The sequence below is a fragment of the Massilia sp. 9I genome (assembly GCF_902506415.1).
GTDB lineage: Bacteria > Pseudomonadota > Gammaproteobacteria > Burkholderiales > Burkholderiaceae_D > Telluria.
Genome location: NZ_LR733275.1, coordinates 1,022,482 through 1,248,330, shown reverse-complemented (window position 1 = coordinate 1,248,330; position 225,849 = coordinate 1,022,482). Strand labels below are relative to the sequence as shown.

Annotated in this window: 219 protein-coding genes, 1 tRNA gene and 1 other RNA gene (2 of these 221 cut by a window edge); 129 read left to right on the top strand and 92 right to left on the bottom strand. The window is 65.3% G+C overall.

The window, feature by feature from the left end; all coding sequences use genetic code 11:
- Positions 1–832: the 3' portion of a metallophosphoesterase gene (locus GV068_RS05660; RefSeq protein ID WP_159696404.1), read on the top strand. Its footprint begins 2 nt before the window's first position; the window shows 832 of its 834 coding nt (coding positions 3–834); its start codon straddles the left edge of the window (only 1 of its three bases is visible, at position 1); it ends in the stop codon at positions 830–832.
- Here the strand turns inward: GV068_RS05660 and GV068_RS05655 are convergent.
- A complete protein-coding gene (locus GV068_RS05655; protein ID WP_159696403.1) occupies positions 829–1,278 on the bottom strand; it encodes an ester cyclase in 450 nt (149 codons plus the stop codon). The two genes, GV068_RS05660 and GV068_RS05655, sit on opposite strands and share 4 nt — an antisense overlap.
- A gap of 73 nt (positions 1,279–1,351) precedes the next feature.
- Between GV068_RS05655 and soxR the strand changes: the two genes are divergently transcribed.
- The 3 genes from soxR to GV068_RS05640 all read left to right on the top strand — a co-directional run bounded on the left by soxR (position 1,352) and on the right by GV068_RS05640 (position 5,183).
- Complete coding sequence (gene soxR, locus GV068_RS05650) at positions 1,352–1,804, top strand: redox-sensitive transcriptional activator SoxR (RefSeq protein ID WP_159704637.1); 453 nt, start codon at positions 1,352–1,354, stop codon at positions 1,802–1,804.
- A 144-nt stretch (positions 1,805–1,948) separates the two neighbouring features.
- A complete protein-coding gene (locus GV068_RS05645; RefSeq protein ID WP_159696402.1) occupies positions 1,949–4,069 on the top strand; it encodes a prolyl oligopeptidase family serine peptidase in 2,121 nt (706 codons plus the stop codon).
- Positions 4,070–4,226: 157 nt separating this feature from the next.
- The gene (locus GV068_RS05640) at positions 4,227–5,183 is read left to right on the top strand and encodes a fasciclin domain-containing protein (protein WP_229463780.1); all 957 of its coding nucleotides are present in this window, start codon (positions 4,227–4,229) and stop codon (positions 5,181–5,183) included.
- Between the two features lie 5 nt (positions 5,184–5,188).
- Here the strand turns inward: GV068_RS05640 and GV068_RS05635 are convergent, their stop codons facing one another.
- The 3 genes from GV068_RS05635 to GV068_RS05625 all read right to left on the bottom strand — a co-directional run bounded on the left by GV068_RS05635 (position 5,189) and on the right by GV068_RS05625 (position 7,110).
- A complete protein-coding gene (locus tag GV068_RS05635; RefSeq protein ID WP_159696401.1) occupies positions 5,189–5,752 on the bottom strand; it encodes a PEP-CTERM sorting domain-containing protein in 564 nt (187 codons plus the stop codon).
- Between the two features lie 147 nt (positions 5,753–5,899).
- Positions 5,900–6,370: a tRNA (uridine(34)/cytosine(34)/5-carboxymethylaminomethyluridine(34)-2'-O)-methyltransferase TrmL gene (gene trmL / locus GV068_RS05630; RefSeq protein WP_159696400.1), complete on the bottom strand. Its 471-nt coding sequence runs from the start codon at positions 6,368–6,370 to the stop codon at positions 5,900–5,902.
- Positions 6,371–6,387: 17 nt separating this feature from the next.
- Positions 6,388–7,110: a ComF family protein gene (locus tag GV068_RS05625; protein ID WP_159696399.1), complete on the bottom strand. Its 723-nt coding sequence runs from the start codon at positions 7,108–7,110 to the stop codon at positions 6,388–6,390.
- 60 nt (positions 7,111–7,170) lie between these two features.
- Between GV068_RS05625 and GV068_RS05620 the strand changes: the two genes are divergently transcribed.
- Positions 7,171–8,088: a methyltransferase domain-containing protein gene (locus GV068_RS05620; RefSeq protein WP_229463778.1), complete on the top strand. Its 918-nt coding sequence runs from the start codon at positions 7,171–7,173 to the stop codon at positions 8,086–8,088.
- 132 nt (positions 8,089–8,220) lie between these two features.
- Here the strand turns inward: GV068_RS05620 and GV068_RS05615 are convergent, their stop codons facing one another.
- Entirely contained in the window at positions 8,221–8,433 is a 213-nt protein-coding gene (locus GV068_RS05615) for a hypothetical protein (RefSeq protein ID WP_159696398.1), read from the bottom strand.
- Between GV068_RS05615 and coxB the strand changes: the two genes are divergently transcribed.
- From coxB to GV068_RS05590, 6 genes are all read left to right on the top strand, one after another.
- The gene (gene coxB / locus GV068_RS05610) at positions 8,432–9,619 is read left to right on the top strand and encodes a cytochrome c oxidase subunit II (protein ID WP_159696397.1); all 1,188 of its coding nucleotides are present in this window, start codon (positions 8,432–8,434) and stop codon (positions 9,617–9,619) included. The two genes, GV068_RS05615 and coxB, sit on opposite strands and share 2 nt — an antisense overlap.
- A 29-nt stretch (positions 9,620–9,648) precedes the next feature.
- The gene (gene ctaD, locus GV068_RS05605; RefSeq protein ID WP_159696396.1) at positions 9,649–11,253 is read left to right on the top strand and encodes a cytochrome c oxidase subunit I; all 1,605 of its coding nucleotides are present in this window, start codon (positions 9,649–9,651) and stop codon (positions 11,251–11,253) included.
- A 2-nt stretch (positions 11,254–11,255) separates the two neighbouring features.
- On the top strand, positions 11,256–11,366 hold the full coding sequence (locus tag GV068_RS25120) for a cytochrome oxidase small assembly protein (RefSeq protein WP_229463776.1): 111 nt from the start codon (positions 11,256–11,258) through the stop codon (positions 11,364–11,366).
- 1 nt (position 11,367) lies between these two features.
- Complete coding sequence (locus tag GV068_RS05600) at positions 11,368–11,946, top strand: cytochrome c oxidase assembly protein (protein WP_159696395.1); 579 nt, start codon at positions 11,368–11,370, stop codon at positions 11,944–11,946.
- The gene (locus GV068_RS05595; protein ID WP_159696394.1) at positions 11,947–12,156 is read left to right on the top strand and encodes a DUF2970 domain-containing protein; all 210 of its coding nucleotides are present in this window, start codon (positions 11,947–11,949) and stop codon (positions 12,154–12,156) included.
- Between the two features lie 69 nt (positions 12,157–12,225).
- Complete coding sequence (locus GV068_RS05590) at positions 12,226–13,083, top strand: cytochrome c oxidase subunit 3 (protein ID WP_159696393.1); 858 nt, start codon at positions 12,226–12,228, stop codon at positions 13,081–13,083.
- 136 nt (positions 13,084–13,219) lie between these two features.
- Here GV068_RS05590 and GV068_RS05585 read toward each other — a convergent pair whose 3' ends face one another.
- Positions 13,220–13,420, bottom strand: a complete 201-nt coding sequence (locus GV068_RS05585; protein ID WP_159696392.1) for a twin transmembrane helix small protein — start codon at positions 13,418–13,420, stop codon at positions 13,220–13,222.
- A gap of 90 nt (positions 13,421–13,510) precedes the next feature.
- Here GV068_RS05585 and GV068_RS05580 point away from each other — a divergent pair, with 90 nt between their 5' ends.
- From GV068_RS05580 to GV068_RS05555, 6 genes are all read left to right on the top strand, one after another.
- Complete coding sequence (locus tag GV068_RS05580) at positions 13,511–14,227, top strand: SURF1 family protein (protein ID WP_308636955.1); 717 nt, start codon at positions 13,511–13,513, stop codon at positions 14,225–14,227.
- Positions 14,196–14,825 carry an SCO family protein gene (locus GV068_RS05575; protein ID WP_373888407.1) on the top strand — a complete coding sequence of 210 codons (630 nt, stop codon included), beginning with the start codon at positions 14,196–14,198 and terminating at the stop codon, positions 14,823–14,825. The genes GV068_RS05580 and GV068_RS05575 overlap by 32 nt, the downstream gene beginning before the upstream one ends.
- A 37-nt stretch (positions 14,826–14,862) precedes the next feature.
- Positions 14,863–15,987 (top strand): heme A synthase, encoded by a 1,125-nt coding sequence (locus GV068_RS05570; RefSeq protein ID WP_159696390.1) that lies wholly within the window; start codon positions 14,863–14,865, stop codon positions 15,985–15,987.
- A 68-nt stretch (positions 15,988–16,055) separates the two neighbouring features.
- On the top strand, positions 16,056–16,949 hold the full coding sequence (gene cyoE, locus GV068_RS05565) for a heme o synthase (RefSeq protein ID WP_159696389.1): 894 nt from the start codon (positions 16,056–16,058) through the stop codon (positions 16,947–16,949).
- 3 nt (positions 16,950–16,952) lie between these two features.
- Positions 16,953–17,543, top strand: a complete 591-nt coding sequence (locus GV068_RS05560; RefSeq protein ID WP_159696388.1) for an SCO family protein — start codon at positions 16,953–16,955, stop codon at positions 17,541–17,543.
- Between the two features lie 193 nt (positions 17,544–17,736).
- A complete protein-coding gene (locus GV068_RS05555; protein ID WP_159696387.1) occupies positions 17,737–18,855 on the top strand; it encodes an AI-2E family transporter in 1,119 nt (372 codons plus the stop codon).
- On the opposite strand, the gene GV068_RS05550 is transcribed toward GV068_RS05555, so the two are convergent.
- Together GV068_RS05550 and GV068_RS05545 are read right to left on the bottom strand one after the other, a co-directional pair.
- On the bottom strand, positions 18,810–19,046 hold the full coding sequence (locus GV068_RS05550; RefSeq protein WP_159696386.1) for a helix-turn-helix transcriptional regulator: 237 nt from the start codon (positions 19,044–19,046) through the stop codon (positions 18,810–18,812). The genes GV068_RS05555 and GV068_RS05550 overlap by 46 nt on opposite strands.
- Positions 19,046–19,600, bottom strand: a complete 555-nt coding sequence (locus tag GV068_RS05545) for a DUF2975 domain-containing protein (protein WP_159696385.1) — start codon at positions 19,598–19,600, stop codon at positions 19,046–19,048. Before GV068_RS05545 ends, GV068_RS05550 begins: the two co-directional genes overlap by 1 nt.
- A 59-nt stretch (positions 19,601–19,659) precedes the next feature.
- Here GV068_RS05545 and GV068_RS05540 point away from each other — a divergent pair, with 59 nt between their 5' ends.
- The 3 genes from GV068_RS05540 to map all read left to right on the top strand — a co-directional run bounded on the left by GV068_RS05540 (position 19,660) and on the right by map (position 21,564).
- Positions 19,660–20,484 carry an alpha/beta hydrolase gene (locus GV068_RS05540; protein WP_159696384.1) on the top strand — a complete coding sequence of 275 codons (825 nt, stop codon included), beginning with the start codon at positions 19,660–19,662 and terminating at the stop codon, positions 20,482–20,484.
- Between the two features lie 73 nt (positions 20,485–20,557).
- Positions 20,558–20,800, top strand: a complete 243-nt coding sequence (locus GV068_RS05535) for a ParD-like family protein (RefSeq protein WP_159696383.1) — start codon at positions 20,558–20,560, stop codon at positions 20,798–20,800.
- Positions 20,797–21,564: a type I methionyl aminopeptidase gene (gene map, locus GV068_RS05530; RefSeq protein WP_159696382.1), complete on the top strand. Its 768-nt coding sequence runs from the start codon at positions 20,797–20,799 to the stop codon at positions 21,562–21,564. The genes GV068_RS05535 and map overlap by 4 nt, the downstream gene beginning before the upstream one ends.
- A gap of 26 nt (positions 21,565–21,590) precedes the next feature.
- Here map and GV068_RS05525 read toward each other — a convergent pair whose 3' ends face one another.
- From GV068_RS05525 to GV068_RS05495, 8 genes are all read right to left on the bottom strand, one after another.
- Positions 21,591–22,346 carry a TerC family protein gene (locus tag GV068_RS05525; protein WP_159696381.1) on the bottom strand — a complete coding sequence of 252 codons (756 nt, stop codon included), beginning with the start codon at positions 22,344–22,346 and terminating at the stop codon, positions 21,591–21,593.
- A gap of 97 nt (positions 22,347–22,443) precedes the next feature.
- Positions 22,444–22,617 (bottom strand): hypothetical protein, encoded by a 174-nt coding sequence (locus GV068_RS24905; protein ID WP_201303247.1) that lies wholly within the window; start codon positions 22,615–22,617, stop codon positions 22,444–22,446.
- Between the two features lie 152 nt (positions 22,618–22,769).
- A complete protein-coding gene (locus GV068_RS05520; RefSeq protein ID WP_159696380.1) occupies positions 22,770–23,192 on the bottom strand; it encodes an HIT family protein in 423 nt (140 codons plus the stop codon).
- A gap of 10 nt (positions 23,193–23,202) precedes the next feature.
- The gene (locus GV068_RS05515) at positions 23,203–23,418 is read right to left on the bottom strand and encodes a hypothetical protein (protein ID WP_159696379.1); all 216 of its coding nucleotides are present in this window, start codon (positions 23,416–23,418) and stop codon (positions 23,203–23,205) included.
- Between the two features lie 80 nt (positions 23,419–23,498).
- Positions 23,499–25,067 (bottom strand): ATP-binding protein, encoded by a 1,569-nt coding sequence (locus GV068_RS05510; protein WP_159696378.1) that lies wholly within the window; start codon positions 25,065–25,067, stop codon positions 23,499–23,501.
- Position 25,068: 1 nt separating this feature from the next.
- Positions 25,069–25,872, bottom strand: a complete 804-nt coding sequence (locus GV068_RS05505; RefSeq protein ID WP_201303246.1) for an alpha/beta fold hydrolase — start codon at positions 25,870–25,872, stop codon at positions 25,069–25,071.
- Between the two features lie 106 nt (positions 25,873–25,978).
- Positions 25,979–27,319, bottom strand: coding sequence for a hemolysin family protein (locus GV068_RS05500; RefSeq protein WP_159696377.1), 1,341 nt, complete (start codon positions 27,317–27,319; stop codon positions 25,979–25,981).
- Between the two features lie 47 nt (positions 27,320–27,366).
- Positions 27,367–28,275, bottom strand: a complete 909-nt coding sequence (locus GV068_RS05495; RefSeq protein ID WP_159696376.1) for a LysR family transcriptional regulator — start codon at positions 28,273–28,275, stop codon at positions 27,367–27,369.
- A 129-nt stretch (positions 28,276–28,404) separates the two neighbouring features.
- Here GV068_RS05495 and GV068_RS05490 point away from each other — a divergent pair, with 129 nt between their 5' ends.
- The 5 genes from GV068_RS05490 (at position 28,405) to GV068_RS05470 (ending at position 32,598) form a co-directional block, all read left to right on the top strand.
- Positions 28,405–29,451 carry a DUF475 domain-containing protein gene (locus GV068_RS05490; protein ID WP_159696375.1) on the top strand — a complete coding sequence of 349 codons (1,047 nt, stop codon included), beginning with the start codon at positions 28,405–28,407 and terminating at the stop codon, positions 29,449–29,451.
- A 122-nt stretch (positions 29,452–29,573) separates the two neighbouring features.
- The gene (locus tag GV068_RS05485) at positions 29,574–30,149 is read left to right on the top strand and encodes a TerD family protein (protein ID WP_159696374.1); all 576 of its coding nucleotides are present in this window, start codon (positions 29,574–29,576) and stop codon (positions 30,147–30,149) included.
- A 52-nt stretch (positions 30,150–30,201) separates the two neighbouring features.
- A complete protein-coding gene (locus tag GV068_RS05480; RefSeq protein ID WP_159696373.1) occupies positions 30,202–30,897 on the top strand; it encodes a TIGR00266 family protein in 696 nt (231 codons plus the stop codon).
- Positions 30,898–30,922: 25 nt separating this feature from the next.
- The gene (locus GV068_RS05475; protein WP_159696372.1) at positions 30,923–31,507 is read left to right on the top strand and encodes a TerD family protein; all 585 of its coding nucleotides are present in this window, start codon (positions 30,923–30,925) and stop codon (positions 31,505–31,507) included.
- Positions 31,508–31,635: 128 nt separating this feature from the next.
- Complete coding sequence (locus GV068_RS05470) at positions 31,636–32,598, top strand: IS1595 family transposase (RefSeq protein ID WP_159696371.1); 963 nt, start codon at positions 31,636–31,638, stop codon at positions 32,596–32,598.
- Between the two features lie 11 nt (positions 32,599–32,609).
- Here the strand turns inward: GV068_RS05470 and GV068_RS05465 are convergent, their stop codons facing one another.
- Positions 32,610–34,679 carry an ATP-binding protein gene (locus GV068_RS05465; protein ID WP_159696370.1) on the bottom strand — a complete coding sequence of 690 codons (2,070 nt, stop codon included), beginning with the start codon at positions 34,677–34,679 and terminating at the stop codon, positions 32,610–32,612.
- Between the two features lie 210 nt (positions 34,680–34,889).
- Here GV068_RS05465 and GV068_RS05460 point away from each other — a divergent pair, with 210 nt between their 5' ends.
- Genes GV068_RS05460 through GV068_RS05450 form a run of 3 tightly spaced genes read left to right on the top strand, consistent with a single transcriptional unit; the run spans position 34,890 to position 37,446 of the window.
- Entirely contained in the window at positions 34,890–35,288 is a 399-nt protein-coding gene (locus GV068_RS05460; protein ID WP_159696369.1) for a GntR family transcriptional regulator, read from the top strand.
- Positions 35,285–36,034: an ABC transporter ATP-binding protein gene (locus GV068_RS05455; RefSeq protein ID WP_229463773.1), complete on the top strand. Its 750-nt coding sequence runs from the start codon at positions 35,285–35,287 to the stop codon at positions 36,032–36,034. The genes GV068_RS05460 and GV068_RS05455 overlap by 4 nt, the downstream gene beginning before the upstream one ends.
- Positions 36,031–37,446 (top strand): hypothetical protein, encoded by a 1,416-nt coding sequence (locus GV068_RS05450; protein ID WP_159696368.1) that lies wholly within the window; start codon positions 36,031–36,033, stop codon positions 37,444–37,446. Before GV068_RS05455 ends, GV068_RS05450 begins: the two co-directional genes overlap by 4 nt.
- A 7-nt stretch (positions 37,447–37,453) precedes the next feature.
- Here the strand turns inward: GV068_RS05450 and GV068_RS05445 are convergent, their stop codons facing one another.
- The 5 genes from GV068_RS05445 to GV068_RS05425 form a co-directional block, all read right to left on the bottom strand.
- Complete coding sequence (locus tag GV068_RS05445) at positions 37,454–38,344, bottom strand: bile acid:sodium symporter family protein (RefSeq protein ID WP_159696367.1); 891 nt, start codon at positions 38,342–38,344, stop codon at positions 37,454–37,456.
- Between the two features lie 104 nt (positions 38,345–38,448).
- On the bottom strand, positions 38,449–39,423 hold the full coding sequence (locus GV068_RS05440) for a hypothetical protein (RefSeq protein ID WP_159696366.1): 975 nt from the start codon (positions 39,421–39,423) through the stop codon (positions 38,449–38,451).
- Between the two features lie 49 nt (positions 39,424–39,472).
- Positions 39,473–40,705: a diguanylate cyclase domain-containing protein gene (locus GV068_RS05435; RefSeq protein ID WP_159696365.1), complete on the bottom strand. Its 1,233-nt coding sequence runs from the start codon at positions 40,703–40,705 to the stop codon at positions 39,473–39,475.
- Between the two features lie 151 nt (positions 40,706–40,856).
- Positions 40,857–42,605, bottom strand: coding sequence for a gamma-glutamyltransferase (ggt, locus tag GV068_RS05430; RefSeq protein WP_159696364.1), 1,749 nt, complete (start codon positions 42,603–42,605; stop codon positions 40,857–40,859).
- Between the two features lie 22 nt (positions 42,606–42,627).
- Entirely contained in the window at positions 42,628–43,032 is a 405-nt protein-coding gene (locus GV068_RS05425) for a hypothetical protein (protein ID WP_229463771.1), read from the bottom strand.
- A gap of 190 nt (positions 43,033–43,222) precedes the next feature.
- On the opposite strand from GV068_RS05425, the gene pstS reads away from it, so the two are divergent.
- The 8 genes from pstS (at position 43,223) to htpX (ending at position 52,935) form a co-directional block, all read left to right on the top strand.
- Positions 43,223–44,251 (top strand): phosphate ABC transporter substrate-binding protein PstS, encoded by a 1,029-nt coding sequence (pstS, locus tag GV068_RS05420; RefSeq protein WP_159696362.1) that lies wholly within the window; start codon positions 43,223–43,225, stop codon positions 44,249–44,251.
- Positions 44,252–44,309: 58 nt separating this feature from the next.
- A complete protein-coding gene (locus tag GV068_RS05415) occupies positions 44,310–44,948 on the top strand; it encodes a response regulator transcription factor (protein WP_159696361.1) in 639 nt (212 codons plus the stop codon).
- Positions 44,949–45,155: 207 nt separating this feature from the next.
- A complete protein-coding gene (locus tag GV068_RS05410) occupies positions 45,156–46,592 on the top strand; it encodes a GMC oxidoreductase (protein ID WP_229463769.1) in 1,437 nt (478 codons plus the stop codon).
- Positions 46,593–46,702: 110 nt separating this feature from the next.
- Positions 46,703–49,381 carry an EAL domain-containing protein gene (locus GV068_RS05405; RefSeq protein WP_159696359.1) on the top strand — a complete coding sequence of 893 codons (2,679 nt, stop codon included), beginning with the start codon at positions 46,703–46,705 and terminating at the stop codon, positions 49,379–49,381.
- A 50-nt stretch (positions 49,382–49,431) separates the two neighbouring features.
- Positions 49,432–49,995, top strand: coding sequence for a manganese efflux pump MntP family protein (locus GV068_RS05400; RefSeq protein WP_159696358.1), 564 nt, complete (start codon positions 49,432–49,434; stop codon positions 49,993–49,995).
- A 42-nt stretch (positions 49,996–50,037) separates the two neighbouring features.
- Positions 50,038–50,361 carry a hypothetical protein gene (locus GV068_RS05395; protein WP_159696357.1) on the top strand — a complete coding sequence of 108 codons (324 nt, stop codon included), beginning with the start codon at positions 50,038–50,040 and terminating at the stop codon, positions 50,359–50,361.
- A 96-nt stretch (positions 50,362–50,457) separates the two neighbouring features.
- Positions 50,458–52,023 carry a TerC family protein gene (locus GV068_RS05390; protein ID WP_159696356.1) on the top strand — a complete coding sequence of 522 codons (1,566 nt, stop codon included), beginning with the start codon at positions 50,458–50,460 and terminating at the stop codon, positions 52,021–52,023.
- 39 nt (positions 52,024–52,062) lie between these two features.
- On the top strand, positions 52,063–52,935 hold the full coding sequence (htpX, locus tag GV068_RS05385) for a protease HtpX (RefSeq protein WP_159696355.1): 873 nt from the start codon (positions 52,063–52,065) through the stop codon (positions 52,933–52,935).
- 27 nt (positions 52,936–52,962) lie between these two features.
- Here htpX and GV068_RS05380 read toward each other — a convergent pair whose 3' ends face one another.
- From GV068_RS05380 to yghU, 5 genes are all read right to left on the bottom strand, one after another.
- Positions 52,963–53,178, bottom strand: coding sequence for a hypothetical protein (locus GV068_RS05380; protein WP_159696354.1), 216 nt, complete (start codon positions 53,176–53,178; stop codon positions 52,963–52,965).
- A gap of 130 nt (positions 53,179–53,308) precedes the next feature.
- The gene (locus GV068_RS05375; RefSeq protein ID WP_159696353.1) at positions 53,309–53,932 is read right to left on the bottom strand and encodes an exopolysaccharide biosynthesis protein; all 624 of its coding nucleotides are present in this window, start codon (positions 53,930–53,932) and stop codon (positions 53,309–53,311) included.
- A gap of 108 nt (positions 53,933–54,040) precedes the next feature.
- Positions 54,041–54,433, bottom strand: a complete 393-nt coding sequence (locus GV068_RS05370) for a hypothetical protein (protein WP_159696352.1) — start codon at positions 54,431–54,433, stop codon at positions 54,041–54,043.
- Between the two features lie 5 nt (positions 54,434–54,438).
- Entirely contained in the window at positions 54,439–54,918 is a 480-nt protein-coding gene (locus GV068_RS05365) for a VOC family protein (protein WP_159696351.1), read from the bottom strand.
- Between the two features lie 91 nt (positions 54,919–55,009).
- The gene (gene yghU, locus GV068_RS05360; RefSeq protein ID WP_159696350.1) at positions 55,010–55,846 is read right to left on the bottom strand and encodes a glutathione-dependent disulfide-bond oxidoreductase; all 837 of its coding nucleotides are present in this window, start codon (positions 55,844–55,846) and stop codon (positions 55,010–55,012) included.
- A gap of 177 nt (positions 55,847–56,023) precedes the next feature.
- Here yghU and GV068_RS05355 point away from each other — a divergent pair, with 177 nt between their 5' ends.
- Positions 56,024–56,695 carry a hypothetical protein gene (locus GV068_RS05355; protein WP_159696349.1) on the top strand — a complete coding sequence of 224 codons (672 nt, stop codon included), beginning with the start codon at positions 56,024–56,026 and terminating at the stop codon, positions 56,693–56,695.
- 61 nt (positions 56,696–56,756) lie between these two features.
- Here the strand turns inward: GV068_RS05355 and rpoH are convergent, their stop codons facing one another.
- The 4 genes from rpoH to ftsY form a co-directional block, all read right to left on the bottom strand.
- Positions 56,757–57,647, bottom strand: coding sequence for an RNA polymerase sigma factor RpoH (gene rpoH, locus GV068_RS05350; protein ID WP_159696348.1), 891 nt, complete (start codon positions 57,645–57,647; stop codon positions 56,757–56,759).
- 450 nt (positions 57,648–58,097) lie between these two features.
- Positions 58,098–59,012: a permease-like cell division protein FtsX gene (gene ftsX, locus GV068_RS05345; RefSeq protein ID WP_159696347.1), complete on the bottom strand. Its 915-nt coding sequence runs from the start codon at positions 59,010–59,012 to the stop codon at positions 58,098–58,100.
- Positions 59,009–59,671, bottom strand: a complete 663-nt coding sequence (locus GV068_RS05340) for a cell division ATP-binding protein FtsE (RefSeq protein ID WP_159696346.1) — start codon at positions 59,669–59,671, stop codon at positions 59,009–59,011. Before GV068_RS05340 ends, ftsX begins: the two co-directional genes overlap by 4 nt.
- A 6-nt stretch (positions 59,672–59,677) precedes the next feature.
- The gene (gene ftsY, locus GV068_RS05335; protein ID WP_159696345.1) at positions 59,678–60,817 is read right to left on the bottom strand and encodes a signal recognition particle-docking protein FtsY; all 1,140 of its coding nucleotides are present in this window, start codon (positions 60,815–60,817) and stop codon (positions 59,678–59,680) included.
- A gap of 24 nt (positions 60,818–60,841) precedes the next feature.
- Between ftsY and GV068_RS05330 the strand changes: the two genes are divergently transcribed.
- Positions 60,842–61,264, top strand: coding sequence for a hypothetical protein (locus tag GV068_RS05330; protein WP_159696344.1), 423 nt, complete (start codon positions 60,842–60,844; stop codon positions 61,262–61,264).
- Between the two features lie 45 nt (positions 61,265–61,309).
- Here the strand turns inward: GV068_RS05330 and GV068_RS05325 are convergent, their stop codons facing one another.
- Positions 61,310–63,013, bottom strand: coding sequence for a thiamine pyrophosphate-binding protein (locus GV068_RS05325; RefSeq protein WP_159696343.1), 1,704 nt, complete (start codon positions 63,011–63,013; stop codon positions 61,310–61,312).
- 147 nt (positions 63,014–63,160) lie between these two features.
- Between GV068_RS05325 and rnpB the strand changes: the two genes are divergently transcribed.
- The 5 genes from rnpB (at position 63,161) to GV068_RS05300 (ending at position 66,652) form a co-directional block, all read left to right on the top strand.
- Positions 63,161–63,499, top strand: an RNA gene (rnpB, locus tag GV068_RS05320) — RNase P RNA component class A.
- Positions 63,500–63,543: 44 nt separating this feature from the next.
- Entirely contained in the window at positions 63,544–65,031 is a 1,488-nt protein-coding gene (glpK, locus tag GV068_RS05315; protein ID WP_159696342.1) for a glycerol kinase GlpK, read from the top strand.
- Between the two features lie 133 nt (positions 65,032–65,164).
- Positions 65,165–65,689, top strand: a complete 525-nt coding sequence (locus GV068_RS05310; RefSeq protein ID WP_159696341.1) for a DUF6622 family protein — start codon at positions 65,165–65,167, stop codon at positions 65,687–65,689.
- Between the two features lie 123 nt (positions 65,690–65,812).
- Positions 65,813–66,073 carry a hypothetical protein gene (locus tag GV068_RS05305; protein WP_159696340.1) on the top strand — a complete coding sequence of 87 codons (261 nt, stop codon included), beginning with the start codon at positions 65,813–65,815 and terminating at the stop codon, positions 66,071–66,073.
- 309 nt (positions 66,074–66,382) lie between these two features.
- The gene (locus GV068_RS05300) at positions 66,383–66,652 is read left to right on the top strand and encodes a hypothetical protein (RefSeq protein WP_159696339.1); all 270 of its coding nucleotides are present in this window, start codon (positions 66,383–66,385) and stop codon (positions 66,650–66,652) included.
- A gap of 6 nt (positions 66,653–66,658) precedes the next feature.
- Here GV068_RS05300 and GV068_RS05295 read toward each other — a convergent pair whose 3' ends face one another.
- A complete protein-coding gene (locus GV068_RS05295; protein WP_201303245.1) occupies positions 66,659–67,609 on the bottom strand; it encodes an AAA family ATPase in 951 nt (316 codons plus the stop codon).
- Positions 67,610–68,082: 473 nt separating this feature from the next.
- Between GV068_RS05295 and mraZ the strand changes: the two genes are divergently transcribed.
- Genes mraZ through ftsA form a run of 14 tightly spaced genes read left to right on the top strand, consistent with a single transcriptional unit; the run spans position 68,083 to position 83,858 of the window.
- Positions 68,083–68,511 (top strand): division/cell wall cluster transcriptional repressor MraZ, encoded by a 429-nt coding sequence (mraZ, locus tag GV068_RS05290; protein ID WP_159696337.1) that lies wholly within the window; start codon positions 68,083–68,085, stop codon positions 68,509–68,511.
- A gap of 7 nt (positions 68,512–68,518) precedes the next feature.
- Complete coding sequence (gene rsmH, locus GV068_RS05285; RefSeq protein ID WP_159696336.1) at positions 68,519–69,481, top strand: 16S rRNA (cytosine(1402)-N(4))-methyltransferase RsmH; 963 nt, start codon at positions 68,519–68,521, stop codon at positions 69,479–69,481.
- A complete protein-coding gene (gene ftsL / locus GV068_RS05280) occupies positions 69,478–69,750 on the top strand; it encodes a cell division protein FtsL (protein WP_159696335.1) in 273 nt (90 codons plus the stop codon). Before rsmH ends, ftsL begins: the two co-directional genes overlap by 4 nt.
- The gene (locus GV068_RS05275) at positions 69,747–71,522 is read left to right on the top strand and encodes a penicillin-binding protein 2 (RefSeq protein ID WP_159696334.1); all 1,776 of its coding nucleotides are present in this window, start codon (positions 69,747–69,749) and stop codon (positions 71,520–71,522) included. Before ftsL ends, GV068_RS05275 begins: the two co-directional genes overlap by 4 nt.
- Positions 71,522–73,054 carry a UDP-N-acetylmuramoyl-L-alanyl-D-glutamate--2,6-diaminopimelate ligase gene (locus GV068_RS05270; RefSeq protein WP_159696333.1) on the top strand — a complete coding sequence of 511 codons (1,533 nt, stop codon included), beginning with the start codon at positions 71,522–71,524 and terminating at the stop codon, positions 73,052–73,054. The genes GV068_RS05275 and GV068_RS05270 overlap by 1 nt, the downstream gene beginning before the upstream one ends.
- Positions 73,054–74,436 (top strand): UDP-N-acetylmuramoyl-tripeptide--D-alanyl-D-alanine ligase, encoded by a 1,383-nt coding sequence (gene murF, locus GV068_RS05265; protein ID WP_159696332.1) that lies wholly within the window; start codon positions 73,054–73,056, stop codon positions 74,434–74,436. The genes GV068_RS05270 and murF overlap by 1 nt, the downstream gene beginning before the upstream one ends.
- Before the next feature lies 1 nt (position 74,437).
- The gene (gene mraY / locus GV068_RS05260) at positions 74,438–75,607 is read left to right on the top strand and encodes a phospho-N-acetylmuramoyl-pentapeptide-transferase (protein WP_159696331.1); all 1,170 of its coding nucleotides are present in this window, start codon (positions 74,438–74,440) and stop codon (positions 75,605–75,607) included.
- Between the two features lie 2 nt (positions 75,608–75,609).
- Positions 75,610–77,109: a UDP-N-acetylmuramoyl-L-alanine--D-glutamate ligase gene (murD, locus tag GV068_RS05255; protein WP_159696330.1), complete on the top strand. Its 1,500-nt coding sequence runs from the start codon at positions 75,610–75,612 to the stop codon at positions 77,107–77,109.
- Positions 77,109–78,326: a putative lipid II flippase FtsW gene (ftsW, locus tag GV068_RS05250; protein WP_159696329.1), complete on the top strand. Its 1,218-nt coding sequence runs from the start codon at positions 77,109–77,111 to the stop codon at positions 78,324–78,326. The genes murD and ftsW overlap by 1 nt, the downstream gene beginning before the upstream one ends.
- Positions 78,323–79,405 carry an undecaprenyldiphospho-muramoylpentapeptide beta-N-acetylglucosaminyltransferase gene (murG, locus tag GV068_RS05245; protein ID WP_229463767.1) on the top strand — a complete coding sequence of 361 codons (1,083 nt, stop codon included), beginning with the start codon at positions 78,323–78,325 and terminating at the stop codon, positions 79,403–79,405. The genes ftsW and murG overlap by 4 nt, the downstream gene beginning before the upstream one ends.
- Positions 79,406–79,407: 2 nt before the next feature.
- Positions 79,408–80,796 (top strand): UDP-N-acetylmuramate--L-alanine ligase, encoded by a 1,389-nt coding sequence (gene murC, locus GV068_RS05240; protein ID WP_159696328.1) that lies wholly within the window; start codon positions 79,408–79,410, stop codon positions 80,794–80,796.
- Between the two features lie 4 nt (positions 80,797–80,800).
- Positions 80,801–81,781 (top strand): D-alanine--D-alanine ligase, encoded by a 981-nt coding sequence (locus GV068_RS05235; RefSeq protein WP_229463765.1) that lies wholly within the window; start codon positions 80,801–80,803, stop codon positions 81,779–81,781.
- Between the two features lie 6 nt (positions 81,782–81,787).
- A complete protein-coding gene (locus tag GV068_RS05230) occupies positions 81,788–82,612 on the top strand; it encodes a cell division protein FtsQ/DivIB (RefSeq protein ID WP_159696326.1) in 825 nt (274 codons plus the stop codon).
- Between the two features lie 13 nt (positions 82,613–82,625).
- Entirely contained in the window at positions 82,626–83,858 is a 1,233-nt protein-coding gene (gene ftsA / locus GV068_RS05225) for a cell division protein FtsA (protein ID WP_159696325.1), read from the top strand.
- A gap of 38 nt (positions 83,859–83,896) precedes the next feature.
- Here ftsA and GV068_RS24900 read toward each other — a convergent pair whose 3' ends face one another.
- Entirely contained in the window at positions 83,897–84,121 is a 225-nt protein-coding gene (locus tag GV068_RS24900) for a hypothetical protein (protein WP_201303420.1), read from the bottom strand.
- On the opposite strand from GV068_RS24900, the gene ftsZ reads away from it, so the two are divergent.
- The 5 genes from ftsZ (at position 84,032) to lpxC (ending at position 88,351) form a co-directional block, all read left to right on the top strand.
- A complete protein-coding gene (gene ftsZ, locus GV068_RS05220; RefSeq protein ID WP_159696324.1) occupies positions 84,032–85,228 on the top strand; it encodes a cell division protein FtsZ in 1,197 nt (398 codons plus the stop codon). The genes GV068_RS24900 and ftsZ overlap by 90 nt on opposite strands.
- Positions 85,229–85,464: 236 nt before the next feature.
- Positions 85,465–85,968, top strand: a complete 504-nt coding sequence (locus GV068_RS05215) for a peroxiredoxin (protein WP_159696323.1) — start codon at positions 85,465–85,467, stop codon at positions 85,966–85,968.
- 46 nt (positions 85,969–86,014) lie between these two features.
- Positions 86,015–86,464 (top strand): GNAT family N-acetyltransferase, encoded by a 450-nt coding sequence (locus tag GV068_RS05210; protein ID WP_159696322.1) that lies wholly within the window; start codon positions 86,015–86,017, stop codon positions 86,462–86,464.
- Positions 86,465–86,499: 35 nt separating this feature from the next.
- Complete coding sequence (locus tag GV068_RS05205) at positions 86,500–87,342, top strand: DMT family transporter (RefSeq protein WP_159704616.1); 843 nt, start codon at positions 86,500–86,502, stop codon at positions 87,340–87,342.
- 73 nt (positions 87,343–87,415) lie between these two features.
- Positions 87,416–88,351, top strand: coding sequence for a UDP-3-O-acyl-N-acetylglucosamine deacetylase (lpxC, locus tag GV068_RS05200; RefSeq protein ID WP_159696321.1), 936 nt, complete (start codon positions 87,416–87,418; stop codon positions 88,349–88,351).
- Positions 88,352–88,378: 27 nt separating this feature from the next.
- Here lpxC and GV068_RS05195 read toward each other — a convergent pair whose 3' ends face one another.
- Positions 88,379–88,843 (bottom strand): DciA family protein, encoded by a 465-nt coding sequence (locus tag GV068_RS05195; protein ID WP_229463763.1) that lies wholly within the window; start codon positions 88,841–88,843, stop codon positions 88,379–88,381.
- Between the two features lie 269 nt (positions 88,844–89,112).
- On the opposite strand from GV068_RS05195, the gene secA reads away from it, so the two are divergent.
- Positions 89,113–91,896 carry a preprotein translocase subunit SecA gene (secA, locus tag GV068_RS05190; protein WP_159696320.1) on the top strand — a complete coding sequence of 928 codons (2,784 nt, stop codon included), beginning with the start codon at positions 89,113–89,115 and terminating at the stop codon, positions 91,894–91,896.
- A gap of 241 nt (positions 91,897–92,137) precedes the next feature.
- On the opposite strand, the gene alr is transcribed toward secA, so the two are convergent.
- Positions 92,138–93,229 carry an alanine racemase gene (gene alr / locus GV068_RS05185; protein ID WP_229463761.1) on the bottom strand — a complete coding sequence of 364 codons (1,092 nt, stop codon included), beginning with the start codon at positions 93,227–93,229 and terminating at the stop codon, positions 92,138–92,140.
- 18 nt (positions 93,230–93,247) lie between these two features.
- Positions 93,248–94,537 (bottom strand): D-amino acid dehydrogenase, encoded by a 1,290-nt coding sequence (locus GV068_RS05180; protein WP_159696318.1) that lies wholly within the window; start codon positions 94,535–94,537, stop codon positions 93,248–93,250.
- A gap of 108 nt (positions 94,538–94,645) precedes the next feature.
- Here GV068_RS05180 and GV068_RS05175 point away from each other — a divergent pair, with 108 nt between their 5' ends.
- Both GV068_RS05175 and GV068_RS05170 read left to right on the top strand, forming a co-directional pair.
- On the top strand, positions 94,646–95,131 hold the full coding sequence (locus GV068_RS05175; protein WP_159696317.1) for an Lrp/AsnC ligand binding domain-containing protein: 486 nt from the start codon (positions 94,646–94,648) through the stop codon (positions 95,129–95,131).
- A 109-nt stretch (positions 95,132–95,240) separates the two neighbouring features.
- Entirely contained in the window at positions 95,241–95,810 is a 570-nt protein-coding gene (locus GV068_RS05170) for a hypothetical protein (protein ID WP_159696316.1), read from the top strand.
- Between the two features lie 101 nt (positions 95,811–95,911).
- On the opposite strand, the gene GV068_RS05165 is transcribed toward GV068_RS05170, so the two are convergent.
- Positions 95,912–96,904: a peptidoglycan-binding protein gene (locus tag GV068_RS05165; RefSeq protein ID WP_201303244.1), complete on the bottom strand. Its 993-nt coding sequence runs from the start codon at positions 96,902–96,904 to the stop codon at positions 95,912–95,914.
- A 40-nt stretch (positions 96,905–96,944) separates the two neighbouring features.
- Positions 96,945–97,676, bottom strand: a complete 732-nt coding sequence (locus tag GV068_RS05160) for a transglycosylase SLT domain-containing protein (protein WP_159696314.1) — start codon at positions 97,674–97,676, stop codon at positions 96,945–96,947.
- Positions 97,677–98,023: 347 nt separating this feature from the next.
- Here GV068_RS05160 and argJ point away from each other — a divergent pair, with 347 nt between their 5' ends.
- From argJ to GV068_RS05145, 3 genes are read left to right on the top strand one after another with little or no spacing between them, the layout of a single operon-like run.
- A complete protein-coding gene (argJ, locus tag GV068_RS05155) occupies positions 98,024–99,262 on the top strand; it encodes a bifunctional glutamate N-acetyltransferase/amino-acid acetyltransferase ArgJ (RefSeq protein ID WP_159696313.1) in 1,239 nt (412 codons plus the stop codon).
- Between the two features lie 3 nt (positions 99,263–99,265).
- Entirely contained in the window at positions 99,266–100,156 is an 891-nt protein-coding gene (locus tag GV068_RS05150) for an ATP-binding protein (protein ID WP_159696312.1), read from the top strand.
- Positions 100,149–100,568: an NUDIX domain-containing protein gene (locus tag GV068_RS05145; protein ID WP_159696311.1), complete on the top strand. Its 420-nt coding sequence runs from the start codon at positions 100,149–100,151 to the stop codon at positions 100,566–100,568. Before GV068_RS05150 ends, GV068_RS05145 begins: the two co-directional genes overlap by 8 nt.
- An 8-nt stretch (positions 100,569–100,576) precedes the next feature.
- Here GV068_RS05145 and yidD read toward each other — a convergent pair whose 3' ends face one another.
- From yidD to GV068_RS05120, 5 genes are all read right to left on the bottom strand, one after another.
- On the bottom strand, positions 100,577–101,062 hold the full coding sequence (gene yidD, locus GV068_RS05140; protein WP_229463759.1) for a membrane protein insertion efficiency factor YidD: 486 nt from the start codon (positions 101,060–101,062) through the stop codon (positions 100,577–100,579).
- A gap of 27 nt (positions 101,063–101,089) precedes the next feature.
- Positions 101,090–101,272 (bottom strand): DNA gyrase inhibitor YacG, encoded by a 183-nt coding sequence (gene yacG / locus GV068_RS05135; RefSeq protein ID WP_159696309.1) that lies wholly within the window; start codon positions 101,270–101,272, stop codon positions 101,090–101,092.
- Positions 101,273–101,283: 11 nt separating this feature from the next.
- Positions 101,284–102,039 (bottom strand): cell division protein ZapD, encoded by a 756-nt coding sequence (zapD, locus tag GV068_RS05130; RefSeq protein ID WP_159696308.1) that lies wholly within the window; start codon positions 102,037–102,039, stop codon positions 101,284–101,286.
- A 93-nt stretch (positions 102,040–102,132) separates the two neighbouring features.
- Positions 102,133–102,762 (bottom strand): dephospho-CoA kinase, encoded by a 630-nt coding sequence (gene coaE, locus GV068_RS05125; RefSeq protein WP_159696307.1) that lies wholly within the window; start codon positions 102,760–102,762, stop codon positions 102,133–102,135.
- A 2-nt stretch (positions 102,763–102,764) separates the two neighbouring features.
- A complete protein-coding gene (locus GV068_RS05120; protein ID WP_159696306.1) occupies positions 102,765–103,637 on the bottom strand; it encodes an A24 family peptidase in 873 nt (290 codons plus the stop codon).
- Between the two features lie 203 nt (positions 103,638–103,840).
- Between GV068_RS05120 and GV068_RS05115 the strand changes: the two genes are divergently transcribed.
- Positions 103,841–105,211, top strand: coding sequence for a hypothetical protein (locus GV068_RS05115; RefSeq protein ID WP_159696305.1), 1,371 nt, complete (start codon positions 103,841–103,843; stop codon positions 105,209–105,211).
- A gap of 36 nt (positions 105,212–105,247) precedes the next feature.
- On the opposite strand, the gene udk is transcribed toward GV068_RS05115, so the two are convergent.
- From udk to GV068_RS05090, 5 genes are all read right to left on the bottom strand, one after another.
- Positions 105,248–105,889, bottom strand: coding sequence for a uridine kinase (gene udk / locus GV068_RS05110; RefSeq protein WP_159696304.1), 642 nt, complete (start codon positions 105,887–105,889; stop codon positions 105,248–105,250).
- A gap of 99 nt (positions 105,890–105,988) precedes the next feature.
- On the bottom strand, positions 105,989–106,324 hold the full coding sequence (locus GV068_RS05105; protein ID WP_159696303.1) for an EF-hand domain-containing protein: 336 nt from the start codon (positions 106,322–106,324) through the stop codon (positions 105,989–105,991).
- 5 nt (positions 106,325–106,329) lie between these two features.
- The gene (locus tag GV068_RS05100; protein ID WP_229463757.1) at positions 106,330–107,925 is read right to left on the bottom strand and encodes a S10 family peptidase; all 1,596 of its coding nucleotides are present in this window, start codon (positions 107,923–107,925) and stop codon (positions 106,330–106,332) included.
- A 100-nt stretch (positions 107,926–108,025) separates the two neighbouring features.
- Complete coding sequence (locus GV068_RS05095) at positions 108,026–109,009, bottom strand: TerC family protein (protein WP_159696302.1); 984 nt, start codon at positions 109,007–109,009, stop codon at positions 108,026–108,028.
- A gap of 34 nt (positions 109,010–109,043) precedes the next feature.
- Entirely contained in the window at positions 109,044–109,463 is a 420-nt protein-coding gene (locus GV068_RS05090; protein WP_159696301.1) for a TerB family tellurite resistance protein, read from the bottom strand.
- Between the two features lie 103 nt (positions 109,464–109,566).
- Here GV068_RS05090 and GV068_RS05085 point away from each other — a divergent pair, with 103 nt between their 5' ends.
- The 8 genes from GV068_RS05085 to GV068_RS05050 all read left to right on the top strand — a co-directional run bounded on the left by GV068_RS05085 (position 109,567) and on the right by GV068_RS05050 (position 117,742).
- Positions 109,567–110,463 (top strand): LysR family transcriptional regulator, encoded by an 897-nt coding sequence (locus GV068_RS05085; RefSeq protein ID WP_159696300.1) that lies wholly within the window; start codon positions 109,567–109,569, stop codon positions 110,461–110,463.
- Between the two features lie 56 nt (positions 110,464–110,519).
- Complete coding sequence (locus tag GV068_RS05080; RefSeq protein ID WP_159696299.1) at positions 110,520–110,840, top strand: helix-turn-helix transcriptional regulator; 321 nt, start codon at positions 110,520–110,522, stop codon at positions 110,838–110,840.
- Positions 110,837–111,241, top strand: a complete 405-nt coding sequence (locus tag GV068_RS05075) for an SRPBCC domain-containing protein (protein WP_159696298.1) — start codon at positions 110,837–110,839, stop codon at positions 111,239–111,241. The genes GV068_RS05080 and GV068_RS05075 overlap by 4 nt, the downstream gene beginning before the upstream one ends.
- A 15-nt stretch (positions 111,242–111,256) precedes the next feature.
- The gene (locus GV068_RS05070) at positions 111,257–111,664 is read left to right on the top strand and encodes a DUF1801 domain-containing protein (protein WP_159696297.1); all 408 of its coding nucleotides are present in this window, start codon (positions 111,257–111,259) and stop codon (positions 111,662–111,664) included.
- A 61-nt stretch (positions 111,665–111,725) separates the two neighbouring features.
- Entirely contained in the window at positions 111,726–112,061 is a 336-nt protein-coding gene (locus GV068_RS05065; protein WP_159696296.1) for a DUF2946 family protein, read from the top strand.
- Between the two features lie 88 nt (positions 112,062–112,149).
- The gene (locus GV068_RS05060; protein ID WP_159696295.1) at positions 112,150–113,409 is read left to right on the top strand and encodes a TolC family protein; all 1,260 of its coding nucleotides are present in this window, start codon (positions 112,150–112,152) and stop codon (positions 113,407–113,409) included.
- Positions 113,406–114,584, top strand: a complete 1,179-nt coding sequence (locus tag GV068_RS05055) for an efflux RND transporter periplasmic adaptor subunit (RefSeq protein WP_159696294.1) — start codon at positions 113,406–113,408, stop codon at positions 114,582–114,584. Before GV068_RS05060 ends, GV068_RS05055 begins: the two co-directional genes overlap by 4 nt.
- A gap of 17 nt (positions 114,585–114,601) precedes the next feature.
- Entirely contained in the window at positions 114,602–117,742 is a 3,141-nt protein-coding gene (locus GV068_RS05050) for an efflux RND transporter permease subunit (RefSeq protein WP_159696293.1), read from the top strand.
- A gap of 42 nt (positions 117,743–117,784) precedes the next feature.
- On the opposite strand, the gene GV068_RS05045 is transcribed toward GV068_RS05050, so the two are convergent.
- The 8 genes from GV068_RS05045 to uraH form a co-directional block, all read right to left on the bottom strand.
- Positions 117,785–119,020 carry a type II secretion system F family protein gene (locus tag GV068_RS05045; protein ID WP_159696292.1) on the bottom strand — a complete coding sequence of 412 codons (1,236 nt, stop codon included), beginning with the start codon at positions 119,018–119,020 and terminating at the stop codon, positions 117,785–117,787.
- Positions 119,021–119,038: 18 nt separating this feature from the next.
- A complete protein-coding gene (gene pilB / locus GV068_RS05040) occupies positions 119,039–120,766 on the bottom strand; it encodes a type IV-A pilus assembly ATPase PilB (RefSeq protein ID WP_159696291.1) in 1,728 nt (575 codons plus the stop codon).
- Positions 120,767–120,961: 195 nt separating this feature from the next.
- A complete protein-coding gene (locus GV068_RS05035; protein ID WP_159696290.1) occupies positions 120,962–122,260 on the bottom strand; it encodes an HlyC/CorC family transporter in 1,299 nt (432 codons plus the stop codon).
- 242 nt (positions 122,261–122,502) lie between these two features.
- A complete protein-coding gene (locus GV068_RS25400; protein ID WP_159696289.1) occupies positions 122,503–124,065 on the bottom strand; it encodes a methyl-accepting chemotaxis protein in 1,563 nt (520 codons plus the stop codon).
- A 67-nt stretch (positions 124,066–124,132) separates the two neighbouring features.
- Complete coding sequence (locus GV068_RS05025) at positions 124,133–124,540, bottom strand: hypothetical protein (protein ID WP_159696288.1); 408 nt, start codon at positions 124,538–124,540, stop codon at positions 124,133–124,135.
- A gap of 10 nt (positions 124,541–124,550) precedes the next feature.
- Positions 124,551–125,807, bottom strand: coding sequence for a hypothetical protein (locus tag GV068_RS05020; RefSeq protein ID WP_159696287.1), 1,257 nt, complete (start codon positions 125,805–125,807; stop codon positions 124,551–124,553).
- Positions 125,808–126,011: 204 nt separating this feature from the next.
- Complete coding sequence (locus tag GV068_RS05015) at positions 126,012–126,569, bottom strand: ATP-dependent Clp protease proteolytic subunit (RefSeq protein WP_159696286.1); 558 nt, start codon at positions 126,567–126,569, stop codon at positions 126,012–126,014.
- Positions 126,570–126,635: 66 nt separating this feature from the next.
- On the bottom strand, positions 126,636–126,989 hold the full coding sequence (gene uraH / locus GV068_RS05010) for a hydroxyisourate hydrolase (protein ID WP_159696285.1): 354 nt from the start codon (positions 126,987–126,989) through the stop codon (positions 126,636–126,638).
- Between the two features lie 105 nt (positions 126,990–127,094).
- On the opposite strand from uraH, the gene puuE reads away from it, so the two are divergent.
- The 10 genes from puuE to GV068_RS04960 all read left to right on the top strand — a co-directional run bounded on the left by puuE (position 127,095) and on the right by GV068_RS04960 (position 142,606).
- Positions 127,095–128,036, top strand: coding sequence for an allantoinase PuuE (gene puuE, locus GV068_RS05005; RefSeq protein WP_159696284.1), 942 nt, complete (start codon positions 127,095–127,097; stop codon positions 128,034–128,036).
- A 117-nt stretch (positions 128,037–128,153) separates the two neighbouring features.
- Positions 128,154–129,632 (top strand): xanthine dehydrogenase small subunit, encoded by a 1,479-nt coding sequence (xdhA, locus tag GV068_RS05000; protein ID WP_159696283.1) that lies wholly within the window; start codon positions 128,154–128,156, stop codon positions 129,630–129,632.
- A gap of 10 nt (positions 129,633–129,642) precedes the next feature.
- Entirely contained in the window at positions 129,643–131,976 is a 2,334-nt protein-coding gene (gene xdhB, locus GV068_RS04995; protein ID WP_159696282.1) for a xanthine dehydrogenase molybdopterin binding subunit, read from the top strand.
- A complete protein-coding gene (xdhC, locus tag GV068_RS04990; protein ID WP_159696281.1) occupies positions 131,976–132,965 on the top strand; it encodes a xanthine dehydrogenase accessory protein XdhC in 990 nt (329 codons plus the stop codon). The genes xdhB and xdhC overlap by 1 nt, the downstream gene beginning before the upstream one ends.
- A complete protein-coding gene (gene guaD, locus GV068_RS04985) occupies positions 132,965–134,272 on the top strand; it encodes a guanine deaminase (protein ID WP_159696280.1) in 1,308 nt (435 codons plus the stop codon). The genes xdhC and guaD overlap by 1 nt, the downstream gene beginning before the upstream one ends.
- Before the next feature lie 148 nt (positions 134,273–134,420).
- Entirely contained in the window at positions 134,421–135,914 is a 1,494-nt protein-coding gene (locus GV068_RS04980) for an adenosine deaminase (RefSeq protein WP_159696279.1), read from the top strand.
- Between the two features lie 473 nt (positions 135,915–136,387).
- Entirely contained in the window at positions 136,388–138,760 is a 2,373-nt protein-coding gene (locus tag GV068_RS04975; protein ID WP_159696278.1) for a TonB-dependent receptor, read from the top strand.
- A gap of 106 nt (positions 138,761–138,866) precedes the next feature.
- Positions 138,867–140,561, top strand: a complete 1,695-nt coding sequence (locus tag GV068_RS04970; RefSeq protein ID WP_229463754.1) for a bifunctional UDP-sugar hydrolase/5'-nucleotidase — start codon at positions 138,867–138,869, stop codon at positions 140,559–140,561.
- Between the two features lie 27 nt (positions 140,562–140,588).
- Positions 140,589–141,650, top strand: a complete 1,062-nt coding sequence (locus tag GV068_RS04965; protein ID WP_159696277.1) for a S1/P1 nuclease — start codon at positions 140,589–140,591, stop codon at positions 141,648–141,650.
- A gap of 95 nt (positions 141,651–141,745) precedes the next feature.
- Positions 141,746–142,606 carry a MipA/OmpV family protein gene (locus GV068_RS04960; protein WP_159696276.1) on the top strand — a complete coding sequence of 287 codons (861 nt, stop codon included), beginning with the start codon at positions 141,746–141,748 and terminating at the stop codon, positions 142,604–142,606.
- A gap of 33 nt (positions 142,607–142,639) precedes the next feature.
- Here GV068_RS04960 and GV068_RS04955 read toward each other — a convergent pair whose 3' ends face one another.
- From GV068_RS04955 to GV068_RS04925, 7 genes are all read right to left on the bottom strand, one after another.
- Positions 142,640–143,002 (bottom strand): hypothetical protein, encoded by a 363-nt coding sequence (locus GV068_RS04955; RefSeq protein ID WP_159696275.1) that lies wholly within the window; start codon positions 143,000–143,002, stop codon positions 142,640–142,642.
- A gap of 201 nt (positions 143,003–143,203) precedes the next feature.
- Positions 143,204–144,169 carry an ABC transporter permease gene (locus GV068_RS04950; protein ID WP_159696274.1) on the bottom strand — a complete coding sequence of 322 codons (966 nt, stop codon included), beginning with the start codon at positions 144,167–144,169 and terminating at the stop codon, positions 143,204–143,206.
- Positions 144,170–144,172: 3 nt separating this feature from the next.
- Positions 144,173–145,258, bottom strand: a complete 1,086-nt coding sequence (locus GV068_RS04945) for an ABC transporter permease (RefSeq protein WP_159696273.1) — start codon at positions 145,256–145,258, stop codon at positions 144,173–144,175.
- Between the two features lie 2 nt (positions 145,259–145,260).
- Complete coding sequence (locus tag GV068_RS04940; RefSeq protein WP_159696272.1) at positions 145,261–146,790, bottom strand: ABC transporter ATP-binding protein; 1,530 nt, start codon at positions 146,788–146,790, stop codon at positions 145,261–145,263.
- A gap of 92 nt (positions 146,791–146,882) precedes the next feature.
- Positions 146,883–147,887, bottom strand: coding sequence for a BMP family protein (locus GV068_RS04935; RefSeq protein ID WP_159696271.1), 1,005 nt, complete (start codon positions 147,885–147,887; stop codon positions 146,883–146,885).
- 362 nt (positions 147,888–148,249) lie between these two features.
- The gene (locus GV068_RS04930) at positions 148,250–149,221 is read right to left on the bottom strand and encodes an alpha/beta hydrolase (RefSeq protein ID WP_159696270.1); all 972 of its coding nucleotides are present in this window, start codon (positions 149,219–149,221) and stop codon (positions 148,250–148,252) included.
- A 119-nt stretch (positions 149,222–149,340) separates the two neighbouring features.
- Positions 149,341–149,877 carry a DUF2231 domain-containing protein gene (locus GV068_RS04925; protein ID WP_159696269.1) on the bottom strand — a complete coding sequence of 179 codons (537 nt, stop codon included), beginning with the start codon at positions 149,875–149,877 and terminating at the stop codon, positions 149,341–149,343.
- A 127-nt stretch (positions 149,878–150,004) separates the two neighbouring features.
- On the opposite strand from GV068_RS04925, the gene GV068_RS04920 reads away from it, so the two are divergent.
- The 4 genes from GV068_RS04920 (at position 150,005) to pcp (ending at position 152,664) form a co-directional block, all read left to right on the top strand.
- Positions 150,005–150,307 carry a YciI-like protein gene (locus GV068_RS04920; RefSeq protein ID WP_159696268.1) on the top strand — a complete coding sequence of 101 codons (303 nt, stop codon included), beginning with the start codon at positions 150,005–150,007 and terminating at the stop codon, positions 150,305–150,307.
- A 70-nt stretch (positions 150,308–150,377) separates the two neighbouring features.
- Positions 150,378–151,070: a DUF969 domain-containing protein gene (locus GV068_RS04915; protein ID WP_159696267.1), complete on the top strand. Its 693-nt coding sequence runs from the start codon at positions 150,378–150,380 to the stop codon at positions 151,068–151,070.
- Positions 151,067–152,020, top strand: coding sequence for a DUF979 domain-containing protein (locus GV068_RS04910; RefSeq protein WP_159696266.1), 954 nt, complete (start codon positions 151,067–151,069; stop codon positions 152,018–152,020). The genes GV068_RS04915 and GV068_RS04910 overlap by 4 nt, the downstream gene beginning before the upstream one ends.
- Complete coding sequence (gene pcp, locus GV068_RS04905; RefSeq protein WP_159704603.1) at positions 152,020–152,664, top strand: pyroglutamyl-peptidase I; 645 nt, start codon at positions 152,020–152,022, stop codon at positions 152,662–152,664. The genes GV068_RS04910 and pcp overlap by 1 nt, the downstream gene beginning before the upstream one ends.
- Positions 152,665–152,724: 60 nt before the next feature.
- Here the strand turns inward: pcp and GV068_RS04900 are convergent, their stop codons facing one another.
- Positions 152,725–153,132, bottom strand: coding sequence for a hypothetical protein (locus tag GV068_RS04900; RefSeq protein WP_229463752.1), 408 nt, complete (start codon positions 153,130–153,132; stop codon positions 152,725–152,727).
- 212 nt (positions 153,133–153,344) lie between these two features.
- Between GV068_RS04900 and GV068_RS04895 the strand changes: the two genes are divergently transcribed.
- The gene (locus GV068_RS04895; protein WP_159696265.1) at positions 153,345–153,554 is read left to right on the top strand and encodes a hypothetical protein; all 210 of its coding nucleotides are present in this window, start codon (positions 153,345–153,347) and stop codon (positions 153,552–153,554) included.
- A gap of 6 nt (positions 153,555–153,560) precedes the next feature.
- Here the strand turns inward: GV068_RS04895 and GV068_RS04890 are convergent, their stop codons facing one another.
- The 4 genes from GV068_RS04890 to GV068_RS04875 form a co-directional block, all read right to left on the bottom strand.
- Positions 153,561–154,922 (bottom strand): S41 family peptidase, encoded by a 1,362-nt coding sequence (locus GV068_RS04890; protein ID WP_159696264.1) that lies wholly within the window; start codon positions 154,920–154,922, stop codon positions 153,561–153,563.
- 69 nt (positions 154,923–154,991) lie between these two features.
- On the bottom strand, positions 154,992–155,900 hold the full coding sequence (locus tag GV068_RS04885; protein WP_159696263.1) for a LysR family transcriptional regulator: 909 nt from the start codon (positions 155,898–155,900) through the stop codon (positions 154,992–154,994).
- Positions 155,901–155,909: 9 nt separating this feature from the next.
- On the bottom strand, positions 155,910–156,830 hold the full coding sequence (locus GV068_RS04880; protein ID WP_159696262.1) for a pseudouridine-5'-phosphate glycosidase: 921 nt from the start codon (positions 156,828–156,830) through the stop codon (positions 155,910–155,912).
- A 2-nt stretch (positions 156,831–156,832) separates the two neighbouring features.
- On the bottom strand, positions 156,833–157,951 hold the full coding sequence (locus GV068_RS04875) for a carbohydrate kinase (RefSeq protein WP_159696261.1): 1,119 nt from the start codon (positions 157,949–157,951) through the stop codon (positions 156,833–156,835).
- Between the two features lie 292 nt (positions 157,952–158,243).
- On the opposite strand from GV068_RS04875, the gene xapA reads away from it, so the two are divergent.
- The 10 genes from xapA to GV068_RS04825 all read left to right on the top strand — a co-directional run bounded on the left by xapA (position 158,244) and on the right by GV068_RS04825 (position 171,737).
- Entirely contained in the window at positions 158,244–159,089 is an 846-nt protein-coding gene (gene xapA, locus GV068_RS04870) for a xanthosine phosphorylase (protein WP_159696260.1), read from the top strand.
- An 18-nt stretch (positions 159,090–159,107) separates the two neighbouring features.
- Entirely contained in the window at positions 159,108–160,301 is a 1,194-nt protein-coding gene (locus tag GV068_RS04865; RefSeq protein ID WP_159696259.1) for a phosphopentomutase, read from the top strand.
- Positions 160,298–161,254 (top strand): deoxyribose-phosphate aldolase, encoded by a 957-nt coding sequence (gene deoC, locus GV068_RS04860; protein ID WP_159696258.1) that lies wholly within the window; start codon positions 160,298–160,300, stop codon positions 161,252–161,254. The genes GV068_RS04865 and deoC overlap by 4 nt, the downstream gene beginning before the upstream one ends.
- Before the next feature lie 17 nt (positions 161,255–161,271).
- Entirely contained in the window at positions 161,272–163,650 is a 2,379-nt protein-coding gene (locus GV068_RS04855; RefSeq protein WP_373888406.1) for an aldehyde dehydrogenase family protein, read from the top strand.
- Positions 163,651–163,729: 79 nt separating this feature from the next.
- Complete coding sequence (deoA, locus tag GV068_RS04850) at positions 163,730–165,052, top strand: thymidine phosphorylase (protein ID WP_159696257.1); 1,323 nt, start codon at positions 163,730–163,732, stop codon at positions 165,050–165,052.
- 8 nt (positions 165,053–165,060) lie between these two features.
- On the top strand, positions 165,061–165,465 hold the full coding sequence (locus GV068_RS04845; protein ID WP_159696256.1) for a cytidine deaminase: 405 nt from the start codon (positions 165,061–165,063) through the stop codon (positions 165,463–165,465).
- A gap of 210 nt (positions 165,466–165,675) precedes the next feature.
- Complete coding sequence (locus GV068_RS04840) at positions 165,676–168,558, top strand: type VI secretion system Vgr family protein (protein WP_159696255.1); 2,883 nt, start codon at positions 165,676–165,678, stop codon at positions 168,556–168,558.
- A gap of 53 nt (positions 168,559–168,611) precedes the next feature.
- Positions 168,612–169,988, top strand: coding sequence for a hypothetical protein (locus tag GV068_RS04835; protein ID WP_159696254.1), 1,377 nt, complete (start codon positions 168,612–168,614; stop codon positions 169,986–169,988).
- Positions 169,989–170,053: 65 nt separating this feature from the next.
- Positions 170,054–170,809 (top strand): hypothetical protein, encoded by a 756-nt coding sequence (locus tag GV068_RS04830; RefSeq protein WP_159696253.1) that lies wholly within the window; start codon positions 170,054–170,056, stop codon positions 170,807–170,809.
- A 259-nt stretch (positions 170,810–171,068) separates the two neighbouring features.
- Entirely contained in the window at positions 171,069–171,737 is a 669-nt protein-coding gene (locus GV068_RS04825; RefSeq protein WP_159696252.1) for a DUF2076 family protein, read from the top strand.
- A gap of 16 nt (positions 171,738–171,753) precedes the next feature.
- On the opposite strand, the gene GV068_RS04820 is transcribed toward GV068_RS04825, so the two are convergent.
- The 7 genes from GV068_RS04820 to GV068_RS04790 all read right to left on the bottom strand — a co-directional run bounded on the left by GV068_RS04820 (position 171,754) and on the right by GV068_RS04790 (position 177,127).
- Complete coding sequence (locus tag GV068_RS04820; RefSeq protein WP_159696251.1) at positions 171,754–172,515, bottom strand: LytTR family DNA-binding domain-containing protein; 762 nt, start codon at positions 172,513–172,515, stop codon at positions 171,754–171,756.
- The gene (locus GV068_RS04815; RefSeq protein ID WP_159696250.1) at positions 172,515–173,405 is read right to left on the bottom strand and encodes a sensor histidine kinase; all 891 of its coding nucleotides are present in this window, start codon (positions 173,403–173,405) and stop codon (positions 172,515–172,517) included. The genes GV068_RS04820 and GV068_RS04815 overlap by 1 nt, the downstream gene beginning before the upstream one ends.
- A 3-nt stretch (positions 173,406–173,408) precedes the next feature.
- Positions 173,409–173,660, bottom strand: coding sequence for a hypothetical protein (locus tag GV068_RS04810; RefSeq protein WP_229463750.1), 252 nt, complete (start codon positions 173,658–173,660; stop codon positions 173,409–173,411).
- A 130-nt stretch (positions 173,661–173,790) separates the two neighbouring features.
- Positions 173,791–174,444: an energy transducer TonB gene (locus GV068_RS04805; protein WP_159696249.1), complete on the bottom strand. Its 654-nt coding sequence runs from the start codon at positions 174,442–174,444 to the stop codon at positions 173,791–173,793.
- Positions 174,441–175,019, bottom strand: coding sequence for a GNAT family N-acetyltransferase (locus tag GV068_RS04800; protein WP_159696248.1), 579 nt, complete (start codon positions 175,017–175,019; stop codon positions 174,441–174,443). Before GV068_RS04800 ends, GV068_RS04805 begins: the two co-directional genes overlap by 4 nt.
- Before the next feature lie 28 nt (positions 175,020–175,047).
- Positions 175,048–175,692: a TetR/AcrR family transcriptional regulator gene (locus GV068_RS04795; protein WP_159696247.1), complete on the bottom strand. Its 645-nt coding sequence runs from the start codon at positions 175,690–175,692 to the stop codon at positions 175,048–175,050.
- A 7-nt stretch (positions 175,693–175,699) separates the two neighbouring features.
- Complete coding sequence (locus GV068_RS04790) at positions 175,700–177,127, bottom strand: PLP-dependent aminotransferase family protein (protein WP_159696246.1); 1,428 nt, start codon at positions 177,125–177,127, stop codon at positions 175,700–175,702.
- Between the two features lie 223 nt (positions 177,128–177,350).
- Here GV068_RS04790 and GV068_RS04785 point away from each other — a divergent pair, with 223 nt between their 5' ends.
- From GV068_RS04785 to GV068_RS04745, 9 genes are all read left to right on the top strand, one after another.
- A complete protein-coding gene (locus GV068_RS04785; protein ID WP_159696245.1) occupies positions 177,351–178,667 on the top strand; it encodes an aspartate aminotransferase family protein in 1,317 nt (438 codons plus the stop codon).
- Positions 178,668–178,673: 6 nt separating this feature from the next.
- Entirely contained in the window at positions 178,674–180,167 is a 1,494-nt protein-coding gene (locus tag GV068_RS04780) for a CoA-acylating methylmalonate-semialdehyde dehydrogenase (RefSeq protein WP_159696244.1), read from the top strand.
- A 40-nt stretch (positions 180,168–180,207) separates the two neighbouring features.
- On the top strand, positions 180,208–181,596 hold the full coding sequence (locus tag GV068_RS04775) for an NAD(P)-dependent oxidoreductase (protein ID WP_159696243.1): 1,389 nt from the start codon (positions 180,208–180,210) through the stop codon (positions 181,594–181,596).
- Positions 181,584–182,864 (top strand): NAD-dependent dihydropyrimidine dehydrogenase subunit PreA, encoded by a 1,281-nt coding sequence (gene preA / locus GV068_RS04770; RefSeq protein WP_159696242.1) that lies wholly within the window; start codon positions 181,584–181,586, stop codon positions 182,862–182,864. The genes GV068_RS04775 and preA overlap by 13 nt, the downstream gene beginning before the upstream one ends.
- Before the next feature lie 80 nt (positions 182,865–182,944).
- The gene (locus tag GV068_RS04765; protein WP_159696241.1) at positions 182,945–184,420 is read left to right on the top strand and encodes an NCS1 family nucleobase:cation symporter-1; all 1,476 of its coding nucleotides are present in this window, start codon (positions 182,945–182,947) and stop codon (positions 184,418–184,420) included.
- Positions 184,421–184,437: 17 nt separating this feature from the next.
- On the top strand, positions 184,438–185,829 hold the full coding sequence (gene hydA / locus GV068_RS04760) for a dihydropyrimidinase (protein WP_159696240.1): 1,392 nt from the start codon (positions 184,438–184,440) through the stop codon (positions 185,827–185,829).
- Between the two features lie 14 nt (positions 185,830–185,843).
- Positions 185,844–187,082 (top strand): Zn-dependent hydrolase, encoded by a 1,239-nt coding sequence (locus GV068_RS04755; RefSeq protein WP_159696239.1) that lies wholly within the window; start codon positions 185,844–185,846, stop codon positions 187,080–187,082.
- A gap of 144 nt (positions 187,083–187,226) precedes the next feature.
- Positions 187,227–188,012, top strand: a complete 786-nt coding sequence (locus GV068_RS04750; RefSeq protein ID WP_159696238.1) for a LamG domain-containing protein — start codon at positions 187,227–187,229, stop codon at positions 188,010–188,012.
- Between the two features lie 78 nt (positions 188,013–188,090).
- Positions 188,091–188,579, top strand: a complete 489-nt coding sequence (locus tag GV068_RS04745; protein ID WP_159696237.1) for an MgtC/SapB family protein — start codon at positions 188,091–188,093, stop codon at positions 188,577–188,579.
- Positions 188,580–188,587: 8 nt separating this feature from the next.
- Here the strand turns inward: GV068_RS04745 and GV068_RS04740 are convergent, their stop codons facing one another.
- Positions 188,588–190,342 (bottom strand): allantoate amidohydrolase, encoded by a 1,755-nt coding sequence (locus GV068_RS04740; protein WP_159696236.1) that lies wholly within the window; start codon positions 190,340–190,342, stop codon positions 188,588–188,590.
- A gap of 84 nt (positions 190,343–190,426) precedes the next feature.
- Positions 190,427–191,365, bottom strand: a complete 939-nt coding sequence (locus tag GV068_RS04735; protein WP_159696235.1) for a LysR substrate-binding domain-containing protein — start codon at positions 191,363–191,365, stop codon at positions 190,427–190,429.
- 107 nt (positions 191,366–191,472) lie between these two features.
- On the opposite strand from GV068_RS04735, the gene GV068_RS04730 reads away from it, so the two are divergent.
- Both GV068_RS04730 and GV068_RS04725 read left to right on the top strand, forming a co-directional pair.
- Complete coding sequence (locus GV068_RS04730) at positions 191,473–192,708, top strand: urate hydroxylase PuuD (RefSeq protein WP_159696234.1); 1,236 nt, start codon at positions 191,473–191,475, stop codon at positions 192,706–192,708.
- Entirely contained in the window at positions 192,708–193,949 is a 1,242-nt protein-coding gene (locus tag GV068_RS04725) for a M20/M25/M40 family metallo-hydrolase (RefSeq protein ID WP_159696233.1), read from the top strand. The genes GV068_RS04730 and GV068_RS04725 overlap by 1 nt, the downstream gene beginning before the upstream one ends.
- A 9-nt stretch (positions 193,950–193,958) precedes the next feature.
- Here GV068_RS04725 and GV068_RS04720 read toward each other — a convergent pair whose 3' ends face one another.
- On the bottom strand, positions 193,959–196,142 hold the full coding sequence (locus tag GV068_RS04720) for a hypothetical protein (protein ID WP_229463748.1): 2,184 nt from the start codon (positions 196,140–196,142) through the stop codon (positions 193,959–193,961).
- A 143-nt stretch (positions 196,143–196,285) separates the two neighbouring features.
- Positions 196,286–198,658: a prolyl oligopeptidase family serine peptidase gene (locus tag GV068_RS04715; protein ID WP_159696232.1), complete on the bottom strand. Its 2,373-nt coding sequence runs from the start codon at positions 198,656–198,658 to the stop codon at positions 196,286–196,288.
- 607 nt (positions 198,659–199,265) lie between these two features.
- Between GV068_RS04715 and GV068_RS04710 the strand changes: the two genes are divergently transcribed.
- The 7 genes from GV068_RS04710 to GV068_RS04680 all read left to right on the top strand — a co-directional run bounded on the left by GV068_RS04710 (position 199,266) and on the right by GV068_RS04680 (position 209,445).
- Positions 199,266–199,907 carry an ANTAR domain-containing response regulator gene (locus tag GV068_RS04710; RefSeq protein WP_159696231.1) on the top strand — a complete coding sequence of 214 codons (642 nt, stop codon included), beginning with the start codon at positions 199,266–199,268 and terminating at the stop codon, positions 199,905–199,907.
- A 28-nt stretch (positions 199,908–199,935) separates the two neighbouring features.
- Complete coding sequence (locus GV068_RS04705) at positions 199,936–201,099, top strand: CmpA/NrtA family ABC transporter substrate-binding protein (protein WP_159696230.1); 1,164 nt, start codon at positions 199,936–199,938, stop codon at positions 201,097–201,099.
- 267 nt (positions 201,100–201,366) lie between these two features.
- Positions 201,367–202,662 (top strand): MFS transporter, encoded by a 1,296-nt coding sequence (locus GV068_RS04700; protein WP_159704587.1) that lies wholly within the window; start codon positions 201,367–201,369, stop codon positions 202,660–202,662.
- Positions 202,663–202,673: 11 nt separating this feature from the next.
- Positions 202,674–205,208, top strand: a complete 2,535-nt coding sequence (nirB, locus tag GV068_RS04695) for a nitrite reductase large subunit NirB (protein WP_159696229.1) — start codon at positions 202,674–202,676, stop codon at positions 205,206–205,208.
- Between the two features lie 15 nt (positions 205,209–205,223).
- On the top strand, positions 205,224–205,571 hold the full coding sequence (nirD, locus tag GV068_RS04690; protein WP_159696228.1) for a nitrite reductase small subunit NirD: 348 nt from the start codon (positions 205,224–205,226) through the stop codon (positions 205,569–205,571).
- The gene (locus GV068_RS04685) at positions 205,556–206,779 is read left to right on the top strand and encodes an NAD(P)/FAD-dependent oxidoreductase (RefSeq protein ID WP_159696227.1); all 1,224 of its coding nucleotides are present in this window, start codon (positions 205,556–205,558) and stop codon (positions 206,777–206,779) included. Before nirD ends, GV068_RS04685 begins: the two co-directional genes overlap by 16 nt.
- Entirely contained in the window at positions 206,776–209,445 is a 2,670-nt protein-coding gene (locus GV068_RS04680; protein WP_159696226.1) for a nitrate reductase, read from the top strand. Before GV068_RS04685 ends, GV068_RS04680 begins: the two co-directional genes overlap by 4 nt.
- Here the strand turns inward: GV068_RS04680 and GV068_RS04675 are convergent.
- From GV068_RS04675 to ispB, 4 genes are all read right to left on the bottom strand, one after another.
- Complete coding sequence (locus GV068_RS04675) at positions 209,442–210,140, bottom strand: dienelactone hydrolase family protein (RefSeq protein ID WP_159696225.1); 699 nt, start codon at positions 210,138–210,140, stop codon at positions 209,442–209,444. The two genes, GV068_RS04680 and GV068_RS04675, sit on opposite strands and share 4 nt — an antisense overlap.
- Positions 210,141–210,226: 86 nt before the next feature.
- Complete coding sequence (locus tag GV068_RS04670) at positions 210,227–211,123, bottom strand: hypothetical protein (protein ID WP_159696224.1); 897 nt, start codon at positions 211,121–211,123, stop codon at positions 210,227–210,229.
- 141 nt (positions 211,124–211,264) lie between these two features.
- Positions 211,265–211,341, bottom strand: a tRNA-Pro gene (locus GV068_RS04665).
- Positions 211,342–211,393: 52 nt separating this feature from the next.
- Complete coding sequence (ispB, locus tag GV068_RS04660; protein ID WP_159696223.1) at positions 211,394–212,380, bottom strand: octaprenyl diphosphate synthase; 987 nt, start codon at positions 212,378–212,380, stop codon at positions 211,394–211,396.
- A 281-nt stretch (positions 212,381–212,661) separates the two neighbouring features.
- On the opposite strand from ispB, the gene rplU reads away from it, so the two are divergent.
- The 7 genes from rplU to GV068_RS04625 all read left to right on the top strand — a co-directional run bounded on the left by rplU (position 212,662) and on the right by GV068_RS04625 (position 218,173).
- Positions 212,662–212,973 carry a 50S ribosomal protein L21 gene (rplU, locus tag GV068_RS04655; protein ID WP_027865917.1) on the top strand — a complete coding sequence of 104 codons (312 nt, stop codon included), beginning with the start codon at positions 212,662–212,664 and terminating at the stop codon, positions 212,971–212,973.
- 43 nt (positions 212,974–213,016) lie between these two features.
- Positions 213,017–213,289 carry a 50S ribosomal protein L27 gene (gene rpmA, locus GV068_RS04650; RefSeq protein ID WP_027865916.1) on the top strand — a complete coding sequence of 91 codons (273 nt, stop codon included), beginning with the start codon at positions 213,017–213,019 and terminating at the stop codon, positions 213,287–213,289.
- A gap of 108 nt (positions 213,290–213,397) precedes the next feature.
- Positions 213,398–214,510: an Obg family GTPase CgtA gene (gene cgtA, locus GV068_RS04645; RefSeq protein WP_159696222.1), complete on the top strand. Its 1,113-nt coding sequence runs from the start codon at positions 213,398–213,400 to the stop codon at positions 214,508–214,510.
- 1 nt (position 214,511) lies between these two features.
- On the top strand, positions 214,512–214,922 hold the full coding sequence (locus GV068_RS04640) for a hypothetical protein (protein WP_159696221.1): 411 nt from the start codon (positions 214,512–214,514) through the stop codon (positions 214,920–214,922).
- Positions 214,919–216,037 (top strand): glutamate 5-kinase, encoded by a 1,119-nt coding sequence (gene proB / locus GV068_RS04635; protein WP_159696220.1) that lies wholly within the window; start codon positions 214,919–214,921, stop codon positions 216,035–216,037. Before GV068_RS04640 ends, proB begins: the two co-directional genes overlap by 4 nt.
- 122 nt (positions 216,038–216,159) lie before the next feature.
- Positions 216,160–217,740, top strand: a complete 1,581-nt coding sequence (locus GV068_RS04630; protein ID WP_159696219.1) for a methyl-accepting chemotaxis protein — start codon at positions 216,160–216,162, stop codon at positions 217,738–217,740.
- Positions 217,741–217,798: 58 nt separating this feature from the next.
- Entirely contained in the window at positions 217,799–218,173 is a 375-nt protein-coding gene (locus tag GV068_RS04625) for a nuclear transport factor 2 family protein (RefSeq protein ID WP_159696218.1), read from the top strand.
- On the opposite strand, the gene nth is transcribed toward GV068_RS04625, so the two are convergent.
- Together nth and rsxB are read right to left on the bottom strand one after the other, a co-directional pair.
- Complete coding sequence (gene nth / locus GV068_RS04620; RefSeq protein WP_159696217.1) at positions 218,152–218,844, bottom strand: endonuclease III; 693 nt, start codon at positions 218,842–218,844, stop codon at positions 218,152–218,154. The genes GV068_RS04625 and nth overlap by 22 nt on opposite strands.
- A gap of 3 nt (positions 218,845–218,847) precedes the next feature.
- Complete coding sequence (rsxB, locus tag GV068_RS04615) at positions 218,848–219,528, bottom strand: electron transport complex subunit RsxB (protein ID WP_229463746.1); 681 nt, start codon at positions 219,526–219,528, stop codon at positions 218,848–218,850.
- A 148-nt stretch (positions 219,529–219,676) separates the two neighbouring features.
- On the opposite strand from rsxB, the gene GV068_RS04610 reads away from it, so the two are divergent.
- Positions 219,677–220,006 (top strand): RcnB family protein, encoded by a 330-nt coding sequence (locus GV068_RS04610; protein WP_159696215.1) that lies wholly within the window; start codon positions 219,677–219,679, stop codon positions 220,004–220,006.
- 65 nt (positions 220,007–220,071) lie between these two features.
- Here the strand turns inward: GV068_RS04610 and GV068_RS04605 are convergent, their stop codons facing one another.
- From GV068_RS04605 to GV068_RS04585, 5 genes are all read right to left on the bottom strand, one after another.
- A complete protein-coding gene (locus GV068_RS04605; protein ID WP_159696214.1) occupies positions 220,072–221,307 on the bottom strand; it encodes a polyhydroxyalkanoate depolymerase in 1,236 nt (411 codons plus the stop codon).
- A 302-nt stretch (positions 221,308–221,609) separates the two neighbouring features.
- Positions 221,610–222,707 (bottom strand): NAD(P)/FAD-dependent oxidoreductase, encoded by a 1,098-nt coding sequence (locus GV068_RS04600; RefSeq protein WP_229463744.1) that lies wholly within the window; start codon positions 222,705–222,707, stop codon positions 221,610–221,612.
- Positions 222,708–222,837: 130 nt separating this feature from the next.
- On the bottom strand, positions 222,838–223,161 hold the full coding sequence (fdxA, locus tag GV068_RS04595) for a ferredoxin FdxA (RefSeq protein ID WP_159696213.1): 324 nt from the start codon (positions 223,159–223,161) through the stop codon (positions 222,838–222,840).
- Between the two features lie 185 nt (positions 223,162–223,346).
- Positions 223,347–223,622 carry a protealysin inhibitor emfourin gene (locus GV068_RS04590; RefSeq protein WP_159696212.1) on the bottom strand — a complete coding sequence of 92 codons (276 nt, stop codon included), beginning with the start codon at positions 223,620–223,622 and terminating at the stop codon, positions 223,347–223,349.
- Positions 223,619–225,169, bottom strand: coding sequence for a hypothetical protein (locus GV068_RS04585; RefSeq protein ID WP_159696211.1), 1,551 nt, complete (start codon positions 225,167–225,169; stop codon positions 223,619–223,621). Before GV068_RS04585 ends, GV068_RS04590 begins: the two co-directional genes overlap by 4 nt.
- A 181-nt stretch (positions 225,170–225,350) precedes the next feature.
- Here GV068_RS04585 and GV068_RS04580 point away from each other — a divergent pair, with 181 nt between their 5' ends.
- Positions 225,351–225,632 carry a polyhydroxyalkanoic acid system family protein gene (locus GV068_RS04580; protein ID WP_159696210.1) on the top strand — a complete coding sequence of 94 codons (282 nt, stop codon included), beginning with the start codon at positions 225,351–225,353 and terminating at the stop codon, positions 225,630–225,632.
- Between the two features lie 23 nt (positions 225,633–225,655).
- Here GV068_RS04580 and GV068_RS04575 read toward each other — a convergent pair whose 3' ends face one another.
- A protein-coding gene (locus tag GV068_RS04575; RefSeq protein WP_159696209.1) for an acyl-CoA-binding protein crosses the window boundary here: on the bottom strand, positions 225,656–225,849 show its 3' portion. It continues 61 nt past the right edge of the window; the window shows 194 of its 255 coding nt (coding positions 62–255); its start codon lies off the right edge, out of view; the stop codon is at positions 225,656–225,658.

Sequence of the window (225,849 nt, the reverse complement as noted above, 5' to 3'; positions counted from 1 at the left end):
GCTGATCGCCCAAGTCACCGACCTGCACCTGCATGCCGATGCCGGCCATCCGAACCTGGCGCGCTTCGTGCGCGTGCTCGAGCACCTGGCGTCCATGCTGCCGCGGCCGGACCTGCTGGTCCTGAGCGGCGACCTGACCGACGACGGGGCGCTGGAGAGTTACCGGCATCTCCAGCAGGCGCTGGCGGCCTGGCCGCAACCGGTGCGCTTCGCGCTCGGTAACCACGACAGCCGCAAACACTTCCGCAGCGTGTTCGGCGACAACCACTTCGCGGATGGCTTCGTGCAGGGCGTGACAGATCTCGGGGCGTTTCGCCTGGTGATCCTCGACAGCCTGGAGGAAGGCCGCCATGGCGGCGCTTTCTGTGAAGCGCGCGCCCAGTGGCTGCACGCGGCGCTGCGCGATGGCGGCGACACGCCAGCGCTGGTCTTCATGCACCATCCGCCCGTCGATGTCGGCATTCCCTGGATTGACCCGGGTCCGGGTCAAGCATGGATTGGGCGGCTGGACGCGGCCCTGCAGGGCGTGTCCATCGCGGGGATCTGCACGGGGCACGTGCACGTGGGCGGTGTCTTTCCCTGGCGCGGACGGCAGGTCGCGACCTGTCCGTCCTCGTCCTCCGACCTGAGCCTGGCGTTCGCACCGATGCAGGCTGCGCAGCCGGACAACCGTCCGCTGGTGGAGCAGGGCGATCCGGCCTTTGCGCTGCACCGCTGGCAGGAAGGCGGCCTGGCCACGATCTTCGGCCGCGTGCCGCAGCGCGTACTGGCGCACTGGGATGAGGCCACGCGCCAGGTGGTGGGCGAGATGCTGCAGGAAACCCGACCTTAAATTGGCTGAGTGGCGCGGCTGTCGGCGAAGGAGCGCGGCAGGGCGCCGATCTGCTGCAGGACGCCAAGGCGGTCCGCCTGCAGCCAGGCGCGCACGATCTGCCGGTCGCGCAGTTGATAAATCACATTCCCCTCCTGGGTCACCAGCGCGTGGGTCGGCGGCAGGCCCGCGAAGCGGCCGTCGTGCGGCGCGCGGAAGGTCCAGCGCACCGCCACCCGGTCGCCTTCGGCGAACACGTCATGCAGCTCGAAGCGCACGCCCGGGAATCCCGTCAGCACCGTCGCGATGTTGGCGCGGAACTCGGCCGGTCCGCGCTCGCCGCGCGGTCCCGTGAAGTCAGGTGCGATCAGCGCCTCCATCTCGTCCAGCCTCCTTGTGTTGATGCAGTCGTACAGGTCGCGGACCAGCTGCTTGTTCAGGTCTTGGGTCGATGGGCGTGCATGCATGCGTTTCTCCGTACTTGTCAAAGGATGCAGGCGAGTGTAAAACCTCAAGTTAAGTTGAGGTCAAGGGGCAATGATGGGAAAACTGACGCCAGGCGACATTGGGCGGCAATTGACGGTGGGGGAGGTGGCCCGGCGCAGCGGCGTGCCGGTGTCGACCCTGCATTTCTACGAGACCAAGGGTTTGATCCGCAGCGTGCGCAGCAGCGGCCAGCAGCGCCGCTATGGCCGCGACGTGCTGCGCCGGGTGGCGGTGATCAAGGTGGCGCAGCGCATCGGCATTCCGCTGGCCGAGATCGGGGCGGCCCTGGCCTCGCTGCCGGAAGGACGCACGCCAACCGCGGGTGACTGGGCGCGCCTGTCCAGCCTGTGGCGCGGCGAGCTGGATGCGCGCATCGCACAACTGACCCGACTGCGCGACCAGCTCGACGACTGCATCGGCTGCGGCTGCCTGTCGATCGATGCCTGCCGGCTGCGCAATCCGCTCGACTCACTGTCGGACCAGGGCGACGGGCCACAGCTCTTGTGAAGCAAATTTTGACCGGATGGTAAACATCCGGACGCGTTGCGGAACCCGCCTTACACCCGGCATCGACTTGCTCGCCTCCATGTAAATAATCTTTGTCCTCCTAATTCATGGCAATATTGCCAGACAATAAACACGGAGGAACCCATGTCTGGACTTGTACGTTTCCTGAGCGGCGCCGCCCTGGCGCTGGCTGCGGCCGGCGCCGCGGCCGCCCCACCGGTGGCGAAAGTTGTACCCGTCACCGACACCCACTTCGGCGAAAAGGTGGTGGACCGCTACCGCTGGATGGAGAACGACAAGGACCCGGACTGGCTGCCCTTCCTGAAGAACCAGAATGCCTACACCCGCTCGGTGCTCGACGCCCTGCCGCTGCGAGGTGAGCTGCTGGCGCGCATCCAGCAACTGTCGGGCGACGTCACGGCGGTCAGCCGCATCGAGCGCGCCGGCAGCAAGACTTTCTACCAGCAGCGCCCGGCCGGCAGCAACAACTTCAAGCTCTTCGTGCAGGAGGGCGGCAAGACGCGCCTGCTGGTCGACCCGACCACCCTGGATACCGCCACCAGCCATTATTCGCTGGACTGGTGGGGCGCCTCGCCCGACGGCAGCAAGCTGGCTTACGGACTGTCGAAGGACGGCAGCGAGGACTCGGTGCTGCACATCATGGATGTCGCCAGCGGCGCGATCCTGCCCGAACGCATTGCCAACACCCAGAGCGCCAGCCCGAGCTGGCTGGAAGACAGCTCCGGCTTCTTCTATAACCAGCTTACCGGCAAGGTGAATACACCGGAACGCTACCTCGATTCGCGCGCCCGCTTCCATAAACTGGGCGAGGATCCGGCCAAGGACCGGATCGTGATGGCGCGTGGCCAGGACCGGGCGGTCAAGTACGACAACATCCAGGCGCCGGTCGTGGTGGCCACGCCGCATTCGCGCCACGCGCTCCTGTTCCTGGCCGACGTGCGCCAGGAAAACCGCATCCTGATCGCGCCGCTGCAGGACGTCCTGGCGGGCAGGGCGCGCTGGACCGCGGTGGCCGACTTCGCGGATGAAGTCACGGGCGCCGACCTGCAGGGCGACGAACTCTACCTGCTGTCGAACCGTGGCCATCCGCGCGGACGCATCGTGAAGGTCAGTGCGCAGTCGCCCTCGGTGAAGAATGCGCGCGAGGTGGTGGCGGAATCCGGCCTGGTCCTCCAGAGCATGGTCCGCGCCAAGGACGGCCTGTATGTGCGCGCCATGGATGGCGGCATCGGCCGCGTGCTGCGCCTCGACCCCAATGGCAAGCTGGCGAACGTGGGCCTGCCTTTCGACGGCACGGTGCCGGCCCTGGCTGCCGACCCGGACGCGCCGGGCGCCCTCATGCTGCTGTCCGGCTGGCTCACGCCCACCGGCATCTGGAGCATCGATGCGAACGGCAAGGTGGCAGACACCGGCATCACGCCGAAACCGGCCATCGACGTCAGTTCCTACACCACCGAGCGCCGCTTCGCCACCGCGAAGGACGGCACCAAGATCCCCTACAGCCTGATATACAAGAAGGGCCTCAGGAAGGACGGCAAGAACCCGGCCTTCATCTCGGCCTACGGCAGCTATGGCGCCGCAGCCTACACGCCTTCTTTTGTTAACCGTTCGCTGGCGCTGATCGACCAGGGCGCCATCGTCGGCTTCGCCAACGTGCGCGGCGGCGGCGAATACGGACGCGGCTGGCACCGCGCCGGCCAGCTGGAGAACAAGCCGAACACCTGGCGCGACCTGATCGCCGTGGTCGAGGACATGCACAAGGAAGGCTATACCGCGCCGGCCCACACCGCCATCGGCGGCCGCTCGGCGGGCGGGATCCCGACCGGCATGGCGCTGACCGAGCGTCCGGACCTGTTCGCGGCCGTGGTGTCGGGCGTGGGCTGGCACAACCCGCTGCGCTACGTGGCCGAGCAGAACGGCTTCGCGGAAGAACCGGAGTGGGGCGCGATTCGCGACAAGGCCGGCTTCAAGGCCCTGAAGAGCATTGACAGCTACCAGGCAGTGAAGGACGGCGGCAAGTATCCGGCCGTGCTGCTGACCACCGGTGTCACCGATCCGCGCGTGGCGCCCTTCCACCCGGCCAAGATGGCGGCGCGCCTGCAGGCGGCCAGCACCAGCGGCAAGCCGGTGCTGCTGCGCGTCGATTTCGACGCCGGGCACGGGATGGGATCGACGCGCGCGCAGCAGGATGCGGAGGCGGCCGATACCTATGCCTTCATCCTGGCCCAGACGAAAGGGAAATAAAGTGTACGAACCGGAAACTTGCAGGTTTGTTCACGTAATGAACCGATATTGAGCGGCAAATGACCCGTGCGCGCGGGTCATTGCACGATAATTTCTGGGATAGCTTGGCCGTCTTGTCGGTCATGAACCGCTTTCGACAACTAACCCGGAGAACATCATGCATGTGCGCAATTTCCTGAAGCTGGGACTGGCAGTCCTGGCCTTGTCTGCATCGCTGGCTGGATGCGGAAACGACCATGACGAAACGGTGCTTCCGGCACCGAAGAACCTGGCGCAAGTGGCGAGCGACCAGGGCTTCACGGCCCTGGGCGCCGCGGTGGCCAAGGCCGGCATCGCCAATACGCTGACGGATCCGAATGCCCAGCTAACGGTATTTGCGCCGACCGACGCAGCGTTCAATGCCCTGGCCACGCGCCTTGGATTTGCCGACGCCACGGCCATGGTTAACGCGCTGCCGGCGACCGCCTTGCAGAGCATCCTCACCTACCACGTGCTGCCGGCGCGCCGCGGGTCGGGCGACCTAAGCGCGGCTGGAACGTCCCAGGCCACGGCCTACACGTATGCGGGTGCGCCGGCGCGGCTGACTTTCGACTTCAGCAACGGCGTCAGGGTCACTGATGCCGCCCTGACGACCGCCACCGTCACTACCGCCAACGTCACCGCCAGCAACGGCGTGATCCATGTGGTGGACAAGGTGCTGGTGCCGCCGGGCGTGCTGAACGTCGTCCAGATGGCCCAGGCTAATCCCCAGTTCAGCTCACTTGTCAGCGCCGTGGTCGCGGCCAACCTGCAAGGCACACTGGCCGGCGCCGGCCCGTTCACCGTGTTCGCACCGACCAATGCCGCTTTTGCCGCCGCGCCGCAGGGCCTGACCCCGGCCCAATTGCGCACCGTGCTGACCTACCACGTGGTCAGCGGCCAGGTGCTGTCGACCCAGATCCCGTTCGGCCAGCCGGTTGCCACGGTGGCGGGCCAGAACATCGTGATCAACAGCGGCACCCCGCCCACGATCCGCGACACCACTGCGGTGGCAGCCAGGATCACGGCCGTCGACGTGCGCGCCAGCAATGGCGTCATCCACGTCGTCGACAAGGTGCTGATCCCGCGCCTGTAATTCGGTTAGACGCGCCCGGTCCGCCTGCGCGCACGCCAGGCGAGGCCGACCAGCCCGGCCGCCAGCATCGCCCAGGTATGCGGCTCCGGCGCCTGCGACAACATGGTCAGCCGGGTGTCGCTCGTCCAATACAGGTGGCGCTCGGTCGTCATGTTCGGGTTGAATTCGTAGGCGTAGTGCTGGTCGCCGGTGGTGATCAGGCGTCCGCCGCCGACCCAGCCCTCCGGGTCCTGGCCATAGCTGCCGACGCTGAAGTGCAGGCCGGAATCCGGCGAGAACGCGAAACTGGTCGCGCCGCACTGGTAATACGCATTGCTGCTGGCGGCGCAGGCGACATAGTCGAGCTCGCCGACGACGAGCGAGAGCAGCTCATCCTTCTCCAGCGAACCATTACTGTTCAGGTCAGTGCCCTTGAACGAGCCGGAGATGACCTCGTCCGGCAGGAAGGTCTTCGATACGCTGTCGTAGAAACCGTTGAAGGAAAAGCCCCAGGCAATGGTATCAAGGGGATCCGCAGAGGCAGCGGTGCAGCACAGCAGCAGGGCGCCAGTAGAGAGAAACTTCTTCATGTAAAACCTCGAGCAAAAACAGGGCGCCGGTCAATACTTCATGTAATCAGCCTACTCCTGTTCGCCCGATACTGTCGCGCTACCTTATAGATATTTCCACATTGTGTCGTCCGCGCGCGACAGCAAGTTACATTGCTGTTGGGAACCTCAGGTCCCGCCGGCGTAGCCGTTCTGCCGCCAGGCTTCGTAGACCACCACCGCCACGGTGTTGGACAGATTGAGGCTGCGGTTGTCCGGCATCATTGGCAGGCGGATGCGCTGGGCCGGTGGAAAGCTTTCGCGCAGGGCCGGGTCGAGGCCGCGCGACTCGGCGCCGAACACGAACACGTCCCCGGGGCGGAAACTGGCGTTCGCGAAGGGCGAGGAGCCGTGCGTGGTCAGCGCGAACATGCGCGCCGGATCCGGCTTCGCATCGAGCAAAAACGCGTCCCAGTGCTTGTGCACCTTCATGGTCGCGTAGTCGTGGTAGTCCAGGCCGGCGCGGCGCATCTTGGCATCGTCGAGCGGAAAGCCGAGCGGCTCGATCAGGTGCAGCTGCACGCCGGTGTTGGCGCACAGGCGGATGACGTTGCCGGTATTCGGCGGGATTTCTGGTTCGACCAGGACGACGTGGAACACCTTGTTCTCCTTCAGTTTCAGTGGGGCGGCGTGCGGGCGAACACGAAGTTCGTCACGCGCGCAGCGCCGGCCTTTTTCAAGACGCCGGCAATTTCATCGAGTGTATGGCCGCTGGTCATGACGTCATCGACCACGCCGACGTGCATCCCTTCCAGCGCCTGTCCATCCGCGAGGGCAAAGGCGCCGCGCACATTGCTGCGCCGCTCGCCCGGCGCGACGCCGGATTGCGCTGCCGTGTCCAGCTGCCGCAGCAGCAGGCGCGGCGCCAGGCGGATCCGGAGGCCGCTCGATAGCGGCCGGGCCAGCTCGAGCGCCTGGTTGTAGCCGCGCTCGACCAGGCGGCGCGGACCGAGCGGCACCGGGCACAGCAAATCCGGCAGGGGCAAGTCCGCGCGCGCCAGCACCGCTTCGCGCAGGCGCCGCGCCATCCAGGGCGCCAGCGCCAGCCGCGCACCGAACTTCAGCTGCAGCACCAGGCGGTCGACCGGGACGGCGTAGTCGCATGCCGCCACGGTGGCGTCAAAGGCCGGCGCGTCGGCAAGGCAGGCGCCGCAATGGCGTCCGGTGTCATGGACGCCGACCGGATTGGCGCAGCAGGGGCAGCGGGCGTGGACGTCGCGCGCATAAGCCAGCGTGCAGGCCGGGCACACCGGTTCATCCCCCGTGGCGCCGCACAGCACACAGCTGCAGGGGAGCAGGGCGCGCAACAGCGAACGCAGGGGCGAAGACAGCTGTGGCATCAGCTCGAATCCACGGGAGCATGTACACTCCGCCATTATCTCACCATCCGCATGTCCACCATGGCTTCACCGCAACCTTCCCGGATGAGCGCGCCGATCGACCAGGCCCGTGTCCGCTCCCTGTTTTCCCAGCCCGCCCGCATCCAGCCTTCCGATTTCCTGCGCCGCGAAATTGCGCAGCGCATGCACGAGCGCCTGCAGCTGGTGAAAATCGTCCCGAAACAGGTGCTCGACGCAGGCTGCGGCGAAGGCAGGGACCTGGTCTTGCTGCAAAAAACCTATCCTGCGGCCCAGATCCTGGGCATCGACGCCGCCCCCGCCATGGCCACGGTCGCCGGGGCGCCGGTCCCGGACACCCGTGCGCTGAACCGGATGCTCAGCCGTTTGCTGCCGGCCAAGGCCGGCGTCGACATCCTGTGCGGCGACTTCGGCAACCTGCCCTTCGGGACGAACTCGCTCGACCTGCTGTGGTCGAACCTGGCGCTGCACTGGCATCCGCAGCCGGACCGCGTGTTCGCCGAGTGGCGCCGGACCTTACGGGTGGATGGATTGCTGATGTTTTCCAACTTTGGACCGGACACCTTCGCCGAGTTGCGCACCGCTTTCGCCGCGCTCGACGAAACCCCGCACACCCTGCCTTTCGTCGACATGCACGATTTCGGCGACCAGCTGGTGGAGGCAGGCTTTTCGACTCCCGTCATGGACATGGAACGCATCACGGTCACCTACGACACGGTCGATGCCTTACTGACGGACGTGCGCGCCCTCGGCGGCAACCCGCTGGCCACGCGCCGGAGGGGCCTGATCGGGCGCACGGCCTGGCAGCGCGTGCTGGACGCTTTCGAAGCCCAACGCCGCCCGGACGGCAAGCTGGGCCTGACTTTCGAGGTCATCTATGGCCACGCTTTCCGCCCGGCACCGAAGACCACGGCGGCCGGAGAGGCCATCGTGCGTTTCCAACCGCGTAAGCCTCAATAACCCACAGCAACAACGCTGCCCGATTTTCCTTGAATAAAAATTACTGGTTTGATTATAATCAGTGGCTATTTTTGTCGTCTGGACGAGAAAAACGCTGAAAAAAGCAGCAATCCAGCGCGTAAATAGAAATAATTAGAATTGAATTGCAGCATCAGCAGAGCCGCCGGCGGCGGGTAGCACGAAGCTACCGATCACCGGCGTGGTGGTTCCCGCCTTTTCCGCAGCGCAATTTTCGCGGTACAGGTTTGGACCTCTCTGCGAAATATGTTTCGGAGCGGCGGCAGTTCGTTCATGGAGCTGTCGACCGTTAAAAATATTTTTATTTTGGGTGGTTGGGGACAACATGACATACGCATCGCGACTTGGGGCCTTGATGTTCGGCCTCGCAGCAACGGCCGGCATCCCAGCATGGGCGGCTCCGGAAATCACCGGCCGGCCGGTCGAACACCAGTTGAACATGCAGACCCCGGTCAACGCCCTCGGCGCTGACATCTATGGCCTGCACAACTGGATGATGATCGTCTGCCTGGTGATCTTCGTCGGCGTGTTCGGCGTCATGTTCTATTCGGTCTTCAAGCACCGCAAGTCGCTCGGCCACAAGGCCGCCACCTTCCACGAATCGACCGCCGTCGAAATCGCCTGGACCATCGTTCCCTTCCTGATCGTCATCGGCATGGCCCTGCCGGCCACCCGCGCCGTGGTCGCCCTGAAGGACACCTCGAACGCCGACATCACCATCAAGGCCACCGGCATGCAGTGGAAATGGGGCTACGACTACCTGACCGGCGAAGGCGAGGGCATTTCCTTCCTGTCGAACCTGGCCACCCCGCGCAGCCAGATCGGCCTGCCGGGCCAGGAACCCACCGAGAAGAAGGGCGAGAACTACCTGCTGGAAGTGGACAACGAAATGGTCGTCCCGGTCGGCAAGAAGATCCGCATGGTGTTCACCGCCAACGACGTGATCCACGCCTGGACCATCCCGGCCTTCGCCATCAAGCAGGATGCGATTCCCGGCTTCGTGCGCGACGGCTGGTTCAAGGCCGACAAGGTCGGCATCTACCGCGGCAACTGCGTCGAACTGTGCGGCAAGGACCACGCCTTCATGCCGATCGTGGTGCGCGTGGTGTCCGCCGAGGACTACAGCGCCTGGGTCGCCGGCGAGAAGAAGAAAATGGCCGCCCTGGCCGACGATCCGAGCAAGGTCTGGACCATCGATGAACTGAAGACCCGCGGCGAGCAGGTCTACGCCGCCAACTGCGTGGCCTGCCACCAGGCCAATGGCAAGGGCGTCCCGAACGCCTTCGCCCCGCTGGACGGCTCGCCGGTGGTGCTGGGCGCCAAGGCGCACCAGGTCGAAGTGCTGCTGAATGGCCAGGACACCCCGGCCTACCCGTCCGCGATGCCGGCCTGGAAGCAGCTCTCGGACACCGAGATCGCCGCCGTCATCACCTATACCCGCAATAACTGGTCGAACAAGGCCGCGGAAAATATCGTTCAACCGGCCGAGGTTCTGGCTGCACGTGGCAAGTAAGCCTAGCATTTAGCTTCAGGGATATCGACATGACTACCAGCACCATCGATCACGCACACGACGGCCACGCGCACGACCACGATCACGCGCACGACCATCCGCACGGCTTCCGCCGCTGGCTGTTCGCCACCAACCACAAGGACATCGGCACCCTGTACCTGTGGTTCTCGTTCATCATGCTGCTCTCGGGCGGCGTGCTGGCGCTGATGATCCGCACCGAGCTGTACCAGCCGGGCCTGCAGTTCTTCCGCCCCGAGTTCTTCAACCAGCTGACCACCATGCACGGCCTGGTGATGGTGTTCGGCGCGATCATGCCGGCCTTCGTCGGCTTCGCCAACTGGATGATCCCGCTGCAGGTGGGCGCGTCCGACATGGCCTTCGCGCGCATGAACAACTTCTCGTTCTGGCTGCTGCCGCCGGCGGCGATCCTGCTCGCGGGTTCGTTCTTCTCGCCGGGCGGCGCCACCGCGGCCGGCTGGACCCTGTACGCACCGCTGTCGACCCAGATGGGCCCTGGCATGGACATGGCGATCTTCGCCATGCACATCATGGGCGCCTCGTCGATCATGGGCTCGATTAACATCATCGTCACCATCCTGAACATGCGCGCTCCGGGCATGACCCTGATGAAGATGCCGATGTTCTGCTGGACCTGGCTGATTACCGCCTTCCTGCTGATTGCCGTGATGCCGGTGCTGGCGGGCGCGATCACCATGACCCTGACCGACCGCCACTTCGGCACCTCGTTCTTCAACGCGGCCGGCGGCGGCGATCCGGTGATGTACCAGCACATCTTCTGGTTCTTCGGCCACCCGGAGGTCTACATCATGATTCTGCCGGCCTTCGGCATCGTGTCGCAGATCATCCCGGCCTTCGCACGCAAACCCTTGTTCGGCTACGCCTCGATGGTGTACGCGACCGCGTCGATCGCGATCCTGTCCTTCATCGTCTGGGCCCACCACATGTTCACCACCGGCATGCCGGTGACCGCGCAGCTGTTCTTCATGTACGCCACCATGCTCATCTCCGTGCCGACCGGCGTGAAGGTGTTCAACTGGGTCGCGACGATGTGGAAAGGGTCGATGACGTTTGAGACGCCGATGCTGTTCGCGGTCGGCTTCATCTTCGTGTTCACCATGGGCGGCTTCACCGGCCTGATCCTGGCCGTGACCCCGATCGACATCATGGTCCACGACACCTATTACGTGGTGGCGCACTTCCACTACGTGCTGGTGGCGGGTTCGCTGTTCGCGCTGTTCGCCGGCTTCTACTACTGGGCGCCGAAGTGGACCGGCCACATGTATCCGGAAGGCCGCGGCAAGATCCACTTCTGGCTGTCGCTGATCACGTTCAACGTGACCTTCTTCCCGATGCACTTCCTGGGCCTGGCCGGCATGCCGCGCCGCTATGCGGACTACGCCACCCAGTTCACCGACTTCAACATGATCGTGTCGATCGGCGCCTTCGGTTTCGGCCTGTCGCAGGCATACTTCCTGTTCGCCGTGATCCTGCCGACCATCCGCGGCGGCAAGAAGGCGGAAGCCAAGCCGTGGGAAGGCGCGGAAGGCCTGGAGTGGACCGTGCCGAGCCCGGCGCCGTTCCACACCTTCGAAACCCCGCCGCTGGTGAAGTAATCATGGTCACGCCAGAACAGAAGAAGAGCAACCTGAAGACCGCGCTGGTGCTGGGCGCGATCGCCCTGGTCTTCTTCGTCAGCGTGTTCGTCAAGTTCACCTGGCTGAGCTGAGATGACGCCGATCAGTAGCCGCATCCGCCGCCTGAACCGCTCCACCCTGGGCAAACTGGTGGTGGTGGCGGTCATGATGTTCGGCTTCGGTTACGCATTGGTGCCGGTGTATCGCCAGATCTGCGAAGTGCTGGGCATTAACGTGCTGACGCAGAAGGGCGACTTCGTCGCGGCGCCGGTGAATTCCCAGGTCGACAAGACGCGCACCATCGTCGTCGAGCTGGATGGCAATGCCCAGGGGCCGTGGCGCTTCCGCCCGACCCAGAGCAGCATCTCGGTGCACCCGGGCGAGCTGGTCACCGTCACCTACGAGGTGGTCAACAAGCAGGGCAGGGCGATGAAGGCGCAGGCGATCCCGAGCTACGCGCCGCAGGTGGTCACGCCGCACTTCAAGAAGGTGGAGTGCTTCTGCTTCCGCGAGCAGACCCTGCAGGCGAATGAAGCGCGCCAGATGCCGGTGGTCTTCTTCATCGACCCGGCGCTGCCGCGCGAAGTGAAGAACATCACGCTGTCGTATACCTTCTTCGAGATCGGCGGCGCGGTGCAGACGGCGGCGAACGGTGCGGGGAAAGTGCAGTAAATGGAAGACCGGCCGCACCAGAGGAAAGCAAGCTTCCTGGCCACGATGAAAGCCGTGTTCTGGTCGTTCTTCGGGGTGCGCAAGCGCCGCGACTACGAGCAGGACGCCGCCAACCTGAACCCGGTGCACGTGATCATTGCCGGACTCATCGGGGCGGCGATCTTCATCGGCGTATTGCTGTTGGCGGTGCGCTTCGCGGTATCGCAGTAAAACCACGCATTTGAACACCTAGCGACACAAGAATCACCCGAAAATTCAAAGAGTATTGAGGAGATGAAAATGAGTTCGCCACAAACCGTGCCTTACTATTTCGTGCCGGGCCCATCGCGCTGGCCGATGTTCGCCGGCCTGTCGCTGCTGGTGACCATGGCCGGCGCGTCGGGCTGGGTCAACAGCGCCCCCTGGGGGCCGGCAGTGTGCCTGGCCGGCATCGCCGCTACCCTGGTGGTGCTCTACTTCTGGTTCGGCGACGCCATCGGCGAATCCGAATCGGGCATGTACGGCAAGCGCATCGACACCTCCTACCGCTGGTCGATGAGCTGGTTCATCTTCTCGGAAGTGATGTTCTTCGGCGCCTTCTTCGGCGCGCTGTTCTACGCCCGTGCCGTCACCATGCCGTGGCTGTCGGACCTCGACCACAAGGTCCTGTGGCCGGACTTCGCGCCGACCTGGGGTAACACCGGCCCGGCCGGTGTGGTCGACAGCTTCCAGACCATGGGCCCGTTCCCGATCCCGACCATCAACACCGCGCTGCTGCTGCTGTCGGGCGTGACCCTGACCATCTCGCACCACGCGCTGCGCGCCGGTCACCGCGGCAAGACCGCGTTCTGGCTCGCCGCCACCATCCTGCTGGGCGCGGTCTTCATGGGCTTCCAAGCCTATGAATACATGCACGCCTATTCGGAACTGAACCTGAAGCTGACCTCGGGCATCTACGGCTCGACCTTCTTCATGCTGACCGGCTTCCACGGCTTCCACGTGACCATGGGCGCGATCATGCTGTCGGTGGTGCTGTACCGCGTGCTCAAGGGCCACTTCACGGCCGACCACCACTTCGGCTTCGAAGGCGCGGCCTGGTACTGGCACTTCGTCGACGTCGTGTGGCTGGGCTTGTACGTGGTGGTGTACTGGCTGTAAGCTAAGCTTGGTTTCGTAGGGTGGGCGGGTTTCCCGCCCACGCGTTCAACTGACGGGTGAATGGATGCAAGGTAGCCCGCATACGATGCTTGAACGCGTGGGCGGGGATCCGCCCACCCTACGTTTATGTGGCTGTTCAGCGAATCCCGGTCGGTGCGATCCAGCCCATCTTGTAGGCGCCAAGCAGGCACAAGAAGAGCGTGATCGACAGGCCGACCCGCATCGCCAGCGCATGCACGGTGCGGTTGCTCTGCCCCTTGTCCCGCATCAGGAAGAACAGGGCCGAACCGAGGCTCGCAAGGATCAGAATAAAGGCAATGGCAACAAACAGTTTCATGGTCGGCCCGGGAAAAGTTGAGGCACCATTGTAATGCGCTTCCCCTTCCATTTTCGCCCCATTCCATTCATTGCTGCATTGGCCCTTGCCGTGTTGGGCATTGCGCTGGGTAATTGGCAGCAGGGTAGGGCAGCCCAGAAGCTGGCCGTGCAGGAAAAGCTCGCGGCCCTGGCCGCCGAAGCCCCCGTCGCGCTCGGCGCGAACATGACGCCCGCCGCTTCCCTCGAATACCGCCGCGTCAGCGTCACTGGCGAATTCGTCGCCGACTGGCCGCTGTTCCTGGCCAACCGCCCGATGGCGGGCCGTCCCGGCTACTACCTCGTGATGCCGTTTAAAATCGCCGGGTCGCACACACATGTGCTGGTGATGCGCGGCTGGCTGCCGCGCGACGCGGAATTCGGCAAGCTGCCGGCCTACGCCACCCCGAGCGGCACCGTCACCATCGAGGGCATCGTGGTGGCCTCGGCCGGACACGTGATGGACCTGGGAGCGGCTGCGCCGCTGGCGCCGAAGGCCATCGTCCAGAACATCGACCCGCAGGCGGCGGCGCAGGCCACCGGTCTGGCGCTGCAGCCCTTCTTCGTGCAGCAGACCGGGCCGGACCAGCCGGGGGCGGTCGACAACATGCTGCTGCGCGTGTGGCCTTCGCCCTCGAGCGGCATTGACAAGCACCGCGGCTACGCCTTCCAGTGGTATGCGCTGGCGGCGATGGCCGTGCTCTTTTTCGTGATAACAGGATTCCGAAGTGGATCAAAACAAGCTGATGCAGGAAAACGTGAAGCAAGCACAAGTGACGCCGGCAACTGATCCGGCCAAGGCAGGCGAAGTCAGCCGTAACCGCGGGCGCTGGAAGCTGTTCGCCGTGCTGATGGTCTGCGCGGCGCCGATCATCCTGTCCTACCTGACGTATTACGTCATCAAGCCGACCGGCCGCACCAACTACGGCGCCATCCTCGATCCGCGCACCCTGCCGATTCCGGCCATGGCGAGCACAACGCTCGACGGCCGTTCGGAAAAGCTGGAGCAGTATGCCGGCAAGTGGATCATGCTGAAGGTCGGCGGCGGCGAGTGCCTGGAAGCCTGCCAGAAGCAGCTGTTCGCGATGCGCCAGTGGCGCCTGATGCAGGGCAAGAACATGGACCGCATGGAACGCGTGTGGCTGGTCACCGACGAGCAGCCGCTCGACACCATGACCATCCGTAACTACGACGGCATGCACCTGCTGCGCGCACCGAAAGACACCGTGTACAAGTGGCTGCCGGCCGAGCAGGGCACCACGCCCGCCGACCACATCTACCTGATCGACCCGCTGGGCAACCTGATGATGCGCTTCCCCGCCAACCCGGACCCGCGCAAGGTCTACAAGGACATCGCCAAGCTCCTCAAGGCATCGGCGATCGGCTGAGGGCCGGCGCCCGCGACCAGACAAGTCTTAGAAAACAATGCAAGCTTCCTCCCTGTTGCACCTGGCCCTGATGGGCGTGCTGGTGGCCATCCTGCCGCTGTCGATGGTCTGGATGTCCTCGGACCCTAACAAGTTCCGCAAGCTGGTCTGGATCGCGGTCTTCCTCACCTTCGACCTGATCGTGTTCGGCGGCTTCACGCGCCTGACCGATTCCGGCCTGGGCTGCCCGGACTGGCCGGGCTGCTACGGCATGGCCAACCCTTTCCTGGCGCACGAGCAGATCGCAGCAGCCGAGGCCTTGATGCCGACCGGCCCGGTCACCAAGGTCAAGGCCTGGATCGAGATGATCCACCGCTACCTGGCGATGGGCATCGGCGTGATCATCATGGCCTTGCTCATCACTGCGATCGTGCAGTGGCGAAAAACGAAAGTGCAAGCCTTCAAGCCGGGCATTCCGCTGGCGCTGTTCGTCTTCGTCTGCATCCAGGGCGCTTTCGGCGCCTGGACCGTCACCCTCAAGCTGCAGCCGGTGATCGTCACCATCCACCTGCTGCTGGGCATGGGCCTGCTGGCCTTGCTCACCTGGCTCGGCGGCCGCGAGGACTACCTGATGCATTCGCCGGCGCCTGCGGGCGACGACGCCGCGCTGCGCAGCCTGCGCCGGCTGGCCATCCTGGCCGCGCTGGTCGTCACGGCGCAGATCGCGCTGGGCGGGTGGGTGAGCACTAACTACGCCACCCTGGCCTGCGATGAATTCCCGCTGTGCGACGGCCGCGTGGTGCCGGACATGGACTTCGAGCACGGCTTCCACCTGTGGCGCGAACTGGGCAAGACGGCGGCGGGCCACTACCTGCCGTTCTCGGCGCTGGTGGCCATCCATTGGGTGCACCGCAACTTCGCCATCGTCGTCGTCGCCGTGCTCGGCCTGCTGGTGTGGCGCGCCCGGCGCCATGCCTACCTGGCCAGGCATGCCCACTGGCTGGCCCTCCTGCTGTTCGTGCAACTGCTGACCGGAATCGCCACCGTCTATTTCGACTTCCCGCTAGCCATTGCCGTAATGCATAACGCCGGCGCGGCCCTGCTGGTCCTGCTGGTGACCATGTTAAACTACCGGGTGAAACAGCAGATCGACGTGAATCGCCTGAAATCCGCCGTGATATGAAGCGTGCGACCCCAGGCGTGATGTGGAATGCGGCGCTGCCGCGTTCCGAGCCAGCCAGCACCCCATTGATGACGACCCAGACAGCCCTCCACAAATCCCCGAGCCGCGTTGCCCAGTACTGGGCCCTGACCAAACCACGGGTCACGCAGCTGGCCGTGTTCTGCGCCGTGATCGGGATGTTCCTCGCCACCGACGGTTTCCCGGACTGGCAGGTGCTGGTCGCCGGCACCGCCGGCATCTGGCTGCTGGCGGGCGCCGCCTTTGCCGTGAATTGCCTGGTGGAGGCCGAGATCGACGCGCGCATGGCGCGCACGGCCCGGCGCGCCACCGCGATGGGCGAGCTCACCAGTACCCAGACGATCATTTTCTCGGCGATCATCGGCGGCCTCGGCATGTATGTGTTGTACGCCTTCGTCAATCCGCTCACCATGTGGCTGACCTTCGTCACCTTCGTCGGTTACGCCTTCATCTACACCATGCTGCTCAAGCCGGCCACGCCGCAGAACATCGTGATCGGCGGCCTGTCGGGCGCCATGCCTCCGGCCCTGGGCTGGGCTGCGGTGGCCGATGCCGTGCCGATGGAAGCCTGGCTGCTGGTGCTGATCATCTTCGTCTGGACCCCGCCGCACTTCTGGGTGCTGGCCATGTACCGCCGCGAGGACTACGCCCGCTCCGGCCTGCCGATGCTGCCGATCACCCACGGCATGCAGTACACCGGCCTGCAGGTCTGGCTCTACACCATCGCGCTGGCGGCCACCACCTTGCTGCCCTTCGCCGTCGGTATGAGCGGCCTGATCTACCTGGCCGCCGCCGTCGTGCTCAACGCCGTGTTCCTGCGCCACTCCTGGCGCGTGCACAAGAACTACAGCGACCTGGCTGCGCGTAGCGCATTCACCTGGTCCATCGTCTACCTGTCGCTGCTGTTCGCCGCACTGCTGGTCGACCACTACTTCAAGTTCTGAACCATGAAAAAAATCCTGACCGCGCTGATGCTGACCGTGGCGGTGTTGGCCGCCGGCTGCGACAAGCTGTCGACCAAGACCCCATCCTTCAACAGCACCGACATCACCGGCCTGGATTACGCCAAGGGCTTTTCGCTGACCGACCATACCGGCAAGCCGCGCACCCTGAAGGACTTCAAGGGCAAGGTGGTGGTGCTGTTCTTCGGCTATACCCAATGCCCTGACGTGTGCCCGACCACGATGGCGAAAATGGCCGCCGTGATGAAGGACCTCGGCCCCTCGGGCAAGGACGTGCAGGTGCTGTTCGTCACGCTCGACCCGGAGCGCGACACCCAGGAACTGCTGGCCGCCTACGTGCCGGCCTTCGATCCGAGCTTCATCGGCCTGCGCGGCGACCTGGAAGCCACCGCGCGCACGGCCAAGGAATTCAAGGTGTTCTACACCAAGCGTCCGAACGGCGACGACCCGAAGAACTACACGGTCGACCACATGACCGGCAGCTACGTGTTCGACCGCGAGGGTAGGGTGCGCCTGCTGGTGCGCCACGAAGCCGAACCGGGCGCCATCGCGGCCGACCTGCGTCAGTTGCTGTAAGCATCATCTGTTTTAAGTTAGCGCTTCAGGCACCTCGAGAACCGTAGCGAGCGGCCGCAATGGTGGCCGAGAAGCGCAGCTGTACGAGGAGTACAGCGAGCATCGCAGGCCGCCATTGCAACGCGCAGTAGGTTATCGAGGTTGCCCTACCACTGCTGTTATGATGGTGTGAACACCACTCGACAGGGGCCGCATGGAACAACGACCAGGCAGGAACTACACCCGCATCGCCATTGTCGTCCTGCTGACGCTTGGCTGCCTCTACGTCCTCAAGCCTTTCCTGGCCGCGATCCTGTTCGCGGCCTGCGTCGTGATCTCTTCCTGGCCCCTCTACCTGCGCCTGCAGGGCGCGATGCGCGGCCACCGCACGCTGGCGGCGCTCACCATGACGCTGTCGCTCACCCTGCTCATCATCATTCCGCTGTCGATGGTCGCCTACAACCTGGCCGACGACGTCGCCCATGGCTTCACGGATCTGCGCACCGCCATCGAACACCGCGAGCTGTTGCCGCCGCCCTGGGTGCGCGAGATCCCGCTGGTGGGCGCCTCGATCGACGCATACCTGCGCGAACTGGTCGCCAGCCGCGAGCAGATGATCGCGCTGGCGCAGCGCATGCTCGAGCCGGCGCGGCGCTACCTGCTGGCCGGCGGCCTGATGCTCGGCACCGGTGTGGTCCAGCTCAGCCTGGCGGCCTTCGTCAGCTTCTTCTTCTACCGCGACGGCAAGGCCCTGCTCGAGGTGGTCGCGGTGACCATGCGCCGCGTGATGGGCGAGGGCGCCGAGTCGGTCTCGAACACGGTCAGCCAGACGGTGCGCGGCGTGATGTACGGCCTGCTCGGCACCGCCCTGGCGCAGGCGCTGGTGGCGGCGATCGGCTTCGCCATCGCGGGCGTGCCGGCGGTGCCGCTGCTGTCGGTGCTGGTCTTCGTGTCCTCGCTGATTCCGGTGGGTCCGCCCATCATCTGGGGCGGCGCTGCCTTCTGGCTGTTCCTGCAGCACGAGACCGGCTGGGCGATCTTCATGATCATCTGGGGCACGGTATTGATCAGCGGCGTCGACAACATCGTGCGCCCGATGCTGATCAGCCGCGGCAGCAGCCTGCCCTTCCTGCTCACCCTGCTGGGCGTGCTGGGCGGCGTGATCGCCTTCGGCTTCGTCGGCATGTTCATCGGCCCGACCCTGCTGGCGGTCGGCTACTCCCTCATGACCGAGTGGACCGGCACGCCGGACCGGGTGATCCGCCAGGACAAGGAAGACCCTCACCCCTACATCTCGGGGCCGTCCTCCGATACCAAGGCGCCAGGGACGTAGCGGATGATGTCGCCGGGCTGGCAATCGAGCCGCTCGCAGATCTTCTCGAGTGTCGAAAACCGGATCCCTTTCACCTTGCCGGATTTGAGCAGGCTGAGGTTCTGTTCCGTGATGCCGACATAGGCAGCCAGCTCTTTCGATTTGATCTTGCGCTGGGCCAGCAACACGTCGAGATGCAGCACGATCGCCATCAGACGAAGCCCTCGTTTTCCTCGGCAATCCGGCGTGCCTCATGCATCAAGGAAGCGACAACGAAGAACAGCGCGCAGATCAGGAGCAGCGTCAGTTCTTCGGACGAGACTCCAACACCGAAAAAGCCCTTGGCGGTGCTGCCGAATCCATGGCGCCATACGAGGGTGCGCAGCACCGGCTCGATGATGCCCAGCGCCAGGGAGGCCAGCACGCAGCCGATGAAGGCCTTCATGTGGGCGACGGTGTCGAGCGCGAACATCCGCCCTTGGGCGCAGGCCCGGAGCATGCGGTCCAGGCGCAGCAATGCATAGCCGAGCATCAGCAGGGCCGGCAGTGCGATCAGGATGCCCGTCCAGCGCATTCCTTGCGTCAGTCCGGTCACTGCACCAGCTTCCAGGCCGCGCGGAGTGAACGATACGGAGACGCGGCCGATCTGCGCCGCCTCGGGCCAGCACCAGGACAGCAGGAAGTAGGCGAGCTGCAGCAGACCAAGCAGCGCGGCAAGCAGGCGGACGAGCCGAATGTAAGGTCTTGTTGACTTATCGTTAAACATTAATTTATTATCGTTTTATAGTAATTAATTACCCCATAACGATCAGTATAACAGGAGACATGATGCGTATTGCCTTGTTCGCAGTAACGATGATGGGCGCTGTTGCCTTGGCCGGATGCGCGCAGATGCGCGTCACCGAGCGTCACTTCATCCGGCCTGACCCGGCGGGGACGGTCATCGAGAAACGCTTTGCCGGCAAGTCCGTCACCGAACTGGCGGTGCCGACACAGGACGGCGCCCAATTGCACGGCGTCCTTGCCGAGCGCGCGCAGGCGCGCACCACCGTGCTCTACTTCGGCGGCAACATGTTCCACCTGGATCAGCATGCGGAATCGCTGCTGGGGATGCTGTCGGCCTGCGACACGAATGTGGCCGTCTTCGATTACCGCGGCTACGGACGCAGCACGGGTACGCCGGATGTCGAGAACATGAAGGCCGATGCGCTTGCCGTGTTCGATGCCTTGAATACGCGTTATCCCGGCCGCGTCGTGGTCCATGGACAGTCCCTGGGAAGCTTCATGGCCGCCTGGGTGGCGCAAGCGCGGCCAGTCCTCGGAGCGGTCCTGGAGACGACCGCAACCAGCGTGCCTGAACTGGTCAAATCGAAGGTCCCCTGGTATGCGAAGCCTTTCGTTCAGCTCGACATGCAGGCCTCCTTGGAGCAGGTCGACAACCGCATCGCCGCGCGCCGTATCGCAGGGCCGACCCTGGTCGTTGCCGCAGGCAAGGACGACACGACACCGGCATGGATGGGAAAACAGGTATTCGACGCCATCCCGCACAAGAACAAGCGCTTGCTGGTGCTCGACGAGGCCGGCCATAACAATGCCTTGCGCAGTGCGGGCGCCATCGCCTCGTATTGCAGCTTCGTGCAAGCCCTGTAAGCAGGGTTCGGCTGTTTTGCCATTTCGTCCGTTCAGTATATAATCCGTATATGGAACATATATGGAGTGTATTGTGGGTATTGTGAACATCGACGACGAAGTGCATGACCAGATCCGCAAGGCGAGCAGCGTGTCCTGCCGCTCGATCAATGCCCAGGCGGCGTTCTGGATCAAGGTCGGCATGCTGTGCGAAATGAATCCGACGCTGAGCTTCAACGAGATCGTCGCGGCTGAGCTGAAGGCGGCCGGCGTCGCGCCCGAGAAGGTAAGGGTGGCGGGAGGCGTACCCGAAGCCGTCAAGGCATCAGCCGCATGATCAAGCGCGCGGACGAGCTTGCGCTCATGGCGGAGTCGGGCCGGCTGCTGGCACAGGTGTTCGCCTTCCTGGACCGGCAAAGCCTGGTGGGCATGTCGACCATGCAGGTCAACGACCTGGTCGAACGCTACATCGTCGATGAGCTGGCGGCGCGCCCGGCCAGCAAGGGGCAATACGGCTACGCCTATGCGCTGAACGCCTCGCGCAACCAGGTGGTGTGCCACGGCGTGCCCTCGAGCACCGAGATCCTGCAAAGCGGCGACATCGTCAACCTCGACATCACGCTGGAGAAGAACGGCTACATCGCCGATTCCAGCAAGACCTACCTGGTCGGCGAGGTGGCGCCAGGCGCGAAGCGGCTGGTGAAGGTGACCTACGAGGCAATGTGGAAGGGCATCCGCGCGGTGCGCCCCGGCGCCCGGCTGGGCGACATCGGCCACGCGATCGAGCGCCACGCAAGCAGGCACGGCTATTCGATCGTCAGGGAATACTGCGGCCACGGCATCGGGCGCGAGATGCACGAGGCGCCGCAGGTGCTGCACTGGGGCCGGCCGCAGACCGGCCTGGTGCTGCGCGAAGGAATGACCTTCACCATCGAACCGATGCTCAACCAGGGACGCCGGGCAGTGCGCACCGAGGACGATGGCTGGACCGTGGTCACTGTCGACGGCCAGCTGTCGGCGCAGTTCGAGCATACGGTGGCGGTGACGCGCAGCGGCTTCCGGGTGCTGACGCTGCGGCCCGGGGAAACGATGCCGGCTTGAGTTTGGCCGGCACCGTCACGTCAAGCTCAGACCCTCGGTGGCAAGGCCTTGCGCTTGGCGCGCGCCCGGATATTAAGGCCCTCCACCACCAGCGAGAAGGCCATGGCGGCGTAGATATAGCCCTTCGGGATGTCGGCATCGAAGGCTTCCGCCGTCAGCGCCATGCCGACCATGACCAGGAAGGCCAATGCCAGCACCTTGACCGACGGATGGCGGTCGACGAAGTCGCCGATCGGCTTGGCCGCCACCAGCATCACCAGCACGGAAAAGATCACGGCCGCCACCATCACGCTGATGTGGTCCACCATCCCGACCGCCGTGATGACGGAGTCGAGCGAGAACACGATGTCGATCACGGCGATCTGGCCGATGATGCTCCAGAACAGCTTCTTGCTCGCCGCGGCTGCGGCGGCGGTGCCGGCAACATCCTGCGGCCCGGCCGCGTCCTTGGCTTCCACTTCGACGAAGATCTCGTGCGAGGCCTTATAGAGCAGGAACAGGCCGCCGAACAGCAGGACCAGGTCGCGTCCGCTGATGCCCTGGCCGGCTACATTGAAGAGATCCGCCGTCAGCCCCATCACCCAGCTCAGCGAGAACAGCAGCAGCAGGCGCGACACCATGGCGAAACCCAGGCCGAGGCGCCTCGCCTTGTCGCGCATTTCGGGCGGCAGGCGGCCGACCAGGATCGAAATGAAGATGATGTTGTCGACCCCGAGGACGATCTCGAGGGCGCTCAGCATCAGGAAGGCAATCCAGATGTTCGGGTCGGCTAGTAATTCCATGGTCGCTCCCTGTTAAAAAACACCATGGTAGCAGCGCGGGGCGCCGCGACGAGCGCGCCTGCGAGGGGCACGGGTCAGATCGAGAAACGCACCCCCCTTAGCGCCGCCGCTTCGACATCAGGATGCCGAATCCGACGCCGATCGCGATTCCCGGGCCGATGCCCAGCGCGAGATTGTTCATCGCCACGCCGATGCCGCAGCCGATCGCCACGCCGAAGCACAGGCCTGCGCCGATCCATGCGCGGTTCTTGGGATTTTCGGAAGTTGACATGTTATTTCCTTGTAGTTCATTGAAGACAGATGAGGGTCAGGTCTGACATTTCTACACGGCCTCTTCCGCAATATTGTTGAGTTCGTGTTGGAATGTTAGATCTGACCCTCATCGCTCATCGAAGGACGTCTGGACCGGATTTCTCGGTGAGACTAGGTGGGCAGGGCCGCAATGATGCGCTCGGCCAGCGCGCGCAGCTGCTCGGCGTCCGCCGCCACCGCCGCATGCGGCTTGAGCGCCGCCGCCTGTTCGCGCGGGATGATGTGGAAGTGGACGTGCGGGACCGTCTGGCCGGCCGCGCTGCCATTCAATTGGGCCACCATGATGCCCGGCGCCTCCATGGCCGCCTTGACGGCCGCCGCGATTTTCTTCGTGGTCCGGATGCACGCGGCCGCGGCCTCGTCGGACAGGTCGAACAGCTCGGCCGCCGGCTCCTTGGGCAGTACCAGCACATGCCCCTCGGCCTGCGGCATGATGTCCATGATGGCGAGCGTGAAGGCGTCTTCGTAGACCTTCACGCAGGGCAGTTCGCCGCGCAGGATCCGGGCGAAAGGATTGTGGGAATCGTAGTCCATCGGGGTTCCTTTACGCCCGTTCGTCTGTCCAGGACATCACGCTCAGCATCAGGGCCAGGAACAGCCAGAAGATGACCACGCTGATGACGCCGCCGATGAGGTAGAAAACGTTCGGAAACGCCACGCCGCTGAGCAGGGAGAAGCACTTGATGGCCGCCGTGGACAAGCTCAGGGCGAAGGCGTAGAAGGCCAGCTGGACGCGCAAGGGAAAATGAATGTTCTTCACGGATGCACCGAAACATGAACATGGAACGAAAGCCCAGCATACCATGCGCACCGGACTGAAAATGAGCACATTGTCACGGCTCAGTCAGGTGCATCCGGTGGCGCCAGCACGCTGCGCAGCCGCTCGAAGTCGATCGGCTTCGTCAGGTGGTGGTCGAAGCCGGCGTCGAAGGCGCGCTGGCGGTCCTTTTCCTGGCCCCAGCCGGTGGCCGCGATCAGGCGCATGCTGCGTCCCACCTCGGTCTCGCGCAGGCGCCGCGCCAGCTCGTAGCCGTTGATGTCGGGCAGGCCGATGTCGAGCAGGGCGACTTCCGGCGCGAATTCCTGCACCATGTCGAGCGCCGCGCTGGCGCTGTGGGCGGCGCGCACTTCGCAGCCGAACAGTTGCAGCGCCATCAGGAGCATTTCGGCGGCGTCGGCATTGTCGTCCACCACCAGGATGCGCGCCGGCGCGGGTGTCGGCGCCGCCGTCGGTTCGGGCAGCACGGCGCCGCGCAGCAGCGGCAGACGCACCGTGAAGCAGCTGCCCTTGCCTTCGCCTTCGCTGTCGGCCGCGATGCTGCCGCCATGCAGTTCGACGATGCCGCGCACCAGCGACAGCCCGATCCCGAGGCCACCGCACGCGCGCTCCAGCGCCGGCTCCAGCTGCGAGAACATGTCGAACACCGTTTGCAGTGCGTGCTGCGGCAGGCCGATGCCGTTGTCGCGCACCGCCAGCACCGCGTCGCCAGTCTCGATGCCGAGCGTGAGCCTGATGCGGCCGCCGTCCGGCGTGTACTTGGCGGCATTGGTCAGCAGGTTGACCAGCACCTGGTTGATGCGCGTCGGGTCGGCGTCGACCAGGACCGGGTGCGGCGGCAGCTCGACCTCGAGCCGATGGTGCGCCTGCTCCATCAGGCCGGCCGTGTCGCACACGGCGGCGCGGGCGAGGGCCGCCAGGTCGAGCGGTTCGCGGCGCAGTTCCATCTTGTCCTGGGTGATGCGCGAGACTTCCATCAGGTCGTCCACCAGGTGGGTCAGGTGGTGCAGCTGGCGGTCGAACACCGACAGCAGGCGCGCATGGGTGCCGCCGGCCGCCGGCAGGTGGCGCATCACTTCGAGCGCGCTGCGCAGCGGCGCCAGCGGATTGCGCAGCTCGTGCGAGAGGGTGGCCAGGAATTCGTCCTTGCGCCGGTCGGCCGCCGACAGGGCGGCGTTCAGGGCCTGCAGCTGCAGTTCGGCGCCGCGGCGCGCTTCCAGCGCCTCCTCGGCGGCGCGGCGCGCGTTGCGCAGCTCGCGCTCGTAGGACTGGCGTTCGCTGGCCATGAACAGGGCCCACTGGTCGCGCACCGCGTCGCCGATGCGCCGGCGCACGATGTTCACCAGCATCGGCAGGCGGGTGCCGTCGCGGTGGCGCAGGTCGATCTGCAGCTCCGCCACCGAGCCGCGCACCTCCAGCACCGGCACGCAGTGGGTGTGGTGGAACAGGCGCGCGCCGACCGTCATCAGGTCCTGGATGCGCACGATCCCGGCCAGTTCGCCGTGCTCGAAGCCGAGCCAGCCGCAGGCAGTGCCGTTGGCGCGCAGCAGCAGGCCGTCGGCGTCGGCCAGCAGCAGGCCGCAGGGCGCATCGTCGTACAGCGCATCGGCCTGGGTCGCTTCGCTGTCCATGCTAGTCGAGGGTCGCGGCCAGGAACGCGTCGATCGCGCGCGAGCTGGCGGTAGGCGCGCTCATGTGCGGGCAGTGCCCGATGTTGTCGATCACATGGAGCTCGCAAGAGGGCAGGTGGCGGGCCAGGTAGTCGCCGGCGCTGCGCGGCGCGATCAGGTCCTCGCTGCACTGCAGGATCAGGGCCGGCGTGGTGGATGCCGGCAGGTCGGCGCGGTGGTCGGACAGGAAGGTCACGCGTGCGAAGTGCTTGGCGATGTCGGGATCGTTGCGGCAGAAGCTGTCGGTAAGTTCGTCGCGCAGGGTGGGGCGCTCGGGCGCGCCCATGATGGCGGGCGCCAGGCTGCTCGACCAGCCGAGGTAGTTCGCTTCCATGGTCTCGAGCAGCTCGTCGATGTCGCCGCGCTCGAAGCCGCCGACGTAGCCGGCATCGTTGATGTAGCAGCTTGATGGCGCCACCATCACCTGGGCCACGAAGCGTTCGGGCGCCTTGATGGTCGCGAGCATGCCGATCATGGCGCTCACCGAGTGCCCGACCAGCACCACCGGACCGGTGGCGCAAGCGTCGAGGATCTGCAACAGGTCGTCGGCGTAACCGTGAAGAGTGCTATAGCGCTGCCGGTCGTAGTAGGAAAGGTCGGAGCGGCCGCTGCCGACCAGGTCATAGGTGATGACGCGAAACCGGTCTTCGAACGCGGGGGTCAGGTAGCGCCACATGGTCTGGTCGCAGCCGAAACCATGGGAGAACACCATGGTGGCCCCGCCGCCGCCGCTGATGTGGACGTTGTTACGGACTTGCACGGACATGATGCTCCTCGTGGTTGCAACCGCCGGGGAAACCCTGCAACCACAAGTATGCGCTTCGGATATTGCAAACGCAACAACTTGTTGACATCGTGGCGCTGGAAACGTTTCAGTCGTGCTCGTCGTGCCCGTCTTCGCGTTCCACCCGGGGGAAGACCTTCACCAGCAGGATGCGCGGACCGTTCATTTTCTTGACCACCACGTCGAACTGCGGGAAGCCGATGCGCTGGCCCTGCTTGGGGATGTCGCCCAGCTTGGCCATCAGGAGGCCACCGACCGATTCGACGTCGTCCAGGCCCATTTCCTCGTTGTCGATGTCGATCCCGAGCAGGCGCTCGAGCGAGAAGATCGGCAGGCTGGCCTTGCCGATGTAGGTGCCGTCGGGCTGGGACATCCAGTCGTTCTCGTTCATCCGGAACTCGTCGCGGATCTCGCCCACCATCGCGCCCAGCAGGTTGTCGAGCGTGATGAAGCCGACCGGGCGCTTGCCCTTCTCGCCGATCAGGGCGAAGTGTGGGGCGCCGCTGCGGAAGCGCCGGAAGATGTCCTGCGCCTTGGTGCGCGCCGAGATGGTCTCGACCGGACGCAGGTGCTGGGTCAGGTCGGTGATGGTGCGGCCGGCCTGCTGGGCGAAGAACAGGTCCTTCAGGTGGATCACGCCCAGCACTTCCTCGCCCTCTTCGTCGAAGTAGGGATAGCGCGAGAAGCGGTTGCGGCGCACCGTTTCCATGTTTTCTTCCAGGGTGCGGCTGGCGTACAGCGCACTGACCTCGTTGATCGGCCGCATCAGGTCGGACACCGCCAGCTGGCTGAAGTCGAGCGACTGGGCCAGGATGTTGCGCTCGTCGTTGGTGAACTTCTCGCCCGGCGTGCTGGTGCGCAGGATCATCTTCAGCTCGTCGGTCGAGTAGTGGGTCTCGTGGCTGCCGCTGCCGGCCAGGCCGGCGATGCGCAGCACCATGTTGGCGCTGGCGTTGAGCAGCCAGATCGCCGGGTACATCGCCCAGTAGAACGCATACAGCGGGATGGCGCACCACAGCGCCACCACTTCGGGAATCCGGATCGCGAGCGTTTTCGGGGCCAGCTCGCCCACCACGATGTGGAGAAAAGAGATGACCGAAAAGGCCACCACGAAGGAGACGCCGTGGATCAGTTCGGGGGAGGTGACGCCCAGTAAGGCGAACACCGGTTCGAGCAGGCTGGCAAACGCCGGTTCGCCGACCCAGCCCAGGCCCAGCGAGGCGAGGGTGATGCCGAGCTGGCAGGCGGAGAGGTAGGCGTCGAGCTTGTCGTGGACTTTGCCTAGGATGCGTCCGCGCAGGCCGGCAGTCTTGGCGATGGCGCGTACGCGGGTCTTGCGCAACGTGACGATGCTGAACTCAGCCGCCACGTAGAAGCCGTTCAGCGCCACCAGGAACAGGGCGAGAACGACAAATAAAAAGTTTTCCATTGAAGAGATTTAGTTAAAAAATAGCAATAGCCGTCTCCATTGTACCGTCATGTGCCTGCCAGCACCCCCTTATGGACCGCGGAGAGGATGGCTTCCACGGCCGGGTGCTTGATCTTGCGCTCATTCGAAACGGCATAAAAGTGCTCGCGCACCTGCGGTACGCGCCCCACCAGGATGGCGCCGAACTGTTCCTCGATGTCGTGGGCCAGGGCTGCCGGGGCGAAGAACAGGCCGAGGCCGCGCCGGCCGAAGGTGTTGAGCAGGGCGTTGTCCTCGAACTCGCCGACCACGTCGGGCCGCACGCCGGAGAGCTCGAACCATTCGTCGATCTTCCCGCGCAGGGCATTATTGCGTGTCGGCAGCAGGAACGGCGCGCCGTTCAGGGAACGCGGGAAGTCCGCGCCCCAGTCCTTCGCCAGGGCAGGGACGCCGACCACGATGGTCTCGCTGTCGGACAGCAAATGGCTGAACACGCGCAAGGTCGTACCCGAGCGCACCGCGCGGTCGGTCAGCACCACGTCCAGCTTGTGCAGGGCGAGATCGGCCAGCAGCTCGTCGAATTCGCCCTCGTAGCACACCAGGCGCACCGGGCGCGGCAGCTGGGTGGCGATTTCCAGCAGGCGATAGGCGGTCAGCTTGGGGAGCGAATCCGAGATGCCGACCGTCAGCCGGGTGCGCGCGCTGTCGGCCTCGGCCATCGCTTCCTGCATCTGCTCTCCCAGAAGGAAGATTTGGTCCGCATAGGACAAGGCCAGGCGCCCGGCTTCTGTTAAGTTCAGGCGCCGGCCCTGCTGGGTGAACAAGGCCTTCCCCATCGATTGCTCGAGCTGGGCCAGCTGGGTGCTGACGGTCTGGATGGCCAGGCCGAGGCGCTCGGCGGCGCGCGTGATGCTGCCTTCCTTGGCAACCACCCAGAAGTAGTACAGGTGGCGGAAATTCGGGGGGCTATGGTTCATCTCTTCCGTTTTTATGAAGTAATTCTTCGATTATCTTCGCTTTTTCTATAAAGCTGCAAGCCCCATACTTGCGCCTGTCGGTTGAACAAATCAATAAGCCGCTAACTCAACAACAAGGGGAACGAAAACATGAAGCACTTTACGTGGTCATTCATTGTGACCGCCGTCTGTATGGCGCTCGCCGGCTGGTGGGGCTACGACCATGGCGGCATCGCCGGCATGATTACGGCGCTCGGCGTCACGGCCATCCTGTCGGTGATGGAAGTTTCACTGTCTTTCGACAACGCGGTGGTGAACGCCTCGGTGCTGAAAGGCTGGAACGAATTCTGGCTCAAGCTGTTCCTGGGCCTGGGCATGATCATCGCCGTGTTCGGCATGCGCCTGGTCTTCCCGCTGGTGATCGTCGCCGTGGCGGCCGATCTGGGCATCATGGAAGTCTGGAACTTGGCACTGAGCAATCCGAAGGAGTTCTCTTCGCACCTGACCAACCACCACGCGGAAGTGGCGGCCTTCGGCGGCATGTTCCTGCTGCTGGTTTTCCTGAACTTCCTGCTGGATGACGAGAAGGAAGTGCACTGGCTCGGCAACGTCGAGAAGAAGCTGGGTTCGCTCGGCAAGGTGTCGTCGATCTCGGTGCTGGTGTCCCTGGGCGCCCTGATGTTCGCGACCAGCTATGTGCCGGACGCGCAGCGCATGATCGTGCTGGTCGCCGGCCTGTGGGGCATCCTGGTGTACATCGGTGTCGACATGATCTCGAGCCTGCTCGAGAAGAGCGAGTCGGATGAGAACAGCAATGTCGGCGACATGGTCAAGAAGGGCGGTATCGGCGGCTTCCTGTACCTCGAAGTGCTCGACGCATCGTTCAGCTTCGACGGCGTGATCGGCGCGTTTGCGATCACCACCGACGTCGTGATCATCATGCTGGGCCTGGCGATCGGTGCGATGTTCGTGCGTTCGATGACGGTCTACCTGGTGCGCCAGGGCACGCTCGACGAGTTTGTCTACCTGGAGCACGGCGCGCACTATGCGATCGGTATCCTGGCCGTGATCATGCTGCTCAGTATGCACATGCACGTGCCTGAGCTGATCACCGGCGGCGTGGGCGTGGCCTTCATCCTGGCCTCGCTGTGGAGCTCGATCAAGCACAAGAAGAAGCACGCGGCTTTGGCTGCGTAAGGAATCAAGGGGCGCCGGGAGACCGGCGCCGGCAAGAACCGCACGCGGAGCGGCAGAACACCAGCTCCGCATGCGTATTACCCCCGGTGTTCAAGCAGTAACTTTTTAGGAGAGTCACAATCATGGCAATCAGTCTGCAAAAAGGCGGCAACGTCAACCTGTCGAAAGAAGCTCCCGGCCTGACCCAGCTGAAGGTCGGCCTCGGTTGGGACACCCGCGCCACCGACGGCGCCGGCTTCGACCTCGACGGCGCGGTGTTCCTGCTCGATGCGCAGGGCAAGGTGCGTTCGGATAGCGACTTCATCTTCTACAACAACCTGAAGTCGGCCGACGGCTCCGTGGTCCACTCGGGCGACAACCGTACCGGCGAAGGCGAGGGCGACGACGAAACCGTGTCGATCGACCTGTCCAAGGTGCCGGCCGACGTCGACAAGGTCGTGCTGGGCGTGACCATCCACGACGCCGAGACCCGCCGCCAGAACTTCGGCATGGTCAACAAGGCCTTCATCCGCTGCGTCAACGCGGCCAACAACAGCGAGATCGCGCGCTACGACCTGTCGGAAGACAGCTCGACGGAAGCTGCGATGATCTTCGGCGAGGTGTATCGTAACGGCGCGGACTGGAAATTCCGCGCCATCGGCCAGGGCTTTGCGGGCGGCCTCGGGCCTCTCGCCAAGAACTACGGCGTCAACGTCTAACAGAACCGGCATGCGGCCCGCGCATGCGGGCCGTATTTGAAAAGGAAGCCAAATGCCAGTATTTACCGTGACCGGGGATGTCGATCCCTTCCTGCATGTCTCGATGCGACGCGGCGAAACCATCTATTGCGAATCGGATGCGATGGTGATGATGGAATCGACGCTCGACCTGAAGGGCAAGATGAAGGGAGGCCTCGGCAGCGCGCTGATGCGCACCTTCGCCAACGGCGAGTCCTTCTTCCAGCAGCACATCGAGGCGACCCGCGGGGACGGCGACTGCCTGCTGTCGCCGACCCTGCCGGGCGCGATGCAGACCATCGACTGCGGTCCGAACCAGTACATCATCAGCGACGGCGCCTTTGTCGCCGCCACTTCCGGGGTAGACCTCAAGGTCCGCACCCAGAGCCTGGGCAACGCCCTGTTCGCGCAGAGCGGCGGCTTCTTCGTCACCGAGACGACGGGCAGCGGCCAGGTGGTGGTGTCGGGTTTCGGCTCGATGTCGATGCTGGAGGTCGAGCCGGGCAAGGACGCGATCATCGACAACTCGCATGTGGTGTGCTGGGACAGCGGACTGCGCTACGAGATCTCGATCACGACCGGTCAGAGCGGTGGCTTCCTGGGTAACCTGATCAACAGCCAGACCAGCGGCGAGGGCATGGTGCTCCGCTTCTCGGGCAAAGGCAAAGTCTACGTATGTTCGCGCAACCGGATGGCATTCAAAGCCTGGATGCAGGCTCCGGCGCGCTGAACCTTAAAAAACTAGGAGGAAGAACATGGCAGTTAATCTGACGAAGGGCCAGAAGATCTCGCTGGAGAAGGAAGCCGGCGGTGCACTGAGCCGTGTGACGATGGGCCTGGGCTGGGACGTGGCCAAGTCGAAGGGCTTCTTCGGCTTTGGCGGCGGCGCCGGCCAGCCGGTCGACCTGGACGCCTCGGTCGTGCTGTTCGACGAATCGAACCGCCCGGTGGACGTGGTCTGGTTCCGCCAGCTCAAGAGCAAGGACGGCAGCATCACCCACACCGGCGACAACCGCACCGGCGCCGGCGACGGCGACGACGAACAGATCGTCGTCGAACTGGCGCGCGTACCCGCCAACGTGAAGTCGCTGGTGTTCACCGTGAACAGCTTCACCGGCCAGAACTTCTCGACCGTGGAAAACGCCTACTGCCGCCTGATCAACGCCGGCAACAACCAGGAAGTGGCGCGCTTCAACCTGTCGGTGCAGGGCGCCCACACGGCCCAGATCATGGCCAAGCTGTACAAGCACAACGGCGAATGGAAGATGCACGCGATCGGCGAAAACGGCTCGGGCCGCACCTTCGACGACCTGATGCCGCTGATTACGCCGCACCTGTGATCAGCGCTTGATGAACTGAAGAGCCGGGCTTGCCCGGCTTTTTTTATGGCGCTGTCATCGCTGCGTGTAGAAATTGAACTGTTGAGCTGAGCGGCTGTCCAACCTGGATCGAATGGCCAGGAGGCACGATGAGGGCAGAAGGGTTTCGCAGCTTGCTGGGCCAGGCAGGCGCGCTTACGCGGCAACAGCGTTCGCAACTGATCGAGGCCTTGCGCCCAGCCGTTGGCCACGACCAGGTGTGCGAGGCAATCGATGACGCGCGGCCGGCGCCGCTTTGCTGCGCTGGCTGCGGCAGCAGTCGCCACTACCGCCATGGGATTGTCCGCGGTCTACAGCGTTACCGCTGCCGTGACTGCGGCCGCACCTTCAGTGCCTTGAGCGGCACGCCACTCGCCAGGCTGCGCCATCGCGCCAGGTGGCTGGACTACCTCAAGGAGATGCTCGATTCGCGCAGCGTACGTGCGGCGGCCAAGCTGGTCGGCGTGCACCGCAACACGAGCTTTCGCTGGCGTCACCGCTTCCTTGACGGACTACGTCACGACCAGCCCGAGCGCCTGGCTGGCATTGCCGAGGCCGACGAGATGTTCGTGCTCGAATCGCAGAAGGGATCGCGCCGGCTCGAGCGGCCTCCGCGCAAACGGGGCGGCGTCGCGCATCACCGGGGCATCAGCCACCAGCACGACTGCATCCTCGTTGCCCGCGATCGCAGCGGCCTGACCTGCTCTTTCGTCACGGGAAGGGCGGCGGTCACGGTAAAACAGTTACACCGACATTTGCTGCCCGTGCTCGATCCGGACATCCTGCTCGTGACGGATGGACACCGGGCTTACCGGATATTCGCCCGCGAGACGCGCATTGCGCATGCCTTTGTCAATCTACGCGCAGGAGAGCGCGTGCGCGGCGCGGTCCACGTGCAAAACGTCAATGCTCACCATCAGCGCCTGCGCAGCTGGTTGTCACGCTTTCACGGCGTGGCCTCACGCTATCTGCCGAATTACCTCGGCTGGCGCTGGGCCTTGGATGGCGAGCGCATTGCGGCGCCGGAACGCCTGTTGCACGCAGCGCTCAAGCGCTTCCACATGCAACGGTGACAGCGCCTTTTTTATGCGAGCGGCAGCCAGACCGTGAAGGTGCTGCCCTTGCCCGGTCCGTCGCTATGCGCCTGCACCTCGCCGCCGTGCAGGGCCACCATGGTCCGCACCAGCGCCAGCCCGATGCCCAGGCCTCCCTGCGAGCGGTCCGGCGTGCGTTCCGCCTGGGTGAACAGGTCGAACACCTGCGGCAGCAGCTCGCGCTCGATGCCGATCCCGGTATCGGTCACGCAGATGCGCACGCGCGACGCTTCGCGGCTCACCCGCAGCACGATCGCGCCGCCAGGCATCGTGTACTTGGCCGCATTGTTGAGCAGATTGCTCATGACCTGGACCAGCCGGGTGGCGTCTCCGTCGACGCGCGCATCGGGCGCTTGCATCTCGACCGAGAAGGCGTGCGCACGCTGGGCGATCAGCGGCCGGGACTGCTCGACGGCACTGGCGACCACCTGCTCGATGCCGATGACCTGCCGGTCGAGCTTGATTTGCCCGCGGGTCACGCGCGAGACGTCGAGCAGGTCGTTGACGAGCGAGGTCATGTGCCGTACCTGGCGCCCGATCACCTCGCTCGAGGCCCGGATCCGCTCGGGCGCGGTGGAGATCTTGAGCACTTCGGCGGCGGATGCGATGGGCGCCAGCGGATTGCGCAGCTCGTGCGCCAGCATGGCCAGGAACTCGTCCTTGCGCCGGTCCTGCTCGCGCAGCGAGGCGTATAGCCGGGCATTCTCGAAACCGTTGGCGGCGATCGACGCCAGCTGCACGAGGATGGCTTCGTCCTGCTCGGTGAAGTCGCCGTCGACCTTGTCGGAGACCTGGATCAATCCGATGTTCCCACCCTTGCGGTTGATGAGCGGCACTGCCAGCCAGCCGCGCATCGCGGGGTGGGCCGCGGCATGCGCGCCGAAGCCCTTCCAGGCCGGATGCGCTTCCAGTTCCGCCTGGGTCAGGCGCATGGGTGTGTTGGTGCGGCATACCTCGGCATAGATGCCGCTGCCATCGGTCTTGGCGCTGAACCCGGCGTAGGCGGCGTATTTGTCCGACAGCGACACCGCATTGATCGCCTGCTCCCAGTTGTCGCCGGCGGTCAGCGATACCACCGCCTGGTGGACGTCGAGGATGCCGCGCACTTCCTGCACCAGGACTTCGGCGATGTCAGGCGCCGACAGCACCGTGTGCAGCGTGCGCGAGGCGCTGGCGACCTTGGCCAGCAGTGCCGACTGGCGCTGTTCGCGGTCCAGCCGCATGGCAAGCCCTTCCTGCGCCATGACGCTGTCGTGGATGTCGCGGTTGGCGCCGACCCATTCGCGCACCTCGCCTGCGGCGTCCAGGATGGGGACACCCTTGACCGCGGTCCAGCGGTAGACGCCGTCAGCACGGCGCAGGCGGTACTCGGTTTCGAAGACCGACCTGTCGGCGACGCATTGCAGCCATACCAGCCGGGTAGGTTCGCGGTCGTCGGGATGGACCGCGTCGAGCCAGCCGAATTCCTTCCATTCCTCGTAGGTCTGCCCGGTGAATGCGCGCCATGAAGGCGAATCTTCCGCGACCCGTCCGTCGGAGGTATTGGTCCAGACGATCTGCGAGCTTGCCATCGCCAGGGTACGGAAGCGTTCTTCGCGCTCACGCAAGGCGGTCTCCGCTTCGATGCGCTCGGTAATGTCCTCGTGCATCAGCATGACTTCGACCACCGCGCCTTGCTTGTCCTTGATCGGGTGCGCGCGTGCGGTCACCCAGCGCGTCCTGCCGGGCAGGCCGAGGGCGGCGGTATCGTAGTGGATCGCCGGTATCGCGACCGATTCGCCGGCGAGGGCGCGCTCGAGGTAAGGGGTGATGCCGGCCGCCATGACCTGGGGATCACGCAGGACGTTGTATTCCCGGCTCAGCACATAACGCTTGACCTCGCTGCCTTCGAAGATTCCCCACAGGCTTTCCCAAGCCTGGTTCACACGTACCGTATAGCCGAACGGATCCAGAATCTGGATGCTGCCGGGGCCTTGCTCGAACAGTTCCTGGAACCGTACTTCGAGGTTGTCGTCGAGGTCCGCGTCGGAGGCCCTGGCCATGTCTGCACTATGGGGCATGAAAGCTTCTGGGTAGTCTGGGAAAGAGGGCGGAGGAGCCGCACGACTGCGCATGATGTCATAGTTTTGTGTCCTGCGTGCATTTCATTCCAGCCCGCTGAACGGCAGCCGGACAGCTGCGGGTCAGCTGCTGCGCATAATCGGCGCCGGCGGCTTGACAAGCACCGAGGGCATGTATACTGTATTAATCAACTAATACACAAATACACGATGACGATCCATACCGCCCAGCTGTTCTCGATAACCCCCGGTTCGACCGAGCCGATCTACCGCCAGCTCGTCGAGCAGGTGCGGCGCCTGGTGGCCGGCGGCCAGATGGCGCCGGGTGACGAGCTGCCCTCAGTGCGCGAGGTGGCGCACACGCTGGCCGTCAATCCGATGACCGTCTCCAAGGCCTACAGCCTGCTCGAGACCGAGGGCCTCCTGGTGCGCCGGCGCGGACTCGGCATGCTGGTGGCCGAGCGTCCGCGCAGCGTGCGCAGCGCCGCCGAGCGCAGTGCGCTGCTGCGCCCGACATTGGTGCGCGCCGCGCGAGAAGCGCGCGAACTCGAACTCGATCCCGACACCGTCCTGACTCTTTTCACCCACATCCTGAAGGAACAATCGTGACTGCACCCATCATCCAGATGCGCGGCGTGGCCAAGCACTTCGGCAGCGCCATCGTCTTGAACAGCCTCGACTGGGAAATACGGCAGGGCCAGGTGGTCGGCCTGCTGGGCCGGAATGGCGCCGGCAAGTCGACCTTGATGGAATGCCTGCTCGGCTTGCGCGAAACGGACGCGGGCAGCGTGCGCCTGTTCGGCGAGGATGTGTCTGCGCTATCCGACGCCACCCGCGCCCGCATGGGCTACGTGCCGCAGAAGTCGAACCTGTTCGAGTGGATGACGCCCGTGCAGATGCTGGACTACTTCAAGGCCATGTACCCGCGCTGGAACACGGTGAAGGTCGAGGCCCTGCTGGAGCGCTGGGGCTTCAACGCACTGCTCCTGAACAAGCCGATCGGCCGCCTGTCGGGCGGCGAGCAGCAGCGCCTGTCGATCATCCGCGCACTGGCGCACGACCCGGAACTGTTGGTGCTGGACGAGCCAGCCTCGAGCCTGGATCCGGCCGGGCGCCGTTCCTTCCTCGCCGAACTGGTGGACGGCGTGATCGAGCGCGGCACCACGGTGCTGTTCTCGACCCACATCCTGACCGACCTGGAACGGGTGGCGCTCGACGTCGCCTTCCTGAAGGATGGCCGCATCGCGCTGCAGGGCCAGCTCGACGACTTGCTGGAGGGCGCCCGCAACGTGACTGGCGGCACGCGTGCCGAGCCGGTCAGCCTGGAAGACCTGTTCATCGAGGTGACCAAATGAAGGCGCGCCTGCAGGACTACCGCACGCTGTGGCGCGCCGCCGTTTCGCAGTCGAATGCCTGGTCGACGCGCTTCATCCAGGCGAGCGTGTGGCTGACAGTGCTCATGCTCGGCGCCGGGATGGCGTTGACGGACGGCCCACGCACGGCGATCGCATTTTTGTGGAGCGCGGTGTTCGTGATCCTCCTGCTGAACTGGGGCTGGCGCTTCATGCCAGGGGCGGTGAAGCTCAATTCGCCTGCCAATGCCAAGCTGGTGCCGCAGATGCGCGCGCGCTTGGTTGAACTGTCCTGCATCGTGTGCATCGCTGGGATCGCCGGTATCGCGAGCGCGCCCCATGCCGACAGCACCCTCCTGGTTGGCGCGCTGTTCTGGACCGTTCTGATTACCCTTGGAACGGGGCTTGCCGCAGCCGGTCATCCGGCAGGGAGCCCGATTGTCACAGCAGGCATGTTCTGCGCCGTCTTCGCAGGAAAGCTGACGGCGACGCTGTCCAGCGTCCTGTCGCATCCAATCGTCATCCTGCTGTCGCTGCCGCTGTATGCCGGCGCGATCGTGGTGGCGGTGCGGGCCATGTTCCCGCAGGGTGGCGAGCGGCACTGGAACATGGAAGCGCGGCGCGCCCGCTGGGGCGACGCCGCCGGCAAGCGCGATCCCTTCGTGGAGCGCGTGGCCGCTGTCCATACCAAGGGATGGTACGCCGCCTCGCTGCGCCGCGACTGCGTCCGGCGCGACGGCCGGCGCCTGTTGTTGCACGCGCTCGGCCCCAAGCATCACCTGGGCGAGATGGCGGTGGCGACCTGCCTGCTGGCGGTGGTACTGGCCGTGCTGGGTATCTTCATGGGCTGGAAGGCCGGCCTCGATACGGTGCGCGGTATCGGCTGGCTGTTCGCCGCCTTGCTGCTGTTCGTGCCGCTGTCGCACAGCCTGCGCCTGGGCCAGCTGGCAGGCAGCCATCCTGCGGAACAAAGCCTGGCGCGGCTGGCGCCGGCAGCGCCGGCCTCCAGCGCCGCATTCAACCGACAGCTCGGCCGCTCGCTGCTGCTGCGCGCGCTGGCGGGCTGGCTGATGGCGAGCAGCCTGGGCCTGCTGTTGATGGCGCTCGGCGGGGCGGGGGCAAGCACGCTGCTGCTCCTGGCAGGCGTCTGCTGCCTGGCCCTGCCGATGGTCGCGCTGCCGCTGCGCGACCATGCCGCGCGCCGCAAGCAGTCCGGTATCGTGGGCATCCTGCTGGTGCTGCTGTCCTTCGCCAGCTGCCTGGTGCTCGCCACGATGACCGGCAGGATCATGGGCCTGCCGGTCATGCTGGTGGCCGTCTTCCTCGGCATCGCCGTCACCGTGTTGGCGGTGGTGCGCGGACTGCGCACGATGGAGGCAGCGCCCTGCGCGTTCCCGGCAGGGCGCATGGACTAAGGCTGCTTCAGCCGGAAACCGGCGCCGCTGCGCCGGCCGGCTGCTTCTTGCCGAGCACCAGCAGTCCGAAGGCGGTGGCGAACACGTACATGCTGACCGAGTAGATCGCCGCCGGCAGCATCAGCTGGAAGTCGCCCAGTACCGATACCGCAACAAAGATCGCCAGCGTCGAATTGTGGATGCCGATCTCGTAGCCGATCGCGATCGCGTTCGGCTTGTCCAGGCCCAGCAGGCGCGGCACGGTGTAGCCGAGGCCCAGGCTGGCGATGTTGAACAGGATGACGGCCAGGCCGATCGAGGCGAACGAGGTGCTAATGGCCGCCCATTCCTTGGCGATGGCGATCACGGCCAGCAGGGCCAGCACCGCCATCGAGAAGCGCTTCATCGGCTTGTCCATGCGTGCGGCAAAGCCCGGTGCGCGGCTTTTCACGAACATGCCGATCGCCACCGGGATCAGGACGATCACGATCACCTCGACCACTTTCGCCGTTTGCATCGGCACCACCTGGCCGCTTTTCGCGAAGGTGTCGATGGCGAAGTTGGCGATCAGGGGCAGGCTGACGATCGACAGCACCGTGTTGATGGCGGTGAGCGAGATGTTCATCGCCACGTTCCCGCCGAACAGATGGCTGAACAGGTTGGCCGAGACGCCGCCGGGCGAGGCCGCCAGCAGCATCAGGCCGACCGCGTAGATCGGAGCCACGCCCAGGCCGACGCACAGGCCGTAGCAGATCGCCGGCAGCACCAGCGCCTGCAGTACCAGGGCCAGGACCACCGCCTTCGGATGGCCGAGCAGGCGGCGGAAGTCGCCCAGGGTGAGGGACAGGCCCAGCCCGAACATGATCAGCGCCAGCGCGCCGATCAAGAGGGTAGGTAACAGGGTGATGAAGTTGCTCATGCATTGTCTCCGTTATTGTTGGTATCGGCGGTCAATGCATGGCGCACTGCCTGCCGTAATGACAGTGTAGTGCAGCTGCTGAGCAGGCAGTAGAAAAAGCCGCTTCAGCGCACGGCGTTCGCTTCCTCCAGGATGGCGCGCCAGTCGGTGTGGTACAGGGTGCCGAACAGGCGCCCGGCATTGCTGGTCGGCTCGACGCGCTTGTGCGTCAGGTTGCTCATGGTGGGCCCGCCCGCGCCGACGTAGACGGTCATGAACTGGATGTCCGAGCGCGGCCGCGACTTGTCGAGCAGGTCGGGGTTCACCACCCGGCCGCCCTGGCCGTCGTCGACGTAGAGCGGCCGGTCGGTATTCGCAATCACGAACATGTAGCCGTAGCGCAGCACCGTCATGCCCTTGTAGCTGCCCGAGGAGACGCGCGAGCCGATCTCCTCCGGGTTGTTGACGGTGATTCTCAGGCTCGGGCCTTCGCCCGGCGTATGGTAGCTGCCGTCGGGGAAGCGCTGCGTGTCCTTGTCGCTCAAGCTGATCGGGTAGGCGATCAAGGTCATACTGGCCGGAATCGCGCCGCCGTTTTCCCATCCGAAGCCGGGAATCCAGCCCAGGCTGGCGCCACGGATGTTCACCAGCGCCGGCTGTTCCATCACGCGCTGGATGATGCGTTCGAGCTTGCGTTGCAGTACCGCGTATTCCGGCTGTTTCTTGGCGCCGCTCCATTGCTTGGACACGGGACGGATGGTGCCCAGCGCGTCGGTATCCGGCGTTGCGCCGCGGGTATCGGCGTCCGGCCGGCTCCAGTAGTCGACGATGTAGTCGGCGTAGAACACGGTGCCGTCCTCCAGGCGCATGCGCTGCGGGGTGCTGCCGGCGCGCACGTACGGCGCCCTGGCGGCAGCCGGGGCGGCCGGCATGGCGTTTGGCGCGGCGGCAGGCTTGGGCGTCATTTGATTGGCGAGCGACTGCACCGCGGTGCCGACCGCCTGTTTGGCCAGGTTGTTGAGGAAGTCGTCGGCCGAGGCCGGCTGTACTGAGAAGCAGCCGGCGCCCAGCGCCGCTGCGAGGAAGAAGGCTTGTTTCATACCGATTCCGGAGTCGAGGGTTCGACTGGAAGGGTAGGGCAGCAGCCTGCTAGAAAACAGCCCCCGGGGTGGGGGATGCGCCCGGCGCGGCCACCGCCGGCTGGACTGCCGCGGGGGCGGCCGCCTCGCCGCGGGCGAAGGACAGGATGCCGCGCCCTGCGTGCTTGGAGGCATACAGCGCGTCGTCGGCGGCCTGCATCAGGCCCTCCAGGTCGGTGCCGTTGTGCGGGAACACGGCGGCGCCGATGCTGGCGCCGACCGCATTGTCCGCCGTTTTCGGGTGCAGCGAGGGGTACAGGCAATCGATCAGGCGCCGGCCGATGCTGGTGACCTCGTTGCGCGAGAATTCGCCCTCCATCAGCACCACGAATTCGTCGCCGCCGAGGCGCGCCAGGAATTCGCCGCCGCGCAGCACGGCCTGGAAGCGGATCGCCACTTCCTTCAGCACTTCGTCGCCGACACCGTGGCCATAGGTATCGTTGACCCCCTTGAAGCGGTCCAGGTCGATGGCGAGCAGGGTAAAGGGCCTGGCGCTGCGCAGGCTCTTGGCCACCAGGCGGCGCGCCCAGCGGTCGAAGAAACGGCGGTTGGGCAGGCCGGTCAGCACGTCGTGCGAGGCCTCCATGGCGAGGCGCTTGGCCAGCTCGTTGTTGCGGCGCGCCGCCGCCGACAGCCAGCGCCAGGCGTGCAGGGCCATCGCGACCACGGTCGACAGCATCAGGATCAGGATCGCCGCCGCGCGCAGCAGGCGGTCGTTGAAACCGTCCATGATGGCGTCGCGCGCCACCCGCAGGTGGGCGACTTCTTCCTGGATCAGCTGGCGCGCCTCGAGCATCTTCTGGCGCCCGAAGCCTTCGCGCACGATGTTCATGGCGGCGTCGGGGTCGCCGCGCTTCCTGAGCTGCACGGTGCGCTCGAGCTCTTCCAGCTTGCTCTCCGAGATCAGGGCCAGCTTGCGCACGTTGGACAGGAACTCCGGGTCCTGGTAGCCGGACTCTTCCGCCTGCTGCAGGTTGTCGCGCACGGCGCCACGGCCAAGGTGGTAGGGTTCGAGGTAGGCCGGGTCGCCGCTGAGCAGGTAGCCGCGCTGGCCGGTCTCGGCGTTGAGCAGGTTGATCAGCACGTTGCGCACCTGGATCCGCGCCGCATCGTTCTGGCGCAGGGCGCCCATGGATTGCCGCAAATCGAGCACTTCACGCACGAAGAAGACGCTCATCCCCAGGACGATGAAAAGCGCCACCACCAGGATGGCGGCGCTGCGGCGGATAGGCAGGGCTGGCACGACGTAGGGCGTGGGCATAACGGTAAGCGGGTGGGCTGATTACCACATGTTATCCCAACGTAAGATCATTCCTACATGAACTTGTTCTTTCAGCCACGAAAGATTTTGAACCTGTGCTAAAAGCCCAACAGTGTCGTTTTTTCGTCGACTTTCAGTGGCTGCGGCGCTGCACCAGCGCCGTGCCGACGCCGTGGCGCTTGCCCTCGCTGACCGCGGTCACGCTGCCGTCCGGGTTGAACACCAGGGCGTTGGCGGCGCCGATTTCCTCCGGATCGGCTTCCCAGCGATGGCCGAAGCGCTCCAGCGCGCGCGCCTGCTCGGTGCCGGCGAAACCGGGCTCGACCGAAGTGGCCTCGCCGTTGCGCTCCGAAATGCGCGGTGCGTTCACGGCCTGGTCCATCGGCATGCCGAGGTCGATGTAGTTGACGATGGTCTGCAGGACGGTGGTGATGATGGTCGAGCCGCCCGGACTGCCGATGCTGAAGGCCGGCTTGCCGTCCTTCAGGGCGATGGTCGGCGCCATGCTCGAGCGCGGGCGCTTGCCGGCTTCCGGCACGTTCGGGTGCGGGCCGCTGAAGTCGAAGTCGGTCAGCTCGTTATTCAGCAGGAAGCCATAGCCGGGCACCACGATGCCGCTGCCGCCCCAGGATTCGATGGTGAAGGTGTACGACACTACGTTGCCGTCCTTGTCGGAGACGGTCAGGTGGGTGGTGTGGGCATTTTCCAGCTGCAGCCGGGCCGATTGCGGACGCAGCGGCACGCTCTGGTCGTTCTGGTAGCTGTACGGGTCGCCTGCGGCCGCATCGCGTCCGGCCCGTTGCTTGAGCAATTTCCTGCGCTGGGTGGCGTAGTCCTTGGACAGCAGGCCGGCCACCGGCGCGTCGACGTACTCGGGGTCGGCCAGGTAGGCGTTGCGGTCGGCAAAAGCCAGGCGGCTGGCTTCGATGTACAGGTGCTCGGCCTGGGCGCGCGGCATGCGGCCCAGGTCATAGCCCTCGAGGATGTTGAGCGCCTCGGCCACGGTGGCCCCGCCGCTGCTGGGCAGGGGCATGCCGTAGATCTCGTAGCCGCGGTAGGTGCTGCGCAGCGGCTGGCGGATGCGCGCCTCGTAATTGGCCAGGTCGGCCATCGTCATGCGGCCGGCGCGTGCCGTCTTGCCCGGGGCAAAGGGCGGCTTGTTGACGGCCTCGACGATGGCGCGCGCGATCGGGCCTTCATAAAAGGCTTTGACGCCGCCGGCGGCGATTTCGCGGTAGGCCTTGGCCATGCCGGGGTTGCGGATCACGGTGCCCGGCTGCACGGCCTTGCCATTGCGCAGATAGAGCGCGCTGGTCGGTGCGTAGAGCTGAAATTTTCTTTCATTTTGGGTCGTTAAATGAGAGAAAATTTCAGTCACTTTGTAGCCCTTGTCGGCGACTTCGATCGCCGGCGCCAGCACCTTCTTGAAATCCATGCTGCCGTAGCGGGTCAAGGCTTCGTGCCAGCCGCGCACGGTGCCGGGTACGCCGACCGAGGCGCCGCTTGCCACCGCTGTCTCGAAGTCGACCGGCTTGCCGTTTTCCAGAAAGGCGGCCGGGGTGAAGCTGGCGGGCGCCGTTTCGCGGTGGTCGATGGTGATGACGCGCTTGTCCTTGGCCAGGTAGATCATCATGAAGCCGCCACCGCCGATGCCGCAGCTGAAGGGATCGGTCACGCCCAGGGTCGCTGCGGCGGCCACGGCCGCGTCGATGGCGTTCCCGCCCGCGTTCAGGATGCGCAGCGCCGACTGCGAGGCCTGCTCGCTGATGGTGGCGACCGCGCCTCCCGTGCCGGTAGCGACCGGCGTCTTCGCCAGTGCCGCCGGCGGCTGCAGCACGATCGACAACGTCAGCCCGCAAGCGAGCAGCGTCGCTTTCTTCATGAGTCGTCCCCCTGGCCGGCGCTTATTGCGCGTACATGTTGAAAGTTACCGGATACGAGCCTGGCGCCGCCCCCGCCATGCCGCGCGGCGGCAGCGGCGTCATGTGATCGAGTTCGATGCGCGAGCCGCGCAGGGCCGGTGACATATAGCCCGGTTTGCCCGGCACCAGGTAGAAGGCCTGCGCCACGCTGCCGATGCGCATCGTGAAGCGGTAGGCCAGGCGGCCCGGCCAGATGCAGCGCGCATTGTCGGGGCAGCGGCTGTCGTCCGCGCCCTCGTAGGTGATGGTGAGATGCCGGGCCAGCGGCAGCACCTGGTGTTCGGTGAGGGTGTAGCGCGCTTCGGGCAGGCGCTCCTGGGTGGTGGCGCAGGCGCCCAGCAGGGAGGCGGCGCAGCCGAGGGTGAGAACACGGAGCAGGGTGTGCATGCGATGTCCATCGGGTTGTTTTTTTGGAATGCCCATCATAGCAAACCTGCCGCCCCGTGGTCGCGCAGGCGCGCAGGCCGGTGTCATGCCGATGTTATCCGAGCGGTCATAAACCGGTCATATTCGGCGACTAGACTTTGCTGCGTGGTCCAAAACACACCCCCTCAACTGGAATAGGAATAACAAGCCAATGTTCAAGAAGATCCTTGCCGGCGCAGCCGCCGCACTCGTGATGTCGACTTCCTTCGCCGCCGACATGACCGGCGCCGGCGCGACCTTCCCGTACCCGATCTACGCCAAGTGGGCCGAGGCCTACAAGGCTGCCACCGGCAACGGCCTGAACTACCAGTCGGTCGGCTCGGGCGCCGGCATCAAGCAGATCAAGGCCAAGACCGTGGACTTCGGCGCATCGGACATGCCGCTGAAAGCCGAAGAGCTGGACGAAGCCGGCCTGATGCAGTTCCCGGCCATCATGGGCGGCGTGGTCGCCGTGGTCAACGTCGACGGCATCAACCCGGGCCAGCTGAAGCTGACCGGTCCGGTGCTGGCCGACATCTACCTGGGCAAGATCACCAAGTGGAACGCCCAGCCGATCGCCGCGCTGAACCCGGGCGTGAAGCTGCCGGACGCCGACATCACCGTCGTGCACCGCGCCGATTCGTCGGGCACTTCCTTCCTGTTCACCGACTACCTGTCGAAGACCAGCCCGGCCTGGAAAGAAGGCATCGGCGCCGGCACCACCGTGAAGTGGGCCGTGGGCGTGGGCGGCAAGGGCAACGAAGGCGTGGCCGCCAACGTGCAGCGCATCAAGGGCGCGATCGGCTACGTCGAATGGGCCTACGCCAAGAAGAACAAGCTGGCGCACACCCAGCTGAAGAATAAGGACGGCGCCTTCCTGCAGCCGGACGACGACGCCTTCAAGGCAGCCGCCGCCGGCGCCGAGTGGACCAAGACCCCGGGCTTCGGCGTGGTGCTGACCGACCAGGCGGGCAAGCAGAGCTGGCCGATCACCGGCGTCTCGTACATCCTGATGCACAAGAGCCAGGCCGATGCAGCCAAAGGCACGGAAGTCGTGAAGTTCTTCGACTGGGCCTTCAAGAACGGCGCCCCGGCTGCCGCCGAGCTGGACTACGTGCCGATGCCGGCATCGGTCGTCAAGCTGGTGCAGGCCAACTGGAAGGCGCAGCTGAAGGACGCATCGGGCAAGGCGATCTACTGATTCGCTGATCCTGTCCACGATTCCGGCGGCCTTGCCGCCGGATTTTCTTTGGATTCCCATGACTACGGCAAACACGATCGTCCTGGTGGTCGACGACAAGCCCGCCATCGCCGAGCTGCTCAAGTATTCGCTGCACGAAGACGAGTGGATCTGGCACAGCGTGCCGAGCCTGGCGCAGGCCTGGGATTTCATCGGGCGCGAACGCCCCGAGCTGCTGCTGCAGGAATCGATGCTGCGCCAGGAAGGCGGCATGCGCCTGCTGGCGCGCCTGCGCGGCGAGCGCCGCCTGCGCGACAAGCCGGTGATCCTGCTGGCCGCCGAATGCGGCGAAGGCGAACGCGGCACGCCGCCGCCAGTCCCCGAATTCATCCCCCAGCCGCCGCCCGACGAGGCGCCCGACGAGCGCCTGCTGTCCCTCGGCCGCCTGGTGCTGGATCCGCTCAGCTGCAGCGTCCGCGTCGGCAACCACAAAGTGGAGGTGCGCCATGCCGAATATCGGCTGCTGCGCTTCCTGCTGTGCCACCCCGGCCAGGTATTCTCGCGTGCCCAGCTGCTGGAGCACCTGTGGGCCGCGCACGACACCCTCGACCAGCGCACCGTGGACGTCCACGTGCTACGCCTGCGCAAGGCGCTTGGCCGGGCCAAGTCCCTGATCAAGACCGTACGCGGCGCCGGCTACATGCTTTCCGGTGGGTGATTGTTCTCTAGCTTATTGGATAGGGATCTGTATGGCTCTTGTACCCCAGGTGTCAATGAGTTAGCTTGCTGATTGCCAGGCAGTATAGAACCGTCAGAGTTCGGTCCGCCTCCCCCAAGCTGAAAGCGGACGCCCATGCTCATCGACGGTAGGGAATTGCCCCCTGGTACGCGGCTTCGAGCCGCGGTCTGCATAGTCGGGTCCGGAATGGGCGCCGTATCGGCCGCGCATCTGCTGGTGCAGGCCGGCGTCGACGTGCTCTTTGTCGAAGCGGGGCCGGTCCAGGCTTCACCTCGGATCGCAAGCCCGATACAGGTCGATAACGTCGGCCGCGCATTCGGCATCGCGACCAGCAGGGGACTCGAACTAGGCGGTGGAACCGCGTTCTGGCACGGTGTTTGTGCGCCGCTGGATGCCATTGATTTCTTGCCGCGTAGCTTCGTTCCGCACAGCGGCTGGCCTATCCGTCGAGAGCAGCTCGACCGGTATTATGCGCTTGCAAGAACCTTCCTTGGCGCGGATGCGCCGGCGGACCCGCCCGCTTCGCCAGCCATGCGCTTTGGCAGTTCGAGCGCTTTTCTCCAGAAAGACTACCAGTACAGGACGCCCCCTTTCCGTGGCAAGACGCTGTTGCGCCAGTGGTGCGCGCAGGGCAGGGCAAGATGCGTGTACAACTGCGTTGCCTTATGCATGCATGAACAGAACGGCAGGGCGCGCCTCCTGTCGGTCGCAAGCGCTGGCAAGCGTTTCAGCATTTCCGCAGAGTTCTTTATCATCGCAGCGGGTGCGCTCGAAACGCCGCGCTTGTTGTTGAATTCGCTGCCGTCTTCGTCGCGACTGCAGACAGCGATGCCCTGGTGGCTCGGACGTAATCTGATCGACCATCCGGTTGGATATCTTTCACAGGCCAGGTACAAGCGCAAGCTTGCGCGCTCGTCCGCGCCGGCGGGCGTCCTCCATGGAATGCAACTCGACATGGAAGTGCAGATGGAACTTGGGTTGCCAAACCATACGGCATTCCTACGGCCGGGCTTCAGCAGGCGACCCGTGCCCAACCGCGCGATCATGGCCTTCCTCGGCATTCGCGGGCCACGCGACCTCGCGCTGTCACACCTGGCGTCGCTGGTGCGGCATCCCTACATCCTGTGGCGGATCGCCAGCCAGAAACTGCGTCTTCCCGCGCGCCGCCCGTATGGCGACCTGTTCTTCATGACGGAACAGCTTCCGAACCCGGACAGTCGGGTCAGCTTGTCCGACACGCGAAGCGACCAGAGCGGCTTCCCGCTGGCGCAGGTGGACTGGCGACTGGGAGAGCAGGACCTGGCCTTGTTCGAGCGATTTCATCAACTGGCCGTAAACGCCATGCGTGCGTATCCGGACGTGGAGACGATACGGGTCGATGCGCAATCCATCTGGACCGCTTCGGTCTGTTCCGGCGCCCACCATCTTGGTACTGCCCGGATGGCCGCGGTGGAGGCGGACGGCGTGGTCGATCCCGACCTGCGGCTGTTCGGGTTCGACAATGTGTGGATCGGCGACGGCTCGGTTTTCCCGACAGCGGGCAGCGCAAATCCTTCGCTGACGATCTGTGCGCTGAGTCATCGGCTCGGGACCCACCTGCTCGGCCGGATGCAGCCAGGCTGAGGTCGGCGCAGCAGCCTGAGATGTCCGCGGTCCACGCGACCCGCGCATGTCATCACGATGACATCATGGCTGAGTAAACTGCAAGAAACTTTGCCGATCGAATCAGCCGTATGAGCATCCACGCCGTCTCCCGCACCAATCGCTACCTGGTCTTCATATGGCCCGCCCTGGCCGTGCTGCTCGCGGCCGCCCTGTGGGCCGCCACCACTGTGCGCGCCGATGCCGAGCACGCCCATGCCGAGACTCAGGCGCGCAAGGACGCCGGCGCCTACGCCGAAGCCTACGAGCAGTACATCACGCGCTCGGTCGGCCAGATGGACCAGGTCACGATGCAGCTCAAGTTCAGCTGGGAGAAGGGGAGGGACGCCGGCCTGCTGGACGAACTGCGGCGCGACGGCATGTTCACGGACGCCGCCTTCCGCGTGGTCGCGATCGTCGACCGCGACGGCATCGTCAAGGCCTCGACGCGGCCGGCGCTGATCGGCAGCGACGTTTCAAACAGCGCCTACTTCGTCCAGCACCGCAACCACATCTCCACCGCGCTGCGCATCGGCGCCGCGCCGCCGCGTTTCGCGGAAGGCGGCGAGCTGGTGATGTTCACGCGCCGCCTCGACACGCTCGAGGACGAATTCGACGGCATCGTGCTGATGGCGGTCGACGCGCGCTATTTCACCTCCTTCGTCAGTCCGGCGACCCTGGGCGCGGGCGGTGTGGTGGCGCTGGCCGGCCTGGACAGCCGCCTGCGCGCCGAGCAGCACAGCGACGGCGCCGCCTTCCTCGACAGCACGGATAAGCTGCTGCCGGCGGGCGACGGCCTATGGTCGCGCGAGCGCGGAGTGCGGCAGATCAGTGGCGCCGATGGCCAGGCGCGCGTGCTGGGCTGGCGCCATTCGAACGCCTACCCGCTGGTGGCCCTGGTGGCGCTGTCGCACGGCGCCGCGCTGGAATCGGCCGCCGCGTCCTGGGCCGACAGCCGCGACCGCGCGATCGCGATGAGCGCCTGCCTGCTCCTGCTGGGCGCCGCCGGGTCTTTGCTGGCGCGCCGCGCCGTGCTGCGCGAACGCGAGCAGGAACAGGTGCAGCGCGCCTACCGCACCGCCACCGAAAGCGGCAACGACGGCTTCTACATGGCGGCTGCGGTGCGCGGGCGCGACGGCGCAATCACGGACTTCCGCATCGTCGACTGCAACGAGCGCGGCGCCTTCTTCTACGGGATGACGCGCGCGGCCCTGGTGGGCAGCAGCCTGTCGCAGATCGACAGCGCCCTGTTCGGCGAAGCCCTGCTCGATACCTACCGCAAGGCGATGGAGACGGGTTTTTACGAAGACGACCGCAAGATGCCGGCGGATAACCGGTTGAACATCAGCTGGGGCAGGCGCCGCCTGGTGCGGGTCGGGAACGGCCTGGCGGTGACCCTGCAGGACATCAGCGAGCGCAAGGCCCACGAGAACCAGCTCGAGCGCCTGGCCAACGAGGACGTGCTGACGGGCCTGGCCACGCGCCATGCGTTTCTGGGCGCGATGCCGGCCATCCTGGCGCAGGCGCAGGAGAATGACGCGGGTCTGGCACTGCTGTTCATCGACCTCGACGAATTCAAGCACGTCAACGACACCCACGGCCATGCGGTGGGCGACCAGCTGTTGAAATCCGCGGCGCAGCGCCTGCTGTCGCTGCTGCGTCCGAGCGACCAGGTGGCGCGCTTCGGCGGCGACGAGTTCCTGGTGCTCTTGCATCCCTGCGAGGGCGAGCGCCAGGCCGCCTCGGTGGCGGCGCGCATCGTCGAGGCGTTCGGCGTGCCCTTCCTGATCGCCGACGAGCTGCACGCCGTGGGCGCCTCGATCGGCATCAGCATGTTCCCGCGCGATGGCCAGGATGCCGAAACCCTGGTGCGCCACAGCGACATCGCAATGTACGCGGGCAAGAACGAGGGCAAGGGCCAGTACCGCTTCTTCGATCCCGCGCTGTCGAACAACCTGAATTCGCGCGCGCGCCTGAAACAGCGCATGCTGGAAGCGATCGAGCGCGACCAGTTCCTGCTGCACTACCAGCCGCGCGTCGACGCCCGCAGCGGCGAGCTGCTGAGCATGGAGGCGCTGGTGCGCTGGCGGCATCCGGAACTGGGCGTGGTGCCGCCCGGCGAGTTCATTCCGCTTGCCGAGAGCACCGGCCTGATCCGGCGCATCGGCGAAGTCGTGATCGACAAGGCCTGCGCCCAGTTGGCCACCTGGCGCGAGGCGGGGGTCGCCCTGGTGCCGGTCTCGATCAACGTCTCGCCCAAGCAGTTCCTGCGCGGCGGCGTGCAGCGCCACCTCAGCAGCGCCATGGCGCGCCATCGGATTCCGGCCAGCCTGATCGAGGTCGAGATCACCGAGTCGGCCATGATGGGCGACCATGACGACATCCTGGCGGAACTGGCCTCGCTGCGCGCGCTCGGCGTCAAGCTGCACGTCGACGACTTCGGTACCGGCTACTCCTCGCTGTCGCAGCTGCAGCGCCTGCGCATGGACGTGCTGAAGGTGGACCGCGCCTTCACCACGGAACTGGGCAACTCGAAAGAAGGCAAGGTGTTCTTCCAGGCGATCGTCTCGATGGCGCACGCACTCGGCATGTCGGTGGTGGCCGAGGGCGTCGAGACCGCCGAGCAGCTCGAGATCCTGCGCGCGCTCGATTGCAACGAGGTGCAGGGCTACTTCATCGCGCGGCCGGTGCCGGCTGCCGACATGCAGGCCATGATGCAGCGCCGCTATCTGCTGGAGGCGGCCATCCCGGCCTGCCAGGCGGAGGGGTAGGGCGGCGGCGCGGGATGTGGTATCGTCTCGCGCTTGACTGGAACCTCCGTATGACTTTCACCGCTCTTATCTTCCTCGCCCTCGCGATGTCGACCGACGCCTTTGCCGCGGCGATCGCCAAGGGCGCCGCCCTGCGCAAGCCCGGCCTGCCGCAGGCACTGCGCATCGGCCTGCTGTTCGGCTGCATCGAAACCATCACCCCCCTGATCGGCTGGGCGCTCGGCTCGCTGGCCGCGGACGCGATCCGCCAGTGGGACCACTGGATCGCCTTCGTCCTGCTGCTTGGCCTGGGCGGACGCATGATCTGGCTGTCCTTCGGCAAGGACGAGGAAGAGGAGGAAGAGGGCGGTTCGCAGAACTTCCTGCTGCTGGTGCTGACCGCGGTGGCGACCAGCATCGATGCGATGGCGGTCGGGGTCGGGCTGGCCTTCGTCGACGTCTCGATCGTGCATGCGGCGATCGCCATCGGCATCGCTACCACCACCATGGTCACCATCGGCGTGCTGCTGGGCCGGCGCCTGGGTGCGGTGGTGGGCCGCAACGCGGAACGCATTGGCGGCGTGGTGCTGGTGCTGGTCGGCACGACGATCCTGATCGAGCACCTGTCGGCCTGAAAACCGCGTGCTATACTGGATCGTCATGTATTCCGGCGCCATATGAGACGAATTCTCGTCATCTTCCTGATCCTGCTGTTCCCCCTGAACGTGTTCGCACTGTCGATGTCCGCATCCACGGCGCAGCAGGGCGGCGCGCAGGAGCACGTCATGGCGGCCTTGTCCCTTGACGCCGCCCAGGATGCCGAATCGCGCGGCGACGTCGACCCCGACGAACCGCCTTCCGTCCCCGACCTCCACGACCTCGTCAACCAGGAGTGCCTGTCGCACCTGGCCGGCCCCTGCGCCGGCGCGGCTGCGCGCCATGACCCGGCCCGCCGCGGCCACGCCTTCCCGCCTCCCGTCAAACCACCCCGGCTCGCCTGATCCGGGGGCCTGAGCCCCGTCACGCGTCCGGCTTCACCGGCAGCGCCGGCAAGCCGTGCGTCCCGCATGTGTTCTCACGTTTGATAAGGCAAGAAAATGGAATGGCTATTCGACCCCACGATTTGGGTGGGTCTCTTCACGCTGGTGCTCCTGGAAATCGTCCTGGGCATCGACAACCTGATCTTCATTGCGATCCTGGCGGACAAGCTGCCGCCGCACCAGCGCGACAAGGCGCGCCTGATCGGCCTGTCGCTGGCCATGGCGATGCGCCTCGGCCTGCTGACGATCGTGTCCTGGCTGGTCACCTTGACCACGCCGCTGTTCTCGCTCGGGTCGCTGGATTTTTCAGGACGCGACCTGATCCTGCTGCTGGGCGGGGTGTTCCTGCTGTTTAAAGCCACCGTCGAGCTGCACGAACGCCTGGAAGGCGTTGCCCACACCCAGTCCGGTCCCCGGGTCTATGCCGGCTTCGCGGCGGTGGTGACGCAGATCGTGGTGCTGGACGCCGTGTTCTCGCTCGACGCCGTGATCACGGCGGTCGGCATGGTCGACGAACTGGGCGTCATGATGGCGGCGGTGATCATCTCGATCGGCATCATGATCCTGGCCTCGAAGCCGCTGACGCGCTTTGTCAACGCCCACCCGACCGTGGTGGTGCTGTGCCTGAGCTTCCTGCTGATGATCGGCCTGAGCCTGGTAGCCGAGGGCCTGGGCTTCCACATCCCGAAGGGCTACCTGTATGCGGCGATCGGCTTCTCGGTCGTGATCGAGACCCTGAACCAGTTCGCGCGCCGTAACTTCCTGAAGAACGAGGCGCGCCTGCCGCTGCGCGAGCGTACCGCCGACTCGGTGTTGCGCCTGCTGGGCAAGCACCAGCGCGTCGCCGAGGAGCCGGCCCCGGACGAGACGGTGGCGGCGCAGGATGCCTTCGCGGTCGAGGAACGCAACATGGTCAGCGGCGTGCTGACCCTGGGCGACCGCTCGGTGCGTTCGATCATGACCCCGCGTTCCGAGATGTCCTGGGTGAACCTGGCGCAGGCCCCTGCGCTTATCCTGCAGCAGTTGCAGGAGACCCCGCACAACCAGCTGCCGGTGTGCCGCGGCGACGTCGACGACGTGCTGGGCGTGGCGCGCACCAAGGACCTGATCGGCGCGCTCTTGACGCACAAGCAGATCGATGCAAGCGACGCCGGCCTGCTGAGAACAGCCATCTTCCTGCCCGATACCGCCGGCGTGCTGAAAGCCATGGACACGCTCAAGCGCGCCCACGGCCAGCTGGTGCTGGTGGCCGACGAATACGGTGTGGTCCAGGGCCTGCTCACCCCGATCGACCTGCTGGAAGCGATCGCCGGCGAGTTCCCCGACGAGGACGAGCAGCCGGCGCTGCGGCCGCTGGGGCCGGACGCCTGGGAGGCGGACGGCACGGCCGACCTGCACCTGCTGGAGCAAGTGCTGGAGACCGACGCGCTGGTAGGCGAAGACGCCGACTACAGCTCGCTCGCCGGCTTCCTGTTGGGACGCTTCGAGACCCTGCCGAGTGTGGGCGATGCGGTCGAGGCCGACGGGCTGCGCTTCGAGATTCTCGCCGTCGAGGACCGCCGCATCGCCCGCGTCGCGATCCGGCGCCTGGTGCAAGAAGCGGCACCGGCGCAGGAGAAGTAAGCCATTCGCCTTTTTACTCTTGTTTTTGGAGGAAGCACCATGAAACGCATCGTTCTGTTTTTAGCGACCAACCTCGCGGTCATGCTCGTGCTGAGCGCGAGCGCCAGCCTGCTGGGCGTGAACCGTTATCTCACCGCGAATGGCCTCGACCTCGGCATGCTGCTGGCCTTCGCCGCGCTGATGGGCTTCGGCGGCGCCTTCATCTCTCTGTGGATGTCGAAGCCCATCGCCAAGTGGTCGACCGGCGCCCGCGTGATCGCCCAGCCGTCCAACAGCACCGAAGCCTGGCTGCTGCACACCGTGGAAGCCCAGGCGCGCGCGGCCGGCATCGGCATGCCGGAAGTCGCGGTCTACCAGGGCGCGCCGAACGCCTTCGCCACCGGCGCCACGAAAAACAGCTCGCTGGTGGCGGTGTCCACCGGCCTCCTGGAGTCGATGTCGCAGGAAGAAGTGGAAGCCGTGCTGGCGCACGAGGTGGCGCACATCGCCAACGGCGACATGGTGACGCTGACCCTGATCCAGGGAGTGGTGAATACCTTCGTCGTGTTCCTGGCGCGCGTGGTGGGCTACCTGGTCGATTCCATGCTGCGCAAGAACGACAACGAGCAGTCCGGCCCCGGCATCGGCTACATGGTGACTGTGATCGTGTGCGAGATCGTGTTCGGCATCCTGGCCAGCGTCATCGTGATGTACTTCTCGCGCCAGCGCGAATTCCGGGCCGATCGCGGCGCGGCGCGCATCCTTGGCCGCCCGCAGCCGATGATCGCGGCGCTGCGCCGCCTCGGCGGCCTGGCCGAAGGCGAACTGCCGAAGAACATGGCGGCCTTCGGCATTGCCGGCAAGGGCGCACTGGCGCTGTTCTCCAGCCATCCGCCGATCGAGGCGCGCATCGCGGCCTTGCAGGCGCAGTAAAAGAGGCGACGCCCGCAGCGCCCCGGCTCAGGCCTGGGTGCGCGGGGTGCGCCGGCGGTCGCGCTGGCGGAAGTGATGGGGCGAGCACAGCACCCTGAGCGCCACCGGACGCGGCACCCCGACCTGTTCCATGAACAGCAGGGCAGGGTGGACGCCGTAGCGGGCGCACAGTTTCAATCCTTCGTCGACCTGTCCGGCGGTAACCAGGTCAGTGCGTGCATCCTTGTTGCATTGCTCAACCATGCCTTCCTCCATGCAAGCCAAGGATGCTAGCAGAGCTGAAATCACACTTGAAGTGATTTCTCAAGACTTTATCGCAACTGGATGATTTAGTAGCTTATTCGCAAAAATTGCTAGTGTGCCATTGCACACTTTACGCGCTGAAGCGCTCGACCGCTTCGCGCAGGGCCAGGCCGCCGCCGCCGATCAGCAAGGCGAAATACAGCATGGTCAGCACATTGCTGAAGTGGCCCAGCAGCACGCAAATGCCGTCGCGCTGGAGCAGGCCGATGGCCAGCAACAGCAGGGCCACCGCGGGGAAGGTATTGCTGAACGGGATCAGGCCGAAGGGCATCATCAAGAGCACAGCGCCCAGGATCAGGGCCGCGTTGTTCAGGTGCTGGACGGGACCGTTCGCGACCACCCAGGCAAGGCGGTTGGGACGGCTCACGCGTTCGATCTTGTGCATCCAGGAGAGGGCCTTGCGCAGCAGCGGGCGCAGCTTGCGGGTGGCAATGGTCTTGTGCGCGATGCGCGAGGGAATCCACAGTTCGCGCCGGAGCAGGCGGCTCAGGCCGATCAAGAGGATCGCCGCACCGAACACGGTGCTCACGCCCGGAATCGACACGGGAATCAGGAACACCAGGGTCAGCAGGGCGGTCAGGATCAGCAGTCCGTCATTGCCGACGCGATGGATCAGCTCGCTGAGCGTGATGCCGGTGGGTGGCAGGGAGCGGACCAGGCCGCGGAGCTTTTTGGAAACCGGTTCGCCTTGCATGGGAAGAGATCGTCGTGGTTGGAGGGTGAGGGCGGCCAGCCCTTGGCGCCGGGGCAATAGTATAGCCCAGCACAGGGTCTGTTCCGATTGCGTGGCGCCCGATTTTCGCTAGCGCTTTGCCGGGCCGGATGCAGCCTCGGCGCGGCACTGTGCGATGTGGCGCTCGGCCTTGGGGAAGAAGGTCTCGGGCTCGCAGATCGAACCTGGCGGCGATATCTTGCACAGACCTACGATGAGGAAGTCAGTCACCGCCTCCGTGCAGGCGGGATGCCGGTCCAGCACGGCAGGACCCTGACGCTGTTGCCACTCGGTGAGGAAGCCCTGCACGCGTTCAAGCGCCGGGCCGAACCAGTTGCGGTCCTGGCTGGCCACCGCCTTGTCCATCTGCGGCAGCTCGCGTTCGAGCAGGGCGACTGTCGCGGCAGGGAAGCTGTCGGGCTGGCCGTCGGCAAGTGCAACTAGCGGACAGGCCAGCAGGAGCATGGCAATAACGCGTCGCACGGAGCTCAAGCTCGCCGCGCCGCTTCGATCTGCGCGATGTCGATCTTGCGCATGCTCATCATCGCTTCGAACACGCGCTTGGCCACGGCCGGATCGGGATCGGCGATGCCCTCGCTCAGCACGCGCGGGGTGATCTGCCAGTTCAGGCCCCACTTGTCCTTGCACCAGCCGCAGGCGCTTTCCTGGCCGCCGTTGTTGACGATGGCGTTCCACAGGCGGTCAGTCTCTTCCTGGTCCTCGGTGGCGATCTGGAAAGAAAAGGCTTCGCTGTGCGGGAAGATCGGTCCGCCGTTCAGGCCGATGCAGGGAATCCCGGCCACGGTGAAGGCGACGGTCAGCACGTCGCCCTGCTTGCCGGCCGGATAATCGCCAGGGGCGCGGAAAACCTGGTCCAGCGAACTGTCGGGGAAGGTGGCGGCGTAGAACTGCGCGGCGTCCAGCGCCGTACCGTTGAACCAGAGGCAAACCGTGTTCTTGCTGACCATGCTATTTCTCCGCTGTGAGGGTGTCGGGGATAGAGGACTGCGCTGCGCTCATCAGCATAGCGCAAGCTGAGGGTCCTCTTCCACCGAAACCTCAGTCCAGGTCGGAGGCGTCGTGGCGTTCCGGCACCTGCTCGTCCGGATTGCCGCGCACGCGGTTGACCTTGCGGCCGCGGATCACGGCCGGGCGGGCGGCGATCTCGTCGGCCCAGCGGCGCACGTGCTGGTACTCGTGCACGGACAGGAACTCGCCCGCCTCGTACAGCTCGCCGCGCACCATGCCGCCGTACCATGGCCAGATCGCCATATCGGCAATGGTGTAGTCGTCGCCCGCGACGAAGCGATGGTTCGCCAGCTGGCGCTCCAGCACGTCGAGCTGGCGCTTGGTTTCCATCGCGTAGCGGTCGATCGGGTACTGCAGTTTCTCCGGTGCATAGGCATAGAAGTGACCGAAGCCGCCGCCCACGAAAGGCGCCGAACCCATCTGCCAGAACAGCCAGTTCATGGTCTCGGCGCGCGCCGCGCCGTCTTTCGGAAGGAAGGCGCCGAACTTTTCGGCCAGGTAGACCAGGATCGAGCCGGATTCGAACACGCGCACCGGCTGCGCGCCGCTGCGGTCGACCATGGCCGGGATCTTCGAATTCGGGTTGATGTCGACGAAGCCGCTCGAGAACTGGGCGCCTTCGTTGATCTTGATGAGCCAGGCGTCGTATTCCGCGCCGCTGTGGCCGAGGGCCAGCAGCTCTTCCAGCATGATGGTCACCTTCACGCCGTTCGGCGTGGCCAGCGAGTACAGCTGCAGCGGGTGCTTGCCGACCGGGAGTTCGGCCTCGTGGGTGGCGCCGGCTACCGGGCGGTTGATGTTGGCGAAGGCGCCGCCGGAAGAAAGCGGCGGGGTCCAGACGGCGGGTGGAACGTAGGCTTCGGTCATGCTGGTCTCCTTGGTGCTGCCGGATCAAAACGACCATTCTAGCCGGGACATCCGGAACGCGTTTTATGGTCCCGAAAACACCGCCTTCATGCGTGCCGCATCAAAGCGGGCCGGGATGGATACGGGGGAGGGAAGGCGTGTTATGTTTCGCTGTTCAGTATTCCCGATGGAATTCCCATGCATGTAGAAGTCCCCAAATCCCATTCCTTCAAGGCCTTCACCGGCGAGTACGTGATGATCGTCGTGAGTATCATCACGGCGCTGGCGCTGGAAAGCGGTGTGCACCGCTACCACCAGAATCACCGGGCGCACGAGGCGGTCCGCAACATCGACGCCGAGCTTGTCGCGAACCTCAACGAGCTGCGCTCGGTTATCAAGCAGAACCAGGACCAGATCGCTAAAACCTCGAAGATGAAGGAAATCCTGCTGGCCGGGATCAAGGCCGGCAAGGCCGACAAGGAGGCCGTCAAGCTCGCGGTAGAGGTGAGTGGTGGAAATTTCGGCATCAATATGGTCACACCCTCGATCCAGCGCGAGGCATGGGACGTTGCCGTGGCTAACCAGGCGCTTACCTATGTCGACACGGAACGGCTGAAGCATTACGCGATGCAGTACGCGAACATGCGCGACTCGCAGCAGATGCTGTCAAACAAGGGCACCAGCCTGGTGGATTACACGCAGGTGGCGAATACCTTCAGCAGTTTCGAGCTGGGTGAAGTCGACGCACGCAGCGTCTACCGCGTTCTCACGCAGGTGAACTCGACCTACGAGGCAACCAACAGCCTGTTGAAAGGGTTGGAAAAGCTGCTGGTCGAGGAGCAGGAGAAAACGGCGAAGCTGGAACACTGAGCCGGCGTCGCCACAAAAGAAAAACCCCGCCTGAGCGGGGTTTTTTGTTGGCTAAGCAGGCTTACACGAAAGCCGCCAGCGCGCCCTTCATTTTCTTCAGCGCGGCCGATTCGATCTGGCGGATGCGCTCGGCCGACACGCCGAACTCTTCGGCCAGCGTGTGCAGCGTGGCGCCCGAACCGTCGTCGTTGGCCAGCCAGCGCGCTTCGACGATACGGCGCGAACGCGGGTCCAGCTTCGACAGCGCGGTTTCCAGGCCTTCCGACTGCAGGCGGTCGACCGCCTCGGCTTCCAGCACGCGGGTCGGTTCCGACTGCTCCGACGACAGGTAGGCGATCGGCGCGAACTTGTCGTCTTCGTCGTCGGTCGGCGATTCGAGAGCGATGTCGCGGCCCGACAGGCGGGTTTCCATCTCGATCACTTCTTCACGCTTGACGTCGAGCATCTTCGCCAGTTCGTCGACCTGAGCCGGGGACATCGTGTCCAGGCCCACCTTGTTGCTGCGCAGGTTGAAGAACAGCTTGCGCTGGGCCTTGGTGGTTGCGACCTTCACCAGACGCCAGTTCTTCAGGATGTATTCGTGCATCTCGGCCTTGATCCAGTGCATCGCGTACGAAACGAGACGCACGCCCTGGTTCGGGTCGAAGCGTTTGACGGCCTTCATCAGGCCAATATTGCCTTCCTGGATCAGGTCAGCGTGCGGCAGGCCATAGCCCAGGTAGCCACGCGCGATCGACACCACCAGGCGCAAGTGCGACAGCACCAGCTTCTGGGCGGCGTCCAGGTCATTCTTTTCCCGCAGCGACTTCGCCAGCGAAACTTCTTCTTCCTGGGTCAGCATCGGCAGGCGGTTGACGGCCGAGATATAGGCGTCGATGTTGCCGAGATTGCCAGTGAAGCCCAGATTCAGGGCGCGACTGCCGGCAGGAACCAATGCGGATTGTGCGGACATGTTCATTTCCCTCTCAATGATCTTGCTGCATCCCTAATGTGCCACCGACACATGCCGGGTAACACCAGCGTTACTGCTTGTTACTTGGATGCTTTCCTTGATTTCGCTGTATTCGAGACATATATTAGCACTCTCCATGGGTGAGTGCTAGGCAAGCCATCGATTTAACGAAATCGATTAAGTTTGGCTAAAGTATTGCCTTTAGGAATCAAAATCGCGTCGATTCCACTGTAGAGCAGGCGACCCGCATTTTGTTGATTCAGCTCAAAAGTGAGCGAAAACAGGCTGGAAAACGCATTAAGGACAGGTTAAAGGCCGGAGGAACGTCCTTCTGTTGGATGGCGCACCTTCGCTGGGGACGCACTGTAGGATTTCAAGCCGTCTGGACGTCAGTACGGTCGGCTAAGCCATTCGGGAGAGGCTGCGGACGGCGCTGCCGTCCGCAATGGATTACTGCACGCGCGCCAGGTGGCGCTGCACCGACAGCATGGCGCCGATCAGGCCGAGGCCGGCGCTGATCGCCAGCACACCCGCGGTTTCCAGCGCCCCGAGCGGGGTCAGCTGGAATTCCGACGCATACAGTCTTGCAAATTCGGCAATCGCGCCGTTCAGCGGGTTCAGCGCCAGCATGACCGCACCGAGCGCCACCGCGCCCGCACACAGGCCGAGCAGGGCGCCGGTGTAATAGAAGGGGCGGTGGATGAAGTTGTCGGTCGCGCCGAGCAGCTTCGACACGGCGATCTCTTCCTTCTGCGTCAGCACCTGCAGGCGGATGGTGTTGAACACCACCGCGATCACCACCACGCCCAGCGTCACCGCCAGCAGCAGCAGGGCCAGGCGCAGGATGCCCAGCAGGGCGGCCAGGCGCTTGACCCAGGCCGAGTCGACCTGCACGGTGTCGATGCCGGGCAGGGCGCGCAGCTGTTCGGTGATGGCGTCCACCTGGCTGGCTGCGCCGCTGCCGGCCAGCTTCATCACGTAACTGTCGGGCAGCGGATTGTCGCCGAGGGTGTCGAGCACGTCGCTCAGGCCGCTCTTTTCCTTCAGCGAGGCCAGCGCTTTCTCGCGCGGTACGAAGGCAACTTCGGCCTTGCCGGCGGCGGCGAGGATCGAACGGATGCGCGGCTGCAGGCTTGTCGCTTCTTCGCGCGTGGCTTCCGCCTTCATGAACAGGCTGATCTCGGGATCGACCGACAGCTGTTCGGACAGCGGACGCACGTTGTCGAGCAGGGTGATGCCGGCGAAGGGCAGCATCAGGGCAAAGGCGACCACGAGCACGTTGAACAGGAAGCTGCCCGGCGACTTGCGTACCGTGGACAGCGCCGCGCCGAACGCGAAGCGGTGCTGGCGGAACCAGGGGCTCATGCTGCACCTCCGACGAGTTGGCCGTGCTCGAGGCGGATCACGCGCGCCGCGGCGCTGTCGAGCACCTGCTCGTCGTGGGTCGAAATCACGCAGGTCACGCCGACGGCGTGGAAGGCGCGCAGGGCATCGAGCACCTTGTCGGCCGCAACGCGGTCGAGGTTGGCGGTCGGCTCGTCGGCCAGGATGATCTGCGGACGGTTGACGATGGCGCGCGCGATCGCCACGCGCTGCTGCTCGCCGCCGGACAGTTCCAGCGGCATCGCCTTGACGCGATCAAGCAGGCCGACCTTGTCGAGTGCCGCGCGGGCGCGCTGTTCGGCTTGCCCCTTGGGTGCACCGGTGACGAGCAGCGGCAGCATCACGTTGCCGAGGATGTTGCGGTCGTTAAGCAGGCGCTGGTGCTGGAAGATCAAGCCCAGGTTGCGGCGCAAGAAGGGGATGCCGGCCTTGCGGATGCGGCCGATGTCCTGTCCGTTGACGGTGACGATGCCGCTGGTGGGACGCTCGACCGCGGCCACCATCTTCATCAGGGTCGACTTGCCGGCGCCGGACGGGCCGGCCAGGTAGACCAGCTCGCCCTTCGCGATGTTGAGGGAGACGTCACGCAGCGCGTAGGCGTCGGGAGAGTATTGTTTGGAGACGGTCTGGAATTCGATCATCGGCCATCAACCCAGCAGCGCTTCGACGAATTCTTCGGCATTGAACGGCTGCAGGTCGTCCAGCTTCTCGCCCACGCCGATGAAGTACACCGGCACCGGACGGGTGCGCGCGATCGCCGCCAGCACGCCGCCCTTGGCGGTGCCGTCCAGCTTGGTGATCACCAGGCCGGTGAGCTGCAGCGCATCATCGAAAGCCTTCACCTGGGCCAATGCGTTCTGGCCGGTGTTGCCGTCGATGACCAGCAGCGTTTCGTGCGGGGCGCCGTCCATGCCCTTGCCGATGACGCGCTTGATCTTCTTGAGTTCTTCCATCAGGTGCAGCTGGGTCGGCAGGCGGCCGGCGGTATCGACCATGACCACATCGAGGCCGCGCGCCTTGCCCGACTGGACGGCATCGAAGGCGATCGCGGCCGGGTCTCCCGAGGCCTGCGAGACGACGGTGACGTTATTGCGCTGGCCCCAGACCATCAGCTGCTCGCGCGCGGCGGCGCGGAAGGTGTCGCCGGCGGCCAGCAGCACCGACTGGTCGAAGCGCTGCATGTGCTTGGCCAGCTTGCCGATGGTGGTGGTCTTGCCGGCGCCGTTCACGCCCGAGATCATCATCACCAGCGGTTCATGGCGGCCCAGTTCGAGTGGCTTTTGCAGCGGGCTCAAGAGCTCGACCATGAGCTCCTTGAGCGCGGCCTTGACCTGGGCGGCGTCCAGCAGCTTGTCTTCCTTGACCTTGCGGCGCAGTTCGTCCAGCAGGTACTGGGTGGCGTCCATGCCGGCGTCCGACATCAGCAATGCGGATTCGAGTTCCTCGTACAGGTCTTCGTCGATGCGCGCGCCGACGAACAGCAGCGACAGATTGCTCGAGGTCTTGGACAGGCCGGCCTTCAGGCGCGTCATCCACGAACGCTTTTGTTCGGCTTCGGTGGTCGGGCGTTCCGCGGTTTCCGGGAACAGCTCGCCGATGTCGGCGGTGGCGGCCGATGCGGCGGGCACGGGCGCTGGGGTTGGAGTCGGGGCTGGAGTCGGAGTCGGGGCCAGCGGTGCGTCCAGCGCACCCGGCACGAACATCGGCGCCGCTGCGGGAGCCGATGCCGCTTCTTGCGGCTCCGCGACGTCCGTCTCCGGCTTCTTTCTCTTGAAGAAACTAAACATATATTGGGGCGAATCCTGCGGACGATGCCGGCGCAAGCCGGCGATGAAAAAAGTAGCGAATATTTTACCAGAGCAGCAAGACGCTTCCTCCAGCAGGGCGGGGAGACGCAAGAAGATGCGACGAAGGAACTATTTGTTGTGTTATTGCTGAAACCGACTGGCTACTCAACAGTGCGAGTCTGGAAAACGATTGCGACTTGCGTTAAATTGAACACAGAGAGAAAACCACAAAAGACAACGGGGCAAACCGTGAAAATATCCAATTTTCTGAAGCGCCTCATCTACGGCGACAACGCCACGGATGGCAGCGCTGCAAACATGCGCAATATTATCGTGTGGGCGTTCATCGCCCTCGTCGCATTGTTTCTGACCAACCCATCGGGTGAGCAGGTCAGTTTCTTCGACAAACCGATTCCGCTGCCGGCAGAACTGGGTCTGGGGCAGTAAGCAGCCACGGACGCTCTTCGGGGAGAGCGGCCGCAGCAGCATGGATTACTTGCCGGCTTTCGCCGCCGCGGCCGTCTTGCGGATGGTTTCGAGCGTCGCGTTCGGCGTGATCAGGTTGCCGTCGTAGCGCAGTTCGATCACGGCCGGCAGCTTGCGTTCGTTCGCATGCGCCAGCGCGCGCTGCAGTGCGGGCGCGAATTCCTCGGTCTTCTCGACCACTTCGCCGTGGCCGCCGTAGGCGCGTGCCAGGCCCGCAAAATCCGGATTGTGCAAGGTCGTGCCCGATACGCGGCCAGGATAGTCGCGTTCCTGGTGCATGCGGATGGTGCCGAACATATTGTTGTTGAACACAAGGATGATCACACCGGCGCCGTATTGCACGGCGGTGGCCAGTTCCTGCCCGGTCATCATGAATTCGCCGTCGCCGGCGAAGGTCACCACGGTGCGCTGCGGGTCGATGATCTTGGCGGCGACGCCGGCCGGCACCGCATAGCCCATGGCGCCATTGGTCGGCGCCAGCTGGGTGCGCTTGCCGCCATAGCGGTAGAAGCGGTGCGCCCAGGTCGCGTAATTGCCGGCCCCATTCGTGATGATGGTGTCGCGCGGCGCCTGCCGCATGAGTTCCTGCACCACCAGCCACAGGTCGAGCGGCGCGGCGCCGTCGCGGAAGATCGGCGGCTGCGCCTGCCAGGCGGCCAGCTCGGCCTTGGCTTCTTCCACTTGTCCGGCCCAGGCCGAGGCGTCGACCGGCTCCATGGCCGCCAGCATGGCGCACACCTGCGCCGGACCGCTGGCGATCATCAGTTCGCCCTGGTACACGCTGCCCAGTTCGTCCGGGTCGGCGTGGATGTGAACCAGCTTCTGGCGCGGCACCGGCGACGCCAGCAGCGAGTAACCGCTGGTGGTCATCTCGCCCAGGCGCGGGCCGATCGCGATCACCAGGTCCGCTTCCTTCACGCGCGCAGCCAACTTGGGATTGATGCCGATGCCGACGTCGCCCACGTAGTTCGGATGCGCGTTGTCCAGCAGGTCCTGGAAGCGGAAGGTGCAGCCCACCGGCAGCTGGTTCGCTTCGGCGAAGCGGGCCAGGTCGGTGCAGGCTTGCTCCGACCAGGAGCCGCCGCCGAGCAGCACGATCGGGCGCTTCGCTTGGGCCAGCATGGCGCGCAGCTGGTCGATCTGCGCTGAGGAAGGCGCGGCCTGCACTGGCTGGTAGCGGCGCGCGTCGGCGACTTCCGCCTTCTTCACCAGCATGTCTTCCGGCAGCGCCAGCACCACCGGGCCGGGCCGGCCGCTGGTGGCGACCTGGAAGGCGCGCGCGATGTATTCGGGGATGCGGTCGGCGCGGTCGATCTGCGTGACCCATTTCGCCATCTGGCCGTACATGCGTCGGTAGTCGATTTCCTGGAAGGCTTCGCGGTCGATGAAGTCGCTGCCGACCTGGCCGATGAACAGGATCATCGGGGTCGAGTCCTGGTAGGCCGTGTGCACGCCGATCGAGGCGTTGGTCGCGCCTGGGCCGCGGGTAACAAAACAGATGCCCGGCTTGCCAGTCATCTTGCCGTAGGCCTCGGCCATGAACGCCGCGCCGCCTTCCTGCCGGTTGATCACGAAGCGGATATCCGAATCGTGCAGTGCATCCAGCACGTCCAGGTAGCTTTCGCCGGGCACGCCGAACGCGGTGTCGACGCCGTGGGTGTGGAGCGCATCGACCAGGATCTGGCCGCCGGTGCGGGAAGGGTGCGTCATGGTTCGGTCATCCTTGCAGGTTTGTCTATTCCTGAGCATTCTATGTGGATGAGGTGGGGAAGGATTTTGAAATGGCGACACGAAATTTCAGAAAACGTGGCCGTCTGGCGGGGTTGGGCGCGTCCAATCGGTTACAATGTTGGCCGTGAAGCAGGCCAGACAGTCGCTGGTCCTCATCTTCGGGTGAGGGCGGGAGGAAGGTCCGGACTCCATAGAGCAGGGTGACGGTTAACGGCCGTCCGCCGAAAGCCGCAAGGTATAAGGCGAGGAATAGGGCCACAGAGACGAGCGTATTAAGTTACGGTGAAACGCGGTAACCTCCACCTGGAGCAATTCCAAATAGGCACGCGTTGATGTTGCTCGCGGAGCGTGCGGGTAGGAAGCTTGAGCGCTGGAGTAATCCAGCGCCTAGAGGAATGGCTGTCATAGGGGCGTCCCGCAAGGGAAACCACTACACAGAATCCGGCCTATCGGCCCGCTTTACTTGAATTCGACGGTCTCTCCCCGGACCGCGCCCTCGCGAGACGACGATGCAGCAATACATCCTTGCCCTCGACCAGGGCACCACCAGCTCGCGCGCCATCCTGTTCGGCCGGGCAGGCCAGCCGGTCGCGAGCAGCCAGCACGAATATCCCCAGCACTTCCCCCAGCCCGGCTGGGTCGAGCACGATGCGCTCGACATCTGGCACAGCCAGCTCGCCTGCGCGCGCGAGGTGCTGCGCCAGGCCGGCGTTCAGGCCAGCCAGGTCGCCGCGATCGGCATCGCCAACCAGCGCGAGACCACGGTGCTGTGGGACCGCGCCACCGGCGAACCGGTGGCGCGCGCCATCGTCTGGCAGGACCGCCGCACCGCCGCCATGTGCGACCGCCTGCGCGAAGAGGGCAAGGCCGCCGAGATCCAGGAACGCACCGGGCTCGAAGTCGACGCCTATTTTTCCGCCACCAAGCTGCAATGGCTACTCGCGCAGGTGCCGGGCGCGCGTGAACGCGCCGAGCGCGGCGAGCTCGCCTTCGGCACCGTCGACAGCTGGCTGGTCTACCGCCTGTGCGGGCGCCACGTCACCGACGCCAGCAACGCCTCGCGCACGATGCTTTTCAATCTCCACACGCTGCGCTGGGACGAGGCGCTGCTGGCCCTGTTCGACATTCCGCAGGGCGTGCTGCCGGAGGTCGTGGCCAGCTCGGAAGTGGTGGGCCTCGCAGCCGAGGAATGGTTCGGCGCGGCGATTCCGATCGCGGGCATCGCGGGCGACCAGCAGGCCGCGACCTTCGGCCAGGCCTGCCACCGCAAGGGCTTGGTCAAGAACACCTATGGCACCGGTTGCTTCATGCTGATGCATGCCGGCGCCACGCCGCCGCGCTCGCACAACCGTCTGCTGTCCACCGTCGGCTGGACCGTGAACGGCGCCACCGACTACCTGTTGGAGGGCAGCGTCTTCATGGGCGGCGCCACGGTGCAGTGGCTGCGCGACGGCCTCAGGATCATCAAGCAATCGCAGGACGTCGAGGCGCTGGCCCTGAGCGTGCCGGACAGCGGCGGCGTGATGCTGGTGCCGGCCTTCACCGGCCTCGGCGCGCCGCACTGGGACCAGTACGCGCGCGGCACCATCGTCGGCATGACGCGCGGGACCACGGCAGCCCACATCGCGCGCGCCGCGGTCGAGGCGATCGCCTACCAGAGCGCCGAGCTCCTGGTGTCGATGCAGAAGGACGCCGCCTGCGCCGTGACCGAGATCCGCGCCGACGGCGGCGCCGCCCGCAACGACCTCCTGATGCAGTTCCAGGCCGACCTGTTAGGGGTGCCCGTGCTGCGTCCGCGCGTCACCGAGACCACGGCGCTGGGCGCGGCTTACCTGGCGGGACTCGCGGTCGGCTATTGGGACAGCGTGGACGACATCGCGCGCCAGTGGCAGGTCGAACGCCGCTTCGAACCAGGGATGGACGCGGGACGGCGCGCGGAACTGATGGCGCGCTGGGGCAGGGCGGTTGAACACGCGAAGGGCTGGGCGCAAGTGTAAATGCGCCCCGGCTTGCGCAACTGGCGCTGCCCGAACGCAGTTCGCGCCGGCCGGATGCACTTCGTCGCAAGGGGCGGCGCCGAACCCGTGGCCTGGTTAAGGTGACGACACTTTCATCTCGTCGGAGCCTAGCATGTCGCAAATCCTCACCCATACCCCGGTCTATGTCTGGGCCATCCTCGCCTTTCTGGTCTTTCGCGGCGTGCTGGCGCTGCGCGAGCGCGACATCACCATTACCCGCATGACGATCATCCCGGCCGTGATGCTGGTGCTGGCGCTGCAGTCGATCGGCGCGCGCTTCGGCCTCGGTTCGGTGGCGATGGCGGCCTGGCTTGCCGGCACCGCCCTCATTGCCCTGCAGCGCTGGACCTTCGGCGGCAGCCGCGTCACGGCCGGCAGCGTGCCGGGCAGCCTGCGCATCCGCGGCAGCTGGACGCCGCTCCTGATGATGCTGTCGGTGTTCGTGATCAAGTATGCGATGGCGGTGGTGCAGGCGGTGCAGCCGCAGGTGGCGCTAGGCGCCGGTTTCGCAGTGGGCACTTGTGGCCTGCTCGGACTGTGCAACGGTTACTTCCTGGGCCAGCTGGCGCGCGACATTGCCGCCGCTCGCGCCTATGCCATCGACTCGCCTGCGCCGGCAGCTGCTAACATGCGCTGATTGGCTCGTGGAGGCGGTATGGCGGTTCGGGAACAGTCCTGAGCGGCAGGGCCCAAGCGTGTTCCGGGCACGCTCGCGCTTCCCGTATCATCGGCATGACGACAGCTTCGCAAGGAGAAGGACATGCTGAAACTAGGAGACACCGATCCCCGCCTGATCGACAAGCTCGGCACACTCGCGGCCCGAGTGGTCGAAGACGCATTGGCTTCCGGGCTGACCTGGGATCAGGCCATTGTCGCCCTCGGCGTCGCCGCCAAGGCGATGTCGGCCAAGGCCGCCACGCAGGGCGGCGCGTCGCCCGCCGACTATGCGCTGCACGCGGAGAAGCGCCTCAAGGAGGGCATGGATCGGAGCGCCGCGGTGCTCCAGGCCTACCTGCGCTGAGCATGCGGCCGCACCTGCGATTCCCTCAGCACGCCCCCTGCGGTGGGGGAACCGACGCCGCCCCGGACGTAAATGGGCGCGAGCCTCTTACTTCGGCCGGCGTCGCTAGGCATAATCCATTCGGTGTCACCGAACAGCTTCCCCTTGCGCCCCGCTCATCCGGGGCGCTTTTTTTGCCCGGACGCCTGGCGCGTGACAATCCGTGAGCCTGCGCGTCCGCTCCAGATGGCATGATCTGCACGATATCCAACAGGAGGCCTCGATGCGGACAACAGCGATTTACATAGAACGCTGCGCCAACGGCAAAGAATGAACGAGAAAAAATACTGGTTCCCGGCCAAGCCGCCGAGCCATGGATGGGGATGGGGCCTGCCGCTGACCTGGCAGGGCTGGGTGGTCTTCGCGGCCTTCTGGCTGCTGCTGGTCGCGGGGGCGATCCTGATCCTGCCCGCGAGTCCCGGGTGGTTCATGGCCTGGGCCTTCGGGCTCGCCGCGATCCTGATCTTCATTTGCGCGAAGACCGGCGAGCCGCCGGGACCCTTCCTCGGCCGCGATCGACATAAAGGCCCTGGCGGCTGAGCGCTCTCAGAACCCGATCCGACCCTTGCCCGGCGTCGCCCTGAGCCGGATGTCGTCCACGCTCACGCGTTCGCGCCCGGCCGCTAGCGCGTGTCCGAGGCCATCCAGCAAGGTCTTGCGCAGGTCGCGCGGCGACACGTTCACCAGTTTATCGAGCACCACGTCCCCTAGGCGCGGGTCGAAGGCCGCCAGGTTCAGTTCGTCCAGCAGCCCGGCATACATGCGCTGGGCGATGCCGGCCGCCTGCTCGGGCGTCGGCGTGGGCACTTCGTACACTGCCATGCGGTTCAGCAGCGGATGGGGAATGCCTTCGGTGGAGTTGGCGGTCAGGACCCAGAAGATCTGCGAGGCGTCGATCTCGACGTCGATGAATTCGTCACGGAAGCTGCTGGCCGTCTCCGGCTCCAGCAACTGATACAGGGCGGCCAGCGGGTCGGACTGCGAGGAGCCGCTGGCCTTCTCCACTTCATCGAGCACGATCACCGGATTGGCGTACTGCCCGCGCACGAGGCGCTCGGCCACCTTGCCGCATTTCGCGCCGCGCCAGCTGGCCGAGCTGCCGGTGATGACGAAGCCAGCCGACAGGGCGTTCATGCTGATCAGCTCACACTCGGTCTGCATCACGCGCGCCAGGCGCCGCGCGAAGTGGGTCTTGCCCACGCCGGGGCCGCCCAGCAGCAGGATGGGCATGACGTTGAAGCCGCGGTCCCCCGCATGCGCCAGGCGCAAGTAGCGGGCGAGGTCGTCCAGGACTTCCTCGAAATTCGGACATTCTTCAAACAGGGGATCGAGGGCCTCGATCGATGAGGGCTTGGTGACGAAGCGGTCGGCCCCGGTCTCCAGCATGCGCTCGTAGAACGCTTCGAGTTCCGGGGAGCGGCCGCGGCTGCGGTCGAGCGCTTCCTGAACTTCGATCAGGTCGTAGACCGCGCAGGTACGGGCGAGGGTGATGCTCACGGCTTTCTCCTTGGCAGGCCCGCTCCCGTCCAGGCTGCTCCATCCTGCCGAGCGGGCCATGAGCCGGATGGGTTTTTGCCTTGCCTCGATCCTAACGCTTCCGGCCGAGCCGCGCCAATCCTCCACCCCTAATTCTGCAGAGAAATTTATGTTTCCATGAGAAAAGACAACGTCATGACGTGATATTGATCAAACAGAAATGTTGTCAGTACAAGTGAGGTCCAACCTTCAATCAGTTTCCTAAGTGACTGATTTACGAGACATTTTACGTTGACCATCTCTCAATAGAAGGCGCTAAGTCCTTGGTTTCATTAGCAAAATTAGGATTTGCCAAGCGTGAATTCGCTTGACCACTAATCTTGATTCCAATAAAGTGGGAAACAGTGTGAAAAAGTGTCGATTTGTGGGATGGTTTCCGAACCTCAAGCGGCCAAAAAATTCTAAATTGATAATTCTCCAAGCTAGGTAAAGCCGTGTTCCAGGGCGCGTCAGCGATCAATCTCGATGCAAAAGGCCGGATGTCGATCCCGGCCAAGCATCGTGACGCCCTTGCGGTGCAGTGCGAGGGACGGATGACGCTGACCAAGCATCCGCATGGCTGCCTGCTGTTCTTCCCCCGTCCGGTGTGGGAACAGCATCGCGAGCAGATCGCTTCCTGGCCGATGTCGGCAAGGGCGTGGCAGCGCATTTTCCTTGGTAACGCGTGCGATGTCGAGTTGGACAGTGCGGGCAGGGTGCTGATTTCGCCCGAGCTGCGCGCTGCCGTGGGTCTGGAGAAAGAAGTCATGATGTTGGGCATGGGCACCCATTTCGAAATCTGGGATGCCGCCAAGCTTGCCGAAAGCGAAGCCGAGGCTGTTGCCGGCGGCATGCCCGATGTCCTTTCCAATTTCTCCTTCTGAGGCGCCGATGACGGAAACAAACACGGTGCCTGGAGCTTTTCAGCATCGCACGGTGCTGCTGGATGAAGCAGTCGACGCGCTCAACCTGGTGGGAGAGCGCGCCAACGGTACATATATAGATGGCACGTTCGGCCGCGGCGGCCATAGCCGCCTGATCCTGTCGCGACTGGGCCCGCAAGGACGCCTGGTGGCTTTCGACAAGGATCCGCAGGCGATCGCCACCGCGGAGGGGGTGCAGGACGCCCGCTTCACGATCGTGCATGACAGTTTTGCCACGATGCAGGACGCGCTGGCCGCGCGCGGCATCGACCAGGTGGACGGCATTTTGCTGGACCTGGGTATTTCGTCGCCGCAGGTGGACGACGCTTCGCGCGGATTCAGTTTCCGCCAGGATGGGCCGCTGGACATGCGCATGGATACCACGCGCGGGATGTCGGCGGCCGAATGGCTGGCCACCGCGACGGAACAACAACTGGAAAAGGTTATTCGGGATTATGGAGAAGAACGGTTTGCTTTCCAGATTGCAAAGGCGATTGTTGCTCGCCGCGCAGTCCAGCCAATTTCGACCACACGAGAGCTTGCCGCAATCGTGGCAGACACGGTCAAAACCCGCGAAAAGGGCAAGGATCCGGCAACCCGGACCTTTCAGGCTGTCCGGATTTTCATCAATAAAGAGCTTGAAGACCTCGAAGCAGGTCTGAGCGCCGCCTACGCGGTGCTGGCGCCGGGTGCGCGCATGTCCGTGATCAGCTTCCACTCGCTGGAAGACCGCATGGTCAAGCAGTTCCTGGCGTCGAAAGCCAAAGTGGCGCAGCCGGACCGCCGGCTGCCGATCCGCGCTGCCGACCTGCCGCAACCATTGATGAAACTGATCACCAAGACCAAGCCGTCCGACGCGGAAGTCGACGCCAATCCGCGTGCCCGCTCGGCGGTGCTGCGCGTGGCCGAACGCCTGGGAGCCGCTGCGTGAGCGTCAAGCTGAACATCCTCCTGACGGCGGCCGTGGTCGGCTGCGCGCTGTCGGTGGTGAACGCCCGCTACCAGGGACGCCACCTCCTGATCGAACTCGAGCGCCTGAACCAGCATGCGCGCCAGCTCGAAGTCGACTGGACCCAGCTCCAGCTCGACCAGTCGACCCTCGGCAAGAACGAACGCATCGAACAGATCGCGCGCACCAGCCTGAACATGACTCCCTTGAGCCCGGCCCGTACCCAATACCTGACGGAGGGCGCGAAATGAGCCGCGTCGAACGCCGCGCCGTCCCGCGCGTCGCCGCCTCCAAGGGCGTGGCTTTCTCGAAGAGCCCGGTCCTGGCCGTGAACGTCCCGAACTGGCGTTCGCGCCTGGTGCTGTTCGTCCTGTTCTCGGCCTTCGTGGCGCTCGCCGTGCGCGCGCTCTGGCTGCAGGGCGTGTCCACCCAGTTCCTGCAAAAGCAGGGCAAGAGCCGCTACGAGCGCGTGGTCGAACTGCCGGCCGCGCGCGGCAAGATCATGGATCGCCATGGCCAGGTGCTGGCCTCGTCGCTGCCGGTCAAGGCGGTGGCCGCCTTCCCGAAGGAAGTGCTGAAGGAGTCGCCGGACCGGCTGGCCGAGCTGGCGCGCCTGCTCGAGATGCCGCAATCCGAACTGCGCGCCAAGCTCGATCCGAAGCGCACCTACGTCTACCTGAAGCGCCAGGTCGAGATGGACGCGGTGGAGAAGATCGAGAAGCTCAAGATCGAAGGCATCGACACCCGCAAGGAATACAAGCGCTACTACCCGCAGGGCGAAGTGATGACCCACCTGGTGGGCTTCACCAACGTCGAGGACAAGGGCCAGGAAGGCATGGAGCTGTTCCATCAGAAGAACCTGATGGGTGTGCCGGGCAGCCGCCGCGTGATCCGCGACCGCCTCGGCCACATCGCCGAAGACCTTGGCATGTTCCGCGAGCCGCACGAGGGCAAGGACCTGACCCTGTCGGTCGACAGCAAGCTGCAGTACATCGCCTTCACCAGCGTGAAGAACGCGGTCGAGAAGTTCAACGCCCAGGCCGGCGGCGCCGTGGTGCTCGACGTCGAGACCGGCGAAGTGCTGGCCATGGCCAACTACCCGACCTACAACCCGAACGACCGCTCCAAGCTGACCGGCGCCCAGCTGCGCAACCGCGTCATCACCGACACCTTCGAACCCGGCTCGACGATCAAGCCGGTGACGGTGGCGCTCGGCCTCGAGACCAGGCGCATCACCCCGGACACCGTGTTCGACACCAATCCCGGCTTCATGATGGTGACAGGCAAGCGCATCCGCGATACCCACAATTACGGCGTGCGCAACGTCGGCGGCATCATCCAGAAGTCCTCGAACATCGGCGTGGTCAAGATTTCGCAGATGATCCCGGCGCAGGAAATGTGGGAGATGTACACCAAGCTGGGCTACGGCCAGGCGCCGCGCTTCGGCTTCCCGGGCGCCACCGCCGGCCGTGTTCGTCCATGGAAATCGTGGAAGCCGATCGAGTACGCCAACATGGCCTTCGGCCACGGCCTGTCGGTGTCGCTGCTGCAGATGGCGCGCTCGTACATGATCTTCGCCCGCAACGGCGACATCATTCCGCTCTCCTTCCTGAAGGTGGACGAGAAGCCGGTCGGCCAGCAGGTGATCTCGCCGAAGACCGCGGCCCAGGTGCGCACCATGCTCGAATCCGTGGTGAGCCCGGAAGGCACCGCCTCCAAGGCGCAAGTGCCGGGCTACCGCGTGGGCGGCAAGACCGGCACCGCGGAAAAGATCGTCAACGGCCGCTACTCGCGCACCGACAACATCGGCTACTTCGTCGGCATCGCGCCGATGTCGAAACCGCGCTTCATCATCGCGGTCATGATCGACAACCCGCGCGGCGCCTTGCGGACCGGCGGCAGTGTCGCGGCGCCGACCGCCGCCGACCTGGCGGCCAACGCATTGCGGGCGGCGAACGTACCGCCCGACTCATCGATCACCGACATCATCATCCCGGACGAACCGGTAGAGGAGAGCTTGTGATGGCGATGAGCCTGAACGATATCCACCAGTGGATCCGTGCCGCCGCCCCAGGCGGCCGACTCGTTTCTGACTCCCGCCGCGTCGCGAAGGGAGACGTGTTCTTCGCCTACCCGGGCGAAGCCTCGGACGGCCGCGCCTACATCGCCGCCGCGATCGCCGCCGGCGCGGCCGCCGTCGTGTACGAAGAACACGGCTACAGCTGGGATGCTTCGCACGAGGTCGCGCACCTGGCCGTCGCCAACCTGAAGAAGAACGCCGGGCCGATCGCGCACGGCGTCTTGGAGCGTCCGGACGCCGGCATGTTCACCGTCGCCGTCACCGGCACCAACGGCAAGACCTCGTGCGCGGTGTGGACCGGGCAGGCGCTGGCGCGCCTCGGCGAGACCGCCGCCGTGATCGGCACCCTCGGTGTCGGCATCGTGAAAGGAAAGGGCGAACCGCAATTTGACGCCACCGGCTACACCACGCCGGACGCGGTGCTGCTGGCCCAGACGCTCAGCGACCTGCGCGCCGAGGGCACGAATGCGCTGGCGATCGAAGCCTCGTCGATCGGCCTGGTGCAGGACCGCGCCGCCGGCATGCACTTCGACGTCGCCATCTTCACCAACCTGACCCGCGACCACCTCGACTTCCACGGCACGATGGAGAACTACGAGGCGGCCAAGGTCAAGCTGTTCGAGTGGGAAGGCTTGAAGAATGCCGTGGTCAACCTGGACGATCCGGCCGGCCTGCGCCTCGTCGCCCACCTGCGCAAGAACTTCGCGCAGCTGCCGGTCACCGGCTACACGCTCAAGAGCGAAACCGAACAGCCGGCCATCGAAGGCGTCGGCATCCTGCGGGCCTCGAACCTGCGCAGCCGCCATGCGGGCACCGACTTCAACGTCGATAGCCCGGCCGGCAACGCGCTGGTGAAGACGCAGCTGGTCGGCCACTTCAACGTCAGCAATGCGCTGGCGGTGCTGGGCGCGCTGCTGGCCAAGGGCGTGGCCCTGAAGAACGCAGTGGAAGCCATCGAGGCCTTGGTGCCGGCCCCGGGCCGCATGCAGCAGATCGGCGGCCAGGACGCGCCGATGGTCGTGATCGACTACGCGCACACCCCGGACGCGCTGGAAAAGACCTTGACGGCACTGCGCCAGGTGGCGCAAGAGCGCGGCGGCGAGCTGTGGTGCGTGTTCGGCTGCGGCGGCGACCGTGATCCGGGCAAGCGTCCGCAGATGGGCGCCATCGCCCAGGCGGCCGACCATGTGCTCGTCACCAGCGACAACCCGCGCAGCGAAGAGCCGGCCGACATCATTGCCCAGATCGTCGCCGGCATGGACAAGCGCAGTGATAACACCTACCAGGCGGTGGAAGACCGCGCGAACGCGATCCTGCTGGCCGTGAAGAACGCCGGCAAGCAGGACGTGATCCTGCTGGCAGGGAAGGGCCATGAGCCCTACCAGGAAATCAAGGGCAAGAAGATGCCGTTCTCCGATGCCGACCACGCCACGCTGGCCTTGAGCGCGCGGCTCACCATGATGAGGACTCACTGATGCGCGGTACGCTCGCACAACTGGCAGCCAGCATCCCGGGCGCACGGCTCGTGGGTGGCGACGCCGCCTTCGACGGCGTCTCGACGGACAGCCGCACGGCGCCTGGTGGCGCGCTGTTCGTCGCCCTGAAGGGCGAAAGCTTCGACGCCCACAGCTTCCTGGACCAGGTCGCCGCACGCGGCGTGGCCGCCGCAGTAGTTAATGAAAATGCGGTGCACCAGCTGCCCGACGGCTGGACCCTGCCGGCCATCGTGGTGCCGGACACCCTGGTGGCTCTCGGCCGCATCGCCAATTTCTGGCGCACCCACTTCACCATTCCCGTCATCGGCGTGACCGGCTCGAATGGCAAGACCACGGTCAAGGAAATGATCGCGTCGATCCTGGCGGCGGCCTTCGGCGAGGACGCCCGCCTGGCGACCCAGGGAAACCTGAACAACGAGATCGGCGTGCCGCTGACGCTGTTCCGCCTCGGCCCGCAGCACCGCGCGGCCGTGATCGAGATGGGCATGAACCATCCGGGTGAGATCGGCCGCCTGGCCGCGATCGCCGCACCGACTGTCGCGATGGTCAACAATGCCCAGCGCGAGCACCAGGAATTCATGCATACCGTGGAAGCGGTGGCGCGCGAGAACGGTTCCGTGTTGGCAGCGCTGCCAGGCGACGGAGTCGCGGTGTTCCCCGGCGACGATACCTATACCGATCTGTGGCGCGAGCTGGCGAACTGCGACGTGCTGACCTTCGGCCTGAGCGACGCCTGCGACGTGCGTGCGAGCTATACGTCGACCGGCTTCGGCAACGAGCTGGCCGTGAGCGCCAGCGGCGCACAGTTCACGGTCCGGCTGGCTGCGGCCGGCGACCATAACGTGCGCAATGCGCTGGCGGCGATCGCCAGCACGCTGGCGGCCGGCATCCCGCAAGATGCCGTCGTGCGCGGCCTCGAATCCTTCGCCCCGGTCGGCGGCCGCCTGCAGCGCAAGCAGGCCGCGAGCGGCGCGACCGTCATCGACGACACCTACAACGCCAATCCCGACTCGATGCGCGCCGCGATCGACGTGCTGGCTGCGTATCCGGCGCCGCGCATCCTGGTGGTGGGCGACATGGGCGAAGTCGGCACGCAGGGAAAAGAGTTTCACGAAGAAGTCGGTGCCTACGCGCAGCAGCGTGGCATCGAACACGTGCTCGCCACCGGCGAACTCGCGCAGAACATGCGCGCGTCGGGAGCACGGCATTACGAGCAGTTCGACGCATTATTGGCAGCACTGGATTCAACACTGGGCGGCAATAGCAACGCGACTGTGCTGGTGAAGGGCTCGCGCTTCATGAAGATGGAACGCGTGGTCCAGCACCTGACCGGACAAACCATTTTGAAAGACGCCCACTGACATGCTTCTCTGGCTCGCCCAATACTTCCAGGACTACATCGGCCCGCTGCGCGTGTTCAACTACATCACGTTCCGCGCGGTCTTCGCGACCATCACCGCGATCACCATCGGCCTGCTCTGTGGCCCGGTCGTGATCCGCAAGCTGACCGCCATGAAGGTCGGCCAGGCCGTGCGCACCTACGGCCCGCAGACCCACCTGGCCAAGCATGGCACCCCGACCATGGGCGGCGTGCTGGTCCTGATCTCGATCGGCATCTCGACCCTGCTGTGGTGCGACCTGTCGAACCGCCTGATCTGGCCGGTGCTGGTCGTGACCATGGGCTTCGGCGCCGTCGGCTGGGTCGACGACTACCGCAAGGTGGTCTACAAGGACCCGGAGGGCATGCGTTCGCGCGAAAAGTATTTCTGGATGTCGCTGGTGGGCGTCGCCTCGGCGCTCTACCTGGCGTTCTCGGTGTCGGCCGCGAACCCATGGGAAGTGCTGCAGCTGTTCTATGCCTGGGTGCAGTCGGGCTTCTCGATGACCCTGCCGCCGAAGGCCGACCTGATCGTCCCCTTCTTCAAGTCGATCAGCTATCCGCTGGGCGTGTGGGGCTTCATCGCGCTGACCTACTGCGTGATCGTCGGCTCCTCGAACGCGGTCAACTTTACCGACGGCCTGGACGGCCTGGCGATCATGCCGACCGTGATGGTCGGCGGCGCCCTCGGCCTGTTCGCCTACCTGACCGGCAGCGCGACCTTCTCGAAATACCTGTTCATCCCGTACATCCCGGGCGCCGGCGAACTCCTGATCTTCTGTGGCGCAATGGCGGGCGCGGGCCTGGCCTTTCTCTGGTATAACGCGCACCCCGCGCAGATGTTCATGGGCGACGTCGGCGCGCTGGCGCTGGGCGGCGCGCTCGGCACCATCGCCGTCATCGTGCGCCAGGAAATCGTCCTGTTCATCATGGGCGGCGTGTTCGTGGCCGAGACCCTGTCGGTGATCATCCAGGTCACCTGGTTCAAGTACACCAAGAAGCGCTACGGCGCCGGGCGCCGCGTGTTCCTGATGGCGCCGCTTCACCACCATTTCGAACAAAAGGGCTGGAAGGAGACCAAGGTCGTGGTCCGCTTCTGGATCGTGACCATGATGCTGGTCCTGGTTGGTTTGTCTACCCTGAAGCTGCGCTGAGAATGAACTACGAAGGCAAATCCGCACTGGTGCTGGGCCTGGGTGAATCCGGGCTGGCGATGGCGCAATGGCTGGCCCGTTGCGGCGCGCGCGTGCGCGTGGCCGACACGCGTACCGAGCCGCAGCGCCTGTTCGCCCTGCGCCAGGCGGTGCCGAACGCGGAATTCGTCGGCGGCGCCTTCGCCGCCAGCCTGCTCGAGGGCATGGACTTCGTCGCCGTCAGCCCGGGCCTGGCCCCGAACCGCGAACTGGCCGAGATCGCACCAGGCGCGCACGAACGCAACATCCCCGTGTGGGGCGAGATCGAACTGTTCGCGCAAGCGCTCGCGCACCTGCGCACCGAACAGGGCTATGCGCCGAAAGTCATCGCGATCACCGGCACCAACGGCAAGACCACCGTCACCAGCCTGACCGGCCTGCTGTGCCGCCGCTCCGGCCTGTCGACCCGCGTGGCCGGCAACATCAGCCCGGCCGCGCTCGACGTGCTGCGCGAAGTCCTGGACGCCAATGAGCTGCCGCAGGCCTGGGTGCTGGAGCTGTCCAGCTTCCAGCTGCACACCACCTTCAGCCTGCAGGCCGATGCCGCCACCGTGCTGAACCTGACCCAGGACCACCTCGACTGGCACGGCAGCATGGATGCCTATGCCGCCGACAAGGCGCGCATCTTCGGCACCGCTACCACCCGCGTGCTGAACCGCGACGACGCCATCGTCATGCGCATGACTGCGGTCGAGACGCCGACCTATACCTTCGGCACCGGCGAACCGACTGAGCCGAACAGCTTCGGCCTGGTCAGCGAGCGCGGCGTGCTGTGGCTGGCGAACACCGTTGCGCTGGACGACGAGCCGCCGAAAAAACTGAAAAAAGGCGAAGTAGCGCCGCCCGTCGAAGTGACGCTCAATCGCCTGATGCCGGCCGATGCGCTCAAGATCCGCGGCCTGCACAACGCCTCCAACGCGCTGGCCGCGCTGGCCCTGTGCCGCGCCTGCGGCCTGCCGCTGGCGCCGCTGCTGCACGGCCTGCGCGAATACGCGGGCGAACCGCACCGCGTGGAGCTGGTCGCGAATATCGACGGCGTCGATTTTTACGACGACAGCAAGGGCACCAACGTCGGCGCCACCGTCGCCGCGCTGGAAGGCCTGGGCAAGGCCTTCGCCGGCGAAGACCAGCAGATCCTCCTGATCGCCGGCGGTGACGGCAAGGGCCAGGACTTCGCGCCGCTCGCGCTGCCGAGCTCGCGCTATGTGCGCGCCGTGCTGCTGATCGGGCGCGATGCGCCGGCCATCAAGGCCGCGATCGAACCGACCGGCGTGCCGCTGTTCGACCTGCCAGGCTTGCCCGAGGCGGTCCGCCGCGCCGCCGGCCTGGCGCGTCCGGGCGACGCCGTGCTGCTGTCGCCCGCCTGCGCCAGCCTCGACATGTTCACCAACTACGCGCACCGCGCGCAGGTGTTCGTCGACGCGGTGCGCGACATCGCACTGGAAAAGGGACAGGAAATCTGATGGCCTTCCAGATCCCGTTCAAATTCTCCGGTTCCAGCAGCGACGCATTGACCTCGGCGCGCAGCCGGCCGTCGAAGATGATGGACTACGACCAGCCGCTGGTCTGGGTGGTTGTGCTGCTCATGATGTTCGGCCTGGTAATGGTGTATTCGGCCTCGATCGCGCTGCCGGACTCGCCCAAGTTCGCCTATCTGGCGAACAAGAACGAATACTTCCTGCTGCGCCAGATAGCCTACATCGCCGTGTCGATGGCTGCCGCGGCAGTGGTGTTCCAGATTCCAGTGGCGGTGTGGCAGAAGTGGGCGCCCATGATGTTCATCGGGACCCTGGTGCTGCTCATGATCGTGCTGATCCCGGGCATCGGCCATTCCGTCAACGGCGCGCGGCGCTGGATCCCATTGAAGGTCATGCTGCTGCAGCCGTCCGAGATCATGAAGATCGCGGCGGTGCTCTATGCGGCCGACTTCACGGTGCGCAAGCAGGAATACATGCACAAGCTGACCAAGGGCTTCCTGCCGATGATGGTCGCGATCGGCATGGTGGGCGGCCTGCTGCTGATGGAACCGGACCTGGGCGCCTTCGGCGTGATCGTTTGCATCTCGATGGGCATCCTGTTCCTTGGCGGGATCAACATCGTCTGGTTCGGCGGCATCGGCGCGCTGCTGGTGGTGATCTTCAGCGCGATCATCGCGCTGTCGCCGTTCCGCCGCGCGCGCATGTTCGCCTATCTCGACCCGTGGGCCGATGGCCACGCGCTCGACAAGGCGTACCAGTTAACGCATTCATTGATCGCTTTCGGACGCGGCGAGTTCTTCGGCGTCGGCCTGGGCGGCAGCGTCGAGAAGCTCTTCTACCTGCCGGAAGCGCACACCGACTTCATCATGGCCGTGATCGGCGAAGAGCTGGGCCTGGCCGGCGTGCTGGTCGTGATCGCGATGTTCTACTGGCTCGTAAAACGCGCCTTCGACATCGGCCGCCAGGCGATTGCCCTGGACCAGACTTTCGCGGGCCTGGTGGCCAAGGGCATCGGCATCTGGATCGGCACCCAGGTCTTCATCAACATGGGCGTCAACCTGGGCCTCCTGCCGACCAAGGGCCTGACCCTGCCTTTGATGAGTTTCGGCGGCTCGGGCGTGATGTTCAACTGCATCGGCCTGGCGATCCTGCTCCGGATCGACTACGAGAACCGGGTGCGCATGCGGGGAGGGCGCTCATGACCAAGCGCCTGATGATCATGGCGGCCGGCACCGGCGGCCACATCTTCCCCGGCATCGCGATCGCGCAGACCATGCGCGCGCGTGGCTGGGAAGTGTCCTGGCTGGGCACCGCGCACGGCATGGAAACGGACTTGGTCCCGAAAGCCGGCATCCCGATGGACAGCATCGACTTCGCCGGCCTGCGCGGCAAGGGTCTGGCGCACACCATCACGGGCGCCTTCAAGATGATCGGCAGCTTTATCGCTTGCCGTGGCTACCTCGCCAAACGCAAGCCCGACGTGGTGCTGGGCATGGGTGGCTACGTCACCGTGCCGGGCGGGATGATGGCGCGCTCGCGCGGCATTCCGCTGGCCCTGGTGAACGCCGACGCCGCGCTGCTGCTGTCGAACAAGACCCTGGCGCCGATGGCCCAGCGCGTGCTGTTCGGCTTCCCGGCAGATTTCGGCAAGGCGGCCGGCAAGGCCGTCGTCACCGGCAATCCCGTGCGCCAGCAGATCCTGGACCTGCCGGCGCCAGGCCAGCGCTTCGTTGGCCGCAGTGGTCCGCTGCGCATCCTGGTCGTGGGCGGCAGCCTGGGCGCCAAGGTGCTGAACGACAGCGTGCCGGCGGCCCTGGCGACCATCGACCCGGCCGTGCGTCCGGTCGTGACCCACCAGTCGGGCAAGAAGAACATCGATGCCCTGCGCGCGGCGTATGCGCAGGCCGGCGTCAGCGCCAACGTGGTCGACTTCATCGACGACATGGCCGCCGCCTACGCGAACGCCGACCTGGTGATCTGCCGCGCCGGCGCGATCACGGTGTCGGAACTGACCGCAGCCGGCGTGGCCAGCGTGCTGGTGCCGTTTGTGGCCAGCACCACCAGCCACCAGCGCGATAACGCGATCTGGATGCATGAGCAACAAGCAGCGCTGCACCTGCCGCAGGGCGAACTCAATCCGCAGCGGCTGGCAAGCCTGCTGCAAACGACGACCCGTGAAGACTGCCTGGCAATGGCGCAGGCAGCGCACAAGGTCGGGAAACGCGACGCCAATGAGGCGATCGCACGGGAACTCGAGAAACTGGCAGGGATGAGCAAATAAGCATGAAGCACAAGATCAAGAACATCCATTTCGTCGGTATCGGTGGCAGCGGCATGAGCGGCATCGCCGAAGTGCTGCTCAACCTCGGCTACAACGTGTCGGGCTCGGATCTGGCCAGCAATGCCGCCAGCCAGCGCCTCGCCGAACTGGGCGCGCGCGTGTACACCGGCCACTCGGCCGAGCACGTAATCGGCGCCAACGTGGTCGTGACCTCGACCGCCGTCAACGAAGCCAATCCGGAAGTGATGGCTGCCCGCGCCGCCAAGGTGCCGGTGGTGCCGCGCGCGATCATGCTCGGTGAACTGATGCGCCTGAAGCGCGGCATCGCGATTGCCGGTACCCACGGCAAGACCACCACCACCAGCCTGGTGGCGTCGGTGCTGGCGTCCGGCGGCATGGACCCGACCTTCGTGATCGGCGGACGCCTGACCGCGGCCGGCGCCAACGCCAAGCTCGGCTCGGGCGACTACATCGTGGCCGAGGCCGACGAGTCGGACGCTTCGTTCCTGAACCTGACCCCGATGATCGAGGTGATCACCAACATCGACGCCGACCACATGGACACCTACGAGCACGACTTCGAGAAGCTCAAGGCCGCGTTCGTGAACTTCACCCACCGCCTGCCGTTCTACGGCCGCGCCATGCTGTGCATCGACGACCCGCACGTGCGCGCCATCCTGCCGCAGGTGACCAAGCCGGTGACGACCTACGGCTTCTCGGAAGACGCCGAAGTGCGCGCTTTCGACGCCCATGCCGAAGGTGTGCAGATGCACTTCACCGTGCGCCAGCAGGGCTACCCGGACGCGAAATTCGTGCTGAACCAGCCGGGCATGCACAACGTGCTCAACGCCTGCTCGGCGATCGCGATCGCGCGCGAGATCGGCATCAGCGACGAACAGACCAACCAGGGCCTGCAGGAATTCCGCGGCGTCGGCCGTCGCTTCACCCGCTACGGCGAAGTCGCCATCCCCGGCGGCGGCAGCTTCACCCTGGTGGACGATTTCGGTCACCACCCGGTCGAGACCGAGGTGACCCTGGCCGCCGCGCGCGCCGCCTATCCGGGCCGGCGCCTGGTGCTGGCCTTCCAGCCGCACCGCTACAGCCGCACGCGCGACCTGTTCGAGGACTTCGTGAAAGTGCTGGCCACCCCGGACGTGCTGCTGCTGGCCGACGTCTACCCGGCCGGCGAAGCGCCGATCGTGGCCGCCGACGGCCGCGCCCTGGCGCGCGCGCTGCGCACCGGCGGCAAGGTGGAACCGATTTTTGTCGAGACGATCGCCGACATGCCCGCCGCCATCCTGAATGCGGTGCGCGACGGCGACGTCGTCATGACCATGGGCGCCGGCTCGATCAGCGGCGTCCCGCACCAACTGACCAATGCAAAGGCTTGACGCTGTGAATACCCAGAACGCTACCAACTCCACCTTCGACCCGGCAGCCTTCGGCAAGGTTGGCGTGCTGTTCGGCGGCCGCTCCGCCGAGCGTGACGTGTCGATCATGTCGGGCACCGGCGTGCTCAATGCCCTCAAGAGCCGCGGCGTCGACGCCCACGCCTTCGATCCGGGCACCCAATCCCTGGCCGAACTGGCCGAACAGAAGTTCGACCGCGTCTTCATCGCGCTGCACGGCCGCTACGGCGAAGACGGCAGCCTGCAGGGCGCCCTCGAGCAGCTCGGCATTCCCTATACCGGCAGCGGTGTGATGGCTTCCAGCGTCGGCATGGACAAGATCACCACCAAGAAGATCTGGAAGATGGACGAGATCCCGACGCCGGACTACATGTCGATCGATCCGTCCACCGACCTCGATGAAGTGCTGGTCGCGCTCGGCCTGCCTATGATCGTCAAGCCGCCGCTCGAAGGCTCGACCATCGGCATCACCAAGGTCAACAAGGCCGAAGAGCTGAAGGCCGCGGTCGAGCTGGCGATGGGCTTCGATCCGGTCGTGCTGGCCGAGGAATTCGTCACCGGCCGTGAATTCACCGTGGCCGTGCTGGGCACCGGCAAGCTTGCCCGCGCCCTGCCGATCGTCGAGATCGTGGCCCCGGAAGGCAACTACGACTACCAGAACAAGTACTTCACCGACGACACCCAGTACCACTGCCCGGCGCCGCTCGACGCGGCCCTGACGGAAGAGATCCAGCGCCACGCCGTGAACGCCTACCGCGCGCTCGGCTGCGAAGGCTGGGGCCGGGTCGACGTGCTGGTGCGTAAAGAGGACATGCGTCCCTTCCTGCTGGAGGTGAACACCTCGCCGGGCATGACCTCGCACTCGCTGGTGCCGATGGCCGCCCGTGCGGTAGGCATCAGCTACGAAGACCTGTGCCTGGAAATCCTGGCATCGGCGCGCCTGAAAATGGCAAAGGCAAAGGAATAAAGACGCATGTGGCATGACGTCCGCACCCTCAACGCAACCGCCAGCAGCCTGGTGGCGCTGGTGGTGCTCGCCTGTATCGGGTCCGGCGTGTGGTGGCTGTCGCAGCGTCCGATGTTCTCGCTGAAGGCGGTGACGGTGGAAAGCATGTACGCGCTGCCGCTGCGCCACGTGAACGAACTTACGGTGCGCAACGGCGTGATCGGCAAGATCCGCGGGAATTTCTTCACCACGGATTTGGACCAGGTGCGCACGACTTTTGAAACCGTGCCCTGGGTGCGCCGCGCCACGGTGCGCCGTGAGTGGCCGAACCAGCTGATCGTCGAGGTCGAAGAGCACGAAGCGCTCGGCACCTGGGGTGAGGATGGCCGCCTGCTGTCGATCAAGGGCGATGTATTTACCGCCAACCTGGCCGAGGCGGACGATGACCACGAGCTGCCGGCCTTCGCGGGCCCCAAGGGCAGCGAGAAGGACGTGCTGGCGCGCTTTGCCGAGCTGCGCTCGTGGTTCGCGCCGGTGCAGCTGGCGCCGCAGTCGCTGTCGCTGTCCGACCGGTATGCCTGGACCGTGAAGCTGGACAACGGCATGAGCGTGGCCCTGGGCCGCGAGCAGGACAAGGATACGCTGAAGAAGCGCGTGCAGCGGCTGGTGGGCGTCTACCCGCAGCTGGTCGCGCGACTGCAGGAAGGACGCATCGACACCATCGACATGCGCTACCCGAACGGGCTGGCGCTGTCCTCGGCGGCCCTGGCGGTGCCGCTCGATGCGACCAAGCCGGTGAAGCCGGCAAAGAAGAAACCGAATCAACCCAACAAAACAACCAAGCAAACATAAGCAGGCAACAGCAATGACAAAAGACGCGAAGAACCTGATCGTCGGCCTCGACATCGGCACCTCGAAGGTGGTGGCGGTCGTGGCCGAAGTGATGTCCGATGGACGCCACGAGGTGATCGGCCTCGGTCAGCACGAGTCGAAAGGATTGAAGAAAGGCGTGGTCGTCAACATCGAGGCCACCGTCGAGTCGATCCAGCGCGCGCTCGAAGAAGCGGAGCTGATGGCCGACTGCAAGATCCGCAATGTCTATGCTGGCATCGCCGGCAGCCATATCCGTTCGTTCAATTCGAGCGGCATGGTTGCGATCAAGGACAAGGAAGTCACCGCCACCGACGTTGCGCGCGTGATCGAGACCGCCAAGGCGGTCAACATCCCGACCGACCAGCAATTGCTGCACACCGTGCCGCAGGAATTCATCGTCGACAACCAGGAAGACGTGCGCGAGCCGATCGGCATGAGCGGCATCCGCCTGGAAGTGCGTGTGCACATCGTCACCGGTGCGGTGTCCGCGGTCCAGAATATTGTAAAGTGCGTGCGCCGTTGCGGGCTCGAGGTCTCGGACCTGATCCTGCAGCCGATCGCCTCGGCCGACGCGGTCCTGACCACCGACGAAAAGGAACTGGGCGTGGTCCTGATCGACATCGGCGGCGGCACCACCGACATCGCCGTGTACTCGGACGGCGCGATCCGCCACACCGCCGTGCTGCCGATCGCCGGCGACCAGATCACCAGCGACATCGCGATGGCGCTGCGCACCCCGACCGGCGAAGCCGAGGACATCAAGATCCGCTATGGCGTAGCCAAGCAGGTGCTGGCCGATCCGGGCGAAACCCTGGAAGTGCCGGGACTGGGCGACCGCGGCCCGCGCGCGCTGTCGCGCCAGGCGCTGGCAGCCGTGATCGAGCCGCGCGTCGAAGAACTGTTTGCGATGGTGCACACGGTGGTGCGCGAATCCGGCTACGAGGGCGTGCTCTCGTCGGGCATCGTGCTCACCGGCGGCAGCTCGATCATGCCCGGCATGATCGAAATGGCCGAAGACATTTTCCTCAAACCGGCGCGCCTCGGCACGCCGGACTACCGCGGCCAGTTGGCCGACGTCGTGCGCAGCCCACGCTACGCCACGGTGCTCGGCCTGCTGCTGGAAGCGAAGAAGCAGTACCTGCGCGGTCACATCGTCACGCGTCAGGATGGTTCGGTGAAGGCAGTCTGGCAACGCATGAAGGAATGGATAGCGGGGAACTTCTAAGTCAGGGCATTGGTATTCGCATCACAGCACGAAATTTTTTAGTACGGCAGCAACAAAACGTTCACGGGTAAAGATTTTTTAAATACAATCGCTACTTCCGGTTTCAGGGCTTTGTCAGGGGCCTGGCACCAGTCTTGAAACGGAAGCGGCATCTTGAAAATTGGGAGTTCGATATGGAGTTCGATATGGTCGATAACGCAGCACTGGGAACCGTTATCAAAGTTGTCGGCGTCGGCGGCGCCGGCGGCAACGCGGTTCAGCACATGATCAATAAAGGTGTGTCCGGTGTCGAGTTCATCGCCGCAAACACGGATGCGCAGGCGCTCGCGGTATCGAGCGCCAACAACATCATCCAGATCGGTGAATCCGGCCTGGGCGCGGGCATGCGTCCGGAAGTCGGCCGCCAGCTGGCCGAGCAGACCCGTTCGCGCATCGAAGATGCGCTGCGCGGCGCGCACATGGTCTTCATCGCAGCCGGCATGGGCGGCGGCACCGGTACCGGCGCCGCACCGATCGTCGCCGAAGTCGCCAAGACCATGGGCGCACTGACCGTGGCCGTGGTCTCGAAGCCGTTCTCCTACGAAGGCGACAAGTGCATGCAGGTCGCCGAGCAGGGCCTGGAAGAGCTGAGCAAGCACGTCGACTCCCTGATCGTCATCCTGAACGAAAAGCTGGAAGACATCTACGAAGACGAATCGATGCTGGACTGGATGAAGCACGCCGACGACGTCCTGAACAACGCCGTTGCCGGTATCGCCGAGATCATCAACGTGCCGGGCCACATCAACGTCGACTTCAACGACGTGAAGACCATCATGAGCGAGCAGGGCAAGGCCATGATGGGCACCGCGACCGCCGCCGGCGTGGACCGCGCGCGCATCGCCGCCGAACAGGCCGTGGCGTCGCCGCTGCTGGACGGCATCGACCTGTCGGGCGCCAAGGGCGTGCTGGTCAACGTGACCGCAAGCCGTGGCCTGAAGGGTAAGGAGATCAAGGAAGTCATGGCCGCCGTGCGCGCCTTCGCCGCACCGGACGCGTCGATCGCACAGGGCATCGCCTACGACGACTCGATGGGCGACGAGCTGCGCGTGACCGTGGTCGCGACCGGCCTGGGCAAGGCCAAGAAGATGCAGCTGGTGCAGCCGCAGCAGATGCTCAAGACCGGCACCTACAATGCGCCGGTGATGTCCGGTTCGTCGGCAGTCGCCGGCGGCCTGACCATGGGCCAGGCAGGCGGCGACGCCATGGGCGGCATGAAGCAGCCGGCCGTGTGGCGCCGCGAGCAGGCATCGGAGCAGGTGCAGGCGATGCAGCGCAATGGCGTCGAGACCTACGACATTCCGGCCTTCCTGCGCAAGCAGGCTGACTAAGCCGGCAAGGGTTGAGTAGAGAAGGGCCAGCGGAAGCTGGCCCTTTTTCTTTTGTGCGTTCGTGGCTACGGTACGAACTTGGAGGGAATAGTGCCAGTGGCACTATTCCCGCCTGCGCGGGAATGACGGCTTTAGAGCTAACGGGGGAAGGAGAGGCTGGCTCGATGCATCTTCTGCAAGGACTCGCCACTTCGGCGATAATTGCCAGATTCTCAAAACACTGAAGGAGCACACCCATGACCATCCAGATCGGCGACCGCCTGCCGGCAGGCACCCTGTCGGAATTCATCGAAACCGAAACCGCAGGCTGCTCGCTCGGCCCGAACACCTTCGAGGTGAGCGAACTGGCAAAAGGCAAGAAGATCGTCATCTTCGGCCTGCCGGGCGCCTTTACCCCGACCTGCTCGGCCCAGCACGTGCCGGGCTACGTCCAGAACGCCGAAGCACTGAAGGCCAAGGGCGTGGACGAAATCTGGTGCATCTCGGTCAACGACGCCTTCGTGATGGGCGCCTGGGGCCGCGACCAGAAATCGACCGGCATCGTGCGCATGATGGCCGACGGTAACGGCGCCTACTCGAAGGCCCTGGGCCTGGACGCCGACTTCTCCAAGCACGGCATGGGCACCCGCTCGAAGCGCTACTCGATGCTGGTCGAAGACGGCGTCGTCAAGCAGCTGAACGTGGAAACCGCCGGCTTCGAAGTCTCGGGCGCCGAGAAGATGCTGGAACAACTGGGCTGATCGAACCAACTCCTGCAAACGGCGCCGCGGCGCCGTTTTTTGTCACATGATCATCAATACCGAAACCCCCGACCAGCCTGAAGTGCGGGCCATGCTGGACAAGCTCGACACCTACTGCGCCGCGCTGTATCCGGCTGAATCGAACCACCTGATGGACATCGCCTCCTTGATGCAGGGCGACGTGCTGTTCCTGGTTGCGCGCGACGTCGGCGGGCGGGCGGTCGGCTGCGCCGCATTGGTCAACCGCAGCGGCTATGGCGAGATCAAACGCGTGTACGTCGAGGAAGCGGGCCGGGGCCGTGGCGTCGCCCGCAAGCTGATGGAACAGCTGATCATGTTTGCGCGCATGTCCGGCCTGCAGGTCCTGAAGCTGGAGACCGGCATCTATCAGCCGGAAGCGATCGCGCTGTACGAAGGCCTGGGCTTCACCGCCTGCCAGGCGTTCGGGGAATACCAGCCGGACCCCTTGAACCTCTACATGGAAAAGCATTTGTGAAGCGGCCCGCCGGCAACCTGTACAGCATCTACGCAATGGTGCTGGCCGTGTTCATGTTCGCCATGATGGACACGGTGATGAAACTGCTGTCGCAGCGCTACCCGGCGATCCAGGTCGCCGCGCTGCGTTCGCTCACCTCATTGCCGTTGATTGTTGTCTACGTCGGCGTCAAGGTCGGCTATGGCGGCATCTTCAAGATCCGCTGGCCGCTGCACTTCCTGCGCGCGGTGCTCGGCATTGCGATGCTGAGCTTTTTCGCTTTCGGCATCCGCAAGCTCTCGCTGGCCGAGGCCTACACGATCTTCTTCATCGCACCCGCGATCATCACCGCGCTGTCGGTCTGGTTCCTCAAGGAGCGCGTCGATAAAGCCCGCTGGATCGCCATCGGGGTGGGACTGTGCGGCGTGCTGGTGGTGCTGCGCCCGAGCGGCGCCGGCTTCCTCACCATCGGTGGCCTGGCGGTGCTGGGCGCGGCCTCGATGTATGCAGTGTCGGCAATCACGGTCGGCGTGCTGGCCAAGACCGACCGCAGCGAGTACATGGTGTTCTGGCTGATGGTCATGATGTCGATCGGCGCCACCCTGCTTGCGGCGCCGGGCTGGGTAAGCATGAACACGGGTGACATCCCGCTGCTGCTGGGCCTGGCGTTGACCGGCTTCATCGGCCAGCTGGCCATTACCGAAGCCTTCGCCAAGGGCGATGCCTCGAGCGTGGCGCCCTTCGAATACACGGCGCTGGCCTGGGCGGTCTGCCTCGACTGGCTGCTGTGGCAAACCCTGCCCGACGGCTGGACCGTGCTGGGCGCGGCGATCATCATCGGCAGCGGTATGTATCTGATTCGCCACGAAAAAGTGCACGTGGAATCGGACCACCCGTAGAAGCGGGGGCGAAGTGGCCCACGAGGCCACTGAGCGAAAGCATGGCCCGGAGCCCTGGGCTATAATCGTTTTTATGTTGAAACAAAGAACTATCAAGCAGGTCGTGCGCACCACCGGTGTGGGTGTCCACTCCGGTACCAAGGTCGAACTGACCCTGCGTCCGGCGCCGCCGGGCGCCGGCATCACCTTCCGCCGCGTCGACTATGACCCGATCGTCGCCATTCCGAGCGCGGCCGACGTGGTCGGCGAGACCCGCATGGCCACGGTCCTGATCAAGGACAATGCGCGCGTTTCCACCGTCGAGCATCTGATGTCGGCCTGCGCCGGCCTCGGCATCGACAACCTGGTGGTCGACGTCACCGCCGAAGAGATCCCGATCATGGACGGCTCGGCCGCTTCCTTCGTCTTCCTGCTGCAGCAGGCCGGACTGGAAGAGCAGGACGCGCCGAAGCGCTTCATCCGCGTGCTGAAGGACGTCGAGATCCGGCAGGGCGAGGGCAAGAACGAAAAGTGGGCGCGCCTGTCGCCCTACGATGGCTTCAAGCTCGACTTCTTCATCGAATTCAACCACCCGGCCGTGGACGGCACCATGCAGCGCGCCGCGGTCGATTTCGGCGACGTCTCCTACGTGCACGACGTCGCGCGTGCACGCACCTTCGGCTTCATGCAGGACGTGGAAACCCTGCGCGGCATGGGCCTGGCGCGCGGCGGCTCGCTGGAAAACGCGATCGTGATGGACGAGTACCGCATCCTGAACGCGGACGGCCTGCGCTACGAGGACGAATTCGTGCGCCACAAGATCCTGGACGCGATCGGCGACCTGTATATCGTCGGGCACCCGCTGCTGGCCAGCTACACGGCCCACAAGTCGGGCCACGCGCTCAACAACGAACTGCTGCGCAAGCTGCTGGCGCAGACCGATGCCTACGAATGGGTGGAGTTCGATTCTCTGAGCGAAGCGCCGCCGTCCTACCTGCGCCAGATGACACGGGAGTGGGCGCAGACCTGATGCCAGGCCGGGCAGCCTGGCCGAGAGCTACTTCCGCTTTTCCGCCAGGCGCCTGAGCGCCGCCACCAGATCCTTGTTCTGGCTGGTCTCTTCCAGCGATTCCGCCAGCTCCTCAAAGGCCTGCACCGCCGTTTTCGGCAGGGCCAAGACGCGCATCTCGGGCTTCTCGGCCATCGCACGTCCCACCTGCACCTTCAGTTTCACCGCTTCCACCGCCCAGCCGCGCCCCGCCAGCGAGGATTGCAGCTTGGGCAGCATCTGCTTCATGCGCGCCGCCACGGCCGAACTGGGCACGGCCAGCACCAGTGTCCCGTCCTGGAACGAGATCACATCGGTATTGCCGGCCATCACAGGCAGGATGGCCGCGCAGTCCGCCTGCAGGCGCGCCATCCGCATCGCGGCGGGCAGCAGGCTGGCCATGCGGTCATTCTTGCGCAGGAAATCGGTCGCGACGATCGAGGTCTGCCGGTTCTTGGTACCGTAGATATGCACTGGGAAGGAGGAGGGGAAAGCGTATGCCCGCACGATAGCACAAAGCGCGGCGCCAGGCACAGGGCCGGTAGCGCACTCGCCAGACTGTGGCGTTCAGTGCAATTTGATAACATTCTACTGTTCAGCAGCCTTGTTATCCTGCCCATCGTCCCCAAGTGTGGCCGGATCGCATGATAAAATCAGTAGCTTTTTGCCATAGGCGGTCTTCGGCGCCCGTATGACGGTGTGCCCCTGGCTCTTTTTGCGGCGTAATTTTCTAGAACACAGCAATGTCATTCCTGACCCAGATTTTCGGCAGCCGTAACCAGCGTCTGCTCAAGCAATACCAAAAGACCGTGCGCCAGATTAATGCGCTCGAGCCCCAGATGGAAAAGCTGTCGGACGCCGAACTCCAGGCCAAGACGCCGGAATTCAAGGACCGCCTGGCCAAGGGCGAGACCCTGGACGACATCCTGCCGGAAGCCTTCGCCGTCTGCCGCGAAGCCGCCAAGCGCGTCATGAAGATGCGCCACTTCGATGTTCAGCTGATCGGCGGCATGGTCCTGCACCAGGGCAAGATTGCCGAGATGGGCACCGGTGAGGGCAAGACCCTGATGGCGACCCTGCCGGTCTACCTGAACGGCCTGTCGGGCAAGGGCGTGCACGTTATTACCGTCAACGATTACCTGGCCCAGCGCGACGCCGAATCGATGGGCCGCCTGTACAGCTGGCTCGGCCTGACCACGGGCGTGAACCTGTCGCAGCTCGACCACGACAGCAAGCAGAAGGCCTATGCTTCGGACATCACCTACGGCACCAACAACGAATTCGGCTTCGACTACCTGCGCGACAACATGGTCTACGACGTGCGCGAACGCGTGCAGCGGACCCTGAATTTCTCCGTGGTCGACGAGGTCGACTCGATCCTGATCGACGAAGCCCGTACTCCGCTGATCATTTCCGGCCAGGCCGAGAGCCACACCGACCTGTACCACCGCATGAATGCGCTGCCGCCGCTCTTGACGCTGCAGATCGGCGAAGAGACCCCGGACGGCAAGGGCAAGATCGAAGTCCCGGGCGACTACACCAAGGACGAGAAGGCGCACACCGTGCTGCTGACCGAGGCCGGCCACGAAAAGGCCGAGGGCATACTGACCCAGTGGGGCCTGCTGCCGGAAGGCGCCTCGCTGTACGACGCCGCCAACATTACCCTGGTCCACCACATGTACGCGGCGCTGCGCGCCCACGTCCTGTACCACAAGGACCAGCACTACGTGGTGCAGAACAATGAAGTGGTGATCGTCGACGAATTCACCGGCCGCCTGATGACGGGCCGCCGCTGGTCGGACGGCCTGCACCAGGCCGTGGAAGCCAAGGAAGGCGTGCGCATCCAGAACGAGAACCAGACCCTGGCCTCGATCACCTTCCAGAACTACTTCCGCATGTATGCCAAGCTGGCCGGCATGACCGGTACGGCGGACACCGAGGCCTACGAATTCCAGGAGATCTACGGCCTGGAAACCGTGGTCGTCCCGCCGAACAAGCCGTCGCAGCGCAAGGACCGCCAGGACCAGGTCTACAAGTCGTCCGAAGAGAAGTACAACGCGATGCTGATCGACATCCGCGACTGCTACGAGCGCGGCCAGCCGGTGCTGGTGGGTACCACCTCGATCGAGAACTCGGAACTGCTGTCCGGCATCCTGAACAAGGCCAAGCTGCCGCACAACGTGCTGAACGCGAAGCAGCACGCGCGCGAAGCGGAAATCATCGCGCAGGCGGGCCGTCCGAAGATGATCACCATCGCCACCAACATGGCGGGCCGTGGTACCGACATCGTCCTCGGCGGTAACGTCGAAAAGCAGATCCAGCTGATCGAAGCGAATGATGCGCTGGCGGACGCCGACAAGGCGGCCCAGTCGCAGACCCTGCGCGACGAATGGCAGTCGCTGCACGACCACGTGGTGAACGCCGGCGGCCTGCACATCATCGGTACCGAGCGCCACGAATCGCGCCGGGTCGACAACCAGCTGCGCGGCCGTTCGGGCCGCCAGGGCGACCCGGGTTCCTCGCGCTTCTACCTGTGCCTGGACGATCCGCTGCTGCGCATCTTCGCCGGCGACCGCGTGCGCGCGATCATGGAACGCCTGAAGATGCCGGAAGGCGAACCGATCGAAGCGGGCATCGTGACCCGTTCCATCGAAACCGCCCAGCGCAAGGTCGAAGCCCGCAACTTCGACATCCGTAAACAGCTGCTGGAATACGACGACGTCGCCAACGACCAGCGCAAGGTAATCTACACCCAGCGTAACGAGCTGCTGGAATCGGTCGACATGGCCGAGCTGATCGCCTCGCTGCGCGTGGGCGTGTTCACCGACCTGGTGCGCCAGTACGTGCCGGCCGAATCGGTGGAAGAGCAGTGGGACATCGCCTCGCTGGAGTCGGTGCTGGCTGCCGAGTGGGGCTTGCCGGTGCCGCTGCAGAAGATGCTGGCCGAAGATCCGAACCTGAACGACGACGACATCCTCGAGCGCGTGCTGAAAGCCGCCGAAACCTCGTATGAAAGCAAGGTCGAAGTGGTGGGCCGCGAATCCTTCGGCGGCTTCGAGCGCAACGTCATGCTGCAAAGCCTGGACACCCACTGGCGCGAGCACCTGGCGGCGCTGGACCACCTGCGCCAGGGTATCCACCTGCGCGGCTACGCCCAGAAGAACCCGAAGCAGGAGTACAAGCGCGAAGCCTTCGAACTGTTCAGCAACATGCTGGACCTGATCAAGAACGAAGTGATCCGCACCGTGATGACGGTCCGCATCCAGACCCGCGAAGAAGTCGAAGCGGCGGAAGCGGCGATGGCGGCGCAGGCAGCGCAGCTGGAAAACCTCAACTTCCAGCACGCCGACTTCAACCCGTCCGCGGCGCCGGAAGAGCTGCTCAACCCGAACCCGGTGGGCGGCGGCGCGGCCCCGGTGGCGGCGGAAGACCACAGCACCTACATGGGCGTGAAGGTCGGCCGCAACGATCCGTGCCCTTGCGGCAGCGGCAAGAAGTTCAAGCAGTGCCACGGCAGGCTGGCGTAAGCTGCTCTAGCTTGTAAACGGAAACGGCCGGGTTGAGACCCGGCCGTTTTTTTATGTTTGTGTTACGCGACGAACTTGGGCGAATGGATGCCAGTGGCATCGATTCGGCCTTCGCCGGGACGACGGTTTTTAGGCAAGGGGTAGAAAACAGGCTATCAGCTTAACCGGCAGCATAAAACAACGTCATCCCGGCGCAGGCCAAAATGATGCCACTGGCATCATTTCGTCCAATTTTGCATGCTTAAAGGTAGCGCCGATGGAAGCGACTACCCAGACGAGTCAGGACTTCGTACCCGATCGTCCCCGACAGTGCCGCCACCTCATCCACCGGCTGGTGTTCGCCCATCAGCTCCACCTCCGCCCCCGGTACGACGCGTTCCGGCGCAATCCCGGTGACATCCACCGTGATGCTGTCCATCGACACCCTTCCCACGAAGGGCACGGCGACGCCGTCCACAAAACCGAACCCGCGTCCCGACAACGAACGCTGCCAGCCATCCGCATAGCCCACCGCGATGGTCGCGATGCGGCGTTCGCTCGCTACCAGGTGATACGCGCCATACCCCACGACGTCGCCCTCGCGCACGGTACGTACCTGCACGATGCGCGCATGCAGCGAAACCGCCTGCTTCAAGGGATTCGCCATGCCCGGCTGCGGGTTGATGCCGTACAGCGCAGCGCCCGGGCGCAGCAGGTCGTAGTGGAAGTCGGGACCGAGGAACACGCCCGAGGAATTGGCCAGGCTGGCCGGCACGCCGGGGAACAGTTCGCGCAGGCTGTCAAAGCGGCGGCGCTGGGTTTCGTTCAGCGGGTGTCCCGGCTCGTCGGCGCAGGCCAGGTGGCTCATCACGAGGCTAGGGCGTACGCCGGCGAGCCAGTCGCGATCGCGTGACATGGAGGACAGGTCCGCGCTGGCGATACCCATGCGCGACATGCCGGTGTCGACCTGGATCGCGGCCGGCAGCTCGCGCCCGAGCTTAGCCGCCAATGCGCGCCATTCCTGCACCTGGCCCGGGTCGTTCAGCACCGGCCGCAGGTCGTACTGGAAGAAGTCGGTCGCGGTGCCCGGCGGCGGGCCGTGCAGCACGTAGATGGCGCTGTCGTCCGGCACCAGCTGGCGCAGGCGGATGCCTTCATCCAGGTGGGCAGTGAAGAATACGCGGCAGCCTTCGAGCGCCAGCGCGGGCGCCACCTGTTCCATGCCGAGGCCGTAGGCGTCGGCTTTCATCACGGCCGCGCAGGCCCCTTTGGTCTTCCCGGCCAGCAGCCGGTAATTGTCACGGATCGCACCGAGGTCGATCGTGAGCCGCGCCCCGGCACGGGACGCATCCACCGAATCCACCATCGACGCTTACGCCTTGACCAGTTCCGGCTGCGCGCCTGCTGGCTGCGTACCGGCGTAGCGGAACACTGCCAGGTCGTCGGCGCGGATGGCGGGCTTCTTGCCGCTCACCAAGTCCGCGATGACCGCGGCCGAGCCGCAGGCCATGGTCCAGCCCAGGGTGCCGTGGCCGGTGTTGACGAACAGGTTGCGCAGCGGGGTGGCGCCGACCACCGGGGTGCTGTCCGGGGTCATCGGGCGCAGGCCGGTCCAGAACGAGGCCTGGCGGGTGTCGCCGGCGCCCGGGAACAGGTCGTTGACGACCATCTCCAGGGTCTCGCGGCGCGCCGGGTTCAGGTACTTGCTGTAACCCGCGATCTCGGCCATGCCGCCGACGCGGATGCGGTCTTCGAAGCGGGTGACGGCGATCTTGTAGCTTTCATCCAGGATGGTCGACACCGGCGCGCGGCTCTCGTCCGTGATCGGCACGGTGATCGAGTAGCCCTTGAGCGGGTAGACCGGCAGCTGGAACTGGTCTTTCAACAGCAGGCGCGAGTAGCTGCCCAGCGCCAGCACGTAACGGTCGGCCGTGAGGGTGGCTTTGTCGGTGCGCACGCCGGTAATCTGGCCATTCGTGATGTCGAGCGCGCGGATGCTGGTGTCGAACTCGAAGCGCACGCCGAGGTCGCGCGCCATCGCGGTCAGGCGGCTGGTGAACAGCTGGCAGTCGCCGGTTTCGTCGTTCGGCAGGCGCAGGCCGCCGACCAGCGTGCCGTGGCTGCCCAGCGCCGGCTCGGCCTTGCCCAGGTCATGGCCGAGCAGCAGTTCGTATTCCACGCCAGCGTGCTTGAGCACTTCGATGTCTTTGGCGGCACTGTCGAGCTGCTGCTGGGTGCGGAACAGCTGGATCGTGCCCAGGCTGCGGCCTTCGTACTCGATCCCAGTGTCGGCGCGCAGTTCGCGGATGCAGTCGCGGCTGTACTCGGCCAGGCGCACCATGCGTTCCTTGTTCACCGCATAGCGGTCGGCCGTGCAGTTGCGGTACATCTGCCACATCCACTGGAGCTGGAACAGCGAGCCGTCCGGGCGGATCGCCAGCGGCGCGTGCTTCTGGAACAGCCACTTCGCGGCCTTCAGCGGGATGCCCGGCGCCGCCCACGGCGAGGCGTAGCCCGGCGAAATCTGGCCGGCGTTGGCGAAGCTTGTCTCCAGGGCAGGGCCGGGTTGACGGTCGATGACGGTGACGTCGTGGCCGGCCTTGGCCAGGTAGTATGCGGTGGTCACGCCGACCACGCCGCTGCCCAGTACGAGAACGCGCATGTGCCTAGTTCCTGAAGTTAGTGATGCGGGATTTAGAAAAGATTGCCATCTTACCGCCCATGATGGAATAATGGTTTCTGTTATTACACACGTTTTCAGTGAAACTTCATGCGCGTCCAGAAGAATTCCAATCGCGTCCTCGACAAGATCGACCTCCACATCCTGTCGGTCCTGCAGGACGATGCGCGCATCGTCATGAAAGACCTGGCCGAGCAGGTGGGCCTGTCGCTGACGCCCTGCATCGAGCGGGTCAAGCGCATGGAGCGCGACGGCGTCATCACCGGCTACCACGCGCGCGTCAATCCGCAGGCCATGGGCCTGCAGATCCTGGTGTTCGTCGAGATCACGCTGCACCAGAAATCCGAAAAGGCCTTCGATCGCTTCCGCCGCGCGATGCTCGGCATTCCCGAGGTGATGGAGTGCCATCTCGTATCTGGGGACTTCGACTATTTGATCAAGGCGCGGATCCCGGAAATGTCGGAATACCGGCGCCTCCTGGGCGAGATTCTGCACGTGGCCGATGCCGGCCAGTCGAAGAGCTACGTGGTGATGGAAGAGCTGAAGGAAACGCTGGCGCTGTCGATCCCGCGCTGAGCCGTGCCAGGTCGAGCCACTGTGCATAAAAGCGGCAGCTGGTCCGGGCCGACGCTCCGGCAGGACGTCGTTGCGGTTAGGATGATGCTTCGATAACGCGGGAGGCGGCATGCAGGCAACACGTTGGATTCTGTTAGGGGCAGTGCTGGTGCTGGGCACGGGCGCCGCCGGACCGGAGGAACGCCATTTCGCGCCATCCGGCCTGTTCGAGCTCCAAGCCGCGGTAGATCTGGGTATGCGCAATCCGGACGGCGGGGCCGTGTTGCAAAAGCCCAAGCTCCTCTGCGCCAAGATCCCTCAACAGCAAGGTTTGCCAAAAAATATGCGCGACAGCGGATGCACCGACGTGCCGGGAGTGATGCAAGGCGATCGCGTCGTGTTCGACAGCGCTTGTCCATGGGGCCGGGCGCACTTCGCTGTTCGTCAGGTGGACGCGCAGACTTGGGAATCCACCCTGGAGGAGGAGCGTCTCCCCTTAGCCGGCGGCGCCGGCCTCCGCGCCGATCCGGAGCTACGCAGGATGATGGCCGACGTGGGCCGACATGGCGATCCTGACGAGCGCGAAGCCGCGCGACGCACCCTCGCCGAGATGGAGGCAAAGGAGCAAGGCGCCGGCAGGGCGCCTATCCGTACCAGGGTGGTTGTGCGCATGAAGCGACTCGCGCCGGATTGTACTTAGCCGCCTGGCGCCATGAGCGCGGGATCGTGGCCCCATGTTGGTGAACATGGAACGGCATGCGCGCCCGTCTTGCCAAGCGGCGCGCATGCCGGCAGGACGACTTACCAGGCCATCTTGTTCCAGGTGTCGTCGCCGACGATGCCGTCCGCACTCAAGCCCTTCGAGGTCTGGAAGTTCTTCACCGCCGTCGCCGTGGCCGGACCGAAGGCGCCGTCCACCGTAATGCCCGCGCCGCTCTCGTTGAGCTGGCTCTGCACGGCGCGCACCTTGGCCCCCGAGTCGCCCTGCTGGGTCAGAATGGTCAACGCCGGCCAAGTGGCGTTGCCGACGATGCCGTCCGCGCCCAGGGCATGCGAGGACTGGAAGTTCTTCACCGCGTTCTGGGTCGCGGTGTCGAAACTGCCGTTCACGGTGAGCGTGTAGCCCCACTGCTGCAGCAGGTACTGGATGGTGCGTACGCGCTCGCCGGTGTTCCCGTACTGGACCAGCGGCCAGGTGGTGGCGGTGCCGCCGCCCGAGGTGCTGCCGGCCACGAGAGATTTATAGCGCGGCCAGTCCCAGCCCGAACCGGGGTCGGTGTGGCTCTGGCTGGCATAGTTGACGTGGCCCTTGACGTTGTAGAGCGAATCGCTTGGCACCGCGTTCCAGCCGCTGCTGCCGTCATACACCTTTTGCGCCAGCGTGCGCGAGGCGAGGATGTCCTTGGTCAGCGCGGCCGAGGCGTTGTACATCGCGGTGGTGTACCAGGCCGAGGGGTTGGCGATGTAGCCCTCGTGCTCGATGCCGATGGTGTAGCCGTTCGAGTTCCCAACGTGCCAGGCCTTGTCGGCTTCGCGCACCATCTGGGTCACCTGGCCGTCCGAGGAACGGATCACGTAGTGGGCGCTGACGCCGGCGCTGCAGTTCTGGAACCAGGAGATCGAGCCGGCATAGGAGCCCTGGGTGGTGTGCACGGTTACGTGGCTGACCGCCGCGGTTCGCGCGGAATAGTTGCAGCTGGCGGCCGGGTTCCAGATGGCCGGCGGGTAGTCGGTCGAAGCAAGCGCCGGCTGGGCCGACGCGACGAAACACAGGCCTGCGAGTAGGCACCGCATTGTGGTTTTCATGGATATTGTCTCCGTATTCTGCTCGTTATTATTGGTTCGGGGTGCTGGTGAAATCCGGCGCCGAAATCTTTGGATCGGGCGTGCCGGTTTCGATGGTGATGCGGCGCGCGGACAGCTTGCGCAGCCTGTCCTTGCCGAAGGCCTTCTCCATCTCGACGTGCTTCTGGTCGATCTCGAACTTGTCGCTGCGGCGGCCCTGGCGGATAGCGGTCAGCACTTCGTAGCTGTAGATCTTTGCGATCTCGGGCTGCGGGATGCCGCTGTAGCGCGCCACTGCGGCTTCCCAGTCCTCGAGCGGGAAGCCCTTGTTCTTGCGGGCGCCGTACTGGGCGAGCAGGGCGGCGGCGGCGCGGATGTTGGAGCGCGTGTCGGACGCCGCCTGTTCGGGCGTGACGCGGATCAGGGCCGCGCCTTCAAGCAGGGAGTGGCCGAAGTGGTTGTCGTCGCGCAGGCCCATGATGCCGTAGCTGATCGGCATGCCCTCGTGGGATTCGACCTCGACCTCGGGCTCGCCGTTTTTCTTGAGCTTGCCCTTCGGGACGTGTGGGTGCCAGCGCGTTTCGGCGTAGGCGATCGACTGCAGCAGTTCGACCGGTACGTTGAACTCGTTCGAGGCTTCCTTGAAATACTGTTTGTACTGCTTCGCCGACACGGTCAGCTCGGCCGGTTTGCCGTCGGCGAAGGCGAGCGGCGATGCCGCTGCTCCCGCAAGTGCTGCACATAGCACGGCCACCAGCCGCGCTTTGACGCTTACGTTCATCGTTGTCTCCAGTATTGTTTGAATGTGCCCCGGCCGGGTGGCCGGACCGGGGGCTCCGCCGGCGCGAAAAACGCTGCGTTGGCGGGCCTTTCGAGTATATGCATACTCCTGATGAGCAAATCGCAAGCGTTTGATTTAGAACAATATTTCGGCAGAAATGAATCGTGCGCAAGGTGCCACTGAAAGTCGGTCCATGAGCCCTGATTAAGGAGCTGTAAGTACGGGTTATCGCTTCATGCGACCTGCATAAGTCGGGAATGGAATCACGGGCCGGAATGGCTGGCTCGCCGTGGTCGCCGCTGGCGGTACAATATCGGATTACCTATCTTTTCTTTCATGAGATCGCCATGGCCGTCAATTCCCCCCTGCCAGTCGCAGCCGACCTGAAACCCGTCGACGGTATCGAGATCGGCTATGCCGAAGCCGGTATCAAGAAGCCCAACCGCAAGGACCTGCTGGTCATGAAGCTGGCCGAAGGCGCGACCGTCGCCGGCGTCTTCACCAAGAACCGCTTCTGCGCCGCGCCGGTCCAGGTGAGCAAGGCCAACCTCGCGGCCGTGCAGAGTGGCGGCAAGCCGATCCGCGCGCTGGTGGTCAACACCGGCAACGCCAACGCCGCCACCGGCGAACAGGGCCTGGCCAATGCGCAGGCCACCTGTGCCGAAGTCGCCAAGCTGCTGGGACTGGACGCGCAGCAGGTGCTGCCGTTCTCCACCGGCGTCATTCTCGAACAGCTGCCGATCCAGAAGGTGGTCGCGGGCCTCCCTGCCGCGGTGTCTAACCTGAAGGCGGACAACTGGTTCAACGCCGCCGAAGCGATCATGACCACCGACACCCAGCCGAAGGCTGCCTCGCGCACCGTCACCATCGGTGGCCATACCGTCACCATGACCGGCATCAGCAAGGGCGCCGGCATGATCAAGCCGAACATGGCGACCATGCTGGGCTACCTGGCGATCGATGCTCGAGTGGCGCAGCCGGTGCTCGACGAGCTGGTGAAGCACGCGGCCGACCACTCGTTCAACAGCATCACCATCGATGGCGACACCTCGACCAACGACTCCTTCATCATCGTCGCTACCGGCGCAGGCAGCCTAGCGGTCGACGCCGCATCTGGCGCCGACTACGAGGCGCTGAAGGAAGCCGTGACCGACATCTCGCGCAACCTGGCGCAGCAGATCATCCGCGACGGCGAAGGCGCGACCAAGTTCATGACCATCACGGTGGAGCAGGGTAGCGACGTCGAAGAGTGCCGCAAGATCGCCTACTCGATCGCACACTCGCCGCTGGTCAAGACCGCCTTCTTCGCCTCGGACCCGAACCTGGGCCGCATCCTGGCCGCAATCGGCTACGCCGGCGTGGACGACCTCGACACCACCAAGCTCGATCTCTACCTGGACGACGTGTGGGTGGCGAAGAGCGGCGGCCGCAATCCGGATTACAAGGAAGAAGACGGCCAGCGCGTCATGAAGCAGGCCGAGATCACCGTGCGCGTGACCCTGGGCCGCGGCAATGCCACCGCCACCGTCTGGACCTGCGACCTGTCGCATGACTACGTCTCGATTAACGCCGACTACCGCTCGTAATCGATGACACCGCTGGAACAGTTCCTGCACCGCGCCGAAGCCCTGCTGGCGCGGGTCGAAGCGGTCCTGCCGCCGGCAGTGCCGCGCGAGCCGGACTGGAAGCGCAGCTTCGCCTTCCGCTGGCGCAAGCGTGTGAACGGCGGCGGCAAGTACCTGTCGCCGGTGCTGCATGCCTCGACCATCCGGCTCGAAGACCTGCAGCACGTCGACGCCCAGAAGCGCCAGATCGAGCAGAACACCCGCCAATTCGTGCTGCGCCGTCCGGCCAACAACGTGCTGCTGACCGGCGCGCGCGGCACCGGCAAGTCGTCCCTGATCAAGGCCTGCCTGAACGGTTTCGCCGACCAGGGCCTGCGCCTGATCGAAGTGGACAAGGCTGACCTGGCCGACCTGCCCGACATCGTCGAGCTGGTAGCGGGCCGGCCGGAGCGCTTCGTGATCTTCTGCGACGACCTCTCGTTCGAAGAAGGCGAGGCGGGCTACAAGGCGCTCAAGGTGGCGCTCGACGGCAGCATTTCGGCGCAGTCGGACAATGTGCTGATCTACGCGACCTCGAACCGGCGCCACCTGATGCCGGAGAAGATGTCGGACAATGCCGGCTACTCGCACGGCGACGATGGCGACCTGCATCCGGGCGAGACGGTCGAAGAGAAGATCTCGCTGTCGGAGCGCTTCGGCCTGTGGCTGTCCTTCTACCCGTTCAAGCAGGACGACTATCTCGGCATCGTGGCGCACTGGCTGGCCAGCTTCGGCTGCACGGTGGAGCAGATCGAGGCGGCGCGCCTGGAAGCGCTGCAGTGGGCCTTGCAGCGCGGCTCGCGCTCGGGCCGCGTGGCATGGCAATTTGCGAAGGACTATGCCGGCAGGCTGCCGGACGAAGAAACCAATGATTGAAGAAGTAAAGGCAAAACCGGTCGACGTCGCGGTCGGCATCCTGATGCGCGCGAACGGCGACGTGCTGCTGGGCCAGCGCCCGGAAGGCAAGCCCTATGCGGGCTACTGGGAATTCCCGGGCGGGAAAGTGGAGCAGGGCGAGGACATCTTCCACGCACTGCAACGCGAATTCGTCGAAGAACTGGGCGTGCGGGTGCTGAGCGGCGAGGCCTGGTGCTGCGTCGAACACGTGTACGAGCACGCGCACGTGCGCCTCTATTTCTACATCTGCCGCGAGTGGGAAGGCGAGCCGCAAAGCCTGGAAGGGCAGGCGTTTGCATGGCAGGGTGCGTACAGCGTCAGTCCGCTGTTGCCGGCGACGATACCGCTGCTGGAGTGGCTGGACTTGGTGCGTTACCCGTCCGCCGGTTAGTCCTGCAGTTAATCCACCCCATCGCCGCGCCGTTCACGTTGGTAGCGCTCGCGCCGCTTGCGTTCCAGGCGCTCTTGCTGCAGGCGCGAGATGTTCGCGTTCCAGCGCTTCTCGCGCCACCGCTGGAAAGGCTCGCAGCGCCGTCCCGGACGGTCGCGCGATCGCCCGCAGTCCCCACCTCCACAGTCGCAGCCGGGCAGGTCGCCGACATCGCAGCCGCCGCAATCGCAGTCGCCACGCTGATAATGCAGTAGTGGGTTACGCGCCGGCGCTGATCCAGCGATACGGTCGCGGTGGACTTCGCCGCAGCGCTGCAGGCGACGGTCGAGCAGGGCCAGGCCTGCCAGCAGGCCGTGGCGCTCGATCGCGCGGTAGCCATAGGCCGAGCAACTGGCGCCGCCCGTGGCGACACGGTAGGCGCAGGAGAAGCCTTTGAGGGGAGAGAGGTGGCGCTGATACAGGCGGATCGCCCACAGCGCAAGGCGCGACAGCATCGAAGCAGGGCCGCCGCGCATCCGTCCTTAGTCGTCGGTCGGTTTGTCGACCTCGGGATCGCCTTGCACGGCGCCGGGGATCGTGTACTTCTCTTCCGCCCAGGCGCCCAGGTCGATCTGCTTGCAGCGTTCGGAGCAGAACGGGCGATACTTGTTCGCCGGAGTCCATTCGACCTTCTTGCCGCAGGTCGGGCAGGCTACAACAGTCATTTCAATACCAGTCAAAAATTACAGAGGGTCAGGTTGAAGGGCACGTCGGTTTCGAGTGCCTTCGGCTTGCAGTCGCCATCATGCGTGGTGAAGCGTACCCACAGCATATACTTGTTGGCCGAGATTTCGGGGATCGCGCCAAGCGAATCGTCGATCGACAGGCGCAGCATCTGGTACACCTTCCCCTGCAGCATCTGCTGGTAACTGCCGCCGGTAGCGATCATCTTGACCGGACCGCCGGAATCGCGCAGCAGGCGGAGCACCAGGGCCAGGGCTTCGAACAGCGGGGCCAGCGGGGCGAACCAGCCCATGATGTCGGCTTGGCGCTGCTCGGCCGGTCGGTGCTGCCAGGCGTAGTAGGAAGGCAGGTCGAACTCGCAGGCGCCGCCCGGGATGATGGTACGGCCGCGGATGCTCATCAGCCATTCGTTATCGCGTACGTTCTGGCCGGTCTTGCCCTGGCTTGCGACCAGCGCGCTGCTGACGGCGTCCAGCTCGGCCAGCACGGCGTCCAGCGTCTCGGTGGCGACGTTCGGATTGCTGCGGTAGGAAAGCAGGCTCTGCTTCTGCCGCTCGAGTTCCTGCAGCAGGTCCGACTTCAGGTCGGCACGGCCGGCCACTTCCAGCATGTCGAAGATCGTGGCGAGGGCCACGTGATGTTGCATCGGGTGCTCTTGTTGCACAAAAAACTTGAACTTGTCGTACAGGTCTTCCAGCCGCAACAACGTGCGAATCCGCTCGTTGAAAGGATATTCGTAGACGATCAAAATGACATTCCTCTGAATGTAGGCTGGCGAGCAACCCCGTGATTCTGAACCATGCTGCGCAAAATTACAAATCCCGCATTGACTTAATTCAATTTAGGGCTGTTTTAATTTACTTTGAGATAAATACAGCGCATGTAAAACCTCTACCTGGGGGCGCAGCGCGTCCAATCCGTCGTCGTTCAGGATGATGTCGTCGGCCGCCGCGCGGCGCTGTTCCCGGGTCACCTGCGCCGCCATGATGGCGCGGACCTGGTCCTCGCTAATGCCGCTCCTGGCCATCACACGCGCCACCTGCAACGCTTCCGGACAGTCGATCGCCAGCACCCGCGTGACCCGCTCGCGCCAGGTGCCGGACTCGATCAGGAGCGGCACCACGAAGATCACGTAGTCGCCGGTCGCAATGCTTGCTGCTGCCGCGGTGGCTTCGCGGATGCGCGGATGCAGGATGGCTTCGAGGCGGGCGCGGGCGGTGTCGTCGGTAAATACAAGGGCGCGCATTTTCGCGCGGTCGAGCGCGCCATCCGGCGTGGCGAAGCCGTCGCCGAATTCGGCCAGCAGGGCCGGCATCGCGGCGCCGTGCGGGGCGGTGAGTGCGTGGGCGATCTGGTCGGTGTCGATGACCGAGGCGCCGAGCTCGGCGAACATGTCGGCCACGGTGCTCTTGCCGCAGCCGATGCCGCCGGTCAGGCCGACGGAAAACGCGAGATTGCGTGGCGCGTTCATTCTCAGCCGGTGACGACAGCCTGCAGCTGGGCGCTGATGCCGGTGCCGTAGAGCAGGGCGATCAGGCCAGCCGCCGCCAGGTAGGGACCGAAGGGAATCGGCTTGTCGCGGCCGCGCTTGGCGAACACGATCAGGCTGATGCCGACCAGCGCACCGACCACCGAGGACAGCAGGATGATGGTCGGCAGCATTTGCCAGCCGAGCCAGGCGCCCAAGGCGGCCAGCAGCTTGAAGTCGCCGTAACCCATACCTTCCTTGCCGGTGACCAGCTTGAACAGCCAGTACACGGCCCACAGCACCAGGTAGCCGGCGGCGGCGCCGATTACCGCATCCTGCAGCGGCACGAAGGTGCCGTGCAGGTTCACCAGCAGGCCAGCCCACAGCAGGGGATAGGTCAGGTCGTCCGGCAGCAGCTGGGTGTCGATGTCGATGAAGGTCATCGCGACCAGCAGGAACAGGAACAGCAGGGTGGCCAGGCCGGCCAGGCCGCTGCCGAAGGTCCAGACCAGCACGCCGGCGAGCACGCCGGTCAGCAGTTCGACCGCCGGGTAGCGCGGCGAGATCGGCGCCTTGCACTTGCGGCACTTGCCGCGCAGCGCCAGCCAGCTGATCACCGGGATGTTTTCCATGGCCGTGATCTGGTGCCCGCAGTGCGGACAGGCCGAACGCGGGACCATCAGGTTGTAGCGGTCGGTGTGCGGCGGCTCCTTGCCGCTTTCCTGCGCCACATAATTGTCGGACTCGCGCTGCATCATCTTGGGAATCCGGTGGATGACCACGTTCAAGAAACTGCCGACGAGCAGCCCGAACAGGGCGGCCACGAGGGTGGCGCTGAGTGTGGCCGGCGGGGCGAACAGCAGGGATTCCAGGGGCATGGCGGCAGGGTCCGATCAAAAAAGATTCTTTACATCAACCTATTGTAGAGCTTTCCCGTCATTTGGCGAAGCATCTCCAGGCGATCGTGGCTTTTCGATCCCCTGCCATGCTGGCGCACGATTGTGACGGATCATGGCTGGACCGTGGCGCGCGGCTACGCTGGCCTCATTGGCCGGTTTTCGGCCGCAGCCAGGTGCCTGCAATGCCGCGCGCAACATTGACTTTCCTGAACCACGCCTGCTTCATGGTGCGCACCGACGCTGCGCTGCTGGTGGCCGATCCCTGGCTCGAGGGGGCGGTGCTGGACGGCGCCTGGAGTCTGATAGACGGCGCGACCAGCACCGCCAGCCTGCTCGACACCCTGAATTCCGCCGGCGTGCCCATCTATATATGGTGCTCGCGCGCCCAGCCGGACCACTTCTCGCTGCCTTTCCTGCGCCGGTTCCGCTCCGAATTCCGCGGCATCGCCACCTTCCTCTACCGCCCCGGGCGCGACATGCGCATCGGCGACGAGCTGCGCCGCCTGCGGCTGCCGCTGGCCGAATGCCCGGATGGCGTCACGGTGGCGCTGGCCGGCGACCTGCGCCTGACCGCACTGGCCAACGGCGACGGCGATACCGCCTGCCTGATCGGCTGCGGCGGCCGCACCATCCTGAACCTGGGCGATCGCGCGCTGCCTACCGCCGAGGCCTGCCATGCGGCGGCGCCGCGCATCGGCCGGGTGGCGTCGCGCATCGACGTGCTGCTCACCGGCTTCGGCAGCATGGGCTGGTGCGGCAACCCCGAGCAGTTCGCGCTGCGCGAAGCGGGGGCCAAGGCGGCGGTGGAGCGCCTGGCAGTGCAGGTCGAACGCTTCCGGCCCAAGCTGGTGCTGCCGATCGCTTCCTTTGCGCGCTTTGCGCGGGCCGACAACGTCTGGCTGAACGGCGGCAGGATGTCCCCCAGCGAGCTGCTGGAGGTGTCGCGCCTGGAAGGCGTGCGTGGCGTGGTGCGTTTCCTGGCGCCGGGCGCCAGCATCGACCTGCTGCGCGACACGCCAGGCACGCTGGCGTCCGCACACGCCCGCGCGCTCGAACACTGGACCGAGTGCTGGCGCAGCCGCCCGCCACCGCTGCCGCGTCCGCCGCAGGCTTCGCTGGGCGAGCTGAAGGCAGCTTTTTCGCGCTACCGCGAGCGCGTCACGACCGGGCTGCACGTCCTGCCGCGGCTGCTGGAGACGGTCGGCACGCTGCGGCCGCTGCTGGTGCACCTGCCCGACCTGCGCCAGACGGTCGAGCTGTCCTACCGCCACGGCTTTCGCTTGAAATCGCGCGAGACGGCGGCGCACGTGGCAATGTTCTCGGGCACCGCGCTGCAGTTGCTGCGCGCCGAGGACGGCTTCGATACGGTGTATGCCGGCGGCTGCTTCTGGACTTTGCGGCGCAGCGGGCTGCCGGTGTTCGGGCGTTTCTTCCTGCCGCAGCGGATGGGACGGCGCGGCGCGGACCGGCGCAGCCCGCTCAAGATGGGTGGCTACCTGTGGCGCGCGCTGGTGGGACGGATGGCGCGCCAGTTGCAGGCGGCGCTGCGCTGACAGGCGGGGGCGCCGGGCGGGAGCCCGGCAACAGGATTACGGCTGGTTCAGCTTGCCGATGACGCTCGCCACCTTGGTGGTGATCACATCGACGGCCGGGCCATTGGCGCCGTGCGGCAGGATGACATCGGCGTGGCGCTTGGTGGGTTCGATGAACTGCTTGTGCATCGGGCGCACCGTTTCCAGGTACTGGTTGACGATGCTCTCCATCGTCCGGCCGCGTTCGGCGATATCCCGCTGCATGCGGCGGATGAAGCGCACGTCGGGAGCGGTGTCGACGAAGATCTTCAGCGACATCATCTTGCGCAAGTCGGCGTCGTACAGGGCAAACAGGCCTTCGATCACGATCACCGGCGCCGGCTTGACGGGAATGGTCTTGTTGGAGCGGTTGTCGATCGTGAAGTCGTACTCCGGCATCTGGATCGTTTCGCCGTTGCGCAGGGCGCGCACGTGCTCCACCAGCAGCGGCCAGTCGAAGGCCTGCGGATGGTCGTAGTTCTGCTTGCGGCGCACTTCCGGCGTGAGGTCGGACTGGTCGCGGTAGTAGTCGTCCTGCATCACGACCGAGACCATGTCGGCGCCGAAAGAAGCCAGCACCTGCTGGGTCACCGTTGACTTGCCGCTGCCGCTGCCGCCGGCGACACCAATCACAAACGGGTGGTAGGAAATCTCATTCATCCCCGCATGATACCGGAGCGGGGGCCGGACCGACAGGGGCGGTTGATGCAATTTGGCCCGATTGGCAAGCTTTTGATGTCTGCCAACTCGGCCGCGACCTCAGCGCCGTTCGGCCTTTGTCCTTGCCAGATAGGCGCGCACATCGTCGAAGCTGACCCCGCCCCGGCGCGCGGTATCGATCTCGTCGAAATGCCTGGCAACGAAACCGAAGCGCTTCGCTTCCTCACGCGTCAGGCTGCCGTTGCTGTCGACGTCCGCCGTCTTGAACTGCGCCTCCAGCTTGGCCAGCGCCTGCGCGCGCAAGGCCTCGCCTGCCGCCGGCGGTGGCGTGGCGGGACGGTTGCGCAGGGCGGGCGGCAACTGGCCGTCGGCGCCGACTGGGTCCTGGGCGGCGGCCAGGCTGGAGGCGCCCATCATCAAAAGAACGAGGAACATGGTTTTCATTGTGCCACCGATACGCTGTTGTAGAAGGCGCGCAGGTCGGTCTTCTGCAGGCGCCGCACCTTGTCGTCGAGATAGCTCATGTGCCCACTGTCGTAGTTGCGGATCTGGACCGCGCCGGCGCCCAGCCGCGCCAGGTCGAGCTCGGTCTGGTAGAAGGGCGTCGCCAGATCATGGTAGCCGCTCATCGCCACCACTTTCAAGGAGGGATTGAGCGTCATGGCCGCGGCCAGGTCCGGGATCGTGTCGGGTAGGGGCTTGCCGTCGTGGCTGAAGTTCCACTGGTTCAGCACGTTGTTCGAACCAATGTAGTTCGTGACTGCGGTGTAGCGCAACTCGTTCTGCAGGTAGTTCTTGACGCTGCCGTTGACGGCGGGGCCGACCACGGTGAGCGAGGGGTCGCCATCGACCGTCAGCGCACTGCCGTTGGGCGCCTTCACGCGGGCATCGTAGCGTCCGATCATCTGGCCCGGCAGCAGGCGCGCGCGGTAGCCGCCCGGCACCATCGAAAAATCCTGGCGCCAGGTCGCAGCCGACAGTCCCGTGTAGGCAACCAGCTGGGCGATGGTCGCCTCGCTCGGCGCCGTCTTGTTGGCGATGAAGGCGTCGACCTCGCTGCGGTACGGGCCGGCGGCAAACTCGCGCGCTTTCTGCAGCACCGTCGAGAAGTCGGTCGGCAGGCTGCCGTTCTGATGGTAGTAAGAAACCGCCGCATAGCTCGGGATATAGCCTTCGCAGCTGGCCTGGCCCGGATTGAACATGCCGCAGTTGCTGGTGTAGTTCATGGCGGCCGACTGCAGCACCACGCCGGTCACCCGCACGCCCGCGCTCTCGAGCAGGTTGGCCAGCACGGCGGCGCGCGGGGCGCCATAGGATTCGCCGAACAGGTAGAGCGGCGATGCCTGCCGGTTGTTGACCGCGAGATAGCGCCGCACGAAGTCGCGGAAGGCGGCGGCATCCTGGTCGACGCCCCAGAACTGCGCATTGGTGCGCGGCGCGATCGCTTGCGAATAACCGGTGCCGATGGCGTCCACGAACACCAGGTCGGAGTGGTCGAGCAAGGTCTCCTGGTTGTCGACCAGGTTCCCGGCGACGGCGGCCGGCGTGGTGGCCGGGAAGGGGGTGGCCAACCGGCGCGGTGCGAACGATCCAATATGTAGCCAGACCGAGGACGAACCCGGACCGCCATTGAAAAAGAAGGTGAGCGGCCGCTGCGCCGCGGGCAGGCTGCCGGCGGTATAGGCGACGTAGAAGAATGAAGCCGCCGGCTGTCCGGTGGCGAGGTCGGTGGCGGTCAGGTGCCCGGTGGTGGCGGTGTAGTTGAGCGCCTTGCCGTCGAGGGTGATCTTGGCCTGGACCGTGGCGGCCTTCTCTTCCGCGCTTGCCAGCGAGGCGCCCGCCGCGCCCGAGTAGACCACCGGATCGGCGTAGCTGCCCGGCAGCGCTGCGACGGGTGGCGGCGCTGGCGGCGCCTGTACCGGCGCCGTTGCCGGTGCGCTGCTGCCACCGCCGCCGCACGCGGCCAGGATAGCCGCCAGCAGGACGCCGGTCAGGAAGGGTGCCGGGCCGGCGGCATGCATACGTCGAGTGGCCATGATCGTCCTCTTGGAGAACTGATGGGAATGTCATCGATTATGCACTGACCATGGAAGAACTCAACAGGCGTATGCGCGCATACGCCTGCGTCGGCTGCATTCAACCCGCCATCGCCGGCGGATCCTTGCGGGTCTTCCACAGCGAGTACAGGATGCCCGCGGCGATCAACAGGGCCGTCACCGCCAGCGACAGCGCCGCTGGCACCTTGCCGCCGAAGACGAAGTCACCCAGGAAGATCTTCGAGCCGATGAACACCAGCACCGCGGCCAGCGAGTACTTCAGGTAGTGGAAGCGCGCCACCATCGCCGCCAGCGCGAAATAGAGCGCACGCAGGCCGAGCACCGCGAAGATGTTCGAGGTGTAGACGATGAACGGATCGCTGGTAATGGCGAAGATCGCCGGCACGCTGTCGACGGCGAACACCACGTCGGTAATCTCGACCATGCACAGCGCCAGGAACAGCGGGGTCGCCCACAGCAGCGGCTTGCCGCCGCCCGGCGCCGGCTGGCGCACCAGGAAATGGTTGCCGTGCAGTTCGGGCGTGATGCGCAGATGGCGCTTCAGCCAGGACAGGACACGGCTTTCGCGGATGTCGTCGCTGCTGGTATCCACGAAAAACATCTTGATGCCGGTGAAGACCAGGAAGGCGCCGAACAGGTACAGGGTCCAGTAGTAGCTTTCGACCAGCGCCGTGCCCGCGCCGATCATGATGCCGCGCGTGACGATCACGCCCACGATACCCCAGAACAGGACCCGATGCTGGTACAGCGGCGGGATGGCCAGGGTGGCGAAGATCAGCGAGATCACGAAGATGTTATCGAGCGACAGGCTCTTCTCGATCAGGAAGCCGGTATAGAAGTGCAGGCCCTTTTCGCTGCCGAGTTCATGCCAGACCCACAGGCCGAACAGCAGGCCGGCGCTTAGATAGAGCGCCGACAGCTTCAGGCTTTCCTTGACGCCGATGACGTGGTCCTTCTTGTTCAATACGCCGAGGTCGAAGGCCAGCAAGACCACGACGATCGCGAGGAACACCAGCCAGGTCCAAGCCGGTGTTCCGAGCCAGAGTGCACTAAGCATGTCCATGATGTCCTCCGCTTAAGGGGTCGGGTTCAGGTGGTCAGCGCCGCCGTGCTGAAGGAATCCTCGGCGCGGTCCTGGCCGAACCAGGCGCGGGCGGCGCGGCGCACCAGCGTGGTCTCGCGGCCGTCGAGGTGGCCGTCGGCCTGGACGATGTCGACATTGTCTTCCACAGGCAGATCTGCAGGAGCGGATCGCGGATGTCGAGCAGCAGGGCGTCCAGCAGGGCCGGGTCGATCTCGACCACCCCGGCGCGGCGGTTGGCGGCGGCGTCCAGCAGGTCTTCGCACAGCTCGCGCAGGGTGCGGTCAAAGGTGTCGTCGTCGACCTTGACCTGTTCCAGGAAGGCGGCGCGGTGCATGGCCTGCACTTCGGACGGACTGACGTGGCCGTCCACGATCATTGCCAGGGCAAGAATGCGGCTGACGGCTTCGGGACTGTTGGCGGGATAAGCGTGCATGGCGACCTCATGAAATAAGTAAGTGAGGCCACTATAGAAGCGCGCAATTGCAAAGTAAAATCGAATAATCTTTCGTAATCCGTAAATTTTTTTGAGGTTTTGAATGATCAACTATAAGCACCTGCATTACTTCCACGCCGTCGCCACCCAGGGCACGGTGGCGCGCGCGGCCGAGCAGCTGCACGTGACGGCGCAGGCGATCAGCATGCAGCTGCAGGTGCTGGAAGAGCAGCTGGGCGAGCAGCTGTTCCAGAAAAAGGGGCGCCTGTTGGAGTTGACCAAGGCCGGCAAGACGGTGCTGCGCTATACCGAGCAGATCTTCGATCTCGGCAATGAGCTGGAGCAGGCGGTGCGGCGCGGCGTGTTCAAGGGCGAGGAGACGCTGCGGGTCGGCATCTGCGACATGATCGCCAAGAACCTGGTATTCCGCCTGCTGCAGCCGGCGCGCGACGCCGGCCTGGCGATGCGCCTGATCTGCCGCGAAGGCCGCTTCGAAGACCTGGTGATCGATCTCACTGCCCACAAACTCGATCTCGTCATCTCGGACCAGGGCCTGCCCACCGGTGGCGCGGTGCGCGGCCATACGCGGCTGCTCGGATCGAGCACGCTGACCGTGTTCGGCCATCCCGAGCTGTGCGAGGCCTGGCCGGGCAGCTTCCCGCAGCGCCTGCGCAACGCGCCCTTCCTGCTGCCGGGGCAGGACGCCGCCATCCACAGCCAGCTGGGTAGCTGGTTCGACAGCCACGACCTGCGTCCGATCACGGTGGGCGAATTCGACGACGGCGCGCTGCTGAAGTCCTTCGCCTGTGCCGGCACCGGCTTCATGGTGGCGCCCACGGTGTTATCCAGCAGCGTGCAGGCGGAAAACGGCCTGGTGGCGGTCGGCACCATCGACAGCATCGTCGAGCATTTCTATGCGGTGTCGGTCGAGCGCAGGGAAGGGCATCCGGCGGTGCGCCGCATCCTCGACCAGGCCAGTAGGGTGTTCAATAAGGCTTGACATCCATAACCGGCTGGTTATACTTCAATCCATAACCCGATAGTTATGGATTGAAGATGCTTGAGACCGACCTGCTGTTCAAGACCCTGGCCGACCCGACGCGCCGCGCGCTGTTCGAGCGGCTCTGCCGCGATGGCGAGCAGACGGTCGGCAGCCTCACCAGACAGGCCGGCGTGTCGCAGCCAGCAGTGTCCAAGCATCTCGGCGTCTTGAGGGAGGCGGGCCTGGTGCGCGACCGCCACGAAGGACGCCAGACCTATGTGAGCGTCAAGAAGGGCGCGCTCGATCCCTTGACCGACTGGACCCGCCAGATGGAAGCGTTCTGGGAAAGCCGGTTCGATGACCTCGACAACCTATTGAAAAGGATGGACCAATGAACCAGACCGCAGTCCGCACCGTCACTGTGGAACGCGAATTCGCGCACGCCCCTGAAAAGCTGTGGCGCGCGCTGACCCAGCCCGAGTTGATCGCCGAGTGGCTGATGAAGAACGACTTCCTGCCCGCCAGCGGTCACCAGTTCACCCTGCAGGGCGACTGGGGTTCGGTGGCCTGCCGGGTGCTCGAGGTCGAGCCGCAGAAGACGCTTTCCTATACCTGGGATGCGATGGGCCTGGAAAGCACCGTCACCTGGACGCTCACGCCCACCGCCGCCGGCACCCACCTGCGCATGGAGCAGGAAGGCTTCCGCCCGGATCAGGAACAGGCCTACCAGGGCGCCAAGTATGGCTGGCAGAAGTTCTTCGGCAGCCTGGACACCGTGCTGGCGCGTGCCGGCTGAAGGAGAGGAGAGACCATGAACGAAGCAGCCACCCTGGACGTCCCGGCGTCCGAACGCATCTCGCGCAAGATCGCGGACTTGGGCGACTGGCGCGGCGAAATGCTCGCGAGGATGCGCGCCCTGATCCTCGAAGCCGATCCAGGCATCGTCGAGGAGTGGAAGTGGGACGTGCCGGTCTGGTCCTGCGAGGGCATCGTCTGCACCGGCGAGACCTACAAGGGATGGGTCAAGCTCACCTTCGCCAAGGGCGCCAAAGTCGACGACCCCACCGGCATCTTCAACGCCAGCCTGGAGGGCAACCTGCGCCGCGCGATCGACATCCGCCAGGGCGAGCTTCCCGATGCCGAACAGTTCAAGGCGCTGGTGCGGGCCGCCATCGCCCTCAATCGCGCCGGAGCGAAGCCGAAGCGCAAAAAGCTTTAGCAAGACAAAGCCCGCGATTGGCGGATCGGCTACACTGTGGACAGCTGCGCCGCCAATCACCATGAAACGCTACTTCCTGATCCTGTTAATCGTTCTCCTGCCGCTCCAGTTCTCCTGGGCGCTGGCCGGTACCTATTGCGCGCACGAACAGGAGTCCAGCTCGCAGCACTTCGGCCACCATGTGCACAAACATGACAAGGCGGACGAGGGCGCCAAGGATGCGTCGCAGAAGGTCAAGCCCGACCTCGACTGCGATTACTGCCACCACGTCCCCGCCAGCGCCATGGTGCCGGCGGACGCTCCCATCGGCGCACGCGACCCCACGGTGCATGCACGCTTCGAACTCCCCACCTACGTCTCCCACATCCCGGACCTGATTCCCCGGCCAGACTGGTAATTCCGGACAAGGCCCGGCGACGCTCTCGCTTGCACGCGCCACGCGTGCACTGGCGCCGCCGAATAGCAATCCTGTTCGGAGAAAACCAATGAAGAAAGTCATACTATCGCTCGCAATCGCGGCGATGGAGTGTGCGCCCGCGTTCGCGCAGGCGCCAGTGCGGGCCGCCCCCGCATCCGAAGCCGTCGCGCTTCCCCTGACCCTGCACGCCGCCATCGCGCGCGCGTTGCGTTCGCATCCCGAGATCCGCGCCGCGCGCGGCGAAGCGGCAGCCCAGGCGGGTGCCGTACAGCAGGCCGGTATGCTGCCCAATCCGCAACTGGAACTGCTGCGCGAAGGGAGCGGCGAGCCGAATCGCAGCACCACGGTGCAACTCAACATCCCGCTGGAGCTCGGCGGGAAGCGCGCGGCGCGCGTGCGTGCGGCAGAGCGCGACCAGCGGCTCGCGCAGCGCGACGTGGATGCCGTCCGCGCGCGCATCCGCGGCGAGACGATCGCCGCCTTCTACGAGCTTGCCGCAGCGGTGGAGCGCAGCCGTCTCGCCGGCGAGCTGGCGGCAATCGCGGGACAGGCGAGCGAGGTCGCGGGCAAGCGCGTCCTGGCCGGCAAAGTGTCGCCGGTCGAGGAGACCCGCGCCAGGGTCGCCCAGGCAGGCGTGCGTGTAGAGGCGCTGCAGGCGGACCGGGAGCGCGAGCGGGCGAAAGGCCGCCTGGCCGCGCTGCTCAGCCTCGACCCGCGCAGCTTGGTCATCGCGCCCGCAGGTACCGCCGAACTGCCGGGTCTCATTCCGCTGCCTGAACTGCTTGCGCAGCTCGAAGGTGCGCCCGCCATGGCCCGTGCGCGCGCACTCGTCGCCCAGCGCGAGGCCGCGGTGGAGGTCGAGCGTGCGCGCCGCATGCCGGACCTTGGCGTGGCGCTAGGGACGAAACGCGAGGACGGGCGCCGGCAGGCGGTGGTCGGCCTGTCCGTGCCGCTGCCGCTGTTCGACCGCAACCAGGGCAATTTGCTGGCATCGCTGCGGCGCAGCGACAAGGCCCGCGACGAACTCGACGCCGAGGTGCTGCGCCTGCGCGCCGAACTGCACGATGCCCACGCACGCCTCGGGGCGGCGCTCGCGGAAGCTGCGTTGATCTCGACCGAGATCTTGCCGGGAGCGGAAAGCGCCTACGGCGCCACGCGCCGCGGATTCGAGCTGGGGAAGTTCAGTTTCCTGGAATTGCTCGACGCCCAGCGCACCCTGTTCCAATCAAAGAGCCAATACCTGCTGGCGGTCGCGGAAAGCCATCGCGCCGCCAGCGACATCGAGCGGCTGGTGGCAAGCATCAGCCCAGCCGAGGAGCAACCATGAAGAAGCATCAGATCAAAGCCATCGCCATCATGGCCGTTCTCGCCATCGCGTTCGCCGCTGTCGTCGTGTTCAAGCAACCGGGCGGGCGAAGTGGCGAAGCCGCCGGCCATGCCGACAAGGAGGAGCACAAGGAAACGCCCGCCGCGGGCGTGATCCGTTTCAGCGACGAACAAATCATGCTTGCCGGGATCACGATGCAGACGGCCGCCGCCGCGCATCTCGACACCTTCATCCGCATGCCCGGGCAGATTGCCCTGAACGAGGACCGCACGGCCCACGTCACCGCGCGCGCGTCCGGCGCCGTGCAGGCGGTCAAAGCCTCGCTCGGCCAGCGCGTCGCCAAGGGCGAGGTGCTGGCCGTGATCGCCAGCGCCGAGATCGCGAACCAGCGCGGCGAACTGGCGGCGGCGGAAAAACGCGTCGCTTACGCGCGCAGCGTGCACGCCTCCGAGAAGACGCTGTGGGAAGAGAAGATCTCGGCGCGCCAGGACTACCTCAAGGCGGAGAGCGAGCTGCGCGAAGCCGAGATCGGCCTGCAGATCGCACGCCAGAAGCTGGCCGCACTGGATGGCGCGTCCAGCGGGGCAGGAGCCGGCAACCGGCTGCAGGTGCGCGCGCCCTTCGGCGGCACCATCGTGGAAAAGCATGTGGCCCTGGGCGAAGTGGTGGGCGCCGATACCCGCATCTTCACCGTCTCCGACCTCGCCACCGTGTGGGCGGACGTGGTAGTGCCGGCCAAGGACCTCGACATCGTCCGTGTCGGTACCGAGGCCGTGATCCGCTCGGTGGCCTCGAACACGAGCGCGCCCGGCAAGGTCAGCTTCGTCAGCAGTCTGATCGGCGAAGAATCGCGCTCGGCCAAGGCGCGCGTGGTGCTGGACAACCCGCAGTCCGCCTGGCGGCCGGGCCTCTTCGTCAATGTGGACATCGTCACCGGATCGGCCGCGGTGCCGGTCGCCGTGGCCAGGGAAGCGCTGCAGACGGTCGACGGCCGCCAGGTCGTGTTCAGGCGCGTGGCCGAGGGCTTCGTCGCCCAGGCGGTGACGGTGGGACGGTCGGATGGCCGCCTGGTCGAAATCCTCAGCGGATTGACAGCGGGCGATGCCTACGCCGGCGCCGGCAGCTTCGCCGTCAAGGCGGAGCAGGCCAAGGGCGACGCCGAGCACGGACATTGAACAGGAGACCATCGACCATGTTCAATCGCATCATTCGCGCATCCATCGAGCAGCGCTGGATCGTCATGTTCCTCGTGTTCGTGATGGCCGTTGCCGGCATTTATAGCTACCAGCGGCTGCCGATCGACGCCGTGCCGGACGTGACCAACGTCCAGGTGCAGATCAATACGGCGGCGCCGGGCTTCTCGCCGCTGGAGACGGAACAGCGCATCACCTTCCCGATCGAGTCCCTGATGTCAGGCCTGCCGCAACTCGAGTCCTTCCGCTCGCTGTCGCGCTACGGGCTGTCGCAGGTCACTGTGGTGTTCAAGGACGGCACCGACATCCACTTCGCGCGCCAGCTGGTCAGCCAGCGCCTGCAGGACGCGCGCGAAGCGCTGCCCGCAGGAGTGGTGCCCGGGATGGGGCCGATCGCGACCGGCCTGAGCGAAATCTACCTCTGGACCGTGGAGACTGTCCCGGGAGCGACAAAGGCGGACGGCGCGCCCTACACGCCGGCCGACCTGCGCGAGGTCCAGGACTGGATCATCAAGCCCCAGCTGCGCAACGTACCCGGGGTCACCGAGATCAACTCCATCGGCGGCTACAACAAGGAATTCCTGGTCGCGCCCAACCCCAATATCCTGTCCTCCTACGGCCTGGCGCTGGGCGACGTCGTCACGGCGCTGGAGCGCAACAACGGCAACGTCGGCGCCGGCTACATCGAACGGGCGGGGGAGCAGTACCTGATCCGCGCGCCGGGCCAGCTGGGGTCGATCGCCGACATCGGCAACATCGTGGTGTCGAGCATCCAGGGCAGCCCGGTGCGGGTGCGCGACGTGGCCGAGGTCTCGATCGGGCGCGAACTGCGCACCGGCGCCGCCACCGAAAACGGCCAGGAAGTCGTGCTGGGCACGGTCTTCATGCTGATCGGCGAGAACAGCCGCACGGTCTCCAGCGCCGTGGACCGCAAGATGGCCGAGATCAACCGCAGCCTGCCGCCGGGCGTGAAGGCGGTCACGGTGTACGACCGCACCGTGCTGGTCGAACGGGCGATCGGCACCGTCCGCAAAAACCTGCTGGAAGGCGCGGTGCTGGTGGTGGCCGTGCTGTTCCTCTTCCTCGGCAATCTGCGCGCGGCCCTGCTGACCGCGATGGTGATTCCGCTCGCGATGCTGTTCACCTTTTCCGGCATGGTGGCGGGCAAGGTCAGCGCAAACCTGCTCAGCCTGGGCGCGCTCGACTTCGGCATCATCGTCGACGGCGCCGTCGTCATCGTCGAAAACTGCGTGCGCCGCCTGGCCCACGCGCGCGCGCAGCGCGGCCGCTCACTCAGCATGCGCGAGCGTTACGAGGAAGTGTATCTGGCCGCCCAGGAAGCCCGCCGCCCGCTGCTGTTCGGGCAGCTCATCATCATGATCGTCTACCTGCCGATCTTTGTCCTCACGGGCGTCGAGGGCAAGATGTTTCACCCGATGGCGTTCACGGTCGTCATCGCCCTGCTGGGCGCGATGATCCTGTCCGTCACCTTCGTTCCCGCGGCCGTCGCCCTGTTCATGAGCAAGGACGTCGCCGAGAAGGAGAACCGCCTGATGTCCGCGGCGCGGCGCTATTACGAGCCGGCGCTGCGTTATGTGATGGCCAACAAGCCGGTTGCCCTGGCCTTCGCCGGCATCGTCCTCGCTCTGTCGGCCCTGCTCGCGACCCGCCTCGGAACCGAGTTCGTGCCGAACATGAACGAAGGCGACTTCGCGGTGCTGACGGTGCGCGTTCCCGGCACCAGCCTGAGCCAGTCGGTGAAGATGCAGCAGCAGATCGAAACCACGCTGATCAAGCAATTCCCCGAGATCGCGCGCGTGTTCGCCCGCATCGGCACGGCGGAAGTCGCATCCGACCCGATGCCCCCGAGCGTCGCCGACGGCTACATCATGCTCAAGCCGGAAAAGGACTGGCCGAAGCCGAAGAAGACGCGCGACGAACTGCTGGCCGCGATCCAGCGGACGGTGGCCACCCTGCCGGGGAACAGCTTTGAATTCAGCCAGCCGATCCAGCTCCGGGTCAACGAGCTGATCTCGGGTGTGCGCAGCGACGTGGCGGTGAAGGTGTTCGGGGACGACCTGGAGGTCCTGAACGCCACCGCCGCCCGGATCGGCGAGGTGCTGGAGACGGTGCCCGGCGCCAGCGAAGTCACGGTCGAGCAGACCACCGGCCTGCCGATGCTGCAGATCGGGGTCGACCGCGAGCGCGCCGCGCGCATGGGCCTGAACATCGCCGACGTCCAGGAGATGATCGCCACCGCGACCGCCGGCCGCGAGGCGGGGACGCTGTTCCAGGGAGACCGCCGCTTCGACATCGTGGTGCGCCTACCGGAAGGCCTGCGCAGCGATATCGATGCCTTAAAGCGCCTGCCGGTCCCGCTGCCGGCGCAGGGCGCGGTAGGCATCCGGCACTTCGTCACGCTAGGGGAGATCGCCAGCTTCGACATGGCGCCCGGCCCCAACCAGATGAGCCGCGAACAGGGCAAGCGCCGCGTCGTCGTCACCGCCAACGTGCGCGGCCGCGACATCGGCTCCTTCGTGGCCGAAGCGCAGCGCCGCATCGGGGCGGGCGTGCAGGTGCCGGCCGGTTACTGGACCACCTGGGGCGGGCAGTTCGAGAACTTGCAGGCTGCCGCCAGGCGCCTGCAGCTCGTGATACCGGCCTCGCTGCTGCTGGTGTTCGCCCTGCTGTTCGTCATGTTCAACAACCTGAAGGACGGACTGCTGGTCTTCACCGGCATCCCGTTCGCGCTCACCGGCGGCATTTTCGCGCTATGGCTGCGCGACATCCCGATGTCGATCTCGGCCGCCGTCGGCTTCATTGCGCTTTCCGGCGTGGCGGTCCTGAACGGACTGGTGATGATCTCCTTCATCCGCAAGCTGCGGGAGGAAGGGCGGACGCTGGCCGATGCCGTGCATGAAGGAGCGGTCACGCGCTTGCGTCCCGTGCTGATGACGGCGTTGGTGGCGTCGCTCGGCTTCGTGCCGATGGCGATCGCCACCGGCACCGGCGCCGAAGTGCAGCGGCCGCTGGCCACGGTGGTGATCGGGGGCGTGCTGTCGTCGACCGCGCTGACACTGCTCCTGCTGCCGCTGATGTATTACGGGGCGCATCGCCGCGCCGGACGGGCGACGCAGTGAGATATGCCGCATCGGGTCCCGCGGACCCGATGCGGCGCGGCGTCAGACCACCGAACCCAGCTTGAAGATCGGCAGATACATCGCAATCACCAGGCCGCCGATCAGCACACCCAGGATCACCATGATCAAGGGCTCCATCAGCGAAGACAGCGCGGCCACGGCCTCGTCGACCTCTTCCTCGAAGAAGTCGGCCACCTTGCCCAGCATGGCGTCGAGCGAGCCGGATTCCTCGCCGATCTGCACCATCTGGATCACCATGTTGGGGAACACGTTCACGTTCTGCATCGAGATCGTCAGGCTGGTGCCGGTGCTGACCTCGGTCTGGATCTTGCGGGTCGCTTCCAGGTAGACGTCGTTGCCGGAGGCGCCGCCGACCGAGTCGAGCGCTTCGACCAGCGGCACGCCGGCCGCGAACATGGTCGACAGGGTGCGGGTCCAGCGTGCGATGGTGGCCTTGCGGATCACGGCGCCGAAGATCGGCAGGCGCAGCAGGATGCGGTCCATCGCCTGCTGCATCTTGAGAGAGCGCTTCCAGGATTGGAAGAAGAAGTACAGCCCGGCGAACAGGCCACCGAAGATCACGTACCACCACTGCACGAAGAATTCCGAGATCGCCATCACGATCAGGGTCGGCGCCGGCAGGTCGGCGCCGAAGCTCTTGAACACTTCCTTGAAGGCCGGGACCACCCAGATCATGATGACCGCGGTGACGATGAACGCGATCGCCAGGATCGAGATCGGGTACATCAGGGCCGACTTGATCTTGCCCTTGATCGCCAGCGTCTTCTCTTTGTAGATCGCCAGGCGAGTCAATAAGTCTTCCAGGATGCCCGCCTGTTCGCCGGCGCCCACCAGGTTGCAGAACAGCGGGTCGAAATACAGCGGGTACTTGCGGAAGGCGTTGTTCAGGCTGGTGCCGGTCTCGACGTCGTTGCGCAGGTCCATGATCAGCTTCGACATGGACGGGTTGGCGTGGCCCTTGCCGACGATGTCGAAGGCCTGCAGCAGCGGCACGCCGGCCTTCATCATGGTGGCCAGCTGGCGCGTGAACAGGGTCAGGTCCTTGTCGGTGATCTTGCGTCCGCTGCGGTAAGCCTTCTTCTTGACCTTGGTGACCAGGATGCCCTGGCGGCGCAGCGTGACGTTGACGATCGCTTCGCCGCCGGCGCGCAGTTCGCCGCGCACAGTCTTGCCGCTGCGGTCCTTGCCTTCCCAGGCATAGACCTTTTCCTTGACCTGCACGCCCGCGGGGTCGCGCTTCTGTAGGGAGGGTGCCATAGTAGTCTTCTAGTTCGCCTATTCGTTGGTGCAGCCGAGCACTTCTTCGAGGCTCGTGAGTCCCTGTTTCACTTTCATCAGGCCGGAACGGCGCAGCGAATTCACGCCGTCCTTCTCGGCCTGCTCCGCGATCTGCATCGAGTTGCCGCTGGCGAGGATCAGGGCCTCGATCGCCGGGGTGATCGGCATGATCTGGTAGATGCCGACGCGGCCCTTGTAGCCCGAGCCGAGGCAGCGGTCGCATCCCACCGGGCCGTAGGGCTTCCAGCCGCCTTCCAGGTCGGCGTCGCGGAAGCCCGCCGACAGCAGCGCCTCGCGCGAGGCCTCGAGCGGCTGCTTGCAGCTGCACAGGCGCCGCGCCAGGCGCTGCGCCGTGATCATGATCACCGAGGACGCGATGTTGAAAGGCGCCACGCCCATGTTCATCAAACGCGTCAGGGTCGAGGGCGCGTCGTTGGTGTGCAGGGTCGAGAACACCATGTGGCCGGTCTGAGCGGCCTTGATCGCGATGTCGGCAGTCTCCAGGTCGCGGATCTCGCCGACCATGATGATGTCCGGATCCTGGCGCAGGAAGGACTTCAGCGCCACCGGGAAGGTGAGGCCGGCCTTGTCGTTGACGTTGACCTGGTTCACGCCCGGCAGATTGATCTCGGCCGGGTCTTCCGCGGTCGAGATGTTGATGCCCGGTTTGTTCAGCACGTTCAGGCAGGTGTACAGCGACACCGTCTTGCCGGAGCCGGTGGGGCCGGTGACCAGCACCATGCCGTAGGGACGCGAGATCGCGTCCAGCAGCAGCGCTTTCTGTTCCGGCTCGTAGCCGAGCGCGTCGATGCCCATCTGCGCCTGGGTGGCATCCAGGATACGCATGACGGTCTTTTCGCCGAACAGCGTGGGCAGCGTCGAGACGCGGAAGTCGATGGTGCGGGTCGGGCCCATCACCAGGCGCATGCGGCCGTCCTGCGGCACGCGCTTTTCCGAGATGTCGAGCTTGGCCAGCACCTTGATGCGCGAGACCAGCTTTTCGCGGATCGACAGCGGTGGCGTGGCGTGGTCGCGCAGCACGCCGTCGACGCGCATGCGGATCCGGTAGTACTTCTCGTAGGGCTCGAAGTGGATGTCCGACGCGCCCAGTTGCAGCGCATCGGTCAGTATCTTGTTCAGGAAGCGCACGATGGGCGCGTCCTCGACATCGCTGGCGGCGTCGGGCGGCGCCACCGGCTGCGCGTCTTCTTCGGCGAATTCGATGTCGCCGTCTTCGCCGGCCAGCTCGTTCAGGCTCGCTTCGGCGCTCTTGGCGAGGCTCCCCAGGAGCTTGAGCAGGACGTCGTGGGCCACGATCACCGGCTCGACCGACGCCTCGCTCTGGAACTTGATCTGGTCCAGGGCCTGGGTATTGGTCGGGTCGGACAGGGCCACCGACATCTTGTTGCCGCGCTTGGCCAGGGCGATGACGCGCTGGGCCTGCATCAGCTTGGCGTCGATGGCGCTGACCGGAATCGCGTCCGGGGCGAAGTTCGCCAGGTCGAGCAGCGGATAGCCGAAGGTCTCGGCGCAGAAGGCCGCCAGGGTGGCCGAATCGATGATGCCGCTCTCTAACAGAGCGTCGATGAAGGCGGTCTTGTCGGCGGCCGCCTTGCGGTGCAGGGTATCGGCCTGGGAGGCGCTCAGCCGGTTCGCCTGCACGAGCGCCCGCGCCAGCCCCGAGAGGGGAGTGCCGGTGATCGTGTTGGGGAGAACTGCTGCCATAGAAAGCGAGGCCGTGGATAGGGAGTGAGCAGGGGACTTACCCGGGAAGGATTCTCTGGATGATGCCTACAGGCATCAAATTTGTAAAGGTTTCCGTACCCGGACAGATGCGTGCGCGCCACGCAGACAGCCTGCCATGACGCCTTTTATGGCCCGTCCGACAATGTGTATGATCGGGCCGACAATGAGTATGGTTCAGCCGACAAGGAAACGCCTTGACGGCGCCGGGCGCAGCAATTTGACCTGTTTCACGGCCTGGTTCTGTACCTGCACCACTTCAAACACGCAGCCGCCGATCTTCAGGGCGATCGGGGCCTCGGGGATTTCCTGCAGGGTTTCCAGCAGCAGGCCGTTGACGGTGCGCGGGCCGTCCAGCGGCAGCGCCAGGCCCAGCTGCTTATTGATGTCGCGCAGCGGGGTGCTGCCGTCCAGCAGGCATTCGCCGCATTCGTTCCAGGACGCGCTGCAGGCCGCGGCGCTGTCCGGCTCCGAGGTGGTGAAGCTGCCGATCATCTCCTCGATGATGTCGTCCAGCGTCACCAGGCCCTGCACCTCGCCGTATTCGTCGACGATGATGCCGAGGCGTTCGCGCTCTTCCTGGAAGTGCTGGAGCTGGTCGAGGGCGCGCGTGTCCTCGGGGATGAAATAGGGCGGCACCAGGAGGGCGCGCAGCTGCTCGATCCGGACCGCGTCGTGCGAGCGCAGCAGGGCCAGCGCCTTGCGCACGTGCAGGATGCCGACCACGCGGTTGATTTCGCCCTCGAAGACCGGCAGCTTGTTGTGATAGCAGGCGGCCAGGGCTTCCACGATGGTGTCGATCGGGTCTTCCAGGTCGATCGCCTCGATCTGGCTGCGCGGAGTCATGATGTCGTCGATCTTGACCGATTCCAGGTCGAACAGGTTCAGCAGGATGCTGCGGTGCTTCTGCGGGATGAAGCTGCCGCCTTCCAGCACTACCGAGCGCAGCTCCTCGCGCGACAGGCGCTGGCGCGCCGGATCCACGCTGGTGCGGATGCGCAGCAGCTTGAGCAGGCCGCGCACGAACAGGTTCACGAAGGAGATCACGGGGCGGCCGACCCGCATCAGGCCCTTGAGCGGCAGGCTGGTGGCGACCGCGATCGGTTCCGGGTAGGTGGCGCCGATCACCTTGGGCGAGACTTCGGCGAACACGATCAGCAGGAAGGACACCGCCGCTGCGGCGCCGGTGACGACGCTTTCCTCGGCGCCGAACAGGCGGATCGCGATCACGGTGACCAGGGCCGCGCACATGGCGTTGAGCAGGATGTTCGCGATCAGGACCAAGGAAAGAAAACGGTCGGTACGCTCCAGCAGCCAGAGCGTGGTGATGGCCCCGCGGTTGCCGCGTTCGGCCAGGTGGCGCAGACGGTATTTATTGGCCGCCATCAGCGCCGTTTCCGACATCGCGAAGAAGGCGGAAAACAGGATCAGCAGGGCGAGCGCCAGGACCAGGGCCCAGAGTGGGACGGTATCCAAGGAGTAGGTGGGGTAGCTTGCGGAAGATTGATTCTAGGGCAAGCTGGGGTGGGGTGCAAGGATACCACTGGGGTGTGTTGCTGAACTTGGATCCCGGCCTGCGCCGGGATGACGGTTTCACAGCAAACTGAGAAAACCGTGTAGCTTTATTCCACTAGCCGAAAAACCGTCATTCCCGCGAAGGCGGGAATCCAAGTCCGTAGCGAACCACCAGCGTAACCGGCAGCCGCTACCCGTATAACTTAGCGCAGCGCGAGCCGCTTGGCACCAGCGACGGGAGCCGCTTGCGCCGCCTCCAGCTTGAACACCGACAGCGCCGCCGTCAGCTGGGTGGTCTGGTCGGTCAGCGACTCCGCCGCCGCCGACGCCTCTTCCACCAGCGCCGAGTTCTGCTGGGTCATCTCGTCGATGCTGCCGATCGCGCGGCCGATGTCGTCGATGCCGGCGCTCTGGCGCGCGCCCGCGGCGCTGATTTCGGCCATGATGGTCTGCACCTTGCGCACCGATTCCACGATCTGGCCCATGGTCACGCCGGCTTCGTCGACCAGCGCGCTGCCCGCGTTCACCTTGGACACCGAGTCGCCGATCAGTTCCTTGATTTCCTTGGCCGCCGCCGCCGAGCGCTGCGCCAGGTTGCGCACTTCGCCCGCCACGACCGCGAAGCCGCGGCCTTGCTCGCCGGCGCGCGCCGCTTCCACCGCGGCGTTGAGCGCCAGGATGTTGGTCTGGAAGGCGATGCCGTCGATGACCGAGATGATCTCGACGATCTTGTTGGCCGAGCTGTTGATGTCGCCCATGGTGCTCACCACGCCGCCGACCACCTGGCCGCCGCGGGTCGCGATGTTGGTCGCGGTTTCCACCAGTGCGTTGGCCTGGGTGGCGGCGGTGGCGTTCTCGCGCACGGCGCCGGTCAGTTCTTCCATCGAGCGGGTGGTGCGGTCCAGGCTTGCGGCCTGCGATTCGGTACGGCGTGCCAGGTCGGCGTTGCCGCTCGCGATTTCCGAGCTGGCATTGGCGATGGTGTCGGCCGACTGCTTGATCTCGGCCACCAGGGTCGCCAGGCGACCGCGCATTTCCTTCAGCGCCACCAGCAGGCTGCCGCTGTCGCCGGCTTCCACGCGGATCTCGGTCGACAGGTCGCCGCCGGCCACGGCCTGGGCGATTTCGCGGGCGTATTCCGGTTCGCCGCCCAGCTGCTGCCAGATGGTGCGCACCACGAACCAGGACACGATGGCCAGGCAGGCGATGACGATGAGGGCGGTGACGATCATCGAGATCATGACCTTGTTGACGCTGTTCTTGCTGGCCTCGATGCCGGCAGCGAACTGGCGCTGGGCCGCTTCGTTAACTTTGGCCAGGTCGCCATTCAGGGTGGCGAGGGTCGACTGCATCTTGCCGACCACGGCCTGCGGGTCGCCCTGTTCCATTTCCAGCATGATGCGCGCGGCCGACAGGGCCGGCGCGTAGTACGCGTCGAATTCCTTGCCCAGGCGCGTGCCGACTTCGAGCTGCCCCGGGATCTGCTTGAACTTCTCCAGCTTGGCGCGCAGCTTGTTGGCCTGCTCGCCCATCTGGCCGACTTTTTCCTTGTCGCCTTCGGCAACCGCGCTTTGCAGGCCATCGGTGATGTCCGCAACGTCGAGAATGAGTGCCTTGGAGGCATCGAGCACCGGGTAGTCGACGCTGGCGGTCGTGGTGATCGAATGCAGCGCGCCGTTCGCGATCATCGCGCTGGCGCCGGCGCCAAGGCCGAAAATAATGGCGGAAATAACGGGCAGTGCCCAGATCCTGCGCTTGATGCTCATGATGTCTCCAGAATGCAGAAACCGCCGCGGGCGTGAGGCCGGCGGCGGGTGCTACTTATAGTCGTGCTTACTGTGCGGTGTAGACGACCTTGACGCTGCCGTCCACTGCACCCTTGTCGATGTAGCCGATGGCCTTCGGGTTGGCGGCGACGGCGGCCTTCACGGCGGCGCTGTCGGCGACTTCCTTCGGCATCGTGGCCTTGCCGGTGAATACCAGCTTGGACCACAATGCCTTGGCCTGGGCGGCGTCCTTGTCCGCGACCTTCTTGTAGAACTCGGCGCGGATCGGGCTCGAATCGGCCTGGTCGACCGGGGTCATGCTCGAGGACTTACCGAGGAAGAACTGGGCGACCTGCTCCTTGCTCATCGTGCTTTCAGCGGCGCCCTTGTTGACCACCACGACCACTTCGGCCATGGCAGGGACGGATGCGCCGATGGCGGCGACGGCGAACAGGCTTGCAATCATCTTGTTCATGGCTCGCTCCTTAGAACACGAAGTCGAGGGCGACGGCGCCGACGGTCACGGTGTCGCGGAAGCCCGGCTGGGCGGCCAGGAACAGGCCGGTGCCGTTCTTCGGCTTGACGCGGTCGATCTGCGCCTTCAAGGCCACCGAGCTGGCGAAGTCCCAGCGCACGCCGATGGTGTTGGTCGACTGCTCGCCCTGGCCGACGCCGGAGTTCGGCAGGCGGCTCACGCCGGCGCGCAGGGTTTGCACGGTCGGGGTGCAGGCCGCCGGGTAGCCGGCCGGGCAGGCTGCCGGCACGGTGTTGACGATGGCGCCGTCGATCTTCAGGTTGGCGTGGCTGACGTAAGGCAGGAACTTGCCGATGCGGTAGCCGCCCATCACGTACCAGGCGCTGGTGTCGTTGATGTAAGCCTTGGTCTTGCGCTTGGCGAACTCGGTCTGGACGACAACGTTGTTCCAGTCCATCGACAGGCCGAGCGAGCTGAAGGTGGCGCGCTTTTCCTTGGGTTCGATTTCGTTCGCCAGGGTCACCAGTTGCGGGAACTTGTAACCGGCGCCGGTCGCGCGCAGGCCGCCGACCAGGGTGTTCAGCGAGGTCGAATCGCTGATGGTGATTTCGCCGGTAGCGTGGCCGGCGCGCACGGTGAACGGGCCGTGTTCGGCGCTGATGTTCAGTGCCGCCAGCTTCTTGCCGCGGGCATGGATGTTGCCTGGCAGCGGGGCCTTCACGCTGCCGTAGGCCAGCTGCGAGGTCACGGTGGTGTCACCGAAGCCGTGCTGCCAGGTGATGTCAGCGCCGTCGACGCTGTTGAACGGCACCTGCGAGTAAACCTCGGCCGGCGGACGCAGCATGTTGTTGGCGTAGCCGACGTTGCGGTAGTCGGAAATCATGAACACCGGCAGGCCGATACGGCCGACGCGGACGCTCAGGTTGTCCGACAGCTTGGCCTTGGCGAAGGCCCAGCTCAGTTCGGCGCCATAGCCTTCTTCGGCGTCACGGCGCACCAGGCCCTGGGCGGTGAAGGACAGCCAGCTGTTGACCGGCAGGTCGGCCTGCAGGCCGAGGTTCGAATCGATGCCGGTGCGGAAATCCTTGGACGAACCGCTGGCCTGGTTCGGGCGGGCGAACTCGGCTTTATCGGTGTCGGCATAGGTCAGGGCGCCGGTGCCGAAGCCGCTGATCTTCACGGAAGGGAAGCCTGCGCCATCTTGTGCGTAGGCGGTCGAGATTGCCAGCGGAAGCGCCAGCAGGGTAGCAATGGTACGTTTTTTCATTGTCGTTCTTGTTGCCGTAAAACGGTAATTCGGCTGCTCGGGAAGGTCGGCGCTTAAAGGGCAGCAATCAGGCAGCGCCGTAAAGACTGGAAATCATTCTATCCAGCGAGCAATTTTTTCGGCAACAAAAATGATGACAATTGGTGACAAATTCTGATCGTGTCAGTTCGAATGTTGTGGAATTGAAACAGCGTGTTGTCAGATTTAATTCCACCAATGACAAGTCGAGCCGGCTGCCGGCAGCTGTGCCTGCAGGGCGCCGTGGACGATACCGGCCTTGTGCGCTTCGTCGGCATCGAAGATGCGCGCATTACCGGTCAGGTTGCTGCGGATGTCGGTGGGAGAACCGGCCGCGGTGGTGGCTTCTAGGAAGATCCGGGCATAGCGTTCGGCGTCGAAATCCAGGCAGTCGCGCCACTCGGACACGCGCGAATGGTCGGCCGCCACCAGGCTGCCGAAGCCCCAGTGCAGCGGGTGGATCAGGAAGCGGGTGCCGGGGCAGGCGTAGCGCTTTTGCCCGGCCAGGAAGATCACCACGGCGACCGACTCGACGCTGCCGATGTTGTGCGTGGTGAGCGGCACCGGCAGCGACTTGAGGAAGAAGTAGAGCGCGAAGCCGGCCGTCATGTTGCCGCCTTCGCTGGAGATGTGCAGTTCGATTTCGGTCGCGCCGTTCTGCAGCGCCTGCAAGCAGTTGTTGCGGATGGCGCTGGCGGAATTATGGTTGATCGGTCCGATGAAATGAACGATGTGCAATGCCATGGGCTCTCCCGACGTGGTGGACCCAAGCATAGCAAGAAACAGGGGCCGGCAGCGTCCGGAAGAGCTTCAGCTGCCGCGATAGGTCGAATAGGACCAGGGCGTCAGCACCAGGGGAACGTGGTAGTTCTGCTCGGCGTCGGCAACGCCGAAGGCGATCGTGACGCGGTCGAGGAAGCGCGGGGAGGGCAGGTCCACGCCCTGGGCGGCGAAATAGTCGCCGGCATGGAACACCAGTTCGTACTGGCCGGGGCGCAGCTGCTCGCCTTCCAGCAGCGGGGCGCCGCAGCGGCCGTCCCCATTGGTGAGATCGGTCTTGATCAGGGTACGGCCCGCCGCGTCGACGCCATACAGCTCGAGCTTGACGCCTGCTCCCGGACGGCCATGGGCGGTATCGAGGACGTGGGTGGAAAGTTTGCCCATGCGGCTCCCATATGTGAAGGATGAGTCGGAGTATGCGACGAATCATATACCGTTGTGCTTCCTGCAATATATGATCGGCGATATACCTGCCTTTTCTCCCATGCCATGGACACTTACGACAACTATCCGCGCGACCTCGTCGGCTACGGCCGTAACCCGCCCCATGCCCGCTGGCCCGGCGCGGCCCGGATCGCGCTCCAGTTCGTGCTCAACTACGAGGAGGGTGGCGAGAACAGCGTGTTGCACGGCGACCCGGCCTCGGAAACCTTCCTGTCCGAGATCATCGGCGCCCAGGCCTTCCCGATGCGTCACATGAGCATGGAGTCGCTCTACGAATATGGCTCGCGCGCCGGCCTGTGGCGGGTGCTGCGCCTGTTCGAGGAGCGGCAACTGCCGCTGACGGTGTTCGGCGTCGCGATGGCGCTCAAGCGCCATCCGGAGGCAGTCGCCGCCTTCCGCGAGCTGGGCCACGAGATCGCCTGCCACGGCCTGCGCTGGATCTCCTACCAGAACATGGATGAGGCGACCGAGCGTGCCCATATGCTGGAAGCGGTGCAAATCATGCGCGAGCTGACGGGAGAGGCGCCGCTCGGCTGGTACACGGGGCGCGACTCGCCCAACACGCGCCGCCTGGTCGTCGAGCACGGCGGCTTCGCCTACGACGCCGACCACTACGGCGACGACCTGCCGTTCTGGCAGGAGGTGGCGCTCGGCAGCGGCAACACGGTCCCGCACCTGGTGGTGCCCTACACCCTCGACACCAATGACATGCGCTTCGCGGCGGCGCAGGGCTTCAATTCCGGCACCCAGTTCTTCGACTACCTGAAGGACGCCTTCGACGTGCTCTATGCCGAAGGCGACCCGAACGGCCTGGACCGGCCCAAGATGCTGTCGATCGGCCTGCATTGCCGGCTGGTCGGGCGGCCGGCGCGGCTCGCTTCGCTGGCGCGCTTCCTCGACTATGTGCAGGGCCACGAGGGCGTCTGGATCACGCGCCGCATCGATATCGCGAATCACTGGAAAAGCGTGCATCCTTTCCTAAAATGAAAGGACGGAAGGATTCATAAGATATGCAAATAGATTGATAACTAATATATCAATTCTCTTATAAGTGAAATGCCCCGGGGTGTTAGCCTTCCGCCCTTGCCTGAGAATGAGACCACCATGTCCGAGCCGATCCGATTCTATTACCGTGGCGCCGTGCGGGAAGTGCGCGACGCGCAGCCCACGCAGACCATCCTGCAGCACCTGCGGGAGGATCTGCATTGCACCGGCACCAAGGAAGGCTGCGCCGAGGGCGACTGCGGCGCCTGCACGGTGGTGATCGGCTCGCTGGAAGGGGGCCAGCTGGAACTCAAGGCAGTCAATTCCTGCATCCAGTTCACCCCCACGCTCGACGGCAAGGCCCTGTTCACGGTGGAAGACCTGCAGCAGCAGGACGGCAGCCTGCACCCGGTCCAGCAGGCGCTGGTCGAGTGCCACGGCTCGCAGTGCGGCTTCTGCACGCCGGGCTTCGCGATGTCGCTGTGGGGCATGTACCTGAAACAGGAAAGCCACGGGCTTTCCGGCCGTGCGCCTTCGCGCTGCCAGATCGACGACGCGCTATCGGGCAACCTGTGCCGCTGCACCGGCTACCGCCCGATCATCGACGCCGCGCGCCGCATGGCCGAGCTGCCGGCAGCCGCTTTTGATCGCGCCGCGCTGGCCGAACGCCTGGGGGCGCTGCAGCGCGCGCATGGCTTCACCTACGAAGCGCAAGGCGGACGCTTCCACGTGCCGCGCACGCTGGACGAACTGGTGGCCCTGCGCAGCGAACATCCCGCAGCGCTACTACTGGCCGGCTCGACCGACGTCGGGTTGTGGGTCACGAAGCACATGCGCGAGCTGAAGGAGATCATCTACCTCGGCCAGGTGGAGGCGCTCAAAACCGTGTCGGAAAACGCGGGCATGCTGGAGATCGGCGCCGGCGTCACGCTGAACGAGGCCTATGCCGCCATCTGCCGCCACTACCCGGCTGAACTCACCGAGATGTGGCAGCGCTTCGCCTCGCTCCCGATCCGCAATGCGGGTACGCTGGGCGGCAACGTCGCCAACGGCTCGCCGATCGGCGACTCGATGCCCTGGCTGATCGCACTCGGCACGCAGATCGTGCTGCGCGGCGCGGCGGGCGAGCGCGTGCTGGCGCTGGAAAACTTCTACCTGGGTTACCAGCAGAAGGACCTGCAGCCAGGGGAATTCGTGCAGGCGCTGCGCATCCCGCTGCGCCGTGACGAACTGCGTTTCCGCACCTATAAACTGGCCAAGCGCTTTGACCAGGACATCTCGGCCGTGTGCGCCGCCTTTGCCATCACGCTCGACGGCGATACCGTCACTGACGCCCGCATCGCCTTCGGCGGCATGGCGGCCACGCCCAAGCGGGCGGCCAGCGCGGAAGCCGCCTTGACCGGCCAGGCCTGGAACGAAGCCACGATGCGCGCCGCGTTCGACGCGCTGGCCCGGGATTACGCCCCCTTGAGCGACATGCGCGCATCCAGCAGCTACCGCATGCAGGCCGCGCAAAACCTGCTGCGCCGCTTCTGGCTGGAGACCCGCGTCGACAATCCGCTGCCGGCGGCGGCGCTCAATGCCTTCGCGGCCGGTTGAGGAGATCGAGATGAACGACGCAGGCACCCCCATCCTCGACAGCAGCCAGTGGACCGAAGTCGGCCGCGCGCGGCCGCACGAATCCGCCGTGCTGCACGTGCTCGGCCAGGCCACCTACACCGACGACATTCCGGAGACCGCCGGTACCTTGCACGCGGCGCTCGGCCTGTCCGGGCGCGCCCACGCGCGCATCCTCGGCATCGACCTCGAGCAGGTAGCAGCCAGCCGCGGCGTGGTGGCCGTGCTCACCGCACAGGACATCCCGGGCCTGAATGATTGCGGCCCGATCATCCATGACGACCCGATCCTGGCCGATGGCCTGGTCCAGTACGTCGGCCAGCCGGTGTTCATCGTCGTCGCCGACAGCCACGACAACGCGCGCCGTGCGGCCAAACTGGCGAAGATCGACTATGAAGACCTGCCGGCGATCCTCACGCCCCAGGCAGCGCGCACTGCGCAATCCTACGTGCTGCCGCCGATGCGCCTGGCGCGCGGCGATGCCGAAGCGGCGTTCGCGCAGACCCCTTACCGCGTCAAGGGTGAGCTCTACGTGGGCGGCCAGGAGCAGTTCTACCTCGAGGGCCAGATCGCCTACGCGATTCCGGGCGAAGACCGCGGCATGCACGTCTACTGCTCGACCCAGCACCCGAGCGAGATGCAGCACGTGGTCGCGCACGCGCTCGGCCTGCATTCGCACCATGTGGTGGTCGAGTGCCGCCGCATGGGTGGCGGCTTCGGCGGCAAGGAATCACAGTCGGCCCTGTGGGCGTCTGCCGCGGCGATTGCGGCCGCCCGCCTGCGCCGCCCGGTCAAGCTGCGCGCCGACCGCGACGACGACATGCTGGTCACCGGCAAGCGCCACTGCTTCCACTACGAATACGAAGTCGGCTACGACCGCGAAGGGCGCATCGTCGCCGCCAAAGTTGACATGGTCACGCGCGCCGGGTTCTCGGCCGACCTGTCGGGCCCCGTGGCGACGCGCGCCGTCTGCCACTTCGACAATACCTATTACCTGTCCGACGTCGAGATCCGCGCCGCCTGCGGCAAGACCAACACCCAGTCGAACACCGCCTTCCGCGGCTTCGGCGGCCCGCAGGGCGCGATCGCGATCGAATATGTGATCGACGAGATCGCGCGCAACCTGGGCCGCGACCCGCTCGACATCCGGCGCCTGAATTTCTACGGCAAGGCCGAGCGCAACGTCACGCCCTACGGCCAGGTGGTGGTGGACAACGTGATCCACGAACTGGTGGCCGAGCTGGAGACGAGCAGCGACTACCGCGCACGCCGCGCGGCGATCAACGAATTCAACCGCAGCAGCCCGGTGCTGAAAAAAGGCCTGGCGCTCACGCCCGTGAAGTTCGGCATCGCCTTCAACGTCACCCACCTGAACCAGGCCGGCGCACTGGTGCACGTCTACGTGGACGGTTCGATCCTGGTGAACCATGGCGGCACTGAGATGGGGCAGGGCATCAACACCAAGGTGATGCAGGTGGTCGCGCACGAACTGGGCGTGGACCTGGACCGGGTGCGCGCCACCGCCACCAATACCAGCAAGGTCTCGAACACCTCGGCAACGGCCGCCTCCACCGGCGCGGACCTGAACGGCAAGGCGGCGCAAGACGCTGCGCGCAAGATCCGCGATCGCCTGGCGGCCTTTGTCGCCGCGCAGTTCGGCGGCGATGCATCGGAGGTGCGCTTCGCCGACGACAGCGTGTTCGTCGCGGGACAGGTGCTGCGCTTCGGCGAAGTGGTGGCCAAGGCCTACCTGGCGCGCGTCCAGCTGTGGTCGGACGGTTTCTATGCCACGCCGGGCCTGCACTGGGACCCGAAGACCATGAACGGCAACCCGTTCTCGTATTACGCCTACGGCGCCGCGGTGTCGGAAGTCGTGGTGGACACGCTCACCGGCGAATGGAAGCTGCTGCGCGCCGACGCGCTCTACGACGCCGGCAACTCGCTGAACCCGGCGATCGACATCGGCCAGGTCGAAGGCGCCTTCATCCAGGGCATGGGCTGGCTCACCACGGAAGAACTGTGGTGGAACCCGGCGGGCAAGCTCATGACGCATGCGCCGTCGACCTACAAGATCCCTGGCATCTCCGACTGCCCGGAAGACTTCCGTGTGCGCCTCTTCAAGAACCGCAACGTCGCCGACAGCATCCACCGCTCCAAGGCCGTGGGCGAGCCGCCGCTGCTGCTGCCGTTCTCGGTGTTCTTCGCGATCCGCGATGCGATTTCGTCGGTGGGCGGCCACAAGGTGCATCCGCCGCTGAACGCGCCGGCGACCTGCGAAGAAATCCTGAAGGCGGTGGCTGCCGTCGAATCCGCGGCGAGCGCCTGATGAGCGATTGGTTGCCACAGCAGCTGCAGTCGCCGGCAGTGCTGGTGACGGTCGCGCGCGTCGAGGGCTCGGTCCCACGCGAGCCGGGCGCGCGCATGCTGGTGGACGCGCAGGGTTTTCGCGGCACCATCGGCGGCGGCCACCTGGAGCACCGCGCACTCGAGTTGGCGCGCGCCATGCTGGGGAGAAGCGGCAGCGCCCACCTCGAACGCTTCCCGCTCGGACCGAAGCTGGGCCAGTGCTGCGGCGGCATCGCCTGGCTGGCCTTCGAGTTTGCAGAGGCGGCGCAACTGGCGCTGCTCGACCGGCGCCGCAATGAAGATACCTGGCGCCTGGTGGCGCTCGATGGCGAACCGCAATCCTCCCTGTTCGATGCGGCCGGACGCCTGCTGATTGGCGCGCCCGGCCCCGCATTCGACCGCGGCGCCGGCACCCACGTCTTCCAGGACGAAGCAGGGCGGCGCTGGCTGGCCGACGCGGTGCTGGCGCCGCGCGCCCACCTGATGCTGTTCGGCGCCGGCCACGTCGGCGCCGCCATCGTGCGCGCCCTGGCCGACCTGCCTTGCCGCGTCACCTGGGTGGACGAGCGCGAGGACCTGTTCCCGCCCACCGTGCCGGCCAACGTGACGGTCGAAGCCACCGACACGCCCGAGGCGCTTGTTGAAAACGCACCACAGGGCACCACCTTTCTGGTCATGACCCACAGCCATGCCCTTGACCTGAGCCTGTCGCACGCGATACTGTCCCGCCCCGGCGCCGACGATTGGTTCGGCTTGATCGGCTCAAGCACCAAGCGCCGCCAGTTCGAGCACCGCCTGCGCGAACGCGGCATCATTGATGCGCGCATCGCTACCATGGTTTGCCCGGTCGGCATTCCCGGCATCGAGGGCAAGGCCCCGGCCGTGATTGCGGCCTCCGTGGCGGCCCAGCTGCTTGGCTTCTGGGGAGCGGCAGCCCGCCAACCCGACGTTTCACCGGAATACAACTGATGTCCACCGCACCCCATAACGTGCAAGCCTACCGTGCGAGCTTGCTGCATTTTCACGCCGACCCGGCATTTCATGGCGACGCCCATGCCTGGCATGAAGACGGCCTGCTGGTCGTCGAGGACGGCCGCGTCAAGTCTGCCGGCGACTATGCTGCGCTGATCGGCACGCTCCCTGGCGGCGTGACGCCGCACGACTATCGCGGACAAGTCATCACCCCGGGCTTCATCGACACCCACCTGCATTACCCGCAGACGGACATGATCGCCTCGCCAAGCGAGGGCCTGCTGCCCTGGCTGGAGACCTACACCTTCCCGACCGAACGCCGCTTCGCTGATCCGGCGCATGCGCGCGCGACCGCCGAGTTCTTCCTCGACGAGCTGCTGCGCTGCGGGACCACCACCGCCGTGGTCTACTGCACCGTGCATCCGGAATCGGTCGACGCCTTCTTTGAAGCCAGCGAAGCGCGCAACTTGCGCATGGTGGCCGGCAAGGTGCTGATGGACCGCCACTGCCCGGACTTCCTGCGCGACGTCGAGGGTGGCGTCGGCGACAGCGCCGCGCTCATCGAAAAATGGCACAAGCGCGGCCGCCAGCTGTACGCGATCACCCCGCGCTTCGCCCCAACTTCCACCGACGCCCAGCTGCGCGCCACCGCCGAACTGGCGAAAGCCTTCCCGGACACCTTCATCCAGACCCACGTCTCGGAAAACAAGGACGAGTGCAAGTGGGTGGGCGAGCTGCATCCGCAGGCGCGCAGCTACCTCGACGTCTACGAGCGCTTCGGCCTGATGCGTCCGCGCGCGCTGTTCGGCCACTGCATCTGGCTGGACGACGAGGACTTCGCGCGCATGGCGGCCACGGGCTCCGCGGTGGCGGTGTGCCCGACCTCCAACCTGTTCCTGGGCAGCGGCCTGTTCGACTTCGAAAGGGCCGACTCTGCCTCCGCGCTGCTCTCGCTCGGCACCGACGTCGGCGCCGGCACCTCGTTCTCGATGCTGCAGACCATGAATGAAGCCTACAAGGTGGCGCGCCTGAAAGGCAGCTACCTGCCGGCGGTGCGCATGTTCTACCTGGCCACGCTGGGCGCGGCGCGCGCCATGGACCTGGAGGGCACGATCGGCAGCTTCACTCCGGGTGCGGAAGCCGACTTCATCGTGCTCGATCCAAAGGCGACGCCGCTGCTGGCGCGCCGCACCGCGCAGCTGGATTCACTGGAAGAGCTGCTGTTCGCGCTGGCGCTGCTGGGCGACGACCGCACGATCAGGGCGACCTACTCGGGTGGCGCGCTGGTTCACCGCCGTTCGTAGGGTGGGCGGCTTGTCCGCCCACGCGTTCAACTCCCGCATGCACTGGTTGAACGCGTGGGCGAGGAACTCGCCCACCCTACGTGCCATATTGCAAACGCTAACTCAAGCGTATAGAGTTGCGCGGTCCACCGCACCAGAAAGCCACACCATGTACAAGAAACTGACCGGCAGCGTCCTGCTCGCCCTGGCCGTCGCCGGCGCGCCCGCCCTTGCCAAGGGCCCCGCATCGAAGGCCAACGAAGCCGCCACCGCCCGCCACTACGCCAGCCTGATCGCCGGCGAGCCGAAGCTGTCCGAGCTGACCCTGTTTTTCACCCAGATGCCGAAGGGCGGCGACCTGCACCACCATTATTCCGGTTCGGTCTACGCCGAGCAGTACGTCGACTTCCTCGACAAGCAGGGCTACTGCGTCAACAAGCAGACCTACCAGATCGAAACGAGGAAGGAAGTCGTCGAGGCCGAGCGCGCCAAGCCGACCAAGGAGCGCAACTGCCTGTCCACCGCCGAGGTCTACGCCGACGATTTCACCTACCGCGAGCTGCTGCAGCGCTGGTCGAACAAGGACTTCAACAACCACGGCGCGATCCAGCCGCCGCCGGACCGCCTGTTCTTCCAGACCTTCGGCTTCTTCGGTCCGGTGTCGAACGCGAACTTCCATGAAGGCCTGCTGGAACTCAAAAAACGCGCCATCGCGGAAAACGTCAGCTACATCGAGACCATGTTCAAGATGTCGCCCTTCGTCGTGAACAAGGAATTCGACGCCCAGGCCTGGCAGAACGCCGGAGACGACAAGGCGTTCGACGCCCAGATGGGCGCCTGGCTGGCGATGCTGGACCAGGACGCCGGCTTCAAGAAATCCACCGAGGACTTCGTCAACAAGATCCACGAGTCGGCCGAAGGCATCGATGACGAGCGCTTCACCATGCGCTACCAGACCTATGTGCTGCGTCTCCTGAACCCGTCGCAGGTGTTCTCCTCGATGGTGTCGGGCTTCAAGGCCGCGGCCATGAGCGACAAGATCGTCGGCGTCAATATCGTGGGCCAGGAGAGCACCATGGTGTCGATGCGCGACTACGCACTGCACATGAAGATGTTCCGCTTCCTGAAGTCGCGCTACCCGGAAGTGAAGGTGGCGATGCACGCCGGCGAGCTGGCAATGGGCGACGTGCCGCCGGAAGGCCTCAAGTTCCACATCGACCAGGCCCTGGTCGTCGCCGGCGCCAACCGCATCGGCCACGGCATCGACCTGGCGCACGAGACCAACGCCCCAAGCATCCTGGCGAAGATGCGTAAGGACGACATCCCGGTCGAGATCAACCTGACATCGAACGCCTTCATCAGCGGCATCGAGGGCGCCAACCACCCGGTCACCCTGTACCGGCAATACGGCGTGCCCTACGTGATCTCGACCGACGACGCGGGCGTGACGCGCCACACGCTGTCCAACGAATACGTGCTGTTCGCCAGCCGCTACAAGCCGGACTACGCGGAAATGAAGCGCACCTCATACAACAGCATCCGTTACGCCTTCCTGCCGAGTGCGGAAAAACAACGCCTGACCCGCCAGCTGGACGAGCGTTTCACGGCCTTCGAAGCCCGTATTGCGGAACTGGCCCGCAGCGCCGGGGCTATCAGGCGCTGATCAAAAAATTGGCGCTTGACAGTGCCAATCTCTTCCAAAAGGACAATGTGTGGCCGTCGCGCTACACATTGTCTTCACTTCTTCTTGGCAAAACGGATTTACAAATTAATTCGTTTCACTGTCGAATCACTCCTTTTATAATCGCGCCGCAGCAATTTCCGTAGGTGAATACTGTGTTGCGGGCAACCCACACAGGATCTCGACGGGACTTATACGAAATACGTATAAATTTGTAAGCGAAATGGTATTTGTCACGCTACATGCACTCATGCATAGTCGGCGAATGACTAAATGGAAAGACTTTCCGTCAAGTCGTCGCTGATTCCGTGTGGCTCCGGGCGCGTCATCAACCGGACATATTCAGACCTTACACTGCCATGCCGCTGCAAAAGCCTGGTGCTTTTGGCAAGAATTCATGCAGGTGTTGTACTTGCTGTTGTAGTTTTCATAATGACACTCTAGGGGAGTTTTGAATGCAATCCGCTTTTAACCAACAACCGAAGCTGCGCCTGAGCGCGATCGCCCTGGCATGCCTGGCATGCACCGGCGTCGCCCAAGCCCAGACGGCAACGTCTGACGAAGGCCAGGTTCGCTCGGAAGTTGTTATCACCGGCAAGAAACTGGGTATGGGTCTGATGGTCTTCGAAGAAGCGCCGAAAGCGCGTTCGACCGTCACCGCAGCGGAACTGGAAAAGCAGCGCCCGACCGGCAACGCCTATGAGGCACTGGAACTGCTGCCGGCAGTGAACAGCTACAACCACGATGCAACCGGCCTGTTCGGCGGCGGCCTGACTCTGCGCGGCTTCAACAGCGACCAGATCGGCGCCACCATCAACGGCGTGCCGGTGAACGACTCGGGTTCGTTCTCGGTGTTCCCGCAGGAATACGTTGACCAGGAAAACACCTGCTCGCAGTTCGTGACCCAGGGCTCGACCGACGTCGACTCGCCGCAAGTCGGCGCGACCGGCGGTAACTTCGGCATCAACACCTGTAATCCGGAAAACAACCAGCGCGTCCGCTTCATGCAGACCGCCGGCCAGCTGAACATGTGGAAGACCTTCGTGCGCTACGATACCGGCAAGCTGCCGGATGGCCGTTCGAAGGCATTCGTCTCGGTGTCGCGCGCGATGACCGACAAGTGGAAGGGCAAGGGCAGCGCCAAGCGCGACCACATCGACGCCGGCTTCAACTACGACTGGGATCGCTTCAACTACATCCACGCCACCCTGCTGTGGAACGAAGCCCTGAACAACAGCATCAACAACCTGACCAAGACCGAGCTGAACACCCGTGGTTACTACTACGACACCAGCGACTTCTTCGCCGGCCACCTGACCCCGCGCGCGGGTACCGCCCAGGTCGAACCGACCCAGTCGCCGCTGTACCACGGCCTGTACATCAACCCGTTCAAGAACGCGATCGCTTCGGCTACCGCCAAGTTCCGCCTGAGCGAAAACCTCGACCTGAAGATCCTGCCGTACTTCTGGTATGGCTTCGGTAACGGCGGCCTGCAGCAGCGCGTCCAGCGCGAAAGCGGCTCGTTCCTGAACCCGACGACCAACCGCAACACCGCATCGATCGACCTGAACGGCGACGGCGACACGCTCGACACCATCATCATGGCGAACGCGTCGGTCACCAACACCAAGCGTCCTGGCGTCACCTCGTCGCTGAACTACCAGTGGAACAACCACAACATCCTGGGTGGCTTCTGGTACGAACGCGCCAACCACCGTCAGACCGGCCCGATGGTCGCGGTGACCGACGACGGCCGTCCGGTCGATCCGTACCTGCAAATCTATCAGGTCCACCGCGCCGATGGCTCGCTGTTCCAGAGCCGTGACTGGCACACCATCTCGACCGCGTACCAGTTCTTCATCCAGGACACGATCACGATGATGGACGACAAGCTGACCCTGAACCTGGGCCTGCGTACGCCGAACATCAAGCGTGACTTCACGAACTACGCTAGCGAAGGCAACCAGAACCCGACCTACAAGATCGAGAAGAAGTACGACGATGTGCTGCCGCAGCTGGGCGCACGCTTCCGCATCACCAACGACGACCAGCTGTTCGCGTCGGTGGCGAAGAACATGAAAGCCCCGCCGAACTTCGTGTTCAGCAACGTCGGCACCAACGTGATCCTGACCAACGGCGTGCCGACCCTGCGCGGCGACGTGGCGGAAGAGACCTCGTGGAACACCGACATCGGCTACCGTCACCAGAGCAACAACTTCATCGCGACCGTGACCGCGTTCATGGTGGACTTCAAGAACCGCCAGGCGACCGCGTTTGACCCGATCACCAACACCAGCAGCTACACCAACGCTGGCAACGTGAAGAACCACGGTATCGAAATCGAAGCGGGTAACACCCCGATCAACGGCTGGGCAGCTTACGCGTCCTTCGGTTACACCCGCAGCAAGATCGAAGACAACCTGCGCGTGAGCGCCACCGGTACCCTGCCGACCGCCGGCAAGGAAATGCCGCTGACACCGAAGCTGAAGGCCGGCCTGTCGCTGGAATACTCGCAGGGCACCTTCTTCGCTCGTGTGAAGGCCAAGGCAACCAGCCGTCAGGCAGGCACCCTGGTGAACGACGAATGGGCACCGGGTTATACCACCTACGGCTTCGATGCTGGCTACACCTTCGACAACTACGGTATCTTCAAGCGTCCGAAGCTGCAGTTCAACATCAGCAACATCACCAACAAGCAGTACATCAACCCGTCGTCGCAGAGCATAACCAACACCACGACCTTCCCGGGCGTGACCACCGTCGGCACCCTGCGTTACTACCTGGGCGCACCGCGCTTCGCGTCGGTGACCCTGTCGGTCGACATCTGATCGGCGCTACAATGTCAGCCGCCTCAAACGGCTGACTGCAGCGAGCAGTACAGAACAGGCCCGCAAGGGCCTGTTTTTACATCCACCCTCAAGTATTGACGTTTATATGATGACCGTTCCTCCACGCGCCCGACTCCTTCCCCTGCTGCTTGCCCTTGCGCTCTCGGGATGCGCCACGCAGGGACCGAGCGGTCCCGCCTTTCGCGGCCCGATCGAGATCAACCTGGTTGCCCTGAACGACTTCCACGGCAACCTGGAACCGAGCCGCTACACCCCGACCAATCCCGACGGCGGCAAGGCGCCCGCGATCCGCGCCGGCGGCGTCGAGGCGGTGGCGGCCGCGCTGCAGGCCTGGCGCAAGCAGGACAAGGACCTGCTGTTCGTCTCGGCCGGCGACCTGGTCGGCGCCAGCCCGGCGATGTCCTCGCTGTGGGCGGACGAGCCCACCATCGCGGCGATGAATATGCTGAACCTGCGCGCCTCCGCGGTCGGCAACCACGAATTCGACGCCGGCCGCAAGGAACTGCTGCGCCAGCAGCACGGCGGCTGCGATTCGCCGCGCGCGGACAAGGCCTGCCAGATGAGCAAGGATTACCGTGGCGCGAACTTCACCTACCTGGCCGGCAACGTGGTCGACGCCGCCACCGGCAAGCCCTTTATCCCGGCCTTCAAGATCGAGGAGGTCAAGGGCATCAAGGTCGGCCTGGTCGGCGTGGTGCTGCAGGACACCCGCTCGGTGGTGATGGCCTCCGGTATCGCCGGTCTGGAATTCGGCGACGAGGCCGCGGCCATCAACCGCGCCATCCCCGACATGCGCCGCCAGGGCGCCGACGTGATCGTGGCCCTGGTGCACGAAGGCGGCCGCACCAAGGAAAGCCCGATGACCCCCGGCTGCAGCCAGCTCAATGGCCCGATCGTCGACATCGTCAAGAAGCTCGACCCGAGCATCCGCCTGGTCATCACCGGCCACACCCACGAAGGCTACCTGTGCAAGGTCGACGGCCGCACCGTGACCCAGGCCTCGTCCTATGGCCACCTGCTGACCCGCATCGCCATGAAGGTGCAGAAGGGCGCGGGCGTCGTGGGCGACATCAAGGTCGAGAACGTCCTGATGAAGGCGGGCGACTACCCGGCCGACGAGAAGATGGTCGCCTTCATCGCGCAGGTCAAGGAAAGCAGCCGCGCGGCCCTGAGCCGCCCGATCGCGCGCCTGGCCTCGGCGCCGGTGCTGCGCAAGCAGAACGAGGCCGGCGAAGCGCCGCTCGGGAACATGATCGCCGATGCCATTCTGGCCGCCACCCGCAACATGGGGGTGCAGATCGGCTTCATGAATGAAGGCGGCATCCGCAAGGACCTGGAAGCGGGCCCGGACAACGTGGCGGCCTTCGGCCAGACCCAGGCCGTGCTCCCGTTCGGGAATACCCTGGTGGTGATGGACCTGAACGGCGCCCAGATCCGCCGCGTGCTGGAACAGCAGTGGCGCTCGGAATCGAGCAATGGGGCGATGCTGCAGGTGTCGAACGGTTTCAGCTACACATGGGATGACAAGCGCCCGGCGGGCAGCCGCGTCGGCGCCATCACCCTGAATGGCAAGCCGCTGGAAGAAGGCAAGACCTACCGCATCGTTGCCAACAACTTCCTGGCTGAAGGCGGCGACAACTTCCCGGAATTCGCCAAGGGCAGCAATCGCATCGAGACTGGCCTGCTGGACCTCGACGCCCTGGTCGCCTACCTGCGCAACAACGAAGGGCAGGGCGCCGCGCTGGCGCCGAGTGCCGCCCGTATTAACAAGGCCAAGTAAGGCCCCATGTATCAACCAAGGATGACCATGAAAAAACTCGCCTGTGTGCTGGCGCTGACCAGCGCCTTCGCCTCCTTCGACGCCGCCGCCTGGGGCCGTGACGGCCACCGCGCCGTGGGCGCCATCGCCGACAAGCTGCTCAAGGGCTCGGCTGCCCAGAAGCAGATCCAGGCCTTGCTGCTGCCGGGCGAAACGCTCGAATCGATCGCCAACTGGGCCGATTGCGTGAAGGGCACGTATTGCGGCCCGCAGACCCAGGAAATGGTCGACTACGTCGGCGCCAATCCCAAGCACAGCGAATACCACTACACCGACGTCCCGTTCCAGCTCGAGAAATACCATGACCACGGCGTCGGTACGGCGGACGAGGACATCGTGCAGACCCTGAAGCAGTGCATCGCGGTCCTGCAGGGCAAGACCGATCCTGCGCTGAACCCGCACAAGTTCACCAAGCGCCAGGCCCTGATCCTGCTGACCCACTTCGCGGGCGACATCCACCAGCCGCTGCACGTCGGCGCGGCCTTCGTGAGCAAGGACGGCAAGTTCGTGGTGCCGAAGACCCACGCCGAAGTCGACGAGACCGCGATCTTCGATTCGCGCGGCGGCAACAACCTGCTGCTGGACGACGCCAAGATCACCGCGCTGGCCGATGGCCTGATCGGCCCGGGCGAGCCAGCGCCGGTGCGCGAAGGCGTGCCCAGGGCCCTGACCAAGCCTTTCCACTCCTACTGGGACAGCACCACGGTGGACTACGCCTTCCGCCGCATCAAGACCAAGACCCCGGAGCAGTTCGCGGAAGCCGCGATCGCCGGCAATCCGCAGGTGGCCAAGGCCAAGGGCGACCCGATCACCTGGCCGTACCAGTGGGCCGACGACGCGCTGGTGGCGGCCAAGCTGGCTTACCAGGACGTGGTGCCGGGCAAGCTGAGCCCGCAGACCGGCAAGAAGGGCGAGACCTATTACACCTTCACGCTGGAAGTGCCGCAGAACTATCCGGTGCCGAGCTCGGCGGTCGCCAAGACCCAGCTGATCAAGGGCGGCTACAACCTGGCGGCGCTCCTGCAGGCGATTTTCCCGGACAAGGCTTGATCCGCGTTTAGTCCCCAGGGTGCGGCGCGCGTGTGCGGCGCACCCTGCCCATGGTCTTGGATAGAATCGGGTTCACCCGAACCCACGCCAAGACCATGAACCTTCTTTCCAAGGCCGCCTGCTGCGGCTGCCTGATCCTCTCGAGCGCGGCCAGCGCGCAGTCCAGTCCCGACCAGTCTCTCCCCCTGTGGGAGATCGGCGTCGGCGCCGCCGCCCTGTCCACCCCGTCCTATCCGGCTTCCGACGAGCGCGAATCGCGTCTGCTGCTCTTTCCGAATATCGTCTACCGGGGCGAGATCCTGCGCGCGGACCGTTCGGGGATCAACGCGCGCCTGTTCAGCAGCGACCGGGCCGAACTCGATGTCGGCTTCGCCGGCGCCCTGCCTTCCGATTCCGACGACGTCGACGAACGCGCCGGCATGCCCGACCTGGGCCCGTTGCTGGAATTCGGCCCGCGCCTGAAAGTGCGGCTGGCGGACCTGGGCAACAATCGCCGCCTGCGCGCCGAGTTCCCGCTGCGCGCGGTGATCGAGGCGCGCGGTGGCTTGCATGCGCGCGGCTATACCTTCGAGCCGCGCCTGGCCTACGAGCTGGCGGGCGAGCGCGGGCTGTGGACGCTGGAAACCAACCTGTCGGCGGTCATCGGCGACCGCCGCATCAACCGCCATTTCTACGAGGTGGCGCCGCAGTATGCGACAGCGACGCGGCCAGCCTACGCGGCCGATTCCGGACTCCTGATGACGCGTCTCGGCCTGTTCGGCTCGCGCCGCCTGAACGAAGATGTCAGGCTGTTCGGCTATCTGCGTTTCGAAAGCTATAAAGGGACGGCAAACCGCGACAGTCCTTTGCACGTGAAGGACAGCGGCGTGTCGGGTGGGGTAGGGGTGATGTGGACCTTCAAGCGATCGAGCCGCCGCGCCAGCGGGGCCGCGACGGTCGATCCGGTCGTTCAATAAACGCCGTGCGGGGCCGCACGGCGCTTGAAGCGATTACTTGTGGGTGGAAGTGCCCTTCGCATCCTTTTGCGAGGACTTCTTGTCGTGCTTGGTGTGCTTGTCCTGCTTGACGTCGGTCTTGTCTGCCGGAGTCGCCGGAGTAGCGGCGGTAGCCGGAGTCGCCGGGACTGCTGGCGAAGCCGCGGTAGCCGAAGTGGCGCCGGTGCCGCCCGAGGTATCGCTGGTGATCGGGGTGGCCGGATCCGCTGGAGTTGCCGGGGTAGCCGGGACAGCCGGGGTGGCGGCAGTCGCTGGAGTTGCCGGCGTGGCCGGGGTTGCGGTGGTGGGCGAGGTGGTCTGGGCGAATGCCGAGGTAGCGGACAGAGCGACGATCAGGGTAGCAAGTGCTTTCTTCATGGAATGAATCCTTTCTGGTTCCGGTTCTGGCGACCATTTATTCGTGTCACCTCAGCATCAAACGGCTGCCGGATGAGGCTTGTTGACCGGGCTTACAAAGGCTTACGGTAGTCACATTTGCTAACAAGCTGTGCAAGAGCTGCTGGTTTTGGGCAAAAAAAATGGCCTGCGGAAGCAGGCCATTCTTGTGGGCATCGAGCCTCAGCGTGACTTGACGAAGGGTCGTCCCAGCGCCTTCGGCGCCACCGACTTGGCCATCAGGCCGGCCAGCACGACCACGGTCAGCACGTAAGGGATCATCTGGATCAGCGAGCCCGGGATGCGGCCCACCACCGGCAGGTCCACGCCTTCGATCTGGATCTGCACCGCGCCGAAGAAGCCGAACATCAGGCAGCCCAGCACCGTGTGCAGCGGGCGCCAGTTACCGAAGACCATCGCGGTCAGGGCCAGGTAGCCGGCGCCGGCCGACATGTCGCGCAGGAAGAAGCCGCTCTGGACGATCGACAGGTAGGCGCCGGAGAAGGAGCACAGCACGCCGGCGATCAGCATCGCCGTGTAGCGGGTCTTCTGGACCGACACGCCCGCGGCATCGGCCGCATGCGGGTTCTCGCCGCAGGCGCGCAGGCGCAGGCCGAAGCGGCTGTGGTACAGCACCCAGTGCACCAGCGGGAGCAGCAGGAAGGCGGCGTAGACCAGCGCCGAGTGGCCGCCGATCACGTGACCGTAGAACCAGCCGAGGAAGGGGACGTCGGCGACCGCGGCGGTGCCCGGCAGGACGATATCGGTCAGGCGCGCGTCGCCCAGCTCCGGCGTGCGGCCGCCCTGCTGGAAGAAGTATTGGGCCACCACGAAGGTCAGGCCGCTCATGGCGATGTTGATCGCCATGCCGGCGACCAGCTGGTTGCCCTTCTGGGTGATCGACACGAAGGCCTGCACCATGGCGAGCGCACTTGATGCCAGGATGCCGGCGGCGATGCCGATCCATGGGTCCTGGTAGGTGTAGGCGACGCCCGCGGAGACGAAGGCGGAAGCGAGGATCTTGCCCTCGAGGCCGAGGTCGATCACACCGCTGCGCTCGGCGAACAGGCCGGCCATGGCCGCGAAAATCAGGACCGGCGCATTGCGGATCGTGGAGACGATGATACTGGCGAACTGGAAGTCTTCCATGGCTTAGCCTTTGCTACGGGTTGCGTTGATCAGCTTGAGCACCGCGGGCGCGTACAGGTTCTCCATCGCGCCGCAGAACAGGATGATCAGGCCTTGAATGAAAATGAAGGTCTCCTGCGGGATGTTCGGCTTTTCCAGCGACAGGTCGAAGCCGCCCTGGATCAGCGCGCCGAACAGCACCGCCGACAGGAAGATGCCGACCGGATGCTGGCGGCCCATCAGCGCGATCGCGATGCCGATGAAGCCGGCGCCGGCCGGGAAATTCAGGCTCAGGTAGTGGGTCGAGCCGAGGATCGAGTTCACGGCGGCCAGGCCCGCCAGGGCGCCCGAGATCAGCATCGCGACGATGATGGTGCGGCTGATGCGCACGCCGGCGTAGTGGGCGGCGTGCTGGTTCAGGCCCGTGGCCTGCAGCTTGTAGCCCCAGGGCGAGCGCGAGATCATCACGCCATAGATCACCAGCGCGGCGATCGCCATGAAGAAGCCGATGTTCAGGGGCGTGTCGCCCAGCACCGGGAACCATTCGCCCAGGCGCGGCATCCACGCGGCTTCACTGAAGACGCGGCTGGCCGGGTTCTGGTCGCCTTCCGGGATCAGCTTCAGGATCAGGAAGTTCATCAGGCTGGCGGCGATGAAGTTGAACATGATGGTCGTGACCACCACGTGGCTGCCGCGCTTGGCCTGCAGGTAGCCGGGCAGGAAGGCCCAGCCGGCGCCGAACACGGCGCTGGCCACCATCGCCAGCGGGATCAGCAGCCAGGGCGAGAGCGAAGCGTCGAAGGACAGCATGGCCAGGGTGAGCCCCAGGCCGCCGAGGTACATCTGGCCTTCGGCGCCGATGTTGAACAGGCCCGCCTTCATCGCCACCGAGACCGCGAGGCCCGTGAACACGAAGGTGGAGGCGTAGAACAGCGTGTAGCTCAGGCCTTCCGGATTGATGACGGCGCTGTTGATCAGGATCTGCAGCGATTCGATCGGGCTTTCGCCCAGCAGATGGATCACCAGCGCAGCGACCAGCAGCGCGGACAGCAGGTTCAGGATCGGCAGGACGAAGCCCGAGGCCCAGCGTGGGAGTTCAGTCGTTTTCATAATCAGTGCTTGTGCATCCCGCCCATCAACAGGCCGATGCGGGTGGTATCGAATTCGTCGACGTTCAGTTCACCGGTGATGCGCCCGCTCGAGACGACCACGATGCGGTCGGCCAGGGCGCGCACTTCTTCCAGCTCGGTCGACACCAGCAGGATCGCCACGCCTTCGTCGCGCAGGCGCAGCAGCTGGGTGTGGATGCTTTCGATGGTGCCGATGTCGACGCCGCGGGTCGGCTGGCCGACCAGCATCAGCTTCGGGCTGGACGAGACCTCGCGCGCGATCACGACCTTCTGCTGGTTGCCGCCCGAAAGCAGGCCAATGCGCAGGTCCGGGTTCTTGGGACGCACGTCGAAAGCCTCGAGCAGGTGGGCGCAACGCTTGGCGATGGCGTCGAAGTCGAACAGGCCCATCTTGTTGCGCACGCGGTCCTGGTAGCCGAACACGGTGTTCTGCATCACCGAGAAATCCTTGATGACGCCGTCGCGCAGGCGGTCTTCCGGCACGTGGCCGATGCCGAGATCGCGGAACACGGCGGGCAGGCCGTCGGCGTTCGAGCGGCCGGCGTAGGGCAGTGCCTTGCCGAGGAATTCGACCCGGCCGGAAGTCGGCAGGCGCATGCCCGACAGGATTTCCATCAGTTCGCTCTGGCCGTTGCCGGACACGCCCGCGATCGCGACGATCTCGCCGGCGCGCACCGTGAGGTCGATATCGGTCAGCAGCTTGACCTTCTGCTTGTCTTCCAGCTGCAGCCCGCTCACTTGCAGGACCGGCGCGCCCGGGTTGAAAGGCTTGCGCGGCAGGTTGCCTTCGATCGGGCGGCCGACCATCATGTTGGCCAGCTGTTCCTTCGAGGTATCTTTCGTGGCGACGGCGCCGGCCACGCGGCCCGCGCGCATCACCGTCACCTGGTCGGTGATCTCCATGATCTCGCCCAGCTTGTGGGTGATCAGGATGATGGTCTTGCCCTGTTCCTTGAACAGACGCAGGATCTCGAACAGCGAAGCGGTTTCCTGGGCGGTGAGGACGGCGGTCGGCTCGTCCAGGATCAGGATCTCGGCGCTGCGGTAGATCTGCTTGAGGATCTCGACGCGCTGCTGGGCGCCGACCGACAGGTCGTGGATGGTGGCCAGCGGGTCGACGTCGAGGCGGTAGCGCGCGCAGATCTCGCGCAGCTGCGCTTCGGTTTCCTTGCGCTTGGCAGCCAGCTTGAATCCGCCCTCGGTCCCGAGCATGACGTTGTCGAGCACCGTCATGTTCTCGACCAGCATGAAGTGCTGGTGGACCATGCCGATGCCCATGGCGATGGCTTCCTGCGAGGTGCGGATCTGGCGTTCCTCCCCGTTGATCAGGAGCTGGCCGCTGTCGGCATTGTAGTAGCCGTACAGGATGCTCATGAGGGTGGACTTGCCCGCGCCATTCTCGCCGATCACACCATGGATCGAGCCTTTGGCGATCGAGAAGCTGACGTCAGCGTTCGCCTGCACGGCCCCGAAGGCCTTGCTGATGTTGCGAAATTCTACGGCTGGCTGCATTGCGATCAACATTAAAAGTGAGTGTGCTTCATTCAAAAGCGCGCCGGACCGGGTTCACCGGCGCGGCGCGCTTCAGAATGGGGATGGGTGAATCAGACCGGGCAGCTGCTCGCGGCGCGGTAGTCGATGACCTTGATCTTGCCGTTGATGATGTCGGTGCGCACGGCGTTCACGCGCTTTTCCATCTCCGGCGAGACGACCTTGCGGTTGTCCTTGTCCAGGACCCAGTCCACGCCGCCTTCCTTCAGGCCCTTGTAGGTGACGCCCGGTTTCCAGGTGCCGTTCTTCTGCGCCATGAAGGATTCATAGATGGCGTTGTCCACGCGCTTGACCATCGAGGTCAGCATGGTGCCCGGGTGGAGGTAGTTCTGGTTGGAGTCGACGCCGATCGCCAGCTTGCCTTTTTCCTTGGCCATCTGCAGCGTGCCCATGCCGCTGCCGCCGGCCACGGCGAAGACCACGTCGACGCCGCGGTCGAACTGGGCGCGCGCCAGTTCACCGCCCTTGGCCGGGTCGTTCCAGGCGGCGGCAGTGGTGCCGACCATGTTCTGGATGATTTCCGACTTCGGATACTGGGCCTTGGCGCCTTGCGCGTAGCCGCAGGCGAAGGCGCGGATCAGCGGGATGTCCATGCCACCGACGAAGCCGAGCTTGTGCGACTTGGAGGCCATGGCGGCGGCGACGCCGACCAGGTAGGAGCCTTCCTGTTCCTTGAACATCACCGAGTTGATGTTGTTACCCTGCGCGATGCTGTCGATCAGCACGAAGCGCACGTTCGGGAATTCCTTGGCGACCTTCTGGACGGCCTGGGTCTGGGAGAAACCGATGGCGGCGATCAGGTCGAGCTTCTTGCGCGCGAGGCCGCGCATCACCTGCTCGGCCTGGGTGTCGCTGCTGGCTTGCGCTTCGAAGACCTTGATGCCGGTCTCTTTCGAGAAGCGCTGCAGGCCTTCGAAAGCCGACTGGTTGAACGATTTGTCGAACTTGCCGCCCGCATCGTAGACCATGCCCAGCTTCGGCGCGGCCGGTGCTGCCGCAGCGGCGCTGCCGGCGACGCACAGCGCCGCGATGGTCATGGTGAGTTGCTTGAGTTTCATGAATGAGGCTCCTGGAAAGTCGATATTGTACCCGGCCCAACAGTGAGCCTGGAACGGGCTGCGCAATGCATTGCCAACAGCGCAGGGAAGCCGGGCAATGCGAAGCGCATTGTGTCAGCCTCAAGACCTGCATGGGGTTACGAAATGTATCGCGGTACCGTTTCGCTCGACAGACCGCTTGCATGTAGTTTGCATGCAACAGGAATGGAGCGGAAAACGGCCGCAACGCCGTGCATCTTTCGACAGCCTGGATACACGCAGCTCAGCCTGTCAAATATGCATCAAGCGACATATTGATGACAAATACGATTTTACTTGGCAATTTATTCCAAGGAAATATAACTGCTGACAATTTTGCGCAATTATTTTGCTACGGCGCTCATCGTGTCGGCGGCGGCAGCGATCGCGGGGACTGTGACTTCAGGCTTGGGACCGACTTCCTTGCCGACTTCGGCCTGGATTGGCGGGGCGTCGCCGGCTGGCAGCTTGGGTGTGCCCGCCGGCTTGGCGAACTGGCGGGTGAGGAAGCTGGCGATCAGGGCCTGGGTCGCTTCCAGGTAGGGGATGTTCATGTGATCCGAGCTTGGTACCGTATCGTCGCCCACCAGCGTGGCGAGCTTGCCCACCAGCTGGTCGGTGTGCGAATGCGGCACGACGTCGTCTGCAGCAGCACGCAGCACGTAGGTCGGGGCCTTGAGCGAGGGCGCGTATTTGATCGACTCGAAGCGGTGGCGCAGCATGTACTCGATCGGCATCACGCGGAAGCGCCGCTTGGCGATGGCGAGGATCGAATCGTAGGGCGTGATCAGGACCACCGAGTGCACCGGGCGTTCCTTCGCCACCTGCACCGCGACGCCCGAACCCAGGCTGCGGCCGACCACGGCAATGCGCGCGGCATCGACCTGGCCGAGGGCGGCGAGCCAGTCGAACAGGGTGCAGCCGTCTTCGATCATGTTGATTTCTTCCGGCACGCCATGCGACTGGCCGTAGCCGCGATAATTCATGGCCAGCACGGTCATGCCAGGGAACAGCTTGCCGGCGTCGCGCGCGACCCAGGACACTTCCTCGGAGCGGCCGCCGAAGTACATCACGGCGGGACGTGGACCGGGAACGAGCGGGGTGAGCAGCCAGCCGGAGAGGCGGGTGCCGTCCTTGGCGCGCAGGACGACGGGGCGGGTGCGGTGCCCGGTGCTGCGCGGGCTTTCGACTTCCGGGGTGATGCAGGGATTGAACACCAGGCGGCGCTGGTTGGCCGCCACGGCGGCCGTCAGGGTCAACCAGAGAAAGCTGGCGAAACCCGTGATCCCCGCTGCCATTTTCTTAGAAGTGTCCATGGTTCCAGTCTACCCCTGCCGCGAACGTTTGTTCTGTGCGGCACTTCGCTAAGTGAATAGCGTTACGGCTGAGTAGCGGAACAGTTGGCTTATTACAACAGCAAAGCGGGGAAGGGCGATTACTCCGGCGCGTGCATCGTCGATGGGCCGGCAGCGACGTACTGCTCGACGTCCGGCGCGGTGTGGTCGATGCGCACCTTGTCGTCGTCGGTGTGGACGCCCGCTTCGGCATGTTCGCCTGATTCGCCCGACATGCGCCGGCCCAGGTATTCGGAGGCCAGCACGCCGGCAGCCGACAGCGCCGTCAGCGCCAGCGAGCCGCCGCGCACGTGGCTGCCCTGGCGGCGCAGCACCAGGTTGGCGGCGCCGACCAGCAGGGCGGCGCCGGTGAGGGCCGCATGCAGCTGGCCTTCGCGCTTGGCTTCGGCGGCCTGGGGTTTGTCTTTGTCGGCCACGTAGTCGGCGACGCCGGCGGCGCTGGCCGCCAGCCCGCCGACGATGCCGGCGCCCATGCTCAGATAGGAAGCTTTGGCATAGTCCTCGTCGCCGGTGGCGCTGTGCATGGCGTCAAGGATGAAGCCAAAGGGAATGAGGATGGCCGGCGCCGCGCTCAGGACCGAATGCAGAGGTTGGCCGGCAATGGTGATCTTGTTCATGGCATGCTCCTGGCGTTGGTTACTGTCGGGATGAGTGTGGCATAGGGCGCAGTAGAAGAACGCACGCTTGGGACTTCTAGTAAGATCGTCCATTCCGGCCGCCGCGCCGCCCACCATCGGAGACTCCGTGCACTATCTGCTCATGTATGACCTCGCCCCCGATTACCTCGAACGCCGCGGCGAATTCCGCGACGAACACCTGAAGCTGGCCTGGGAAGCGCAAGAGCGCGGCGAACTGGTGATCGCCGGCGCGCTGGCCGAACCCGCCGACCATGCGGTGCTGATGTTCAGCTGCGAATCGCCGGAAAGGGTCCAGATGTTCGCCGCCAGAGATCCTTACGTCACCCATGGCCTGGTGCGCGCCTTCCACGTACGCCAGTGGAACACCGTGGTCGGCGAGGATGCCTTCAACCCGGTCCGTCCCGGCTAAAATTTCCGCTAGCAAATCTGCGCGGAACATGCGGTAAGATTGCCCGGCTTTCAACTGAGCCGGAGAGTTCATGCCTACTTCCGTCAACCTGTGGCCGCTGCTCGGCGTCGCCGTCATCGTCGCCGGGTTCCTTCTGCGAATCCACCCCGTGCTGGTGGTGGTCGCCGCCTGCGGCGTCACCGGTTTCGCCGCCGCGATGCCGGTGGAAACCATCCTGGCGTCGCTGGGCGCCGCTTTTGTGAAGACGCGCAACCTGCCGCTGATCCTGCTGCTGCCGCTGGCCGCCATCGGCCTGCTGGAGCGCTTCGGCCTGCGCGAACGTGCCCAGGCGGCGATCGCGAAGGTGAAGTCGGCCACGGCGGGGCGTCTCCTGATCGTCTACCTGTTCGCGCGCGAGACCTCGGCCGCGGCCGGCCTGACCAGCCTGGGCGGCCATCCCACCATGGTGCGCCCGCTGGTGGCGCCGATGGCCGAAGCCGCGACCGAAACGCAATACGGCAGCCTGCCGGAACACCTGCGCCACCGCATCCGCGCGATGGCCGCCGCCACCGACAACGTCGGTTTGTTCTTCGGCGAAGACATCTTCGTGGCGTTCGGCGCCATCGTCCTGATGCAGACCATCCTGCAGGCCGAGGGCATTGCGGTCAATCCGGTGCACATGGCGCTGTGGGGCATCCCGACCGCGATCACCGCCTTCGTCATCCATGCCTGGAACCTGCGCCGGCTCGACGCGCAACTGCGCCGGGAGTTGGGCAAAGCATGATCACGCTCGAACTTTTCTACGTGCTGGTCGGCCTGCTGTTCGTGGCGGTGGCCGCGATGAACCTGGTTGATCGTAGCAATCCGCGGCGCTTCAGCACCGCGCTGTTCTGGGGCCTGTACGCACTGCTCTACCTGGCGGGAGAACGCTTTCCGCCGGCGCTGGTGGGTGCGCTGATGATCCTGATGGCGCTGGTCGCCGGCTTCAAGGGCGTCACCGCGGGCAAGGCCGCCGTGTTGCCGGAAGAAGAGCGCCGCGCGTCCAGCTCCCGCCTGGGCAACCGGCTGTTCATCCCGGCGCTACTGCTGCCGCTGGTGACCATGCTGGGCGCCACCTTATTCAAGGACGTGCAGGTGGGCAGCGTGCCGCTGCTCGACCCCAAGCACCTGACCCTGGTCAGCCTCGGTTGCGCCGCGCTGATCGCGCTCGCCGCGGCCTGCTGGCTGACGCGCTCTACGCCGTTGCAGGGCGTGCGCGAGGCACGCCGCCTGGTCGATGCGATGAGCTGGGCCGTCGTGCTGCCGCACATGCTGGCGGTGCTCGGCCTGCTGTTCACCGAGGCCGGCGTGGGCAAGGCAGTGGCGCACGTGACCACCTCGTACATCAACATGGATTCGCGCTTCGTGGCGGTGGCGGTATTCTGCATCGGCATGGCGCTGTTCACCATCGTGATGGGCAACGGCTTCGCCGCCTTCCCGGTGATGGCGGGCGGCGTCGGCATCCCGGTGCTGGTCGGCGTCTATGGCGCCAACCCGGCCGTGATGGCGGCGATCGGCATGTTCAGCGCCTATTGCGGTACCTTGATGACGCCGATGGCGGCGAATTTCAACATCGTGCCGGCCGCGCTGCTCGACCTGCCCGACAAGAACGCCGTGATCCGGGCCCAGATCCCGACCGCGCTGCCGCTGCTGGTGGCGAACATCTTCCTGCTCTACTTCCTGATGAACCAATGATGAAAACTGTCCTGCTCACTGGTTTCGAGCCTTTCAACAAGGCCACCATCAACCCGGCCTGGGAGGCCGTGCGCGCGCTCGAGGGCTGGAGCGGCGAGGGGTTCCGGGTCGAGGTGCGCCAGCTATCCTGCGTGTTCGGCGCGGCCAACGAGCAGCTGGCCGCCATGGTGGACGAACTGCAGCCGGACATCGTGATCGCCGTCGGCCAGGCCGGCGGGCGCGCCGAGATCTCGGTGGAGCGGGTGGCGATCAACGTCGACGACGCCTCGATCCTCGACAACGCCGGCCAGCAGCCGGTCGATCGCGCGATCCGCGAAGACGGACCGGCGGCGTACTTCACCACCTTGCCGATCAAGGCAATGGTGGCGGCCATGCGCGACAAAGGATTGGTGGCGGGCGTGTCGCAGACCGCGGGCACCTTCGTGTGCAACCACGTCTTCTACGGCTTGATGCATCACACGGCAGGTAAGCCGGTGAAGGCGGGCTTCATCCACGTGCCCTTCCTGCCGGAGCAGGCCGAGGCGCGGCCGGACGATCCGCCGGCGATGGCGCTGGACGACATCATCCTGGGCATCATGACGGCAGTGGAGACGGCAGTGACGGTGGAGCGCGACGTGGCGCAGGCCGGCGGGGCAACTCACTGAGCCGCCCGCCGGGCTGCGCCACGTGCCGGGGCGCGCGGCCCCGGTCAGGCAATCAAGCGATTAACGCTTTTCCTGCAGTTTCTCGCCAGCGCGCTCCAGGGCGGCGCCGGTCTTGTCGCCGACCTTGTCCGATGCTGCGCGGACTTCGGCGGCGGCTTCCTTCGACTCCTGCTTGACCTCGGCGCCAGCTTCGCGCATGTTCTGGCCGGCCTTGTCGGCTGCCTGCTCGATGTTTTCGCCGGCGCGGTCGGCAGCGGCGTCAACGCGTGCGGCTGCGTTTTCGGTCGCGTTCTCGACGTTCTGAGCGGCTTCCTTGGTGTTCTGCGCAGCGGCGGCTGCGGTTGCGTCGATCGCGGCGCCGGCTTCCTGAGCAGGACCGGTGCTTGGATCGTTGTCGGCTTTCTTGCAGCCGGTGGCCATCATGGCAACAGCCAGCATCAGGGCGGAAACGGTAGCGGTGGTTTTCATGGTGTGCTCCTTGTAAAAGGTTTTAATGAGGTTGTTGTTCATCTTTTGACAAGAGTTTGCACCAGTTGCTGGCTGAGAACGGTGCGCGAAGTAACGCAGAATAAAGAAAATATTGCATTCCAAACAAAATTAATCGGCGCGACTGTTGCAATTAGTTTTGTTAAAGGGCGTGTGCCTTGGAGTGCGTGCAGAGGGGATGTTAGGATGAATCAATGGACCGACGAACTGATTACAAGACCGCACTGCTCATCGACGCCGCGATTCACGAGGCCGCCAGCGAAGGCCGGCCGCGTGCCGCCACCGAACTTGCCAAGCTCGGCGTCCCCCTCGACATCACGATGCGGGTGCTGACCCGCCCAGTGGAACGCCGCCACCAGATCGCTTCGCTCAACACCGTGGCAGTCGAAATCAAGCGCCAGTAGCGAAGCTTACAGCTTGGCCCTCGCGCCCAGTTTGTGCAGCAGCGCGCTGGCCCTGCCCATCAGCCCCGGTTTGGGCGCCAGCTGCTCGATGGCAGCGGCCAGAGCCGCATCGTCACGCGTCCCGAACGTGCGCGAATTCTCGACCGTCCCACGGTCCGACTGCGCCGTCGCCGGCAGGGTGGTTTCCAGATGGTGCTCCAGGTCCGATTCGCGCAACAGCAGCCGCGGCGCGCCGCTCCGGTCCTTGCGCGGCGCCGCCACGATGTCGGGCTCGATCCCGCTGGCCTGGATATCCCTGCCGTTCGGCGTGAAGTAGCGCGCGACGGTCAGCTTGACGGCGCCGCCGTCGGCCAGAGGGAACACCGTCTGGATCGAACCCTTCCCGAAGCTGCGCGTACCGACCACGGTCGCGCGCCGGTGGTCTTGCAATGCGCCGGCGAGCAGCTCGGCGGAAGAAGCGGAGGAGCCGTTCACCAGCACCACCAGCGGGACCGTGCGGGTCCAGGAAGGCAGGCTTGCCAGCACGTCGGGTTCGCCGGGAGTGCGGTAGAAACGCTGGTCGACCGTCACGCTGCTGTCGGCGCCCGCGGCCCGGCCGCGAGCCGAGAATACCACTGCTCCCTGCGGCAGGAAGGCCCCGGCCACGCCCACGGCAGCCTGCACCGCGCCGCCTGGATCGTTGCGCAGGTCGAGCACGATGCCTTGCGGCCCGCCTGGCTTGCCCGCCGTGTCGAGCGCCGCCAGCGCGGCGGCCAGGTCTGCGGCGGTGTTTTCTTCGAACTCGGAAATGCGGATCCAGGCCACCCCCGGCGCCAGCATGCTGGTGCGGACGGTGTCCGCCTTCAAGGCCGTGCGCTCGAGGGCGACCGTGCGCACCGGTCCGGCGCCGCCGCGGCGAAAGCCGATCTTCACCGTGCTGCCGGGCAGGCCGCGCATGCGTTTCGCCAGCTCCTGCTCGCGCATGCCGGCCAGGCGCTTGCCATCGATGGCGACGATGCTGTCGCCCCCTTTGATCCCGCCCAGCGCGGCGGGGGAGCCTTCGCTCACCGACAGCACGGCCAGCGCGTCAGCCGCGGGCTCCACTGCGATGCCGATCCCGACGTAGTCGCCGTCGCGTTCCTGTGCCATCTCGGCGTAGGCGTCCGGATCGAGGTATTGGGAATGCGGATCGAGCGAGGCAAGCATGCCCTTGAGGGCGGCGCCGAGCAGCTTGGCGTCGTCGGGCTGCTGGACATACTGCGCCTTGATCAGGGCATAGGTCGACAGCAGCTGGTCCAGCGCTTTGGCGGGGACGGTCACGGTCTGTTCGCCGGCATGGGCGGCGCCCGCGAGACAGAAGAAGAGGGCGGCGAGAGGGAATCGGTTCATGGCCCGATTCTGCGCCGCCGCTGTGTTAGCCGACGTTGTCTGACGTAAAATTCTGTAAGCGCGGCGCCTTCAGGCCGGCGTCTCTTCCGGGAACAGGATGTTCAGGAAGGCCCGCACCACGGGCGCATCGCCCTCCACCGGGTAGGTAATATAGAGATTGGCCGAAGGCGGATCGGTCCGGACCGGCAGGAAGCGCACGCCCGGCCAGCCGATGCGGCTGGTGGTCTGCGGCAGCAGGGCCACGCCCAGGCCGGCGCCGACCATGGCCAGCAGGGTCTGGGGCTCGGCCGCTTCCTGGAAGATGGTGGGCTGGAAGCCCGCGTTCACGCAGCACTGGATCAGGTAGCGCGGCTCGGCCGACTGGTCCAGGTGCAGGGTGAGCATCGGCTCGTCCGCGATGTCCATCAGTTCGATCGCATCATTCTGCGCCAGCGGATGCTTCTCGCTGATCGCCACGCACACGTTCTCGCGCGAGCACAGGTCCTGGCGCAGGCCGGCCTGCTTCAGCACGTCCGCCTCGATACGCGGCTCGCGCCAGAAGCCAACGTCGATCTGTTTGGCGCGCAGCGCTTCCCACTGGTCGTTCGGACCCAGTTCGTGGATGGTCCAGGTCACGCGCGGATACTGGCTCTGGAACTGCTCCAGCAAGGCAGGGATGGGGCCCCACATCGCCGAGCCGACGATGCCCACGCGCAGGCGGCCCACTTCGCCGCGGTCGATCTGGCGGATGGTGTCGATCGTCATGCGCATCTTGGCCAGCAGCTCGGCCGCTTCCAGCATCAGGGCCTTGCCCGCCACCGTCAGCTCGAAGCTGCGCGTGGTGCGGGTAAACAGGCGCACCCCGAGTTCGCTTTCCAGCTTCATGATCTGCTGGCTCAGCGGCGGTTGCGAGATGTGCAGGCGTTCGGCGGCGCGCGAGAAGCTTTTCTCTTCGGCCACCGCCAGGAAGTAGCGCAGCTGTTTCAGGTCGATCGACATGGCGCTTGCTTACGTCGCCGGCGTGGCGTTCAGGGCCACGGCCAGGCGCGCGCCGACCAGGGCGTTGTGCTTGACCAGGGCGATGTTGGTGGCCAGGCTGCGGCCTTCCGTCAGCTCCTTGATGCGGGCCAGCAGGAAGGGCGTCACCGCCTTGCCTTTCACGCCTTGCCGGTCGGCCTCGCCCAGCGCCTGCTGGATGATGGCGTCGATCTCCGCGGCCGGCATCGCTGATTCGCCCGGGACCGGATTGCTCACCACCACGCCGCCCTGCAGGCCGAGCTGCCACTTGGTGCGGATGAAGGCCGCCTGTTCTTCCGGCGTATCGAGCTGGAAGTCGGCCTTGAAGCCGCTGTCACGCGTGAAGAAGGCCGGGAAGCCGGGCTGGCCGACGCTCAGCACCGGCACGCCGTGGGTTTCCAGGTATTCGAGGGTCAGGCCGATGTCGAGGATCGACTTCACGCCGGCGCACACGACGGCAACGCTGGTGTGGGCCAGCTCCTGCAGGTCGGCCGAGATGTCGAAGCTGGTCTCAGCGCCGCGGTGCACGCCGCCGATGCCGCCGGTGACGAACACTTCGATGCCGGCCAGCTGGGCGCAGATCATGGTGGCGGCCACGGTGGTGGCGCCGAGGCGCTTCTGCGCCAGCACGTAGGCCAGGTCGCGGCGGCTGACCTTCATGGCCTCGGGGGAGGAGCCCAGCAGCTCCAGCTGTTCTTCCGAGAGGCCGACGCAGATCTTGCCGTCGATGATGGCGATGGTGGCCGGCACGGCGCCGGCGTCACGGATCACCGCTTCGACTTCGCGCGCGGTCTGCACGTTCTGCGGGTAGGGCATGCCGTGCGAGATGATGGTCGATTCGAGCGCCACGACGGGATTGCCGGCAGCGCGCGCGCTGGCGACTTCGGGCGAGAACAGGAGGAAGGATTGCATGGTCAGTCCAGTACGGATTCGGTGAGTTTGGTTCCAAGGCCATCGAAATGGCCGGGTTCGAGCGTCGGGCAGACGGTCTGCTCGCACTCGATGGTCATGGCGGACAGCTGCAGGCCGCGGCGGCAGGCCAGGCCGAGGTCGGCCTCGCCGCTGTGCAGCGACCAGCAGACGGCGGCGGCAAAGGCGTCGCCGGCGCCGGTGACGTCGACCACGTCGACCGCCGGCGCATCCAGGCGCATCACGCCCGCGGGGGAGGTATACATGACGCCGCGCGCGCCGCGCGTGACGATCACGTCCTGCACGCCCTGGCGCTGGACTTCGGCGCAAGCCGCGCCGATGGCGGCGTCGCTCTCCAGGCTGCGGCCGACCCGCACCGCCAGTTCGCCTTCGTTGACGATCAGGAGGCGCAGGCCGAGCAGGTTGTGCGGCAGGCGCACCATCTTCGGTTCCGAGACTGCGACCAGCACCAGCGGGACGCCGTCGCGCACCGCATCGTCCAGCAGGGTAGAGATGGTGTCGCGTGGGAGATTCAGGTCGGCCACCACCAGCGCCGCGCTGGCGCGCTGCTGCTGGCGGGTGGCGAGGAAGGCCGGGCTCAGTTTGTCGTTGAGCGCCATGTCGGCCAGCGCCACCACCATCTCGCCGTCGCGGTCCAGCACCGCGGTGTAGGTACCGCTGCTGACGCCGTCCAGGCGTAGCGCGCCGCGGGTGTCGATGCCGGCGTCCTCGGCATGGGCGAGCAGGGCACGGCCGGAGGCGTCGTTGCCGACCGCCGTGATCAATGCCGTGGGCGCCCCCAGGCGCGCCAGGTTCTCGGCGATGTTGCGCGCCACGCCGCCGAAGGATTCGTCCTGCGTCGCCGGGTTCGAGGTGCCGAGCACCAGTTTGGCCGCGGTGCGCAGCTTGCGGTCCAGGTTGGAAGCGCCAATGCACAGGATCGGGCGCTGGTCCGGCAGCACGTAGGCACGCCCCAGGATGCGGCGTTCACGCACCAGGGTGGCGATGTAATTGGCCACGGCCGAGCGTGACAGCCCCAGCTGGGTGGCGAGGTCCTGCTGCGAAATGAAAGGGTTCGCGCGAATCAGCTCGTACAACTGTTCTTTTTTTGGCAGCTCGGTCACGGTCGTAGGCAGTGAGTGATGGTCGGTATAAACAAATGTTCATTGATACTAGATAAATGTTTTGTAAGTGTCAAAACAATCTTGGCATCCTGTATCTGCATGTCAACAATACACCGGTTCATTTATTTTTTAAACAAATAAATCGAGAAGAAAAATGGTATTTGCCATACATATCGGCCCTCATGCATAGTTATAATATTCCGGCTGATATGTGCCCCTTGCTTACTGTTCTGTAGCAACTGCTGTGCCAGCCTCCTCACACCATCTCCCGATTCCGCACACAAGGACGACCATGTTCAGCAATACCCCATTCGAAGCAGCAGAAGTCATCAAGGCCCGCAAGCCCGGTTTCGCACCGCGCGCCGCACTGATCCTGGGCTCGGGCCTGGGCGTGCTGGCCGAGCAGATGCTTGATGCGGTCTCGATCAGCTACGCCGACCTGCCGGGCTTCCCGATCAGCACCGTGCACGGCCACGCCGGCGAGCTGGTGCTGGGCACCCTGGCCGGCGTGCCGGTGGTGTGCATGAAGGGCCGTGGCCACTTCTACGAAGGCTATGGCGCGGCCGTGATGACCTCCGCCGTGCGCACTTTTAAACTGATCGGCTGCGAGATGCTCCTGGTGACGAACGCCGCCGGTTCGCTGCGTCCTGAAGTGGATGCGGGCAGCGTCGTGGTCCTGAACGACCACATCAACCTGCTGCCGGGCAGCCCGATGGCCGGCCCGAACGACGAGCGCTTCGGCCCGCGTTTCTTCAGCATGGCCAATGCCTACGACGCCGAGCTGCGCGCCCTGATCAAGGAAACCGCAGCAAGCAAGGGCATCACCCTGAACGAAGGCGTGTACCTGGCCTGCCCGGGCCCGAACTTCGAAACGGCAGCCGAGATCCGCGCATTCAAGGCGCTCGGCGCCGACGTGGTCGGCATGTCGGTGGTGCCGGAAGTGATTTCGGCGCGCCACTGCGGCCTGAAGGTCGCCGGCATCTCGGCCATCACCAACCTGGCCGAAGGCCTGACCCCGTTCCCGCTGTCGCACGAGCAGACCCTGAAGTACGCCGCGATCGCGGCCAAGGACCTGGTCAATCTGATCCACGGCTTCGTCGAGCGCCTGGGTGCGATCCCGCGCAGCGAAGCCAATTAATCTATAGCGAGCGATTCCATGTCACGCGCATTCATTCTTCTGCTTGACTCGTTCGGCCTGGGCGCCTTGCCCGACGCCGACAAATACGGCGACGCAGGTAGTAACACCTTTGGTCACATCGCCGCCTGGGCGGCGAAAGAGGGCAAGCCGATGGCGCTGCCCAACCTGGAAAGCCTCGGCCTGGCTGCCGCTGCGCACAAGGCCAGCGGCGAATGGGCCGCGGGCTTCAGCCAGCGCGACGGTTTCAAGGGCGCCTGGGGCGCCGCACGCGAGCAGTCGACCGGCAAGGACACGCAGAGCGGCCACTGGGAGATCGCCGGTGTGCCGGTGCTGTTCGACTGGGGCTACTTCCCGAAAACCGTGCCGTCCTTCCCGAAAGAGCTGACCGACAAGCTGCAAGAACTGACGGGCGTGCCGGGCTGGCTGGGCAACTGCCATGCCTCGGGCACCACCATCATCGACGAACTCGGTGACGAGCATGTCGCCAGCGGCAAGCCGATCCTTTACACCTCGGCCGACTCGGTGCTGCAGATCGCCGCGCACGAAGAGCACTTCGGCCTCGAGCGCCTGTACGAAGTCTGCGAAGCAGCGTATGAGCTGGTCAAGCCCTACAACATCGGCCGCGTGATCGCGCGTCCTTTCCTGGGCGAGAACGGCAAGTACAAGCGCACCAGCAACCGCCACGACTACGCCGTGCCGCCGACCGCACCGACCCTGCTGGATCACGTGAAAAACGAAGGCGGTGAAGTCATCGCCCTCGGCAAGATCAGCGACATCTTCGCGGCGCAGGGCGTGACCCAGCTGATCAAGGGCGCCGACAACATGGCCCTGTTCGACCGCCTGGTCGAAGTGGCCGACACCGCGCCGAGCAAGTCGCTGACCTTCGTGAACTTCGTCGACTTCGACATGCACTTCGGCCACCGCCGCGACGTCGCCGGCTACTCGAACGCGCTGCACGAACTGGACGCGCGCCTGCCGGAATTCATGGCCAAGCTGAAGGATGGCGACCTGGTCGTGATCACCGCCGACCACGGCTGCGACCCGACCGCGCCGGGCTCGGACCACACCCGCGAGCACATCCCGATGATCTTCTTCGGCCCGAACGTCGCTCCGCAGGAACTGCCGACCGCGAACACCTTCTCGGATATCGGCGCAACGCTCGCCAAGCACCTTGGCGTCAAACCACTTTCGAACGGAACCGCACTGCTATGACCCAGCCCCTGGATTTCAAACGTAACACCGCCGTCGGCCTCGACCTCGGCCTGGTCAAGCACGTCAAGGTGAACCGCAACGCGGCTGACCGCCGCGCCGCCAGCCTGGCGAACCGCCGTACCGTCAAGAAGGAATACCAGGCTGCCTGGCTGGTCCGCGCCGTCGAGTGCATGGACCTGACCACCCTGGGCGGCGACGACACCCCGGGCCGCGTCGAGCGCCTGTGCATGAAGGCGATGCGCCCGCTGCGCACCGACCTGATGCAGGCGCTGGGCCTGGAATCGCTCACCACCGGCGCCGTCTGCGTGTACCACGAGATGATCACCCCGGCCGTCAAGATCCTGCAGGGCCGCCTGCCGATCGCCGCGGTGTCGACCGCCTTCCCGGCGGGCCTCTCGAGCCTGGAAACCAAGCTGCGCGAGATCGAACTCTCGGTGGCGGCCGGCGCGACCGAGATCGACATCGTGATCACCCGCCAGCACGTCCTGACCGGTAACTGGCAAGCCCTGTACGACGAGATGGTTGCCTACCGCCAGGCCTGCGGCGAAGCGCACGTCAAGGCGATCCTTGCCACCGGCGACATCGTCACCCTGGACAACGTGGCCAAGGCCTCGATGGTCTGCATGATGGCCGGCGCCGACTTCATCAAGACATCGACCGGCAAGGAAGGCGTCAACGCCACCATCCCGGTTTCCCTGGTGATGACCCGTGCGATCCGCGACTACTACGAGCAGACCGGCTTCCAGGTCGGCTACAAGCCGGCCGGCGGCGTGAGTACCGCCAAGGCCGCACTGCAGTACCTGACCGTGATGAAGGAAGAACTCGGCAATGACTGGCTCCAGCCGCACTTGTTCCGCATCGGCGCATCGAGCCTGATGACCGACATCGAACGCCAGCTCGAACACTACGTGACCGGCAACTACTCGGCCGCCCATCGCCACGCGCAACCATAAACAGCAACGGATTCGTCATGCCAACTATTAAAGAGATTCTTCAGACTATGGATTACGGCCCCGCACCAGAAAGCACCAAGGAAGCGAACGCGTGGCTGGACCAGCATGGACGCCGTTTCGGACTGTTCATCGACGGCGCCTGGACCGAGGCGGCGAGCACCTTCGCCACCAGTAACCCGGCCGACGCCAGCGAACTGGCGCAGGTGACGCAGGCGACCGCCGATGACGTCGAGCGCGCCGTGCAGGCCGCGCGCCGCGCGCAGCCGGGCTGGGTGGCGCTGGGCGGCCATGGCCGCGCCAAGATCATGTATTCGCTGGCGCGCCTGCTGCAGAAGCACTCGCGCCTGTTCGCGGTGCTCGAGACCCTGGACAACGGCAAGACCATCCGCGAAACCCGCGACGCCGACCTGCCGCTGGCCGCACGCCACTTCTACCACCACGCCGGCTGGGCCCAGCTGCAACAGGAAGAATTCGCCGACTACCGCGCCGTGGGTGTCGTTGGCCAGATCGTGCCGTGGAACTTCCCGCTGCTCATGCTGGCATGGAAGATCGCGCCGGCCCTGGCCGCAGGTAACACCATCGTGTTCAAGCCGGCCGAGTTCACGCCGCTGACCGCTTTGCTGTTCGCCGAGATCTGCCAGCAGGCTGGCGTCCCTAGTGGCGTGGTTAACATCGTCACCGGCGACGGCGCCGTGGGCGAAGCCATCGTCAACCATCCGGGCATCGACAAACTGGCCTTCACCGGCTCGACCGAAGTCGGCCGCATCATCCGCAAGGCGACTGCAGGCACCGGCAAGAAGCTGTCGCTCGAACTGGGCGGCAAGTCGCCGTTCATCGTGTTCGACGACGCCGACCTCGATGCGGCCGTGGAAGGCCTGGTCGATTCGATCTGGTTCAACCAGGGCCAGGTTTGCTGCGCGGGCTCGCGCCTGCTGGTGCAGGAATCGGTCTACGACCGTTTCATCGCCAAGGTCAAGGCCCGCATGCAGAACCTGCGCGTCGGCTCGCCGCTGGATAAGTCGAATGACATCGGCGCGCTGGTCGATCCGATCCAGCAGCAGCGCATCCACGGCCTGGTGGAATCGGCCCGCGCCGAAGGCTGCGAAGTCTGGCAGCCGGCCTGCGAAGCGCCGACCAGCGGTTCGTGGTACCTGCCGACCCTGATCACCGGCGCCTCGACCTCGGCCGCCGTGGCGCAAGCCGAAATCTTCGGCCCGGTGCTGGTGGCGATGAGCTTCCGCACTCCGTCGGAAGCGGTGCAGCTGGCGAACAACACCGTGTACGGCCTGGCCGCCTGCGTGTGGTCGGAATCGATCTCGCTGGCGCTGGACGTCGCGCCGCAGATCAAGGCAGGCGTGGTGTGGATCAACGCCGCCAACCAGTTCGACGCAGCCTGCGGCTTCGGCGGCTACAAGGAATCGGGCTTCGGCCGCGAAGGCGGCAAAGAGGGCATGTACGAGTACCTGACCCCGCTGTCGGAAGACGCACGTCCAGCAGCCCCGGTCGCGCCTGAAAAGGGCCGCATCAAGGCATCGGACGAGGGCAGCCCTTTCGCCGTCGACCGCACCGCCAAGCTGTACATCGGCGGCAAACAAGCCCGCCCTGACGGCGCCTACAGCCGCGCGATCAATGGCGCCAACGGCGCCTTCCTGGCCGACGTCGGCGAAGGCAACCGCAAGGACATCCGCAACGCCGTGGAAGCGGCGCACAAGGCGTCCGGCTGGTCCAAGGCTACCGCGCACAACCGCGCGCAAGTCCTGTATTACATCGCCGAGAACCTGGCGATCCGCGCCGACGAATTCGCCCAGCGCATCGCCGCGCAGACCGGCGCCAAGGATGCGGCACGCGAAGTGCAAGCCTCGATCGAGCGCCTGTTCTACTGGGCCGCATGGTGCGACAAGTACGACGGCCAGGCCCACCAGCCGCCGATGCACGGCATCACCGTGGCCCTGAACGAACCGGTCGGCGTGATCGGCATCATCTGCCCGAACGAGAACCCGCTGCTGGGCTTCATCTCGCTGGTGGCCCCGGCGCTGGCGCTCGGCAACCGCGTGATCGCCGTGCCGTCGGAAACGGCGCCGCTGTCGGCGACCGACCTGTACCAGGTGCTGGACACTTCGGACCTGCCGGGTGGTGCGCTGAACATCGTCACCGGCTCGGCATCGGAACTGGCGCGCACGCTGGCGTCGCATTCGGACGTGGACGCCGTGTGGCGTCATGACGGTTCGGCGGAAGGCTGCGCGGAAGTGGAGCGCTTATCAAGCGAATCGCTGAAGCGTACCTGGGTCGGCGGCGCCAAGGGCCGTGACTGGTTCGACGCCAAGCAGGCCTGCGGCCGCACCGTGCTGCAGCACGCGAGCCAGGTGAAGAACGTCTGGATTCCGTACGGCGTCTGATTGAGTTTTTGTACGGTGGGCGGGGCCCATCAGGCCGAGGGCCTGGTGGCCCCGCCCACCGACGTTTTGAAAGGCTACTATGTTCCTCCCCCAAGAAATCGTCCGCAAAAAGCGTGACGGCGGCATCCTGAGCGCCGAAGAGATCCAGTTCTTCGTGCGCGGTATCCCGGACGGCAGCACCACCGAAGGCCAGATCGCTGCCTTCGCGATGGCCGTCTACTTCAACGACATGACCATGGACGAACGTGTCGCCTTCACGTTGGCGATGCGCGATTCCGGCCTGGTCATGGAATGGAAATCGCTGGACCTGCCGGGTCCCGTGGTCGACAAGCACTCGACCGGCGGCGTCGGCGACGTGGTTTCGCTCATGCTCGGCCCGATGATCGCGGCCTGCGGCGGCTACGTGCCGATGATCTCCGGCCGTGGCCTCGGCCACACCGGCGGCACCCTGGATAAATTCGATTCGATCCCCGGCTACAGCACGGTGCCGGACCCGGAAAAATTCCGCCAGGTTGTCAAGGACGTGGGCGTGGCCATCATCGGCCAGACCGCCCAGCTGGCGCCGGCCGACAAGCGCTTCTACAGCATCCGCGACACCACGGCGACTGTGGAATCGGTGGCCATGATCACCGGCTCGATCCTGTCCAAGAAGCTGGCGGCGGGCCTCGACGCGCTGGTGATGGACGTGAAGGTCGGCAGCGGCGCCTTCATGCCGAGCTACGAAAAATCGGTGGAGCTGGCCGAGAGCATCGTCACCGTCGGTAACGGCGCGGGCACCCGCACCTCGGCAATCCTGACCGGCATGAACGAGTCGCTCTGCCACGCCGCCGGCAACGCCGTCGAAGTGCGCGTCGCGATCGACTACCTCACCGGCAAGTCGCGCCCGGCGCGCCTGCATGAAGTGACGATGGCGCTGTGCGCCGAGATGCTGGTCATCTCCGGCATCGCCGCGGGCGAAGGCGAAGCCCGCGCCAAGCTGCAGGCAGCGCTCGATTCGGGCGAAGCGGCCGAGCGTTTCGCGCGCATGGTCACAGCCCTCGGTGGCCCGGCCGACCTGATGGACAAGCCGGACGCGCACCTGGAGACCGCACCGGTCATCGTGCCGGCGCCCGCCCTGCAGGCAGGCTTCGCGACTTCCGTCGACACCCGCGGCCTGGGCCTGGCCGTGGTCGCACTGGGCGGCGGGCGCGTGCGTCCACAGGACACGATCGATTTCGCCGTCGGCCTCACCAACCTGGTGGAACTGGGCGACAGCATCGCGGTCGGCCAGCCGCTGGCGATGGTCCACGCACGTACCCAGGACGCTGCCGAGCAAGCGGTGCGCCAAGTGCAGGCGGCTTACCAGATCGGTGCTGAAACAGCAGCGGCCGAGCCAATGATCTACAAGACCATCCGTCCTTGAGGCTCCAGATGAAATACGACAAACTGATCGACGAAGCCCGCGCCGCACGCGAACTGGCCTACACCCCGTACTCGAACTTCAAGGTGGGCGCGGCGCTGGAAGCCAAGGATGGCCGCATCTTCCGCGGCTGTAACGTGGAAAACGCCTCCTACGGCCTGTGCAACTGCGCCGAGCGCACCGCCTTCTTCAGCGCGATCGCCCAAGGCTACAAGCCGGGCGACTTCAGCGCGCTGGCCGTGATCGGCCAGACCGACGGCCCGATCGCCCCGTGCGGCGCCTGCCGCCAGGTGATCCTGGAACTGGGCGGCAATGCGCTGCCGGTGGTGCTGACCAACCTGAAGGGCGACCTGTTCGAGACCACCGCGGCCGAGCAGCTGCCGAACGGCTTCGGCGGCTGGGACCTGAACAAGTAATGAACAAGTAAGATCGGCGGCGTCTCGCGACGCTGTTCAAGAAAGCGCTGTTCGCGGAAGACGCGGCAGCGCTTTTTTTTTCGGAATTTTCCGAATGCGCGTCACCGTTTCCATTCCGGTGGTCAAGTGCCTGATCCTTCTCAACAGCAACACCGCAATCCGGACGTGTAATCGCTGGAATGACTGTGCAATGCATGAAGGGAGAAGCCCATGTCAGCGTTTGACTCATTGTTGCGCTTTACCCAGGACACGCGCCTGATCCGGCTGACGACGTCCCTCGGTGAAGACCTGGTAGCCGAATGCGTCCATGGCGAGGAAGCCATCAGCCGCGGCTACTGTTTCCGGATCGACGCGCTGTCGCTGGACGCGCAGGTGCGCCTGAAGGCGCTGGTGGGGCAGCCGGCACTGGTGGAGCTACTCACGGCCACCAGCATCGATGCGCCACGCCCCTTCCACGGTTACATCACCGCCGCCGAGATGACGGGCGCGAACGGCGGCTTCGCGCGTTACGCGCTCACCCTCGAACCCTGGAGCCAGTTCCTGGCGCTCGGCCGCGACAGCCGCATCTTCCAGGACATGAGCGTGTTCGACATCCTCGACGTCGTCTTCGGCAGCTACGCCGGACGGGGCAGGATCGCGCCCGCATGGCGCTTCGAGCTGGCCGACCGTGCCGTCTATCCGAAGCGCAGCCTGACCACGCAATACCAGGAAAGCGACCTGGCCTTCGTCGAGCGCTTGATGTTCGAAGAGGGCCTGTTCTACTTCTTCGAGCATAGCGCAGACCCGGACAGCAGCACGCTCGGCGAACACACCATGGTCATCGCCGACCACAACGGCGCCTTCCAGCCGAATGCGCAGTCGCAGGTCGAGTTTACGCGCCCCGGCGCGGTGATGAAGGCCGACAGCATCGACCGCTGGCGTACCGAATCGCGGTTGCTGACCAATGCCATCGAGCTGGGCAGCTGGGACTACCGCACCGTGCGCCAGCGCCAGGTGGCGGCCGGTGGCGCCGGTGCGGACGGAATGCTGACCAGCCGCGATACGCCGGGACAGTACGCATGGGAGACCCGCGAGCAGGGCGAACGACTGGTGGAAAACCAGATCCAGGCCTGCGAGGCGGCGCGCCATGTTCACGTCGCGGCGGGGACTGTGCGCACCTTCGCGCCCGGAACCAGCTTTACCTTGAACGGACACGCGCGCTTCGATGCGGCAGACGGTGAGGACGGGCGCCGCTTCGTGATCACCGGCGTCACGCACCTGATGCATAACAACCTGACCGCCGACATGCTCGAGACGGTCGACAAGCTGCTGGGCCACAGCCCGCTTGCCACCGCGGCGACGGGCGAACCTGAGTTCAGGATGGCGCGCCAGCCTGGCGGCGAGCGTCCCTTGTACCGCAACCGCATCGACGCCATCCCCGCCAGCGTTCCATACCGCAGCACGGGACCGGAAGGACACGGACGCATCCTGCATCCGCGCCCGACCGTGCACGGCCAGCAAACCGCAATCGTGGTCGGGCCGCCCGGCGCCGTGATCCACACGGACCGGGACCACCGCATCAAGGTGCAGTTCCACTGGCAGCGCGGGGTGGCGAGCCACAGTCGCCTGACGCATCCCTTCGTGGATGGCCACACCGGCGCACCCGGCGACGACACGGCCGGGACCTGGGTCCGGCTCGCGACACCGATGGCCGGCGTGAACTGGGGCAGCAACATGGTGCCGCGCGTGGGGCAGGAAGTGCTGATCGATTTCATCGAAGGCGATATCGACCGCCCGGTCGTGATCGGCGCCTTGTACAACGGCCGCGGACAGCGCGACGCCCAGCACAACCAGGTGGCGCAGGGGCCGGGCTCAATGACCGGCAATGCGCCGCCCTGGTTCCCCGGCGAGGCAGGCGGGCACGGACACGCGGCGGTCCTGTTGGGCTTCAAGTCACAAAGCATGGGCGATAGCCAAGCCGGTACCGGGGCCTACAGCCAGCTTGTGTTCGATGACAGTCCCGGTCAGGCACGCATTGGGCTGCAATGTCATATGAAGCCCCACCAGGGAACGGCCGAACTGAACCTGGGGCACCTGACGCACCAGACCGATAACGAACGGCTGGCGACAGTGGGCTTCGGCGCCGAGCTCAAGACCGCGCACAGCCTGGCCATGCGGGCGGGGAAGGGGTTGCTGCTGTCGAGCGATGCGCGCCAGGGCGCCAGCGGCAGCCAGCTCGATGCGCGCGAGGCGGTATCCGTGATCGAGGACTGCCACCAGCTGCAGGTCGATGTGGCGACCCTGGCGCAGAAGCACAACGTCAAGCTCGAAGGCGAGCCGGCGCCGGAAGAGCTCGTGGCGGTAAAGGAGATGCGCCACAGCGCCGAGGTGATTTCTGCGACCGAGCAGGAGGCGGTTGCCTACAGCGAGCCGCATCTGCAACTGTCGAGTCCAGCGGGGATCGTTGCGACGACGCCGGCGGATGCGGTGATTTCAGCAGGCACGACCAGCAGCATTGTCGCGGGACAGGACATCAATATGGTCGCGCAGGGCAGTGCGTCCATGCTAGTCGCGAAGGGCATCAGCTTGTTCACGTACGGGAAGGCGACCAACAAGGACAAGCCGAATCAGGAGGTGGGGATCAAGCTGCATGCGGCGAGCGGGAAGCTGAGTTGCCAGAGCCAGTCAGGGCCGATGAGGCTGACTGCGGACAAGAAGATCACCGTGGCCAGCGTGACCAAGTCGGCGACGATTTCGGCGCCGAAGAAGCATGTGTTGCTGACGGCGCAGGGAGCGTACATCAAGCTCGAAGGCGGGAATATCGAAGTCCACGCGCCAGGCAATGTCGAGTTCAAAGCGAGCAAGAAAGAGCTGGCCGGACCAGTTAGCGTAGCCAGTCCAGAGTTAGCGATGAAGGTGGCCGAACTCAACATCAAGCGCGACCTTGAGATTGAGTACGTAGATGCAGACGGTAAGGTATTGACCGATGAGCCGATCGCAATGCGGTTTTCGAACGGCAAAGAGCAGATGGCTGTGCTGGACGGAAGCGGTAAAGCCGTACTCAAGAATGTACCCCTGGGCCCCTTCGGCGCCAAACAGCCGCGTCGCCGTTGAGGACACGTCAGAATTAATTAGTTGAAACGCTAGTCCATGTCATGGTGTGAAATATGGGATCCAACTCCGCAGCTTCCTTATCTGCCAAAGCCCAAACGGTGTGCATTGATCTGCCAGGTGAAAGTGTGCAGTGCTGGCGATCCACCGATAAGGTCCAGGTTGTTTTAAAAAAGCACCGTGACGTCGTCTTTGACTTAAAGCTTGGCTCGCAACGGAGCTATACCGTCGAATCGACCGGCTCCGATTTCTACGATGCAGAAAAAAAGAAGCTCGTAGCTGGGCAAGGCAAACAACGGGTACTGTTCAACGATGGAGAACGCTTGCATCTCTGGGTAGGGCGCAATTTCAGCGGCGAGCTGTTACTCAAGTCAGCTGGACAACTGATGATGAAGCTCGATCCAAGGAAGCTTGACGCAAAACAGTACGACGAATCACCCTCTACAAAGCCCGATCCAATCATTATTGCCATCGGAGGGTCTGCACAGGGAACTGATGCGCGAAAGACAGGTGCGATGCAGCACATGGCGAAGCAGCAGTTGTCGAGTCCAAGTGCCCAGGCTCGCCCGGTTGCAGCGACCGTAGACGACGAGTGGCCCATCGTATGTGTAATTGATACCATTCTGAAAGATTTACCCGCATGGATATGGAAAACGCTTGGGTCTGGGGGTGGCAAGTCGGGTCTTGCCGACTTGGATCCGAATGAAATTGCAACACGCAACTGGCTGCTTGGGCAGCTTGCAGGTGCCGCTGCTTATGCTGGGGACAATTGGGACTGGCTAAAGGCCAGCATAGACGGCAAAACCCACGCCGGGTTTAAACTCGTTAAAGCCAGGATTCATAAGGTAAACGAGAAAGTCAGATTTTATTTCTCCGGCTATAGCAAATCTAACGGCGTGTTCAAGCAGGGCGGTTTTGGTCCGGGCCATGAACGCGTCATGAATATCTTTTCAGGAGCCGGAAAGGTCAGCACCGCTGTTTCCGGAATAGGCAAGGGCGTTCTTAGTACATTCAAATCAAATGCCTTAGTTAGCTTTATCTTCGGAAGCGCGGCGGCGCTCGCTGAATGGAAAGCTGATGCAAGTAAGGATGGATATGATTTGACGGCTTCCTTGATGATGAACGTTGTGAAATCGGTTTTGGTTGCAGCGCTAACGACAGCAATAGTGACTTGTATAACGGCGTTTATTTTGCTTGCAATGGGAGCGAGTGTGTCAGTGCTTGCAGTTGGTGCGCTGACAATAGGAGTAGGAGTCGCAATAACTTATGCTGTTGATTTCGCGGACAAGAAATTGGGGCAGGCAGTCGGCGGAGAGGGAAATCAAGGGGGACTCTCTGAGGTGTTGGCTAGTCGAATCCGTCAGAACGTCGAATCAAATTGGTTGTATCTGAAGCGAAAGCTCCTGTGGGATTACGAGGAGGTAGCATTTTGAGAAATTTGGATGCTATCAATCCACAATGGATGCGTCCCTCCAGGTTCATCGGCACTTGCGCATGTATGCCAGTTCTGATCAGTTTGGTATGTCTGCCCCTTGCCTATGGTGCCGCGCCACGCATTCCGCTTATGGGAAATCTGGTGGCACAACTACTGTTTCTAGTTTTGGCGACTACGCTAATCCTAGCATTTTTCGCGTTAGCTCTGCGCTGGGGTTGGCAAGCAAGATATTACGGAATTTCCATAATTTTTGGGGCCAGCATTTCTCTCTTTTCCGTCGTTCCTTTGCTGACCTTGGTGATATACGGGAGTCTTGTGCAATGGCTCAAAGTATCTTTGTTGGTACTCCAGGTAATCAGTCACGTAGTATGGTGTCGAAAATTTTCGGTCCTGTACAAGAACGTTTTTGAAAACGATGCCCTCTGCAAGGTCATGTATGAGGAAGAGTCTGACGCGGTCTACTATATGCGTAATGGAGATCAATATCTCCTTGATAAATATTTTAAATTCTCGCAAATGCCGCCCGATAGGTATTTTGCGATATTTATAGTGCTTGCGCTCGCTTTAGTGCCGATGATGGGCAGTGTTCGCGATTTTGCGGGAATTCCTTTTCCTCATGTATTTCTTGCTGTAGCAATGGTCCCTGTAAGCTGGATGAGTTTCGGCTTCGCTTTTCGGGGTTATTTGGTGTGTTATCGATATCCTGCTAAGATCCGACGAGCTACCGGGAAAGAAGTGTTAGTTGATGCGGCAAGCAGGCACAAAGCCGTAGACAAAAAAATGTCTTCTGCAAAATCCTCTAAAAGAAATCTGGTTTGATCTTGGCTCATGGCACGCGGCGATAACCAGTATCGCTACATACGTTCATGTTTGCTGAGGAGTTCGATAGACTCGACAGTATCATGAGGGCTGTCGACTGAGCATAAGAAACAATGTCACATACATGATTCCAGCTGGCGCGTCGCGGTAACGCAGGTATGGTCAACGGTCGGGCTTATAGCTGCTTCGCAGCGGTCTTGAAATCGCTGCCACTTGCACAACATGCAGAGTAATCACGCTTTCGATGAGGAGCAACACCATGAGCCCATCCGACACACAAAAACTGCATGACTTCCTCGGCCAGCTAGTGCAGGCCCGCGGCATACAGAAAGACCCCGAAGCTGACGCACTGATCCAGCGTGCTGTCGCGCAACAACCTGACGCTGCCTACCTGCTGGTCCAGCGCGCGCTGCTGATGGAGCAGGCCCTGGACAGCGCCCGTTCCCAGATCGCCACATTGGAAAACCAGCTGCACCAGCAACAGGGCCAGTCGCAAGGCGGCGGCTTCCTCGACCCATACTGGGGCAACCGCCGTCAAGTCAGCCACCCGCAATCCCATCACATGCACTACCAGCACGCGATGCCGGGTTCGATGAGCCGTGGCATGGGCGGTTTCCTGCGCGGTGGCGGGGGAGGTGGTCTGCTCGGCTCGATCGCGGCGACGGCAGCCGGTGTGGCGGCGGGCAGCTTCCTGTTCCACGGCCTGGACAACCTGTTCCATGACCATGGCGGCGGCAATAGCGGCGCCCACCTGCTGGGTGGCGAAAACCTGTCAGGTGGCGACCTGTCCGGCAGCTCGCTGGCCGACCAGGCCGGCCTGAACGACATCGGCACCGGCGACAGCCTGCTGAGCAGTGACGACTTCGGTTCCGAAGGCAGTGGCGGCTTCTTCGACGGCGACGGTTCCGATGAGGGCCTGTTCGGCTAAGCCCTGCCCGAGAACGTCACATCTGCTGGAACAGGTGGCCGTGATTGCGGCTCACCTCCAGCTCGCCCGGGAAGTCGCGCAGCCGGACCATCTGGCGTCCGCGCAGGTCGCGGAACACTTCGGCGATCGCATCCACCCGCACCAGGGTCGAGCGGTGGATGCGCCAGAACTCGTCCGGGTCCAGCTCGTCCGCCAGCTCCTTGAGCGTCTTGCGGATCAGCAGCTGGGTGGTGGCCGTTTGCACGCAGGTGTACTTGTCGTCGGCCTGGAAGTACAGGATCTCGCGCGTACTCACCATGCGCAGGCTGCCGCCGACTTGCGCCTGGATCCAGCGCAGGTAGTTCGGCTTGGCCACGCCACCTTGCTTGAGCAGCGTGCCCAGTTCGAGCAGCTGCGCGCCGATGTCCTGCGGTGCGCGCTTGATGCGGGCGCGCAGGCGCTCGCAGGTGGTCTGCAGGCGCGCCGGGGTCACGGGTTTGAGCAGGTAGTCGATCGCGCCCTGTTCGAAGGCGTCGAGCGCGTACTGGTCGTAGGCGGTGGCGAACACGATGTGGCAGCGGTTGTAGAGCTGGCGCGCGGCGTCGATACCGCCCATGCCCGGCATGCGGATGTCGAGGAAGGCGATGTCGGGCTTGTGCTGCGCCGCCAGCTCCAGCGCTTCGGCGCCGTTGGCGGCTTCGGCCACGATGCGCAGTTCGGGCCAGGCTTCGGCCAGTCGCATGCGCAGCTGGTCGCGCAGCGGGGCTTCGTCGTCGGCGATCAGTGCAGTCACCGTCATTAGTCGAACTCCGTCATCCGGTAAGGCAGGCGGATCGAGGCGCAGGCGCCGCCGCCCGGTGGCATCTCGATTACCAGTTCGGCATCCTTCCCGTACAGCAGGGCCAGGCGTTCGCGGATGTTGGCCAGGCCGACGCCTTCGTCGGCGTGGACGTCGATGCCGATACCGTCGTCGCACACGTCGACATGCAGGGTCGCGCCTTCCACATGGGCGCGCACCGTGATGGTGCCGCCCGCTACTTTTGGCTCGAGCCCATGCTTGATCGAGTTCTCGATCAGGGTCTGCAGCATCATCGGCGGGAAGGGCGAGCTGCCGAGGAAGTCCGGCACCTCGAAGCGCACGGCGAGACGTTCCTTCATGCGCGCCTGCATGATCGCCAGGTAAGCACGCGACAGTTCGACCTGTTTGCCGAGCGTGCCGCCACCGCCGGCGCGCATCTGCGGCAGCGAGGAACGCAGGTATTCGATCAGGTGCGCATGCACGCGCGCCGCTTCCTTCGGGTCGGTCTCGATCAGCTGGCCGATCAGGGCCAGGGTATTGAACAGGAAGTGCGGTTCGACCTGGGCCTGCAGCGTGGCCATCTTCGCTTCCATCAGGCGACGTTCGAGCGTGGCCACGTTGGCCTTGTCGGACGCTTCCCGGGCGGTGAGTTCGGCGCGGCGCTTGCCGCCGGCCAGCACCTTCACGCCGAAGGACAGCAGGATGAACCACACCGCCGGTTCTGTCAGGTTGAACGAAATGCCGAAGACGAAAGCCAGGAACCAGGTCACGTACAGCTTGCGCCACTCGACCAGGGCCAGCCAGTCGAAGAAGCCCCACCACAAGGCGCTGGCTTCGCTGACGGCTTCGCGCACGAAGTCGAGTGCGCGGTTGATCGGGGCGGCGACCATGGCTTACTCCACGATCTGGGCTGGACGGCTGCCGAACAGGGCCGCGGCGAGGAATTTCAGCAGCAGGAAGCCGACGAACAGCGTCAGTGCGAGCGGGACGATGCTCAGGATCAGGGCCAGGCCGATCGAGACCGCCAGCAGCGAGGGCCAGGGCAGAGCGGCCAGGCTGCGGGCGCCCGAGCGCACGGCGCGGTTGGTCTTGCGGCCGATGTCTTTCATGTCAGCGATGAACGAATCGAAGCGGGAGGTTTTCATGTGTGCGTCCTTCGGTTGAGTTGATGACGCCACTTTAGGCCTTGGGTCCGCAACACGCCATGGCGATCCGACGAACGGTCGAAATCCCGGTTTTGGCGGTAATGTGGCGCGATAAACGGGACCGGCCTTATTACTTCCGGGGGAGCTTCGCTGCTTCCCGCTGTATCAATGCGAAGAACTTCTCGTCGGGCTGCGTTGCGCAAGCAGCAATGGCGGCGGCTGCGACGGCGCCGCTGTTGCGCGCATAAGGCATCTGCTGCGGTCCGGGCAGCGTGAACAGCACGGCGCCGATTGCCATCTTCACCACCTCCATGTCGCCGGGCTTGAACTCGGGGAAGGCAGTAGCGAACCAGGCCTTGTCGATATTGAAATCGGCGCAGGTCTTGTGCGGCAGTTCGGACAGCGTGTCCTTGCGAAAGCGGATCGGCACCAGCACTTCGCTCGGCGCCACGCCCGGCTTGGGCGGCGTGTAGGGATAGCTGCGGGCCAGCGCGAGCGCCGCGTTGTCCAGTTCGCGCGAGCGCGAGGATTCGGCGATCGTGACGCCAGCCGCCTTGCCTTCCGGGCCGACCTTGACGCGCACCACCGCGCGGCCCTGCACGCCGCGTGCGGCCAGGCCGGCAGGGTAGGCGGCATCCTTCGGATAGACCAGGGCGTCGCCCTCCATCATCTGAGTGGAGGGCTGGGCCAGCCTGTTGTCGGCGACGGCGGGTGTGGGTACGGACTGGGCGAATGCGCAGGGAAGGAGCGCGCCGGCCAGCAGGGCGATGGCAGGGCGCTTCATGCGCGCTTGGCCCGCGCGCTGCTGCGCTGGTCCCAGTAGCTGCGCAGCAGCCCGTAGTTGATGGTATCGGCCATTTCGCCGTGCACGAACCAGCGCTCCGGCATGTAGCCTTCCTTGCGAAAGCCCATCCGCTCCAGTACGCCGGCCGAGGCGGCGTTGCGCGGGTCGATGTCGGCTTCGATGCGGTTCAGGCGCAGTTCGTGGAAACCATAGTCGATGGCCGCCTCCAGCGCTTCGACCGCATATCCCTTGCCCCAGTACGGACTGCCGAGCGCATAGCCGATTTCGCAGCGGCGGTTCTGCGGGAAGAAGTGGTGCAGGTTCACGGTGCCGATCAGGGCGCCGGTTTGCGCCAGCTCGATGCCGAAGCGGACCTCGGACTGCTCGCGGTAGCTGTCGAGCGCACGCGCGATGGACTGTTCCGCGAAGGCGACCGAGGTCCAGGTTTCGGCGCTCCAGTAGCGCACCACGGCCGGATCGGAAAACACGGCGAACAGGTCGGCGGCGTCACCCGTCGTCATGGGACGCAGGGTGAGCCGTTCGGTAGCAAGGATGGGTGTGGGGTAGCTCGACATGGAGAAGATGATAGCACTGCCGCGCAGCTCAGGCGGCGGTGGCCACCGCCCGCACGACCATGTCGCCGATCAGGCGTTCGGCATCCTCGAAGTCGTCTCCGGTCAGTTCGGGCCGGCCCAGCACCAGCGTCATCTGGGCCGCGAAATCGGCGTAGGACTGCGTCATGGCCCACAGCGCGAACAGCAGATGGGTGGCGTCGACGCGCGCGATGCGGCCATCCGCCATCCAGCCTTCGAACACGTCGATGTCGCGGCGCAGCAGCGGCACCACGCGTTCGCGGATCTGGTCGCCGTAGAACTTGGCGCCGCCGATGACTTCCATCGCGTACACGCGCGAAGCCCAGGGCTGCTCGCGCGAGAAGCGCAGCTTGGCGGCGACGTAGGCGCGCAGGACGTCGGCAGGTTCCGCGCCGGGATCGGCCAGGTGGGCCATGCGTTCCAGCCAGTCGTCCAGCACGTCGTCGAGCACGCGCTTGTACAGGCTGTTCTTGGTGGGGAAGTAGTAGAGCAGGTTCTGCTTCGAGATGCCGGTGCGCTCCGCCACCGCGGCGATGCTGGTGCCCTCGAAGCCGCATTCCGCGAACAGGCGGGTGGCCGCGGCCAGGATCGCGTTTTCCAGCTTGTCGCGCCGCCTGGCGCTGTCGCTGAGCTTGTCGCTCGCTTGAATGTCCATGGTGTCCTCAGCGCTGGGCGCGCAGGAAGTCGCGTAGTTGCGGGTTGGCCGCATAGGCGGCATTGAAGCGGAACCAGATGCCCTTGGGTTCGCGCTGCGTGAAGAATTCGCCCGGCGCCAGCAGGATGCCGGCGCGCAGCGCGGCGTCGGCGATACTGCGGCCGTTCCTGGCTGCGGTGGGCGCGTCCTGCCAGCCGGCGCTGACGAACATGCCGCCGCGCGGCTGCGCCAGCGGCGTCATGCCGACCTCGCGCAGCGCGTCCACGGTGCGCTCGCGCGCGTCCTCGAGCTGGCTGGCCAGGCGCTCGACCATGCGGCGGTAGCCGCGTGTACTGGTAGCGTGGAACACGGCGCGTTCGTTGATCTCGGAGGTCGTCAGGCCCGCCACCATTTTCACGCGCAGCAGTTCCGGAATCAAGGAGCGCGAGGCGCACAGGGAGCCGACGCGTAGTACCGGCGACAGGGTCTTGGAAAAGCTGCCGACCCGGATCACCCGGCGCAGTCCGTCCATCGCGGCCAGCGAGGCTTCCGCGGGGGCGGCCAGCTCGCGGTAGATGTCGTCTTCCACCAGCCAGAAATCGTACTGCTCGGCCAGCGCCAGCAGGCGGTGCGCCTGGGCCGGCGAGAGCGAGGTGCCGAGGGGATTCTGCAGCACCGTATTCACGAACATCAGTTTCGGATGCAGCAGCGCGGCCTGGCGCGCCAGCTCGTCCATGTCCAGGCCCGACTCGGTGCGCGCGATCCCGACCGGGACGCAGCCGTGGTGGCGTACCAGCGACAGCAGGTTGCTGTAGCCGGGGTCCTCGACCAGGACCACGTCGCCCGGCCGCGTCAGGGTGCGCAGCACCAGGTCGAAGGCGTGGGTGGCGCCGTTGGTCAGCAGTATCTGGTCGGGCTCGACGGGGAACAGTTCGCTCGACAGGGTCGCGGCCAGGTGCTGGCGCAGCGAGGGGAAGCCGAGCGGGTGGCCGTAGCCGCGCAGGCGGCTGGCCGGGATCTTCATCGCGTGGCGGACGGCGTCGAGAATGGTGTTCTCGCCATACCACTCGGGCGGCAGCCAGCCGGCGCCGACGGGCAGCGCTTCAACCTGCCCACTATATAAGTCGGGGGCGAGGGCGTCGATTTCGGATTGCAGGCTGGGCTGGCACGGCGTGGGCGCGCAGGGCGCCTGCGGCAGGCTGCGGGCCACAAAAAATCCGGAACCGCGGCGCGAGGAAAGCAGGCCCAGCTGGAGCAGGCGCTCGTAGGCTTCGACCACCGTGAATGTGCTGACGCCATTGCACTTTGCGAATTGTCTAACCGATGGCATTTTCGTACCGGCACCGAGCTGGCGCTCGTTTACCATCGCCGAGATAGTCGCAACGATCTGGTCGACCAGGCTCCCGCGCCGGTTGCGGTCGATGGCGAGTAGCGGCCACGCCACACTTCGCGCCATACTGGTCCCTGATCGCAAGGTTTCAGAAGGAATGACCTCTGCTAAAACAGCTTCTTCCATTTCCACCACTCCAGTCCCGGGGTTGAACTGTACAGGCGGTGTCGCCTGTACGGTTGGTCGGTTTTGCCCTTGGTGTATCTGTGCCGGTGTTGCCTTGCTGACTATTATTGATCAATATTTTGCCAACTGGTAAAAATTTTCGCCGCATGGCGGGGAGAGACGCATGAACGAGTCCAGGCCCAAGTCGATGTCCGCATTTTGGATGCCGTTTACCAACAATCGCGACTTCAAGGCCAGTCCACGCCTGCTGGTGTCGGCCGAGGGGATGTATTACAAGGACGTCGACGGCAACAGCGTGCTCGACGGCACCGCAGGCCTCTGGTGCGTGCCCTGTGGCCACGCCCAGCCGCGCATCACGCAGGCGGTCAGCGAAATGGTCGGCCAGCTCGACTTCGCCCCCACCTTCCAGATGGGCCATCCGGCCGCCTTCGACCTGGCCGAACAGCTGATGGACTACACCGGCCACAAGTTCGGCCACGTGTTCTATACGAATTCCGGTTCCGAGGCGGTGGACACCGCCCTGAAGATGGCGCTGGCCTACCACAAGGCGCGCGGCGAGGGCGGGCGCACCCGCCTGATCGGGCGCGAGCGCGGCTACCACGGGGTCGGCTTCGGCGGCCTGTCGGTGGGCGGCATCGGCAACAACCGCAAGAGCTTCGGCCCGCTGCTGCCGGGCGTGGACCACCTGCCGCACACGCACAACCTGCTCAAGAACGCCTTCTCGCGCGGCGAGCCGGACTTCGGCGTGGAGCTGGCCGACGAGCTGGAACGCCTGGTGACCCTGCATGACGCATCCACCATCGCGGCCGTCATCATCGAACCGGTCTCCGGTTCAACCGGCGTGCTGGTGCCGCCCAAGGGCTACCTCAAGCGCCTGCGCGAGATCTGCGACAAGCACGGCATCCTGCTCATCTTCGACGAAGTGATCACCGGCTTCGGCCGCCTGTGCACGCCCTTCGCGAGCGACTACTTCGGCGTCGAGCCGGACATGATGACCACTGCGAAGGGCCTGACCAATGGCGTCGTGCCGATGGGCGCCGTGTTCTCCAAGCGCTTCATCCATGACGCCTTCATGGAGGCGCCGGCCGGGATCGAGCTATTCCACGGCTATACCTATTCCGGCCACCCGCTGGCCTGTGCGGCCTCGCTCGCCACGCTCGAGGTGTTCCGCGAGCAGGGCATCATCGAGAACGCCAAGTCGCTGCAGCCCTACTTCGAGGATGCGCTGCATTCGCTGCGCGGCCTGCCGCACGTGATCGACTTGCGCTCGATCGGCCTGGTGGCCGGCATCGAGCTCGAGCCCATCGCCGGCAAACCAGGTGCACGCGCCTACAGCGCCTTCAAGAAAGCCTTCGCGGACGGCATCCTGATCCGCGTGACGGGCGACATCATCGCCTTGTCGCCGCCGCTCATCCTGAACAAGCAGCACATCGACGAACTGTTCGGCAAGCTGGCCACCATCCTCAAGAACCTGGACTGAACTGACATGGACATCATTTCGCATTTCATCGACGGCCAACTGGCGCACGCGGAAGGCGCGCGCCAGGCCGACGTCTATAACCCCGCGCGCGGCGAAGCCTGCGCACGGGTGGCGCTGGCCGAGCCGCGCGACATCGATGCGGCCGTCGCCGCGGCCCTCAAGGCTTTCCCGGCCTGGGCCGCCACACCGCCGCTGGCGCGCGCCCGCGTGCTGTTCAAATACCTGCAGCTGTGCCAGCAACACACCGACGAATTCGCGGCCATGGTGGTGCGCGAGCACGGCAAGACCTTCGCCGACGCCCAGGGGGAAGTCGCGCGCGGCATCGAGGTGGTCGAGTTCGCGGTCGGCATTCCGCAGATGCTCAAGGGAGAGTTCACCGACCAGATCGCGCGCGGCATCGATGCCTGGTCGATGCGCCAGCCGCTCGGTGTGGTGGCCGGCATCACCCCGTTCAACTTCCCGGTGATGGTGCCGATGTGGATGTTCCCGGTCGCCATCGCCTGCGGTAACACCTTCGTCCTGAAACCGTCGGAGCGCGACCCCTCGGCTTCGCTGCTGCATGCGCGCCTCCTGACGGAAGCCGGGCTGCCGGACGGCGTATTCAACGTGGTCCAGGGCGACAAGGTGGCGGTCGATGCGCTGCTCGACCACCCGGACGTACAGGCCATCAGTTTTGTCGGCTCGACCCCGATCGCCGAATACATCTACTCCCGTGGCTCGGCCAAGGGCAAGCGGGTGCAGGCCCTGGGCGGTGCCAAGAACCACATGGTGGTGATGCCGGACGCCGACATGGACATGGCGGTCGACGCCCTGATGGGCGCGGCCTACGGCTCCGCCGGCGAGCGCTGCATGGCGATTTCGGTGGCGGTGGCCATCGGCGAGGCCGGCGACCAGCTGGTGGCGGCGCTCAAGGAGCGCACCGCAAAGCTGAAGATCAACGACGGCATGGCCGAAGGCGCCGAAATGGGCCCGGTGGTCACCAGCGCCGCCAAGGAACGCATCGAGCGCCTGATCGGCCAGGGCGTGGAGCAGGGCGCCAGCCTGGTGGTGGACGGGCGCGGCTACCGCGTCGATGGCTGCCCGAACGGCTTCTTCGTGGGCGGCACCCTGTTCGACCACGTCACGCCCGACATGACGATCTACCAGGAAGAGATCTTCGGCCCCGTGCTGTGCGTGGTGCGCCTGCCGGACGTGGGCCGCGCGGTGGAACTCATCAACGCCAACGAGTACGGCAACGGCGTCGCCATCTTCACCCGCGATGGTGGCGTGGCGCGCGAATTCGTGCGCCAGATCGAGGTGGGCATGGTGGGCGTGAACGTGCCGCTGCCGGTGCCGATGGCCTTCAACAGCTTCGGCGGCTGGAAGCGCAGCCTGTTCGGCGACCATCACGCCTATGGCCCGGAAGGCGTGCGTTTCTATACCCGCCACAAAGCGGTGATGGAGCGTTGGCCCAACACCGCCAGCAGCGGGCCGCAGTTCGCTTTCCCGCAGATGAAATAGCAGAGCAGCTTGTCGTAGACCACAATAAGAAGGGATGCACATGATCGAGTCACTCCAGCACCTGCCGCCCGCGGCAGGGTCGAACGGCGAGCTCGCCTCGCAGTTCACCGACCTGGCGCCGCCGCTCACCGCGCGCCAGGCCGCCGTCGAGGCGGCGCGCTGCCTGTACTGTTACGACGCCCCCTGCATGAACGCCTGCCCGACCGGCATCGACGTCGCCAGCTTCATCAAGAACATCCACGACGGGAACATCGACGGCGCCGCCCATGGCATCCTCAAGGCCAACATCTTCGGCGGCAGCTGCGCCCGGGTCTGCCCCACGGAGATCCTGTGCGAGGATTCCTGCGTGCGCAACAATCCGTCCGAGCGCGAGCCGGTGCGCATCGGCCTGCTGCAGCGCTACGCGGTCGACAATGCGAACTTCACCAGCCATCCCTTCCAGCGTGCTCCCGCCACCGGTAAGGTGATCGCCGTGGTCGGCGCCGGCCCGGCCGGCCTGTCCTGCGCCCACCGCCTCGCCATGCTGGGCAACGACGTGGTGGTCTACGAGGCGCGCCCGAAAGCGGGTGGCCTGAATGAATACGGCATCGCCAGGTACAAGCTGCCGGGCGACTTTGCCCAACGCGAAGTGGACTTCCTGATGTCGATCGGCGGCATCCACATCGAGTACGGCCGCAAGCTGGGCGAGAACCTCAGCCTGGCCGAGCTGCACACGCGCTATGATGCGGTGTTCCTGGGCATCGGCCTGGGCGCGAGCCGCGCGCTCGGCCTGACCGGCGAAGATGCGCCGGGCCTGATGGCGGCCATCGACTACATCGCCGCGTTGCGCCAGGCCAGCGACCTGTCCACCTTGCCGGTCCCGCGCCGCGCGGTCGTCATCGGCGCCGGCAATACCGCGATCGACATGGCGGTGCAGATCAAGCGCCTGGGCGCCGAAGACGTGACCCTGGTCTATCGCCGCGGCCTGGAATCGATGAGCGCGACCGGCCACGAGATCGAAATCGCCAAGGCCAACTACGTGCGTATCCGCACCTGGGCCGCACCGCTCGAGGTGCTGCTGGACGAATCCGGCCGGGTGTCGGGCATGCGCTTCGAGCAGACCCGCATGGAAGAGGGGCGGCTGGTGCGCACCGGCGGCTACATCGAGATCGCGGCCGACGCCGTGTTCAAGGCCATCGGCCAGAGCATGAGCGAGGACGGCTTGCAGGAATCGCTGGCGCGTGAACTCGCGCGTGACGGCGACCGCATCCAGATCGACAGCCGCTTCCGCACCGCACTGCCCGGCATCTACGCCGGCGGCGACTGCGTCGCCCTGGGGCAGGATCTGACCGTGCAGGCGGTCCAGCACGGCAAGCTGGCGGCACTGAGCATCCACGAAGACATCCAAGCGCGCATTAGCGCCACTACGGAGGCAGCATGGCCGACCTGAGCATCGACTTCTGCGGCATCAAGAGCCCGAACCCGTTCTGGCTGGCCTCCGCGCCGCCGACCGACAAGGCCTATAACGTGGTGCGCGCCTTCGAAGCAGGGTGGGGCGGCGTGGTGTGGAAGACGCTGGGCGAAGATCCGCCGGCGGTCAACGTCTCATCGCGCTACTCGGCCCTTTACGGCAAGAATCGCGAAGTCATCGGTTTCAATAATATCGAACTGATTACCGACCGCAGCCTGGCCATCAACCTGGAAGAGATCACCCAGGTCAAGAAGGACTGGCCGGACCGCGCCGTGATTGTCTCGCTGATGCTGCCCTGCGAGGAAGCGCCGTGGGCGGCGATCCTGCCGCTGGTGGAAGCGACCGGCGCCGACGGCATCGAACTGAACTTCGGCTGCCCGCACGGCATGCCCGAGCGCGGCATGGGTGCCGCAGTGGGCCAGGTGCCCGACTACGTCCAGATGGTCACCGCATGGTGCAAGAAGCACACGCGCCTGCCGGTGATCGTCAAGCTCACGCCCAACATCACCGACGTGCGCCATCCGGCGCGCGCCGCGCTGGCAGGCGGAGCCGATGCGGTCTCGCTGATCAATACGGTCAACTCGATCACCCACCTCGACCTCGACCAGATGGTGGCTTACCCGATCGTGGGCGGAGCCAGCACCCACGGCGGCTACTGCGGCTCGGCGGTCAAGCCGATCGCCCTGAACATGGTGGCCGAGATCGCGCGCGACCCGCAGACCCGCAACCTGCCGATCTCCGGCATCGGCGGCATCGGCAGCTGGCGCGACGCGGCCGAATTCATCGCCCTTGGCGCCGGCAGCGTGCAGGTCTGCACGGCCGCGATGCTGCACGGCTTCCGCATCGTCGAAGAGATGAAGGACGGTCTGTCGCGCTGGATGGACAGCAAGGGCTACGAAAACATCGCGGCCTTCTCGCGCAAAGCGGTGCAGAACACCACCGACTGGAAGTACCTGGACATGAACTACCATGTGATCGCCCAGATCGACCAGGACAAGTGCATCAAGTGCGGCAAATGCTACGTGGCCTGCGAGGACACCTCGCACCAGGCCATCTCACGCGCGGTCGACGATGCGGGCACCCGCCGCTACGAGGTGATCAAGGCCGAGTGCGTGGGTTGCAACCTGTGCGAGATCACCTGTCCGGTCGAGTCCTGCATCACCATGGTGCCGCAGGAGACGGGCAAGCCTTACATGAACTGGACCCAGGACCCGCGCAATCCGCGTGCCGAGCCGGTCGTCGTGTAAGCACGCGACACCTTTGACCAGACGATTGCGCTACACTCGGTTGCACAATCTGCAACCGACCAGGAGAGGCCCACGTGACCATGCAACACAACGCAAGCTCCGAACTCTGGAACGATGACCTGGCCCCGACCGGGGTCGCGCAGCGCACCTGGCGCTGGTATCACTTCGCCGCGCTGTGGGTCGGCATGGTGATGTGCATTCCCGCCTACACGTTATCAAGCAGCCTGATCGAATCGGGCATGTCGGCATCGCAGGCGGTGTGGACGGTCTTCCTCGCCAACGCCATCGTGCTGGTGCCGATGCTCCTGATCGGCCACGCCGGCACCAAGTACGGCATCCCGTATGCGGTGCTGGCGCGCACCTCCTTCGGCACCAGCGGCGCCAGGCTTCCGGCCCTGATGCGCGCCATCGTCGCCTGCGGCTGGTACGGCATCCAGACCTGGTTCGGCGGCAGCATGATCTACACGCTGCTGGGCGTGATGAACGGCGCCCCGATCGGCGGCGATCCCATCGCGGGCCTCGGCATCAACGTGGCGCAGCTGCTGTGCTTCCTCGCCTTCTGGGCGATCCAGCTCTACTTCATCGTGCACGGCATCGAGTCGATCCGCAAACTGGAAACCTGGACCGCGCCGCTGAAGATCGCGATCTGTTTCGTGCTGCTGTGGTGGGTCTACCAGCGCGCCGGCGGCTTCGGCTCGCTGCTCGATCGTCCCTCGGCCTTTGTTCCGGGCGGGCCGAAGGAAGGCCAGTTCTGGCAGGTGTTCTGGCCCTCGCTCACCGCCATGATCGGCTTCTGGGCCACGCTGGCGCTGAACATCCCCGACTTCACCCGTTTCGCCAAGACCCAGCGCGACCAGGTGGTCGGGCAGACCGTCGGCCTGCCGGTGCCGATGGGCCTGTTGGCGGCCCTCGCGGTGATCGTCACCTCGGCCACCGTGGTCCTGTACGGCAAGGCCCTGTGGGACCCGGTCGACCTGGCCAGCCGCATGGAAGGCACCGCCGTGCTGGTGGCGCTGATCGTGCTGCTGGTCGATACCGTTAGCGTCAACCTGGCGGCCAACCTGGTCGGCCCGGCCTACGACTTCTCGGCGCTGGCGCCGCGTGCCATCAGCTACCGGATGGGCGGTTACATCACGGCCGGCCTGGCCCTGGTGATGATGCCCTGGAAGATCCTCGAGAGCACCCAGAACTACATCTTCACCTGGCTGGTGGGCTACTCGGCGCTGCTCGGGCCGATCGCCGGCATCCTGATCGTCGATTACTACCTGGTGCGCAAGACGCAGCTCGACGTCGCCCAGATGTATCGCGACGATGGCATCTACTCGTACAAGAACGGCTGGAACATGGCGGCCCTGGTGGCCTTCGTGCTGGGCGTGCTGCCCAACATCCCAGGCTTCCTGAACGCCGCCTTCCCGGCCTCCTTCCCGGACGTCGGCGCGGCATTCAAGACCATCTATACCTATGCATGGTTCGTCGGCGTCGCCATCGCGGCAATCGTCTACGGCGCCATGATGAAGGGCCACCGCGTCCCGGCACTGGCGGCCCACCAATCCTAACAACGAGGGAGAAGCTGATGACGACCTTGATCCGAGGCGGGACTGTCGTGAACGCCGACCGGGCGTTCCGCGCCGATGTGCTTTGTGTAGGCGACAAGATCGCGGCGGTCGGGGAGAACCTGGAGGCCCCAGCGGGCGCCACCATCGTCGACGCCGGCGGCCAGTACGTGATGCCGGGCGGGATCGACCCGCACACGCATATGCAGCTGCCCTTCATGGGCACGGTCACGGCGGACGACTTCTTCACCGGGACCGCGGCCGGGCTGGCGGGCGGCACCACCACCATCATCGACTTCGTGATCCCCGATCCGAAGCAGTCGCTGCTGGAGGCCTTCCACACCTGGCGCGGCTGGGCCGAGAAGTCGGCCGGCGACTACACCTTCCACGTGGCCGTCACCTGGTGGGACAAGTCGGTGCACGACGAGATGGGCGTGCTGGTGCGCGAGCACGGCGTGAACAGCTTCAAGCACTTCATGGCCTACAAGAACGCGATCATGGCCGACGACGAGACCCTGGTCAAAAGCTTCCGCCGCTCGCTCGAGCTCGGGGCCATCCCGACGGTCCACGCCGAGAACGGCGAACTGGTCTACCAGCTGCAGCAGGAGCTGCTGGCCAAGGGCATCCGCGGCGCCGAGGCGCACCCGCTGTCGCGTCCTCCCGAAGTCGAAGCGGAAGCGGCCAACCGTGCGATCGCCATCGCCAACGTGCTCGGCACCCCGGTCTACATCGTGCACGTGTCCTGCGCCGAGTCGCTGGAGGCGATTACACGCGCCCGCGCCAAAGGGCAGCGCGTGTACGGCGAAGCCCTGGCTGGGCACCTGGTGATCGATGACAGCGTCTACCGCCATCCGGACCCCGATTTCGCCCGCGGCCACGTAATGAGCCCGCCGTTCCGCAGCCGCCATCACCAGCAGGCGCTGTGGCAGGGCCTGCAGGGCGGGAACCTGCACACCACGGCGACCGACCACTGCACCTTCTGCGCCGAGCAGAAAGCGGCCGGCAAGGACGATTTCACGAAAATTCCCAACGGCTGCGGCGGCGTCGAGGAACGCATGGCGGTGATATGGGACGCGGGCGTCAACAGTGGCTTGCTCACGCCCTCCGAATTCGTGCGCGTCACGTCGACCAATGCGGCCCAGATCTTCAACATGTACCCGCGCAAGGGCCTGATCGCGGCCGGCGCGGATGCCGACATCGTGGTCTGGGACCCGAACGGCAGCCGCACCATCTCGACCCAGACGCAGTTTGCCAAGGGCGGCTTCAACGTGTTCGATGGCCGCACCGTGCGCGGCATCCCGACCCATACCGTCGCCGCAGGCAAGCTGGTGTTCGCACGTGGCGAGCTGCGCGCCGAGCGCGGCGCCGGCCGCTACGTCGAGCGTCCCGCCTTTACCGCCACCGTGGCCTGAACGAGGGGAAGAACATGAACGAACTGCGCATCAATGGCGACCGCCTGTGGAAATCGCTGATGGAGCTGGCCGCGATCGGCGCCACCGAGAAGGGCGGCGTCAAGCGCCTGGCCCTGACGGATCTCGACCGCCAGGGCCGCGACCTGGTCGTGCGCTGGGGACGCGAGGCGGGACTGGAAGTCACGGTCGACCAGATCGGCAACGTCTTCATGCGGCGCGCAGGGCGCAACGCTTCCGCGCTCCCGATCGTCACCGGCAGCCACGTCGACACCCAGCCGACTGGCGGCAAGTTCGACGGCAACTACGGCGTGCTGGCCGGGCTGGAGGTGGTGCGCACCCTGAATGACCTGAACATCCAGACCGAGGCGCCGATCGAGGTCGCCTTCTGGACCAACGAGGAGGGCTCGCGCTTCGTGCCCGTGATGATGGGCTCGGGCGTGTTCTGCGGCGCCTTCAGCCTGGAGACGGCCTACGCCGCGCGCGACGTCGAGGGAAAAAGCGTGCGCGAGGAACTGGAACGCATCGGCTACCTGGGCGACGAGGTGCCCGGCAAGCACCCGATCGGCGCCTATTTCGAGACCCACATCGAGCAGGGACCGGTGCTGGAAGACGCCGACAAGGTGATCGGTGTGGTGCCGGCGGTGATGGGCCTGTCCTGGTACGACTGCACGGTGACGGGCATGGAGGCGCACGCCGGCCCTACGCCGATGGGCCTGCGCCGCGACGCGCTGCAGGTGGCGACCACCATCATGCAGGAGGTGGTACAGATTGCCAACCGCTACCCGCCGTACGGCCGCGGGACGGTCGGCATGGTGCAGGTGTTCCCGAACAGCCGCAACGTGATTCCCGGCCAGGTCAAGTTCAGCATCGACCTGCGCAATGTGAACGACCAGCTGCTCAATACCATGCATGAAGAGATGCTGGCGTTTATCGCGAAGACGCGCGAGCAGAGCGGTCTGGGGATCGAGATCGAGCGCGTCTCCTACTACCCGCCATGCCCATTCCACCCCGACTGCGTGAACGCGGTGCGCGCCGCCACCGAGAAGCTGGGCTATTCGACCATGGACGTGGTGTCCGGCGCCGGCCACGACGCCATCTACGCCGCGCGGGTGGCGCCGTCCGGGATGATCTTCGTGCCCTGCAAGGACGGCATCAGCCACAACGAAATCGAGGACGCCCAGCCGGCCCACCTGGAAGCGGGCTGCAACGTGCTGCTGCATGCAATGCTCGAGTGCGCCGGCATCGCGCGCTGATGCTAGTTGTCGAGAATATTTACACTTAGCTGCGCGCCTCACTGTAGCCCACAGCTAAGTAATTGATTAGAATCACTATTATTTTCTTGGCATAAACATTGCTTTTAATCCCTTAGCGTTAATAAATTACAAGGGAAATTGGCAATGAGTAATATTCGTATGTTTTTCGCCGGTCTCGCACTGACCACTGTCACGGGCAGCGCTGCAGCATTGCCCATCCCAGTCGACCACTTTATTTTCAATAACAATAGCTTCGACACCGGTTCGAAGCCGAGGTCGATGGCCCAGGCCGGCACCTTTAGCTATTCATCGGCAACGCCGGCCGGCGCGGCGGGTAAAGCAGCCGTCTTCAACAGCAGCGGCTACATCCGGTCGACGACCGTGGCCGCGATCTCGGGCGACTTCAGTGTGTCGTTCTGGATGAAAACCGGCGCCACCAGCCCGCAAGGCGCGTCGCAGTGGTACCAGGGCCTCGGACTGGTCGATGCTGAACGTGGCGGCGTGACGAGCGACTGGGGCCTGAGCTTCATGAACAACAAGGTCGGCTTCGGCATCGGCTGGCCCGACACGACGATCACCACTACCACCAACGTCAACGACAACCAGTGGCATCTGGTCAACGCAACCTGGCAGATGAACACCGGTACCATGTCGCTCTACCTGGATGGCCTGCTGAACAACTCGAAGGTCGTTACCGCATCGAAAGATATGCTCCGTACTAATCAGAACCTGCTCGCCGTCGGTGGCCTGGCGACCGGTATCAACTGGTTCTCCGGTTCGATCGCGGACGTGCAAGTCTTTGATAGCGTGCTGAGCGCTGCTCAGGTGCGCGAAATCAGGTTCGGCGCCGTGCCGGAACCGTCCTCGCTGGCGCTGCTGGGCCTGGCCGGACTCGCGGGCCTAGTCGCGCGCCGCCGTCGTCAGGCCTGATCGAGGCGCCGGAGCGAACGCGGGCGACAGCATTCTTGTGAAAATGGCATGATCCCGGGGCAACCTGGGAGATGCTGAATGGATTGGCTGGAGCGCAGCTGGCGCACGATACTGCTTGAATTTTCCGACCTCGGCAATGTGGAGGACATCACGCGCATCGTGCTGCGCCTCCTGGTCGCGGTCATCCTCGGCGGCCTGCTCGGCTATGAGCGCGAGTCGGTTGGCGCCTCCGCCGGCCTGCGCACCCACATGCTGGTTTCGCTCGGCTCGGCCCTGTTCGTGCTGATCCCGCTGCAGGCGGGGATGGAAATCGGCGACGTCTCGCGCGTGCTGCAGGGCGTCACCGCCGGCATCGGCTTCATCGGCGCCGGCGCCATCCTCAAGCACCACCAGAAAGACGACGTCAAGGGCGTCACCACGGCCGCCAGCGTGTGGTTGACCGCGGCCATCGGCATTGCCGCCGGCATGGGACGCGAAGCGACCGCGGTGCTCAGCGCGCTGTTCGCATTGGTGATCCTGGCGATCCTGCGGATCACGCCCAAGGAAAAGGAGAAGGTCCGGGAGTGAGCGACCGCTTACGCTGCAGGGACCGGCGCGCGTAGAAAGTCGAGCAGCACCTCGCCCGCGATCTCGGCATCGTCCGCGGTCATCGTCTCCAGCGGATTGTGGCTGATGCCGCCGTTGCCGCAGCGGGTGAACAGCATCGCCACCTCGGTAATCCTGGCCATCTCCATGGCATCGTGGCCAGCGCCGGACAGCAGGTCGAAGCGCGGCAAGCCGGCAGCAATGATGGCTGCACCGAGGCGGTCCATCAGATGCGGCGCACAAGGAGCCGCATCCGCCTCCACTAGCTTCCACAGCTTTTCCTCGATCCCGCGCCGCGCGCAGATTGCACTGATGCCGGCCAGGATATCGTCCACCGCCGCCAGGCGTTCCTCGTCGCTGGCCGCGCGGATATCGAGCGACAGGCGGCACTGGCCGGGGATCACGTTGACCGATCCGGACGGCACCTCGAGCTGGCCGACGGTGCCGACCAGCGAGCCGCGTCCGCTGCAGCGCTGTTCGACCAGCAGCACGATTTCGGCGGCTGCCGCCGCGGCGTCGCGCCGCATGCCCATCGGCGTGGTGCCGGCGTGGCTGGCCACGCCCGAGAGCTCCACCAGGTAGCGCGAGCTGCCCGCGATCGCGGTCACCACGCCGACCGGCAGGCCGCGCTCCAGCAACACCGGGCCTTGTTCGATGTGGACTTCGACGAAGCCGAGCAGGCTCGCCGGATCGCGCGCGATCGTTTTGATGGCCGCCGGATCGTGGCCGGCAGCGACCAGGGCGTCGCGCATGCTGATGTCTTCGCTGTCCCGCTGTTCCAGCAAAGCCGGATCGAAGCGGCCGGTGATGGCGCTGCTGCCCAGGAAGGTGCTGCGAAAGCGCACGCCTTCCTCTTCCGCGAAGCCGATGACTTCCAGGTGGAAGGGCAGGCGCTCGCCGCGTTCGTGCAGGTGGCGCACCAGGGCGATCGGCAGCAGGATGCCGAGCCGGCCGTCGTACTTGCCGCCGTTGCGCACGGTGTCGTAGTGCGAGCCGGTGAGCAGCGTCTGCGCGTCCGGCCGGGAGGCGGCGTAGCGCCCGACCACGTTACCGATGGCGTCGATGTGCGCCTCCATGCCGGCCTCACGCATCCAGTCGCGCAGCTGGCTGGCGGTGCGCTGGTGGCCAGGGGTCATGTAGGCGCAGGTCAGCCCGTCCTCGCTGTCGCTGATGGCGCCGAGCTCCTCGGCCCAGGCCATCACCTGTGGACCAAAACGCAGCTGCACGCCGAGCAGCTCGTTCAGGCGGATCTCGGCGATGCGGTGCACCTGGCGCAAGCATTCGGCCATCTCGGTAGCGCGCGCGTTCTTCAAACGCCGCGAGAAGGTGGCGATGATGGCGGCGCGCGTCAGGCCGCGGCCCGTCGGGCCCTTTACCGCGAGGATAAAGGGGAAGCCGAACTTCTCGATGTACTGCGCGTTCAGTTCGTGCAGCACCGCATACTCTTCCGGACTGCACAGGTTCAGGCCCGATGCGGCCTGCTCGCCGGTCGATTCCGCCGTTAACTCGCCCGCGATCGCCGCCTTGCCGGCCAGTTCGGGGTGGGCGCGCAGCAGCGCCAGCTGTTCATTCTCGCTGGCCTGCGTGACGGCCGCCTGCAAGGCCTGCTTGAGGGCGGCGACGCTGGCGAAGGGGCGCATGCCTGCTGCCCGCTCCGCGATCCACGGGGAGTGTTCATAGATGCCGCGCAGCGCCGCCACGAAGGCGCCGGGGTCGCAAGTGTTCAGGTCCGACAGGGTAGTCATGGTGTGCATCGCCTCATTCGAGTCAATGATGATAAATCCTGCAAGGCCCCCAGCTTATACGCGCGGCCGCATAGGCGGTATGCGCTATTTGGCCACCAGCGCCCGCGCCGCCGCGCTGATCTGGTCGCGCAGCCACTTGTGCTCCGTCGACTGGTGCACGCGCTGGTGCCACAACTGGTAGAAGCGCATTGGCGGGAACTTGACCGGCACCGTGAAGCTCTTGAGCGGCAGCGTGCGCTCGTAGAAGCGGATGAACTGGCGCCCGGTAGTCAGGACCAGGTCGCTCTGGGTCAGCATGTAGGGGATCACGCCGAAGTAGGGCGACTCGACGGCCACCTTGCGCTGCAGCCCCAGGCGGTCGAGGTGGGCGTCGATCACGCCGTGGTAGCCGGGCAGCATCTGCGAGGGCGCCACGTGCGGCAGCGACAGGTAATCCTCGACCGTCATCGCATCGGCTGCCGTGCGCCGGGCATACGGGCTGTCGGCGCGCATGGTGCAGATGATCGGATCCTCGAACAGCTTCGACATGTGCAGGTGCGCTGGCGGCTCGTCCCAGTTGGCGATCACCAGGTCCATCTCGCCGTCGGACAGCATGCGCAGGTAGTCCAGGCCCGGCCCCAGGCTGTGGATCACCACCTTGCTGTTGGGCGAACCGCGGCGCAGGGCGGCGACGACACCCGGCAGGAACTGGGTGTCGAGGTAGTCGGGCGCAGCGATGTGGAAGGTGCGCGTGGCTTCCTCCGGCACGAAGGGCGACTTGCGCACGAACAGGCTCTCGGTTTCGTCGAGGATGCGCTTGGCCGGCTTGAGCAGGCTCTCGCCATGCTGGGTCGGCACCATGCCGCGCGCGCCACGCACCAGCAGTGGATCGCCGGTCAGCTCGCGAAGTTTACGCAGCGAAGCCGAGATCGAAGGCTGCGGCTGGTTCAGCTTGAGCGCGACGCGCGAGACGTTCTTCTCCTGCAGCAGCAGGTAGAGGATGCGGATCAGGTGCAGGTCGAGGTGCTGGGGCAGGCTGGCCATGGGTCGCGCGTATATCAATACAGATATGTCGAATATACGCTAAATTTCATGTTGCAGAAAATGAAATCAGGCTATCGTCGAGGGATATTCAATCTAGGAAGCCCCACATGGACGTATTCGGATACCTGGGCCCGTATGCCCTGGAATGGTTCAACATGCTGGTGCGCTGGCTGCACATCATCACGGGCATCGCCTGGATCGGTGCGTCCTTCTACTTCGTCTGGCTCGACAACACGATTCGCCCGCCAGCGCCCGGCTCCGAGCTGGCGAAGAAGGGCGTCTCCGGCGAACTGTGGGCAGTGCACGGCGGCGGCTTCTACAACCCGCAGAAGTACCTGGTGGCGCCGGCCGAACTGCCTAAAGAACTCCACTGGTTCAAGTGGGAAGCCTATTCCACCTGGCTGTCCGGCTTCGCACTGCTGGTCATCGTCTACTACCTGAATGCCCAGGCGATGATGGTCGACCGCAGCGTGGCCGACCTCTCGAGCTGGCAGGCGGTGGGCATCGGCCTGGCCAGCCTTGTCGTCGGCTGGATCGTCTACGACCTCCTGTGCCGTTCGCCGCTGGGCAAGCACGATCTCGCCTTCGGCATCACGATCTTCGCCTTCCTGGTCGCGAGCAGTTATGTGCTGACCCACCTGCTCAGCGGCCGCGCGGCCTACCTGCACGTGGGCGCGATGATCGGCACCATGATGGTGGCGAACGTGGCGATGCTGATCATTCCGGGGCAGCGCAAGATGGTCAATGCCATGCTGGCCGGCGAAAAGCCCGACCCCATCCACGGCATCAAGGCCAAGCAGCGCAGCGTCCACAACAACTACTTCACGCTGCCGGTGCTGTTCATCATGATCAGCAACCACTACGCGATGACCTATCGCCACGAATATTCCTGGGCGGTGCTGGGCGTGATCATGGCGGCGGGCGTCCTGATCCGCCACTTCTTCAACCTGCGCCACAAGGGCCGGGTCGAATGGAAGTATCCGGCGGCCGGCGTGGCGCTGCTGGCGCTGCTGGCCTTCGCGATCGCGCCGAAGGCGCCGGTCGCAAGTCAGGCCGCGGCAGGGCAGGACGAGGCGGCGCGCTTCGCCCAAGTCCGCACCATCATCGACCAGCGCTGCGTCGCCTGCCATGCGGCGCAGCCGACCCAGCCGGGCTTTGCGACAGCGCCCGCCGGCGTGATGCTGCACACCCCCGAACTCGTGAGCCAGAACGCGCAGCGCATCTACCAGCAGACGGTGCAGCTCAAAGCGATGCCGCTGGCGAACCTCACCCACATGACCGATGCCGAACGGGCCCAGGTCGGCGCCTGGTTCGAAGCCGGCGCAAAAACAGGAAGCAAGTAATGGACGACCAACGACAGCAACAGCTCCTGCAATGGATCGACGCGCACTTCGACGAGCAAGTGGGCTTCCTGCAGCAGGTGATCCGCATCCCGACCGATACTCCGCCGGGGAACAATGCACCCCATGCGGAAGCCGTGGCCGCCATGCTGGCGCAGTACGGCTGGACCGCCGAGAAGCACGCGGTGCCGGAGCAGGACGTACGCGACTACGGCATGGAAAGCATCACCAACCTGATCGTGCGCCGTCCGTATGGCGCCGGCGGCCCGACCCTGGCCCTGAACGCGCACGGCGACGTGGTGCCGCCGGGCGAAGGCTGGAGCAAGTCGCCCTACGGCGCCGAGATCATTGATGGCGCCATCTACGGCCGCGCCGCGGCGGTCTCCAAAAGCGACTTCGCCACCTACGTGTTCGCCGTGCGTGCGCTGGAAGCCCTGGGCGTGCCGCTCAAGGGCGCGCTCGAGCTGCACTTCACCTACGACGAGGAATTCGGCGGCCTGCTCGGCCCCGGCTGGCTGCTGGCGCAGGAGCTCACGCGTCCGGACTACGTGATCGCGGCCGGCTTCAGCTACAACATCGTCACCGCCCACAACGCCTGCCTGCAGCTGGAAATCACGGTGCACGGCAAGGCCGGCCACGGCGCCATGCCGGAGACGGCGGTCGATGCGCTGCAGGCCGCCACGCGCATCCTGAACGCGATCTACGGCCAGCTGCCGGAACTCAAGAAGATCAAGTCGCAGGTCCCGGGCATCGATTCGCCCACCATGCTGGTCGGGCGTATCGACGGCGGCACCAATACCAATGTGGTGCCGGGCAAGGTGGTCATGAAGATGGACCGTCGCATGATTCCGGAAGAAGACCCGGTGGCGGTGGAAGCGCAGGTGCGCGCCCTGATCGAAGACGCAGTGGCCGGCATGCCCGGCATCCGTCTCGAGATCCGGCGCCTGCTGCTGTCGCATGCATTGCGCCCGCTGCCCGGTTCCGAGAAGCTGGTGGCCAGCCTGCAGCGCCATGGCCGCGCCATCCTGGGCGAGGAGATCACGGCCCAGGGCACGCCGCTGTATGCCGACGCGCGCCTGTACGGCGAGCGCGGCATCCCGGCGGTGCTGTACGGCGCCGGCCCGCGCACAGTGCCCGAATCGAACGCCAAGAAGGCGGACGAGCGCCTGGTGCTGGAGGATCTGCGCAAGGCCACCAAGGTGGTGGCGCTGACGTTGCTCGACTTCCTGGGCGCGCAGGCCTGAGCCGGCGCCTCAGCGCGGTACGATCGCGAACTGGGGTCCCATGGTGCCGTAATCCGGCTTGACCGGGCGCGCCATGAAGCGCTCCCACGCGCTGCGCCCGCGCTCGCCGGTGGCTCCGACGGCATACGCCAGGGCCGGCTGCATGGCCGAGGGGTAGCCGACTTCGCTGCGGGCGTAGCCCGTCATCTCGCCCACCGCCAGGCCGAGGGCCGCCGCCATCTCGGGGCCGGCGCAGGGCAGGGTCAGGAACTCCGGCTTGTGGCTGGCGGCATAGGCCTGGGCGATGGTGTCGTAGAACGGGGCGGCAGCGCTGTCGCGCACCTTCATGGTATAGATCCCGGCATCGATCCAGCAGACGCCGGTGCCGCCCATGCGCTCGACCGGGAAGTTTGCCTTCCATGCCAGTATCGGCTCGGCCTTGGCGAAGCCGAGTTCCGCGATGTGCCCCATGGCCGAGGTGAAGAAGTCGTCCATCCAGGGCGCCATGCCGGTGCCCTCGTTGTAGCCGAGTGCGTAGCCGTTGACGATGATGTGCAGCCGGTTGGCCTGCGGGTTGTGCGGATAGGTGGCGTTGTACCAGTCGAGGTTACTGTCCAGGATCTGCAGGAAGTGCTGCTTGAGCGGATGGCTGTCCGGTGTGATCCAGGCCGCGTGAGCGAGCGTGCGCAGGGCCCAGGCCTGGCCGCGCACCTGTTCCGGCGACATCAGTCCCTTGCGGTTCTGGCGGTAGCCGGGGTTCGAATTGAACACGTTGTACATCGCCCAGAACTGCAGCTCCTCCAGGTAGTAATAGTCGCCCGTGAGCAGGTAGGGCACGTAGGCGAGTGACGGCTGGTGCGAGACATCGTCGATGTTCGGCGAGCGGCAGGCGTCCGGCGCGGCGCAGGCCGGGAACAGCTCCTGCTTCCCGGTCGCCGGGTTGTAGGTGTCGCCCGGCGTACCCGTCAGGGTCATGTAGGGATAGTCGAGCAGGCTGACCGGACGCCCGGTGCGCTTGTCGCGGTAATGGGCCGAGTAGCTGCCCGCCAGGTCGGCGGTGCCGAGCATGACTTTCCTCGCGCGGGTGTCGCTGCTCAGGATGTACATCGCGGTCCAGGCCGGGAGCAGGCCGATGTCGGCGCGCCCGCCGGTGGTCGGCATGGCGGGATGGGCTTCGCCCGTGCCCATCGGTTCAGTACGCGGGCCCTGCCAGCGTGCGTCCAGCGCTGCCAGCGTGGATTCGGCCACCAGCACCGAGGGGTCGTAGTTCGGTACCGCGCGGCTGGCGATCAGGTCCTGCATGTTGGCGCGCACCTCGACGCCCGGATCGCCCCCGGCCCAGAACAGCTTGCGCCAGCGTGCATGGTGGTAATGCGTCAGCGCGGCCCGGGTGTAGACCGGCGCGCCATTCAATGTGATCTCGGCGTCGTAGGTGAAGTTGCGCGGCGCCGGTTCGTAAGTCCAGTTGTTTTCCACGGTGACGTCGACCCGCGCGCGGGGCATGCCGCTGTAGCTGCGCAGCGCGAAGCGCACGTTCAGGTGTGGATGGGTCTCGCCGGCCGCGGTACGCAGCGGCGCCTCGACATGCCATTCGTTGGCCACCGGGCCAGCCAGCCAGGTGGCGGGACGCAGGGCGGTGCGGCGGTCGAGGGTGGCCGTATAGCGCTTGCCGTCGAGCGTGAGGCTGACCGAGGCGCCGGTGCCAATGGCGGCCAGGTCGGGCAGGGCGCTGGCCGCGCCGCCGAGGGCGTCGCCGATGCTGCCCAGCAGCGAGGACGGTTTCTCGACGATGCCGAGCGCGAAGGGTTTGCCTTTCTCGGGCCGCGGCACCACGCTTGATACGACTGCGTTCCGCACCGACCCGTCCGGATGCAGGGCCTTGACGTCCACCTGCAGCGGCAGCGTCGCGCCGTTGGCAGTAGCGCCTTGCAGCTTCTTGTCGCGCGCCAGCACGCCGGGTGCGAACACCTGGCCGAACGTTACCGGCACCGATTCGCCTGCCGGGCCGCCGGCGCTGTTGTCGATCATGACCGTGGCCAGTGCGCCCTCGATACGCTGGGTCGTGCCGGCCACCGACATGGCGCCGTAGCGCGATTCCACCACCTTGCGTGCATCGAGGCCGCCGCCAGCCGGCAGGCCCGTGGCCTGGGGTGCGGCTTGAGAAACGCCACACAGGGCGAGGGAGGCGAAGGCAAGGAGAGGGCGAACGTGCATGGACGGCTCCGGGAAGTTCTGGGCGATGGCCGGCCCATGTTACCGGCGCGTGCCGGGTCGCCGTGTTCGCTGTCTAACAAAAAGGCGCCACGCGGGCGCCTTGGGAACGGCGCCGCGCAGGCGCCGTCGGGGATACGGCAGGCTTACTGCTTGAGCGTGCGCTCGAACAGCTGGTAGATGCGGCGGTACTGGTCGTACCAGGCTTCCGGCTGCACGTAGGCGTGGCGTTCCAGCGGATAGCTGGCCAGCTCCCAGTTGTCCTTCTTCAGTTCGATCAGGCGCTGCGCCATGCGCACCGAGTCCTGGTAGAACACGTTGTCGTCGACCATGCCGTGGGCGATCAGGAGGTTACCCTGCAGCTTGTCGGCGTATTCGATCGGCGACGAGATGCGGTAGGCCTCGGGATCGATGTCCGGGGTGTTCAGGATGTTGGCGGTGTAGCCGTGGTTGTAGGTCACCCAGTCGGTCACCGGACGCAGGGCCGCGCCCGACTTGAAGGTCTCCGGTGCGCGCATCAGGGCCATGAAGGTCATGAAGCCGCCGTAGCTGCCGCCGTAGACGCCCACGTTCTTCGCGTCGGCCTGGTGGTTCGCCACCATGTAGTTCACGCCGTCGATGTAGTCGACCAGTTCCGGGTGGCCCATCTGGCGGTAGATCGCGGTGCGCCATGCGCTGCCGTAGCCCTTGGAGGCGCGGTAGTCCATGTCGAGTACCACATAGCCCTTCTGCACCAGCAGGTTGTGGAACATCTGCTCGCGGAAGTAGTTCGGATAGCGCTTGCTGACGTTCTGCAGGTAGCCGGCGCCGTGCACGAACATCACGACCGGATACTTCTTGCCCGGCTCGAGCTGGGCCGGGCGGTACAGCTTGGCCCAGACCGGATCGCCGCCGGCGCTCGACGGCACCGCCACGTACTGCGGCTCGACCCACTGGCGCGCCTTGTACTCGGCGGTGCGGGTGTCGGTCAGCTTGACGGCCGCGCCGCCGCTGACCGGCACCGTGGCGATCTGCACCGGGGTATAGCTGGCGGACCAATGGACCAGCAGCTTCTTCTCGTCCGGCGACAGGGTGAAGCGCTCGACGCCGTCCAGGCTGGTCACTTCGCGGACCTCGCCGCCCTTGGCGTTCACGGCGCAGACTTCGTAGTCGCCCGGCGTGGCGCGGTTGCACATCATGTAGGCCACGCTGCCGTCATGCGACCAGCGCACATCCGAGGCTTCCCATTTGCCCGAGGTGAGGGCGCGCTGGGCGCCGCCTTCAGCCGGCTGGGTGTACAGGTGCGAGTAGCCGCTTTCTTCCGACAGGTACCAGAGGGTACGGTTATCCGGCAGCCAGCCGAATTCGCTGTTGTCGACGTTGACCCAGGCCTTGTCGCTCACGCGGTGGAGCGGCTTCAGCTTGGCGCCCTGCAGGTCGACGGTGGCGATCCAGCGGTCCTTGTTGTCCACCGCGCGCAGCATGACGGCAACGTTGGCGCCGTTGGCGCTCCATTCGATGGCGTCGCCGCCGCCGAATCCGAACACGCGCACCGCGCGGTTGCCCTTCAGCGGGTCCTTCTTGGCGGCGGCGCGCAGGTCGGCCATCGGGTCGACGTTGACGCCGGGGAGGACGTCGAAGGACAGGTCCTGCACCTTGTTGGTGCGCAGGTCGACCAGCTTCAGTGCATGCGGCGCCGGCATGTTGCGGCCGACGCGGGTGCGCTGGTCGTCGAATTCTTCGTAGCCCGATTCGGTCACGTAGCGCGGCAGCTTGCCGACGCGGCCCTTCTCGCTGCCCTTCGGTGCGGTGACGACGATCAGCCAGCGGCCGTCGGGCGAAAGCACGCTGCCTTCGATCGCGACCTTGTCGCCCAGGTAGATCGGCGCCGGGGGCAGGGTGGGATCGACGCGGCGCTGTTCGTTCATGCGCTCGCGCAGCGCGTCGCGCTCGTCCTTCTGGCGCTTGAGCGTGGCGATCAGGCGCAGCTGCTGGTCGCGCAGCGGGTCGTCTTCGTTCACGGCCGGATCCTTGGCGGCGCGCGGCAGCGCGACCGGGCCGACCACGCGGCTGGCGCGTTCCCAGCTGTACCAGTCGGTGCCGATGCGGTACTGGACGCTGCGCTCGTCGCTCGCATACTGGGGCGACTCGACCCTGCTGGCGCCGCGCGTGATCTGCACCAGCGCGCCGCTTCTCAGGTCGCGCTCGAACAGATCGCCGTTCCGCAGCATCAGGGCGCGGGTCTGGCCCGGGTTGTAGACCACCTCGTCGCCGTCGATCTTTGCGGCCTCGAGGTCGCTCACGAGCTTCGGCTTGGCGCCCTGCGCGACCTGCCAGGTGTCGCGGATCGGCGAACCGGTGCGCTTCTGCTTGTAGAACACCTGCTTGCTGTCCCAGCTGAACCACGCGGTTTCCACCGGGGTGCCGATCCAGTCGGGGTGGGACATGGCCTGGTCGAGGGTGATGGGCGTGGAGGCCGCCGCCGGCAGCGCAACAAATGCAAGTTGTGCCGCGAAGATCGTGAGTGCTGGTATGCGCATCGTGTTCTCAGTGCTGAGTGAAAGGGAATTAGCTTTCTTGCCAGAAAATGCGATTTGCATTCTAGCTCAGCATTTCACGCTGCGGGGCATGTGGAGAACGAGCCTGCTAAAAAAGAAAGCGCCGGCGTACGTACATACGTACAGCCGGCGCCATCGGATCAATACAGCTGTTGCGTCGCAGCGCGTTACGCAGCCTCGCGCGGTTCCCGCGAAGGACGCAGGAACAGGGCCAGGCGAAGCACCAGGCCGGCGAGGGCGCAGACGATGAGAACGGTTTCGAGTGCGGTCATGCTCAGCCTCGGACGACCGGTGCCCAGCCGCCGTGTGCGGCGTAGAGTTCGATCGAGAAGCTGCGCACTGCGGCGACAGCGTTGGCAAAGAAGCGGCGGGTGGTGGCCATGGTGGAATCTCCTGTAAGCACTGCGATGTTGCGTTGCAGTATAAGGAGGTCTCAGCCATAAATAAACTTTAGATTCGTGATCCCAGCGATGCGTTGCATGAATAATTGTCGAAGGAACCCGACGGCTGATATTTACGGCGCGAATGTCTCATTGTTGCCACTGTGAATGATTGAGCGGGTGGTTCGCTTCTTGCATACCATCCCGGCATGACATCCCCAGGCTGTGAATCACCCCATCTGCGCATCGTCGTCGTCAATCCCGCCGCCCCAGGTGCGGAACGCGACGCGGCGCTGGCCGAACAGGCGCGCCGTAGCGCCGCGCTGCGCATCGGGCTGCTCGAATCCGGCTACGACCTGGTCGCCTCGCTGCCCGCCGACGTGTTCCTGCCCGAGCGCATCGCCCAGCTGCAGCCGGACATGATCATCGTCGACAGCGAGTCCGACGCGCGCGACGTCCTCGAACATATCGTGATCGCCACCCGCGACGCGCGCCGGCCGATCGTGCTGTTCACCGAAGACGACGCGCCGGCCAGCATGGACGCCGCGCTGGAAGCGGGCGTCTCGGCCTACATCGTGGCCGGGTTGCAGGCCGAACGCGTCAAGTCGGTGCTGGACGTGGCGCTGGCGCGCTTCCGGCGCGAACAGCGGCTGCTCGACGAGCTGCAGGGTACGCGCCAGAAGCTGGCCGAGCGCAAGCTGGTCGACCGCGCCAAGGGGCTCCTGATGACGCGCTACCGGCTCACCGAAGACCAGGCCTACCAGCGCCTGCGCAGCATGGCCATGAACAAGAACATGAAGCTGGCGGAGATCGCGCAGCGGCTGATCGATGTGGAAGACCTGCTCGGCTAAGGGCCGGGCTGAATCGAACAGGAAGACTATGGCAGGCATTGCGACACCCGGCGCCTGGATCGCCGGCTCCGACAAACCGGAAATGACGAGCGTGCGGATCGGCTTCATGCCGCTGGCCGATTGCGCGCCGCTGGTGATGGCGTCGGTGCTCGGCTTCGACGAGAAGTACGGCATCAAATTCGAACTCAGCCGCGAGCTGTCCTGGACCGGCATGCGCGACCGCCTGGTGGGCGGCGACATCGACGCCGCGCACGTCCTGTATGGCCTGCTGTACGGCCTGCAGATGGGGATCGGCACGCGCGCGCGCCAGATGGCCGTCCTGATGAACCTGAACCAGAACGGCCAGGGCATCACGCTGTCGCGCGCCCTGGCCGCACGGGCGCCGAACGGGGCCGCGCTGGCGCGGCTGCTGCGCGCGGAGCAGCTGCGGCCGACCTTCGGGCATACCTTCCCGACCGGGAACCATGCGATGTTCCTGTACTACTGGCTGGCCGCGGCCGGCATCGATCCCTTCGAGGACTGCAAGGTGGTGACGGTGCCGCCGGGGCAGATGGCGGCCAGCCTGGAAGCCGGCCACATGGACGGTTTCTGTGCGGGCGAACCCTGGGGCCAGCGCGCCGTGCGCGAAGGTGTGGGCGCCTTGGCCGTGTCGAGCGAGGAGATCTGGCCGGACCATCCGGGCAAGGTGCTGGGCACCAGCGCCGAATTCGCAGCGGCCAATCCGCACACCTGCCGCGCGATGATCGCGGCCCTGCTCGAAGCGGCGCGCTGGCTGGATGCCTCGCGCACCAACCGCGAAGCGGCGGCCGAAGTGCTGGCCAGTCCCGGCTACGTCAGTGCGGGAAAGGATGTGCTGCAGTACTGCCTGGCGGGCCGCCCGAACGGCGACGCGGCCTGGCGCGGCCACAACGGCCTGCGCTTCTTCGCCGACGGGGAGGCCAGCTTCCCCTGGCTGTCGGACGGCATGTGGTTCCTGACCCAGCAGCGCCGCTGGGGCCTGTTGCGCAGCAATCCAGCCTACGCATCGATTGCGCGCGAGGTGAACCGGATCGACCTGTATGCGGACGGCGCTGCGCTTGCCGGCGTGGCCGTCCCGAAGGACGTCATGCGCAGCTCGACCCTGATCGATGGCCGCGTGTGGGACGGCAGCGACCCGGTCGCCTATGCCGCTTCATCTGCAACCGTGGCCTGAAGCGGTGCGCTGCTGCGCATCATTTGCGGGCATGTTGCACCGCAATGTAGCGGAGCGTGGTGAGCGAGTCCGGAGCTTCCCTCTGGAGGCAATGTGGCACAGCTCTTGCTCATACTGGAGTACAGGATCAATGGCGATCCTCTTCATTTCTTCGCCGGTCTAACGAGGGACCGGCAACCAAGGACAACGGCGTCCGCAGCTGCCTGCTATCGAAGCAGGAGCGCGGACGCCGTTTTGTTTTCTAAAGGAAGAAACATGGCCAATACATTGGGCACCAAGGCAGACAGCATCAAGCTCTTCTCGTTCGACACGGCGCCGATGCGCGCCTTCCACCTGACCTGGGTGGCCTTTTTCATCTGCTTCTTCGCCTGGTTCGCCTGCGCGCCGCTCATGCCGGTGATCAAAGGCGAGTTCGGGCTGTCGATGGAGCAGGTTGCCAACATCAATATCGCCGCCGTCGCCATCACGATCTTCGTGCGCCTGTTGGTGGGCCCGCTGTGCGACCGCTTTGGCCCGCGCAAGACCTATACCGGCCTGCTCCTGCTGGGCGCGATTCCCGTGCTCGGCGTCGCCCTGTCGCAGAGCTACGAAAGCTTCCTGCTGTTCCGCCTCGGGATCGGGGCGGTGGGCGCCAGCTTCGTCATCACCCAGTACCACACCTCGGTGATGTTCGGACCGAAGGTGGTCGGCACCGCCAACGCCGCGGCCGCGGGCTGGGGCAACAGTGGGGGCGGCGCGGCGCAGGCGCTGATGCCGCTGCTGCTCACCGCAGTCACCATGCTGAGCGTCGCGCAGGGCCTTGGCTGGCGCGTGGCGCTGGTAGTGCCGGGCCTGATGATGATCGTGATGGCCTTCTTCTACTGGCGCTATACCCAGGACTGCCCGGCCGGTAACTATGACGAACTGCGCGCGCAGGGCATCCATCCGCAGGGCGGCAAGGGCGGCTGGGCGAGCTTCAAGGAAGCCTGCCGCAACCACCGCGCCTGGCTCTTGTTCGTCACCTACGGCGCTTGCTTCGGCATCGAAATCTTCATCCACAACATCGCCGCCGTCTACTACGTGGACCACTTCGGCCTGTCCCTGGGCAGCGCCGGGCTGGCGGCCGGCAGCTTCGGCCTGCTGGCGCTGTTCGCCCGCGCCCTCGGCGGCTGGCTGTCGGACCGCAGCGCGCGCAGCGGAAGCCTGAACAGCCGCGTGACCGTGCTGTTCGTGCTGATGATCGGCGAGGGCCTGGGCCTGCTGTGGTTCGCACAGGCCGATGGCGTCGTCTATGCGGTGATCGCGATGCTGTGCTTCGGCTTGTTCACCCACATGGCCTGCGGCGCCACCTATGCGCTGGTGCCCTTCGTGGCCCCGAAGGCGCTGGGCGGCGTGGCCGGCATCGTCGGCGCGGGCGGCAACGTCGGCGCGGTGCTGGCCGGCTTCCTGATGAAGGGCACCGGCGACATCGCCCAGACCTTGACCATTTTGAGCGCGCTGGTGCTGGCCTCGAGCCTGTGCGCCATCGCCGCCCGTTTCACCGTGAGCGCGGCCGAGGCAGCGCCGCTCGCGACCGCAGCATAAGGAGTAGCAGCATGCATATCGTCGTCGTCGGCCACGGCATGGTGGGCCACAAATTCGTCGAAACCCTCGTTGCCAGCGGCGACCCTGGCCTGCGGGTGACGATCCTCGGCGAGGAGCCGCGTCCGGCCTACGATCGGGTCCACCTGTCCGAATTCTTCGCCGGGAAAAGCGCGCAAGACCTGTCGCTGGTGGCGCCCGGCTTCTTCGAGAACGAGCAGCTGTGCCTGCGCCTCGGCGCCCGCGTGAGCGGCATCGACCGCGCCGCGCGCCAGGTGCTGCTGGCGGATGGGGAGCTGGTGGCCTATGACAAGCTGGTGCTGGCAACCGGTTCCTATCCTTTCGTGCCGCCCGTGCCGGGCGCGGACCGCAAGGACTGCTTCGTGTACCGCACCATCGAGGACCTCGAGGCCATGCAGGAGGCGGGAGCACGTTCGCGCACCGGTGTGGTGGTGGGCGGCGGCCTGCTCGGCCTGGAATGCGCCAAGGCCCTGCGCGACCTCGGCCTGCAGACCCACGTGGTCGAGTTCGCGCCGCGCCTGATGGCGGTGCAGGTCGACGAGCCGGGTGCGCGCGTCCTGCGCAACAAGATCGAAGAGCTGGGCGTGCAGGTGCACACGCAGAAGAACACGCTGGCGATCATCGATGGCGTGGAAGGCAGGCACCGCATGCAGTTCGCCGACGGCAGCCACCTGGAGGCCGACATGATCGTGTTCTCGGCCGGCATCCGCCCGCGCGACGAGCTGGCCCGCGCGAGCGGACTGGCGCTGGGCCAGCGCGGCGGTATCGTCATCGACGAGCGCTGCCTCACGTCCGACCCGCACATCTACGCCATCGGCGAATGCGCACTTTGGAATGGCCAGCTGTTCGGCCTGGTGGCGCCGGGCTACGACATGGCGCGCACCGCGGCCAGGCATATCCTCGGCGCGGACGGCGCTTTCGCCGGCGCCGACATGAGCACCAAACTCAAGCTGATGGGCGTGGACGTGGCCAGCATCGGCGATGCGCATGGTGCAACCGAGGGCTGCCGCAGCTACCAGTTCCTCGACGAGCGCAAGCAGGAATACCGCAAGATCGTCACTTCCAGTTGCGGCAAGTACCTGCTGGGCGCGGTGCTGGTGGGCGACGCCGCGGCCTATGGCGAACTGCTGCAGATGATGCTGAACCGCCTGGAGCTGCCCGCGGCGCCGGAAAGCCTGATCCTGCCGCAGCTGGAAGGGGCGGCGCGTCCCGCGCTGGGCGTGGCGGCGCTGCCGGCGGGCGCGCAGATCTGTTCCTGCAACGACGTCTCGAAAGGCGCGCTGTGCGAGGCGGTGGCCGGCGGCGCTTCGTCCGTCGGCGTATTGAAGAGCTGTACGAAAGCCGGCACCGCCTGCGGCGGCTGCGTGCCGCTGATGACGCAGGTGATGAACGCCGAGCTGGCGCGCCTGGGCGTGGCGGTGAACGACCACCTGTGCGAGCACTTCGCCTGTTCGCGCCAGGAGCTCTATCACATCGTGCGGGTGGAGGGCATTCGCAGCTTCGGGGAACTGCTGGCCAAGCATGGCAAGGGCCTGGGCTGCGACATCTGCAAGCCGGTGGCGGCGAACATTCTCGCGTCCGCCTGGAACGACTTCGTGCTCAAGCCGGAGCACGCCAGCCTGCAGGACTCGAACGACTACTTCCTGGGGAATATCCAGAAGGACGGCACCTATTCGGTGGTGCCGCGCATGCCGGGCGGCGAGGTGACGGCGGACGGCCTGATCGCGGTGGGACAGGTGGCAAAGAAGTATGGCCTGTACACCAAGATCACCGGCGGCCAGCGCGTGGACCTGTTCGGCGCGCGCCTGGAACAGCTGCCGAACATCTGGGAAGAGCTGATCGCGGCTGGCTTCGAATCGGGCCACGCCTACGGCAAGTCGCTGCGCACGGTGAAGTCCTGTGTCGGCTCGACCTGGTGCCGCTATGGCGTCGGCGACAGCCTGGCCTTCGCGATTTCGCTGGAGAACCGCTACAAGGGCCTGCGCGCGCCGCACAAGATCAAGTTCGGCGTGTCCGGCTGCACCCGCGAGTGCGCCGAGGCGCAGGGCAAGGACGTGGGCCTGATCGCCACCGAGAAGGGCTGGAACCTGTACGTGTGCGGCAACGGCGGCATGAAGCCGCGCCATGCGGAACTGATCGCATCCGGCATCGACGATGAAACCGTCGTGAAGCTGGTCGACCGCTTCCTGATGTTCTATGTGCGCACCGCCGGCCGCCTGCAGCGCACCAGCGTCTGGCGCGACAACCTGGAAGGCGGGCTGGAATACCTGAAGCAGGTGGTGGTCGAGGACAAGCTGGGCATCGGGCAGGAGCTGGAAGCGCAGATGCAGCACGTGGTCGACACCTATGCCTGCGAATGGAAGGAAGCCGTCACCAATCCCGAGGTGCGGCGCCGCTTCCGTCACTTCGTCAACAGCGAGGCCGTCGACAGCAATGTCGTGTTCGTGCCGGAGCGCGGCCAGATCCGCCCGGCCAATCCGGAGGAGCGGCGCGGTCGCGTCATCCCCATCGCCGCCAGCGCGGCTTAACGGAAGGAGCTAGCCATGCACCGAGACCTGCAACTGCAAAACTGGACCGCCGTCTGCGCCCTCGACGAGATCGTGCCGGACACCGGCGTCTGCGCCTTGCTGAACGGCCGCCAGGTGGCCGTGTTCCGCATCGGCGGCGAGGAAGCACGCGTATTCGCCATCGATAACTTCGACCCCAATGCGCAGGCCGCCGTGCTGTCGCGTGGCCTGGTCGGCAGCATCGGCGAGCGCATCGTCGTCGCTTCGCCCATCTACAAGCAGCATTTCGACCTTCACAGCGGCGAGTGCCTGGAAGCGCCCGAGCATTCGGTGGCCAGCTACCCGGCCCGCCTGGAAGGAGGCAAGGTATGGATCGCACCGTAAAACCCCGGCTGGTCGTGGTCGGCAACGGCATGGCGGGCATGCGCACCGTCGAAGAGCTGCTCAAGCTCGATGCGGGCATGTACGACATCACCGTGTTCGGCGCCGAACCGCGGGTGAACTACAACCGCATCCTGCTCTCGCCGGTGCTGGCGGGCGACAAGGAAGCGGACGAGATCGTGCTGCACACGCGTGAGTGGTATGTGGAAAACAACATTGCGCTTCACGCGGGCGACCCGGTGGTGGCCATCGACCGCCAGCGCCGCATCGTGCGAGCGCGCTCGGGCCTGGAAGTGGCCTACGACCGGCTGCTGCTGGCGACCGGCTCCAGCCCTTTCATCGTACCGGTGCCCGGCGCCCAGCTGGACGGCGTGGTGGGCTTTCGCGACCTGGACGACGTCGACCGCATGCTGGCCGCGGCCAGGCGCGGCGGCAGCGCGGTGGTGATCGGCGGCGGCCTGCTCGGCCTGGAAGCGGCGAATGGCCTGCTGCGCCGTGGCATGGCGGTGACGGTCGTGCACCTGACCGACAGCCTGATGAACCAGCAGCTCGACCCGCAGGCGGCGCTGCTCCTGAAAGCGGCGCTGGAGCGGCGCGGCCTGCGCATCCTGCTGGGCGCCCAGACCGAAGCAATCCTGGGCGCGAGCAGGGTCGAGGCGGTGCGCTTCGTCGACGGTACGGAGGCCGAGGCTGATCTGGTGGTCATGGCTGCCGGCGTGCGTCCCAACGTCGCGCTGGCGCGTGAAGCCGGCCTGCACGTCGAGCGCGCCATCGTGGTCGACGACACCCTGCAGAGCTACGACCCGCGCGTGTACGCGGTGGGCGAGTGCGTCCAGCACCGCAAGGCGACCTTCGGGCTGGTGGCGCCGATCTGGGACCAGGCGCGCGTCTGCGCGGCCCACCTGGCCGGGCTCGGGCACCGCCGCTACGTGCAGCAGGCCACCGCCACCAAGCTCAAGGTGACGGGGATCGACCTGTACTCGGCCGGCGACATCGTGGGCGTGGAAGGCAGCGAAGACCTGGTGCTGCGCGACCGCCGCGCCGGCGTCTACAAGCGCCTGGTGCTGGCGGGCAGCCGCGTGACCGGCGCGGTGCTGTACGGCGACGTGGCGGACGGCCCCTGGTACTTCGACCTGATCCAGCGCGGCACCGACGTGTCCAGCTTCCGCGACCGCCTGCTGTTCGGTCCGGCCCTGTGCGAGGCCGCATGATGGGAGCACCGATCGTCGCCACCGTGCGCACCACCTGTCCCTACTGCGGCGTCGGCTGCGGCATCCGCGCGACGCCGACCGCGGACGGCGCCCTGATCGAGGGCGATCCAGAGCACGTGGCAAGCCGCGGGCGCCTGTGCGTCAAGGGTTCCGCGCTGGGCGAGACCCTGGGCCTGGAGGGGCGCCTGCTGTCAGCCGGTATCCGCGAGAACGGCCAGCTGCGCAGCACGACTTGGGAGGAGGCGCTCGACAAGGTCGCCTCCGGCTTTGCATCGATCATCGCCGAGCACGGCCCGGATGCGGTGGCGATGTACGTCTCCGGCCAGCTGCTCACCGAGGACTACTACGTCGCCAACAAATTCATGAAGGGCTACGTCGGCAGCGCCAACATCGACACCAATTCGCGCCTGTGCATGTCCTCCGCCGTGGCCGGCCACAAGCGCGCCTTCGGCGAAGACCTGGTACCGGGCTGCTACGAGGATTTCGAAGAGGCCGACCTGGTCGTGCTGGTGGGCGCCAATATGGCCTGGTGCCATCCGACCCTGTTCCAGCGCATCGCCAAGGCCAAGGAAGCGCGCCCCGCGATGCGCATCGTCGCCATCGACCCGCGCCGCACCGCCACCTGCGAGCTGGCCGACCTGCACCTGCCGCTCAAGGCCGGCACCGACGTCTGGCTGTTCAACGGCCTGCTCAGCTACCTGGCGCGCACCGGCGCCGCGGACGACGAATTCGTCGCGGCGCACACGAACAGCCTGGAGGCGGCGCTGCTGGAAGCGGACCGCTGCGACAGTATCGAATTCGTGGCGCGCACCTGCGGCGTCGATCCGCTCCAGCTGGTCGAGTTCTACGAGATGTTCGCCGCGACGACCAAAGTCGTCACCGCCTTCTCGCAGGGCGTCAACCAGTCGTCGAGCGGTACCGACAAGGTCAACAGCATCATCAACTGCCACCTGCTCACGGGCCGCATCGGCAAGCCGGGCATGGGGCCGTTCTCGCTGACCGGCCAGCCGAACGCGATGGGCGGTCGCGAAGTGGGCGGCCTCGCCAATATGCTGGCCAGCCACCTCGAGCTCGAGCAGCCGCTGCACCGCGAGGCCGTGCGCGGCTTCTGGGATGCGCCGCGCATCGCGGACAAGCCGGGCCTGAAAGCGGTCGATTTGTTCCGCGCCATCGAGGAGGGCAAGGTCAAGGCAGTGTGGATCATGGCGACCAACCCGGTGGTGAGCCTGCCGGACGCCGACCAGGTCAAGCGCGCGCTGCAGCGCTGCGAGCTGGTCGTGGTGTCGGACATGAGCGGCGATACCGACACCGCCACGCTGGGACACGTGCTGCTGCCTGCGCTGGGCTGGGGCGAGAAGGACGGCACCGTCACCAATTCCGAACGCTGTATTTCGCGCCAGCGCGGCTTCCTGCCGGCGCCGGGCGAAGCAAGGAGCGACTGGCAGGCGATCTGCCAGGTGGCGCAGCGCATGGGCTTTCAAGGATTCGACTACGCCGGCGTGCACCAGATCTTCGACGAGCACGCGCGCCTGTCCGGCTGGCGCAACGAAGCGGGCGCGCTGCCACGGGCCTTCCGGATCGACGGCCTGGCCGGCATGGACCGCCCGGCCTACGATGCCCTGGCGCCGCTGCAATGGCCCGTAGCTCCGGCAGGCGCAGGCACGCCACGCCTGTTCGCCGACGGCCGCTTCGCCCATGCCGACGGCAAGGCGCGCTTCATCCCGACCGCGCCGCGTGCGCCCATCCACGCACCAAGCAGCGAGTTCCCGCTGGCGCTGAACACCGGCCGCCTGCGCGACCAGTGGCACACCATGACGCGCACCGGCAAGTCGCCGCGCCTGGCCGGCCACGCGCCGGAACCTTTTGTCGACCTGCATCCGCACGACGCCTTGCTGAGCGGCGTGCGCGAGGGCGAACTGGCGCGCGTCAGCAGCCGCTGGGGCGCGATCGTGGCGCGCGTCGCGCACAGCGGCGGCATCGCGCGCGGTGCGGCGTTTGTCCCGATCCACTGGAACGGCCAGACCGCGTCCGACGCGAGGGTCGGCGCGGTGGTCAATCCGGTGGTGGACCCGGTATCGGGCGAGCCCGAGTTCAAGCACACGCCGGTGCGGGTCGAACCCTTTGGGGTGGCCTGGCACGGCTTCATCCTGAGCCGGGAAGAACTGGACCTGGAACGCATCGCCAACTGGACCCGCGTGCGTGGCGCCGGCTTCCTGCGCTATGAACTGGGCGGCCGCGATGCGCTGTCGCCCGAGCGCGCGCGCGAGTTGCTCGGCGCCGCGGAGGACGCCGACTGGATCGAGGTCGAAGATCGCGCGGAAGGGATGCTGCGCTGCGCGCTGCTGGTGGACGGGCGCCTGCAGGCCTGCCTGTTCCTGTCGCGCCGCCCGGACCTGCCGGCGCGCACCTGGCTGGGCGGCCTGTTCGCACAGGACGAACTGTCGTCACGGGATCGCGCCACCTTGCTGGCCGGCCGCGCACCATTGCTGGGCGCGGACCCCGGCCCGATCGTGTGCTCCTGCTTCGGCGTCGGCCGCAACACGATCTGCAAGGCGATCGCGGATCACGGCCTGCGGGACGCCGCCGGCGTCACCGCCTGCGTGCGCGCCGGCGGCAACTGCGGCTCCTGCCTGCCCGAGATCCGCCAGATGCTTGCGGCGCGCTAGCGCAGGGTGCGCGCGAAGAAGGCTTCGGTGCGGCTTGCTGCCAGCTTGGCGTCCGCATCGTCGTAGTGATTGCCGCCCGGGCGCGCAAAAGCGTGGTTGCGCCCGGCGTAGCTGTGCAGCTCGATATTGTCCTTGCCGGCGAAGGCCGCGCGGATCTTCGCTTGCGCGTCCTTGCCGATGAACTCGTCCTCTTCGGCCAGGTGGTAGAGCAGGGGGGCGCGGATGTTCGCCACCTCGTCCAGGTGCTGGTCGGTGCCGCCGCCGTAATAGGCGGCGAAGGCGTCTGCATCGGTGCGGGCGGCGCTCAGGAAGGTCATCAAGCCGCCCAGGCAATAGCCGGTGACGCCGACCTTGCCGTTGGCATCCTGCAGCGTACGCGCCTGTTTGATCGTGAGCGCAATGTCCTCGACGCCCTTATTCACGTCATAGGCCTTGTAGAGCGCGAAGGCCTTTTCCCAGTCTCCCTCTTTGGCCTCGGACAGGAACACGCCCGGCTCGATGCGCCAGAACAGGTCGGGGCAGACGGCGATATAGCCCTTGGCGGCCCAGTCGTCGGCGATGCTGCGGATGCCGGCGTTCACGCCGAAGATTTCCTGCAGAACGATGACGACCGGATGCGGCCCCGGCGTGGCGGGGCGCGCGACGTGGCAGACGAAGCTGCCGTCAGTGGTTTGCACCTGGATCTGTGCGGTCATGGCAACCTTTCGATAAGTATGGAAGGGTCAGGCCTGGCAAGCCTGGGTCGCTCATCATATCGGGACTGCACGGATCGCGTGGCACGCTACTTCGTCTCGAACTTCCAGCGCATGTCGACCTCAAAAGTCTGTTCGCCCTGCTGTCCCATGAGGGTGGTCGGCACGCGCAATGTGGTCTTTCGGCTGCCGCTGCGCTGCACCTTGCCGCGCAGCTGGTCGAACACCCAGGCCATCGCGTCTTTCTGCAGCGCGATGCCGTCCGATGGAGAACTGGTGCGGCGGTCGCGCCCTTGCAGGCGCGTGACCTGGCCCATCGGCGAGGGGAACTGGGTGAGCACCCACAGGCTGTCCGTTTTGGTATCGAGCGTCACCATGCTCATGCATAGGAAGGGGACCTCGCGTGCGCCACCCTTGTAGTCGGCGCTCTTCTGTTCGGTGTAGGGAACCGGGCCCTGCACGTCGTCGATGCTGCCGTCCACGCTGTCGTCGATGCGCGCCGTGTACTCCATGTTGCAGCGTTCCAGCTCCATGCCGCTGAAGTTCAGGTAGCGGCCTTCCTGCGGCTGGGGCATGGCCGGGGCGCCGGTCCAGGCGGCAGTCATGCGGCTGGCCTTTTCGCCGACGCGCTGCAGGCAGGCGACGTTGCTGCCGCAGGCCGCCGCTTCCTTCTGCATCTGCGCAGCCATGCGCTGCGCGTCGGCTTCCGACGGCATGCGCGCCTGTGCCGGGGCGCTCACCTGCTGAATGGCCTGCTGGGTGCCGGCTTCATCCAGGCGGTTGATGGCTTCCAGGCCCGCGACCGGGTGTACGGTGAAGGCCAGGTGAACGGTCTCGGCGGTCTTGAACGTCGCCTTGCCCTTGTTGCCGCGGGTGAGGCCGGTACCGTCGATCTTGACATCGAGTGTCAGGCGGCCGGATTGGGGCAGGGTGGCGGCGCCGGCGTTGGCGAACGCGAGCAGTGCGAGCAGGGGCAAGTATTTCATGGCAGGCAAGCGAGAATGGGAAAGCCGAGAGACTAAGCATTTACCGCGCGCCTGTGGCCCACCATGGATGGGGGAAGCGGCAGAACAATCGAACAGACGAAAAAAAAACAGCGAGCCGCAGCTCGCTGTTTTTTGAATTCTTGGTCGGGGTGAGAGGATTCGAACCTCCGGCCTCTACGTCCCGAACGTAGCGCTCTACCGGGCTAAGCTACACCCCGACGGTTTGAGATGACGTTTCCGAAATCTCGGGAAGGCATTACTATAGTTGTCTCAATGGTTCCTGTCAACAGCGAAACTGCAGAGCTGGAGCAGGCTCGACTTGTACTCGCTATCAGGCAAATCGGCGATCGCTTCGGCTGCGCGCTCGGCAGCCTGTTCCGCCTGCTGGCGGGTGTAGGCGAGGGCGCCGCTCGAGCTGACGGCCGCCAGCACCGCTTCGAACTGGGCTTCGTCGCCATGCTCGATGCAGCTGCGCACCAGCTCGCGCTGTTCCGAGGTGCCATGTTCCATCAGCCAGATCAGCGGGAGGGTCGGTTTGCCTTCGCGCAGGTCGTCGCCCAGGTTCTTGCCGATCTCGGCGGCGTCGCCGGCATAGTCCAGCACATCGTCGATCAGCTGGAAGGCCGTGCCCAGCGAGCGGCCGTATTCGCCGGCCGCCGCGATCTGCGCATCGTTCGCGCCACCGACCAGGGCGCCCAGTTCTGCCGCCGCTTCGAACAGCTTGGCGGTCTTCGAGCGGATCACGGTGAGGTAGCTCTCGTGCGTCACGTCCGGATCGTGCATGTTCAGCAGCTGCAGCACTTCGCCTTCGGCGATGACGGTGGTGGCGCGCGACAGGATGCTCATCACGCGCATGTTGTCGAGGCTGGTCATCATCTCGAACGAGCGCGAATACAGGTAGTCGCCCACCAGCACCGAGGCGGCATTGCCGAACAGGGCGTTGGCGGTCTGGCGTCCACGGCGCATCGAGGATTCGTCGACCACGTCGTCATGCAGCAGGGTGGCGGTGTGGATGAATTCGACCACCGCCGCCAGTTCGTGGTGGTCGCTGCCCTTGTATCCGTAGGCGTTCGCCAGCAGCAGCACCAGCACCGGCCGGATCCGCTTGCCGCCCGCGCTGATGATGTATTCGGCGATCTGGTTGACCAGGCTTACTTCCGATTGCAGTCGCTGTCGGATCACCGCATTCACGGCCTCCATGTCGGTGGCGATCGATTGGGCGATAGTGTTCTGGGCGTGTTGGGTAGCGGCTGACAAGGCGAACCTGCAATAAACAGTGAGTATTGTGTTAAGGCGCGATTATACGTCATGCAAGGGATAGGCGTCCCACTGATGGCTTATCGGTGACGCAGGTGGTCCAGCCACATGTGACGGCAACGTTGGCAAAGCGCTACGCATGCAACATGCTCGGCAGGAATCGTCAAGGCCTTTTGACGCGCTGCAGCGAGTTATGTATAATCCCCTGTTCCCCGGCATCCGAACAGCTCAGCGTCTCTGACGCCGGCGGGATTCTTTTAACATTTGATGAGGTTTCAATCATGTACGCGGTCATAAAAACCGGTGGCAAGCAATACAAAGTTGTCGCTGGCGAAAAACTCAAAGTAGAACAGATACCTGCTGACATTGGTTCCGAACTCACCATCGATCAAGTTCTCGCGCTCGGCGCGGGCGATAGCATCAAGTTTGGTGCTCCGCTGGTCGAAGGTGCCTCGGTCCTGGTGAAAGTTGTTTCTCACGGTCGCCACGACAAGGTCCGCATCTTCAAGATGCGCCGTCGTAAGCACTACCAGAAGCGTCAGGGCCATCGCCAGAACTTCACCGAAATCCAGGTGGTGTCGATCAACGGCTAATCCCCGTTCGATTCACCAAGTTCATTCATCAAGGAGCAAATAAATGGCACACAAAAAAGGTGGCGGTACTACCCGCAACGGCCGTGACTCAGAAAGCAAACGCCTCGGCGTGAAAGTCTACGGCGGCCAGGCGATCAACGCCGGCGGCATCATCATCCGTCAACGCGGCACCCCGGTGCGCGCTGGCACCAACGTCGGCACCGGCAAGGACCACACCCTGTTCGCGCTGGTCGACGGTACCGTCAAGTTCGTCAAGCAAGGCGTGGGCTCGAAGCAGTTCGTGACCGTCGTTGCTAACGAAGCAGTCGCTGCTTAATTAAGCACTCGCGCCGCAGCTCTTGCGGCGCTTCTTTGCAAGGCGCAAGCCTTCCATCGAAAGGCTCTGCCCACGGTAGGGCCTTTTTAGTTTTTATCGGTCACCATCATGAAGTTTATCGACGAAGCAAGAATTGAAGTCATCGCCGGCGACGGCGGCAACGGGTGCGCCTCGTTCCGCCGCGAGAAGTTCCGCCCATTCGGCGGCCCCGACGGCGGCGACGGCGGCAAGGGCGGCTCGATCTACGTGGTGGCCGACCGTAACATCAACACCCTGGTGGACTTCCGCTATTCCAAGACCCACCACGCCCGCAACGGCGAACCGGGTCGCGGCTCGGACTGCTACGGCAAGGGCGCCGAAGACGTTTACATGCGCATGCCGGTGGGCACCCTGATCGTGGACGACGTCAGCGGCGAAATCATCGCCGACCTGACCGAGCACGGCCAGACCGAACTGCTGGCCCAGGGTGGCGAGGGCGGCTGGGGCAACATCCACTTCAAGACCTCGACCAACCGCGCGCCGCGCCAGAAGACCGAGGGCAAGGAAGGCCAGCGCCGCACCCTGCGCCTGGAGCTGAAGGTGCTGGCCGACGTGGGCCTGCTGGGCATGCCGAACGCCGGCAAGTCGACCTTCATTACCGCCGTGTCGAACGCCAAGCCGAAGATCGCCGACTACCCGTTCACCACCCTGCATCCGAACCTGGGCGTGGTACGCGTGTCGCACGAAAAGAGCTTCGTCATCGCCGACATCCCGGGCCTGATCGAAGGCGCGGCCGAAGGCGCGGGCCTCGGCCACCAGTTCCTGCGCCACCTGGCGCGTACCGGCCTGTTGCTGCACATCGTCGACCTGTCGGGCTTCGACGAGAAGGTCGATCCGGTCAAGGAAGCCAAGGCCCTGGTCAAGGAACTCGAGAAGTACGACGAAGAGCTGCTGAACAAGCCGCGCTGGCTGGTGCTGAACAAGCTCGACGTGGTCGATGAAGCCGAGCGCAAGAAGATCGTCAAGGACTTCGTCAAACGCATGGCGTGGAAAGGGCCCGTGTTCGAGATCTCGGCACTCAACCGCGAAGGCTGCCAGGACCTGGTCAACGCGATCTACCTGCACCTCGAAGAGAAACGCACGTCCGAACAGCGCGCCGAAGAGACCTCGATGACCGAGGAAGCGCGCGGCATCAATTCGATCGATCCGGACGATCCACGCTTCAAGATTCTCGAAGATTAAGTTGCTTAAAGCAGCCGTCAATCGCAGCTGGCTGCGTGGCCAGCTGCTGCAGGTGCTTGCCTCCGTCAGCTCGCTGGCGGCCCTGGCGGCCATGCTCGATCCCGACCGCATCGCGGGCGCGATGGGCATCTTTCTCGTCGGCGTGAACGGCTACAGCCAGTTCTACGCCGTCTACGTGGGCATGCGCCTCGCTACCGCGATGCTGGCGCTGCTGGCAGCTAGAAGCGGCGACCAGCCCCTTCTCGTCGACCTCACCGCATTGTTCCTCCTGGCCCAGCCGGCCGGGCGCCTGATCGCGGCATTCGCGATCGGACTGCCGAAGGGGGTATTATTAGCTGTCTGCGCGGTCGAGCTGTTGGCAGGACTTTCCCTGCTGGCCTTACGGCCGCGAGGAAAATTCCTGTCGCCATGAACTCTGTACTCCAGCAAGCTTCCCGCATCATCGTCAAGGTCGGTTCCTCGCTCGTCACCAACGAGGGCAGGGGCCTGGACCATACCGCCATCGCCCGCTGGGCCTTTCAAATCGCCGCACTGCGCGGCCTCGGCAAGGAAGTCGTGCTGGTGTCTTCCGGCGCGATCGCCGAAGGCATGCTGCGCCTCGGTTTCGCCGCGCGCCCGACCGACATCCACGAGCTGCAGGCCTGCGCCGCCGTGGGCCAGATGGGCCTGGCGCAGATCTACGAAACCAGCTTCCGTACGCACGGCATTGGTACGGCGCAGGTCCTGCTGACGCACGCCGACCTGGCCGACCGCGAACGCTACCTGAACGCGCGCTCGACCCTCACTACCCTGCTGCGCCTGGGCGTGGTCCCGATCATCAACGAGAACGACACGGTCGTCACCGACGAGATCAAGTTCGGTGACAACGACACCCTCGGCGCCCTGGTGGCCAACCTGATCGAAGCCGACGCGCTGGTGATCCTCACCGACCAGCGCGGCCTGTATTCCGCCGACCCGCGCAAGGATCCGGACGCCCAGCTGATCGGCGAAGCACAGGCGGGCGACCCGGCGCTTGAAGCGATGGCCGGCGGCGCCGGCTCCAGCATCGGGCGCGGCGGCATGCTGACCAAGGTGCTGGCGGCCCGGCGCGCCGCCCGCTCCGGCGCCCACACCATCATCGCCTGGGGCCGCGAAGAAAACGTGCTGACGCGCCTGGCTGCCGGGGAAGCCATCGGCACCCAGCTGGTCGCCCCGACCGGCCGCCTGACTGCGCGCCGCCAATGGATGATCGACCACCTGCACACCACCGGCGAAGTGGTGCTCGACCTAGGGGCCGTGCAGAAACTGACGAAGGAAGGCAAGTCGCTGCTGCCGATCGGCGTGATCGCAGTACGTGGCGAATTCGGGCGCGGGCAGGTCATCACCTGCATCGACGAGGCCGGCCGCCCGCTGGCGCGCGGACTGACCAACTACACCAGCAGCGAAGTGCGGCGCATCATGCGCCATTCCTCGGCCGAGATCGAACGCATCCTCGGCTACATGGAAGGACCGGAGCTGGTACATCGGGACAACCTGGTACTTCTGTAAAGTCTTGTTGCCGCATGCACACAAAAGCTTGGCGAACTGATCAGGCTTTGTGTCTTTTTTTTGCCCGGAAGATACAAACTCCGTAGACTGGACTGCACCTCTTCAGTCCCGTACAACCAGTCATGAAACTCAGCCGCAAGCTCCCGATCGGATTCGCCGCCGTCACCCTCGTCGTGGCCTGCGCCGGCTTCTTCGGCGTAGCGAGAATGAACGACGCCCTCGACACCTACGACGCCGCGATGGCGCAGTCGAACCACGCCCAGCGCATGGAGCGCCTGCTGGGCGATTTCCGCAAGCAGCTGCAGGAATGGAAGAACACGCTCGTGCGCGGCAAGGACGAGGCTGACCGCGTCAAGCACTGGGACGCTTTCCAGAAAGCCGAGTCCGAGGTGGCGCAGGAAGCCAGGGAACTGGTCGCCATCACACCCGCCGGCGAGGTGCGCGAGCTCCTGGGCCGCTTCGAGCAGGAACACAAGAAACTGGGCGAGGCCTTCCGCAGCGCCTACGCCGGCTTTGGCGCGGCAGGCTTCGATGCCGCGGTGGGCGACAGCGCGGTCAAGGGTATGGACCGGGCCCCGTCCGAACTGCTGGTGCAGGCCGAGCAGGCGATGTCGAAGGAGACCGCCGCCACGGTCGCCGCCGCCGAAGAAGTGGGCAGCCATGCGACGCTGCTGAGCTACACCCTGATGCTGCTGGGCGCCGCGGTGGCGGTGGTCGCCGGCGTGCTCGTGTCGCGTTCGATCACGCGTCCGCTCGGCCAGGCCGTCGAAGCGGCGCAAAGCGTCGCTGCCGGCGACCTTCGCACCAGCATCGTGGTGCGCAGCGACGACGAGACCGGCCAGCTGCTGCAGGCCCTGAAGGACATGACCGGCAGTCTGCAGACCATCGTGTCGCAGGTGCGCGGCGGGGCCGAGACCATCGCCGTGGCGTCGGACGAAATCGCCCAGGGCAACCTGGACCTGTCGAGCCGCACCGAGCAGCAGGCCGGCGCCATCGAGGAAACCGCCTCGTCGATGGAAGAGATCACCGCCACCGTGCAGCGCAATGCGGAGAACGCGCAGCAGGCCAGCGCATTGGCCGTCTCCGCCTGCGACGTCGCCGCCAAGGGCGGCCACATGGTCGAACAGGTGGTCGGCACCATGGCCTCGATCAGCGAGTCCTCGCGCAAGATCGTGGACATCATCAGCGTCATCGACGGCATCGCCTTCCAGACCAATATCCTGGCGCTGAACGCGGCCGTGGAAGCTGCCCGCGCAGGCGAGCAGGGCCGCGGCTTCGCCGTGGTCGCGGGCGAGGTGCGCAACCTGGCGCACCGTTCGGCCACTGCCGCCAAAGAGATCAAGGAACTGATCAACGCCTCGGTGCAGCGCGTGGAAGCGGGCAACCAGCTGGTCGGTGAAACCGGCGCCACCATGGGCGAGATCGTCACCAGCGTACGCCGCGTGATGGACATCATCGGTGAGATCAGCCAGGCCAGCGCGGAGCAGGGCGCCGGCATCGCGCAAGTCAACATGGCGGTCAGCGAAATGGATACGGCGACCCAGCAGAACGCGGCGCTGGTGGAGGAAGCCGCCGCCGCCGCGCAGTCGCTGCGCGACCAGACCCAGGCCTTGACCGAGGTGGTCGCGGTATTCAAGCTGGAAGATGCGCGCGAAACGCGCAAGGCCTTGCCGGGCCGCTCGCCTGCACGCCTGGCGGCTTGAGGTTAAGATGAAAGACGCGCCAGAGTCGGCGCGTTTTTTTCATCTACCTTCAGAGCCCATGAATCCATCTCCCCTCGCTGTGGTCCAGGCCCAGCTCGACGCCTACAACGCCAAGGACCTCGACGCGCTGATGCGCACCTACGCACCGGATGCGCAGCAGTTCGCGCTGCACGGCGCCCTGCTCGCAGAAGGTCACGCGCAGATCCGCCCGCGCTACCAGGAGCGCTTCGCCGAACCGGATCTGCAGGCGCGCCTGCTGAACCGTTCCGTCCTCGGCAACTTCGTCACCGACCTCGAGATCGTCACCCGCAACTTCCCGGAGGGCCTGGGCACGGTGGAGATGCTGTGCGTGTACGAAGTGGTGGACGGGCGCATCGCGCGCGCCTCGTTCGCCACCGGCGAGAAGCGCCTTTATCCCAGTTCGGCGGCCTGAGTCGCCAGGTCGGCCGCCGGATCCATCGCGCCGGCGGGCGGCGGGGTCTTGTCCTTGAACTCGCACAGGTCATTGATCAGGCAGTTCCAGCACTTCGGCTTGCGCGCCACGCAGGTGTAGCGGCCGTGCAGGATCAGCCAGTGGTGGGCGTCGTGCAGAAAATCCTTGGGCACGAACTTGAGCAGCTTCTGCTCGACGATGTCGACGTTCTTGCCCGGGGCGATCTTCGTGCGGTTCGACACCCGGAAGATGTGGGTGTCGACCGCCATGGTCGGCTCCCCGAAAGCGGTGTTCAGCACCACGTTGGCGGTCTTGCGGCCCACGCCGGGCAGGGACTCCAGCGCCTCGCGCGATGGCGGCACTTCGCCGCCGTATTGGTCCACCAGGATGCGGCAGGTCGCCATGACATTCGCGGCCTTGGTGTTGTACAGGCCGATGGTGGAAATATAGGACTTGAGCTCGTCCAGCCCCAGGTCGAGGATGGCCTGCGGCGTGTTCGCCACCGGGTACAGCCGGCGCGTGGCCTTGTTGACGCCGACGTCGGTCGACTGCGCCGACAGCAGCACCGCGATCAGAAGTTCGAAGGGCGTCGTGAATTCGAGCTCGGTGGTCGGCTTCGGGTTGGCTGCGCGAAAGCGCGTGAATATCTCTAGTCGTTTGGCTGGGTTCATCGCTTATGCCTTGTCCGGTGGATTGCCGGCGGCCTTGAGGCGCGCGCGTTCCATCGCGGCGGCGATGATGGCGCGCTTGCGCTCCTTCTCCGCCAGCTCCTCCGGGGTGTTGGTCACTTCCGCCGTCACCGCGCGCATCTTTTCCAGCGCTTTGGCGGCAAGGCGCGCATCGTTCTCTTCCTTTTCACGGCGCAGGCGCTCGCTGCGGAAGTCGTGGCGCGCGCGCGCCGCGTCCGCGGCGTCCTGCGACCATGCGGCCCAGCCGGTGAGCTCGCCGGTCACCGGCAGCATCGAGATGCAGTCAACCGGACAGGGCGCCACGCACAGGTCGCAGCCGGTGCACAGGCTCGGCAGGATGGTGTGCATCTGCTTGGCCGCACCCAGGATGGCGTCCACCGGGCAGGCCTGGATGCACAGGGTGCAGCCGATGCAGAGCGACTCGTCGATGAAGGCGACCGGGCGCGGGCGTTCGACGCCGTTGGCCGGGTTGATCGGAATGACCGGGCGGCCGGTGACGCTGGAGAGGCGGCGCACGCCTTCCATGCCGCCAGGCGGGCACTGGTTGATCTCGGCTTCGCCGCGCGCGATCGCTTCCGCATACGGACGGCATGCGGGATAGCCGCACTTGGTGCATTGCGTCTGCGGCAGTACGTCTTCGATCTGGTCGGCGAGGGTCTTGGTCACGGCAAGAGGAGTGCGGTCAAAGCCGACATTATCCGCCAAAACCGGGGCCGGTGCGATGCCGCCGCCGCGGTGCGATGTGCGTGCTGGAGCGAACAGACTGCCGTGTTCGCGCGTGGTTTACTGGCGGCTCGACGCTAAAGGAGCTCACATGAACACACTCATCGTACCGGTGCTGATCGCCGCGGTGCTGGCCGGTGGCGCCGCGGCCCAGGCGCAGCAGCGCGAACAGCAGGCGCGCGCGCAGCAGGCCAAGGCCGTGAAGGCCAGTCCCTATCGCAGCGTGGAGGCCAGCGGCCAGCTCAAGCGCGGCGAACAGCTGCCGGCGCGCTACCGCACGCATCACTACGTGGTGGAGAACTGGAAGACGCACCGCCTGACGGAACCGCCGCCCGGGCACCAGTGGGTGCAGGCGGGGAGCGACTATGCGCTGGTGTCGATCGCGACGGGGGAAGTGCAGGAGGTGCTGGTGAGCCGCTGAAGCACGCCGCCCCAGGCTGTGCGGGTAAAAAAATGCCGGAACACGTTCCGGCATTTTTTTGTGGATCAGGCGTGGGCCCGGATGAACTCCCCGATCTTCGGGCAGATGATCTCGCGCCAGCGGCGGCCCGAGAAGATGCCGTAGTGGCCGCACTTGGGCGCGACGAACTCCTGGTGCATCTTCTTCGGGATGCCGGTGCACAGGTCGTGCGCGGCGCGGGTCTGGCCCAGGCCCGAGATGTCGTCCAGCTCGCCCTCGACGGTGAACAGCGCCACCGTCTTGATGTCCTGCGGACGCACCAGCTGGCCGCCGACTTCCCAGGTGCCCTTCGGCAGTGCGTGGTCCTGGAACACGGTCTTGATGGTCTCGAGGTAGTACTCGGCCGGCATGTCGAGCACGGCGTTGTATTCGTCGTAGAACTGGCGGTGCGCCTCGGCCGAGTCGTCGTCGCCGCGCACCAGGTGCTGGTAGAACTCGCGGTGGCTCTGGGCATGGCGGCCCGGGTTCATCGCGATGAAGCCGGCGTGCTGCAGGAAGCCCGGATAGACCTTGCGCCCGAAGCCCGGGTAGTTGCCCGGCACCGAGTAGATCACGGTGTTCTCGAACCAGGAGAAGGGCTTTTCGGTGGCCAGGTCGTTGACCGCGGTCGGCGACTTGCGCGGATCGATCGGGCCGCCCATCATGGTCATGGTCTTCGGCAGCTTCGGATCCTTGTTGGTTGCCATCAGCGAGATCGCGGCCAGCACCGGCACGGTCGGCTGGCACACCGAGATCACGTGCACGTCCGGGCCGAGGTGGCGGATGAAGTCCTGGACGTAGTAGATGTAGTCGTCGAGGTGGAACGGGCCGTTTGATAGCGGCACCATGCGGGCGTCGGTCCAGTCGGTGATGTAGACGTCATGCTCGGCCAGCAGCGCGCGTACGGTGTCGCGCAGCAGGGTAGCGTGGTGACCCGACAGGGGCGCCACCACCAGCACGGTCGGCTGCTCCAGCGCGGCGAACTCCTTGTCGCTCAGGTCCTTCTTGAAATGGATGAGCCGGCAAAAGGGCTTTTCGACGCTCGTGTGCTCGATGATGCCGACATCCTTACCCTGGACGGGTACGGTCTTGATGCCGAAAGCCGGCTTTTCGTAATCTTTCCCCAGGCGGTACATCAGCTCGTAACCGGCAGCGATACGCTGCGAGAAGGGGGTGTGCGCGAACGGCGAAACGGGGTTCGAGAACAATTTGGAGGACGCATCTGCCCACTGCATCAGCGGGGTCAGGAAGGAGCGTTGCATCTCGTGCAGTTGGTAAAGCATAAATAATTCCTTCGAATAGACGGGGCGTCGCAATCGTTTGCGTGTGCGCTCAGTCAATTATAGGGGATAGTGATTTACTTGTGGAAACAGTCCTTTTCACTTCCCTTTTTGCATAGACTACTTGTAGCATATTTGCGCATTTGCGCTCGGTGAAGCCACCCACATAAGCAGGTAGGCCCTGTCCGACAAGGGCTTCTGTTGTTATGACACTAAAGAACGCAGGCTCGACGACACAGCGGCGGGACAATAAAAAATGCCGCCGGGCTTGCGCCGGGCGGCATTTTTTTACCGATAGGACAAAATCAGTCGAAGACGGGGGTCTCCACGCCGAGAATCTTGTGCAGCTTCGGCGAGGTCGTCGTGTACTGCATGTGGATCTTCTTGTCCGGGAAGATGTAAGGCGCGGCGCCGAAGGCGGCCAGCGCGGCTTCGTGGAAGCCCGACAGGATCAGCTTCTTCTTGCCCGGATAGGTGTTGATGTCGCCGACGGCGAAGATGCCCGGGACGTTGGTCTCGAACTTCTCGGTGTCCACGACCTTGAGCTGCTTGCGCTCGATGTCCAGGCCCCATTCGGCGATCGGACCCAGCTTCGGCGACAGGCCGAAGAACACCAGCAGCATGTCCAGCGGCACGCGGCGGGTGACGCCGTCGGCGCCGGTGACCTTCACTTCGCTCAGCTTGCCGTCCGCTTCATCGAAGCCGGTGACCTGGCCGATGATCAGCTGCATCTCGTACTCGTCGCACAGGGCCTTCATCTTGGCGACCGAGGCCGGGGCGGCGCGGAAGTCTTCGCGACGGTGCAGCAGCACGACCGACTCGGCCTTGCCGACGAAGTTCAGGGCCCAGTCCAGGGCGGAGTCGCCGCCGCCGCAGATGACCAGGTTCTTGCCTTCGAACAGAGCCGGATCCTTGACGCGGTAGAACAGCTGGCTGTTGTCGAACTTCTCGATGCCGTCGACCTTCATGGTGCGGGCCTGGAAGGAGCCGACGCCGGCGGCGATGAAGATGGTCTTGGTGATGAACTGGGTACCCGTCGAGGTCTCGACGTTGAAGCGGCCGTCTTCGCGACGCTGCACGGTGGTGACTTCCTGGCCCAGGTGGAAGGTCGGCTCGAACGGCTCGATCTGCTTGAGCAGGTTGTCGGTCAGTTCCTGGCCGGTGCACACCGGCACGGCCGGGATGTCGTAGATCGGCTTGTCCGGGTACAGTTCCACGCACTGGCCGCCGACGGCCGGCAGCGAATCGATGACGTGGGCCTTGATTTCGAGGAGGCCGAGTTCGAAGACCTGGAACAGGCCGACCGGACCGGCGCCGATGATCACGGCATCGGCTTCGATCGCGCCGGCGAAGGAGCTGTTGGGAGCGATGCTGCCCGCTTCGTGGGAGGCACTGATAGTCATGCGCTTAAACTTTCTGTGTGTATGGGTATGGTGTGACGATGGCCGCTAGTGTGCCACGATTGACGAACCTGCGCTGGGCCGGTCCGAAGGGACCGGCCGACCCTGCCCGGCCAGTAGATGCCTGGTGGGCTTAGCGGGCCAGCTGGTCCAGCTTTTCCTTGACGTCTTTCCACTCGTCCGCGTCGGGCAGGGCCGGCTTGGTCTTGGTGATCGAAGGCCAGGCGCGCGACAGGTCGGCGTTGATCTTGATGAACTGCTGCTGGTCCGACGGCACGTCTTCTTCCGCGTAGATCGCATTCACCGGGCACTCGGCCACGCAGACGGCGCAGTCGATGCACTCGTCAGGGTCGATGGCGAGGAAATTCGGGCCTTCCCGGAAACAATCTACCGGGCATACATCGACGCAGTCGGTATAACGACAACGGATGCACGATTCGGTGACAACGTGGGTCATAACAGTCCTATTTATTGGTTGAAGTGTCGCGGCACCGAGCGCTCAGGTGGGCCGGCGGGACTTGCAAAGCACTGTATTTTAGGGCAATTCGGGTTTTCCTACAAATTAGGCTTATACACAATATATATAAGCAAATGTGGACGGTGATGGCGCACCCGAGAGCGCCATCACCCGTCGGCCATGCTTCATACGCCGGTGCGCAGGCGGTCCAGCAGGGCCTGCCAGTCGCCGCCGCTGCCGTCCTCGCGCAGGAAGACGGTGTGACAGCGCAGGCCGTCCTCGACCGTGATTTCCCAGCGCGGCAGGTCGGCCCCGACCGGACACTCGGGCGCGGCGGAGAAGAAGTCGAGGCGGCCGAGCAGCGCTTCGAGCTCGTTGCCGCCGGGATGAAAGGCGGTGTCGAGGTCGTAGGCTTCGGCCAGTCCGGCAAAGCCGCCGCAGGCGCGTGCGCTGATCTTCATGCCCGGTCCGCCGCGCTGGGGTCCGCCACGGCCGCCGGCACCACCGTCGCCGCCACCGGGACCACGCATTCGCCGAGGCGCCCGTTGGCCGCGCACCAGCGCGCCAAAGCCTGCGTCTCCCGGTCGAGCACGCGGTCGACCCGGTGGTACTCGGGCAGGTTCATGGTGCCGCAGCAGGCGCGCCGGTCCTGGCGCGCGCCGGGCTTGTCGCAGACCTTGGGCGCCAGCGGTCCCGCCGGCGCGGGCGCGCCGGCCTCGGTGCCGGTGGAGGCCTGGACCGGCTGCTCGACCACGTCGCGGCGGCTGAACTGGTTGCGGATGAAGCCGGCGTAGGCCGCCGGCTTGCCGTCCTCCTGCACGATGCGCAGCATCTCGTTGACCACGTCCACGTAGGAGGCGCTTGCATCGGGCGCGGCGATCAGGGCGCGCAGCAGCAGCCCGCGCAGGTAACCCGCGACCCGGTGCAGCACGGCGGCGCAGTCGTCAAGCTGGGGGTTGCGCTCGTAGGCGAACAGGTCGGCCAGCACATCGTAGACGGCGCCCGTGAACACCTGCGAGATCGCGTGCACCTGGGTGCCGGCCTGTCCCAGCGTCAGGTCGTTGTCGGCGTTGCGCAAGCCCGTGGTGCCGCCCAGCGCCATGCCGAACTGCTCGGCGATGTCGGACAAATAGGTCTTGTCGTGCAGGTGGGCCTTGGTCTGGGCCACCACCGCCTCGCACTGGTCGAGCTGGGACAGGGCCAGGAAGATCGCGGTGAGGTCGCCGAAGGCTTCGTGCAGGCCACCGGTCTGGGGTGGGGCGTCGGCGAGCAGCCACTGGGGTTTGAGGCCGTCGAGCACCGCGTGGGCGGTCTCGTGGGCCACGATGTCGAAGGAGCGGCAGGTGTAGATCCGGGCCGATTCATCCAACTGCGCGCCGCCTTCGCTGGGGGGAATGAAGTCGCCGAACTTCAGGCAGCCCTGGGTGCGGCTGTAGAAGGCATTCATCACGTTCGGCAGGCCGTAGGGATAGACCGCCAGCGGGCGCGTGTCCATGCTGGTGTTCCACTGCCAGGGCAGGGGCATGTCCAGGCCCGCCGCCAGCAGGGCGCGCTGGTACATGGTGAGGGTCTGGCGCACCACGGCGAAGGTATGCACGGCGTCGAACTGCGGGGTGTCGGGCTGGGTGACGAAGTCGCCGAAGGCGTTCGGTTCGACCGCGTCGATACCGGGCGCGCCGGGCGCGATGCGGGCGTCGCGGGGGCCGGCCAGCACCGGGCCGGGCAGGTAGGCGCGGCGGGTGCCGATCTCGCCCACCGACGGGTCCTGCTTCCACATCAGCACTCGGGCGCCGAAGGCTTGCGGCAACGGCGGGGCTTCCGGCAGCTCCTCTTCATCGGGCGGGCTGGATTCGGCCTTGGGCGTGTCGCCGGGTTCGAGCGGCTGATCGAGCAGCTTGGCGATCCGGTGCTGCTGCTGGTAGGGGGCGCTGGGCGTGGGGATGAAGCGGACCGGAGGCTGGTCACGGGACGTGTCCAGTTCGTCCGGCAAGAGGGCACCTGGTTCCATGACGGCTCCTTGCGAAATGTCGGGCGGCATCTCCATGGTCGCGCGCCGGGCGGCGCGGGCATTGACGAACGTCAATTGATTCTGGATCGGTCCCAGCCGTCCCGCAGGACTGGCTTACTCAGCCGTCAACTGGCATCATGGCGGGCTATCTTGCAACCAATAAAGAACAAGGATTGTCCAGATGTCGGAAATTAGCATCGTCCAGGAACATGGGTTGAGCCCGGAACAGGCGCGTGCGGCGGCCCAGCAGGTGGCCCAGAAGCTCGCGGCCGAGTATGACCTGGCCTGTCAGTGGGATGGCGACGTGCTGCGCTTCGAGCGCAGTGGTGTGGAAGGGGCCCTGAGCCTGGAAGGCCAGCGCGCGGCGCTGCAGATCCGGCTGGGATTCTTCATGAGCGCATTTGCATCGAGCATCGAGACCAAGGTGGCCGAGAAGATGCGCAAGGTGTTCGCGCCCGCCTGAAGCGGCGGGCGGCTCATCGGGAATCAGCCCTTGAGTTCCTCGATCAGGTCGATGTACTGCTGCATCGCGTCTTCCTGCGAGGTGCCCTTCAGGGCGGCCCAGGCGTCGAACTTGGCGCGGTTGACGAAATCGGTCATGCCCGGGCGCTCGCCGGTGGCGTCGCCGCTCGCGCCCTGCTTGTACAGCGCGTAAATCTTCAGCAAGGTCATGTTGTCCG

Excerpts from the sequence above, each read along its gene's own strand:
- GV068_RS05655 (WP_159696403.1), bottom strand. The coding sequence starts at position 1,278 with ATGCATGCACGCCCATCGACCCAAGACCTGAACAAGCAGCTGGTCCGC.
- soxR (WP_159704637.1), top strand. The coding sequence starts at position 1,352 with ATGGGAAAACTGACGCCAGGCGACATTGGGCGGCAATTGACGGTGGGG.
- GV068_RS05645 (WP_159696402.1), top strand. The coding sequence starts at position 1,949 with ATGTCTGGACTTGTACGTTTCCTGAGCGGCGCCGCCCTGGCGCTGGCT.
- GV068_RS05640 (WP_229463780.1), top strand. The coding sequence starts at position 4,227 with ATGCATGTGCGCAATTTCCTGAAGCTGGGACTGGCAGTCCTGGCCTTG.
- GV068_RS05635 (WP_159696401.1), bottom strand. The coding sequence starts at position 5,752 with ATGAAGAAGTTTCTCTCTACTGGCGCCCTGCTGCTGTGCTGCACCGCT.
- GV068_RS05625 (WP_159696399.1), bottom strand. The coding sequence starts at position 7,110 with ATGCCACAGCTGTCTTCGCCCCTGCGTTCGCTGTTGCGCGCCCTGCTC.
- GV068_RS05620 (WP_229463778.1), top strand. The coding sequence starts at position 7,171 with ATGGCTTCACCGCAACCTTCCCGGATGAGCGCGCCGATCGACCAGGCC.
- coxB (WP_159696397.1), top strand. The coding sequence starts at position 8,432 with ATGACATACGCATCGCGACTTGGGGCCTTGATGTTCGGCCTCGCAGCA.
- GV068_RS05615 (WP_159696398.1), bottom strand. The coding sequence starts at position 8,433 with ATGTTGTCCCCAACCACCCAAAATAAAAATATTTTTAACGGTCGACAG.
- ctaD (WP_159696396.1), top strand. The coding sequence starts at position 9,649 with ATGACTACCAGCACCATCGATCACGCACACGACGGCCACGCGCACGAC.
- GV068_RS25120 (WP_229463776.1), top strand. The coding sequence starts at position 11,256 with ATGGTCACGCCAGAACAGAAGAAGAGCAACCTGAAGACCGCGCTGGTG.
- GV068_RS05600 (WP_159696395.1), top strand. The coding sequence starts at position 11,368 with ATGACGCCGATCAGTAGCCGCATCCGCCGCCTGAACCGCTCCACCCTG.
- GV068_RS05595 (WP_159696394.1), top strand. The coding sequence starts at position 11,947 with ATGGAAGACCGGCCGCACCAGAGGAAAGCAAGCTTCCTGGCCACGATG.
- GV068_RS05590 (WP_159696393.1), top strand. The coding sequence starts at position 12,226 with ATGAGTTCGCCACAAACCGTGCCTTACTATTTCGTGCCGGGCCCATCG.
- GV068_RS05585 (WP_159696392.1), bottom strand. The coding sequence starts at position 13,420 with ATGAAACTGTTTGTTGCCATTGCCTTTATTCTGATCCTTGCGAGCCTC.
- GV068_RS05570 (WP_159696390.1), top strand. The coding sequence starts at position 14,863 with ATGCAAGCTTCCTCCCTGTTGCACCTGGCCCTGATGGGCGTGCTGGTG.
- cyoE (WP_159696389.1), top strand. The coding sequence starts at position 16,056 with ATGACGACCCAGACAGCCCTCCACAAATCCCCGAGCCGCGTTGCCCAG.
- GV068_RS05560 (WP_159696388.1), top strand. The coding sequence starts at position 16,953 with ATGAAAAAAATCCTGACCGCGCTGATGCTGACCGTGGCGGTGTTGGCC.
- GV068_RS05555 (WP_159696387.1), top strand. The coding sequence starts at position 17,737 with ATGGAACAACGACCAGGCAGGAACTACACCCGCATCGCCATTGTCGTC.
- GV068_RS05550 (WP_159696386.1), bottom strand. The coding sequence starts at position 19,046 with ATGGCGATCGTGCTGCATCTCGACGTGTTGCTGGCCCAGCGCAAGATC.
- GV068_RS05545 (WP_159696385.1), bottom strand. The coding sequence starts at position 19,600 with ATGTTTAACGATAAGTCAACAAGACCTTACATTCGGCTCGTCCGCCTG.
- GV068_RS05540 (WP_159696384.1), top strand. The coding sequence starts at position 19,660 with ATGATGCGTATTGCCTTGTTCGCAGTAACGATGATGGGCGCTGTTGCC.
- map (WP_159696382.1), top strand. The coding sequence starts at position 20,797 with ATGATCAAGCGCGCGGACGAGCTTGCGCTCATGGCGGAGTCGGGCCGG.
- GV068_RS05525 (WP_159696381.1), bottom strand. The coding sequence starts at position 22,346 with ATGGAATTACTAGCCGACCCGAACATCTGGATTGCCTTCCTGATGCTG.
- GV068_RS24905 (WP_201303247.1), bottom strand. The coding sequence starts at position 22,617 with ATGTCAACTTCCGAAAATCCCAAGAACCGCGCATGGATCGGCGCAGGC.
- GV068_RS05520 (WP_159696380.1), bottom strand. The coding sequence starts at position 23,192 with ATGGACTACGATTCCCACAATCCTTTCGCCCGGATCCTGCGCGGCGAA.
- GV068_RS05510 (WP_159696378.1), bottom strand. The coding sequence starts at position 25,067 with ATGGACAGCGAAGCGACCCAGGCCGATGCGCTGTACGACGATGCGCCC.
- GV068_RS05505 (WP_201303246.1), bottom strand. The coding sequence starts at position 25,872 with ATGTCCGTGCAAGTCCGTAACAACGTCCACATCAGCGGCGGCGGCGGG.
- GV068_RS05500 (WP_159696377.1), bottom strand. The coding sequence starts at position 27,319 with ATGGAAAACTTTTTATTTGTCGTTCTCGCCCTGTTCCTGGTGGCGCTG.
- GV068_RS05495 (WP_159696376.1), bottom strand. The coding sequence starts at position 28,275 with ATGAACCATAGCCCCCCGAATTTCCGCCACCTGTACTACTTCTGGGTG.
- GV068_RS05490 (WP_159696375.1), top strand. The coding sequence starts at position 28,405 with ATGAAGCACTTTACGTGGTCATTCATTGTGACCGCCGTCTGTATGGCG.
- GV068_RS05485 (WP_159696374.1), top strand. The coding sequence starts at position 29,574 with ATGGCAATCAGTCTGCAAAAAGGCGGCAACGTCAACCTGTCGAAAGAA.
- GV068_RS05480 (WP_159696373.1), top strand. The coding sequence starts at position 30,202 with ATGCCAGTATTTACCGTGACCGGGGATGTCGATCCCTTCCTGCATGTC.
- GV068_RS05475 (WP_159696372.1), top strand. The coding sequence starts at position 30,923 with ATGGCAGTTAATCTGACGAAGGGCCAGAAGATCTCGCTGGAGAAGGAA.
- GV068_RS05470 (WP_159696371.1), top strand. The coding sequence starts at position 31,636 with ATGAGGGCAGAAGGGTTTCGCAGCTTGCTGGGCCAGGCAGGCGCGCTT.
- GV068_RS05465 (WP_159696370.1), bottom strand. The coding sequence starts at position 34,679 with ATGCCCCATAGTGCAGACATGGCCAGGGCCTCCGACGCGGACCTCGAC.
- GV068_RS05460 (WP_159696369.1), top strand. The coding sequence starts at position 34,890 with ATGACGATCCATACCGCCCAGCTGTTCTCGATAACCCCCGGTTCGACC.
- GV068_RS05450 (WP_159696368.1), top strand. The coding sequence starts at position 36,031 with ATGAAGGCGCGCCTGCAGGACTACCGCACGCTGTGGCGCGCCGCCGTT.
- GV068_RS05445 (WP_159696367.1), bottom strand. The coding sequence starts at position 38,344 with ATGAGCAACTTCATCACCCTGTTACCTACCCTCTTGATCGGCGCGCTG.
- GV068_RS05440 (WP_159696366.1), bottom strand. The coding sequence starts at position 39,423 with ATGAAACAAGCCTTCTTCCTCGCAGCGGCGCTGGGCGCCGGCTGCTTC.
- ggt (WP_159696364.1), bottom strand. The coding sequence starts at position 42,605 with ATGAAGAAAGCGACGCTGCTCGCTTGCGGGCTGACGTTGTCGATCGTG.
- GV068_RS05425 (WP_229463771.1), bottom strand. The coding sequence starts at position 43,032 with ATGCACACCCTGCTCCGTGTTCTCACCCTCGGCTGCGCCGCCTCCCTG.
- pstS (WP_159696362.1), top strand. The coding sequence starts at position 43,223 with ATGTTCAAGAAGATCCTTGCCGGCGCAGCCGCCGCACTCGTGATGTCG.
- GV068_RS05415 (WP_159696361.1), top strand. The coding sequence starts at position 44,310 with ATGACTACGGCAAACACGATCGTCCTGGTGGTCGACGACAAGCCCGCC.
- GV068_RS05410 (WP_229463769.1), top strand. The coding sequence starts at position 45,156 with ATGGGCGCCGTATCGGCCGCGCATCTGCTGGTGCAGGCCGGCGTCGAC.
- GV068_RS05405 (WP_159696359.1), top strand. The coding sequence starts at position 46,703 with ATGAGCATCCACGCCGTCTCCCGCACCAATCGCTACCTGGTCTTCATA.
- GV068_RS05400 (WP_159696358.1), top strand. The coding sequence starts at position 49,432 with ATGACTTTCACCGCTCTTATCTTCCTCGCCCTCGCGATGTCGACCGAC.
- GV068_RS05395 (WP_159696357.1), top strand. The coding sequence starts at position 50,038 with ATGAGACGAATTCTCGTCATCTTCCTGATCCTGCTGTTCCCCCTGAAC.
- GV068_RS05390 (WP_159696356.1), top strand. The coding sequence starts at position 50,458 with ATGGAATGGCTATTCGACCCCACGATTTGGGTGGGTCTCTTCACGCTG.
- htpX (WP_159696355.1), top strand. The coding sequence starts at position 52,063 with ATGAAACGCATCGTTCTGTTTTTAGCGACCAACCTCGCGGTCATGCTC.
- GV068_RS05380 (WP_159696354.1), bottom strand. The coding sequence starts at position 53,178 with ATGGTTGAGCAATGCAACAAGGATGCACGCACTGACCTGGTTACCGCC.
- GV068_RS05375 (WP_159696353.1), bottom strand. The coding sequence starts at position 53,932 with ATGCAAGGCGAACCGGTTTCCAAAAAGCTCCGCGGCCTGGTCCGCTCC.
- GV068_RS05365 (WP_159696351.1), bottom strand. The coding sequence starts at position 54,918 with ATGGTCAGCAAGAACACGGTTTGCCTCTGGTTCAACGGTACGGCGCTG.
- yghU (WP_159696350.1), bottom strand. The coding sequence starts at position 55,846 with ATGACCGAAGCCTACGTTCCACCCGCCGTCTGGACCCCGCCGCTTTCT.
- GV068_RS05355 (WP_159696349.1), top strand. The coding sequence starts at position 56,024 with ATGCATGTAGAAGTCCCCAAATCCCATTCCTTCAAGGCCTTCACCGGC.
- rpoH (WP_159696348.1), bottom strand. The coding sequence starts at position 57,647 with ATGTCCGCACAATCCGCATTGGTTCCTGCCGGCAGTCGCGCCCTGAAT.
- ftsX (WP_159696347.1), bottom strand. The coding sequence starts at position 59,012 with ATGAGCCCCTGGTTCCGCCAGCACCGCTTCGCGTTCGGCGCGGCGCTG.
- GV068_RS05340 (WP_159696346.1), bottom strand. The coding sequence starts at position 59,671 with ATGATCGAATTCCAGACCGTCTCCAAACAATACTCTCCCGACGCCTAC.
- ftsY (WP_159696345.1), bottom strand. The coding sequence starts at position 60,817 with ATGTTTAGTTTCTTCAAGAGAAAGAAGCCGGAGACGGACGTCGCGGAG.
- GV068_RS05330 (WP_159696344.1), top strand. The coding sequence starts at position 60,842 with ATGCCGGCGCAAGCCGGCGATGAAAAAAGTAGCGAATATTTTACCAGA.
- GV068_RS05325 (WP_159696343.1), bottom strand. The coding sequence starts at position 63,013 with ATGACGCACCCTTCCCGCACCGGCGGCCAGATCCTGGTCGATGCGCTC.
- glpK (WP_159696342.1), top strand. The coding sequence starts at position 63,544 with ATGCAGCAATACATCCTTGCCCTCGACCAGGGCACCACCAGCTCGCGC.
- GV068_RS05310 (WP_159696341.1), top strand. The coding sequence starts at position 65,165 with ATGTCGCAAATCCTCACCCATACCCCGGTCTATGTCTGGGCCATCCTC.
- GV068_RS05305 (WP_159696340.1), top strand. The coding sequence starts at position 65,813 with ATGCTGAAACTAGGAGACACCGATCCCCGCCTGATCGACAAGCTCGGC.
- GV068_RS05300 (WP_159696339.1), top strand. The coding sequence starts at position 66,383 with ATGAACGAGAAAAAATACTGGTTCCCGGCCAAGCCGCCGAGCCATGGA.
- rsmH (WP_159696336.1), top strand. The coding sequence starts at position 68,519 with ATGACGGAAACAAACACGGTGCCTGGAGCTTTTCAGCATCGCACGGTG.
- GV068_RS05275 (WP_159696334.1), top strand. The coding sequence starts at position 69,747 with ATGAGCCGCGTCGAACGCCGCGCCGTCCCGCGCGTCGCCGCCTCCAAG.
- GV068_RS05270 (WP_159696333.1), top strand. The coding sequence starts at position 71,522 with ATGGCGATGAGCCTGAACGATATCCACCAGTGGATCCGTGCCGCCGCC.
- murF (WP_159696332.1), top strand. The coding sequence starts at position 73,054 with ATGCGCGGTACGCTCGCACAACTGGCAGCCAGCATCCCGGGCGCACGG.
- mraY (WP_159696331.1), top strand. The coding sequence starts at position 74,438 with ATGCTTCTCTGGCTCGCCCAATACTTCCAGGACTACATCGGCCCGCTG.
- murD (WP_159696330.1), top strand. The coding sequence starts at position 75,610 with ATGAACTACGAAGGCAAATCCGCACTGGTGCTGGGCCTGGGTGAATCC.
- ftsW (WP_159696329.1), top strand. The coding sequence starts at position 77,109 with ATGGCCTTCCAGATCCCGTTCAAATTCTCCGGTTCCAGCAGCGACGCA.
- murG (WP_229463767.1), top strand. The coding sequence starts at position 78,323 with ATGACCAAGCGCCTGATGATCATGGCGGCCGGCACCGGCGGCCACATC.
- murC (WP_159696328.1), top strand. The coding sequence starts at position 79,408 with ATGAAGCACAAGATCAAGAACATCCATTTCGTCGGTATCGGTGGCAGC.
- GV068_RS05230 (WP_159696326.1), top strand. The coding sequence starts at position 81,788 with ATGTGGCATGACGTCCGCACCCTCAACGCAACCGCCAGCAGCCTGGTG.
- ftsA (WP_159696325.1), top strand. The coding sequence starts at position 82,626 with ATGACAAAAGACGCGAAGAACCTGATCGTCGGCCTCGACATCGGCACC.
- ftsZ (WP_159696324.1), top strand. The coding sequence starts at position 84,032 with ATGGAGTTCGATATGGTCGATAACGCAGCACTGGGAACCGTTATCAAA.
- GV068_RS05215 (WP_159696323.1), top strand. The coding sequence starts at position 85,465 with ATGACCATCCAGATCGGCGACCGCCTGCCGGCAGGCACCCTGTCGGAA.
- GV068_RS05210 (WP_159696322.1), top strand. The coding sequence starts at position 86,015 with ATGATCATCAATACCGAAACCCCCGACCAGCCTGAAGTGCGGGCCATG.
- GV068_RS05205 (WP_159704616.1), top strand. The coding sequence starts at position 86,500 with ATGGTGCTGGCCGTGTTCATGTTCGCCATGATGGACACGGTGATGAAA.
- lpxC (WP_159696321.1), top strand. The coding sequence starts at position 87,416 with ATGTTGAAACAAAGAACTATCAAGCAGGTCGTGCGCACCACCGGTGTG.
- secA (WP_159696320.1), top strand. The coding sequence starts at position 89,113 with ATGTCATTCCTGACCCAGATTTTCGGCAGCCGTAACCAGCGTCTGCTC.
- GV068_RS05180 (WP_159696318.1), bottom strand. The coding sequence starts at position 94,537 with ATGCGCGTTCTCGTACTGGGCAGCGGCGTGGTCGGCGTGACCACCGCA.
- GV068_RS05175 (WP_159696317.1), top strand. The coding sequence starts at position 94,646 with ATGCGCGTCCAGAAGAATTCCAATCGCGTCCTCGACAAGATCGACCTC.
- GV068_RS05170 (WP_159696316.1), top strand. The coding sequence starts at position 95,241 with ATGCAGGCAACACGTTGGATTCTGTTAGGGGCAGTGCTGGTGCTGGGC.
- GV068_RS05165 (WP_201303244.1), bottom strand. The coding sequence starts at position 96,904 with ATGCGGTGCCTACTCGCAGGCCTGTGTTTCGTCGCGTCGGCCCAGCCG.
- GV068_RS05160 (WP_159696314.1), bottom strand. The coding sequence starts at position 97,676 with ATGAACGTAAGCGTCAAAGCGCGGCTGGTGGCCGTGCTATGTGCAGCA.
- argJ (WP_159696313.1), top strand. The coding sequence starts at position 98,024 with ATGGCCGTCAATTCCCCCCTGCCAGTCGCAGCCGACCTGAAACCCGTC.
- GV068_RS05150 (WP_159696312.1), top strand. The coding sequence starts at position 99,266 with ATGACACCGCTGGAACAGTTCCTGCACCGCGCCGAAGCCCTGCTGGCG.
- GV068_RS05145 (WP_159696311.1), top strand. The coding sequence starts at position 100,149 with ATGATTGAAGAAGTAAAGGCAAAACCGGTCGACGTCGCGGTCGGCATC.
- yidD (WP_229463759.1), bottom strand. The coding sequence starts at position 101,062 with ATGCTGTCGCGCCTTGCGCTGTGGGCGATCCGCCTGTATCAGCGCCAC.
- yacG (WP_159696309.1), bottom strand. The coding sequence starts at position 101,272 with ATGACTGTTGTAGCCTGCCCGACCTGCGGCAAGAAGGTCGAATGGACT.
- coaE (WP_159696307.1), bottom strand. The coding sequence starts at position 102,762 with ATGAACGCGCCACGCAATCTCGCGTTTTCCGTCGGCCTGACCGGCGGC.
- GV068_RS05120 (WP_159696306.1), bottom strand. The coding sequence starts at position 103,637 with ATGCCCCTGGAATCCCTGCTGTTCGCCCCGCCGGCCACACTCAGCGCC.
- GV068_RS05115 (WP_159696305.1), top strand. The coding sequence starts at position 103,841 with ATGCCGCGCGCAACATTGACTTTCCTGAACCACGCCTGCTTCATGGTG.
- udk (WP_159696304.1), bottom strand. The coding sequence starts at position 105,889 with ATGAATGAGATTTCCTACCACCCGTTTGTGATTGGTGTCGCCGGCGGC.
- GV068_RS05105 (WP_159696303.1), bottom strand. The coding sequence starts at position 106,324 with ATGTTCCTCGTTCTTTTGATGATGGGCGCCTCCAGCCTGGCCGCCGCC.
- GV068_RS05100 (WP_229463757.1), bottom strand. The coding sequence starts at position 107,925 with ATGGCCACTCGACGTATGCATGCCGCCGGCCCGGCACCCTTCCTGACC.
- GV068_RS05095 (WP_159696302.1), bottom strand. The coding sequence starts at position 109,009 with ATGGACATGCTTAGTGCACTCTGGCTCGGAACACCGGCTTGGACCTGG.
- GV068_RS05090 (WP_159696301.1), bottom strand. The coding sequence starts at position 109,463 with ATGCACGCTTATCCCGCCAACAGTCCCGAAGCCGTCAGCCGCATTCTT.
- GV068_RS05085 (WP_159696300.1), top strand. The coding sequence starts at position 109,567 with ATGATCAACTATAAGCACCTGCATTACTTCCACGCCGTCGCCACCCAG.
- GV068_RS05080 (WP_159696299.1), top strand. The coding sequence starts at position 110,520 with ATGCTTGAGACCGACCTGCTGTTCAAGACCCTGGCCGACCCGACGCGC.
- GV068_RS05075 (WP_159696298.1), top strand. The coding sequence starts at position 110,837 with ATGAACCAGACCGCAGTCCGCACCGTCACTGTGGAACGCGAATTCGCG.
- GV068_RS05070 (WP_159696297.1), top strand. The coding sequence starts at position 111,257 with ATGAACGAAGCAGCCACCCTGGACGTCCCGGCGTCCGAACGCATCTCG.
- GV068_RS05065 (WP_159696296.1), top strand. The coding sequence starts at position 111,726 with ATGAAACGCTACTTCCTGATCCTGTTAATCGTTCTCCTGCCGCTCCAG.
- GV068_RS05060 (WP_159696295.1), top strand. The coding sequence starts at position 112,150 with ATGAAGAAAGTCATACTATCGCTCGCAATCGCGGCGATGGAGTGTGCG.
- GV068_RS05055 (WP_159696294.1), top strand. The coding sequence starts at position 113,406 with ATGAAGAAGCATCAGATCAAAGCCATCGCCATCATGGCCGTTCTCGCC.
- GV068_RS05050 (WP_159696293.1), top strand. The coding sequence starts at position 114,602 with ATGTTCAATCGCATCATTCGCGCATCCATCGAGCAGCGCTGGATCGTC.
- GV068_RS05045 (WP_159696292.1), bottom strand. The coding sequence starts at position 119,020 with ATGGCACCCTCCCTACAGAAGCGCGACCCCGCGGGCGTGCAGGTCAAG.
- pilB (WP_159696291.1), bottom strand. The coding sequence starts at position 120,766 with ATGGCAGCAGTTCTCCCCAACACGATCACCGGCACTCCCCTCTCGGGG.
- GV068_RS25400 (WP_159696289.1), bottom strand. The coding sequence starts at position 124,065 with ATGAGCATCAAGCGCAGGATCTGGGCACTGCCCGTTATTTCCGCCATT.
- GV068_RS05025 (WP_159696288.1), bottom strand. The coding sequence starts at position 124,540 with ATGAACAAGATGATTGCAAGCCTGTTCGCCGTCGCCGCCATCGGCGCA.
- GV068_RS05020 (WP_159696287.1), bottom strand. The coding sequence starts at position 125,807 with ATGAAAAAACGTACCATTGCTACCCTGCTGGCGCTTCCGCTGGCAATC.
- GV068_RS05015 (WP_159696286.1), bottom strand. The coding sequence starts at position 126,569 with ATGGCATTGCACATCGTTCATTTCATCGGACCGATCAACCATAATTCC.
- uraH (WP_159696285.1), bottom strand. The coding sequence starts at position 126,989 with ATGGGCAAACTTTCCACCCACGTCCTCGATACCGCCCATGGCCGTCCG.
- puuE (WP_159696284.1), top strand. The coding sequence starts at position 127,095 with ATGGACACTTACGACAACTATCCGCGCGACCTCGTCGGCTACGGCCGT.
- xdhA (WP_159696283.1), top strand. The coding sequence starts at position 128,154 with ATGTCCGAGCCGATCCGATTCTATTACCGTGGCGCCGTGCGGGAAGTG.
- xdhB (WP_159696282.1), top strand. The coding sequence starts at position 129,643 with ATGAACGACGCAGGCACCCCCATCCTCGACAGCAGCCAGTGGACCGAA.
- xdhC (WP_159696281.1), top strand. The coding sequence starts at position 131,976 with ATGAGCGATTGGTTGCCACAGCAGCTGCAGTCGCCGGCAGTGCTGGTG.
- guaD (WP_159696280.1), top strand. The coding sequence starts at position 132,965 with ATGTCCACCGCACCCCATAACGTGCAAGCCTACCGTGCGAGCTTGCTG.
- GV068_RS04980 (WP_159696279.1), top strand. The coding sequence starts at position 134,421 with ATGTACAAGAAACTGACCGGCAGCGTCCTGCTCGCCCTGGCCGTCGCC.
- GV068_RS04975 (WP_159696278.1), top strand. The coding sequence starts at position 136,388 with ATGCAATCCGCTTTTAACCAACAACCGAAGCTGCGCCTGAGCGCGATC.
- GV068_RS04970 (WP_229463754.1), top strand. The coding sequence starts at position 138,867 with ATGATGACCGTTCCTCCACGCGCCCGACTCCTTCCCCTGCTGCTTGCC.
- GV068_RS04965 (WP_159696277.1), top strand. The coding sequence starts at position 140,589 with ATGAAAAAACTCGCCTGTGTGCTGGCGCTGACCAGCGCCTTCGCCTCC.
- GV068_RS04960 (WP_159696276.1), top strand. The coding sequence starts at position 141,746 with ATGAACCTTCTTTCCAAGGCCGCCTGCTGCGGCTGCCTGATCCTCTCG.
- GV068_RS04955 (WP_159696275.1), bottom strand. The coding sequence starts at position 143,002 with ATGAAGAAAGCACTTGCTACCCTGATCGTCGCTCTGTCCGCTACCTCG.
- GV068_RS04950 (WP_159696274.1), bottom strand. The coding sequence starts at position 144,169 with ATGGAAGACTTCCAGTTCGCCAGTATCATCGTCTCCACGATCCGCAAT.
- GV068_RS04945 (WP_159696273.1), bottom strand. The coding sequence starts at position 145,258 with ATGAAAACGACTGAACTCCCACGCTGGGCCTCGGGCTTCGTCCTGCCG.
- GV068_RS04940 (WP_159696272.1), bottom strand. The coding sequence starts at position 146,790 with ATGCAGCCAGCCGTAGAATTTCGCAACATCAGCAAGGCCTTCGGGGCC.
- GV068_RS04935 (WP_159696271.1), bottom strand. The coding sequence starts at position 147,887 with ATGAAACTCAAGCAACTCACCATGACCATCGCGGCGCTGTGCGTCGCC.
- GV068_RS04930 (WP_159696270.1), bottom strand. The coding sequence starts at position 149,221 with ATGGACACTTCTAAGAAAATGGCAGCGGGGATCACGGGTTTCGCCAGC.
- GV068_RS04925 (WP_159696269.1), bottom strand. The coding sequence starts at position 149,877 with ATGAACAAGATCACCATTGCCGGCCAACCTCTGCATTCGGTCCTGAGC.
- GV068_RS04915 (WP_159696267.1), top strand. The coding sequence starts at position 150,378 with ATGCCTACTTCCGTCAACCTGTGGCCGCTGCTCGGCGTCGCCGTCATC.
- GV068_RS04910 (WP_159696266.1), top strand. The coding sequence starts at position 151,067 with ATGATCACGCTCGAACTTTTCTACGTGCTGGTCGGCCTGCTGTTCGTG.
- pcp (WP_159704603.1), top strand. The coding sequence starts at position 152,020 with ATGAAAACTGTCCTGCTCACTGGTTTCGAGCCTTTCAACAAGGCCACC.
- GV068_RS04900 (WP_229463752.1), bottom strand. The coding sequence starts at position 153,132 with ATGAAAACCACCGCTACCGTTTCCGCCCTGATGCTGGCTGTTGCCATG.
- GV068_RS04895 (WP_159696265.1), top strand. The coding sequence starts at position 153,345 with ATGGACCGACGAACTGATTACAAGACCGCACTGCTCATCGACGCCGCG.
- GV068_RS04890 (WP_159696264.1), bottom strand. The coding sequence starts at position 154,922 with ATGAACCGATTCCCTCTCGCCGCCCTCTTCTTCTGTCTCGCGGGCGCC.
- GV068_RS04885 (WP_159696263.1), bottom strand. The coding sequence starts at position 155,900 with ATGTCGATCGACCTGAAACAGCTGCGCTACTTCCTGGCGGTGGCCGAA.
- GV068_RS04880 (WP_159696262.1), bottom strand. The coding sequence starts at position 156,830 with ATGCAATCCTTCCTCCTGTTCTCGCCCGAAGTCGCCAGCGCGCGCGCT.
- xapA (WP_159696260.1), top strand. The coding sequence starts at position 158,244 with ATGTTCAGCAATACCCCATTCGAAGCAGCAGAAGTCATCAAGGCCCGC.
- GV068_RS04865 (WP_159696259.1), top strand. The coding sequence starts at position 159,108 with ATGTCACGCGCATTCATTCTTCTGCTTGACTCGTTCGGCCTGGGCGCC.
- deoC (WP_159696258.1), top strand. The coding sequence starts at position 160,298 with ATGACCCAGCCCCTGGATTTCAAACGTAACACCGCCGTCGGCCTCGAC.
- GV068_RS04855 (WP_373888406.1), top strand. The coding sequence starts at position 161,272 with ATGCCAACTATTAAAGAGATTCTTCAGACTATGGATTACGGCCCCGCA.
- deoA (WP_159696257.1), top strand. The coding sequence starts at position 163,730 with ATGTTCCTCCCCCAAGAAATCGTCCGCAAAAAGCGTGACGGCGGCATC.
- GV068_RS04845 (WP_159696256.1), top strand. The coding sequence starts at position 165,061 with ATGAAATACGACAAACTGATCGACGAAGCCCGCGCCGCACGCGAACTG.
- GV068_RS04840 (WP_159696255.1), top strand. The coding sequence starts at position 165,676 with ATGTCAGCGTTTGACTCATTGTTGCGCTTTACCCAGGACACGCGCCTG.
- GV068_RS04835 (WP_159696254.1), top strand. The coding sequence starts at position 168,612 with ATGGGATCCAACTCCGCAGCTTCCTTATCTGCCAAAGCCCAAACGGTG.
- GV068_RS04830 (WP_159696253.1), top strand. The coding sequence starts at position 170,054 with ATGCCAGTTCTGATCAGTTTGGTATGTCTGCCCCTTGCCTATGGTGCC.
- GV068_RS04825 (WP_159696252.1), top strand. The coding sequence starts at position 171,069 with ATGAGCCCATCCGACACACAAAAACTGCATGACTTCCTCGGCCAGCTA.
- GV068_RS04820 (WP_159696251.1), bottom strand. The coding sequence starts at position 172,515 with ATGACGGTGACTGCACTGATCGCCGACGACGAAGCCCCGCTGCGCGAC.
- GV068_RS04815 (WP_159696250.1), bottom strand. The coding sequence starts at position 173,405 with ATGGTCGCCGCCCCGATCAACCGCGCACTCGACTTCGTGCGCGAAGCC.
- GV068_RS04810 (WP_229463750.1), bottom strand. The coding sequence starts at position 173,660 with ATGAAAACCTCCCGCTTCGATTCGTTCATCGCTGACATGAAAGACATC.
- GV068_RS04805 (WP_159696249.1), bottom strand. The coding sequence starts at position 174,444 with ATGAAGCGCCCTGCCATCGCCCTGCTGGCCGGCGCGCTCCTTCCCTGC.
- GV068_RS04800 (WP_159696248.1), bottom strand. The coding sequence starts at position 175,019 with ATGTCGAGCTACCCCACACCCATCCTTGCTACCGAACGGCTCACCCTG.
- GV068_RS04795 (WP_159696247.1), bottom strand. The coding sequence starts at position 175,692 with ATGGACATTCAAGCGAGCGACAAGCTCAGCGACAGCGCCAGGCGGCGC.
- GV068_RS04790 (WP_159696246.1), bottom strand. The coding sequence starts at position 177,127 with ATGGCGCGAAGTGTGGCGTGGCCGCTACTCGCCATCGACCGCAACCGG.
- GV068_RS04785 (WP_159696245.1), top strand. The coding sequence starts at position 177,351 with ATGAACGAGTCCAGGCCCAAGTCGATGTCCGCATTTTGGATGCCGTTT.
- GV068_RS04780 (WP_159696244.1), top strand. The coding sequence starts at position 178,674 with ATGGACATCATTTCGCATTTCATCGACGGCCAACTGGCGCACGCGGAA.
- GV068_RS04775 (WP_159696243.1), top strand. The coding sequence starts at position 180,208 with ATGATCGAGTCACTCCAGCACCTGCCGCCCGCGGCAGGGTCGAACGGC.
- preA (WP_159696242.1), top strand. The coding sequence starts at position 181,584 with ATGGCCGACCTGAGCATCGACTTCTGCGGCATCAAGAGCCCGAACCCG.
- GV068_RS04765 (WP_159696241.1), top strand. The coding sequence starts at position 182,945 with ATGCAACACAACGCAAGCTCCGAACTCTGGAACGATGACCTGGCCCCG.
- hydA (WP_159696240.1), top strand. The coding sequence starts at position 184,438 with ATGACGACCTTGATCCGAGGCGGGACTGTCGTGAACGCCGACCGGGCG.
- GV068_RS04755 (WP_159696239.1), top strand. The coding sequence starts at position 185,844 with ATGAACGAACTGCGCATCAATGGCGACCGCCTGTGGAAATCGCTGATG.
- GV068_RS04750 (WP_159696238.1), top strand. The coding sequence starts at position 187,227 with ATGAGTAATATTCGTATGTTTTTCGCCGGTCTCGCACTGACCACTGTC.
- GV068_RS04745 (WP_159696237.1), top strand. The coding sequence starts at position 188,091 with ATGGATTGGCTGGAGCGCAGCTGGCGCACGATACTGCTTGAATTTTCC.
- GV068_RS04740 (WP_159696236.1), bottom strand. The coding sequence starts at position 190,342 with ATGACTACCCTGTCGGACCTGAACACTTGCGACCCCGGCGCCTTCGTG.
- GV068_RS04735 (WP_159696235.1), bottom strand. The coding sequence starts at position 191,365 with ATGGCCAGCCTGCCCCAGCACCTCGACCTGCACCTGATCCGCATCCTC.
- GV068_RS04730 (WP_159696234.1), top strand. The coding sequence starts at position 191,473 with ATGGACGTATTCGGATACCTGGGCCCGTATGCCCTGGAATGGTTCAAC.
- GV068_RS04725 (WP_159696233.1), top strand. The coding sequence starts at position 192,708 with ATGGACGACCAACGACAGCAACAGCTCCTGCAATGGATCGACGCGCAC.
- GV068_RS04720 (WP_229463748.1), bottom strand. The coding sequence starts at position 196,142 with ATGCACGTTCGCCCTCTCCTTGCCTTCGCCTCCCTCGCCCTGTGTGGC.
- GV068_RS04715 (WP_159696232.1), bottom strand. The coding sequence starts at position 198,658 with ATGCGCATACCAGCACTCACGATCTTCGCGGCACAACTTGCATTTGTT.
- GV068_RS04710 (WP_159696231.1), top strand. The coding sequence starts at position 199,266 with ATGACATCCCCAGGCTGTGAATCACCCCATCTGCGCATCGTCGTCGTC.
- GV068_RS04705 (WP_159696230.1), top strand. The coding sequence starts at position 199,936 with ATGGCAGGCATTGCGACACCCGGCGCCTGGATCGCCGGCTCCGACAAA.
- nirB (WP_159696229.1), top strand. The coding sequence starts at position 202,674 with ATGCATATCGTCGTCGTCGGCCACGGCATGGTGGGCCACAAATTCGTC.
- nirD (WP_159696228.1), top strand. The coding sequence starts at position 205,224 with ATGCACCGAGACCTGCAACTGCAAAACTGGACCGCCGTCTGCGCCCTC.
- GV068_RS04685 (WP_159696227.1), top strand. The coding sequence starts at position 205,556 with ATGGATCGCACCGTAAAACCCCGGCTGGTCGTGGTCGGCAACGGCATG.
- GV068_RS04680 (WP_159696226.1), top strand. The coding sequence starts at position 206,776 with ATGATGGGAGCACCGATCGTCGCCACCGTGCGCACCACCTGTCCCTAC.
- GV068_RS04675 (WP_159696225.1), bottom strand. The coding sequence starts at position 210,140 with ATGACCGCACAGATCCAGGTGCAAACCACTGACGGCAGCTTCGTCTGC.
- GV068_RS04670 (WP_159696224.1), bottom strand. The coding sequence starts at position 211,123 with ATGAAATACTTGCCCCTGCTCGCACTGCTCGCGTTCGCCAACGCCGGC.
- rplU (WP_027865917.1), top strand. The coding sequence starts at position 212,662 with ATGTACGCGGTCATAAAAACCGGTGGCAAGCAATACAAAGTTGTCGCT.
- rpmA (WP_027865916.1), top strand. The coding sequence starts at position 213,017 with ATGGCACACAAAAAAGGTGGCGGTACTACCCGCAACGGCCGTGACTCA.
- cgtA (WP_159696222.1), top strand. The coding sequence starts at position 213,398 with ATGAAGTTTATCGACGAAGCAAGAATTGAAGTCATCGCCGGCGACGGC.
- proB (WP_159696220.1), top strand. The coding sequence starts at position 214,919 with ATGAACTCTGTACTCCAGCAAGCTTCCCGCATCATCGTCAAGGTCGGT.
- GV068_RS04630 (WP_159696219.1), top strand. The coding sequence starts at position 216,160 with ATGAAACTCAGCCGCAAGCTCCCGATCGGATTCGCCGCCGTCACCCTC.
- GV068_RS04625 (WP_159696218.1), top strand. The coding sequence starts at position 217,799 with ATGAATCCATCTCCCCTCGCTGTGGTCCAGGCCCAGCTCGACGCCTAC.
- nth (WP_159696217.1), bottom strand. The coding sequence starts at position 218,844 with ATGAACCCAGCCAAACGACTAGAGATATTCACGCGCTTTCGCGCAGCC.
- GV068_RS04610 (WP_159696215.1), top strand. The coding sequence starts at position 219,677 with ATGAACACACTCATCGTACCGGTGCTGATCGCCGCGGTGCTGGCCGGT.
- GV068_RS04605 (WP_159696214.1), bottom strand. The coding sequence starts at position 221,307 with ATGCTTTACCAACTGCACGAGATGCAACGCTCCTTCCTGACCCCGCTG.
- GV068_RS04600 (WP_229463744.1), bottom strand. The coding sequence starts at position 222,707 with ATGACTATCAGTGCCTCCCACGAAGCGGGCAGCATCGCTCCCAACAGC.
- fdxA (WP_159696213.1), bottom strand. The coding sequence starts at position 223,161 with ATGACCCACGTTGTCACCGAATCGTGCATCCGTTGTCGTTATACCGAC.
- GV068_RS04590 (WP_159696212.1), bottom strand. The coding sequence starts at position 223,622 with ATGAAGATCAGCGCACGCGCCTGCGGCGGCTTTGCCGGACTGGCCGAA.
- GV068_RS04585 (WP_159696211.1), bottom strand. The coding sequence starts at position 225,169 with ATGGAACCAGGTGCCCTCTTGCCGGACGAACTGGACACGTCCCGTGAC.
- GV068_RS04580 (WP_159696210.1), top strand. The coding sequence starts at position 225,351 with ATGTCGGAAATTAGCATCGTCCAGGAACATGGGTTGAGCCCGGAACAG.